At 52.9% G+C, this 226,679-nt stretch carries 232 protein-coding genes and 2 pseudogenes; 107 read left to right on the top strand and 127 right to left on the bottom strand.

Translation table 11 applies throughout. From position 1 onward, the window contains the following. Positions 1 to 12 precede the first annotated feature (12 nt). The 10 genes from BLP79_RS08190 to BLP79_RS08145 all read right to left on the bottom strand — a co-directional run bounded on the left by BLP79_RS08190 (position 13) and on the right by BLP79_RS08145 (position 10,435). Positions 13 to 1,029 carry an ABC transporter substrate-binding protein gene (locus tag BLP79_RS08190; RefSeq protein WP_090217993.1) on the bottom strand — a complete coding sequence of 339 codons (1,017 nt, stop codon included), beginning with the start codon at positions 1,027 to 1,029 and terminating at the stop codon, positions 13 to 15. Beyond that, complete coding sequence (locus BLP79_RS08185; protein WP_232716407.1) at positions 1,016 to 3,091, bottom strand: MFS transporter; 2,076 nt, start codon at positions 3,089 to 3,091, stop codon at positions 1,016 to 1,018. The genes BLP79_RS08190 and BLP79_RS08185 overlap by 14 nt, the downstream gene beginning before the upstream one ends. Continuing rightward, complete coding sequence (locus tag BLP79_RS08180; protein WP_090217991.1) at positions 3,088 to 3,897, bottom strand: hypothetical protein; 810 nt, start codon at positions 3,895 to 3,897, stop codon at positions 3,088 to 3,090. Before BLP79_RS08180 ends, BLP79_RS08185 begins: the two co-directional genes overlap by 4 nt. A 197-nt stretch (positions 3,898 to 4,094) precedes the next feature. Then, positions 4,095 to 4,391: a PAAR domain-containing protein gene (locus tag BLP79_RS08175; protein ID WP_090217989.1), complete on the bottom strand. Its 297-nt coding sequence runs from the start codon at positions 4,389 to 4,391 to the stop codon at positions 4,095 to 4,097. Then, positions 4,391 to 4,972 (bottom strand): DUF6931 family protein, encoded by a 582-nt coding sequence (locus tag BLP79_RS08170; RefSeq protein WP_090217987.1) that lies wholly within the window; start codon positions 4,970 to 4,972, stop codon positions 4,391 to 4,393. Before BLP79_RS08170 ends, BLP79_RS08175 begins: the two co-directional genes overlap by 1 nt. A 9-nt stretch (positions 4,973 to 4,981) precedes the next feature. Continuing rightward, positions 4,982 to 6,928 (bottom strand): type VI secretion system Vgr family protein, encoded by a 1,947-nt coding sequence (locus BLP79_RS08165; RefSeq protein ID WP_157843971.1) that lies wholly within the window; start codon positions 6,926 to 6,928, stop codon positions 4,982 to 4,984. 62 nt (positions 6,929 to 6,990) lie between these two features. Continuing rightward, positions 6,991 to 7,590, bottom strand: a complete 600-nt coding sequence (locus BLP79_RS08160; protein ID WP_332835863.1) for a phosphotransferase — start codon at positions 7,588 to 7,590, stop codon at positions 6,991 to 6,993. Positions 7,591 to 7,632: 42 nt separating this feature from the next. Then, positions 7,633 to 8,244: a hypothetical protein gene (locus tag BLP79_RS08155; RefSeq protein WP_090217983.1), complete on the bottom strand. Its 612-nt coding sequence runs from the start codon at positions 8,242 to 8,244 to the stop codon at positions 7,633 to 7,635. Between the two features lie 770 nt (positions 8,245 to 9,014). Then, positions 9,015 to 10,004, bottom strand: a complete 990-nt coding sequence (locus tag BLP79_RS08150) for a carbon-nitrogen hydrolase family protein (RefSeq protein ID WP_090217981.1) — start codon at positions 10,002 to 10,004, stop codon at positions 9,015 to 9,017. An 8-nt stretch (positions 10,005 to 10,012) separates the two neighbouring features. Then, positions 10,013 to 10,435, bottom strand: coding sequence for a VOC family protein (locus tag BLP79_RS08145; RefSeq protein ID WP_090217979.1), 423 nt, complete (start codon positions 10,433 to 10,435; stop codon positions 10,013 to 10,015). 88 nt (positions 10,436 to 10,523) lie between these two features. Between BLP79_RS08145 and BLP79_RS08140 the strand changes: the two genes are divergently transcribed. Then, positions 10,524 to 11,402, top strand: a complete 879-nt coding sequence (locus BLP79_RS08140; protein WP_090217977.1) for a LysR substrate-binding domain-containing protein — start codon at positions 10,524 to 10,526, stop codon at positions 11,400 to 11,402. A 43-nt stretch (positions 11,403 to 11,445) separates the two neighbouring features. Here the strand turns inward: BLP79_RS08140 and BLP79_RS08135 are convergent, their stop codons facing one another. Then, entirely contained in the window at positions 11,446 to 12,321 is an 876-nt protein-coding gene (locus BLP79_RS08135) for a LysR family transcriptional regulator (protein WP_090217976.1), read from the bottom strand. Positions 12,322 to 12,420: 99 nt separating this feature from the next. Between BLP79_RS08135 and pdxA the strand changes: the two genes are divergently transcribed. Together pdxA and BLP79_RS19650 are read left to right on the top strand one after the other, a co-directional pair. Beyond that, positions 12,421 to 13,425, top strand: a complete 1,005-nt coding sequence (gene pdxA, locus BLP79_RS19655) for a 4-hydroxythreonine-4-phosphate dehydrogenase PdxA (protein ID WP_170830468.1) — start codon at positions 12,421 to 12,423, stop codon at positions 13,423 to 13,425. After that, on the top strand, positions 13,425 to 14,135 hold the full coding sequence (locus tag BLP79_RS19650) for a nitronate monooxygenase family protein (RefSeq protein WP_170830467.1): 711 nt from the start codon (positions 13,425 to 13,427) through the stop codon (positions 14,133 to 14,135). The genes pdxA and BLP79_RS19650 overlap by 1 nt, the downstream gene beginning before the upstream one ends. A 114-nt stretch (positions 14,136 to 14,249) precedes the next feature. Here the strand turns inward: BLP79_RS19650 and BLP79_RS20145 are convergent, their stop codons facing one another. From BLP79_RS20145 to BLP79_RS08115, 3 genes and pseudogenes are all read right to left on the bottom strand, one after another. Continuing rightward, the gene (locus BLP79_RS20145) at positions 14,250 to 14,606 is read right to left on the bottom strand and encodes a type 2 periplasmic-binding domain-containing protein (RefSeq protein WP_211477625.1); all 357 of its coding nucleotides are present in this window, start codon (positions 14,604 to 14,606) and stop codon (positions 14,250 to 14,252) included. Between the two features lie 8 nt (positions 14,607 to 14,614). Beyond that, positions 14,615 to 14,995 (bottom strand): transporter substrate-binding domain-containing protein, encoded by a 381-nt coding sequence (locus tag BLP79_RS20140; protein WP_269799318.1) that lies wholly within the window; start codon positions 14,993 to 14,995, stop codon positions 14,615 to 14,617. 253 nt (positions 14,996 to 15,248) lie between these two features. Continuing rightward, positions 15,249 to 15,952 (bottom strand): annotated as a pseudogene (locus BLP79_RS08115) (amino acid ABC transporter ATP-binding protein). A gap of 181 nt (positions 15,953 to 16,133) precedes the next feature. Between BLP79_RS08115 and BLP79_RS08110 the strand changes: the two are divergent. Next, complete coding sequence (locus tag BLP79_RS08110) at positions 16,134 to 16,949, top strand: MurR/RpiR family transcriptional regulator (RefSeq protein WP_090217972.1); 816 nt, start codon at positions 16,134 to 16,136, stop codon at positions 16,947 to 16,949. Between the two features lie 103 nt (positions 16,950 to 17,052). Here BLP79_RS08110 and BLP79_RS08105 read toward each other — a convergent pair whose 3' ends face one another. The 9 genes from BLP79_RS08105 to BLP79_RS08065 form a co-directional block, all read right to left on the bottom strand. After that, positions 17,053 to 18,147: an alkene reductase gene (locus tag BLP79_RS08105; protein WP_090217971.1), complete on the bottom strand. Its 1,095-nt coding sequence runs from the start codon at positions 18,145 to 18,147 to the stop codon at positions 17,053 to 17,055. 9 nt (positions 18,148 to 18,156) lie between these two features. Continuing rightward, positions 18,157 to 19,128 carry a pseudouridine-5'-phosphate glycosidase gene (locus BLP79_RS08100; RefSeq protein ID WP_090217969.1) on the bottom strand — a complete coding sequence of 324 codons (972 nt, stop codon included), beginning with the start codon at positions 19,126 to 19,128 and terminating at the stop codon, positions 18,157 to 18,159. Beyond that, the gene (locus BLP79_RS08095) at positions 19,129 to 19,395 is read right to left on the bottom strand and encodes a tautomerase family protein (protein WP_090217968.1); all 267 of its coding nucleotides are present in this window, start codon (positions 19,393 to 19,395) and stop codon (positions 19,129 to 19,131) included. Positions 19,396 to 19,398: 3 nt separating this feature from the next. After that, the gene (locus BLP79_RS08090) at positions 19,399 to 23,373 is read right to left on the bottom strand and encodes an amino acid adenylation domain-containing protein (RefSeq protein WP_198511986.1); all 3,975 of its coding nucleotides are present in this window, start codon (positions 23,371 to 23,373) and stop codon (positions 19,399 to 19,401) included. An 81-nt stretch (positions 23,374 to 23,454) separates the two neighbouring features. Beyond that, positions 23,455 to 24,369, bottom strand: a complete 915-nt coding sequence (locus BLP79_RS08085) for an EamA family transporter (RefSeq protein WP_090217964.1) — start codon at positions 24,367 to 24,369, stop codon at positions 23,455 to 23,457. Then, positions 24,341 to 25,018 (bottom strand): uracil phosphoribosyltransferase, encoded by a 678-nt coding sequence (gene upp, locus BLP79_RS08080; protein ID WP_090217963.1) that lies wholly within the window; start codon positions 25,016 to 25,018, stop codon positions 24,341 to 24,343. Before upp ends, BLP79_RS08085 begins: the two co-directional genes overlap by 29 nt. Positions 25,019 to 25,030: 12 nt before the next feature. Continuing rightward, on the bottom strand, positions 25,031 to 25,720 hold the full coding sequence (locus tag BLP79_RS08075) for a phosphoribosylanthranilate isomerase (protein ID WP_090218246.1): 690 nt from the start codon (positions 25,718 to 25,720) through the stop codon (positions 25,031 to 25,033). A 152-nt stretch (positions 25,721 to 25,872) separates the two neighbouring features. Then, the gene (locus tag BLP79_RS08070; protein ID WP_090217961.1) at positions 25,873 to 26,763 is read right to left on the bottom strand and encodes a LysR family transcriptional regulator; all 891 of its coding nucleotides are present in this window, start codon (positions 26,761 to 26,763) and stop codon (positions 25,873 to 25,875) included. A gap of 216 nt (positions 26,764 to 26,979) precedes the next feature. Beyond that, entirely contained in the window at positions 26,980 to 27,894 is a 915-nt protein-coding gene (locus BLP79_RS08065; protein WP_090217959.1) for a 2OG-Fe(II) oxygenase family protein, read from the bottom strand. A 257-nt stretch (positions 27,895 to 28,151) separates the two neighbouring features. Here BLP79_RS08065 and sbnA point away from each other — a divergent pair, with 257 nt between their 5' ends. The 7 genes from sbnA (at position 28,152) to BLP79_RS08035 (ending at position 36,259) form a co-directional block, all read left to right on the top strand. Next, a complete protein-coding gene (sbnA, locus tag BLP79_RS19815; RefSeq protein WP_198511985.1) occupies positions 28,152 to 29,141 on the top strand; it encodes a 2,3-diaminopropionate biosynthesis protein SbnA in 990 nt (329 codons plus the stop codon). After that, on the top strand, positions 29,141 to 30,166 hold the full coding sequence (gene sbnB / locus BLP79_RS19810; RefSeq protein ID WP_198511984.1) for a 2,3-diaminopropionate biosynthesis protein SbnB: 1,026 nt from the start codon (positions 29,141 to 29,143) through the stop codon (positions 30,164 to 30,166). The genes sbnA and sbnB overlap by 1 nt, the downstream gene beginning before the upstream one ends. Next, on the top strand, positions 30,160 to 31,956 hold the full coding sequence (locus BLP79_RS08055; protein WP_090217958.1) for an FAD/NAD(P)-binding protein: 1,797 nt from the start codon (positions 30,160 to 30,162) through the stop codon (positions 31,954 to 31,956). Before sbnB ends, BLP79_RS08055 begins: the two co-directional genes overlap by 7 nt. Then, positions 31,953 to 32,573 (top strand): bifunctional phosphoserine phosphatase/homoserine phosphotransferase ThrH, encoded by a 621-nt coding sequence (thrH, locus tag BLP79_RS08050; RefSeq protein WP_090217956.1) that lies wholly within the window; start codon positions 31,953 to 31,955, stop codon positions 32,571 to 32,573. The genes BLP79_RS08055 and thrH overlap by 4 nt, the downstream gene beginning before the upstream one ends. A gap of 12 nt (positions 32,574 to 32,585) precedes the next feature. After that, a complete protein-coding gene (locus tag BLP79_RS08045; protein WP_090217954.1) occupies positions 32,586 to 34,019 on the top strand; it encodes an L-lactate permease in 1,434 nt (477 codons plus the stop codon). A gap of 2 nt (positions 34,020 to 34,021) precedes the next feature. After that, a complete protein-coding gene (locus BLP79_RS08040; protein WP_090217953.1) occupies positions 34,022 to 34,693 on the top strand; it encodes a GDSL-type esterase/lipase family protein in 672 nt (223 codons plus the stop codon). Positions 34,694 to 34,834: 141 nt separating this feature from the next. Continuing rightward, complete coding sequence (locus BLP79_RS08035; protein WP_090217951.1) at positions 34,835 to 36,259, top strand: aminotransferase-like domain-containing protein; 1,425 nt, start codon at positions 34,835 to 34,837, stop codon at positions 36,257 to 36,259. Between the two features lie 7 nt (positions 36,260 to 36,266). Here BLP79_RS08035 and BLP79_RS08030 read toward each other — a convergent pair whose 3' ends face one another. Continuing rightward, the gene (locus BLP79_RS08030) at positions 36,267 to 37,172 is read right to left on the bottom strand and encodes a LysR family transcriptional regulator (protein WP_090217949.1); all 906 of its coding nucleotides are present in this window, start codon (positions 37,170 to 37,172) and stop codon (positions 36,267 to 36,269) included. Between the two features lie 130 nt (positions 37,173 to 37,302). Here BLP79_RS08030 and BLP79_RS08025 point away from each other — a divergent pair, with 130 nt between their 5' ends. After that, positions 37,303 to 38,169, top strand: a complete 867-nt coding sequence (locus tag BLP79_RS08025; RefSeq protein ID WP_090217947.1) for an SDR family oxidoreductase — start codon at positions 37,303 to 37,305, stop codon at positions 38,167 to 38,169. A 54-nt stretch (positions 38,170 to 38,223) separates the two neighbouring features. Here BLP79_RS08025 and BLP79_RS08020 read toward each other — a convergent pair whose 3' ends face one another. Beyond that, complete coding sequence (locus BLP79_RS08020; protein WP_090217945.1) at positions 38,224 to 38,613, bottom strand: RidA family protein; 390 nt, start codon at positions 38,611 to 38,613, stop codon at positions 38,224 to 38,226. A gap of 77 nt (positions 38,614 to 38,690) precedes the next feature. On the opposite strand from BLP79_RS08020, the gene BLP79_RS08015 reads away from it, so the two are divergent. After that, positions 38,691 to 39,311: a TetR/AcrR family transcriptional regulator gene (locus tag BLP79_RS08015; protein ID WP_090217943.1), complete on the top strand. Its 621-nt coding sequence runs from the start codon at positions 38,691 to 38,693 to the stop codon at positions 39,309 to 39,311. Here the strand turns inward: BLP79_RS08015 and BLP79_RS08010 are convergent. Beyond that, the gene (locus tag BLP79_RS08010) at positions 39,296 to 39,763 is read right to left on the bottom strand and encodes a Rossmann-fold NAD(P)-binding domain-containing protein (RefSeq protein WP_090217942.1); all 468 of its coding nucleotides are present in this window, start codon (positions 39,761 to 39,763) and stop codon (positions 39,296 to 39,298) included. The genes BLP79_RS08015 and BLP79_RS08010 overlap by 16 nt on opposite strands. Before the next feature lie 9 nt (positions 39,764 to 39,772). Here BLP79_RS08010 and BLP79_RS08005 point away from each other — a divergent pair, with 9 nt between their 5' ends. From BLP79_RS08005 to BLP79_RS07995, 3 genes are all read left to right on the top strand, one after another. Beyond that, entirely contained in the window at positions 39,773 to 40,231 is a 459-nt protein-coding gene (locus BLP79_RS08005) for a LysR substrate-binding domain-containing protein (protein WP_090217940.1), read from the top strand. Between the two features lie 55 nt (positions 40,232 to 40,286). Continuing rightward, the gene (locus BLP79_RS08000; protein WP_139163181.1) at positions 40,287 to 41,222 is read left to right on the top strand and encodes an AraC family transcriptional regulator; all 936 of its coding nucleotides are present in this window, start codon (positions 40,287 to 40,289) and stop codon (positions 41,220 to 41,222) included. A gap of 112 nt (positions 41,223 to 41,334) precedes the next feature. Continuing rightward, positions 41,335 to 41,934 carry a YceI family protein gene (locus tag BLP79_RS07995; protein ID WP_090217936.1) on the top strand — a complete coding sequence of 200 codons (600 nt, stop codon included), beginning with the start codon at positions 41,335 to 41,337 and terminating at the stop codon, positions 41,932 to 41,934. Positions 41,935 to 42,002: 68 nt separating this feature from the next. Here BLP79_RS07995 and BLP79_RS07990 read toward each other — a convergent pair whose 3' ends face one another. The 3 genes from BLP79_RS07990 to BLP79_RS07980 form a co-directional block, all read right to left on the bottom strand. Beyond that, positions 42,003 to 42,923 (bottom strand): alpha/beta fold hydrolase, encoded by a 921-nt coding sequence (locus tag BLP79_RS07990; RefSeq protein WP_090217935.1) that lies wholly within the window; start codon positions 42,921 to 42,923, stop codon positions 42,003 to 42,005. Beyond that, positions 42,910 to 43,212: an ArsR/SmtB family transcription factor gene (locus BLP79_RS07985; RefSeq protein ID WP_090217934.1), complete on the bottom strand. Its 303-nt coding sequence runs from the start codon at positions 43,210 to 43,212 to the stop codon at positions 42,910 to 42,912. The genes BLP79_RS07990 and BLP79_RS07985 overlap by 14 nt, the downstream gene beginning before the upstream one ends. Positions 43,213 to 43,318: 106 nt before the next feature. Next, positions 43,319 to 44,350 carry a helix-turn-helix domain-containing protein gene (locus tag BLP79_RS07980; RefSeq protein WP_090218245.1) on the bottom strand — a complete coding sequence of 344 codons (1,032 nt, stop codon included), beginning with the start codon at positions 44,348 to 44,350 and terminating at the stop codon, positions 43,319 to 43,321. Positions 44,351 to 44,461: 111 nt separating this feature from the next. On the opposite strand from BLP79_RS07980, the gene BLP79_RS07975 reads away from it, so the two are divergent. Further along, positions 44,462 to 45,475: an alpha/beta hydrolase family protein gene (locus BLP79_RS07975; RefSeq protein ID WP_090217932.1), complete on the top strand. Its 1,014-nt coding sequence runs from the start codon at positions 44,462 to 44,464 to the stop codon at positions 45,473 to 45,475. Between the two features lie 239 nt (positions 45,476 to 45,714). On the opposite strand, the gene BLP79_RS07970 is transcribed toward BLP79_RS07975, so the two are convergent. Continuing rightward, complete coding sequence (locus tag BLP79_RS07970; protein ID WP_090217931.1) at positions 45,715 to 46,596, bottom strand: LysR substrate-binding domain-containing protein; 882 nt, start codon at positions 46,594 to 46,596, stop codon at positions 45,715 to 45,717. Between the two features lie 70 nt (positions 46,597 to 46,666). Between BLP79_RS07970 and BLP79_RS07965 the strand changes: the two genes are divergently transcribed. From BLP79_RS07965 to BLP79_RS07955, 3 genes are all read left to right on the top strand, one after another. Further along, entirely contained in the window at positions 46,667 to 46,858 is a 192-nt protein-coding gene (locus BLP79_RS07965; RefSeq protein WP_090217929.1) for a hypothetical protein, read from the top strand. A 256-nt stretch (positions 46,859 to 47,114) separates the two neighbouring features. Then, positions 47,115 to 48,674 (top strand): carbamoyltransferase C-terminal domain-containing protein, encoded by a 1,560-nt coding sequence (locus BLP79_RS07960; RefSeq protein WP_090217928.1) that lies wholly within the window; start codon positions 47,115 to 47,117, stop codon positions 48,672 to 48,674. 84 nt (positions 48,675 to 48,758) lie between these two features. Further along, on the top strand, positions 48,759 to 49,358 hold the full coding sequence (locus BLP79_RS07955) for a LysE family translocator (RefSeq protein WP_090217926.1): 600 nt from the start codon (positions 48,759 to 48,761) through the stop codon (positions 49,356 to 49,358). Positions 49,359 to 49,441: 83 nt separating this feature from the next. Here BLP79_RS07955 and BLP79_RS07950 read toward each other — a convergent pair whose 3' ends face one another. Beyond that, the gene (locus BLP79_RS07950) at positions 49,442 to 49,780 is read right to left on the bottom strand and encodes a GTP-binding protein (RefSeq protein ID WP_232716403.1); all 339 of its coding nucleotides are present in this window, start codon (positions 49,778 to 49,780) and stop codon (positions 49,442 to 49,444) included. A gap of 254 nt (positions 49,781 to 50,034) precedes the next feature. Here BLP79_RS07950 and BLP79_RS07945 point away from each other — a divergent pair, with 254 nt between their 5' ends. Further along, positions 50,035 to 50,724: a glutathione S-transferase family protein gene (locus BLP79_RS07945; protein WP_090217924.1), complete on the top strand. Its 690-nt coding sequence runs from the start codon at positions 50,035 to 50,037 to the stop codon at positions 50,722 to 50,724. Between the two features lie 24 nt (positions 50,725 to 50,748). Here the strand turns inward: BLP79_RS07945 and yidD are convergent, their stop codons facing one another. From yidD to BLP79_RS07905, 7 genes are all read right to left on the bottom strand, one after another. Beyond that, positions 50,749 to 51,000, bottom strand: a complete 252-nt coding sequence (gene yidD / locus BLP79_RS07940; RefSeq protein WP_090217922.1) for a membrane protein insertion efficiency factor YidD — start codon at positions 50,998 to 51,000, stop codon at positions 50,749 to 50,751. 568 nt (positions 51,001 to 51,568) lie between these two features. After that, positions 51,569 to 52,477 carry a DMT family transporter gene (locus BLP79_RS07930; RefSeq protein ID WP_090217919.1) on the bottom strand — a complete coding sequence of 303 codons (909 nt, stop codon included), beginning with the start codon at positions 52,475 to 52,477 and terminating at the stop codon, positions 51,569 to 51,571. A 3-nt stretch (positions 52,478 to 52,480) separates the two neighbouring features. Beyond that, positions 52,481 to 53,266 carry an ABC transporter permease gene (locus tag BLP79_RS07925; RefSeq protein ID WP_090217917.1) on the bottom strand — a complete coding sequence of 262 codons (786 nt, stop codon included), beginning with the start codon at positions 53,264 to 53,266 and terminating at the stop codon, positions 52,481 to 52,483. Further along, on the bottom strand, positions 53,259 to 54,197 hold the full coding sequence (locus BLP79_RS07920) for an ABC transporter permease (protein ID WP_090217916.1): 939 nt from the start codon (positions 54,195 to 54,197) through the stop codon (positions 53,259 to 53,261). Before BLP79_RS07920 ends, BLP79_RS07925 begins: the two co-directional genes overlap by 8 nt. Further along, a complete protein-coding gene (locus tag BLP79_RS07915; RefSeq protein WP_090217914.1) occupies positions 54,194 to 54,919 on the bottom strand; it encodes an ABC transporter ATP-binding protein in 726 nt (241 codons plus the stop codon). Before BLP79_RS07915 ends, BLP79_RS07920 begins: the two co-directional genes overlap by 4 nt. Continuing rightward, positions 54,913 to 55,623, bottom strand: a complete 711-nt coding sequence (locus BLP79_RS07910) for an ATP-binding cassette domain-containing protein (protein WP_232716401.1) — start codon at positions 55,621 to 55,623, stop codon at positions 54,913 to 54,915. Before BLP79_RS07910 ends, BLP79_RS07915 begins: the two co-directional genes overlap by 7 nt. A 73-nt stretch (positions 55,624 to 55,696) precedes the next feature. Continuing rightward, positions 55,697 to 57,223, bottom strand: coding sequence for an ABC transporter substrate-binding protein (locus BLP79_RS07905; protein WP_090217912.1), 1,527 nt, complete (start codon positions 57,221 to 57,223; stop codon positions 55,697 to 55,699). Between the two features lie 245 nt (positions 57,224 to 57,468). Between BLP79_RS07905 and BLP79_RS07900 the strand changes: the two genes are divergently transcribed. The 5 genes from BLP79_RS07900 to BLP79_RS07880 all read left to right on the top strand — a co-directional run bounded on the left by BLP79_RS07900 (position 57,469) and on the right by BLP79_RS07880 (position 60,222). Then, the gene (locus BLP79_RS07900) at positions 57,469 to 57,873 is read left to right on the top strand and encodes an RrF2 family transcriptional regulator (RefSeq protein WP_090217911.1); all 405 of its coding nucleotides are present in this window, start codon (positions 57,469 to 57,471) and stop codon (positions 57,871 to 57,873) included. Between the two features lie 287 nt (positions 57,874 to 58,160). After that, positions 58,161 to 58,901 (top strand): ZIP family metal transporter, encoded by a 741-nt coding sequence (locus BLP79_RS07895; RefSeq protein ID WP_090217908.1) that lies wholly within the window; start codon positions 58,161 to 58,163, stop codon positions 58,899 to 58,901. Positions 58,902 to 59,069: 168 nt separating this feature from the next. Next, positions 59,070 to 59,492, top strand: coding sequence for a cupin domain-containing protein (locus BLP79_RS07890; RefSeq protein ID WP_090217906.1), 423 nt, complete (start codon positions 59,070 to 59,072; stop codon positions 59,490 to 59,492). Further along, a complete protein-coding gene (locus tag BLP79_RS07885) occupies positions 59,492 to 59,809 on the top strand; it encodes an ArsR/SmtB family transcription factor (RefSeq protein ID WP_090217904.1) in 318 nt (105 codons plus the stop codon). The genes BLP79_RS07890 and BLP79_RS07885 overlap by 1 nt, the downstream gene beginning before the upstream one ends. Beyond that, positions 59,806 to 60,222, top strand: coding sequence for an SRPBCC family protein (locus BLP79_RS07880; protein ID WP_090217903.1), 417 nt, complete (start codon positions 59,806 to 59,808; stop codon positions 60,220 to 60,222). Before BLP79_RS07885 ends, BLP79_RS07880 begins: the two co-directional genes overlap by 4 nt. Before the next feature lie 34 nt (positions 60,223 to 60,256). Here BLP79_RS07880 and BLP79_RS07875 read toward each other — a convergent pair whose 3' ends face one another. Genes BLP79_RS07875 through BLP79_RS07860 form a run of 4 tightly spaced genes read right to left on the bottom strand, consistent with a single transcriptional unit; the run spans position 60,257 to position 64,036 of the window. After that, entirely contained in the window at positions 60,257 to 61,048 is a 792-nt protein-coding gene (locus BLP79_RS07875; RefSeq protein WP_090217901.1) for a heme ABC transporter ATP-binding protein, read from the bottom strand. Then, a complete protein-coding gene (locus tag BLP79_RS07870) occupies positions 61,045 to 62,115 on the bottom strand; it encodes a FecCD family ABC transporter permease (RefSeq protein WP_090217899.1) in 1,071 nt (356 codons plus the stop codon). The genes BLP79_RS07875 and BLP79_RS07870 overlap by 4 nt, the downstream gene beginning before the upstream one ends. Next, positions 62,112 to 62,972, bottom strand: coding sequence for a heme/hemin ABC transporter substrate-binding protein (locus tag BLP79_RS07865; RefSeq protein ID WP_090217897.1), 861 nt, complete (start codon positions 62,970 to 62,972; stop codon positions 62,112 to 62,114). The genes BLP79_RS07870 and BLP79_RS07865 overlap by 4 nt, the downstream gene beginning before the upstream one ends. After that, positions 62,972 to 64,036 (bottom strand): hemin-degrading factor, encoded by a 1,065-nt coding sequence (locus BLP79_RS07860; protein ID WP_090217896.1) that lies wholly within the window; start codon positions 64,034 to 64,036, stop codon positions 62,972 to 62,974. The genes BLP79_RS07865 and BLP79_RS07860 overlap by 1 nt, the downstream gene beginning before the upstream one ends. A gap of 223 nt (positions 64,037 to 64,259) precedes the next feature. Here BLP79_RS07860 and BLP79_RS07855 point away from each other — a divergent pair, with 223 nt between their 5' ends. The 7 genes from BLP79_RS07855 (at position 64,260) to BLP79_RS07825 (ending at position 69,600) form a co-directional block, all read left to right on the top strand. Beyond that, positions 64,260 to 66,308: a TonB-dependent receptor domain-containing protein gene (locus tag BLP79_RS07855; protein ID WP_090217894.1), complete on the top strand. Its 2,049-nt coding sequence runs from the start codon at positions 64,260 to 64,262 to the stop codon at positions 66,306 to 66,308. A 23-nt stretch (positions 66,309 to 66,331) separates the two neighbouring features. Continuing rightward, positions 66,332 to 66,772, top strand: coding sequence for a hypothetical protein (locus BLP79_RS07850; RefSeq protein WP_090217893.1), 441 nt, complete (start codon positions 66,332 to 66,334; stop codon positions 66,770 to 66,772). Continuing rightward, a complete protein-coding gene (locus BLP79_RS07845; RefSeq protein WP_090217891.1) occupies positions 66,769 to 67,407 on the top strand; it encodes a MotA/TolQ/ExbB proton channel family protein in 639 nt (212 codons plus the stop codon). The genes BLP79_RS07850 and BLP79_RS07845 overlap by 4 nt, the downstream gene beginning before the upstream one ends. Positions 67,408 to 67,410: 3 nt before the next feature. Beyond that, positions 67,411 to 67,791, top strand: a complete 381-nt coding sequence (locus tag BLP79_RS07840) for an ExbD/TolR family protein (RefSeq protein ID WP_170830465.1) — start codon at positions 67,411 to 67,413, stop codon at positions 67,789 to 67,791. After that, positions 67,788 to 68,180 carry an ExbD/TolR family protein gene (locus tag BLP79_RS07835; RefSeq protein ID WP_090217888.1) on the top strand — a complete coding sequence of 131 codons (393 nt, stop codon included), beginning with the start codon at positions 67,788 to 67,790 and terminating at the stop codon, positions 68,178 to 68,180. The genes BLP79_RS07840 and BLP79_RS07835 overlap by 4 nt, the downstream gene beginning before the upstream one ends. Beyond that, complete coding sequence (locus BLP79_RS07830) at positions 68,177 to 69,091, top strand: TonB family protein (RefSeq protein ID WP_090217886.1); 915 nt, start codon at positions 68,177 to 68,179, stop codon at positions 69,089 to 69,091. The genes BLP79_RS07835 and BLP79_RS07830 overlap by 4 nt, the downstream gene beginning before the upstream one ends. A gap of 224 nt (positions 69,092 to 69,315) precedes the next feature. Further along, positions 69,316 to 69,600, top strand: coding sequence for a hypothetical protein (locus tag BLP79_RS07825; RefSeq protein ID WP_090217885.1), 285 nt, complete (start codon positions 69,316 to 69,318; stop codon positions 69,598 to 69,600). Between the two features lie 135 nt (positions 69,601 to 69,735). On the opposite strand, the gene BLP79_RS07820 is transcribed toward BLP79_RS07825, so the two are convergent. Genes BLP79_RS07820 through BLP79_RS07780 form a run of 9 tightly spaced genes read right to left on the bottom strand, consistent with a single transcriptional unit; the run spans position 69,736 to position 78,832 of the window. After that, positions 69,736 to 70,710, bottom strand: coding sequence for an ABC transporter ATP-binding protein (locus BLP79_RS07820; RefSeq protein WP_090217883.1), 975 nt, complete (start codon positions 70,708 to 70,710; stop codon positions 69,736 to 69,738). 1 nt (position 70,711) lies between these two features. After that, complete coding sequence (locus tag BLP79_RS07815) at positions 70,712 to 71,665, bottom strand: ABC transporter ATP-binding protein (RefSeq protein WP_090217882.1); 954 nt, start codon at positions 71,663 to 71,665, stop codon at positions 70,712 to 70,714. After that, positions 71,662 to 73,233, bottom strand: coding sequence for a gamma-glutamyltransferase (locus BLP79_RS07810; protein WP_198511983.1), 1,572 nt, complete (start codon positions 73,231 to 73,233; stop codon positions 71,662 to 71,664). The genes BLP79_RS07815 and BLP79_RS07810 overlap by 4 nt, the downstream gene beginning before the upstream one ends. After that, on the bottom strand, positions 73,230 to 74,072 hold the full coding sequence (locus BLP79_RS07805) for a polysaccharide deacetylase family protein (RefSeq protein WP_090217880.1): 843 nt from the start codon (positions 74,070 to 74,072) through the stop codon (positions 73,230 to 73,232). Before BLP79_RS07805 ends, BLP79_RS07810 begins: the two co-directional genes overlap by 4 nt. Further along, on the bottom strand, positions 74,069 to 74,827 hold the full coding sequence (locus tag BLP79_RS07800; protein WP_090217878.1) for an SDR family NAD(P)-dependent oxidoreductase: 759 nt from the start codon (positions 74,825 to 74,827) through the stop codon (positions 74,069 to 74,071). The genes BLP79_RS07805 and BLP79_RS07800 overlap by 4 nt, the downstream gene beginning before the upstream one ends. A gap of 3 nt (positions 74,828 to 74,830) precedes the next feature. Continuing rightward, positions 74,831 to 75,673: an ABC transporter permease gene (locus tag BLP79_RS07795; protein WP_232716399.1), complete on the bottom strand. Its 843-nt coding sequence runs from the start codon at positions 75,671 to 75,673 to the stop codon at positions 74,831 to 74,833. Beyond that, positions 75,670 to 76,596 carry an ABC transporter permease gene (locus tag BLP79_RS07790; RefSeq protein WP_090217877.1) on the bottom strand — a complete coding sequence of 309 codons (927 nt, stop codon included), beginning with the start codon at positions 76,594 to 76,596 and terminating at the stop codon, positions 75,670 to 75,672. Before BLP79_RS07790 ends, BLP79_RS07795 begins: the two co-directional genes overlap by 4 nt. Then, positions 76,596 to 78,086: an ABC transporter substrate-binding protein gene (locus BLP79_RS07785; protein WP_090217875.1), complete on the bottom strand. Its 1,491-nt coding sequence runs from the start codon at positions 78,084 to 78,086 to the stop codon at positions 76,596 to 76,598. The genes BLP79_RS07790 and BLP79_RS07785 overlap by 1 nt, the downstream gene beginning before the upstream one ends. Beyond that, positions 78,083 to 78,832 (bottom strand): GntR family transcriptional regulator, encoded by a 750-nt coding sequence (locus BLP79_RS07780; RefSeq protein WP_157843970.1) that lies wholly within the window; start codon positions 78,830 to 78,832, stop codon positions 78,083 to 78,085. The genes BLP79_RS07785 and BLP79_RS07780 overlap by 4 nt, the downstream gene beginning before the upstream one ends. Positions 78,833 to 78,939: 107 nt before the next feature. Here BLP79_RS07780 and BLP79_RS07775 point away from each other — a divergent pair, with 107 nt between their 5' ends. The 7 genes from BLP79_RS07775 to BLP79_RS07745 all read left to right on the top strand — a co-directional run bounded on the left by BLP79_RS07775 (position 78,940) and on the right by BLP79_RS07745 (position 87,106). Further along, positions 78,940 to 79,899: an aspartate-semialdehyde dehydrogenase gene (locus tag BLP79_RS07775; protein WP_090217872.1), complete on the top strand. Its 960-nt coding sequence runs from the start codon at positions 78,940 to 78,942 to the stop codon at positions 79,897 to 79,899. Between the two features lie 228 nt (positions 79,900 to 80,127). After that, the gene (locus BLP79_RS07770) at positions 80,128 to 81,690 is read left to right on the top strand and encodes an ABC transporter substrate-binding protein (RefSeq protein ID WP_090217870.1); all 1,563 of its coding nucleotides are present in this window, start codon (positions 80,128 to 80,130) and stop codon (positions 81,688 to 81,690) included. A 71-nt stretch (positions 81,691 to 81,761) separates the two neighbouring features. Continuing rightward, a complete protein-coding gene (locus tag BLP79_RS07765; protein ID WP_090217869.1) occupies positions 81,762 to 82,724 on the top strand; it encodes an ABC transporter permease in 963 nt (320 codons plus the stop codon). Beyond that, positions 82,721 to 83,665, top strand: a complete 945-nt coding sequence (locus BLP79_RS07760) for an ABC transporter permease (protein WP_090217868.1) — start codon at positions 82,721 to 82,723, stop codon at positions 83,663 to 83,665. Before BLP79_RS07765 ends, BLP79_RS07760 begins: the two co-directional genes overlap by 4 nt. Further along, complete coding sequence (locus BLP79_RS07755) at positions 83,662 to 85,365, top strand: dipeptide ABC transporter ATP-binding protein (RefSeq protein ID WP_090217866.1); 1,704 nt, start codon at positions 83,662 to 83,664, stop codon at positions 85,363 to 85,365. Before BLP79_RS07760 ends, BLP79_RS07755 begins: the two co-directional genes overlap by 4 nt. Next, positions 85,365 to 85,994: a glutathione S-transferase family protein gene (locus BLP79_RS07750; RefSeq protein ID WP_090217865.1), complete on the top strand. Its 630-nt coding sequence runs from the start codon at positions 85,365 to 85,367 to the stop codon at positions 85,992 to 85,994. Before BLP79_RS07755 ends, BLP79_RS07750 begins: the two co-directional genes overlap by 1 nt. Positions 85,995 to 86,203: 209 nt before the next feature. Next, complete coding sequence (locus tag BLP79_RS07745; protein ID WP_090217863.1) at positions 86,204 to 87,106, top strand: MBL fold metallo-hydrolase; 903 nt, start codon at positions 86,204 to 86,206, stop codon at positions 87,104 to 87,106. A gap of 39 nt (positions 87,107 to 87,145) precedes the next feature. On the opposite strand, the gene BLP79_RS07740 is transcribed toward BLP79_RS07745, so the two are convergent. Continuing rightward, positions 87,146 to 87,754, bottom strand: coding sequence for a TetR/AcrR family transcriptional regulator (locus BLP79_RS07740; protein WP_198511982.1), 609 nt, complete (start codon positions 87,752 to 87,754; stop codon positions 87,146 to 87,148). Between the two features lie 74 nt (positions 87,755 to 87,828). Between BLP79_RS07740 and BLP79_RS07735 the strand changes: the two genes are divergently transcribed. Genes BLP79_RS07735 through BLP79_RS07715 form a run of 5 tightly spaced genes read left to right on the top strand, consistent with a single transcriptional unit; the run spans position 87,829 to position 90,896 of the window. Then, positions 87,829 to 88,359 (top strand): redoxin family protein, encoded by a 531-nt coding sequence (locus BLP79_RS07735; RefSeq protein ID WP_090217861.1) that lies wholly within the window; start codon positions 87,829 to 87,831, stop codon positions 88,357 to 88,359. 12 nt (positions 88,360 to 88,371) lie between these two features. Further along, a complete protein-coding gene (locus BLP79_RS07730) occupies positions 88,372 to 88,776 on the top strand; it encodes a hypothetical protein (protein ID WP_090217860.1) in 405 nt (134 codons plus the stop codon). 3 nt (positions 88,777 to 88,779) lie between these two features. After that, complete coding sequence (locus tag BLP79_RS07725) at positions 88,780 to 89,976, top strand: multidrug effflux MFS transporter (protein ID WP_090217858.1); 1,197 nt, start codon at positions 88,780 to 88,782, stop codon at positions 89,974 to 89,976. Between the two features lie 15 nt (positions 89,977 to 89,991). Then, on the top strand, positions 89,992 to 90,444 hold the full coding sequence (locus BLP79_RS07720; protein WP_090217856.1) for a YybH family protein: 453 nt from the start codon (positions 89,992 to 89,994) through the stop codon (positions 90,442 to 90,444). Between the two features lie 14 nt (positions 90,445 to 90,458). After that, on the top strand, positions 90,459 to 90,896 hold the full coding sequence (locus tag BLP79_RS07715) for a YybH family protein (RefSeq protein WP_090217854.1): 438 nt from the start codon (positions 90,459 to 90,461) through the stop codon (positions 90,894 to 90,896). A gap of 68 nt (positions 90,897 to 90,964) precedes the next feature. Here the strand turns inward: BLP79_RS07715 and purU are convergent, their stop codons facing one another. The 5 genes from purU to BLP79_RS07690 are packed head-to-tail and all read right to left on the bottom strand — an operon-like array spanning position 90,965 to position 96,920. Then, positions 90,965 to 91,849 (bottom strand): formyltetrahydrofolate deformylase, encoded by an 885-nt coding sequence (purU, locus tag BLP79_RS07710; protein WP_090217853.1) that lies wholly within the window; start codon positions 91,847 to 91,849, stop codon positions 90,965 to 90,967. Positions 91,850 to 91,891: 42 nt separating this feature from the next. Then, on the bottom strand, positions 91,892 to 92,446 hold the full coding sequence (locus tag BLP79_RS07705; protein ID WP_090217851.1) for a sarcosine oxidase subunit gamma: 555 nt from the start codon (positions 92,444 to 92,446) through the stop codon (positions 91,892 to 91,894). Next, positions 92,443 to 95,385 (bottom strand): sarcosine oxidase subunit alpha family protein, encoded by a 2,943-nt coding sequence (locus BLP79_RS07700; protein WP_090217849.1) that lies wholly within the window; start codon positions 95,383 to 95,385, stop codon positions 92,443 to 92,445. Before BLP79_RS07700 ends, BLP79_RS07705 begins: the two co-directional genes overlap by 4 nt. Continuing rightward, positions 95,382 to 95,660 carry a sarcosine oxidase subunit delta gene (locus tag BLP79_RS07695; RefSeq protein WP_090217847.1) on the bottom strand — a complete coding sequence of 93 codons (279 nt, stop codon included), beginning with the start codon at positions 95,658 to 95,660 and terminating at the stop codon, positions 95,382 to 95,384. Before BLP79_RS07695 ends, BLP79_RS07700 begins: the two co-directional genes overlap by 4 nt. A 9-nt stretch (positions 95,661 to 95,669) precedes the next feature. Beyond that, on the bottom strand, positions 95,670 to 96,920 hold the full coding sequence (locus BLP79_RS07690; RefSeq protein ID WP_090217845.1) for a sarcosine oxidase subunit beta family protein: 1,251 nt from the start codon (positions 96,918 to 96,920) through the stop codon (positions 95,670 to 95,672). 95 nt (positions 96,921 to 97,015) lie between these two features. Between BLP79_RS07690 and BLP79_RS07685 the strand changes: the two genes are divergently transcribed. After that, entirely contained in the window at positions 97,016 to 98,041 is a 1,026-nt protein-coding gene (locus tag BLP79_RS07685) for a GlxA family transcriptional regulator (protein ID WP_232716397.1), read from the top strand. On the opposite strand, the gene BLP79_RS07680 is transcribed toward BLP79_RS07685, so the two are convergent. The 3 genes from BLP79_RS07680 to BLP79_RS07670 all read right to left on the bottom strand — a co-directional run bounded on the left by BLP79_RS07680 (position 97,956) and on the right by BLP79_RS07670 (position 101,381). Further along, positions 97,956 to 98,852, bottom strand: a complete 897-nt coding sequence (locus BLP79_RS07680) for a GlxA family transcriptional regulator (protein ID WP_170830464.1) — start codon at positions 98,850 to 98,852, stop codon at positions 97,956 to 97,958. The two genes, BLP79_RS07685 and BLP79_RS07680, sit on opposite strands and share 86 nt — an antisense overlap. Positions 98,853 to 99,064: 212 nt before the next feature. After that, entirely contained in the window at positions 99,065 to 100,150 is a 1,086-nt protein-coding gene (locus BLP79_RS07675; RefSeq protein ID WP_090217841.1) for a flavin reductase family protein, read from the bottom strand. Between the two features lies 1 nt (position 100,151). Next, positions 100,152 to 101,381, bottom strand: a complete 1,230-nt coding sequence (locus tag BLP79_RS07670) for an aromatic ring-hydroxylating oxygenase subunit alpha (RefSeq protein WP_090217839.1) — start codon at positions 101,379 to 101,381, stop codon at positions 100,152 to 100,154. 288 nt (positions 101,382 to 101,669) lie between these two features. Between BLP79_RS07670 and BLP79_RS07665 the strand changes: the two genes are divergently transcribed. Then, positions 101,670 to 103,016, top strand: a complete 1,347-nt coding sequence (locus tag BLP79_RS07665) for an NAD(P)/FAD-dependent oxidoreductase (RefSeq protein WP_090217837.1) — start codon at positions 101,670 to 101,672, stop codon at positions 103,014 to 103,016. 62 nt (positions 103,017 to 103,078) lie between these two features. Here BLP79_RS07665 and BLP79_RS07660 read toward each other — a convergent pair whose 3' ends face one another. The 10 genes from BLP79_RS07660 to BLP79_RS07615 form a co-directional block, all read right to left on the bottom strand. After that, positions 103,079 to 104,416: an MmgE/PrpD family protein gene (locus BLP79_RS07660; RefSeq protein WP_157843969.1), complete on the bottom strand. Its 1,338-nt coding sequence runs from the start codon at positions 104,414 to 104,416 to the stop codon at positions 103,079 to 103,081. After that, positions 104,403 to 105,269, bottom strand: a complete 867-nt coding sequence (locus BLP79_RS07655) for a nitrilase-related carbon-nitrogen hydrolase (protein WP_157843968.1) — start codon at positions 105,267 to 105,269, stop codon at positions 104,403 to 104,405. Before BLP79_RS07655 ends, BLP79_RS07660 begins: the two co-directional genes overlap by 14 nt. A gap of 67 nt (positions 105,270 to 105,336) precedes the next feature. Then, complete coding sequence (locus BLP79_RS07650; RefSeq protein ID WP_090217832.1) at positions 105,337 to 106,212, bottom strand: glycine betaine ABC transporter substrate-binding protein; 876 nt, start codon at positions 106,210 to 106,212, stop codon at positions 105,337 to 105,339. Positions 106,213 to 106,253: 41 nt separating this feature from the next. Further along, entirely contained in the window at positions 106,254 to 107,003 is a 750-nt protein-coding gene (locus BLP79_RS07645; protein WP_232716395.1) for an ABC transporter permease, read from the bottom strand. Further along, positions 107,000 to 108,154, bottom strand: a complete 1,155-nt coding sequence (locus BLP79_RS07640; protein WP_090217829.1) for an ABC transporter ATP-binding protein — start codon at positions 108,152 to 108,154, stop codon at positions 107,000 to 107,002. The genes BLP79_RS07645 and BLP79_RS07640 overlap by 4 nt, the downstream gene beginning before the upstream one ends. 4 nt (positions 108,155 to 108,158) lie before the next feature. Continuing rightward, the gene (locus tag BLP79_RS07635; RefSeq protein WP_090217827.1) at positions 108,159 to 108,836 is read right to left on the bottom strand and encodes an ABC transporter permease; all 678 of its coding nucleotides are present in this window, start codon (positions 108,834 to 108,836) and stop codon (positions 108,159 to 108,161) included. Between the two features lie 307 nt (positions 108,837 to 109,143). Next, a complete protein-coding gene (locus BLP79_RS07630; protein ID WP_090217825.1) occupies positions 109,144 to 109,899 on the bottom strand; it encodes an ABC transporter permease in 756 nt (251 codons plus the stop codon). 3 nt (positions 109,900 to 109,902) lie between these two features. Next, a complete protein-coding gene (locus tag BLP79_RS07625; RefSeq protein ID WP_090218235.1) occupies positions 109,903 to 110,592 on the bottom strand; it encodes an ABC transporter permease in 690 nt (229 codons plus the stop codon). A gap of 76 nt (positions 110,593 to 110,668) precedes the next feature. After that, positions 110,669 to 111,442 carry a transporter substrate-binding domain-containing protein gene (locus tag BLP79_RS07620; RefSeq protein ID WP_170830463.1) on the bottom strand — a complete coding sequence of 258 codons (774 nt, stop codon included), beginning with the start codon at positions 111,440 to 111,442 and terminating at the stop codon, positions 110,669 to 110,671. Between the two features lie 57 nt (positions 111,443 to 111,499). Then, positions 111,500 to 112,294 (bottom strand): ABC transporter ATP-binding protein, encoded by a 795-nt coding sequence (locus BLP79_RS07615; protein WP_090217824.1) that lies wholly within the window; start codon positions 112,292 to 112,294, stop codon positions 111,500 to 111,502. A 116-nt stretch (positions 112,295 to 112,410) separates the two neighbouring features. Between BLP79_RS07615 and BLP79_RS07610 the strand changes: the two genes are divergently transcribed. Continuing rightward, positions 112,411 to 113,325, top strand: a complete 915-nt coding sequence (locus tag BLP79_RS07610) for a LysR family transcriptional regulator (RefSeq protein ID WP_170830462.1) — start codon at positions 112,411 to 112,413, stop codon at positions 113,323 to 113,325. On the opposite strand, the gene speB is transcribed toward BLP79_RS07610, so the two are convergent. The 7 genes from speB to BLP79_RS07575 form a co-directional block, all read right to left on the bottom strand. Further along, a complete protein-coding gene (gene speB, locus BLP79_RS07605; RefSeq protein ID WP_090217821.1) occupies positions 113,261 to 114,085 on the bottom strand; it encodes an agmatinase in 825 nt (274 codons plus the stop codon). The two genes, BLP79_RS07610 and speB, sit on opposite strands and share 65 nt — an antisense overlap. A gap of 15 nt (positions 114,086 to 114,100) precedes the next feature. Further along, on the bottom strand, positions 114,101 to 115,258 hold the full coding sequence (locus BLP79_RS07600) for an amidohydrolase (RefSeq protein WP_090217819.1): 1,158 nt from the start codon (positions 115,256 to 115,258) through the stop codon (positions 114,101 to 114,103). 133 nt (positions 115,259 to 115,391) lie between these two features. Further along, a complete protein-coding gene (locus BLP79_RS07595; RefSeq protein WP_090217818.1) occupies positions 115,392 to 115,712 on the bottom strand; it encodes a DMT family transporter in 321 nt (106 codons plus the stop codon). Between the two features lie 2 nt (positions 115,713 to 115,714). Continuing rightward, positions 115,715 to 116,905, bottom strand: coding sequence for an acetylornithine deacetylase (gene argE / locus BLP79_RS07590; protein WP_232716392.1), 1,191 nt, complete (start codon positions 116,903 to 116,905; stop codon positions 115,715 to 115,717). A gap of 3 nt (positions 116,906 to 116,908) precedes the next feature. Next, a complete protein-coding gene (locus BLP79_RS07585; RefSeq protein WP_090217816.1) occupies positions 116,909 to 117,946 on the bottom strand; it encodes an ornithine cyclodeaminase in 1,038 nt (345 codons plus the stop codon). Between the two features lie 29 nt (positions 117,947 to 117,975). After that, positions 117,976 to 118,902 carry a DMT family transporter gene (locus BLP79_RS07580; protein WP_090217814.1) on the bottom strand — a complete coding sequence of 309 codons (927 nt, stop codon included), beginning with the start codon at positions 118,900 to 118,902 and terminating at the stop codon, positions 117,976 to 117,978. A gap of 24 nt (positions 118,903 to 118,926) precedes the next feature. Beyond that, positions 118,927 to 119,568, bottom strand: a complete 642-nt coding sequence (locus BLP79_RS07575) for a cysteine hydrolase family protein (RefSeq protein ID WP_090217813.1) — start codon at positions 119,566 to 119,568, stop codon at positions 118,927 to 118,929. A gap of 162 nt (positions 119,569 to 119,730) precedes the next feature. Between BLP79_RS07575 and BLP79_RS07570 the strand changes: the two genes are divergently transcribed. Next, complete coding sequence (locus BLP79_RS07570) at positions 119,731 to 120,630, top strand: LysR family transcriptional regulator (RefSeq protein WP_090217811.1); 900 nt, start codon at positions 119,731 to 119,733, stop codon at positions 120,628 to 120,630. Between the two features lie 229 nt (positions 120,631 to 120,859). Continuing rightward, the gene (locus BLP79_RS07565) at positions 120,860 to 122,230 is read left to right on the top strand and encodes a YjiH family protein (protein ID WP_090217809.1); all 1,371 of its coding nucleotides are present in this window, start codon (positions 120,860 to 120,862) and stop codon (positions 122,228 to 122,230) included. A gap of 43 nt (positions 122,231 to 122,273) precedes the next feature. Here BLP79_RS07565 and BLP79_RS07560 read toward each other — a convergent pair whose 3' ends face one another. The 8 genes from BLP79_RS07560 to BLP79_RS07525 form a co-directional block, all read right to left on the bottom strand. Then, the gene (locus tag BLP79_RS07560) at positions 122,274 to 123,398 is read right to left on the bottom strand and encodes a Gfo/Idh/MocA family protein (RefSeq protein WP_090217808.1); all 1,125 of its coding nucleotides are present in this window, start codon (positions 123,396 to 123,398) and stop codon (positions 122,274 to 122,276) included. Continuing rightward, on the bottom strand, positions 123,395 to 124,453 hold the full coding sequence (locus tag BLP79_RS07555) for a sugar phosphate isomerase/epimerase family protein (RefSeq protein WP_090217806.1): 1,059 nt from the start codon (positions 124,451 to 124,453) through the stop codon (positions 123,395 to 123,397). The genes BLP79_RS07560 and BLP79_RS07555 overlap by 4 nt, the downstream gene beginning before the upstream one ends. An 18-nt stretch (positions 124,454 to 124,471) precedes the next feature. Next, positions 124,472 to 125,587 carry a Gfo/Idh/MocA family protein gene (locus BLP79_RS07550; RefSeq protein WP_090217805.1) on the bottom strand — a complete coding sequence of 372 codons (1,116 nt, stop codon included), beginning with the start codon at positions 125,585 to 125,587 and terminating at the stop codon, positions 124,472 to 124,474. Beyond that, on the bottom strand, positions 125,580 to 126,344 hold the full coding sequence (locus BLP79_RS07545) for a sugar phosphate isomerase/epimerase family protein (RefSeq protein ID WP_090217803.1): 765 nt from the start codon (positions 126,342 to 126,344) through the stop codon (positions 125,580 to 125,582). Before BLP79_RS07545 ends, BLP79_RS07550 begins: the two co-directional genes overlap by 8 nt. 24 nt (positions 126,345 to 126,368) lie before the next feature. After that, positions 126,369 to 127,451 (bottom strand): ABC transporter ATP-binding protein, encoded by a 1,083-nt coding sequence (locus BLP79_RS07540; RefSeq protein ID WP_090217802.1) that lies wholly within the window; start codon positions 127,449 to 127,451, stop codon positions 126,369 to 126,371. A gap of 3 nt (positions 127,452 to 127,454) precedes the next feature. Further along, positions 127,455 to 128,411 carry a carbohydrate ABC transporter permease gene (locus BLP79_RS07535; RefSeq protein WP_090218229.1) on the bottom strand — a complete coding sequence of 319 codons (957 nt, stop codon included), beginning with the start codon at positions 128,409 to 128,411 and terminating at the stop codon, positions 127,455 to 127,457. Between the two features lie 7 nt (positions 128,412 to 128,418). Next, entirely contained in the window at positions 128,419 to 129,357 is a 939-nt protein-coding gene (locus BLP79_RS07530; protein WP_232716390.1) for a carbohydrate ABC transporter permease, read from the bottom strand. A 76-nt stretch (positions 129,358 to 129,433) separates the two neighbouring features. Further along, positions 129,434 to 130,669, bottom strand: coding sequence for an ABC transporter substrate-binding protein (locus BLP79_RS07525; protein ID WP_090217800.1), 1,236 nt, complete (start codon positions 130,667 to 130,669; stop codon positions 129,434 to 129,436). 168 nt (positions 130,670 to 130,837) lie between these two features. Here BLP79_RS07525 and BLP79_RS07520 point away from each other — a divergent pair, with 168 nt between their 5' ends. Next, entirely contained in the window at positions 130,838 to 131,866 is a 1,029-nt protein-coding gene (locus tag BLP79_RS07520) for a LacI family DNA-binding transcriptional regulator (RefSeq protein WP_090217799.1), read from the top strand. Here BLP79_RS07520 and BLP79_RS07515 read toward each other — a convergent pair. Both BLP79_RS07515 and BLP79_RS07510 read right to left on the bottom strand, forming a co-directional pair. Next, complete coding sequence (locus BLP79_RS07515; protein ID WP_090217798.1) at positions 131,863 to 132,417, bottom strand: hypothetical protein; 555 nt, start codon at positions 132,415 to 132,417, stop codon at positions 131,863 to 131,865. The two genes, BLP79_RS07520 and BLP79_RS07515, sit on opposite strands and share 4 nt — an antisense overlap. A 12-nt stretch (positions 132,418 to 132,429) precedes the next feature. Next, entirely contained in the window at positions 132,430 to 133,461 is a 1,032-nt protein-coding gene (locus tag BLP79_RS07510) for a replication initiation protein (RefSeq protein ID WP_090217795.1), read from the bottom strand. A gap of 522 nt (positions 133,462 to 133,983) precedes the next feature. Between BLP79_RS07510 and BLP79_RS07505 the strand changes: the two genes are divergently transcribed. The 10 genes from BLP79_RS07505 to BLP79_RS07460 all read left to right on the top strand — a co-directional run bounded on the left by BLP79_RS07505 (position 133,984) and on the right by BLP79_RS07460 (position 145,568). Next, positions 133,984 to 135,186, top strand: a complete 1,203-nt coding sequence (locus tag BLP79_RS07505) for an AAA family ATPase (RefSeq protein WP_090217793.1) — start codon at positions 133,984 to 133,986, stop codon at positions 135,184 to 135,186. Next, a complete protein-coding gene (locus BLP79_RS07500) occupies positions 135,183 to 136,196 on the top strand; it encodes a ParB/RepB/Spo0J family partition protein (RefSeq protein ID WP_090217791.1) in 1,014 nt (337 codons plus the stop codon). The genes BLP79_RS07505 and BLP79_RS07500 overlap by 4 nt, the downstream gene beginning before the upstream one ends. Before the next feature lie 1,312 nt (positions 136,197 to 137,508). Then, positions 137,509 to 138,240, top strand: a complete 732-nt coding sequence (locus BLP79_RS07495) for a GntR family transcriptional regulator (RefSeq protein WP_090217790.1) — start codon at positions 137,509 to 137,511, stop codon at positions 138,238 to 138,240. A gap of 448 nt (positions 138,241 to 138,688) precedes the next feature. After that, the gene (locus BLP79_RS07490) at positions 138,689 to 139,921 is read left to right on the top strand and encodes an ABC transporter substrate-binding protein (RefSeq protein WP_090217788.1); all 1,233 of its coding nucleotides are present in this window, start codon (positions 138,689 to 138,691) and stop codon (positions 139,919 to 139,921) included. A gap of 69 nt (positions 139,922 to 139,990) precedes the next feature. After that, positions 139,991 to 140,857, top strand: a complete 867-nt coding sequence (locus BLP79_RS07485) for a carbohydrate ABC transporter permease (protein WP_198511980.1) — start codon at positions 139,991 to 139,993, stop codon at positions 140,855 to 140,857. Continuing rightward, positions 140,857 to 141,681: a carbohydrate ABC transporter permease gene (locus BLP79_RS07480; protein WP_090217786.1), complete on the top strand. Its 825-nt coding sequence runs from the start codon at positions 140,857 to 140,859 to the stop codon at positions 141,679 to 141,681. The genes BLP79_RS07485 and BLP79_RS07480 overlap by 1 nt, the downstream gene beginning before the upstream one ends. Continuing rightward, positions 141,678 to 142,436: an SDR family NAD(P)-dependent oxidoreductase gene (locus BLP79_RS07475; protein ID WP_090217784.1), complete on the top strand. Its 759-nt coding sequence runs from the start codon at positions 141,678 to 141,680 to the stop codon at positions 142,434 to 142,436. Before BLP79_RS07480 ends, BLP79_RS07475 begins: the two co-directional genes overlap by 4 nt. Before the next feature lie 243 nt (positions 142,437 to 142,679). Next, entirely contained in the window at positions 142,680 to 143,672 is a 993-nt protein-coding gene (locus BLP79_RS07470) for a sialic acid TRAP transporter substrate-binding protein SiaP (protein ID WP_090217782.1), read from the top strand. A 54-nt stretch (positions 143,673 to 143,726) separates the two neighbouring features. Beyond that, entirely contained in the window at positions 143,727 to 144,287 is a 561-nt protein-coding gene (locus BLP79_RS07465) for a TRAP transporter small permease (protein ID WP_157843967.1), read from the top strand. A 3-nt stretch (positions 144,288 to 144,290) separates the two neighbouring features. Beyond that, a complete protein-coding gene (locus BLP79_RS07460) occupies positions 144,291 to 145,568 on the top strand; it encodes a TRAP transporter large permease (RefSeq protein WP_090217779.1) in 1,278 nt (425 codons plus the stop codon). Positions 145,569 to 145,631: 63 nt separating this feature from the next. Here BLP79_RS07460 and BLP79_RS07455 read toward each other — a convergent pair whose 3' ends face one another. After that, positions 145,632 to 146,576: an AraC-like ligand-binding domain-containing protein gene (locus tag BLP79_RS07455; protein ID WP_090217777.1), complete on the bottom strand. Its 945-nt coding sequence runs from the start codon at positions 146,574 to 146,576 to the stop codon at positions 145,632 to 145,634. A 128-nt stretch (positions 146,577 to 146,704) separates the two neighbouring features. On the opposite strand from BLP79_RS07455, the gene BLP79_RS07450 reads away from it, so the two are divergent. The 4 genes from BLP79_RS07450 to BLP79_RS07435 all read left to right on the top strand — a co-directional run bounded on the left by BLP79_RS07450 (position 146,705) and on the right by BLP79_RS07435 (position 150,168). Further along, a complete protein-coding gene (locus tag BLP79_RS07450) occupies positions 146,705 to 147,730 on the top strand; it encodes a carbon-nitrogen hydrolase family protein (protein ID WP_157843966.1) in 1,026 nt (341 codons plus the stop codon). 59 nt (positions 147,731 to 147,789) lie between these two features. Continuing rightward, a complete protein-coding gene (locus BLP79_RS07445; RefSeq protein ID WP_090217773.1) occupies positions 147,790 to 148,389 on the top strand; it encodes a pyridoxamine 5'-phosphate oxidase family protein in 600 nt (199 codons plus the stop codon). 244 nt (positions 148,390 to 148,633) lie between these two features. Further along, positions 148,634 to 148,942: a helix-turn-helix domain-containing protein gene (locus BLP79_RS07440; RefSeq protein ID WP_090217772.1), complete on the top strand. Its 309-nt coding sequence runs from the start codon at positions 148,634 to 148,636 to the stop codon at positions 148,940 to 148,942. Next, complete coding sequence (locus BLP79_RS07435) at positions 148,939 to 150,168, top strand: type II toxin-antitoxin system HipA family toxin (protein ID WP_170830461.1); 1,230 nt, start codon at positions 148,939 to 148,941, stop codon at positions 150,166 to 150,168. Before BLP79_RS07440 ends, BLP79_RS07435 begins: the two co-directional genes overlap by 4 nt. A gap of 220 nt (positions 150,169 to 150,388) precedes the next feature. Here BLP79_RS07435 and BLP79_RS07430 read toward each other — a convergent pair whose 3' ends face one another. The 3 genes from BLP79_RS07430 to BLP79_RS07420 are packed head-to-tail and all read right to left on the bottom strand — an operon-like array spanning position 150,389 to position 153,750. Continuing rightward, complete coding sequence (locus BLP79_RS07430) at positions 150,389 to 152,146, bottom strand: bifunctional sulfate adenylyltransferase/adenylylsulfate kinase (RefSeq protein WP_090217770.1); 1,758 nt, start codon at positions 152,144 to 152,146, stop codon at positions 150,389 to 150,391. 12 nt (positions 152,147 to 152,158) lie between these two features. Then, a complete protein-coding gene (locus tag BLP79_RS07425; RefSeq protein WP_090217769.1) occupies positions 152,159 to 152,911 on the bottom strand; it encodes a sulfotransferase-like domain-containing protein in 753 nt (250 codons plus the stop codon). A gap of 2 nt (positions 152,912 to 152,913) precedes the next feature. After that, a complete protein-coding gene (locus tag BLP79_RS07420; protein WP_090217767.1) occupies positions 152,914 to 153,750 on the bottom strand; it encodes a hypothetical protein in 837 nt (278 codons plus the stop codon). Positions 153,751 to 153,848: 98 nt separating this feature from the next. Here BLP79_RS07420 and BLP79_RS07415 point away from each other — a divergent pair, with 98 nt between their 5' ends. Further along, positions 153,849 to 154,748 (top strand): LysR family transcriptional regulator, encoded by a 900-nt coding sequence (locus BLP79_RS07415; RefSeq protein ID WP_139163179.1) that lies wholly within the window; start codon positions 153,849 to 153,851, stop codon positions 154,746 to 154,748. Positions 154,749 to 154,884: 136 nt separating this feature from the next. Here BLP79_RS07415 and BLP79_RS07410 read toward each other — a convergent pair whose 3' ends face one another. From BLP79_RS07410 to BLP79_RS07365, 10 genes are all read right to left on the bottom strand, one after another. Continuing rightward, complete coding sequence (locus tag BLP79_RS07410) at positions 154,885 to 155,940, bottom strand: betaine/proline/choline family ABC transporter ATP-binding protein (RefSeq protein WP_090217764.1); 1,056 nt, start codon at positions 155,938 to 155,940, stop codon at positions 154,885 to 154,887. Positions 155,941 to 155,942: 2 nt separating this feature from the next. Further along, positions 155,943 to 156,980, bottom strand: a complete 1,038-nt coding sequence (locus tag BLP79_RS07405) for an ABC transporter permease (protein WP_090217762.1) — start codon at positions 156,978 to 156,980, stop codon at positions 155,943 to 155,945. 67 nt (positions 156,981 to 157,047) lie between these two features. After that, the gene (locus BLP79_RS07400; RefSeq protein ID WP_232716388.1) at positions 157,048 to 158,016 is read right to left on the bottom strand and encodes an ABC transporter substrate-binding protein; all 969 of its coding nucleotides are present in this window, start codon (positions 158,014 to 158,016) and stop codon (positions 157,048 to 157,050) included. 85 nt (positions 158,017 to 158,101) lie between these two features. After that, entirely contained in the window at positions 158,102 to 159,004 is a 903-nt protein-coding gene (locus BLP79_RS07395; protein ID WP_090217761.1) for a MurR/RpiR family transcriptional regulator, read from the bottom strand. A gap of 211 nt (positions 159,005 to 159,215) precedes the next feature. Then, positions 159,216 to 159,533 (bottom strand): 2Fe-2S iron-sulfur cluster-binding family protein, encoded by a 318-nt coding sequence (locus BLP79_RS07390; protein ID WP_090217759.1) that lies wholly within the window; start codon positions 159,531 to 159,533, stop codon positions 159,216 to 159,218. Between the two features lie 7 nt (positions 159,534 to 159,540). After that, positions 159,541 to 159,924 carry a carboxymuconolactone decarboxylase family protein gene (locus BLP79_RS07385; RefSeq protein WP_090217757.1) on the bottom strand — a complete coding sequence of 128 codons (384 nt, stop codon included), beginning with the start codon at positions 159,922 to 159,924 and terminating at the stop codon, positions 159,541 to 159,543. Continuing rightward, positions 159,914 to 161,149 (bottom strand): Coenzyme F420 hydrogenase/dehydrogenase, beta subunit C-terminal domain, encoded by a 1,236-nt coding sequence (locus BLP79_RS07380; protein ID WP_090217756.1) that lies wholly within the window; start codon positions 161,147 to 161,149, stop codon positions 159,914 to 159,916. Before BLP79_RS07380 ends, BLP79_RS07385 begins: the two co-directional genes overlap by 11 nt. Before the next feature lie 6 nt (positions 161,150 to 161,155). Next, positions 161,156 to 162,604 carry an aldehyde dehydrogenase family protein gene (locus BLP79_RS07375; RefSeq protein WP_090217754.1) on the bottom strand — a complete coding sequence of 483 codons (1,449 nt, stop codon included), beginning with the start codon at positions 162,602 to 162,604 and terminating at the stop codon, positions 161,156 to 161,158. 57 nt (positions 162,605 to 162,661) lie between these two features. Then, positions 162,662 to 163,762: an aromatic ring-hydroxylating oxygenase subunit alpha gene (locus tag BLP79_RS07370; protein WP_090217753.1), complete on the bottom strand. Its 1,101-nt coding sequence runs from the start codon at positions 163,760 to 163,762 to the stop codon at positions 162,662 to 162,664. After that, positions 163,759 to 164,643 carry a MurR/RpiR family transcriptional regulator gene (locus tag BLP79_RS07365; protein WP_090217751.1) on the bottom strand — a complete coding sequence of 295 codons (885 nt, stop codon included), beginning with the start codon at positions 164,641 to 164,643 and terminating at the stop codon, positions 163,759 to 163,761. Before BLP79_RS07365 ends, BLP79_RS07370 begins: the two co-directional genes overlap by 4 nt. Positions 164,644 to 164,750: 107 nt before the next feature. On the opposite strand from BLP79_RS07365, the gene BLP79_RS07360 reads away from it, so the two are divergent. The 9 genes from BLP79_RS07360 to BLP79_RS07325 are packed head-to-tail and all read left to right on the top strand — an operon-like array spanning position 164,751 to position 175,448. Further along, positions 164,751 to 167,228, top strand: a complete 2,478-nt coding sequence (locus BLP79_RS07360) for an FAD-dependent oxidoreductase (protein WP_090217749.1) — start codon at positions 164,751 to 164,753, stop codon at positions 167,226 to 167,228. Then, positions 167,225 to 168,325, top strand: coding sequence for an alcohol dehydrogenase family protein (locus BLP79_RS07355; protein WP_232716386.1), 1,101 nt, complete (start codon positions 167,225 to 167,227; stop codon positions 168,323 to 168,325). Before BLP79_RS07360 ends, BLP79_RS07355 begins: the two co-directional genes overlap by 4 nt. Then, a complete protein-coding gene (locus BLP79_RS07350; protein WP_090217748.1) occupies positions 168,322 to 169,437 on the top strand; it encodes a mandelate racemase/muconate lactonizing enzyme family protein in 1,116 nt (371 codons plus the stop codon). Before BLP79_RS07355 ends, BLP79_RS07350 begins: the two co-directional genes overlap by 4 nt. Then, positions 169,434 to 170,540, top strand: coding sequence for a mandelate racemase/muconate lactonizing enzyme family protein (locus tag BLP79_RS07345; RefSeq protein WP_090217746.1), 1,107 nt, complete (start codon positions 169,434 to 169,436; stop codon positions 170,538 to 170,540). The genes BLP79_RS07350 and BLP79_RS07345 overlap by 4 nt, the downstream gene beginning before the upstream one ends. Next, positions 170,537 to 171,640: a mandelate racemase/muconate lactonizing enzyme family protein gene (locus BLP79_RS07340; protein ID WP_090217744.1), complete on the top strand. Its 1,104-nt coding sequence runs from the start codon at positions 170,537 to 170,539 to the stop codon at positions 171,638 to 171,640. The genes BLP79_RS07345 and BLP79_RS07340 overlap by 4 nt, the downstream gene beginning before the upstream one ends. Before the next feature lie 12 nt (positions 171,641 to 171,652). Continuing rightward, the gene (locus tag BLP79_RS07335; protein ID WP_090217742.1) at positions 171,653 to 173,014 is read left to right on the top strand and encodes an aminotransferase class III-fold pyridoxal phosphate-dependent enzyme; all 1,362 of its coding nucleotides are present in this window, start codon (positions 171,653 to 171,655) and stop codon (positions 173,012 to 173,014) included. A 26-nt stretch (positions 173,015 to 173,040) separates the two neighbouring features. After that, a complete protein-coding gene (locus tag BLP79_RS19645; protein ID WP_157843965.1) occupies positions 173,041 to 173,202 on the top strand; it encodes a hypothetical protein in 162 nt (53 codons plus the stop codon). Beyond that, positions 173,202 to 174,419 carry an NAD(P)/FAD-dependent oxidoreductase gene (locus tag BLP79_RS07330; RefSeq protein ID WP_090217740.1) on the top strand — a complete coding sequence of 406 codons (1,218 nt, stop codon included), beginning with the start codon at positions 173,202 to 173,204 and terminating at the stop codon, positions 174,417 to 174,419. The genes BLP79_RS19645 and BLP79_RS07330 overlap by 1 nt, the downstream gene beginning before the upstream one ends. 21 nt (positions 174,420 to 174,440) lie before the next feature. Then, positions 174,441 to 175,448: a GlxA family transcriptional regulator gene (locus BLP79_RS07325; RefSeq protein WP_170830460.1), complete on the top strand. Its 1,008-nt coding sequence runs from the start codon at positions 174,441 to 174,443 to the stop codon at positions 175,446 to 175,448. Between the two features lie 144 nt (positions 175,449 to 175,592). On the opposite strand, the gene BLP79_RS07320 is transcribed toward BLP79_RS07325, so the two are convergent. Then, positions 175,593 to 176,543, bottom strand: a complete 951-nt coding sequence (locus BLP79_RS07320; protein WP_090217737.1) for an AraC-like ligand-binding domain-containing protein — start codon at positions 176,541 to 176,543, stop codon at positions 175,593 to 175,595. 128 nt (positions 176,544 to 176,671) lie between these two features. On the opposite strand from BLP79_RS07320, the gene BLP79_RS07315 reads away from it, so the two are divergent. The 8 genes from BLP79_RS07315 (at position 176,672) to BLP79_RS07280 (ending at position 183,496) form a co-directional block, all read left to right on the top strand. Next, positions 176,672 to 177,694 (top strand): carbon-nitrogen hydrolase family protein, encoded by a 1,023-nt coding sequence (locus tag BLP79_RS07315; protein ID WP_090217735.1) that lies wholly within the window; start codon positions 176,672 to 176,674, stop codon positions 177,692 to 177,694. 70 nt (positions 177,695 to 177,764) lie between these two features. After that, a complete protein-coding gene (locus BLP79_RS07310; RefSeq protein WP_090217733.1) occupies positions 177,765 to 178,430 on the top strand; it encodes a pyridoxamine 5'-phosphate oxidase family protein in 666 nt (221 codons plus the stop codon). A gap of 275 nt (positions 178,431 to 178,705) precedes the next feature. Beyond that, entirely contained in the window at positions 178,706 to 178,906 is a 201-nt protein-coding gene (locus BLP79_RS07305) for a hypothetical protein (RefSeq protein ID WP_090217731.1), read from the top strand. Positions 178,907 to 178,924: 18 nt separating this feature from the next. Then, entirely contained in the window at positions 178,925 to 180,184 is a 1,260-nt protein-coding gene (locus BLP79_RS07300; RefSeq protein ID WP_090217730.1) for an ABC transporter substrate-binding protein, read from the top strand. Positions 180,185 to 180,239: 55 nt separating this feature from the next. Continuing rightward, on the top strand, positions 180,240 to 181,115 hold the full coding sequence (locus BLP79_RS07295; protein WP_090217728.1) for a branched-chain amino acid ABC transporter permease: 876 nt from the start codon (positions 180,240 to 180,242) through the stop codon (positions 181,113 to 181,115). A 4-nt stretch (positions 181,116 to 181,119) separates the two neighbouring features. After that, positions 181,120 to 182,091 (top strand): branched-chain amino acid ABC transporter permease, encoded by a 972-nt coding sequence (locus BLP79_RS07290; protein ID WP_090217726.1) that lies wholly within the window; start codon positions 181,120 to 181,122, stop codon positions 182,089 to 182,091. Beyond that, complete coding sequence (locus BLP79_RS07285) at positions 182,084 to 182,788, top strand: ABC transporter ATP-binding protein (protein WP_090217725.1); 705 nt, start codon at positions 182,084 to 182,086, stop codon at positions 182,786 to 182,788. Before BLP79_RS07290 ends, BLP79_RS07285 begins: the two co-directional genes overlap by 8 nt. Before the next feature lie 9 nt (positions 182,789 to 182,797). Further along, positions 182,798 to 183,496, top strand: coding sequence for an ABC transporter ATP-binding protein (locus tag BLP79_RS07280; protein ID WP_090217723.1), 699 nt, complete (start codon positions 182,798 to 182,800; stop codon positions 183,494 to 183,496). Between the two features lie 189 nt (positions 183,497 to 183,685). Here the strand turns inward: BLP79_RS07280 and maiA are convergent, their stop codons facing one another. Further along, positions 183,686 to 184,303, bottom strand: a complete 618-nt coding sequence (gene maiA / locus BLP79_RS07275; RefSeq protein ID WP_090217722.1) for a maleylacetoacetate isomerase — start codon at positions 184,301 to 184,303, stop codon at positions 183,686 to 183,688. Next, complete coding sequence (locus BLP79_RS07270) at positions 184,287 to 184,742, bottom strand: MarR family winged helix-turn-helix transcriptional regulator (protein WP_090217720.1); 456 nt, start codon at positions 184,740 to 184,742, stop codon at positions 184,287 to 184,289. Before BLP79_RS07270 ends, maiA begins: the two co-directional genes overlap by 17 nt. 158 nt (positions 184,743 to 184,900) lie before the next feature. Here BLP79_RS07270 and hmgA point away from each other — a divergent pair, with 158 nt between their 5' ends. The 5 genes from hmgA (at position 184,901) to BLP79_RS07245 (ending at position 190,405) form a co-directional block, all read left to right on the top strand. Then, the gene (gene hmgA, locus BLP79_RS07265; protein WP_090217718.1) at positions 184,901 to 186,259 is read left to right on the top strand and encodes a homogentisate 1,2-dioxygenase; all 1,359 of its coding nucleotides are present in this window, start codon (positions 184,901 to 184,903) and stop codon (positions 186,257 to 186,259) included. A 9-nt stretch (positions 186,260 to 186,268) separates the two neighbouring features. After that, positions 186,269 to 187,525, top strand: coding sequence for a fumarylacetoacetase (fahA, locus tag BLP79_RS07260; RefSeq protein ID WP_090217717.1), 1,257 nt, complete (start codon positions 186,269 to 186,271; stop codon positions 187,523 to 187,525). Between the two features lie 82 nt (positions 187,526 to 187,607). Then, positions 187,608 to 188,558, top strand: coding sequence for an MBL fold metallo-hydrolase (locus BLP79_RS07255; protein WP_090217715.1), 951 nt, complete (start codon positions 187,608 to 187,610; stop codon positions 188,556 to 188,558). A gap of 26 nt (positions 188,559 to 188,584) precedes the next feature. After that, a complete protein-coding gene (locus tag BLP79_RS07250; RefSeq protein WP_090217714.1) occupies positions 188,585 to 190,204 on the top strand; it encodes an FAD-dependent oxidoreductase in 1,620 nt (539 codons plus the stop codon). Between the two features lie 3 nt (positions 190,205 to 190,207). Beyond that, positions 190,208 to 190,405, top strand: a complete 198-nt coding sequence (locus BLP79_RS07245; RefSeq protein WP_090217712.1) for a DUF2783 domain-containing protein — start codon at positions 190,208 to 190,210, stop codon at positions 190,403 to 190,405. Here the strand turns inward: BLP79_RS07245 and BLP79_RS07240 are convergent. From BLP79_RS07240 to BLP79_RS07225, 3 genes are all read right to left on the bottom strand, one after another. Then, the gene (locus BLP79_RS07240; RefSeq protein ID WP_157843964.1) at positions 190,378 to 190,905 is read right to left on the bottom strand and encodes an SDR family oxidoreductase; all 528 of its coding nucleotides are present in this window, start codon (positions 190,903 to 190,905) and stop codon (positions 190,378 to 190,380) included. The two genes, BLP79_RS07245 and BLP79_RS07240, sit on opposite strands and share 28 nt — an antisense overlap. Continuing rightward, positions 190,902 to 191,120, bottom strand: a complete 219-nt coding sequence (locus BLP79_RS07235) for a hypothetical protein (RefSeq protein WP_090217709.1) — start codon at positions 191,118 to 191,120, stop codon at positions 190,902 to 190,904. The genes BLP79_RS07240 and BLP79_RS07235 overlap by 4 nt, the downstream gene beginning before the upstream one ends. 561 nt (positions 191,121 to 191,681) lie before the next feature. Continuing rightward, positions 191,682 to 192,341: a GntR family transcriptional regulator gene (locus tag BLP79_RS07225; RefSeq protein WP_090217706.1), complete on the bottom strand. Its 660-nt coding sequence runs from the start codon at positions 192,339 to 192,341 to the stop codon at positions 191,682 to 191,684. Positions 192,342 to 192,524: 183 nt separating this feature from the next. On the opposite strand from BLP79_RS07225, the gene BLP79_RS07220 reads away from it, so the two are divergent. After that, positions 192,525 to 193,751, top strand: a complete 1,227-nt coding sequence (locus BLP79_RS07220; protein ID WP_232716384.1) for a mandelate racemase/muconate lactonizing enzyme family protein — start codon at positions 192,525 to 192,527, stop codon at positions 193,749 to 193,751. A gap of 189 nt (positions 193,752 to 193,940) precedes the next feature. Here BLP79_RS07220 and BLP79_RS07215 read toward each other — a convergent pair whose 3' ends face one another. From BLP79_RS07215 to BLP79_RS07205, 3 genes are all read right to left on the bottom strand, one after another. After that, on the bottom strand, positions 193,941 to 194,861 hold the full coding sequence (locus BLP79_RS07215) for a sugar kinase (protein ID WP_232716383.1): 921 nt from the start codon (positions 194,859 to 194,861) through the stop codon (positions 193,941 to 193,943). Continuing rightward, complete coding sequence (locus BLP79_RS07210) at positions 194,862 to 195,569, bottom strand: FadR/GntR family transcriptional regulator (protein WP_232716381.1); 708 nt, start codon at positions 195,567 to 195,569, stop codon at positions 194,862 to 194,864. A gap of 101 nt (positions 195,570 to 195,670) precedes the next feature. Then, positions 195,671 to 197,293, bottom strand: a complete 1,623-nt coding sequence (locus tag BLP79_RS07205) for a GMC family oxidoreductase (protein ID WP_090217703.1) — start codon at positions 197,291 to 197,293, stop codon at positions 195,671 to 195,673. 250 nt (positions 197,294 to 197,543) lie between these two features. Between BLP79_RS07205 and BLP79_RS07200 the strand changes: the two genes are divergently transcribed. The 8 genes from BLP79_RS07200 (at position 197,544) to BLP79_RS07165 (ending at position 206,546) form a co-directional block, all read left to right on the top strand. Next, the gene (locus BLP79_RS07200; RefSeq protein WP_211477623.1) at positions 197,544 to 199,013 is read left to right on the top strand and encodes an aldehyde dehydrogenase family protein; all 1,470 of its coding nucleotides are present in this window, start codon (positions 197,544 to 197,546) and stop codon (positions 199,011 to 199,013) included. A gap of 59 nt (positions 199,014 to 199,072) precedes the next feature. Further along, positions 199,073 to 200,047, top strand: coding sequence for an ABC transporter substrate-binding protein (locus tag BLP79_RS07195; RefSeq protein ID WP_090217702.1), 975 nt, complete (start codon positions 199,073 to 199,075; stop codon positions 200,045 to 200,047). Between the two features lie 67 nt (positions 200,048 to 200,114). Continuing rightward, positions 200,115 to 201,641, top strand: a complete 1,527-nt coding sequence (locus BLP79_RS07190) for a sugar ABC transporter ATP-binding protein (protein WP_232716379.1) — start codon at positions 200,115 to 200,117, stop codon at positions 201,639 to 201,641. 2 nt (positions 201,642 to 201,643) lie between these two features. Next, positions 201,644 to 202,639, top strand: coding sequence for an ABC transporter permease (locus BLP79_RS07185; RefSeq protein ID WP_211477622.1), 996 nt, complete (start codon positions 201,644 to 201,646; stop codon positions 202,637 to 202,639). A 5-nt stretch (positions 202,640 to 202,644) separates the two neighbouring features. Further along, positions 202,645 to 203,640, top strand: a complete 996-nt coding sequence (locus BLP79_RS07180; RefSeq protein WP_090217698.1) for an ABC transporter permease — start codon at positions 202,645 to 202,647, stop codon at positions 203,638 to 203,640. Position 203,641: 1 nt separating this feature from the next. Continuing rightward, positions 203,642 to 204,742, top strand: a complete 1,101-nt coding sequence (locus tag BLP79_RS07175; protein ID WP_090217697.1) for a mandelate racemase/muconate lactonizing enzyme family protein — start codon at positions 203,642 to 203,644, stop codon at positions 204,740 to 204,742. Beyond that, positions 204,739 to 205,779, top strand: a complete 1,041-nt coding sequence (locus BLP79_RS07170; protein WP_090217695.1) for a zinc-dependent alcohol dehydrogenase — start codon at positions 204,739 to 204,741, stop codon at positions 205,777 to 205,779. The genes BLP79_RS07175 and BLP79_RS07170 overlap by 4 nt, the downstream gene beginning before the upstream one ends. 2 nt (positions 205,780 to 205,781) lie before the next feature. After that, positions 205,782 to 206,546: an SDR family oxidoreductase gene (locus BLP79_RS07165; RefSeq protein WP_090218210.1), complete on the top strand. Its 765-nt coding sequence runs from the start codon at positions 205,782 to 205,784 to the stop codon at positions 206,544 to 206,546. 61 nt (positions 206,547 to 206,607) lie between these two features. Here the strand turns inward: BLP79_RS07165 and BLP79_RS07160 are convergent, their stop codons facing one another. Next, positions 206,608 to 207,414, bottom strand: coding sequence for an inositol monophosphatase family protein (locus tag BLP79_RS07160; RefSeq protein ID WP_090217693.1), 807 nt, complete (start codon positions 207,412 to 207,414; stop codon positions 206,608 to 206,610). A 116-nt stretch (positions 207,415 to 207,530) separates the two neighbouring features. Between BLP79_RS07160 and BLP79_RS19930 the strand changes: the two are divergent. After that, positions 207,531 to 207,744, top strand: a pseudogene (locus BLP79_RS19930) (IS3 family transposase); the annotation flags it as partial. On the opposite strand, the gene BLP79_RS07155 reads toward BLP79_RS19930, so the two are convergent. Next, positions 207,695 to 207,961 (bottom strand): helix-turn-helix domain-containing protein, encoded by a 267-nt coding sequence (locus tag BLP79_RS07155; RefSeq protein ID WP_090217691.1) that lies wholly within the window; start codon positions 207,959 to 207,961, stop codon positions 207,695 to 207,697. The pseudogene BLP79_RS19930 and the gene BLP79_RS07155 overlap by 50 nt on opposite strands. Positions 207,962 to 208,081: 120 nt before the next feature. Between BLP79_RS07155 and BLP79_RS07150 the strand changes: the two genes are divergently transcribed. The 3 genes from BLP79_RS07150 to BLP79_RS07140 all read left to right on the top strand — a co-directional run bounded on the left by BLP79_RS07150 (position 208,082) and on the right by BLP79_RS07140 (position 211,047). Beyond that, a complete protein-coding gene (locus BLP79_RS07150) occupies positions 208,082 to 208,516 on the top strand; it encodes a saccharopine dehydrogenase family protein (protein WP_090217689.1) in 435 nt (144 codons plus the stop codon). A 302-nt stretch (positions 208,517 to 208,818) separates the two neighbouring features. After that, a complete protein-coding gene (locus tag BLP79_RS07145) occupies positions 208,819 to 209,793 on the top strand; it encodes a DNA-processing protein DprA (protein ID WP_090217687.1) in 975 nt (324 codons plus the stop codon). A 9-nt stretch (positions 209,794 to 209,802) separates the two neighbouring features. Beyond that, positions 209,803 to 211,047, top strand: coding sequence for an HAD family hydrolase (locus tag BLP79_RS07140; RefSeq protein ID WP_090217686.1), 1,245 nt, complete (start codon positions 209,803 to 209,805; stop codon positions 211,045 to 211,047). 230 nt (positions 211,048 to 211,277) lie between these two features. On the opposite strand, the gene BLP79_RS19640 is transcribed toward BLP79_RS07140, so the two are convergent. The 10 genes from BLP79_RS19640 to BLP79_RS07100 all read right to left on the bottom strand — a co-directional run bounded on the left by BLP79_RS19640 (position 211,278) and on the right by BLP79_RS07100 (position 214,606). Further along, positions 211,278 to 211,433, bottom strand: coding sequence for a hypothetical protein (locus BLP79_RS19640; protein WP_157843963.1), 156 nt, complete (start codon positions 211,431 to 211,433; stop codon positions 211,278 to 211,280). 38 nt (positions 211,434 to 211,471) lie between these two features. After that, positions 211,472 to 211,897, bottom strand: a complete 426-nt coding sequence (locus BLP79_RS07135; protein WP_157843962.1) for a type II toxin-antitoxin system VapC family toxin — start codon at positions 211,895 to 211,897, stop codon at positions 211,472 to 211,474. Continuing rightward, complete coding sequence (locus BLP79_RS07130) at positions 211,887 to 212,141, bottom strand: type II toxin-antitoxin system VapB family antitoxin (RefSeq protein ID WP_157843961.1); 255 nt, start codon at positions 212,139 to 212,141, stop codon at positions 211,887 to 211,889. The genes BLP79_RS07135 and BLP79_RS07130 overlap by 11 nt, the downstream gene beginning before the upstream one ends. A 93-nt stretch (positions 212,142 to 212,234) precedes the next feature. Then, a complete protein-coding gene (locus tag BLP79_RS07125; RefSeq protein WP_090217681.1) occupies positions 212,235 to 212,474 on the bottom strand; it encodes a hypothetical protein in 240 nt (79 codons plus the stop codon). 22 nt (positions 212,475 to 212,496) lie between these two features. Then, a complete protein-coding gene (locus BLP79_RS07120) occupies positions 212,497 to 212,844 on the bottom strand; it encodes a hypothetical protein (RefSeq protein ID WP_090217680.1) in 348 nt (115 codons plus the stop codon). Next, positions 212,841 to 213,032 carry a hypothetical protein gene (locus tag BLP79_RS07115; RefSeq protein ID WP_139163178.1) on the bottom strand — a complete coding sequence of 64 codons (192 nt, stop codon included), beginning with the start codon at positions 213,030 to 213,032 and terminating at the stop codon, positions 212,841 to 212,843. Before BLP79_RS07115 ends, BLP79_RS07120 begins: the two co-directional genes overlap by 4 nt. Next, positions 213,032 to 213,205 carry a hypothetical protein gene (locus BLP79_RS19635; protein WP_157843960.1) on the bottom strand — a complete coding sequence of 58 codons (174 nt, stop codon included), beginning with the start codon at positions 213,203 to 213,205 and terminating at the stop codon, positions 213,032 to 213,034. Before BLP79_RS19635 ends, BLP79_RS07115 begins: the two co-directional genes overlap by 1 nt. Continuing rightward, positions 213,202 to 213,405: a hypothetical protein gene (locus BLP79_RS07110; protein ID WP_090217677.1), complete on the bottom strand. Its 204-nt coding sequence runs from the start codon at positions 213,403 to 213,405 to the stop codon at positions 213,202 to 213,204. Before BLP79_RS07110 ends, BLP79_RS19635 begins: the two co-directional genes overlap by 4 nt. 50 nt (positions 213,406 to 213,455) lie before the next feature. Further along, positions 213,456 to 213,737: a hypothetical protein gene (locus BLP79_RS07105; protein WP_090217675.1), complete on the bottom strand. Its 282-nt coding sequence runs from the start codon at positions 213,735 to 213,737 to the stop codon at positions 213,456 to 213,458. After that, a complete protein-coding gene (locus tag BLP79_RS07100) occupies positions 213,737 to 214,606 on the bottom strand; it encodes a hypothetical protein (protein WP_090217674.1) in 870 nt (289 codons plus the stop codon). Before BLP79_RS07100 ends, BLP79_RS07105 begins: the two co-directional genes overlap by 1 nt. Here BLP79_RS07100 and BLP79_RS07095 point away from each other — a divergent pair. Next, positions 214,605 to 216,263, top strand: a complete 1,659-nt coding sequence (locus BLP79_RS07095; protein WP_090217672.1) for a calcium-binding protein — start codon at positions 214,605 to 214,607, stop codon at positions 216,261 to 216,263. The genes BLP79_RS07100 and BLP79_RS07095 overlap by 2 nt on opposite strands. Positions 216,264 to 216,549: 286 nt before the next feature. On the opposite strand, the gene BLP79_RS07090 is transcribed toward BLP79_RS07095, so the two are convergent. From BLP79_RS07090 to BLP79_RS07080, 3 genes are all read right to left on the bottom strand, one after another. Continuing rightward, positions 216,550 to 217,047 carry a GNAT family N-acetyltransferase gene (locus BLP79_RS07090; RefSeq protein ID WP_090217670.1) on the bottom strand — a complete coding sequence of 166 codons (498 nt, stop codon included), beginning with the start codon at positions 217,045 to 217,047 and terminating at the stop codon, positions 216,550 to 216,552. Between the two features lie 620 nt (positions 217,048 to 217,667). Further along, complete coding sequence (locus BLP79_RS07085; RefSeq protein ID WP_090217669.1) at positions 217,668 to 218,432, bottom strand: alpha/beta fold hydrolase; 765 nt, start codon at positions 218,430 to 218,432, stop codon at positions 217,668 to 217,670. 101 nt (positions 218,433 to 218,533) lie between these two features. Next, entirely contained in the window at positions 218,534 to 219,004 is a 471-nt protein-coding gene (locus tag BLP79_RS07080; RefSeq protein WP_090217667.1) for a MarR family winged helix-turn-helix transcriptional regulator, read from the bottom strand. Positions 219,005 to 219,396: 392 nt separating this feature from the next. Here BLP79_RS07080 and BLP79_RS07075 point away from each other — a divergent pair, with 392 nt between their 5' ends. The 3 genes from BLP79_RS07075 to BLP79_RS07065 all read left to right on the top strand — a co-directional run bounded on the left by BLP79_RS07075 (position 219,397) and on the right by BLP79_RS07065 (position 220,657). Then, the gene (locus BLP79_RS07075; protein WP_090217665.1) at positions 219,397 to 220,029 is read left to right on the top strand and encodes a tyrosine-type recombinase/integrase; all 633 of its coding nucleotides are present in this window, start codon (positions 219,397 to 219,399) and stop codon (positions 220,027 to 220,029) included. Between the two features lie 110 nt (positions 220,030 to 220,139). After that, on the top strand, positions 220,140 to 220,391 hold the full coding sequence (locus BLP79_RS07070) for a type II toxin-antitoxin system Phd/YefM family antitoxin (protein ID WP_090217663.1): 252 nt from the start codon (positions 220,140 to 220,142) through the stop codon (positions 220,389 to 220,391). Continuing rightward, positions 220,388 to 220,657, top strand: coding sequence for a Txe/YoeB family addiction module toxin (locus tag BLP79_RS07065; protein ID WP_090217661.1), 270 nt, complete (start codon positions 220,388 to 220,390; stop codon positions 220,655 to 220,657). Before BLP79_RS07070 ends, BLP79_RS07065 begins: the two co-directional genes overlap by 4 nt. Before the next feature lie 413 nt (positions 220,658 to 221,070). On the opposite strand, the gene BLP79_RS07060 is transcribed toward BLP79_RS07065, so the two are convergent. After that, positions 221,071 to 221,673, bottom strand: coding sequence for a GlcG/HbpS family heme-binding protein (locus tag BLP79_RS07060; RefSeq protein WP_090217660.1), 603 nt, complete (start codon positions 221,671 to 221,673; stop codon positions 221,071 to 221,073). 119 nt (positions 221,674 to 221,792) lie between these two features. On the opposite strand from BLP79_RS07060, the gene BLP79_RS07055 reads away from it, so the two are divergent. After that, positions 221,793 to 222,683, top strand: a complete 891-nt coding sequence (locus tag BLP79_RS07055; RefSeq protein ID WP_139163177.1) for a LysR family transcriptional regulator — start codon at positions 221,793 to 221,795, stop codon at positions 222,681 to 222,683. Between the two features lie 760 nt (positions 222,684 to 223,443). Here the strand turns inward: BLP79_RS07055 and BLP79_RS07050 are convergent. Beyond that, entirely contained in the window at positions 223,444 to 224,427 is a 984-nt protein-coding gene (locus BLP79_RS07050; RefSeq protein ID WP_090217656.1) for a hypothetical protein, read from the bottom strand. Between the two features lie 314 nt (positions 224,428 to 224,741). On the opposite strand from BLP79_RS07050, the gene BLP79_RS07045 reads away from it, so the two are divergent. Continuing rightward, positions 224,742 to 226,151, top strand: coding sequence for a hypothetical protein (locus tag BLP79_RS07045; RefSeq protein WP_090218208.1), 1,410 nt, complete (start codon positions 224,742 to 224,744; stop codon positions 226,149 to 226,151). Positions 226,152 to 226,679 lie beyond the last annotated feature (528 nt).

Raw genomic sequence — 226,679 nt, 5'->3', positions numbered from 1 at the left:
ACCGAACATAGCTTAGCGAACAACTTCCGCGACAGATAAAAGCGACAACGGTGGATAAATATTCAGACGCTGCGCCTGCCTCATATTTACGATTACAGAATATCGGCTGAGTGAGGTCACTGGCAGTTCGCCCGGCGCCTCCCCCCCAAGCACGATCTTCTCGGCTTGGACGCCCGCGAGACGGCCAACGTTGGCATAACTGGTGCCCACGGCCATCAAGGCGCCACCTTCTCGGACCATTTTCGTATAGGCACTGAACACCGGCAAACCAAGCTCTGTTGCAGCCGCCACAAACGCGTCCTGATGCTCCAAATTATAGGAGCTGGACCCAACATAGATTGCCTCTGCTCCATGCGCCTTAAGCCGCGCCATCGCCAGCGGGATCTGATCTACATCGACACTGCCGTCCTCTTCAGGTTGGTAGAGCTCTTCGATCAACTCAAACTGCAGATCATCAGCGATCAAACGCAGTTTGCCGGTATTGAGGCTGGAATTCAGCTCATCGGGGTGATTGAGAATCCCCAGCTTGTGGGGATGCTTAAATTCAAACAGTAACCGCAGCTGAACATCCTCGGGCACCCGGTTGCGCACCCCAGAAATCATGGGGCGACCAGTTTCTTCGTAGCTTTGCACAATGTCGGATCCTACTGGGTCTGCAACGATCATAAAAATGGCAGGGATATCCCCCAGCGCCGAGGCTGTTCCATAATCGGAGCGCGTTCCCAGAAGTCCGCGCGACACGCTTGTACCCCAAGTCACCACCAGATCAGGTCGCTCTGCTTTCAACTGCTCTTGGATCTCAGGCAGCAGATCCCGATTGCGGCCGACATCTGTAACCTTCACGTCAACTGGCAGCTCGCGATCCTCGAAATAACGGACAAATGCTTTGCAGGCCTCTTCGCAACCGCGCCAAACGACCATGTGGATATTTGCCACATTCGCCCCGTCGGCCAAAGAAAGTCCAGAGGATACTCCCGCGATGGGCGCGCTCAGCGCCAATACAAACAGGAAATGCTTAAGAAGACGCATGCGCAGCAGAGCTCCCGCGGTTAAAGGACAAGATCGCCATGACAATGCCCAGTACGGCCACTGAAATTCCGAGGATTGCCGCCACTTCTCCATGGTCCAGATAGACCAGCAGCGCCGCCACAATCACTGGACCAATAACCGATCCGATCCGCTCGCTCGTGCGCAGCAGGCTAAGTGCACCAGTGCGTGTGATATCAGCACTTTTTTCGGCAGCCTCCATCGCAGCCACGATAAGCGGTGCCTTCAAGAAACCATGTACAACGCCCAAGGCCGCAACCACGGCCAGAACCATTGCCGCGCTTGTGCTTTGATAAAGACCGAGCAGTACAACACCGGAGGCGATCGTGGCAAAAATCACCATCCAGAGGTTCTTGCCCAACCGATCTGCAAAACCAGAGGCCAGCGGGCTGGTCGGGATAATAATCAGTGAATAAAGCATCATCACACGACCGATTTCAGATTGGGTCGCATCCAGACTCGCAAGATAGATCGGCACAAAGAGATAAAGGAAACCAGTTAGGATCACCTTGGCTGGGATCGCGCAAAACAACACGATGAGCACAAATTGGCTATTGCGCATCAGCGTAGAAATCAGGCTACCGCCTGCTGCAGACTTTTTCTTTTCCGGCTTGGGTAAATCTGTACCAAGCATTTGCCAGCCTAGAAGACCGGCAATCAGGGCAAAAACCGTCGCGACCATAAAGACCATTTTATAGCCCAGCCAATCGGCCAGAATGGCACCAATAGCTGTACCACACATTGTAGCCGCCATCAGGACACCAACAAAGATCGCCATGCCTCGTGCCCGATTTTCTGCGGTGACGACAGCTGCAATATAGGATTGGCAGCTGATCGTAATCACCGCATAGCCCACAGCGGTAATCGACCGACCCAACAGAATATCATTGGCGCTTTGGGCGAGGAAACAGATCAGATAACCAGAAACAGCAGGCAGCAAACCAAAGAGGAACAGTGTCTTATTGCCGAAACGGTCCACCAGTTTCCCGGCAAAAGGCGTAAAAACCGCAATCACAAACATGAAGGCCGAGATTGGCAGACCCATCATGATGTCACGCGCAAAGAGGTCGCTCTCGCTGTGGAACTCAGCTACGAACAGTGGCAAAAAGGATTTCTGCAGTTCTTCGGCGAAACAGAACACAAACAGCGGAATACGCGCATCGATGATCGACGCCTTCTGCGCTGGATCGGTCTTGAGCACGCTGGTCTTTTCACCAAAGACGGTAAGACGGGAGGTTAAAACAGCATCTCGCGCATTGTTGATTGCCTGCGATAACTTGGTGCTCAAGTGCGCATTTTGCTCGTTCATGGTTTCGATAAACCGTGCAAGTCGCCCTTTACCGCGGCCGATTTGATACTGGCGCAAATCTCCACCCGCACGGCCATTCACCGCCCGCTCCACCATATGGAAAGGCCTTGTCAGCTGCGATGTTGACAGCACCACGATGACCTCAAGCGCGACAAGAGACACCGCGATCAGGATCACCAACGTGTCAAAGAAGACCGAAGTCATCTTCCCGTCAAGATATCCCTCATCGATCGTTGCCTCAACCTTACCTAAGACCTGGCCGTCATATACGATATCAACATAGACCATTTCAAATGCAGAGCCGGTTTTAAACACCACACCAGCCACATCGCGCAGAGATTGAACCAACCCAACGCCCAGAGGCTCTTTTGTCACAAAAGTCGCCTGCTCTGCCGACATATCTGTGAGGGCTGCTGCAGCATCAGAGGGCACAACCCGCAGCGCGCTGACCTCAGGGTGCTCTGTGACCAAAGCGGCCATATGTTCATCAAGGCCGCGGATTTCTTCAAATGGAATGCCAACTTCCATGGCATAGGCAACATCATACTGAACGGCGTCCGCAACCGCGCGTGCCTTGTCCAGAAGATAAGGGCGAAGACCCGTGTTAAATGCAACAACCGTAAGCATCAAGCTGAGGCTAGCAGCCACAACCATGGCCAATGTCGTACTAAGGAAGAGGCGGCGTGAAAAGCCAGAAATCAGGGACATTTCACCCGGCTTATCTGTCACGCTCATGCCGGCGTCTCCAAAGTCTCGCGCTTCTTCGAGTCTGCTTCGGCCAAAAGTTCATCCAATTCAATTACTGCTGCGGCATATTCCGCGTTGCCTGCATCAATCGCGCTCTGGACACCGGTGGTGTCAACTGCCACAGCTGCCCTCGCTTTCACACCCAGAAGGCGCGCAGGGTCCAGCGCATGGAAGGCCGAATTCAGGCCAGAGAACTGAAACAGGATAAAAGGTACCAGCACAGCGGTAACGCAACCAAAGATAATCAGTGCGAAAAGATGCATCTTCGCAAATGCGCCCTGTGCCTGTGCCAGGTACTTTTCGGTGGGTGTCGCCAATATAACGGCGCCCATCACCACACCGCTGGAGTCAAACAAAAGACGCCCCGTGTAAAGCCGTTCACCTGCATCAAACACGGTAACCTTATCACGCGTTCCCATAATACGGCGCAGCATGTCCTCGACTTCATCCTGCGGTAAAGTCGCATCACCAGACTGGAAAACGGGCGTGCCAATTGGGGACACAATGGAGATTTTTGCGATGCTGCCATCACGGCTGAGCTCCCGGTCCAAAAGATCGGCGAGCCCTTCCATTTCGTCCATCGCAAGACCCAACCCCTCAGCCCGGACAATAGCGGTTTCAATCGTGGACGCTGAAATCTGCAAGCGCGAAGACGTCGCCTCCGCAGCAAGCGAGCGCAGCTTCAATTGATTTAACGAATTCTGCAGCACCAGCATGGCCGCCACCACAGCAAGCACGGACAAAATGATCTTCAGATAAACCTCGCGGAACACGAGCCAGCTTACGGACATCATAGTGGCATATTACCCTTCATCGGTATTCTCTGTTCTCGCCCTGCCGGATGCTCGGACGGATAAATTAATGTTTGGTTACCGCTCGATTTCGTTTGCGGCAAAAACAGGAGCATCACTCACAAAACTGTGGACAAATGACCTAAAAAGCTACGTTGAGTGGCCGCAACTCGGTCACGGCCCATTCAGAAGGTTAATCTTTAACCTCCAACCAAAACCGTGACGCAGCCCATAACGATTGCGCCACCATGGGCACAGGTATCGCCCATGCGCGCCAAAGGTTTTTTAGAGGCCATAACCGTCGCGCTGCCTTTAACAACCGTATCAGGTGGGCCAGCACACACGGCGATGCTCCCCAAACCTGCAGCGGGCAGTTTGCCGATCAATACCGTTGGCGCAGATGGCGTAGAAATCGGCCCGCCCACATGGGGCACAACGCCTGTGACCATTGGACATACATGTGTATCGGTAATTCGAGCTGCGGGAGGTCCGGCCATCACAGTTTTCCTTCTTCTACAGATAGCGGCCAGCCGCCTTTGGCGACTTCCAAACCCCGGCGATAGGCACTTTCCAGCACCGCCTGATAGCTTTCCTCGGTCTCCCCCGCGAGAAGCGCAATCGCCCCCAGCAGGGCAGACGCATGAAGTCCCGCAGGCGGCAGAACAACAGGACCATCCACCGGCCCCATACTGCCAGACCCGTTCCAAGCCACCGCATTGCAAAGCCAGCTCAGCGGATCGGAACTGTCGCGCTGCTCGCCCTCATGCATCAACTTGATCCGAGTTCCCTCTTGGGGATCACGTACCCATTTTTCAGCCATGGCTAACGTGCTAAGATCATGATGAGTAATATTTTTTTGCAAGTCATGATGTACGGCAATCGCCCAGCACACGCCTTCGCGCGGGGGCATGCCATGAGCGAAAAAATTCACCATGTCAGGCATTTGACCGTTTTGAAACAACGCGGCAATAGCGGCTTCCGGGGACCCCTCTGGCGTCACAACAGCCGCGCCCTCCTCTGTAAGGGTAAAACGTTTGAGGACTTCAACATTGGTATCAAAAGGAAGTTTACGTAGCATCGCTTAACCCTAGTTAATCATTGTCATGGCACCCTTGAGGGTGAGCATGCCACTTCCGGAGATCTCGGCCATTGGGCCTTCAACCTTCACCATAACGCTACCTTTTGCGTTTATGTTCAAACCTTTAAGATCCAGCGCGGTTTTCGCTTCCAGTTTGCTGGTCAGACCGGACAAGGCAAGCGAGGCATTACTTTTGACCTCCACTTTACTCTTACCCGTAACAGACACCTGCGGTGCGTCGATCTTGATCCCGCTGGAGGTCAGCTCAATCTTGGAGGACCCCACCTTCAGCGTGATCTTGCTCGACCCTGACAAGGTAATTTCCTTGGCGCTAACGTCTTCGGCATTGGTGATCTTGGAACTTCGGCTCTTGGCCGAATTTGTCTGTGCATCCGCAACCTTGATGTCCCAGGTCTTGCCAATGTCCAGCTTACAATCCTCACCGATTGTAGTCGTGTCCAGTTTCTTCACATCGCGGGTGACATTTTCCGTCACGATCAGCTCGAAATCCTTAGCCGCCCGTAGGCCGATCAGCTCTGCGCCTTCCTTATCGTCAAACTCCAGCTCATTGGGATCACCCTCAAGCTTAGAGCGCAGCCCGGTTTTGGTGGTATTCTTCTCCGCAAAAGGCGGCTTGTTCTTCTCGGTGTAAAGCTGCCCGGTGATAACCGGCGCATCCGGGTCACCATGGAGGAATGACACCAGAACCTCATGCCCGACCCGCGGCGTGAACTGCGCGCCATAGCCACTGCCCGCATAAGGTTCCGCAACCCGAAGATAACCGCTCGGATTGCTGGATTTGTCCCAGAAAAACCGAACCTGTACCCGTCCCATCGCATCGCAGGCGACATCCCCGGCCTTGGCGCTGCTGCTACCAACAACAATTGCATTGTGCACCCCAGCGATCAACGGCTTGGGCAGGCGCTCAGGGGCTGGGATATGGCTGCTTGGAACGGCCTCAAACCGGCAGGACAGCGCATTGCCGCGCACCATCACATAAGTCAGCCCCACCAGCATATAGCGCCCGGCAATATCAGACGACCCGGTACTGGCCACATCAATTTCCTGGCCAATATACATTGCCGGATGTTCGCACTGCCCGGTCAATGCCAGCTCTGGCCGCTGTTCGGCGCTGGCCAGAACCTTCAGCTCTGCTGCCTTAAGATCGCCAATGGTGACATGCCGGTACTCCATGACATTCGGCGTCTCGGTGGTCTTGGCCTCGCTCGCAATGCTGGGCCCCGCCGTGGCCATATCAGCCTTTTCAGGATCATAATGCGTCAGCTCCACCTTATCGGCGCGCAAGTTACGCCGCAGGTTCAGGCGTTCTGCCGCAACGCGGGATACATCTGAAAGCTCGGTATCGGTCAGCTTCAGCGGCTCGGTTCCTTTAGGAAAGGGCTTTTGCACATCATGGACAACCAGTGTTTCTGCGGATTTGCCATCATGCACGTAAAAGGCCAGACCTTCCTCGGCAAGAATACGGCGCACGAACGAAAGGTCGTTTTCATTGAACTGAATAACTGTATCGCGCTTGGCTTTCCCCTTGGAACCACTCACCGTCACGCGGGACAGACCGTTACGGGCCAGGACTTCCTTCAGGATATCAACCGCATCCTTCTTCTGGTAGATCGCGCTGTGCACGCTCAACCCCAAAACCGCAAGACGCGGCTGGATCAACAAACTCAGCACCGGCGAACCTGAACGATCCACAGCGCGCTCAGCCGACATGATCAGCCCCGCAAAATCCCGCGGCGTTGCATCGGAATAGACATCCTCGACAAACTCAAGCGTGACGGGTTTCCCGACCAGTACATCCAGTGCCGTATCCTGATCATAGACCGTGACGCGATACTCCGGGATCTCAGACAGGACCTCGCGCAGGGTGAAATCGGCAACGTCTAACTCCTGCTTCTTGTCCACGACAAGCTTGATCAAAATCGCTGCTTCGCTCATGTCATGCCCTTCATTCAGCCGCCTATGCGGCATGGCTCCCAAAAACCGGCCTACTCAATACGTTAAACGGGCCCAGTTATTTTTTCCGGCGCTTTTTCTGACGCCCTATACTCATCTTTTTCGTTTGCCCTGCGCCGCATCTGATCGATCGGATAAACATCGAGATCTGTATCAACCACCCCATGCCCCCAAATCAGTCGGGGGTGTGACAAGCCTGGCGTCACCGCACGATGAGGCACCTGATCAATCACCATCCCCAGATGCAAAGCGTGCTCCCAGTCAATCAGGGAAACGGCGCTTTCAGACACGATAATATTGTCCGGCCTAAGATCCCCATGGACAAAACCATAGGCGTGAACACGAACCAAAGCCTCCTCGACCTGATCCAAAACGCGCGTCCAGTATTCGCGCCGCAATTCAGACAGGGGCTGACCCGCAACATAGGCACGCTGCAAAACAGCCCGATCCGGTGAGAACGAAATCAGCTCTGGAACATGAAGTCCGGCCAGCTTCTCAAGCATTCTAGCTTCATGGGCCAGAGCCTGCTGCGCCACCGCCCCGTCCGCTCGCTTTTCAAGGATCTCTCGCCCCTGAAACATCACAATCGAACATCGCCATGCCTGTTGCAAAACCGCTCCACTTTCTTGTTCAAGCCTCGCTATCCAGAGCGCCCGATAGACGCCCTAAATCAGCGCAACGTTTTATTATTCCAAACCCACCACAAAAACAGGTCGCGGCGACGGCATCGGATGGCCAAGACCATATGCGGTCAAAAAATCAGGGTGAGTGTGATAGAAACCCATGAAGTTTTCGAACAGGTTGAACGTGTTGAATTCGCTCATGCCGTAGTTCGGGTCAAAATAGTTCACGCCATCTCCAAGGTGGAAGGACACAACGTGATTGGGCAGAAGAATCTGGAAATAGCCCGGCGCGCGCCCCCAGGCCCATTGGGTCATATTCGCGACTTCGCCAGGCGCACAGCTGAACTCACGTATCGTTTTAATTCTGAGGTGAAAGTTTCTCGACAAGTGGTTGTACATTGCCGTGACCCCATTGAGATCATCCGGATTGCCCATTGTCTCAAAATGCTGCTGAGCGTGATTGGCATACTCAAACAGCGAATGCATGCCAGTTTCTCCGCCACCTTTGAATTTGATGCCCTGTTTCGCCATGCCGGCATGACACAGGCAAAGACCTTGGCAGATGCCCTTGTTGTCCAATTTGTCCAGCCGCTTGAGCAGGTTTTTTTGTTTAAAAGAATACCCATCAACGCCAAAGGCACCAGAAGCTGTTTTGTAAACATTTTTCAAGGACATAGAATTACCTTTTCAGTATCCATGCAGCCACGCTGCAACCCAAGTTTATTCCCATTCGCCAAACCAAAAACCCGGCATGACACCCGCTCCGATACAAACCCATGAGGGCAAGAATGGGGCAGAAACAACTAAACGCGTATCATTCGGCATTCCGTCGATATCACGTTCACTTCACCGAATTGTTACTACATAAAAGTTTCGATGCGCGAAATACGCCTTTGTTGCAAATTGTTATTTTTACAATAGTTTGGGGCCTCATGCGGCAGATCGGCCCCACTTGTGTGGCCCAATTTGATTGGTAGTGCATGACTGGCCTTGGATCCATCTGGATGATGGTATCTGACGCAAGCAAGCGGTAGCCCAGAACACTGCGGCGTCATTTCCTGTTGTCGTGTTTCCACATTGTTCTACCAGGATGTACGCTCTTCCCAAATTGTAAAAGACTTCACCGTTTAAGAACTCATCACGAAAACGCGCTTTGAAACCCTTATAATATCCATTTGGCGACTTGGCGAGCTTGAGTATAATGAAGATTAGTTCTGAAAATTGATATGAAACAAAGGAATAAAGATCTATTGCCTGATATAAGGCAACAGGCGATGCCCCCCGATGCGACAGCGCTCGAAGGTCTTCCTGTCAGCCACCCCACTTACAACAGATGGGATTTATTGCGCTCGATTTCGGCTGCAGAGCCAATTATGTATGATCTTATAAGATAGCGGCGGCAGATAGTGCGGACTAAGGCGCTGGTGTCTACCGCCCAGCAACGCTTAATCTTGGAATTCTATCTGTCTTTGGCGTTTCCTTGAAACTTCTAGCCGAAGCACATCGGGGCGCGCATAATGCCCAGCCTGATCCAGGTTTTGACGTTCGCCGCGAACAAACCCCGCATCGATCTCAGCAACGATCAGAGCCTCTTGATTGAGCACTGGATTGATCAAAAAGCTTCCATCTGGTGCTACAATTGTGGATCCGCCATTGGAGATAATTTCAGCCCCATCAGCCAAAATCATATCCAGATCGGGTGTATCCGAAGGGAAGTCTTCCGCCCGCATCAATCCTGAACAGGCGATGACGTAACTGCGCGATTCCTTCGCAATAAATACCGGCAGATCTGAAGTATTATGCAAACCGCCCGGCCAGACTGAAACATGTAAGCTTTCGCCTTGGGCATAAAGCGCTGAGCGCGCCAAAGGTAACCAATTTTCATAACAATTCAGACCACCGACGCGGAACGGGCCTAAATCATGGACGACCAAACCATGACCGTCGCCCTGCGCCCATGCGAGCCGCTCTTCATAGGTTGGGTGCAGTTTCCGGTGAACAGACGCAATCCGTCCCTGTGCGTTGATATATACCAGCGAACAATAAAGGCTATGGCCGCCGCGATCCGGGGCGCGTTCCATTATGCCAAGATAGACGCCGATCGAATGTCGCTTTGCGGCTGACACAACACCGTTGAGATCGCCGCGTTCGATATTCACACCCTGATCAAGATATCGGGCGTAATGAGTCTTTTGTCTTTGATCATTGAACCGTGCCCCATCTGTACGTTCGATCCAGAAGGGATATCCGGGCACAATTGCTTCGCCAAATGTGACCAGATCGCAGTTTTGCGCTCCAGCTACGGCTATGGTCTTTTCCACCTTGGCCAGAGTTGCCCTGCGATCCAACCAAACGGGGGCAATCTGTGCGACAGCAACGGTTAGTCGATCTTCATCACGTATGCCGTTTCTTTTGGGAGTTTGTAGAATTTTCATTGAGTATCTCACATCGCAAAAAGTGAGGCTTGCTCTGCGAAGCCTTTGAACTCTAGGGCGTTACCTGATGGGTCCCGAACAAACATAGTGACCTGTTCTCCGGGCTCACCTCGCATGCGTTTCTTGGGTCTGAGAATCCAATCCGTATCAGGATTACGGGCCAGCCTATCGGCCAATTTGTCGAAAGTTTCGATGTCTAAAACGACACCGAAATGTGGGATTGGAACACAATCACCAGCGACCTCCCCCAACATTTGATGTGGTTGTGGTGCATCGGTTTGAAGGTGCGCAGACATTTGGTGCCCAAATAGATCAAAATCAAACCAGTGGCCCGCGATTTCTCGCCCCGGCTTGCAACCAAGCACTTCAAAATAAAACACTTTTGCAGCGTCTAAATTCCTTACAGGGAATGCCAGATGGAACGGGCGCATGGTACGATCCTCCGTTTGAGTTAAAACTGGCGTGGGTTATACATGCATAAATTGGGAACAGAATAGAACTTATACATGAGCTAAACGCATGCAAAATGACGGACGTAACATCTTAATCTTCGGCGCTTTGCCTATTTTAGAGGCAGCAGCGCGCCATAACTCTTTCACCAAAGCCGCTTTAGAGTTTGGTATCTCTCAAAGCGCCCTGTCTCGGCGCATTCAGCGATTGGAGCTTGAGACAGGCATCGCGCTTTTTGCGCGCCGGGGACGGACCATTTCGCTCACTGAAGATGGGGCGCGTTTGGCCGAAGCTGCGCGCTTGGCTCTTGATCTTGTCGAGGCCGCGCGCGATAGCGCTACTGTTTCTACAGAAGGCACTTTAACGCTTGGGGTGTTACCCTCGTTGGGATCACGCTGGCTGGCACCGCTGCTGGCTGGTTTTCGTCGAGCCTACCCCGGGGTTTACGTGCGTGTTGAGACCATTGATGCAGACTTTAGGAGTGATCACAAAGATCCAGTTACATGGGACCCTTCCGTCTTGGATATTGTCATCACACGTGGTCATGGCGGCTGGCGTACCCTTGATGCGTACAAACTCTTTGATGAACATATGATTGCTGTGCGTGCAGCTGGTGAACATCTGGAGACACGTATTGGCCATTCGACGCGCAGTGGCGCTTGGCAGGCGTATCTGGACAAAGCGAAGATATCGATTGCGATGGATCGCCCGGGTTTGGTCTTTGAACACTACTACATGGTGTTAGAAGCCGTGCGCTCTGGTGCTGGGATCGGGCTGGTCCCATTGGCAACAGTAAAACAGGACCTACAAGATGGCACCCTTGTGGCCTTTGGCCCTCAGATTGCCACAGGGGCGAGCTATTACGCGGTTACGGCACCACGCAATACCACACGCGCGGCTCCAGCTGCGTTCATCGAGTGGCTAAAAGATATACCTACAGATCAATAGTCTACAAAGTCGCGCAACCCTGAACGCGCTGAAGCTATCGCATTCAGGGTTGCGACGCAGACACTTCATCACGTATCCATTTCGCCAATTTCTGAGCGGCTGTGTTCTGCAGATCACTTTTTTTCTGTATCAAGCCATAATGTGAGCCATCCGCGATGAACCCAAACGGCGCAACAAGCCTATTTCGATCGATATCGTCCATCACGACAAATTGAGGGGCCAATGCAACGCCCAGACCACTCGCCGCAGCTTCAGCCATCAGAAAGTGATGGTCAAACAGTCTGAGCTCCTTTGGGGGCGGGGCGTCAGGATTCAATCTGATCCACTCATCCCATGCATTGGGGCGGGTTTTTGACCCCAAGCCAATAAAATGCCCCGCGCGAAACTCCGCGACCATTTCCGCCTGCATGACAGGGCCCATCCTTTCGTCTGCAAGATAGGTCACATCCAAATCCGGGGCGACAGCAAAGTCCATACGGCGCAACGCCAGTGTTGTGCCTTCGGTTGCAAAATCAAAAGCACCACCCCCCACTGATAAATGGACCCGCACCTCGGGATGTTCGTCTTGAAACTGACTGAGCCTTGGGATCAACCAGCGCATAGCAATGGAGCGTTCACAAGATATCACAACCGCGCCGTCATCCTCCCCTGCTTGCAGACTTGCAAGTGTATCGGAAATGATTGCGAAAGCCCGCACCGTGCTTGTGCCAAGTTCCTTCCCGGCAGGCGTTACTGCGATCCCACGGCCGTCCGCCTCAATTAAGCGAAGACCAAGATCGCGTTGGAGTTTGGCGACACGCCGACTGACAGCGCCATGTGTCAATGCAAGTTCATCTGCAGCGCCGCGTATCGATCCATGCCGCGCCACGGATGCAAAAGCGCGCAAATCATCAAGCGAGGGTATATCTGATCTCTTCATTGGTGACTATTTATCACCATAATTCGTTACAGAATATCGCTTTTTTACACATTTCCGACATCTATGATCACCTTCAGACCGTCATTTGAAGGTATCTCAATGATCTATTCCTCCAAACCTTTGGCCATCACGATGGGCGATCCGTCAGGCATCGGCCCAGAGATTGTCGCCAAGAGTCTCAGCCGACAACCCGACGACCTGCACACTGTTGTGTTTGGCGACGCCGCTGTCATGAAACGTGCCGTTAAAATCGCCAATGTTGATATGTCTGTGCGGTCAGTGCAATCCATCGGAGACGCAAGATTTGCGCCCAATACAATTGAAGTTCTTCAATGCTGTGCATTGGACACTCTGCCTCAATTTGGGGATGTGAGTTCCGCAAGCGGCAAAGCTGCCTACGATGCGATTGTCAAAGCTGTCGCCTGTGCCATGCAAAATGAAGTGAGCGGCATTGTGACGGCCCCTATCCACAAATCTGCACTGTCAGCCGCAGGGATTAAATACCCCGGTCACACAGAAATTCTTGCGGCGTTGAGCGGCGCAGAACGTGTGGCGATGCTGCTCGGCAATGATGTCATTCGCACCGTTTTGGTCACCATTCACGTCTCTCTGTTTGATGCGATTCAGAAGGCAACTTTTGAGGCACAGATGGCGGCCATTCGACTGGCCCACCAAGGCGCAATTGCACTTGGCTTTGAAACCCCGCGTGTTGCCGTCGCAGGGTTAAACCCCCATGCCGGCGAAAGTGGCCTCTTTGGCCGTGAAGAGATTGAAATCATCGCACCTGCGATTAAGGCCGTGTGCAACGAGGGGATCAACGCTTCGGGGCCCTGGCCCGGTGACACTGTATTTATGCGCGCTCGTCAGGGGGAATTTGATATTGTGGTGGCTCAGTATCACGATCAAGGCCTTATCCCAGTCAAATATCTGGGGCTCGAAAACGGCGTGAATATCACGCTTGGACTCCCGTTTGTGCGCACAAGCCCGGATCACGGGACAGCATTCGACATTGCCGGACAAGGCATCGCAGTCTCTACCAGCCTGGAGACAGCCATCACTTACGCCAACCAGCTGATTGCATCAAAACTGAAGGAGGCCTTGTGATGGGACTGCGATTTATTTTTATGCTGACCCGCGATGATAAAACCGTTGACGATGCCGAACAGCGTCTAGAAACGGCGCTTGCTGAGGGCATTCGTCATATAGGCTTCAAAGATGTCGGGCTGCCGATAAGCCGGTTGCAGACGCTGAACCAGAGGATCAAGGACAGCGGCGCCACCAGCTATCTTGAAGTTGTGTCATTGGACAAGGAAAGCGAGGTTCGATCCGCGAAGGTCGCGATTGAGATTGGTGTTGATATCTTGATGGGAGGCACCAATGCGTCTGCAGTGTTGCCACTTTTAGAAGAGACTGGCATTCAATATTATCCATTCCCCGGCAATATTACAGGCCACCCCAGCGTATTAGAGGGTTCGATTGCCGAAATCGTTGCAAGTGCAAAGAAACTTGCCGCTTTGGAGGGTGTGCATGGTCTGGATCTTTTGGCCTATCGTTCAACTGGTGACGTAAAATCACTCATGACTTCGGTTTGTGAGGCCGTTGACAAACCTGTCATCATAGCGGGATCCATCCACAACAAAGGCCGTATCGCTGAGGTACAGGCCGCGGGTTCCTCAGCTTTCACAATCGGCACTGCGGCGCTTGACGGGAATTATCCGGCCACCGGAAAGGATATTCGATCCCAGCTTCGCGCCATCACGCGGGATGTTTCTGAAATCAACGATCATACCCGACGGCTTCAAGGTGAACTTTGACCCACGACAGATTAACCTCAGGCCACCAGCGCCAAAAGCGGTTTGGGGACCTGCATGTTTGCGCAACACAAACGGCCAGTGTCTCTGGCCGCTTGTTCAGTTATCGCGATGCGCTTAAAGGCTTGGCAGATAGGGAAGTTCTTGCCCTAACCATTTGATCGACAGGTCATTCAGAACGCCACCTAGTTTTTTATGCAGAACGAAGACGTTCACCCACTGCAGCATGTTCGCTTCGCCAGATTTCACACCAATAAAAGCCGGAGACTGTCGAACGACAAACTTGGTTTCCAGCGCCTTGTCCGGGTTGCCGGCAGCCAGCTTGGCGGCAACCGTGTTCCCGGTGACCAGCACATCCACCTGACCAGCCAGATAGGCTGACAGTGTTGCTGCATTGTCGCCAAAGTGGATCAGCTCAGCACCTTCTGGCAAGGCTTTGGACAGTTCAGGATCTTCGATGGTTCCACCGGTCACACCTGCCTTCAATCACACGAGGTCTTCAGGCGAAAAAATTTTAATCCCGGGCGCAGCGAATGCGCCGGAAAAGAACGGCCATAAGCGAATGAGAACCAGACTGATTTCGCGCGTTCTGGGTTGGCTCCCATGGAGGAGACGACCAGATCAACAGTACCTGAGGTCAGAAATGGAATACGCTGTTTTGAGGTGATTGGCTTCAGCTCCAGCGTGACACCCAGATCCTCGGCGATCAGCTTGGCAATATCGACATCATAGCCTTCATATGTAAAGCTGGCGCCAACTAAACCAAAGGGTGGGGAATTTTCCGGCACGCCAATTACAATCGTTCCTTTGTCCAGAATTTCTGTCAACTGGTCCGCCATCGATGCAACCGAGGCAAGTCCCATCACGCTGACCGCGCCTGCAAAGAGCGGTAATTCAATTTGCTAAACAGTGTTATCCTTTCTGTTGGACGACAAAAATTGCGATCAGCGGGACTTTCCCAGAGCTTGTTTTCGCTCCATGGATTTGGCCCACTGAGAAAGCGGGAAGCAAAGCACGAAATAAATCAACGCAACGATTGGGAAGACAATAAAGGGCTCTGCCTCAGGCACCTGGCTGTTGGCGATTTTTTTGCCCCAGCGCATCAGGTCAGTAAAATCAATGATATTGGGGCCCATCAAAGAACGCATCGGGTGTATTTTCCTCAACGATCTTCTCGGCGTCCATAAAAATACCCGGTCTGCAACTTCACGGGCAAATCCCATCTCATGGGTCACACACAGCATCGTCATTCCGGTCCGGGCCAGTTGGATCATAGTGTCAAGCACTTTGCCCACCATTTCCGGATCGAGCGCCAAGGTTGGTACATCAAAAGCATCAAGCAGCGTGCGATGGCCACGCGCTGCTGCTGGCCGCCAGACAATTGACCCGGATATTTATCAGCCTGTTCGGGAATGCACACACGGGTAAGGAACTTCAGTCCAATCTCACGCGCCTCTTCCTTGCTGCGTTTCAACACCCTCCGTTGAGGCAAACACGGTCAAATGGGGGAATAGGTTAAAACTCTGAAACACCATGCCTGCATCGCGACGCAGTTTGCCAGCATTCTTCATAGTTTGAGACACCTCAACCCTATCCACGTTGATAGAGCCGGTCTGGTGCGTTTCCAGATAATTGATACAGCGGATCAAGGTGGATTTTCCCGACCCTGAAGGGCCACAAATCACGATGCGCTCACCACGTTTCACCGTAGGATTGATATCCTTCAATACGTGAAAATTGTCATACCACTTGTTGACGCCGCTCAGCGTTACCGCGGTGTCTACACGTTTAGTCCCGGTTTCGGAGGTCGTCATGTTCATGCGAAACACCTTTTCTTGGTGATCGCTTTGGTGGGTAGACGAGGAAAAAAGGTTTTGGAAATATTTTCTCAAAGTAAAAATTTATTGGAAAATTAAGCATTTTGGAAATTTGCGTACGACCTTGCTTGACAGGCAGCGCACAGGATGTTGCGGCTGACGCATGACCAGTTTGAGACAATAGATGATTGCCGCCTATGACGGGCTCACGCGACGAGAGCGACAGATCGCTGACCTGCTATTGGATAATCCGGTGCTAACGCTGCTAAGTTCGGCGTCTGATCTTGCCCAGATGGCAAATGTTTCCAATTCAACGATGACGCGTTTTGTCAAAAGCCTTGACTTTGAAACCTATGATGCCACGCGTCGTGAGACCCGCGATCAATCCGGTCAGGGGTCTCCCTTGAACCTGATCGGGCAAAGGAAACCCCACCAACCTACTGATGTTAATGCAAACTTTTCGCGGAAAGAGGCAGAGATCGTCGAAAATCCTTTTAGCAATCTGGACCGGAATACCATCGAAAACGCTGCCGAGCGTTTGGTGGCTGCACGACAAATCGGGTTCCTTGGCATGCGCAATAGCCATTTTTTTTCGTCATATGCACATTGGCAATTTGTGCAATTTCGTCCCGGCACGCGCCTGATCTCTGGGGCCGGAGAAACCAGTGCCGAACATCTTGCCGGGTTTAACAAAGACGATGAGGTTGTCATCGTTGGCATTCGCCGCATTGTCAGCAAGCTTCGCGCATGTATCGACATTCTTGCTGACAGCGGTGTCGATATTCTTTTAATCGCGGATTCCAGTTCACTTAGCCTGGCCCATCGTGCACGATGGACGACTGTTTGCCCGATCGGAAATGAACATGTTTTTGATAGTTGTTCCAGCGTTTTGGGCGTCTTGCGTCTGCTTGCCTTTATAGCGTTGCAAAAGACAGGAGACGAAGGCCTTGCGTACATGGCCTCGATTGAAAACCATCATGATAGGCTGAACGAACTCTGAACCTGACATTTAATAGCATGACCACACGGGCAGTGCATCATATCATACCAGCAGAAACAACAGCGCCGGTCCGTGTCTCCTCTTCACGGCGCTGAGCTTTCATTTATTCTGCGACCACAAGCTGATCCAAAGTGGGATAATCCGTATAACCCCGACTGTCGCCGCCATAAAAGGTTGCTTCATCCGGCAGATTGAGTTCTGCGTTGCTTTTGAGGCGTGCAATCAAATCTGGGTTGGCGAGGAACAAAAGCCCAAGTGCCACACCTTCAGCGAGGCCGCTGGACAGAAGAGGGGGCACCACTTCGGGACCTGCGGGCCAGGATTGGGCATCTGCATGCGGGTTGACGATCAAAGCCCCTGTCCACAAATCGCGGATCTGTTGTGTCATATCGCGGTTGTTGGCCTCCATGACATGAAGATAAGCCAAATCTGCTGGCAGACTTGGGACCAAAGCGCCATAGATATCAGGTGTATCTCCCTCTGATATGTCATTATAAGGGTTCGCCGGAGATAGTCGGACCCCGATCCGATCAGCGCCGATTTCAGCAACGCAAGCTTTGATCAGCTGCTGTGCCAAGCGAATACGGTTTTCCAAGCTTCCACCAAACTGATCGCTTCTTTGGTTGGTGTTTTGTGACATAAACTGATGGATCAAAAACCCATTGCCGGCGTGGATTTCGATACCGTCAAAACCGGCGTCCATCGCCAGACGCGCGGCTTTAACATGATCTGCTATCGCCTGTTCAATGTCGGCCAGTGTCATTTCTTTGGGGCACGGATACGGCAGCATTCCTTCGGGCGTATAGGTGGTGCCGGCTGCGGCGATGGCCGAAGGCGCCATAGACTCATGCGCTGACGGGTAAAGAGCAGGATGGCCGATGCGTCCCGCATGCATAATCTGTGCGAAAATTTTGCCACCTTTAGCGTGTACCGCTTCGGTAACCGGACGCCAGCTTGCGGCTTGTTCATCGGTAAAAAGACCAGGGGCATTTGCGAAGCCCTGCCCCACCTGACAGGGGTGCATGCCTTCACTGATGATCAAGCCGGCGGTCGCGCGTTGGCCATAATACTTGGCCATAAGCGGAGTCGCATGGCCTTGAACCGTTGCGCGGTTACGCGACATCGGGGCCATGACCAGCCGATTGGCGACATTAATGTTCCCATATGAAGTGGGCTGGAAAAGAAGATCTCTACTCATCTATCTGTCCTAACGTGTTGTGGTGTGAAAAATCGAAGGGCTCTTGGGGGTATCAGCGGCAAGGGCCACGGCAATCTCTGCAGCGGCGCTTGCGGTGCTGATCAACACTGCCGCGTTTGCACGCGCTGTTTGACCACCTGTTGCCTCTTCTAGCTGGCGCATAAGAAATTTGGTCAGACCTGGCCCGACGATGTTTGCGCTCTCAGCGCGCTTCAATGCTGTTGCTAACGCATCTTCGGCGACTTGTGTCGGGATCGCATCCTCGGGACGTGGTGGCACGGTGACCACCACGCCTCCCGGCGCGCCGGATGCAGCGTGCAAATTGATCGCACGGGCAATGCTGTGCGGGTCATCCATGCGTTGGGGACACTTCAAACCGCTCGTTTCACAGAAAAACGCCGGAAAATCATCAGATTTATAAGCGACGAGCGGCACGCAGTGGGTTTCAAGAAACTCTAACGTGAGCGGAAGATCCAAAATCATCTTGGCCCCAGCGCAGACCGTTGTGACCCGGCTGCGAGTGAATTGGATTAAATCAGCCGAAACATCCATGTTGTCCTGGGCACCCCGGTGCACGCCACCAATACCAGCGGACGAAAAGATCGGGATACCGGCCCATTGGGCACAGATCAGAGAGGAGGCAACCGTTGTTGCGCCTGGACTGCGATTGGCAAGCACAAAAGGCAAATCCCGACTGGAGACTTTGGGAATGCCGTCTGAGGTTGCATAGCGTTCAAGGCGCTGAGGGTCTGATCCATATACAATCGCGCCGTCTTCGATGAAGATTGTGGCAGGGACTGCGCCGTTCGCGCGCACGGCAGCTTCGATGTCCTGAGCCGCAGCAATGTTATGCGGATACCGCAGCCCGTGGGTGATGACATTTGATTCCAATGCAACGACTGGCTGGCCTTCGGCCAGCGCATCCGCGACTTCGGTCTGGAACTTAAATGTCAGACCATGATCAGTATCAAAATGTTTCATCTATATGTCTTTCGTCTGATGGGCTGTATCGGGCTTAGGCAAAGGGTAGTCGGGTTGACGGAGCAGGCTGGCAGCGCGGGTCACGATGCGAGGGAGAGCGATTTGGGTGTTCCAGACGTCGGGCGCGACCGGTTCCAACCCGATGGATACAGCTGAGGCTGGGACCTTAAGGCAGGTGCAAATCACCTGTGTTAAATCCTTGTCCAGCTGCGCAAGCTGTGTTTCAGTGAGCTCTTTGTCGAAATAGGCAATGTCAATGTGGGGCATGTGTCAGTCCTGAATTTCCAAAGATGCAGATGGTGATTTGCGCAATGCGGATCGCTGAATCAAACCTGCCAGATCGCGCACATATGGAGTTTGGAGAACCTGATAGTGATCCTGCGGCATAGTCAGTGTCTTGACCGGCTGAGACGCAAAACCTGAGGTGTTTTCCAAAAAGGAATAATCATCGCCTTTGGCCTTGATCACCGTGACTGGCGCGTGAAGGCGTCTCCCCAGAAGCTCGGTAAATGTGTATTCAAATTGATACGTAGTCTGGACGATATCGACGATGCGAGCGGCCATATCGCGAGGTATCTCAGGTTCTTCGCAGGCAAGGTGATCAAGGAAGCTTTGGTGATTGCCTTCCACACACTCAACCAGCAGACGGCGGGTGCGTTTGACATCAATCTGACCTGCAAAAACCGAAAGCAGGATTGCCAGATAGCTGGGATCTTGCAGCGATGCCCGTCGCGGGCGGGCTGTGTTTGGCAAGGTGCCTTTGCTATCCTCCACTGTCGCCAGCTCTGGTGGCAGTGAAGGGTTGCCGGGGCAGATCAGCACCAGTTGATCCAACTCTCTGCCCTGCTGTTCCAGCTGCCATGCCGCTTCAAAGGCCACCCGTGCGCCAAAGGAATACCCCCATAGGGTGATCGGACCGTCGGGGTACTGCACAGTAAGCTCCGCAAGGTCTTCACGGGCCATTTCCGCAATGGTTGATGCGGGGATCTCGCCTTCGTTTAAGCCACGGGCCTGCACACCAAAAGCAGGGCGGTCCAATTCTTGTGCGAGGGCGCGCAACTTCATAGGATAGCCGCCCAGACCGGGCCAAATGAAGATCGGCTGCCCAGTTCCTTGTTGGTTCAGTTTCACCAGACGGCTTTGAGGCGCTTGCTGTCTGTTTGCACAGTTGCGTTCGATTTCCTTTGCGAGCTCACGCAAAACGCTGTGTTCAAAAATAGACTGGGTTGGCAGTTTGCATCCAAAGAGATTTGCAATGCGGTGTAGCAGAGAAATCGCGCCAAGACTGTTGCCACCCAGCAAGAAGAAATCATCATCTTGCGAGATCTCCTCCACGTTCAGCAGCTCAGACCAGAGCGCTGACAACCGGATCTGCGTCTCCCCTTGAGGGGCCAAATAAGGACGCGGCGCAAGCGCTTCGCGCAATTGTGGTGCAGTTTTGACCGCCTTGTGGTCAACCTTGCCATTGGCCGTAATGGGGATTTTATCAAAGATCACCACGTTATTTGGGATCATGTAATCTGGAAGGCTGCGCTTCAACTGTTTGCGGATCATCTCCGCAGGTCCTTCCATGTGCACAGCGTCTTCGTGCATGCCTTGGCTGCTGACCTGAGCGGGATTGACCTGTCCACCCATGAAGAAATACATCGGCCCCGCCTCGATCTCGCAATCGCTCAGAATGCGGTCCAGACGTCTTGCTGCGGGCAAGGGGTGACCGGAATGGGAACTGTAGCCTGAAGACATGAACCCCAAACCCAAGGTGTTGGCCTGGGCGTGGTGCATGGCAAAACCAAGCGCGATATAGTTCAGCGCTTCATCTGTTTCCCGACCAACCAAGGCAATGCCAACTGACGAGCGAGCATAAACCGCCTGATTGATGGCGATGACATCATTTTCCTTGATGATATCAGTAGAAATACGCTTCAGCTGTCCCTGCTCAAGGTGATGCATGCCGTTTTGCAAGCCCGTGATGCCGTAAGGCTGCTGCTGTACAAAAATATCCAGGTTCGGCTGCCAGCGCCGCGCCGCTGGAACAATATCAAAGGCGGCAAGGTTGTGATCTTCGTTTGGCAGGCCTAGACGTGCAATCAAATCTTCACAGCCTTGTGCCGGGGAAACCCCCTGCCCAAACGCGGCAAGATGCTTTGACAGCACGCCAAGCATATGCCCCGTTTCAATCTCCATCACCTCTACTACATTAGTTTTGTAGACGCTTTCAAAAGGCGTGTGGCGTCCGGCGAAGTGCAGGCGGATCCCTCCATCCAATACAGTGCTGTGGGGCGCGCTTTGGGCCACAAAACGCAAGCAATGCTGGGCCGGATCGTAATAATGGAACCCATCCTGCAGCCCTGAAGTGCCCCGCGTTTCGAGGTAAAGCTGCGTGGCATAAAGCGCGCCCGGCGAGGCATAAGCATATTTGGGCAACAGGCGTTCGTCGCTGTGAAATTGCCCCATCCAGCGCAATACCCCCCCCAGACGGTCAAGAGTAAGCGCAGCAAACGTGCCCACAGGACCACCGGCCATTTGCCTTTGCCAGCCCTCAAGAAATTCAGTGATCTGACCAAGATCCAGAGGTTCGCCATCAAAGAACCTATAGGTTTTACGCGCAAATACCTCCTCGCGCATTTCAGCTGTTTCCAGGCGGCCTTGCAGGGCCACCATTGGCTCATTTGGGTTCTTAGGGCGCAGACCCACGTTGGCCAGCTGGGCTTTGACCTGATGTTTGTTCTGTTTGGATCGGTGATGGCTGTCCGCAACGCCCTGATCCATAACCGCAGCCTGACGGGCATTCAGTTCGATACAGGCCGTCAAGCGATCTTCACCACTGCGTTCATCCTGAGTGATCACAACAGAAGCCGTATTGACCCATGGATTGGTTGCAATAGCCGAGGAGATTTCTTCCAACTCCACCCGATACCCGCGCAGCTTGACCTGATGATCCAAGCGCCCCAAGAACCGTAAGGTTCCATCAGAAAGCCAGCAGCATTTATCACCGGTTCGATACATACGCCCGCCCAACTCTTCTGGGCGCTCAATGAAGCGATCTGCGGTCTGTTCTGGTGCATTGCGATAACCGCGCGCAACCTGCGGGCCGGAGATATATAACTCACCCTCTTCGCCAACGGCTGCCGATCCCAAATCGGCATTCAGCACGTCACAGCGCAGGCCGCTGACGGGTCGGCCAATACAAATTATGGCCTCGTCATGCACGAGATCATGTGGGGTGACCTCATAGGCTGTGGCATTGATTGTGGTTTCTGTTGGCCCATAAAGATTGACAAGTTTGAGCCAGGGCATATTAGCCAGAATAGATCCTGCCAGTTTTCTAGACAGCGCTTCGCCGCCAGAGAAAACAGCACGTAGCCCCTTTTGGTCCCGAAAATCATCCCGTTGGATCAGCGCGCTTAACAGTGTGGGAACCGCTTGCAGATGCGTAACACCCGCGTCAGAAATGCGTTCGATAAGCGCGTCAATATCTCGGTACAGGCCGACAGATCCTGCAACGGTGCAGGCCCCTACTGCTGGCGCAAGTATTTCCCATTGCGCCGCGTCGAAGCTGATCGGTGTTTTCTGCAGAATTCGTGTATCCGGCGTGAGGTACTCTTGTTCAGCAAGCCAACGCATCTGATGCACAACCGCTGACTGTTGAACCTCAACGCCCTTTGGGCATCCTGTTGAACCAGAGGTGTAGATGACATAGGCCAGAGTGTCGTTTTTCGGGAGCGGATGTATTTCTTCTGGCGTGCGCGTCTCGTCCTTGATTCCAACCAGCAAATCTTCAAGCCGCAAGATTTCGATATCTAAAGGAGCAAGGTCACGTAATCGATCCACCAGATCCGATTGGACCACCACCTGTTTAAGTCCACTGTGTTCAATGATGTAACTTAGACGATCATCCGGATATTCGGGCGCAAGCGGGACATAACCGTGACCCGACCAGAGACACCCCCATAGCGCCAGACTCATATTGACCGATGGCTCCACAAACAAGCCAACAACATCGACGACAGAAGCATTCTGTGCAGCGTTAAGCGCAGTGGCAATGGAGGCAGCACCTATAGCCAAGTCGGCAAAACTGATGTCATCAGTATCAGCACCGGGCCCCACCACCGCAACATCATGGGGGCGCGCTTGCGAGATCTGATACATCATCGCCGCTAAGGTACCGGGTCTTTCGACAGTGGAGCTGTTATTTTCGGAAAAACGATTAGATACGGAAAAACAAGGAGTTGTGTTAAGTGTCATTGAAAACATCGCATAATATGTGAAAGATCTATATTCGAGGTCCGCACACCGATCCGAAGATCGACGTGCGATCAGGCGAGATCAGGAGAGATCAGAGATCCGCAATTTGCGTGTCAGGGTGGCAAAGCCAAACAAGCGGACCTGCGGCTGAGCGAGATAGACTGAGAAGAGCACAAGTGCGCCGCCAAAGAGCTGTGCCCAGGTCAGATCCTGTCCAAGAAAGACAAACCCCAGAACCGTTGCGGAAAGCGGGCTAAGCAGCGACAGGAAAGAGACCGTAAGTGCAGGCAATCGCGCAATTCCACGGAACCAAAGCGCATAGGTGAGAAGCGCACCAAGCAGACTTAGATAAGCCATACCACCAATATTACGCAGGCTTAACGTCTCGGGCAGAGTTTCCGTTGTCAGCGCAAAGGGCAGAAGAGCAAGACCACCAAACGTCAGCTGCCATCCGGTCAACGCCAAAAGGGGCATATTATCGGGGCGACCGAATTTTTTGGCCAAGACCATACCTGTGGCCATGGAAAATGCACCACATACACCTGCCATCACACCTTTTGCGTTCAGCATCACATCAGGGCGCAGGACGATAAGCGCAACGCCAGTTGCCGCGCAAAGACAGGCCAGTATCTGCGTCGCTCGCACTGGATTACGAAACAACAGAATCCCATAAATTAGGACAATAACCGGCTGGATTGACATAATCAGCGCCGCAATCCCACCGGGCAGGTGATAGGCTGCCAGAAATAGAAAATAAAAAAATGCGCCAATATTCAAAACCCCCAGCAAGGCAGCTTTCCACCACCACTGCCCTTGTGGAATGTACCTTTGAAAGGCCAGCAGGATCAGCCCCGCGGGCAAGGCACGCAGCGCCGCGGCCGTCAGCGGAATATCAGGAGGGAGAAATTCTGTTGTCACCAAATAGGTGCTGCCCCAAATGATGGGTACCAGTGCGGTCAGGAAAACATCAGGCAGGGAGGCGGATTTGTTGACCATTTTGTCCTCCTGATTTGATGGTGCCAAAATAGCGATCCCCAAAATCACCGACGCCGGGGATCATAAACGCCTCTTGATTGAGTTCTTGCTCCACTGACGAGCTGACAATTGTCATCTCCGGATGGCACGCGCGGACGCGCTCTAACCCTTCAGGGGAGGCTAAGATATTGGCGAAGAAAATGCGCTCTTCGTCCACGCCCTGCGCGATGAGTTCAGAAATCGCCATCAGTGCAGAGCCACCGGTGGCCAGCATCGGCTCCATTAGAATCACATGACGCTGTGCAATGTCTTCAGGCAGAGAAGTGAAAAACAGCTTGGCCTGTTTGCTGACTTTGTCGCGCTGGATCAGAATTTTACCTATTGGGAGCGTCGGAAAAATTTTCGACAGTTCAAACTCCATGCTTTCACCTGCACGGACCACCGAAACCGCACAAACATCAACAGCTACCCGCGTGCCAACATATGTGGCACCCACTGGCGTTTTCACCGTGTGTTCGACATAGGGCATCTGCCCTATGCAGGTTTCCAAAACATCGCGAATAATGCGATTGGCATTGGCAACAAATACCTCTCGCGGCGCACCGGCGTCGCGCATCTCCGCATGTAAGGCACGCAGACGATTGGTTTGAGGAAGTTCAATAAAACACATATCGACCCCTCCCTATTGCGCGGCCAGAACAGACATTTCAGAAAAAGCGCGCTTTGCTTCAGCGGAGAACACCCGCATTTTTTCAGCACTTTTTCGTTTGTCTGTGCCTTCCAGCAAAGAATGGGCATCAACCGCCGCGGGGCGCACTTGCATGATTGCATCATATACATTGTCTGGTGACAGCCCCCCGGCCATCATCAAAGGTTTGGGAGAATGACGAACCAGTTCAGCGCTGACATTCCAGTCATGTGTCATCCCGGTTGCCCCCTTCGCACCAGTCTTGGGGTCAAAAGTGTCGGTAATGTACATATCGATATATTCTGCGCTGTCATCGATCAGTTGACGCAATGCGGGGAGGTTATCAGCCGAGACCACCAAGCTTTTGAGCAGATAGAGATCGGGGCGCATCTGCCGCAACTTCGCAAGCTCTTCCATTGAAATATCACCATGCAGCTGCACAGCATCCAGACCCAACTCATCGCAGAATTGCGAGACCTCTGCTGCTGTGGTCATATAGCTGATCAACACAGCCCGTTGCGGGGCCTTCAGGGTTTTGATGATCGCTTTCGCATCTGCCTCGGAAATGTCATCCTTGCCCGAAGGAAGGCGCAAGGGGAAGCCAATCCAATCTGCGCCGTTTGCAAAGCAAAGCTCTGCCTCTTTTGAATCGATAATTCCTGCAACCTGAACGATATTTTTCATGTCGCTCTCCATCCGTGTCTATGTGTTTCTTACTGACGACAAGATGGCGGCACATTGGCACATTCAGAAGTTGGTTTTTGGTAACTTACGATGTGACTGAGGGTAAACAATATGAGATTTCTAGAATATTATTGTTTTATTTTAATATTTTATCATGTTCCCTTGAACGACGAAATAAGAAAGTCAATAAACAGGCGCGTGCGGCGCGGCACAAAATCGCTTTGCGGATAAACCGCATAAACGGACAGGGGCTCCAGGCTCCAGTCTTCAAGTAAGGGTTGCAGGCGCCCCTGTTCAATGTCTTGACGCACATAAGGCAGCGGAATGCGCGCCACGCCCATACCTGCCACCAAAAGACTTCTGAGCGCCTCACTACAATTTGATTTGTGACGCGCTCGGACGCTTACATGACAAGGTGTTTCTTGTTTACTAAAGCACCATTGTTCATCCCCTAAGTTGGCTCCATGAACAATCAACGGGTGATGTAGCAGATCTCCCGGTTGAGTAATTTTTGACGCCTGTTGCAAGTATTGAGGGGCGGCACAGGTCACATAAGGCACACTGCCAATGCGGCGCGAAATCAGGGTAGAATCCTCCAACCGATGGCTGCCCCGCACCGCTACGTCAAAATTGCCTTCCAGCAGTTCCAACTTTTCTTCACTCATACAAATGTCCAGTGACACTTCAGGATTTTCTTGGCTGAATTTCGGCAGCAACGGAACAACCAAGTGCAATCCCAAGGTAACAGGGATGGTGAGACGCAATGTGCCCCGCAACTCTTGGGCGCTTTGCGTGGCAAGATCATCTGCTGCTTCATGACGCCGCAAGAGATCACTCACGGCCTTGTAATAATGCGCGCCCGCTTCACTGGCGGTGACTCCGCGCGTCGTGCGGTTGACCAATCTCACACCCACATGCGCCTCCAGTTCACGGATGTTCTTGCTGATCGCAGATCTGGACAAACCAACATTGGTTGCAGCTTTTGTAAAACTGCGGGCTTCGATGACGGCACAAAAAACCTTTAGAGCGGTAAAGCGGTCCATGACGATATGACTTCCTAAAAAGGATGCGGTTACATCCATAAGGAGAAAAAATCCAGATCAAACCCGAATCCACGGAGAATGCGAATTAGTAGATTATTATCATATGCTTAGAGAAATTTACCAGGTCCGAAAAAGTGTTTACGCTCTCCAAAAAGGCGAGCGTAAACACTTAACAAACCATAATTGGCGAAACTTTGCCTACGCTTGAATGCTCCCTTAAAACGGCGCGTGATTGTCTGGAGCGCTTGTGCTTTCGGACCAGCGGGTGTGTGCGTCAACCTCAGTGTAGGGCGCGCTTTCATGCGGAATTTGCATACGATCACCGTAGAGCCAGAACACAAAATTAGAACGCTGACCTTCAGTAATGGGTTCAGAGGCATGCGGGACGCGACCATGGTGAATCAAGGCCGTGCCCGGTTCGAAGGTAAGTTTTTCAACACGGCGCGTCTCGCTGTCAATAAAGCTTACAGCTGACCCAGAGAAGGCCTCATCAGGGAGATTGAAATTGATGTTCAACGTCACCGAAGATGCATCAGAATGCGGTCGCAGGGATCTGTCAGCTGTGTCAGCGCTCCATTGAATGGAAAACCCAAAGGTCTGCGTGTCAAAGCCGACAATATCGGGAAACAACAGGCGTGATACCGGGCGCATGTATCTGTTCATCAACTCAGCATAGAAATGCTGAAAATTCGGAGCAGCCAGATAGCCTTCAGACCGCGGATCAAGCATCGCACCGCCGCGGTTGAGTGAAATCCCATATGGGGCGCGCAACGGAATGTCAGCCTGTGCGACGGTGTCCATATATCTGCGCAGAACAGAGAGTTTTTCGACGTCGAAAAACTGTGTCTTATAGACACCGGGGAAGACCTCTTCCCAGAGGCTGCGAACAGTGCTTTCTTGACTAGGGTCTTTCCAGGTCTGTTCGATGGCGCTGCGCAGGCGGGGATCAAAAATGGTGCTGTCCAGAATCAGGTCCGAGTCTTTTTCAACTGTTTCCCATTCAGTCCAGGCGTCTTTGAAGAGCCTTGCGTTGTCGTTCCAGAACCGTTGAACCGAAGGGGCACGCTGCAGCATTTCCGCCATCGAGGGGCGCTCTAATGCACGGGCTTGTGTCAAGGCTGTCTGTACCATTGTGATTGCTCCTTTGGCGGGGGAACCGCCGTAAATCTACCTTCGACACAGATTTATTATATAATATTGATAATGAAATGGTCGCATTTTGATATCAGAATTCGTATTTTGAACATAGTTTGCCCGCACTCGTGGCGTCTGAGGCGGCTGTATGGTTTTTTCGATGAGAGTTGTGGACTGTTTTATGATCCTGGCGTGGGTAGGTCGATCAAACCGAAATTAGTCGGTCGATAAATTTAAACCCATCGGGAAATAGAATGACTTATTTAGTTAGCGATTTGTTAACAGATCGCGCTTTTGTCGAAGTCCATGGCCTATGTGCTGCGCGTGTATTTTTGAAAATCGAAGCGCTCAACCCTGCAGGCTCTATTAAAATAAAGGCTGCACGTGGGATGATTTCTGCCCTCGTGCAGGCGGGTCGCATTGGCCCAAACACGCGGCTGATTGAATCCTCTTCGGGTAATTTAGGCGTGGCTTTGGCAATGATTTGTGCCGAAAAAAGCATCCCCTTCACCTGTGTCATTGACCCAAATACAGCTGAAAGCAACAGAAAGACGATCGAAGCATTGGGTGCCGAAGTTGTAGTTGTGTGCAACAAGGACGAAAACGGCGGCTATCTTGGATCGCGCATTTCATATATCAAAGAGCGTGTATCGCGTGAACCCAATACGATTTGGCTGAACCAATACGCCAATCCCGCCAACCCCGGAGAGCATGTACGTACAACTGCCCGTGCTATCAGTGAGGGGTTCGCGCAAATCGATTATCTTTTTGTCGGCGCAGGCACGACCGGAACCCTTATGGGGTGTCGGGACTTCTTCATTGATCATCGCCCGGACACCAAAATCGTAGCTGTCGACAGTGTCGGGTCGGTGACTTTTGGCTTCCCGGCAGGCAAACGTCATATTCCGGGCCTTGGCACCAGCCGCCGGCCTGAGGTGTTTGACCCGCATGGCCTGCATGCGGTTGAGATGATCGAAGAACAAAAGGCCGTGCACATGTGTCGCTGGTTGGCGCGCACCCATGGGCTTTTGGCCGGTGGATCAACCGGCACGGTTCTGGCTGGTATCTATGAATGGCAGGATCGCCTGACGCCTGATGATGTCATTGTGTCAATTTCGCCGGATCTGGGCGACCGGTATCTGGACACGATCTATAACGACGCCTGGGTTACACAACGCTTTGGCGCAGACGCTCTTTCTTCTGACCTAACCTCCAATACTTTCAAAAATTCTGAGGCAGCTTAATGTTTGATAACTCTATTGATACCCCGCCTTTCTATGTGGTGTCCGGCGGCGTGATTGCAGATATCCTTGATCGCAATACCGCAGGGCTGATTGATACGGTTGCAGAAACCTATCTGGCACACGAAAAAGGGCAGACCACGAACCCCGACAGCTATTTTCTGCGCTTCCCCGAGCAAGACCTGCGCCGCATTATCGCGCTGCCCGCAGCACTGCATGGCGATAACGGCATTTCGGGCATCAAATGGATTGCAAGCTATCCCAGCAATCTGGACAAAGGATTGCAGCGCGCTTCTGCTGTCTTGGTGCTGAACGATGCTGAAACCGGGTATCCCATTGCGCTTTTGGAATGCGGGCGTATCAGCGCAGTCCGCACCGCCGCCTCTGCGGTGTTGGGCGCATATTGGCTGAACGGAAAATCCCGCAAGGCTAAAACACTATCGATCATCGGTGGCGGCTATATCGCCCGCAATATCGCAGAAGTCTTTAAGGCAGATGGCTGGAGCTTTGACGAAGTTCTGGTTCATGATCTGGATGAGAATTCAGCGCAGGCGCTATCAGGTTTTACGTCAGACAAGCTTGGCTATGCCTCCAGACAGGTGGATCTGAACACCGCACTTGAGGCAGATGTGGTGGCCTTTGCGACAAATGCAGGTACGCCTTATGTGAACCCGCCCAATGCGTTCAAATCCAGTCAGATCGTTTTGAACATTTCACTGCGTGACATCGCGCCTGAGCTGGTTCTGGAGTGCGACAACTATTTTGATGATGTGTCCCATTGCCTGAAGGCCAACACCTCGCCGCATCTGGCAGAACAGCTTGCCGGACATCAGGACTTTGTAACCGGCACCATAGGCCAAGTCATCCGCGGTGAAGTCTCAGTGGATGTAAACCGCCCTAAAATCTATTCGCCGTTTGGCATGGGGATTTTGGATCTCGCGCTTGGGCAATCCCTGTTACAGACAGCCTTGGATGAAAAGACCGCCATCGAAGTGCCCGGCTTTCTGGGAGATGTGACACGATGGTGACACAGTACTTCCCTGAACCTAAGAAAATAGCAATTATCGGCCTTGGTCCACGCGGTTTGTCAGTGTTTGAACGGCTGCTGCGCGAATTGGAAGCCACGCCTGATATTTTTGCCGAAATTTCCATTTTTGAACCGCGCGTCCCTGGAACAGGGGCGCATTCGGTCAATCAACCTGATCACATGATGTTAAACACTGTGGCAGGCCAAATGGGCGTTTATCCCGATGCCGCAGCGTTGAGAAATGTGCCCGGCAGCTTGCCCCGAAACGGTCCTGATTTTCTGACCTGGTGCCAGCGAAAGGGAATCCGCGTCAATGAACAGGGGCATATTGATGCTGAAAACGGCCGCGAAGTTCAGTATTTTGATTTCTTGCCGCGGCGTCTGGCCGGGGAATATCTGAACGACACCTTTGAGGCTCTGCAGGTGTCGACGCCTTCAAATGTGTCTGTGTCTTTGTATCCAGAACGGGTTGAACGTATCGGTCAGGCGCCATGGACACCAACCTCCCAGGGCGAGGGGTACAGGCTTTTGGGCGACAAGGGCACTCTGGTGGATGTGTCGGACCTGATTGTGACCACAGGACATGATGCAAGTGACGATTTGCACCGACAGATGAATGCGATTGTGGCAACGGATCAGGTTGCTGTGCAAGGGCTTGGCTTGACGGCGATGGATGTTCTTGCCGAGCTGACCCAAGGCCGGGGCGGGCACCATGATCGCAGCGGTCATGGCTGTCGCTATCAGGCGTCTGGAGAGGAGCCGCAGATTTTGGTACAATCGCGTCAGGGCCTGCCATTTCGTGCACGTCCAGAAACGTCGCTGCAGCGTCAACGGCATCGCGCGATTGTTCTGACATCAGAGCGGGTCAAAACACTGCGCAACGCCTTACCCAAGGGGCAGTTTGATTTCGAACGAGATATCCTGCCTTTGATGCGGCTCGAAATGCGCAGCGCTGCCTTGGCTGTTCATATGTCGGCAGGTGATGGCGAAATGGCCGCTGAGGCCTTGCTGAAAATGGCAAAAATCGGCCAGAATCTGAGGACCGGGATTGTTGACCTTTGTCGGTATCTTGAAGAGCAAGAATCAATTTTTGGAACCATTGACCTTGACCAACTTCTCAACCTTCAGATTCCGGAAAACCTGACAGATGCGCTGTACCAAGACTGGCTCATCAAACAGGTGCAATCAGACCTTGAGGCCGCGAAACAGGGCCTGCTGCGCTCTCCCCTAAAAGCTGCGGCAGAGGTCTGGCGCGATCTGCGCGACACTTTGCGAAACATTGTCGATTTTGGCGGGCTGACGATGTCGTCGCACCGTGTGTTCTACCGCGATTGGGTCGGCAAGATTAACCGCATGGTTGCAGGACCGCAAAAAGAGCGCTGCGAAGAGCTTTTGGCCTTGGTTGAGGCAAATATTGTGACACTCAAAGCGCCAAATGCGCGCGTACAGAGTGAGGCAAAAATCCTGCGCGCGCGCGTGCCGCATCGGGGATTGTGCGGCCTCACAGAAGGCATTTTTGCCGATCTCAAACAGATGAACCGCATTTGTGCTGTGGTCGCGGCACCAGGTTTTGATGGTATCAAAGTAGATGCTAACCATCGAGCGCTTGATGCCTATGACCAGCCCTCCCCCTCCCTGTGGGTTCTGGGTCCGCCGACCGAAGGGTCCTCTTATTACAATCACTATATCGCTGCGCCCGGCGCGCCCAACCGCGCGTTTGCCGATGCAGCACGTGTGGCCAAAGCCTGCCTAGCCCCGGAACAAAATATCCCAAGCAGGAGAACGGCATGAGAATGGTTTGTCTGGACGTCGAAGGCGTCCTGTTTCCTGAAATCTGGCAGGCCATTGCAGCCGAGACAGGAATAGATGCATTAAAGCGCACAACACGCGACGAGCCTGATTACACGATCCTTATGGCAGAGCGGCTTGCGGCGTTGAAAGAGGCTGATATCTCGTATCAGACGCTGATTTCGGTGGCAAAAACGATTGAGCCCCTGCCCGGCGCTGCTGCGTTTCTGGATCGGTTGCGGGCAAAATATCAGGTCGCTTTGATTTCAGATTCCTACTACGAATTTTTGCAGCCGCTGAGTGCAAAAATCGGACGCCCTGCGATCTATTGCCATCGCCTTTTTGCGGATGGAGATGGGACCGTTGGCGGGTGGAAACCCAGATTACAGGATCAAAAACCCAAATGTGTAAAAGCCTTTCAGGCCCTTGGGTTTGAAATTTTTGCAGCTGGCGATAGCCACAATGATCTAGGGATGCTGGCCGCTGCGGATCACGCAGCCCTTGTGCATGCCCCTGCGCATATTTGCGACCTGCATCCCGAACTCACCCACTGCGCAGATCACACCGCATTAGAGCACGAAATTGAAACTGCGAACTGGCAGCATCAGGCCGTCGCCTAAGGAGGCACATTCATGTTGACACTTGTGCATATGTCACCGATTTTCTTGACCTTCACCATGCTTATGGTGCTGCGTCGCCCCCCTGTTCAGGCCGCCCTTGCTGCGGTTGTTCTGGTTGCCATCATCTGGGCACTGGGCCTAGGCGTCACATCAGACATGACCGTCTTAAGCGATGTCGCGAAAGACACCGGAGTGTTGTTTGCCAGCACTGCTGCGGTGATTGCACCAGGGCTGGCCTTTGTGGTGTTGGTAGAGCGCAGCGGCGCCAATAAAGCGCTGGCGGATTGGGTGCAAAACCTGGGCTGGAGCAGGGCGCAGCAGGTGGTTTTTATCACTTTGGGCCTTGCGCCACTGCTTGAGGCAATGACAGGGTTTGGCGTATCGCTGATCGCAACCGTGCCGCTGTTGCTGGCATTATTTGCGCGCGAAACGGCCATGCGTGTTGCCCTGTCAGGGATGGTTATCATGCCTTGGGGCACGCTTGGTCTGGCCACTGTTGTTGGCGCGGCTCTGGCTGGGCTTCCGGCCACTGAACTGGGGCAGGCCTCTGCAATTGTAAGCGCGCCCGTGTTCCTCATGGCAAGTGGTATTGCCCTGTGGCTGGTTGGAGAGCGCGGACTGGGAAGCTGGCTACAGCTTATTGTGTCATGGGTTCTTTTTGTCAGCGTCCTTTATGCGGTAAGCGGCGCAATTGGGCCTGAAATTGCCGGTGTCGCAGCGGCCTTGTGTGTGCTGGTTCTGGGTCTTGCGGTTGCATTCCTGCGGGGACGTTTAAATGCCTGGCCAAAAGCCGCCTGGCCGTATCTGACCTTGCTAGTGACCATTGTTGCGCTGAAAGTAATCCTGTTTTTCATACCAGTTGGTCAGACATTTACACTCACGGGGACCGATGTCTCATGGCAGCCCTTGTCGTCGCCCGGTGTGGCCCTGCTCCTGGTGATTGTCATGATTGCGATGATCGGCCGGGCATCAGGCATTGCCGATGGGCTGATGGGCACATGGCGTGCGCGCAGCGTTAAACCCCTACTGACCATCTTCTTCTTTCTGATGCTCTCACAGGCGCTTTTGAAAGGCGGTTTCCTTGCCTCTTTCCAAGCGGCATTGGGACAACTTTCAGATGCAGCCCTTGCCCCAGTCAGTGCAGGCCTCGCCGGGCTGAGCGGCTATCTGACCGGATCAAATGTTGGCGGCAATGCGATCTTTATGCCAACAATTGCGACGCTGCCGCTTGAAGGCAATACAACATTTTGGCTGTCCGCCATCCAAAACAGCGGCGCAGGGCATGGCGCCATGGGTGCTCTGTCTATTCTGGCGCTCATCGCGGGTCTGACCGATGTGGGCAAAGCAGAAGAAGAACGGCTTGTTCGATATGGGGCTCTACTGGCAGTTTTGAATGCAATTTTAATTGCAGCGGTCGGCAGCCTGTTAATTTATCTGGGAGTGTAAGCGTGACGAACCCATTTGAAACACCCTCAGGGCCTGACATCGCACGGCTTATCTTTATCGGAGCCTCAACCACCGAAGGCATGGGCGACAACGACCGCATAGGCTGGCCCCTTCGCATAGCACAGGATCTGCCCTACACCACCGGAATTTATAACCTCGGTATCCGTGGGCAGACCATTTTCCAAATCGCAAAGCGGGTCAAGTCTGAGATTGGCGACCGTGTTTTGTCTTATGACCAAAGCCGTATCGTTCTGGGCGCTGCCCTGAATGAAATCGCACGATATGGCAATGACACCCGCGATCCCCGATTTGATCCCGATGATATCCTGCACAGCTACCGCAATGTAATCGACAGACTTGTGCAGATGGCCCCCCTTTTGGTGGTGGGACCGCCACCGGTGCGGGCTGCCCAGATGCCTTTCTTTTCGCAACTAAATCAATGCTGGTTTGATTATCAAGCCAAAGACATTTCCTGGCTTGACGATGAATTGCATAAAATATGTAAGGAAAAAGAGCTTCCCTATATTTCCATACTGGGCCCACTTGGCGCAGATCAGGCCTATATGTCAGGCCTGAAACAGCGCGATGGGCTTCACAGTAATGCGGCAGGTTATGTGAGCCTTGCCAATATCGTTGGGGCAAATAAACAATGGAAGCAATTTATTTGTCCATGAGGCCTGCAATTTACAAAGGTTTGCGGTTGTTCTTTTCTAGTCGCCTCTATAGGTGACGGCGTCATTGTGAAACACCACCCTGAGATGTTTGGACACACCCAGACTCTCTCAGGATGGTTCACGTATTGATTGAATACTCTGATGACGCCTCAAAAGACTTCTAAGAAGAAATTCCGCTGGCAAATCCTTGTGGATTGGGTGACGAAACAAATTGACTCTGGAGGCTTGAAAAACGGCGATATTTTGCCCTCGCTGCGCAAATTGGCAGAGCAGTTTGATGTAAGTCTGGCCACTGCACAGCGTGCGGTCTGGCAGCTTGAACAGTTGGGCGTTTTACAGACAATTCCACGGGTCGGCTCCATGATTGTGGCGAAACCCTCGCAAGAAGCGGCATTCAACTTCTCGGGCCTTGATGTAGATGTCGATATGGATGTCGCAGCGATGCTTGCGAAAGCGTCATTGCCATCAATGGTCACGCTTGGCTCAGCTGTTTTAGACAAAAGCCTCTCGGCAGATCCTGTGTTGCGGCGATGTTTGACCTCTGTGGCAAAGAACAGCGATGTCATCTCGAAATTTGTGCCACCGCCCGGCGATATCAGGTTGCGGCAGGTGATTGCGGGCCAGATGGTGACACGTGGGGTGATTTGCGCCCCAGATGATATTATCATCACAGCAGGGGATACGGTTGCGCTTGAGCTAAGCCTGACAGCACTTGGCAAACCCAAAGGCATCGTCATTGTTGAAGACCCGACCTATTTCGGAATTTTGCAGGCCATTGAACACACAGGCATGAAGGCACTGCCCGTGAAAACCGATCCCAAGACCGGCATTGATACCGAGGTTGTGGCCGCCGCTTTGGAACAAAAGGGCGTGGCGGCTATTTTCCTGAATCCGACATTGCAGAACCCGCGTGGATTTACGATGCCCCGTGAAAAACGTGAATTTCTGGCAGAGCTTTCACAAAAACACGATGTGCCAATTATCGAAGACGATGTTTTTGCGGATTTGGTCGAACGTGAACACAGAGTTGATGCAATCAAGTCTTTTGCCGCGGAAAATGTGATTTATTGCTCCTCTTTTACCAAAACGATTGCGCCGGGCTTTCGCGTGGGCTGGTGTATTCCGGGGAAATATAAATCCTCGATTTTGGCGCAGATGTTTGGCCGCAATCTTTCTGTTTCCAGCCTGCCTCAGGCGGTATTGGTCGATTTTTTCCTAAAAGGGTACCATAAAAACCACCTCGAAACCCTGAGACAGAATATTGCAACCTCTGCCAACAAATTTGCACACCTTGTGAACGAGGCATTTCCCAAGGGCACGGTCTATCACCCTCCTGCAGGAGGGTTTGTGCATTGGGTTGAATTGCCAAACTCTATTGATTTAGCTGAATTTCATACAGAAATAGAACGCAGCGGCATTGTGATGGCCCCTGCCCGAATTTTTTCTTTGACCGGCCAATATAATAGCGGCCTGCGTTTTTGTCTGACCTCAAAAATGACGCCCGCGCTTGTGCGCAATATTACGCGTCTGGGAGAACTGGCTAAAAAGTTTGATCGTAACACCTGATGAAAATTCAGGGCGTGTCCGTATTATTTTGCAATTTTTCAGTGAGGAAATCGATGAACACTCTGACTTTATGCGCTAGGTTTCTGCCACTTGGATAAACTGCACTAATTGGCGTTGCGGGCGGCTCTAAAGGGAACTTCCCTAAGACAGGCAACAGCTTGCCCGCGCTCAGATCCTCTCGCAGAATCCAGATTGGCAGCATCGCAATGCCAAAACCCGCTTTTGCGGTTTCTTTCAAAAAAGCCAGACTGCCAACCTGAACGCGCCCCGAAACCGGAACCTTCAACACTTTATCCGCAGATTTAAAACGCCAGGTGGTTTGATCACTCTCCACTCTGAAAGACAGGCAGGACAAATGCATCAGATCTTCTGGGTGCTGAGGCATGCCATGTTGTTCCAAATACTCAGGACTTGCCACAAGGACAGAACGACTCATGGTAAGACGCTTTGCCATAAGGCTGGATGTTTCCAGATGCCCCACTCGGATGGCGACATCAATGCCCCGCCCGACCAGATCTTCCATTGTGGCAGATGTGTGCAATTGCAGGCGCAGATTGGGATAAGCTGATAAGAATTCGGGCAAAATCGGGTTCAGAAGCGTTTGCGCAAGATCAGCTTCCATTGTCACGCGTAAAACCCCGGAAGGCGTGTTGCTCAGTTCAGAGACCGCGCGTCGTGCCGTGTCCATATCTTCGATGATCTGCCGGGCATGATGCAGATAGACTTCGCCCGCTTCAGTCAGCACCTGCTGGCGCGTGGTACGTTGCAAAAGCCGAGTACCCAGATGTTCCTCAAGGCGCGAGATCTGTCGAGAAACCGCTGACGGCGTTGTGTGCAAGCTGCGCGCAACCGAAGAAAAGCTTCCCTGATCCGTGACCTGCACAAAAAGGCGCAGCAACGATAAGTCGTCCATTTGTGCATATCTCGCAAAGAATATGTTCTCAAAGGCATACTTACGACTATTTTAGCACAAATGATAGAGCAGACACAGCTGAGGGTCGAAAAGCCCTTGGAGACTCTAACCATTGAAAAGTGAGCATCTCATGCCCAAAATAATCCTTGTTACCGGTGCCTCCAGCGGATTTGGACGCTTGATCTGTGAAACTCTTGCGGGGTCAGGCCACACGGTTTTTGCCTCGATGCGCAACACCAAAGGTAAAAACAAAGAGCACGCAGACAGCTTGCGCAACCGGGGTTTGCAGGTTGTGGATCTGGATGTGATAAAATCATCCTCTGTTGAAACCGCTGTCGCAGAAATCCTGTCCGCACAGGGCCATATTGATGTCCTGATCAACAATGCGGGCGTCGCCTCCGCTGGCGTATCTGAAGCGTTTTCAGATCAACAAGTTGCTGAGCTTTTTGATGTAAACGTTACGGGGGTGCACCGCGTGACCCGCGCCGTGTTGCCCTCGATGCGGAAAAACGGCGAAGGTCTTATTGTAAACATTGGGTCCATTCTGGGCCGGGTCACCTTTCCGTTTTTTGGCATTTATGGTGCCAGCAAATTCGCTGTAGAAGCTCTGAGCGAAAGTTACCGTTACGAGCTGTCACAGCTTGGAATTGATGTCTGCCTGGTACAACCCAGCGCCTATCCGACCCAAATGTATGCAAGTGCGTCCCATCCCGTGGATCAAAACACAGTGGCTGCCTACGGAGAGGTTGGAGAAATCCCGGCCGCTATGTTTGATCATTTTATGACCATGCTCTCTGGTGCAGATGCACCAAACCCGCAAGACATCGCCGACGCGGTTTCAGATCTCGTGTCACAAGCCGCGGGTAAACGTGCCGCCCGTGTTGTGGTTGGTGCAGGGTTTGGGGCAGATGCGATCAATACAAGCGCAGCACCGGTACAAGCTGAAACCGTCAAAGCACTGGGTCTTGGGCATCTGGACAGCACAAAGATCGCGTAGCGTGCAAGAGTTGGTCCACACACCTTGGTCCTCTCAGGCCAAGGTGTGTTCTTTTTAGGGGAGTTTGGCTGTAACCTTAATCTCTAAAAGCAAAGCCGGATCAGCAAGGTTTACGACGCCAACGGCAGTCCAGTTGGGAAACGGAGGCTCCGGGAAAATCTTTGCCTTCACAGCCCCAAAAGTTTCAAAATGCTCATACATGTTCACATGGAATGTGGTGACATCAACAATGTCATCAAAACAGCACCCCGCCGCATCCAGCACCTCAGCAAGATTGGCGAAAGCCTGTGTGAATTGCGCTGAGGGCTCGGCAATTGCCGCACCAGCAGCGTCCGCTCCAACTTGCCCAGATACAAAGAGAAACCCACCGCTTTTGACTGCAGCGGAATATCCATAGGCGTCATAACTTGCTTGTTTAGCCGTTGGGAAAACCACATCTCTCATCTCAAACTCAATTTCTATACAGTTGCATTGAAATAATAACTATGCGACCGTATTGAAACAGTCAAATGGATTAAGTCATGCCCCGTCCCAAAAGCTACAACCGCGAAGACGCTGTCAAAAAAGCCTGTGTTGCCTTTTGGGAGCATGGTTTCCAAACCTTGGGTGTCCGGGAGTTGGAGCAACATGTCGGGATCAACCAATTTGCCATACGATCAGAATTTGGCGGCAAAGAAGGTCTTTTTCTTGAGGCGTTGAATTTCTATGGCGCGGCTGCAATGGCAAATGAAATGGCCCCGATGAAGGTGGGCGGGATTTCAGATATTATTTCATTTTTACAAGGGCTTGTGACGCCTGGCTCCATGACTTCAAGCGCTTTTGGCTGCTTGATGGTGAACACCGGGATTGAAAATGTCCGCTTCAAAAGCCCTAAACTGGAAGCTGTGACCCAGGCCTATTGGGCAGAGTTGCAAGCCCATTTTGTGCAAGCGCTCAGGAACGATGCGCAGAAATCATACGATACAGATAGTTTTGAAGCGGAGTCGCTTGCAGCCTCTTTGGTTACAGCCGTCATGGGCGTACACGTGCAAAATCGCACACAAAAAGACTCTACCGCTGGGCGGCCTCTTATCGATCTTATGTGTGATATGCTGATGCAGTTCAGCACAAAGCACTGCGAAGCACATCATCCAGAGGCATGACCTTGAAATCGCCCAGAACCTAGATCAGAGAAGACGTGATCGGTGCTCCAAAGATACCGTATTTCATTCAGCTCCCAGACAAGCGCGCAGACCGGGGCTGTGACTTTGAACACCCACCAAGGGAACTGAACGCATTTCACCTCACGCTCCTGAATACGTTCAATTTCAGATTTGATCGTAAGCGTTGTAAGCGTGTGCCCAGCAAAAGGCACATCCTCAAATTGGGGCAGCCCTTTTCGTTTTTGCGCCAAAGCAACAGCTGCACGCGACCAGGCGGACAGATAACACATGGCCTGCCGCGTTTCAGCCAGACCCGGCAGCGTAAGTTTACCCCGCTGAATGTTGCACAGATAAATTGCGGACATCACACAGGCCTGACGGTTGGGATCAATAAAATTCCTGGCCCGCAACACGATGGTCTGTATCCCGCTCTCTGCGTAGGCCCGCTCCATTGCAGCCGCATGTATCGCCCCACTCAGTTGGATATTGTCACGCGCAAGATCGCTGAAAAGCCTTTGGCGGTCTATGCCTCAACGGACTTGTCAGAGCATCTTGGCCAGCCAACCTGCTTTGAAGAGCTGGCGGCGCTCACGTTTGTTGGGTTTGACCAGTCGGATGTGATAACTCGCACCATGAGCAATCTTGGCTTTCGCGTGAACCGACAGTCCTTTGGCGTTCGCCGCGACAATCAAGCAACCGATTGGGAGCTTGTGCGTACTGGCTGTGGTACGGACGCGATCCACAGAGCCATTGCTGATGGCGCCCCCAAGGTCCGGCGGCTTGAGTTTCAGCCTGAACTGCCTTCCCTGCAGATTGGGCTTGCAGCGCACGAACACGTATATCGTACCCAAAAAGTCAAACGAGTGTGGATCTATATGGTCAAGCGCCTGAAACAAAAATTTGTGCAAAGTGAAATATGAAAAGAGATCGTATACACCGAACTTGGCAAACGCTTTGACTGTCGGAGAAACAGCCGTGTCCTTATCACATTTTACACAGCGTCATCGCATCAACAGAGTCATCAACTATGCTCGTAGACATATCGCGGACGGGCTGACGCTCGAGCAGATGTCAGATGTCGCATGTCTGTCCAAATATCATTTCTCACGTGTTTTTGCGGCCCACATGATGGAGACCCCGGCTCAATTTGTGGCGCGGCTTCGATTGGAACGCGCAGCGGGTGCACTGGTCCGGACCAAAACGACACCAGTTACTGAGATTGCCTTAACCAATGGTTTTTCCAGATCAGATATCTTTGCGCGCGCCTTTCGCAAACGATTTGGTGTTGCACCACAGCAATTTCGAAAGCTGCGATGGTCCGGCCTTGACGCGCTTGACCAGCGCCTTGCCATCCGGGCGCAAATTTATACGCCCGGCCAAAATGTCTTTTCAACGCCAACCCAGCCGTTTGACGTACAGATCGAACGGCGTCCAGAATATCACGTGGCATATATTCGCCACATGGGCCCTTACGGGGACGTAAGTTCGAGCATCACAAAGACATTTCAGCGGTTGCAACAATGGGCGAAATCAAAAGCGCTTTTGACGGCCAAGACCTCCTTTCTTGGTCGGGGTGCCGATGATTGCAGCATCACGCCGGCCCGATTTTGCACCTATGATGCATGTTTGATCCTGTCCGATTTCATACTTGAGGATGATATCGTCGGTGTTCAGACCATTCCAGCTGGCGAATTTGCCGTCTTGCGGGTCCTATGTGGGGCAGAACAGGCCAATCGGTATTGGGATTGGCTTATTGGACAGTGGCTGCCTACCAGTGAAAGAACACTAGCCCCTCAACCCAGCTATGAATTTTTCCCAGAAAAAGGCGCGGACACCGTGAACCCTGAGGGCGGATTAGAGATCTGTTTGCCCGTGTCAAAACGCAGACCACAAACCAAATTCCGCCTCTGACAGATTCTGTTTCTCGTTTTGTCAGAAAGGCTGCACAAGACCGCAAGAATTGCCAAGTTATACGCGGGCAAGTTCGCTAACGCTTCTTTTTACAAGATTTATGGAGTGAGAGATGGCGAGACAACGTTGCGCAATTTTAAATTCATTGGCCGCAGCCCTGATACTATCATTTAACGCACAGCACAGTATTGCGGGCGAAACCTATGTGACCGATCAAGGCCACAGTGAAGTCCGGTTTTCCTGGGATCGCGGGATATCGGTTCAAACGGCTGAGTTTACCAATTTCGAGGGTGTCTTGGATTTCGATGCCCAGAATGTTGAAAACTCTTCTCTTGAGGTTGTGATTGATGTGAGCAGTCTTGCCTCGGGGTACGCCCCGTTGGATAAGGCCTTGCTAGGAGAGAGTTTTTTTGCGGGCCAGCAAAATCCACAGATTGTATTTAAGAGTACAGATGTCAAAATAACCGGAGATAGCACGGCTAATGTCACCGGCGATCTTACCATACTGGGTGTCACCAAACCCGTGACCTTGCAAACGCAACTGATGCACCGCGGGCCACATCCTTACGCACCTTATGTTGACATTTATAGCGGCAACTGGCTCGCCTTTGAGGCAAGCACAACAATTGATCATCTGGCCTTCAATGTTGGCAGCTACTCTGCAGGCCCCATTGCGGTGACAATCGTGACGGAGATGAAAGAACGCAATTAGCGCAAGTTCAGCGCTCCATTGGCACGGTCGCGCGCTTCGAATTGAAACAACGGCCCAAAGAACTCGCTTTAAATCCCAAGATCTTCAATCAGGAAGGGGCGCAGGACGTTAAACATGGCGTCTGGCGCCTCTTCGGGGATGAAATGGCCGCTTGGCATCGCCGCATAACGCGCATCTACGCACCAACCGTCCCAGATGTTCTTCAGATCAAAATGCCGCGCAATCACCCCTTTGTCCCCCCAAAGAACCAGAGTCGGGCAGGTAATTTTGCGATTTTCAGCCCGATCTATCGCATCATGATCCCGATCAATTCCATAGCCCGCACGAAAACAATCACACATCGCAAAAATGGCTGCGGGATCCGTAGAACACTCCAAATACGATGCTAAGGCATCCCTGTCATAAGGCACAGTCTGATCGCCCAGGCCAAAAAGGATCTGGCGCTGGAAGGCTTCCGCATCCCCTTCAATAAGCCGTTCAGGCTGAGGATGGGGCTGTGTCAGGAAAAAGAAATAGAAATATTCCTGAGCAAGTGCCGCACTGGTGTTTTCATAAAAATCGAGCGCCGGGACAATATCCATGACACACAGGCGCTTGACCGCTTCAGGATGATCCAACGCCATACGACGGGCAACACGCGCACCGCGATCATGGGCGACCAGCGAAAACTGACTGAATCCAAGCTTCTGCATAACCGCAACTTGTTCAGCCGCCATTGTGCGCTTTGCAAAAGGATGAACTCCCTGGCCAACTCGTGGCTTGTGGCTCTCACCGCGACCTCGCAGGTCCGTCAGCACAACGGTGAACCGATCCGTTAGATGCGGCGCAACCTTATGCCAGCAAAGATGTGTCTGCGGATCGCCATGCAGCATCAGCAAAGGAGGGCCAGATCCTGCGGTCAAAGCCAGAATATCGTTCCCATCAATTGTAACAAATTGCCGTTTGAAACCGGGTAAAAGCCGGGCATCAGCCTGTTCACAAATGTTCATTCAACCACTCTTTATAATCGGAAATACCAACCTCATTGCGTTTAAAGAACGCCCAGCGACCAATTTTTCTAACGCTCAAAAACTCAGCCCGCCGCAACAGTTCAAGATGGCGGCTGACGGTGGGTTGCGCCATGTCAAGCTTCTCCGTGATCAAGGTCACACAGACGCCGATCTCATGAGGGTCCCCCGTTTCCTGATGCAAGAAGTGTTCAGGCCGGCGCAACCAATCAAGGATCGCGATGCGTGTCTCACTAGAGAGGGCTTTGGATTGTTCAAGTCGATCTGCCATGTGTCTTTATGCATTTATATATAGCTAAATAACTATGCATATACTGAAATGGTTATGTAAACCCCTCTTGCGAAAAACATTGCCCAGCCAACCTCTATGCGAATGTTTACGATGTTTTTGATATATGGGTGATGTTGGACGTTTTGGTTCTGGTAGATTGCCATTGGCTTGGACGTAGGCCTGTTTCGCGCAGAAATTCTCTGTTGAAGTTGGACTTGGTGTTAAATCCACTGTCCAACATCGCCTCCGTCACGCTGGCCCCCTCTTCAATTCGCGTGCAGGCGTGGCGAATGCGCCAGGCATTGATATAGCGCGAAACATTGCTATCGGTTGTGCGATTCACAGCCCGAGACAGCCGCTTTTCAGGCAGTTGCAGACGACGCGCCAAGCGCAACAAGGTCAGATTTGGATCAAGATGCAATGCGTCCCGCGCCAAAAGCGCTTCGAGCTTTTTGACAATCTCACGATCTTCCTTCTCAGTGTCTTCTGGCAAAGGCGGCAACACGGTTTGTGCCACCTCCTCTGTTGGGCTCATAGCTGATGGGCTGCCGCTCAACATCCCCAACAGCAGCAATACAAGCGAGGACGAAAGCGTAATAAGCCAGCCGATCCAACTGTCGTTTCCGGTCAAAAAGGCCAGCGTAATCAATACATCGCATAGCGCAGAACCAACAAGCGCCCAGCCAAGCCCCTGCCAAAGGACCGCAGGAACCCGCCCGGCTTCTAATCTGGCAAGCGGCATATCAGAGGCATTCTGCACCTGTAGAAGGATCGCACAACCATAGCCCAAGAAGACAAGCGGCACGATTATATCAATGGTCTCAGGGGCAAAGACGCGACAGAATAACGTAAAGACGGGGGCCGCAATCTGCCAAACAAACCTGTGCGATTGTCTTCGGCTGACCAAAGCATCCTGAAAGGTGATCCATGCAAGCGGTGGCACCATTGTTGCGCTCACCGGGAGGAGCGGGCGTAGTTCGCCAATGTTGTACCCGTTGACCAAAGTCACCAACACAGATTGAATCGCACAAGAAACAAGAAACAAGACAAGAAAAGGCCTGCCTTCTGACAGAAAGGCGCGCAGCGCGAGATAGGACAGCACAAGGGCAACAAAGGCGGGGATCGGAAGCATAGGCATACCGCGACTATGGTCCAAAAACCGGATTGTGACGACCTGAATCCCGAAAACAGGACGCAGGAATACGCAATTTTCCGCATTCATTGGACAGCTTTTAAAATGGAGCCCCTTATGAAACGTCTTGCTTTTCTTTCACTGATTGCCCTGACGGCGGCGGTCCCAGCGGCGGCTGATATGTTGCCCGGATATGACCGATTTGATCTCCAGGCAGATCACCGCGCCCGGCCTATTGCAGCTTCGATCTGGTATCCAGCTGCCAACGCCACCTACCCTGCACCCGTCGGGGATGGTCCAATTTTTGAACCAGGCTTTGCTTTTATCGGTCCAGCTGTCGCGGCTGGAAAACACCCACTTGTTATTTTGTCGCACGGGTCTGGTGGCAATGCGGATGCATTGGCCTGGCTGTCGAGTGGCCTTGTGGCACAGGGTGCGATTGTGCTTGCGGTCAACCATCCGGGATCAACCAGCGGGGATAGCTCTCCTCGCCGGTCTGTCGACCTTTCTGCGCGCGCCACTGATCTATCTGCCGCGCTGGACATGATCCTGACTGATCCGGCCTTTGTACCATTCATTGATCAAAAGCATATTGGCGTTGTTGGCTTCTCGTTGGGGGGCGCAACCGCGCTTGGCCTTGCAGGTGTGCGCTTTGAAGGGGCAAAGCAAGATGAAAACTGCACAACAGGTCCCGAAGCTGCGGATTGCGCTTTTTTTCATCTGGGCGGCGTGCAGTTTTCAGACCACCCCGGCTTTGACAAAAATGCCCGTGATGCGCGCATCACAAAGGCTGTTGTTATCGACCCGGGATTCGGGCGGGCTGCTGATCCCGCAAGTTTCAAAGACGCCATACCCGGCATCACGTTGATCAATCTTGGACAGGAAGACCGGTTGAACGCGGCAGATGTTGGTCCGAATGGAAATCAGCTGGCCAGCCACCTGCCCGACACCACCTATGTTGAGATTGCTCCAGCAAACCACTTTACCTTTCTGGGCACCTGCAAAGAGGGAGCCGCCCAAATGCTTGAAGATTATGGCGATGATCCAATTTGCACCGACCCCAAAGGCACCAATCGCGCCGCCGTCCATATAGAGCTGATCAATACAATCGCCTCAGGACTTGGGCTTTAAAGGGCCCTCAGCAAAGCCACCCCCCAGATAAGGGGGTGGCGCACAAAAGCAATTGCTCCAACTGATGGCACATACGGTTCACACTCCAAACAACCCGTATCACCGCGATATGGATATTGGCGATTGGCCAACCTAACGGACATTGAATGCCTTATGCACAGCCAAGTTGACTGCATGTGATCCTGCACCGCTTTGCTATCCCTCTTACACGCAGCCGTGCTTTTGAAAACGTGTTCATATCACAAGGACAAAGCTGCAAAAAGCCAGTCGCGAAACGCTTTGACATGGGGCGGGCGGCGCACGCCTTTTGGCTCTACAAACCAATAGGCTACCTCGGTTGGGAACCGCCCCGGCAAAGCTGGCACCAACTGCCCCATGTCAATGGCATCGCGGGCCAAAGTCTCCAGCGCAAGAAAAACACCCTGTCCAGCTGAAGCTGCATCAAGACACAAAGATGCATCTGAAAATACAGGCCCCTCGCCCAACATATTTTCAGCCATACCATTTGGAGCCAGCCAGACATCCCAACCAAACAGTGTATTAGACCGTTGGCGAATGATAGGAACTGTGGTCAACGCAGCTAAATCTGGAACCTGCTCTGCAAAACCGGGGGCGCAGACTGGAAAAACGCGCTGCGGTAAAATGCGCTCTGCTGCCACACCAGCCCAGTCACCGCGACCCACACGAATACAAACATCCACATCACCGGGGCGCGGCATAACATGCGCGCCACTGGCATCGATGCGCACACGAATATCAGGCTCTAACTTGGCGAATTCTCCCAAGCGACGCACCAGCCATTTCGCGGCAAAAACCGGAGCCACAGAAACTGTCATGCTGTCTTCGATTTTGCTTTGCGCCACAGAAACGCCCCGCAACAGAGCCTCAAAACCCTCTGTCAAATGCGAGGCAATCTCTCGCCCGATCGGGGTGAGCACCATACCTTTGGGCGTACGTCGAAAAAGCGTGACCCCCATTTGTGCTTCCGCCTTAAGCACCTGCTGACTAATCGCGCCAGATGTCACTCCAAGCGCATCCGCCGCCGCCTTTAAGGTGCCAAGCCGGGCCACAGCCTCAACCGCACGAAGGGCGGCCAGATGAATATTAGAGAGATCCTGCATATAGAAAATCTATATACCTATTGAGAAGAAATCGATCTTTTTTATGATCTACAAGCGCTAGCACAGGATCATGTCATATAGATTTATTAAAATACTCGCTCGCGGTTTCAAACATCTGTTCTGGGACACTCAAACGCCAAATTGCCTTGAGCGACGGAAATGGCACAACGATCCACTTGCACATCCCGCGATCCGTGCAATGACCGAACGCGAGCGCGCAGATCTGCCATTCTCGTCACATGTTTTCCATGACGAAGAGTAAACAGACTGGCTCATTACCGCATATCGGGTTTTGGCGACATGGCGCGCCAAAGTACCCTGTTCCCTGTATTGTTTTTTTAAATCCAACTGTGCCTTATCTCGACAATAGAACGCGGTATTGAGGGTCAGCGACGGAATACCCCACCCCACCTAAAAACCCGTTTCGGTTAGATTTTGGACAAACCTGTTTGGGCAATCCGACCCATATTTTACGAAACCAATTTGGTGTCGCACAATACATTTAAGGAATTAAATACATGAAGATTTTATCTTATAAAGCAGGCCATGATGGACATGTTGCCTATCTTGATAAGAGTAAATTACAATTTTCCATCGAAGCCGAAAAAGATTCTTGGCCGCGCTACGAAGTTGTAACCCCAAGCCTAAACCTACGGGCGATGGAATATGTCGACACGATTCCAGATGTCGTAGCCATTTCGGGTTGGGTTAAAGGTTTTCACTCTGTTAACGATCCTGTTGAAGGCGGCTACTACGGCGAAGGTGTCAACACAATCGTTGACCGGACTCAAAATTTCTTAGGCAAAGAGGTTCGCCTTTTCTCTTCCTCGCATGAACGCTCTCATATTCTGGGCGCTTACGGCATGTCCCCGTTTCCGCAAGGCCAGGCCTGTTATGCGCTAATCTGGGAAGGGTCGTTGGGGTGTTTTTATCACATTGACGAAAACGTACATGTTACGAAAATCGGCAGTGTGATGGCTGATCCGGGCAATAAATACGCCTTCCTTTATGCTTTGGCTGACCCGTCGTTTCCAATTCACAAAGGGTTTTTCCGGTATTCTGACGCTGGCAAACTGATGGCATTGGTCAGCTATGGAAAACCCAACAGCGCATCTGACAGTGATAAAGAGCTCATTGATTTCATCTTATCCCAAAAAGCCATTTTGCTTGATGTAGACAAGGGCCAGCTGCGGGATTCTCCTTATTTCAACATTGGCGTTGAATCAGAACAATTTAAAAACTTGGCCCGTAATTTTTCCGATACTCTTTTCCAACGCTTCCACGATTTTGCCAAAGAACATCTGACAGAGAAGCTCCCTTTGTTGATTGCGGGCGGATGCGGTCTGAATTGTGACTGGAACAGCGAATGGCACAATACAGGCCTGTTCTCTGACATCTTTATTCCACCTTGTACAAATGATTCCGGCTCAGCCATTGGTACAGCCATCGATGCGCAACGCCACTATACAGGCGAGGCCAAAATAAATTGGTCAGTCTATGCCGGTGAAGCCTTCGTCCACGACAAAGCCGACCTGTCAGAATATGACGCCTTTGATCTGGATTACGCGCAGGTCTCCGATTTCCTTAAAAACCAGAATGTTATAGCCTGGGTTCAAGGAAAATATGAAATCGGGCCGCGCGCACTTGGCAATCGATCCCTTATTGCAGCTCCTTTCACCAAAGAGATGCATGCGCGCCTGAATAAGATAAAAAACAGGGAAGGGTTCCGGCCAATTGCACCGATTTGTCTGGAAACGGACATGGACGCGTATTTCGAAAACCACGGTCCAAGCCCTTATATGCTCCACTTTCAAAAGGTCAAAACAGACGCACTTAAAACAATTACCCATGTCGATGGCTCTGCACGGGCACAAACGGTATCTGATGCAACCAATCCTGAAATGACAAAACTGCTCATGCAATTCAAATCAGATACTGGCTACGGCGTTTTGTGCAATACATCGCTGAACTTCAACGGCACGGGTTTTATCAACCGTATGTCTGATCTGGTGAAATACGCTACAAACGCCGGATTGGACGGCTTTGTCGTTGAAGATAAATTCTACAAAAAGAAATAAAATCAGAGGTGTATGAAAATACACCTCTTCCACATTCGCACCCTCAGGGCCTGGCGAATGACAACGGGGAAGGATTAATTTAGTATGATACAATTATGGATCGCAATGGCGAGCTTTTCATCGGCGCTGATTATCAGTCCCGGTCCGGGCAATGCGCTTCTGGCAGCCAACGGCGCAAGTTTCGGGTATAGGCGCACTCTCCCGTTCCTATTTGGGTTCGACACAGCCAATCTTGTATTATCCTTGATTTATGGGTTTGGTCTGGTCAATATTTTTGAACGCTATCCCAGCAGCTATCAGGTTTTTAAGATAGCCGGCGTTCTGTATATATTTTATCTGGCATATAAGTTCTTTACCGCTTCTACCTCCTCTTCCTCTGAAGCGCAAAAGGCAGAACCTATGGGATATCGTGATGGGTTTTTCGTTGTCATGTTAAACCCGAAGATTCACGCGATGTTTCCTCTTATTTATTCGCAATTTCTTGATCCAAATGGCAGCCTTACAGCACAAGTCTTTATCCTGACCGCGATATTTGTTGTACTTTGCCTGATTTGCCACTCTATTTGGATTGCAGGTGGGGATCTCATATTCCGTCGTTTTCAATCCGCCGGACAACAGCGCGCGCAGAATATCTTTTTTGGTGTGATGGTTGCCGCAGTTGGGGTCTATATCTTCCTAACCTGATATCAGCCGGTCTGCTGATGCTTTCTCTGGGCTGTGCCTGCAATCACTAGCCCAGAGAACCGATATGTAACGCAAGCTTGATTTCATACGGTCTGCCTCTGGAGCGATATCGCACGTACTGATGGCCTGCTTTGATGTCTACAGCAACCCCGACGGCGTGGGGTACAAAACGCATATTCAACCAGCATGGTTTGCAAAATCGGTCCCTGATCCGCCAGCCCTGTTGTCTCAATCACCACGCGATCAAAATCAAAGGCCACCGCATTCTGGCGTGACCTAAGATCCATCATAGGGTTCGCCAACGCTCCGCGGATTGTACAGCATAGACAGCCAGATGCCATCAGCACGATATCATCACTGGCTGTTTCAATCAGGTCATGAGCAAGACCTGCCTCGCCAAATTCATTTACGATAACAGCCATGCGTTCTTGGGGCTGTTAGTCAAAATTACATTCAAAAACATGGCCTTGCCTGCTCCCCCCCCAAAAAACCATGTGAGCACTGTGACCGGGATGCGATTATCTTCCAGTGCAATCTCCAAAGCCATCAGATATGACATAGTACATGTAATAAGATAACATTAGCTCAACCAGGCTCTTTATGCTACGCAACCTGACAGGATCTTACGAAACCACCACCAAACTGTTTCTACCTCAACTGAACAAAGACCCACGATATGCTGAAACTCTATTATGCCCCAGACAATGCATCGCTGATTTTGCGGCTGGCGCTGGAAGAAATGCAATTGGATTATGAAACGGTTCTTGTAGATCGTGGCGAACAGGAACAGCACTCTCCCGCTTATCTGGCAATCAACCCAATGGGGCAAATACCTGCATTAGATACGCCTGATGGTATCCTGACCGAAACAGCCGCCTGCCTGTTGTGGCTTTGTGATGCCCACCCGGCAGCCAACCTTGGCGCACCGGTTCAAAGTCAAAAGCGTGGTGTTTTTCTGCGCTGGATGTTTTTTCTTTCAAACACCCTGCATTCAGATCTGGCTCGCACCTTTTACCCAGATCGATATGTCCCAAAAGCAACCCTGAGCGCCCATCATCAGATCATGACCAAGCGCCTGAAAAAGCATTTTTCTATTCTGGACAGCACGCTTGCGGCGCATCCTTCATTGTTTCATGCAGGGTCTGCGCTCAGCCTCTATATCTGTCCGCTCTTGCGATGGTCCGCGCTTTATCCCACAGATCAAGAGCCGTGGTTTGCCCTGACACAGTATCCAAATTTGGCCAGACTGGCGCAGCAGATGGAACAGCGTGACAGCGTTCATGCAGCCGTAAAAGCAGAAGGCCTGGGCGTCAATCCTTTCACAAGGCCCAGACTGCCAATGCCACCAGAAGGGTCGGCGATCTGATCTTTTGCGCTTTGAAATGACGGGCTATTTCTGATCCTGATCAGATCGGACCTTGGGCGGCACGGGATCAAAACCAGATCCGCCCCAAGGATTGCAGCGCACCAAGCGCACGATCGTAAGCCACAGACCCCGTATCGGCCCATGTCTTTCCAATGCGTCTATAGCATAGGTCGAACAGGTCGGCTGAAACCGGCATGAATGCCCAACCCAAGGCGACAGCAACAGCTTATAGCCCCGAATGGGTAAAATCAGCAGCCAGATGAAAAACGCTCTCATGGTTGCATGCGCCAGAGGCTGCCACAGCAACCATTTTCTATTTCCACACCAATCGTCAAAAGCTCATCCCCAATCACGTCTTCTGGTTCTGTTCTCAACACACTCATATACGCTCCGCAATAGACGGTTGATACGTAGACATACTGACGCGCACAAAACACATCGAAATTGAAGAACCAAAATTACCGCATATCTTGAAAACGATACAAGATTTAGCCCTGACCTCAGTCGCCATTAAGGATGACCTGTGGCAAAAGGTACAAGAACACACTGGCCTCCGCCTTAGACAGGCCATTTGCGTCCATAACCTGGACACTTCTCTTCGGCAAACAACACAGTCCCTTTAGCTATCTGCAACGGGTCAACCGATTGGGCAGCGCAGCGCGATGTTTGGCAACCCTGCGGAAAAGCTTCTGCACAGACCCCAGGTGCGAGGGATCGATGACCGAAATTCAGATCGTCACGCTCAGCTTTCCGAAGGTACGCAGGCGTATCGACAAACCCGTATCCAAGATAACAGAACAGGATATTCGCGAACTATCTTAAGGTATTGAAATCGCATTCCGGATCAGGACGCAAGCTTTGCCACAGGTGCTCTTGGTTTGCGTTCCAGCGCCGCAAAGGCGGCCCCTGCCAGAATAAGAGGGGCAGCAATCAAAAACGTAGAAGACAAGCCAACCCGAAACAGGAAGAGATCCGCAAGCAGCGGCCATAAAAGCGCGATATACTCAAAAGGTGCAAGACGAGAGGCCTCAGCATATCTAAACGACAGCGTCAGCGCGATATGGGAAAAGCCACCAAATAGGCCTGCACTGATCAGCAAGGCAAGGGTTGCCCCATCCGGCATGATCCAGCCCCATGGCAAAGTGAAAAGCGCGCCGATCATTGAGGCAATGACAAAATAAAAGGCAATTGCACCGGGGCTTTCCGTTTTGTTGAGATTGCGCACCATGACCATGGCAAAGGCAGACAACACAGCCGAACAAAGCGCAAAGCCAAACCCCAAAAGGCGTACTCCGTCCAGATCCGCGTTCAGCTCTGGCCAGACCATGACAAGAACACCTGCAAACCCGACACCCAATCCAACAATACGCCACGGATTCAGCCGTTCAGACAGAAACACAACCGCACCAATGGCCATCAGCATGGGCGACAGTTGCGCCATCAGGATCACCTCTGCCAGATTAAGCCGCGCAACCCCCGCAAAAGAGGTGAACAACGCCAAAGCCCCAAGACCCGACCGCATCAAATGTCCAAAGGGGCGTTTCGTCGCCAGCCCTTGCGGGAATTCGCGCCGGATCCACAGAAAAATAACGAGCGGGATAATGGCAAAGAAGGAACGGAAAAAAACCACCTCCCCCAAAGGCACTGACGTCTCCAGCGCCTTCACACTCACAAACATGCCTGCAGCCAAGAGGCCCGCAACAATACGCAGGTTTATGCCCAGCAAAGGCCGGTCAAACGTGGTTGTGGTCATCTCTTAGGCATCTTTCGCAATGGCATCTCGCAACGCATCGCCTGACAGATTGATGGCCAGCACACAAGTCACAACAACCAGACCCGGCCAGATCATCAGCAAAGGTGTGGATCGCATATGAACCCGGGCATCCAGCAGCATAGACCCCCATTCCGGGTTGGGCGGCTGCACGCCAAAGCCCAGGAACCCAAGCGCGGAAATGCCAAGGATGGCCCGCGCAAACGCCCCCGTCCAGACCACAGTCAGCGACGGCAACAAGGCGGGCAGGTAATGCCACCGCGCAATAGACCATGCAGGCATTCCAGCCAGTTGCGCCTGCACAACATAGCCTCGTGTTTTAACAGAAAGCCCCGTGCCGCGGGCCACGCGCGCAAACCGCATCCAGCCGGTCAGGCTAAGCGCAAAGATCAAACTCCAGGTCCCCGCCCCCAAAAGCCCGGCAATCACAACCGCAGCCACCAGTTCTGGAAAGGCAAGAAAGGTATCTGTTACCCTCATCATCACCCAATCGGCAATTTTACCGCCCTGTGCTGCAATCAACCCAGCACATGTCCCAATCGCAAGGCTGATCAGCGAAACCACAAAGGCAAGGCCAAGAGACCAGCGCGCGCCATGCAGCAGGCGTGACAGCACATCTCGCCCCAAGGCATCAGTTCCCAAAAGGAATTCAGTGCTGGGCGGCGACAAGCGTTTGGGAATATTCAGCGCATTAGGATCATGCGGTGCCAGAGCGGCCCCAAACACAATAAGCAACGCAAAAAAGACAGCGAGGATCAGAACACTACGCATCCCGTTCTCCAATCCGAGGATCAATAAGGCGATACAGCAGATCGATGATCAGATTTGACACAACAAAAACCAGCGCGGTCAAAAGAACAACCGCCTGCACTTGTGGAAAATCACGCGCTGCAATCGCAGACACCAAAAAGGTGCCCAGCCCCGGTCGCCCAAAGATCACCTCAACCAGCACAGCCCCTTCCAGCAGAAACGCCAGTTCAAGACCAAACACAGTGATGACAGGGATCGCCGCATGAGGCGCGATATGATCCCGGCCAATAGCCGCCTCAGGTACGCCGCGTCGCTGGATCGCCGGTAAAAACGCTTGTCCCCGCGCTTCCAAAATCCCCGACCTGATAATGCGCGTCAAAGAGGCCGCAACGCCAAGGCCAAGGGTCAGCGCAGGCAAAATAGCATGTGCAGGGGTCCGCGCGCCCATGGCAGGCAACCAACCAAGCTGCACCGCAAAGAGCAAAATCAACAACAACCCCAGCCAATAGGCCGGGATCGCCGCGCCAAGTGATGCAATCGCAACCGCAATGCGATCACTCAGACGTCCGGGGCGTTTCGCCGCAAAGATCGCCAAGGGAAGCGCCACGCCAAGACCAATCATCAATCCTGCAAAGGCCAAAGGAAACGTATAGGTCATCGCCCCCCAAAGATCCGGCCAAACCGGCCGCCCCGTGACTGCGGAATTGCCAAAATCAAAGCACAACAAAGGCCCCAACCATGACCAGAACGCGGGCCAAAACGAGGTGTTCAAACCCACCTCTTCGCGCACCTGATCAATCACCTCCTGCGACAAAAGCGCATCAAAACGGGCCATCGCAATCGCCGCTGCCGGATCACCGGGCGCGTTCCACAGCAGCGCAAAGGTCAAAAAGGCGGTGCCTGCCAAAACCACAAGGGTTCTCAGCAACAGCCCAAACAGTGTCTTGCTCATGCTGCAGCCTCCAAGCCGCCAAGGGCAATGGCCGCATCCCGCAAGGCTTGACAATAGCCCGCTTTGGGCGCCGTCACAAATTGCTGCGGTGTCGAAATTTCCTCAATCTGGCCCGCTCTGAGCACCGCAATTTCATCACTATGCGCCACTGCATAGCCAAGATCGTGGGTCACAATCAAAGCGGCGAACCCTTCTTCGGCCTGCAAATCTCGGATCAATCTTGCGGTGTGTTTCTGGGTCACCGCGTCCAAAGCCGACAGCGGCTCATCAAACAAAACCAAAGGTGGAGCCGCAATCAAAGCTCGCAAAATCCCCACACGCTGCGCCTGCCCAATTGACACTTCATTTGGTCGTCGTTCAAGGATCTCTTCCTTAATCTCCAATCCATCACACAGGCGTTTGATCCGCGCCTCTGGCACCGACTGACCCGCCGCAACCACAGGTTCCAGCACCGAACGGCGCAACGGCAAAACGGGGTTAAACGCGGCGCGCGGCTCTTGCATCACAAGTGCCGGACGACAGCTGCGCACGGGTTGCCCAGACCATGCAATCTGGCCCTGTATTGGCTTCAAAAACCCCAAGATTGCCGCAATCAAGGTTGATTTACCTGCCCCACTTTCCCCCACAACAGCCAGTGTTTTCCCGGCCGCCAAAGTGAAGGCGATATTTTGAAGTGCAAGCTTAGAGCCGCGTTTTACGGCGATCGTGTCAACAGTCAGCATGGAAGTGCCATCCAGTTGCGGTGCGCCACAAGGGATTGCGCCGCTTTTGTCTGAGGGGTGTTTAAAATATCCTGCGTCGCGGCTTCCTCAACCAGATGACCATCCTGCATCACTGCCAGTTTTGACACCCATTTAGAAGCCAGACCCAAATCATGGGTAATCAACACCATCGCAATGTTTTGCTCCGTCAGATGTTGATCCAGCAATTGCATTGTGGCGGCCGCAACCACAGGATCTAAAGCCGAAGTGGGTTCATCCAGCACAATCAAATCCGGCGCGCCAATCAACGCCATCGCAATAACAAAGCGCTGCTGCATCCCGCGGCTCCAACCCCAAGGGCGTTTGCGCATGTCCCCTTTTTCGATTTTCAACGTCGCAAACAGCGCCTCGCGGTCCGCCGTTCCGGGTTTCAATCCCAAAGCACGCTCTGCTTCTTGCCAGTGAAACGCCATGCTGCGCAGCGGGTCCAAGGCTTCATCAGGGCTTTGCGGCACTTGCGCGACACTATGGCCCTGACGACGCAGATCATCAATCAGCGCATGTCCAAAAGTGGATTTCCCGGATCCCGACGACCCGACGATCCCAATTCGTTCAGCTGGAGCAATGTTCAAAGAGGTTGGATACAATATGGTGCGCCCGGAACGCATGGCGCTCAGATCACTTACGCGCAGCGCCAGTTTTGTGACGGTTGAGCCGCTTACCATAGGCAGACCTTAATTAAATAGAAAAACACAGACCGCTCCTGAGCCAAAAACTGGCTCAGGAACACATCACAATTTACTCAGCGAGTTTTGTCTCATGGGTCAACCAATAGGTCTCGGTTGGGTGCACCTGATACCCTGTTAGACCTGCTTTGGCGACATTCACCTGACTGACATGGAAAACAGGGATCAAGGCCGCATCCGCAGCGATGATCTGTTGCACGTCATCATAGATCGCCTCGCGTTTATCCTGATCAAATGTCAGACGCCCAGCCTCCAGCAGTTTGTCCAATTCAGCATTGGCATAACGCCCTGAATTAGATCCGCCATCAGATTTCAGCAGCGCTTCCAGAACGGAACCGGGATCGCCTTGCGGGGTGGCCACCCAAGCTTGCAGGAACAAATCCGCTTCGCCCGCTGCAATCTGATCATTGCTTGCGCCCCATTCGCCAACCTTTACAGAGGCTTTGATCCCAATCGCTGACAGGAAAGCTTGTGTGATTTCTGCAGTCGGCGACAAGGCCGCGCGGGACGAATAGGTTACGATATCGATCTCTAGGGGCGCGCCATCCAGCATCCACTGACCACCTGTTTTCACAGCCCCTGCTTCCGCCAAAAGCGCCTCTGCTTTCGCAGGATCATACTCCGCCGCAATATCTGCAGCCCAATTTTTACCAGCCGGGAACACAGTGCCTGCAGCAACACCGCCGACACCTGACAAAACAGCATCAACAACACCGTTGCGATCAATGGCAAAAGAAACGGCCTTACGGATCAGCGGGTTAGACATTGGCCCACTGGCCGCATTCACCGTGTAGAAGTAAAGACGCGATGTCGGCGCAGAAAATCCCTGTGCCTCGCCTGCGCTGATGCGCGCAAAATCAGCCTCAGGATAGTTGATCACCATATCAACTTCACCCGCCTCAAAGGCAAGTGCCGCAGAGCTTGGATTGGCAATGCCAACAACCCGAACTTCTTCAAAACCGGGCACGCCAAGACGGTAATCTGAATTCGCCTCTACGCGGTATTCTTGATTGGGAACCGCGTCGCGAAAAATATAAGGACCCGTGCCATTAATCGGGAACGCATCTGAAGGCGCCCCCAGAATGGCTAGGCCGGGCTCGGACAACGACCATGGGAAAGCCGCATTTGGGCTGTTGGTCTCAAACACCACAACACGGTCACCGTCTGTGGACATACCTGCCAGATCAAGCAATTTCACAATCCGTGCATTGCTTGCGGGATGGCCTTCTTCTGACATCGGACTAATCGAGTCGATCACCGCCTGCGCGGTCAAAGCGGACCCATCATGAAACGTTACACCTTCGCGCAACGTCACACGCCATGTGGTGGGCGCGGATTGTTCAATCGCCTCCGCCAGACGCGGATAAAGCTTCATATCGTAATCCAAACCCATAAGGGTTTCGGTGACACCGGTCTGGTTTGACATCCAACCATTATAGCTGGCGCGCGGGTCAGGAATTTCTGACTCAGAAATAAACCCCACCGAAATGGTAAGACTGCCCTCTTGCGCAACAGCAGGTGCCGCAAATGCGCCAACCGCCAGAACCCCAGCAAAAGCCAGCCGTGACATCAATGACATGGCAGTTTCCTTTATTCCTAAGACAAATTTAAACGGAGACGATCAATTACAGTGGACATGGCCCGGTCATCATCGCAAAGGTGTTCTGATCCAAAACCCAGTGCACGATCACCAACAGCGAAGCAGAGCATCATGATATCCTGACTAAAACAATCAATCTCGAGTCACGCAACTAACAACGTTACGAATGTTTCGCAACATCAAAAGTTACAGACCTTATTGATCAAGGGATCTGGAGAAACACCATGAAGCAAAATAGCCGACTTTGGTTGGCCCTTCATACATTGGGCCATATCGCAAACGAGCCTGACAGAATGCACACGTCTGCGGAAATTGCAGACCATGCAGGGACCAATCCAGTTGTTGTCCGTCGTGTACTGGGCCGATTGCGAGAGGCTGGCCTGCTGGTTTCAGAAAAAGGCCATGCTGGCGGTTGGCGTCTGGCCTCTGCGCCAAAGGATATTACACTGGCGGATATATATTCTGCGCTGGATGAAAACATCGTCGCTCCACCTCCGGCTGACTATGCCCGCTCTTGTGCCGTTGAAAGCGAACTGCATAAGCATGTGACTTCTGTACTTTTAGAGGCCGAAAGAAGCCTGGTAGAACGGCTGGGGGAAACAACGCTTGCACAATTTCAAGAAGTCTAGCGCAAATCTGTTTTCAAACGCGCACATCTAAATCGACAACAGACCGCTCGGTATCGGTGCGCCCCATGGGCGAACCCTGAAATCCATGTGCTGGTTCATTGCGGCATCCTAAGATTGGCGACAGCCTCTCAATTAACCTACCATTTTTATTTGCTTTAAATCACATCTCATAGCTCTCAAAAAAGACTTTAGGTTGATTTAGAATTATTCTAATTTGCTTAGAACGATTCTAAGTGGCTACTGATGTGGATGCAACATCACTGGCAAAGACCAAAGGTAAGACTTCCATGGACCCCATTTTTTACGTTTTTCTGGCAGCTCTTGTCACCGCTCTCGCAACAGGGCTGGGTCCCCTGCCCTTTGCAATCTGGCGCGGCATGTCCCCTCGGGCGGTCTCAATCTGCAACGGCGTTGCAGCTGGATTGATGATCGCTGCCAGTTTCAGCTTGCTGCAGGAAGGCGTTGAACTGAACCCCTTGCACACCATCCTTGGGCTTGTCGGTGGCTTTGTCTTTATCGCAATCAGCCACTCAATCATGGAACGTTTTGATAATTTTCACATCGGCAATATCCAAGGCGCAGATGCTATGAAAATGTTGATGATTGTTGGCATTATGACCCTCCATTCTGCCGCAGAAGGCATTGGCGTGGGCGTTGCTTATGCAGGGGAAGGAAATCTGGGCACCTTCATCACAGCAGCAATTGCCATCCACAATATCCCCGAAGGTCTGGCCATCGCGCTTGTGCTGGTACCACGCGGCGCAAAGGTCTGGCAGGCTATGGGGTGGAGCGTGTTTTCAAGCCTGCCCCAACCCCTTTTGGCCGTACCGGCCTTCCTGTTTGTGACGTTTTTTGCCCCTTTCCTACCCATAGGGTTGGGTCTCGCCGCAGGGGCTATGATCTGGATGACCTTATCCGAACTCATCCCCGAAGCCTTAGAAAACGCCACAAGCCCCAAAATCGCAAGTGCCGTAACACTGTCCATTGCCGGAATGCTGATGTTTGAACTGCTTCTGGTCACGCTCTAGGCCCGCAGGTTTTCCTCAACCCCTGTGGTCAGACCGGCCCAGTCCGATAAATGTTGCGGTATCTTTCTGTAATGGCGCGAACGTTCTAATTCTGAAGTTTTTCCTTGACGTGATACTAAATGGTTTCATAATTAAATGATACCATTTAGTATCACGATTGGAGATCTTATGAAGAAACCGCTCGCTATCACCCTGCTGCTGATGGCTGGGGCCGCCATCGCAGAAACCACAGACATTCAGTTGCTCAGCACCGATGATTTAGACTGGACACAGACGTCGGAAGGAGTCGCATTTGCCGCCCTCAAAGGCGATCGTTTCGCAGAACCCTATCAGGCAATGGTGCGCCTCCCCGCAGGAACAGTCAGCCCTCCACATGTGAAAACCGCCAACATGTACGGCGTGCTGCTCCAAGGAGAGATGATCCATTATGCGATCAATGAAGACCCCGAAACGGTACGCAAAATAGGCCCCGGCTCATTTTATGCCATCGCAGGCGGTCTTGCGCACACTTCTGCATGTGTGTCTGAAACACCCTGTCTGGCCTACCTCTATCAGGATGGCGCCTTTGATTTTAATCTGATCTCAAACTGATGGAACAGGAACAACTAGGCTTTCGGGCCCTCGCAGATGTCACCCGGCGCGATATCCTGCGGCTGCTCGCCGAAAAAGACATGACAATCGCCGAAGTTGCCGAAAACTTCGACATGACACGCGCGGCTGTCAAAAAACACCTGACGATCCTCCAAGAAGGCGATCTGATCTCGGTTCACGTCAGCGGCCGCTCTCGCGTGAACGCCCTAAATCCAATCGGCCTCAAACAGATGTTCGATTGGTTCAGCTATTTTGATGCCTTCTGGGAGGATCGCCTCTCCACCCTGAAATCTGAAATCGAGAAAGACCTGCAATGACCCACACAACCCTTGAAAAATCCATCTACCTTAAAGCGACCCCTGCCAAAGTATGGGACTATCTAACCAACCCCGAAAAGCTTGCGCTCTGGTTTCACAAACCACAGGCCCCTCTGGTGGCAGGCAGCTATGAGATGTTTGGCGTTGAAAGCGGCGACAAGTTGATGTGGGGAGAGGTCCTTGTAGCAGAGCCCTTTACGCGTCTTGAATACAGCTTCTCAATTGCGCCTATGGCCGGGCAATCCAGCACCGTTAAATGGACCCTTCAAGAGGTCGCAGGGGGAACAAAACTGTCCCTGCGCCATGAAGGACTGCCAGCCGGAACAGACGCCTTTGGCCTAATTCTGGCTCTGGACAAAGGTTGGGACGATCATTTGGCAAGATTGCGTACCTCTACCCATGAAGTAGCGTAAACAGACGGACCTCTTTACCCACAAAAGAGGTCCCTCACACCCCAGCCTGTGGCAGCACAAAATGCAAATCACGTGGCGCAAGCCTGTTTGGAAAAACCGGATAATCATAGGCCTGTGAAAGGACCTCGGGCACATAGGTCGCCTGCACATTGCCAGCAATCGAAATCTCTCCCTCTTTCATGACCAGCACTTGATCGGCCACCATCGCAGTCAGGTTCAGATCATGCATCACAGCCACAACACCGCCACCCTCACCTGCAAACCGGCGCATGCGGTCCATGACAGTGCGCTGATGTTTGATGTCCAGACTGGACACAGGTTCATCCAGAAACAACCAGCGCGGGCCTTGTGTTTCAACCTCTGCCCCCACCGGCTGCGCCACCTGCGCCAAAGCGCGGGCGAGCTGCACGCGCTGTTGCTCTCCGCCCGAGAGTTCATGATAAGGCCGCTCGCCGTATCCCGCCAGATCCACCTCTTGCAGCATACGGTCTGGCAAGTGCGGATCTTTGGCATTCACCCCAGCGCTTTGGCCAAGTTCAATAATTTCACGCACCGTAAAGGGAAACGCCACTTCGGCAAATTGCTGCAACACACCCCGAACAGGGGCCAGCTCATAAGGCCGATACGCCCCAAGCGCGCGCCCGTTCAGATCGATCTGCCCCGTGCTTTGTAATTCCCCGGTCAGGGCGCGCAGCAAGGTTGACTTGCCAGAGCCATTGGGCCCGATGATACAGGTCACCTCTCCGGCCTGCGCAGACAGTGTGACGCCATGCAAAATCTCTTTGCGCCCCAGTTTGACCCGCAGATCCGTAACATTCAGCGTCATAGGCCCATGCTCCTTTTGGATTTGAGCAGAATATAAAGAAACACAGGGGCCCCCAGCACCGCAGTGATGATCCCAATGGGCAATTCACTTGGCGCGACAATCACGCGGCTGATCATATCCGCCCCAATCAACACAATCGCCCCCAACAGGGTCGCATTGGGCAACAAAGGCCGATGATCTGGCCCCGTGGCCAGACGCAACAGATGCGGCACAACGATGCCAATAAAACCGATGCCACCAGACACGGCCACCGCTGCTCCCGTCGCCGCCGCAACAGACAGAATTGCCCCGTTTTTCACACGCTGAACCGAAACACCCATATGGGTTGCGGCCGCTTCACCAAGGCTGAGCGCGTTCAGCCCCCGCGCCAGATACGGCGTGGCCACAAGCCCCAGCACGATCACAGGGGCCGCCGCCGCCAGTTTCGCCCATGTGGCCCCGGCCAAGGATCCCAAACCCCAAAAGTTAAGTTCGCGCAGCTGTGCGTCATCAGCGATATAGATCATCAATCCCGCCAAAGCCCCGCCAAGCGCGCCGATTGCTATGCCTGCCAAAAGCATCGTCGCAACCGAAGTCTGCCCCCGCCGCGTCGCCACCGTATATAATAGCAATGTCGTGCCCCAGGCCCCCAAAAAGGCCGCAACAGGCACCAGCCACGCGCCAAGCAGGCTCTGCAACGCAAGGGGCAAAAAACCACCCAGAACAATGGCAAGGATCGCGCCAAGCCCGGCACCTGAACTCACCCCAACAATCCCCGGATCGGCCAGCGGGTTGCGAAACAACCCCTGCATCAAAACACCAGACACCGCCAGCGCCGCCCCCACCAAAAGCCCCATCACAAGACGGGGCAGACGAATGTTCAGCAATACAATCTGATCCACCTGTGACACGGGCGTACCAGTCCACAGGCCCTGCAGCACACCAGACAGGCTGGTGTCCGTCGCCCCAACAGAAAGCGATGCAAAAGACACCAGCAAAAGAACAAAGACCAAAACAGCCGTCAGCCGATAGGCGCGTTCTACCCGATTGCGCGGCCGGGTCGGCGCAACATCTACCGTTAATGTCATGATTTTTCCGGCATCTCTGTTACGCCATGAAACAGCTTCGCCAAATCAGACACCGCTTTGGCCGCGCGTGGCCCAAACTGCAGCATCAACGCACCATCAAGCCGCACAATCCGGCCCTGTTGTCCTGCAGGCGTCAACGCGATAGCAGGCAATGCCAACACCTCTTCATCGCTAATCGCGTGGTTACTACGTGACGACATCATCAAAACCACATCCGGCGCAGCCTGAATAATGGCCTCATCCGTCACCGGTTTATAGCCGGGGAAAGCTGTCATTGCGTTCTTGGCCCCGGCCATCTGCAAAATACCATCTGCGGCGGTATCACGCCCGGCCGCCATAATGCGCCCGCTTGCAGCACTTAATACAAACAAGACCTTGGGCGGGTTTGGGTTGGCCGTAGCAAGCGCCACAGCCTGTGCAAGCTCTTGCGCGACCTTTTCGCGCAGCGCCTGTGCGGCCTCTTCGGCCTCGATCGCGGTCCCGACGGCCGTGATCTTATCCGCCACACCTTCTGCCGTATAGATTTCCGAAATGATCACCATCTTAACCCCGGCGGCGCGCAGAACATCCATGGTTTCCGGCGGGCCAGCACCTTCGGTGGCAAGGATCAGATCCGGTTTCACCGAAAGAACTCCCTCCGCCGCCAAAGCGCGCGCATAGCCAACATCTGGCAAATCCTCGACCACCTCAGGATGGGTTGACGTGCTGTCGCGCGCCACCAGCCGATGTTCTTGGCCCAACGCAAAAACAATCTCTGTCAGCGCGCCCCCCACCGTAACAATCCGCGCAGCCGTGTCAGACAGCGCAGGTGTGGCGATCAAAACAGACAACGCCGCTGCAAAGACAGACTGCCGCATCACGCCAGCTCCTGTTCTGTGCGCAATGCAGGCAGGCTTGCCACCAGATCATTCCAAGCGCCCCGGCTGTCCGCCTCTTCGGTTTTGCGGCCAAAGATCTGAAAGATCAGCCCACCGTCTTTGTCAAAGGTTTCAACCGAAATTGCATCCCCGCGCTGGGTGGGTTTATTCACCGCCCAGACCTCAGCGATATGGTCCAGACGCAGATGCACGTTAAATCCGGGATCTAGGATATTCTGCCATGGCCCCATGGGTTTCAACGTCTCAAACGCCCCGCCATGGATTTCAATACAGCCGCGATTGCCGACAAAGAACATAATTTCAACGCCGCTGCCCGCAAGGCGCTCCAGCATCTGATTGACCGCTGCCACATCCAAAGCCCGCGCCATCGGCGCACCCACCATGCGATAGGCACCCAGACGGTTCATTTTCAGCTTTGAGGTCAGGCGCATAAATTGATGGGTGTCGGTCATCTTGGCCCATTCTGCGCGCAAGATATCCACCTTGGCAGGATCACCCTTTGGCGTTTCGGTTGGCTGGCGCGGCGCAACCTCAAGCGTATCAGATTGCTCTGCATGGCGCAGCTCAGCCACTAAATTGTCCCAATGCCCAAGGTTGGACGTGGCCCGCAGGTGGATTTTGTGAACCGCATCCCCGGCCGCATCAAACACCTGAATGCTGCGCCGCACGCCATTATCAGCCGCAGTTTCCACCGCAAAGGCCGTGATCCAATGGCTGGGGAACATGCGCATATCAATTGCGTCATTCAACACCATCGAGGCATGTTTGCCCGAATGGTAGTTATCGTAAACACCCACTTTTTCGATCACGCAGCTTTCATTACGGGTCAGTGCCATAACCTCCCCTAATCCGGTAAGCTGCGGAAATAACAAATCAAGATCAGCCTGAAGGCGCACAGCGCCATGTCCCACTTGCGCCGCCACAAGCTGGGCTTCGGACAGGCCCAGTTTATGGGCCAGATCGCGGCTTCTCAGGTTCGGGCTCTCTGCAATTTCCGCACGGATTTCGGCTCCACTGGGGAAGGATATTTCGGTTTCAGCCATTTTTTATCACCTGCTGCTACGTTTCGGGCGCTGGCTTGTGTGGCGCGTCAGAACAGCGTCACCTTGGCTGGTTGTTCCTCTTAACTAATAGTTGACTAAATCACTAGGTCAATATACAAGCCGCGTTATTGAAGCGAAAAAACGCCTCAAACCAGATTAAAGTACCGGTGCCAGCGCCCTCCCCTGCCAGCCCTTCGGATGAAGACACATGAAGGGACAGCGCATGACTGCACGCGCACTTAAACCGCTTTTGATGCGGTCCGTTTCAGCACTTGTTTTAACAAGCATTCCAGCCCTCGCACTTGCGCAATCCGTTGAAGAAGACGCAGGTGATTACTTGGGCGAAGTGATCCTTGAAACAGGAAAACGCGAGGTTCAGACCCAGACAGCGGTTCCAGTCACCACCATCAATCAAGAAGAAATTGATGACAGGCAAGCCTCAACCGTGGCGCAACTGATCGATTCCGTGCCCGGTGTCACATTGGTCAACGGCACAACGCCGCAATCCTCAGGCATCAACATCCGCGGCTTTGGTGCCAATGGCACCTATGGCTCCTCTCCCCGCGTTCTGATCACAATTGATGGCGCCACAACCGGCGGCGAGGAAATCTACCGGATCGGCAACCAGCTTTTCACCGATCCTGCGCTTTATAAACATGTCAACGTGATCCGTGGCACTGTGGGCTCTTTTGAATATGGTTCCGGCGCTGTGGGTGGCGTTGTGCAACTGGAAACCAAAGACGCTTCTGATTTCACCGGCGGCGAAATTGGCCTGCGTCTGCGCCAGATGGTCGAGGCGCAATCAAACGGCACTGGCTTTGCCACCTCCACAATCCTCGCTTGGCAGCCAACCGAAAATTTTGAACTTCTGGCCAACTATACGCTGCGCGACGCAGACCCATTTGACAGCGGCGATGGCAGTGAAAGCACAGTTGCAGGTTTTCGCAATGATACGGTCCTGCTGAAAGGGCGCTATACATTTGGCGATGATCAACAGCACGCCATTTCCGGCTGGTACAATTCTACCCATTCCGAAGACAACAGCGTGCCCTACGATATTCTGGGTCTCTCGTCCGGGTTCTATTTCGGTGATGTGGACCGTGTCGTTGACAGCCGAACCGCAGGTCTTCGCTATGAATTTAATCCCATCGGCAATGACCTGATCGATTTCAGCGCAACTCTGACCTATGCACAACAAGAGATCGACAGCACCTATATTCCTGGCTCCTGCGCCGGATTTGATGGTTGTGATTTTGCAGTTGCAGATCTGTTGAATGCCGATCACGACTATGAAACCACCAAGCTGACCCTGAAAAACAACAGCTATTTCACCACAGGCGCGGCGTCTCATGATCTACGTTTTGGGCTGGAATATATCAATCGCGAACGCCTCGATGCAAATGCCGCCCCCGGTGGATCAGACGATCGCTGGGCCGTCTTTGCGGTGGATGATATCCAGATCGGCAATGCCCTGACACTAACGCCTGCCCTGCGCTATGAAAGCCAGCGCGTGCGTGGCACCGATATCATCTCTCCCGGTGCAACCGACCCCTTTAATGGTAGCTTCAACAACAGCGCCCTCACCGGTGGGTTTTCAGCCCGCTACGAATTCGACAGCGGCTTTGCAGCCTTCGCAAGCGCCGCCTACACCGAAGTCAACCCGATCATCGACCGCCTTGATAAAGCCCCCTCTGTCTGGGTTCCTGAAAAGGGTCGCACCTATGAGGCAGGGTTTTCCTACAACGGCTCAGACCTGTTTTCAGAAGGCGATCAATTTGCCTTCAAGGCCAACGTTTATCAAACCAACCTGCGCGATGTCCGCGTGCCTGGCGATATCCTGACCACAGTCGAAGTCGAAGGCGTGGAAATAGAAGCAGGCTATGGCCACCAAAGCGGCTTTTACATGGATCTAAACGCGACCTTTGCAGATGGCGATCAGTACAATCCCGTTGCCAATACAACCACCGACTGGGCGCTTGCCCCAGAACCCACAGCCTCACTGACCCTTGGCAAACGCTTTGGTGATACATGGGATCTCAGCTGGGAACTGGTGGCAGCAAAAGGCGCAGAAGCGCTCAACGGCACCGGTGAGCTGGGCGGCTATGGCATCAGCAACCTGCGCGCGACCTACACCGTTCCGCAGGGAGCCCTGAAAGGGACAGAGGTGCGCCTTGGCATCGAAAACGCCTTTGACAAACAGTTCCAAACCCAGCTCTCCAGCCGCCCGGCAGCGGGTCGTAACGTCAAGCTGAGCCTCGCAAAAACCTTCTAAACATCCTGTGAAAAGGACGCCCCATGACAGATCTGTTCTCAAAAGTCGCAGCCCTTTTATGTGCACTCACCCTCGGCCAGCCGCTTTTGGCTGCAGATGGCACAACGCCCAAATCCGCAACCGGGCATCTGTCTATTGAACTCAGCGCTGCCGAGGATATCGGCAGCGCTTGCCGCATCAGTTTTCTGGCGCAAAACAAACTGCAGCACGATATTCAGCACGCTGTCTATGAAATGGTGCTGTTCAATACTCAAGGCAGCGTCGCCCAGATGACCCTGCTTGATTTTCAGGATCTCCCCACAGATCGCCCCCGCGTGCGCCAATTTGCATTCGAAGGTCAGCCCTGTAATGATATTTCCCGCATTCTGATCAATGGCGCATCGACCTGTGAGGCCGCAGATCAAAACGCTTGCATCAAAACGCTTGATTTAACCAGCCGCGCCAAAATGGAGCTGTTGGGATGATTTCTTTTACAAATCTCAGCGCCTCCCTGGCGCAAATCATCAAAACCGGCGGCCCAGTGGTTGTCCTCTTGCTGATTGTCTCGATTCTAACGCTCAGCCTTGTTCTTTATAAAACCTGGCAGTTTCGCGCGGCCCACGTGGGGCGGCATCGCCAGTTGCGCGCAGCGCTTGCCGCTTGGGACACCGGCGAACGCGCCGCCGCCCGCGCACATCTGCACCAAAGCCGCAGCTACCTTGCCCCCTTGCTGACACAGGCCTTTGATGACCGCGACAGCGACCGCATTGAAGCAGAGACCGAAGCGGATTTTGCAACCCTTGAACGCGGGCTTGGCGCGCTTGACATGATCGCCCAGCTTGCACCCCTGCTGGGCCTGTTTGGCACAGTTCTGGGCATGATCGAAGCCTTTCAAACCCTGCAATCTGCAGGCAGTTCCGTTGATCCATCGCTGCTTGCCGGTGGCATCTGGGTGGCTCTGCTGACCACCGCAGCCGGTCTTGCCGTGGCCATGCCAACGGCGCTTTTTTTGAACTGGTTCGAAGGCCGCATGCAACGCGAACGGGTGTTTGCCAATCAGGCCTTGCGTATTGCCTTTGCCCCCGCAGCCCCACCCCAGACACCGGTGCAGGCGGCCTGATCCATGGCGCTCGCCCTTACACGAAACCGCAGGAAACGCTTGTCGATGACCTCTTTAATTGATGTCATCTTCCTCTTGCTCCTGTTTTTTATGCTGACCTCCACATTTTCAAAATTCACCGAGATCGAACTGACCGCCGCCACACCCGGCGCCTCAGGTGCCGCAGACCGTGATCGCCTGTTTCTATCCCTTGAAGAAAAGCGTCTTTTGCTCAATGGGCGCGTGGTCCCTCTCGCAGACCTCGCCGCAGCCCTCCCGCAACAGCCGCAAGACACAAAACCGCTTGTTCTGATCAGCCTGTCTGCGGATGCCAGTGCCCAGCGATTGGTGGACATCCTCACCCAATTGCGCCGCCTCAACCTGTCCGCACAGGTGCTTGAATGATCCAGATAAAGCGCAAGAAAAACAGCGGCAAAGAGCCTACCATTGCTCTGATCAACATTGTGTTTCTGATGCTGGTCTTTTTCATGATCGCAGGCACATTGGCCCCGCCTCTTGATCCAGATCTGAAACTGGTCCAGACGGATCAGCTGAACCCGCAAAACCCGCCAGATACATTGGTCATCCACGCCGATGGCAGCCTCTGGCTGCGCAATATCAAACTGACCTCGATTGCCGCATATATGGAGCGCCTCAGCGATGAAGACCGCGACACCGTGCGCATCGTACCCGACCGCGCACTGCCTGCAAAACAGCTCATATCTCATGTCGGGCAAATGCGGCGTGAAGGGGCCAACCACGTTCTTTTGGTGACGGAAAAGGCGCTCAGATGATTGCAAAATCCCGCCTCATGGCAGCGCTCTGCGGGCTTGGTGCGCTGTCTCTTCACGCCGCGCCTACGCTTTATAGCGCGGGTGAGGACACGCCAGATCTGCAAGGCAGCACAGCTGAGATTTCACAAGCCGCCATTGGCAGCACATTTGCGGATATGGTGGCCGGTGAACACGCGCCGGTTTCACCCACACACACCGCACACTCCCAAACGCCACACATTACTCAGCCCGTTGCAGCCCAAACCACGCAAGCCCTCAGACCCGCAACGCAGCAAACGGCCCCAACTGCGCCCCCAGCACAGACCCTCACCGCAAAAACAACCCCCGCGTTGAAACCAATCGTGCAACAGGCGGCGGCGCCAAAACCGGTACAGCCCACCTCCTCGGTTAAACCAAATGCGCAGCCCCCTGCCCGGCCTGTGGCGGCATTAACGCCAATCCCTCAACCCAAGCCGCAGCAAAAGCCAGCGCAGCAACCTCGCACCAAAACACCACCAAAACCACAAGACGCACAGGAAAAACCGCGCCCGGCCAAACCCGCTGGCAATGCGCCCAAAACAGCCCGCAAGGGCACATCAGACGGCACAGTTGCCGCCAAAGGTGCAAACACCAATCTGCATAAATCAACAGGCACCAACGCCGGAAATGCGCCAATCGACAGCTATAAAGGCAAGGTGCTGCGCAAAATTCGCCGCGCCAAAGGCGGGCGTGTCAACGCACGCGGCAAAACCCTTGTATCCCTAACCATTGCACCCAACGGGCAGCTTGCAACCCTGCGCATCGCCCGCAGTTCCGGCTCAAAAAAGCTTGATGCGATCGCCCTACAACGGGTGCGCCGTGCAGCGCCTTTTGCAACTCCTCCGGGAGGCAACAGTCTGAAATTTAGCGTCAACGTTTCCGCAGGTGGCTGAGGCTTCATTGATTTTTTCAAAACTTAAAATACCACAAAATCAACCCTCTACAGGCGCGGATACCGCCAACACGGCACCGATCAATTTTATGTGAGTTTAGAGGCAGTTGTCACCGTGTTTTCAAAAAGTTAGGTAAGCAACGCGACGCTTTAAACAGCGCCATGTCCTTATTCGTCAACTCTTAATTGATCGCATTCCCATCAATCTGTTACCAAGGAAACTCCATGAAAAAGATATTATTCGCCCTAGCATTGCTTATCCCCAATCTCGGCACAGCGCAAAATTTCACCAAAGATTTTGTGGTCGTCGGAAATTGCAATCCACAATCTGTAATAGAATATAGAGATCACCTGAATGCCCTCATTGACGAAGGGAAAATTAAAGAAAAAGAAGCTGAAGCCATCACGGAACGCGAAATTGGGGAATTGAAACGAAGTGACAATGTTGATGACCATTTTTGCGTTATCTTAAAAGCCGTGTATGACGAATTTGGTCTGACGTTTAAATAACCCTCTCCGATACCAAACCAACCTGCTTGCTAAAAACATAGCGCTAGCAGCTGTTCATTTTCGGCAAGCAGGCAGGTTCGATGAAATGTCAAAAGAAATGACAGAATTAGCCTATCTCTGTTCAAATAGATGATCTTAAACAGAATTGGGATAGAAGCACCGCACAAGGCGATGTGCAGCGCGTTGCTCCAAAGGTGGACGCGATCTATTGCACGCAGCCTGCGCTTTTATGCAGCGCGATGCAAAGGGGCAGCCCTTTGGCGGTGCCAGCGGGCTTGGCAGATCCCCCTGTAGCAATATACGCTCTTTGCGACCTCGTCGTACGATATCAGGACGTGGGATCGCGCTTAGCAATGCTTGTGTATAAGGATGCTGAGGCCGTGCAAAAACCTCTGCGGTCGGGCCTTCCTCGACAATCACACCCAGATACATCACGCACACCCGATCTGCGATATGGCGCACAACGCTCAGATCATGGGAAATGAACAGATAGCTCAACCCCAATTCACGCTGCAGCCGCAACAGCAGATTGAGGATCTGACTCTGAATGGAAACATCCAACGCGGAAACTGGTTCATCACAGATGACCAAACGTGGAGAGAGCGCAAGCGCACGGGCGATCACCACCCGCTGTCGTTGCCCGCCAGAGAGAGCCATCGGGCGACGGTCCCGCTGATCCGCATTCAAACCGACCAGCGCCATCAGCTCATCCACGCGCTTGGCCACATGTGCTGCAGACCAGCCATGGATCACAAGCGGTTCGGCAATCGCACGCGCAACCGTCAGACGTGGGTTCAGTGCCGCCACAGGATCCTGAAAAACAACCTGCATTTCTTGCCACAGATCCCGGCGTTCCTGTTTCGACAAAAGACTAAGGTCACGACCATCAAAAAAGATTTTGCCATCTGTGATTGGGGCCAAACCCAAGGCCGCATTGCCCGTGGTCGATTTCCCGCATCCAGACTCACCCACAACAGCGACAGTTTCACCGACCTGAATTGTCAGGCTGACCCCATCAACCGCACGCGTCACCGGCACCGCGTTTCCCCATCCAGCGCCCCGTCCCGGCCAGTGCACTTTAAGATCCTGCAATTCAAGCAATGCGGTCATTTCACATCTCTGACAAAGGGTGGAAACAGGCGGTACGATGGTGATAATCCCCAGTCAGCACAGGTGCGATATCACAGGCGGTGCTTTGGCGATCACAGCGGGTTTTAAACCGGCAGCCTTGTGGCCAGTTCTTTGGGCTTGGCACGTTTCCGAGGATGGCAAACAGTTCTTGCTTTGGAGGATGATCCAGCCGGGGAATGGTGCGCAGCAACATGCTCGTGTAGGGATGGCGCGGGGCGGAAAAAATGGCATCAACTGCGCCTTGCTCGACAACCCGTCCGCCATACATCACACACACCCGGTCTGCCATTTCAGCAACAATCCCCATATCATGAGTGATCATCAAAACGGCTGTGCCATCTTCTTGGGCAAGATCAGCAATCAAATCCAGAATCTGCGCCTGAATGGTCACATCCAGCGCAGTTGTCGGCTCATCCGCAATCAACAGACGCGGTTGCGAAATCAACGCTGCGGCAATCATCACTCGCTGACACATGCCACCAGACAATTCCGCAGGCAGCTGCTCGGCGCGCCGCTTGGGGTCGGGAATACCAACTCGGTCCAGCATGTCAATCGCAGCATCTTTGGCCGCGGAAGCTGACGTGACACCATGCGCAATCAGGCTCTCTGCCACTTGTGCACCAATGGGCATCAAAGGGTTGAGAGAAGACACCGGCTCCTGAAAGATCATGGAAAGATCACGCCCCCGTATCCGAGCCATATCCTGAGCCTCCGCCCCAAGATATGTCGCCCCGTCAAATCGGATTTGGCCACGGGTAATATCCAGCCCTTCGCCCAACAGGCCAATCACTGACAGCGCCGTCAAAGACTTACCCGAACCACTTTCTCCAACCAGCGCAACAATTTCCCCCGCTTGGATATCAAGCGTCACACCATCAACCAAAGGCAGATCGCCAGCCGAAATTGCAAGATCGGTGATCTCCAGAAGGCTCATTTGGCCGCCCCTGCCGCAGCGGCCCAAGGGCTCATCGGATGCGAAGCCGCAGCCGCCAATGCGCTTTTGCTATCTGCCTGAACCAAGGAAGGAATGGCAAATTGCACGGGGTAAACTGTATTATCCGTCAGCTGTACGGCATAGTGTTCGCTGATTGCAGTTGCCACATCTGGTGCAGCCTTGCGATCTACCAGAATAGTTGCCGTGCTTGCATCAATACGGGGGCGATGTAACGCCGCTTCAGGCGTGTCGCCTGCATCGATCAGATACGACAGGATCTGCAAAACCGCCGGGAAAATTTGCCGACCGCCCGCTGCGCCCAAGGCAATTTCAGGCCTACCATTTCGCAGCGCAATCACAGGAGTCATATTGGCCAAAGGCTTTACCCCCGGCGCAATAGAATTTGGCTGGCCGGGGCGGGGATCAAACCACATCATCCCATTGTTCATAACAATCTGACTTTGCGGCAGAACCACTTTCGACCCGAAACGTGACAAAAGCGTATTGGTCAGGGACACCATATTGCCTGCCTTATCAATCACGGACAGATGGCTGGTACAATCCTCACTGGCAGCGGCATGGCCAAGATGTTTCAACCGGTATTCATATGCACCACGGCAGGCCTGCGCGTAGGCTGCGGCCCTTTCTGCATCAGGTAAGGCGCGAATGTCGTGTTCTGACAACGCGCGCATAGCCCGCAACAGGCTTGGCCCACCAGACAGCCCCGGAATTACGCAAATCTCGCGATCTCGATAAGTGTCTTGGCTGGGTTTCAGCCATGTAACTTTATAATCGCGAAAATCCTTTGCCGAAAGGCAAGAGCCCGCCGCAGAAAGATCATCCAGGATCAGCTGGGCCGTTTCACCTTCATAAAAATCACGCGCACCGGCCTGCGCCAAACGCCGCAAAATGGCCGCCTTCTTGGGCATGGGAAGCCGCTTTGAAGCCGCGGTTTGGGGGTGCGCTTGCTGCGTGGCAGGGTCCAAAAACAGCGCAGTCGCAGCCGCGTTTTGTAAAAGGTTCGGGCGATCCACAGCAAAGGCAAGATCTGCAAACCAATCAACCGTCATGCCGCGTTCGGCAATTTCAATCGCGGGGGCTAAAACCTCTTCCCATGACAGCGTGCCAAAGCGCTCCAGCGCAGCAGCAAGCCCCGCAACCGCTCCCGGCGTGCAAATAGAACTTCCCCCAATCAGATTGCGGTTTCCCTCCACAGCAGGCCAGTCAAACCAATCGCCATCGGTCCCCCCCGCCAAAGGATAATTAGCTGGATCAAGGGCTTGCGGCGAAACCAAATTGAAATCCAGCGCATCCACTGCGCCATCAGCCGCCGCATGGAGCAAAAACCCGCCGCCCCCAATACCCGACAGCCAAGGCTCCACAACAGAAAGAACAAGGGCCGCCGCCACCGCAGCATCCATCGCATTGCCGCCTTCGGACAATATCTGTGCCCCAACCTCTGCCGCCTCATAATGCTGCGCCGCGACCAGCCCATTTGCTCCGGTCACTTGTGGTTTGTGTAAAGACCAGGTTGATGCATCCATCTGGTTCGCGTTTTGATCAATCATCTCAGAAATTCCTGGTCATTCTGTGCAAGGCCTCGCGTCATTTTATGATGCACCGCCAGATCACCGCAGGTCGCACACCAAAATGCATCATTTTCCACAATGGGTCGCCACAAAGCCTCTAACATCTCAAGACGTGCAGGACGGGTACAGATCCAGTCATGAACCGTCATCATAAAAAGCGTATGATGACGCAACGCCGCCGCTGCCTCGCTTTGCCACTGTGCGCCCACCTCCAGATGAGAGCGTGGAGGCGCTTCTCCACCACCTAAAAACTTAAAATAAATCGCATCATCAATATCCCATCTAACGGGGATTTCAGTTATGTTTTGAACCGTATAGGGAACATCGTCCCCCATCAGTGAGGAATCCCACAGGTTCAACCGGTCAAGCTCCGCCAACATATGTGGCGTCATCTCCCAGGCCGGTGATCTGAACCCCACTGGACGCTCGCCAGTTTGCGCCACAAACAGGTCAATCGACCGCTCCAGCGCCTCGGTAAACTGCTGATCTGAAATGTCATTGACCAGCTCATGCATATATCCATGCAACGCGACTTCATGGCCACGCACCACAAGCCCCGGCAAAAGATCAGGATGCGTCTCGGCAACGATGCCAGGAACAAAAAAACTGGCTTTCAGATCCAACCGGTCAAGCAGATCTACAAGCCGCGCCATCCCGCGGCGCATGCCATAAGACCGATGTTCTGGTACCGCAATGGTATCGGGCCGCCCCGCACGCGTGGCCCACAGATAGGGCGCATCCGCATCCACATCGATACTGAAACAGGCCGCAGCCCGTTTGCCCTTGGGCCATGGATATTCCGGCAAAGACCAATTCATAGCGGCGATTTCTTATCTTGATAGACGTCAAGACTGCCCGCCGAATTGCCCCCATCCACCGAAAGCGTGGCGCCTGTCACATTGCGCGCCGCATCAGACGCCAGATAAAGGGCCGCATTGCCGACATCCTCAGCCGTTGTTTCGGCCCCCAGCGGAATGGCTGCCATAACCCGATCCACATGTTCCTGTGGCAATTCTGAAACCGCGCTGCCAGCGGCAAATCCAGGCTCCAGCGCGTTGACGCGAATGCCAAACTCCGCAAGTTCCAGCGCAAAACCCTTGGTCAGGCGGTCCAGCGCAGTTTTAGACATGCAATAGGTCACCATGGTGCGCCGCATTTTGCGCGCGGCCCCGGATGAGATGTTGATCACATTACCACGCACCTCATTCTGGATCATCTGAAGCGCAAAGCCACGCGTCAACACAAAGGGCGCACGCAGGTTCACCGACATGATGCGATCCCAGTCCGACACCTCCATATCCAGCATAAAAGCCGATGGATAAAGCGCTGCATTGTTAATGACCACATCTGGCGCGCCCCATTCCCTGGCCACCTCTGACAGCAGATGATCAAGCCCCTTATCCTGTGTCAGATCCGCCGACACAGAAAATCCCGACAGGCCTGCAGCATCAACATCCGTCCGGCACAGCATGGCACCCCGCGCTTCAAACTGATCCGCCAACGCCCGCCCCATAATGCCCGCCGCGCCCGTCACAACAACGCATTTGCCTTTGAAAGCCTCTTCAAAGTTCATATGTCAGCGTCCTTTTCCAATAGTATCACTCAACCGGTCACCGATCAGATTGGCCGATAAAACCAGTAAAAACAGCGCAAGCCCCGGAAATGTGGCGATCCACCACGCCGTGGCAACGTAATTGCGCCCCGTTGACAGCATCGCGCCCCAGCTTGCCGTGGGCGGCTGCACGCCCAGCCCCAGAAACGACAGGCCCGCTTCAAACAGCACCATCAGTCCAAATTCCAGTGTCGCAACCACCAAAACAGGACCAATGATATTTGGCAGGATATGCACCCAAAGCACCCGCGGTACAGACCCGCCCATGGCCTGCGACAAGGCTACAAACGGACGTTTGGCCACTGACAGGGTCTGACCATAGGCCACCCGCGCGTATCGGGGCCACCGGGTGAGGGTCAGCACAATGATCACATTGAAAAAACCCGGCCCAAGGACCGCAACCGTGATAATCGCCAACAGGATCGCAGGGATCGATAGAAAGATATCGACCAAGCGCATCAAGACGGTCTCCCACCATCCACGCAGATATCCCGCCAGCATGCCAACCGTGACCCCTACAATGCCGGACAACAGCACCGATAAAACCGCAACTGAAATCGAGATCCGCGCGCCATAAATCAGACGGCTGAAAATATCACGCCCCAGTTCATCCGTACCCAGCCAGTATGTCACACCCCGGCTTTCAAAGCCGGGTACTTTCAGGCGCCCCAACAGGTTTTGTCGATCAGGATCAAGCGGCGCCAGAACCGGTGCAAGGATCGCAGCGCACATCAGCGCCGCCAACAAAACAGCAGGCCACCATGCCAACGCATTGCGCAACGAGAGGTGAGGCAAAACAGGTCTCAAGAAGACGACCCCAATCTGACGCGGGGATCGATGATGGAATACAGAATATCCGCCAGCAGATTGGCAAAAATCGTGACCAAAGCCCCCAATAGAACCACCGCCTGAACAACCGCAAAATCCCGCGCCGCAACCGATTGTACAGTCAGTTGCCCGAGCCCCGGCCAGGCAAAAACCGTCTCGACGATCACCGCGCCCGCCAAGAGTTGCGAGATTTCTAGCGCCGTGATCGAGATCACCGGAATAGCCGAATTGCGCAGCAGGTGTTTGCTCACAAGCCGGGGCATTTTCACGCCGCGCGCCCGCGCAGAGCGGATATAATCACGCCCCAGCTCATCCACCACAGCAGATCGTGTGATCCGCGCATAAGTCGCCAAAGACAGCAACCCCAGCGCAATGGATGGCATTATCAAATGCGCAAAACTGCCGGTACCAGAGGGGGGCAGCCATTTCAGCCAGACCCCAAAGACCATGATCATCATGATCCCGCTCCAAAAGGTCGGCATCGATTGGCAGGCCAGCACAAACCCCATTATCCAGCGCGAAAGCCACCTGCCACGCATCAGCGCCATCACCCCGCCCAAAGGCAGGCCAATGGCAAAGGCCACAAACAGCGCACCTGCAGCCAGCTGCAGGGTTTGCGGAATACGGCTCGCCAGAATTTCGGAAACAGGCGCGTTCTGGACAAAGGATTTCCCCAGATCAAAGCGCAGCATATCGCCAAGAAAGGCAAAATACTGCTCGATCAACGGACGATCAAAGCCAAGCGTTCTCCGCATGGCTTCAAAGTCCTCCTGCGTGGCGGTTTCAGGCAGCAACAAAGCCGTCGGATCACCGGTCAGACGCTGGATAAAGAACACCAGCGTCAACACCCCAAAGGCTGTGATGAGCGCCTGAAAAAGCCGGTTCAGGAGGAAGATTAGCATCACTCAGACCAGGCCATCCGATTCAGGAACATGCTTTCATTTGCTGTCGGCGCAAAGGTCAGATCAGAAGACGCCCCATAAAGCACCGCTGCCTGATACATCGGCAAGACATAGTAATTGTCACGCACGATCTTATGCGCCTCGGCATAAGCTGCTTGGCGACTTTCCGGATCAAGCGACACCCGCGCTGTGTCCAACAAGACATCCAGCTTTTCATCGCTCACCCGGCTCCAGGCACTGTCAGAGTGCAGCAAAGGATAGGTGATGCCATCGGCATCCTGACAGGCACAGGACCAGCGGCCAAAGCTCAGCTCTGCGTTTTCCTCTGGCGCTGAACGCACAATATTCAGATAGGTCGGCATATCCGTCACGCTGATTGAGATATTGAACCCAACATCGTTCAACATCTGCTGCAATGCTTGCACGATCCGCTGATCAAACACCGGCGCGGTTGCAAAAGTTGCAGGTGTTGCCGCCAGATCCGCCTTGGCCGATACGATCTCTTTTGCGCCTTCAGGATCAAAGATCCAAGGATCAATCTTTTCCTCATAGCCAAAATGCGCAGGCGAGGCCAATTGCGCCATCGGGATTTCACCTGCACCCAGCAACCCTTCGGTGATGCCAAAATTGTCAATCGCCATGCTGGCCGCTTTGCGCAATTCAACATCGTTAAATGGGGGTTTGTCGAGATTGAGACCCAGATAAGCCACGCGTTCAGTCGGTGCAGACAGCACCTGAACACTGCCCTGCCCCGCCAATTGCGCCGCCCCGTCACTGTCGAGACCAACCACCAGATCAGCTGTGCCCGCCTGCAGGTTCGCCAATCGGGTTGCGGCATCCGGCACCGCACGGAACGTCGCACTGTCAAACGGACCTGCGGCACCCCAATAAGCATCATTTTGCACAAGGCTCACAGAAATTCCGCGATCCCAAGCCTCAAATTTATAGGGGCCAGATCCAACAGGGGCAGCATTAAACGCCTCATTTCCAACCGCCTCGACCACATGTTTTGGCACGATTGACAATTTGACCAGCTGCGCCATCAACGCAGGATAAGGCCCATCTGTTGTCAGCTTTACAGTGACATCATCCAAGGCTTCTGCGCCCGAAATCTGGTTGAATTGCCCCAACTGAGGCGAGCCAAATTCAGGGTTCGTGATACGCTGTACCGAAAACACCACATCTTCGGCCGTTAGCTTTTCACCATCGTGAAAAACAACATCATCGCGCAGGGAGAAAACGGTTTCCGTGTCGCTGATCCGCTCCCAACTGACAGCGATTTGTGGCACAATTTCACCCGCATTGTCGCGCGTCAGAAGATTGTCAAAGATATTGCGATAGACATAGTAGCTGTCCGGATTCCACTGCAATTGCGGATCAAGCGAGGACGGTTCTCCAGACAGATCCACCGTCAGATCCTTGGCAAACACTGGTGCAGACAGGGCCACCGCTGCGACACTGGCCAATAAAACATTGAATTTCATAGTCATGAGGGTCTCCTGTTGGGGGCAGCGTTTTCTTGTGGGCCACGCGCCGCCAACCCGCTGCCTGGCAGCAACGGCGCATCGTTCTTTAAAAGCTGATGGAGGAAATAGCGCTCTTGCGCCGCTATCAGGGCCAATCGGGCACTTTCTATGCCAGCCCTATCACCCGCCAAGACCGCATGGATAAGGTCAAACACGTCATCGCGGCGAAACAGCGTGCCACTGCCCCCTTCAAGGTAATGCGTAATACGCGCCGAATGGTGCCACAATTTGCGCAAATGGCGCGCCGTCAGCGGGTTCATAGCGCCCAGCAAAAGTCCATCAATACGGTCCACATGATGGCGAATAGAGCCAAGCGCAGTCTGATCCCCTCCCCGCATCAAAGCCGTCAAAATGATCTCAATCTGCGCAATCTCCGCCCGCGCACTCTCTGAAAGCAGCACATGTGCCAATCCCGGTTCTACGATACGGCGTGCCTCTAAAACGTCACCAATCAATTGACCGGTCACAGGCAGGATTTCCCACCCCATACGGGCCTTAGAGGTCGCCCATCCATCAAACCCCAACCGGGTCAATCCGGATCGTGCCGCCGCGCGCGAAAGACCAAAACGCTCCATGATATCAGCCTCAGTGACAATCTCACCGGGGCGCAATTCACACCAGATGGTCGCGGCAAGCATTCGATCCTCAGCAAAGCGCGACTTGGCATCAGGACTTGGCAAACCACCTTCGGCAAGGCCGGAACGGAGCATAGGGGAACTTGGATCATACATGAAATTTTAGATTGACCTTTCTGACATGTCAGACATGGTTATCTAACATATTCATTCTGACAAGAGAAAATTCACGGACGCACCCGATGGCCATAAAACTGTCTATATTTGGAGCATTAGGACTGCTGGGGCAGCATCTGATTGATCAGTTGCTGCCCGATCCAGACTTTGAAATCATAAGCCTGCACGATCATCGACACAGAGAATCACACACAGATTTGCCGTGGTTCGCGGGGCCTGAAGCGCGTCAGTTCGCACTAAAAACGCCTATTTTTTCACCAAGTGATGCTGCGAAGGGCGATCTCATTTTATCTTTTTTGCCTGATGAAGGTGCCGAAGACATCGAAAAGCAGCACTTGCAGAACGGCGCGCGCGTGATCTCTCACTGCGAATATGCGCGTTTTCAAGGAGCGCTGTTGATGCCAGATGTGCGCAGTACTGTATCAAACGAAGAAACCTTGTGGTCCACCCCAAACTGCACAACCGCCATGTGTGCCTTGCCCCTTGCTCTGATCCATAAGGAATTTGGTGTAGAAGCGGTCCACGCGACAACCCTGCAAGCCATCAGCGGAACAGATCTGCCAGGCATGCCCGCCTATCTGGCACACGATCACGTTATTTCACCTTTAGAGGGAGAAGCGCGCGCGCTGGAACGCGAACTGGCTCTGTTGTTTGATAAGGCATTTCCGGTCTCCTGCGCCGCAACCCGCGTACCGGTCTGGCGCAGTCATACGATATCATTGATGATCAAACTGGGCACCGCTTCCGTACACGCCGAAGATCTGGCGCGCATACTTAGCCATGATCCCAAAATCCTTGTCGCCTCCAAAGCACCCTTGCTGCCGCCTTGGCAAATCGAATGTGTCCGGGATGATCTGATGTGCACCATCGACGCCATTCAACCTATGCCTGACGGATGGTTTAAAATGTCACTGCGTGGCGACAATCTTGGTCAGGCAACCACGGGCCTCATGGCGTCTCTGGCAAAAACCCTCGGGAAAGGCCAGCAAGGGCAGATCCCTAATTCCCCCCATGCCCCTCAATAGACAAAAGGATATTCATCGGCCCCCAACCACCAACACCCGAATACAGCTGCCGTGCCAAATCCACGAGAAAACTTGGCATCAATCCAAGAGTCCTTTTGAGATTTGTTCATAAAATAAGCCAGTTAGGCAGAAAAATCTCCAAAATCGTGTAAACGATGGCAGATCCGCTCTAATAACGTGTAATCTAACCATACCCCCGCACAAAAGGGGGAATCTGGGAGACCAAATATGAGAAAAACACTAGCAGCCACCGCTGTGGCCCTGCTGTCCGTCCAAGCCGCAAGCGCGGAAACCTTCCGCTGGGCAGGCACCACAGATCCACAAACCATGGACCCGCACGCAGTAAATTCGGCACCGGTTCTTGGCTTTTTGAACAATGTTTACGAAGGCCTGATGCGCCGCAATCAGCAGATGCAGATTGAACCTGCATTGGCCACCGGCTGGGAGCCCATTGGCACCGAAGGCTGGCGCTTCCATCTGCGCAAAGATGTAAAATTCCACGATGGCTCTGATTTCACAGCCGAAGATGTGGTTTTCTCGTATGAGCGCGCAACGCGCCCTGAATCAGACGTCTCCAGCTGGTTTGCTTCCGTTTCCGGAATCAAAGCCGTGGATGATTATACCGTCGAATTCTACACCGCTGCTCCCAATCCGATTTTCCCCGATACGATCACCAACTTCATGATCATGGACAAGGGCTGGACCGAAGCAAACAGCTCAGCCGTGCCTGCAAAAGACGCGGAAAATTTTGCCACCCGCAACACCAACGGCACCGGCGCCTTTAAAGTTGTGGAACGTCAACCCGACCTGAAAACCGTTGTTGAACCTTTTGGCGGCTGGTGGGATGAAGCCACCCACAATATCACAAGCGCCGAATACACGCCGATCCAAAACCCCGCCACCGCAGTTGCAGCCCTGCTTTCTGGCGAAGTTGACATGATCAACCCCGTGCCAACGCAAGACGTCGCGCGCCTGTCAAACAGCCCTGATGTTAAAGTTCTTGAAGACATCGAAGCCCGCGTGATCATGTTTGGCTTTGCCAATCAGGCAGACACACTGAAATATTCCGCAGATGCTGGCAAACCCAACCCGTTTAAAGATGCCCGCGTGCGTCAGGCTGTAAACCACGCCATCAATGTGGATGCGATCGTGCAAACCATCATGCGTGGATCTGCGCAGCCCGTGTCGCAATTGGTCAGCCCCGCCATGCGCGGCTATTCCGAAAGCCTCGCGGAACGCCCGGCCTATGATCTGGACAAGGCCCGTGCCCTGCTGGCCGAAGCAGGCTATGCGGATGGCTTCAGCTTTGGCATGAAATGCCCAAACAACCGTTACATCAACGATGAAGCGGTCTGTCAGGCCGCTGTCGGCATGCTCGCGCAAATCGGGCTGGATGTTGAACTGGAAACCATGCCAGTCAGCAACTACTGGCCAGAACTGCGTGCCCAGAACTTTGATATGTATATGCTCGGCTGGTCACCCGGTTCTTTTGACGCAGAACACCCCATTCGCTTCCTTGTGACCACGCCAAACCCAGAGAAGAAACTGGGCAGCTGGAACTTTGGTGCGTTTTCAAACGACCGCGTGGACGAATTACTGCCGCAGATCCAGTCTGAAATTGACGATGACAAACGTCAGGCGCTGTTGGATGAAAGCACCAAGATCCTGCAGGATGAAGCAGGCTATGTGCCTATGTATGTGCAGGCGCTTCTTTGGGGCGCGCGCAGCAATGTGGATCTGACCCAGCGGGCTGACAACTTCTTTATGCTGCGTTGGGTCACCGTAAACTGATCTGACCAAAACCAAATCGCGTTTCGCCAGCTGATGCCATGGCGGAACGCTTACCGTTTTCTGGATACCACATGTTTTCTTTCCTCATTCGCCGCGTCTTGCAGGCTGGGCTTGTCTTGCTGATCGTGGGCTTTGTCGCCTTTTCGATGTTCAACTTCGTCGGCGACCCGATCGACAATATGCTCGGCACCGAACGCACACAGGCTGATATTGATCGCCTGCGCACCCAGCTTGGCCTCGATCAGCCCTTTGTTGTGCAATATTGGAAATTCCTGGCCAACGCGGTTGAGGGCAATCTGGGCGTCAGCTACCGTCAAGGCCGTCCCGTGGCCGAAATCATCGCCGAACGCGCCCCTGCAACGCTGGAACTGGCCACGGTCTCTGCCCTCTTCGCAGTCGGAGTGGGCGTCTTGCTTGGGATTTATACCGCCATCCGCCGCGATGGTCTGGTCTCTCATATTATCATGTCCGTCAGCCTGATCGGCGTCTCCCTACCAACCTTCCTGATCGGCATCCTGCTGATTTACCTGTTCTCGGTCGAACTGGACTGGTTGCCCAGCTTTGGCCGCGGCGAAGTGACGGATCTGGGCGGCTGGACCACCGGTTTTCTGACCACAAGCGGTTTAAAAGCCCTGATCCTGCCCGGTATTACGCTTGGCCTCTTCCAGATGACACTGATCATGCGCTTGGTGCGCTCTGAAATGCTCGAAGTGCTGCGCCAAGACTATATCCGCTTTGCCCGCGCACGTGGGCTGTCTGAAAAAGCAATCAACTTTCGCCACGCGCTCAAAAATACGCTGGTGCCTGTGATCACCGTCACCGGCCTGCAGCTGGGCAGTATCATCGCCTTTGCCATCATCACCGAAACCGTCTTTCAATGGCCGGGCGTGGGCCTGTTATTCATCAACGCGGTGCAATTTGTCGATATTCCCGTGATGGCCGCCTACCTGATGCTGATTTCCGTGATGTTTGTCGCGATCAACCTGATCGTTGACATCCTTTATGTAGCAATTGATCCAAGGCTACGGTCATGAGCGAACTTCAAAACACCCTCTCCTTTGGCAATCGCCTGAAACGTACCTGGAACAGTGATCTGTGCTGGCGGTTCCGTCACAGCCCCGTTGCCATCATCTCATTTGCGGTGACGCTGCTTTTGGTGCTTTCGGCGGTCTTTGCCCCGATTGTAGCGCCCTATAATCCCTTTGATCCGGGCAGCCTGAACCTGATGAACGGGTTTACGCCGCCCTCCACCCCCAATGCCTTTACCGGCGATCAATTCCTGCTGGGAACCGATGATCAGGGCCGCGATATTCTGTCCACCATCCTTTACGGGATGCGGATTTCCCTATTTGTCGGCTTTGCCGCTGTCTCTCTTGGCATGTTCATCGGTGTAACGCTTGGCCTGATTGCCGGGTATTTCGGCGGCATTATTGATGCAATCATCATGCGGATTGCCGATATTCAGCTGACCTTCCCCTCCATTCTGGTTGCCCTTCTCATCTTTGGTGTCGCCAAAGGCTTCACACCCGTTGAATATCGCGACGAGGTCGCGCTTTGGGTGCTGATCATCGCCATTGGCCTCTCGGACTGGGTGCAATTTGCCCGCGTTGTGCGCGGTGCAACCTTGGTTGAGAAAAACAAAGAATACGTCCAAGCCGCCCGCCTGATCGGACGCAGTTCGGGATCAATCATCTTTGGCCATATCCTGCGCAATGTCATGTCACCGGTTCTGGTCATCGCCACAATCTCACTCGCACTGGCCATCATCGCTGAGGCCACACTGTCCTTCCTCGGCGTCGGCGTGCCGCCCACCCAGCCCTCGCTGGGCACGCTTATTCGCATTGGGCAGGGGTTCTTGTTCTCAGGCGAATGGTGGATCCTTTTGTTTCCTGCAGTGACGCTACTGTCGCTTGCATTGGCCGTGAATTTAATGGGGGATTGGCTGCGTGATGCGCTCAATCCAAAGCTAAAATGACCTTACTTGACATCCAAAACCTCACGGTCGAATACCCCTCACGCCATGGGGTGTTCAAAGCCGTCTCCGGCGCCAGCCTCACGGTTGAACCGGGTGAAATCCACGGGCTGGTGGGCGAGTCTGGGGCTGGAAAATCCACCATCGGCGCCGCCATCATGGGGCTGTTAGAGCGCCCCGGCCATATCGCAGGGGGCACCATTGCGTTCAAATCCGACCTCATCAGCGGGTTGGATGCGGTGGCCATGCAGGACTTGCGCGGCAAAAAGATCTCAATGATCTTTCAGGATCCGCTCACTTCGCTCAACCCGCTGCTGACCGTTGGGGAACAGCTGATGGAAACCATCAGCCTGCACCTTGGCCTATCCCAAAACGCCGCCCAACAGCGCGCAACCGCGCTGTTAGAACGGGTTGGCATTCCCGACCCCGCCCTGCGCCTGCGCCAGTATCCGCATCAATACTCCGGCGGCATGCGCCAGCGGGTGGTGATTGCGCTCGCGCTCTGTTCAGAACCAGATGTGATCATCGCAGATGAACCCACAACCGCACTGGATGTGGCAGTACAGGCGCAAATCCTTGATCTGATCAAAGATCTTGCCCGCGAACGTCAGGTGGGCGTCATCCTTGTGACCCATGATATGGGCGTGATCGCAGATACCACAGACCGCGTGACCGTGATGTATCGCGGCGAAGTCGTTGAAAGCGGCACAACCGCGCAGGTCATGGGCGCGCCAAACCACGCTTACACAAAATCCCTGATTGCTGCAGTGCCCCGCCCGCAAGTCAAACTGAAACGATTTTCCCAGATCAGCTATGGCGGACGTGAGACACGCTTTGCCATCGAAGACATCGCGCGCAACTGGACACGGGTGGAAACACAGGCAGACACCCCATTGCTGAGCGTGCGAAACCTTGAAAAGCGGTTTCCGATCGCCAAAAGCATCTTCCCCGGTCACAGCACCTATCTGACGGCGGTGGATGATGTCTCATTTGATATCATGCCGGGCGAGGTCTTTGGCGTTGTTGGTGAAAGCGGATCTGGCAAATCTACCGTCGCGCGCCTCATCAGCGGGCTTTATCCTCTGGACAAAGGCACGGTGGAATTTGCAGGCCAGATTGTCAGCGATCCGCGCGATAAGGCCGCCGTGATGCAATTTCGCCGGGACATCCAGATGATCTTTCAGGATCCTTATTCCTCGCTCAATCCGCGCATGCGCGTTCTGGACATAATCGCCGAACCCATCCGCCATCATAAAATCCTAAGCGGCAGCGCGCTCACAAAACGCGTGCATGAACTCTTGGAACAGGTGGGCCTTGGCGCAGCCGCGGCCGCCAAATTCCCGCATGAATTCTCCGGCGGGCAAAGGCAGCGGATTTCAATTGCACGCGCCCTTGCGACCCAGCCGCGTTTTTTGATCTGTGACGAGCCAACATCGGCGCTGGATGTCTCCATTCAAGCGCAGATCCTAAACATTCTCAAAGACCTGCAAGACCATCTGGGCCTGACCATGTTGTTCATCAGCCATGATCTGCCCGTGGTGCGCCAGATGTGTGATCGGGTCGCTGTCATGCAAAAAGGGCGCCTGCTGGAGCTACAGGACACTGAAACGCTGTTTGCCGCCCCGCAAACCGATTACACAAAAGAGCTGCTCACCCTCATGCCACATCTTGAGGGCCTCTCGGACGAAGGACTGGACATCTGATGATCACCTTTTACGGCTACAACACCATCAATTCGCTCAAGGTTATGATGTTCTTGATGGAAACGGATTTGCCGCATGACTTTGTACCCATCAATATCCGTGGCGGCGATCAGCACACGCCCGATTTTCGCGCGGTGAATCCTGCTGGCAAAATCCCGGTGATTGTCCAAGACGGTAAAGCGCTGACAGAATCCAACGCTATCCTGATGCATCTGGCCCGCAAAACAGGCTGGGGCCTGCCAGAAGGCGTAGAAGACCAATTGCTATCACTCTTGTTTTATCAAGCCTCCACCCAAGGCCCCTATTTTGGACAGGTCGAATACTGGTCCGGCCTCGCCCCCAAACCAAACCCGGACGCTTTGGCTCAATATAAGGGCATCGCAAACCGGGTGATTACGGTGCTTGATGAACAGCTCGCCAATCAGGATTATCTCTGTGGCGACGGCTATAGCATTGCAGACATTTCATTTTTCCCGTGGCTCGATCACCACGAAGAACTTAATCTATCGCTGGCAGAGGCACCTCATGTCCAAGCCTGGCTGGCCCGCGTAAAAGCGCGCCCCGCGACCCAAAAAGCCTGCAAATTGCTTGAAGCTTACCATCTGGCTCCGCCTAAAAAGCCCGATTGAACAGTATGGCCGCACGCAGGCAAGCCGCTCAATACCCTCACCGACACGGCAGTTTGAACCCACCATGGCGACAGCCCTTGGTGGGTTTTTTGCAGCCTTCCTTTGTTTATGGTCATCAGTTTTATCGATATCCAATATCCAGCTCATCTAATTTCTCACGTTCCAAAGACAGTCTAAAATCCGGGCAAATCAATACATCGGAGTAGAACATGACTCATCTTTCCCGCCGCACGTTCATGTGCACCAGCCTCGCAGGCATGGCCGCCGCGATCGCAACCCCCGGCTTTGCTGCAGGCAGCCTAGATTTCGGCAAAGGCACATTGATCGCCCTCTCAGACGGAACATTGACCGTCCCAAACCAAATGTGGACCGGAGCAAGTGAGGCTGAACAAGCAGATCTGGGCGCGGCGGTTGTCATCGGTGCAAATGTGTTTCTGGTGCGCCAAGAGGGTCGCCTTATCCTGATCGATGGCGGTGCCGGGGACGGTGCCTTTGTCACCCAGCGTTTTGACGATCTCGGACGCTTGCCCGCTGCTCTGGCTGATGCCGGGATCAAGCCATCCGACATCACAGATATTGTTATCACACATATGCATATCGATCACTCAGGCGGTTTGATCTCTAACGGTAAGCCCGCGTTTGAAAATGCAACCATTCATATGGATCAGGCAGAATGGGGTTTCTGGACGCGCGAGGGTTTTGCGGATCAGGCGCCAGAAGCGCTGCGCCCAATGGTGATCGAAATTCAGGCCATTGCGAACATCATCAAAGATCAGGTCGAAACCCATGATGGGACAAAAGATTTTGGCAACGGCTTGCGCGCGATCCAAACCTATGGCCACACCCCCGGCCACAACAGCTTTGAACTGGATCTGGGTGACGAAAAACTGTTGATCATGGGTGATATCGTCGTGTCCGACCACATTCATTTCCAAAACCCAGACGTCGGTTGGGCTCTGGACGGCATTCCAGATGCAGCGATTGCAACCCGGCGCACAATTCTGGGCCGCGCCGCAGACGAGGGGCTTGTGATTGCAGGCAGCCACCTGACCGCACCCGGCCTTGGCCGCGTCACACGCAACGGCGATGCATTTGAATTTAAGGCGCTCTAAAAGTGTAAAGCGCGTCGGGTGTCCCCGGCGCGCTTTTACTTAGAATGACAGAATCATCTGAATGCGATGATCCAGATCGCGTTTCAGCTCTTCTGCAGTCCACCCGGCACGCCCGCGAAACATATAGCCCTGTCGGATATCATATAAGAGAGCCGCGCGCTGCAGCGATGGAAAATCCGGTGGCAAAGTTCCTTTTTGCTTTTCGCGCTCAAACCGCTGCGCAAGCCGCTGATCCGTGTCATCAATTGCTTTGCGAACACGTTCATCAACCCCGTCGACCTGCCCGATATTGGTCGAAACAGATGAAGCTAAAAAGCACCCCTTAGCCCCATAACCACTATCTGTTGCGTATTGGATCACCTCTTCCAAAAAACCCCGCACAGCTTTTTGAATGTCTTCTTCCGCTTCAAAATCAACAACTGGCTTGCAGCCATCAACATCTGCGTATTGGTCTATCGTCTTGAGAAAAAGCTCTCTTTTATCACCAAAGGCCGCATACATGCTGGGGCCTGTGATCCCCATCGCCTTGGTCAAATCTCGCAGCGATGCACCATCATAGCCCTTCGCCCAGAACACGGACATCGCGCTCAGCAAAGCTTCGTCATAATCGAATTTCCTGGGTCGCCCCATTTTTTTTGTATCGCTCAATATAAAACCCTTGACGTACTGCGCTCAGCCTCAATATAAATATCAATCGATACATAAATCAAGGGTTCGCTCACATGACTCATAAACTCGCCGCTGGAAAAGCCTTCCCAGCGATCACTCTCCCTTTGCTTGGTGGTGGCCAAGCTGATCTCGCCACCCCAGCGCTGGGGCACGATTGGAAACTAATCGTTGTCTATCGCGGCAAACATTGCCCACTTTGTACCAGCTATCTCAAACAGCTTGAACAGCTTCGTGAAGGATATTCCAAAATTGGTATCGATATCATTGCTGTTTCCACCGACAGTGAGACCCGCGCCACAGAACAGATCAGTGAAGTCAATCCAAGCTACCCTGTTGGCTATGGTCTGACCCTCGATCAAGCCCGCATGCTTGGCCTTTACATTTCGGGTGTTCGCAACGGAATGAATGTGGAAGCCCCCTTTGCAGAACCTGGTTTCTTCATCGTCAACGAAGACGGAAACCTGCAGCTGGTCGATACCTCAAACGTGCCTTTTGCACGCCCTGATCTGCAATCGGTTCTGAACGGTCTGACCTGGCTGCGCAGTCAAACAACCAAATTTCCCGTCAACGGTAGCCACGAATAAAGGAACATCGCCATGACAGTAGAAGCTATTCGCAACACAATGGACGCCCTGATCCAAGCCGGATCAAACTTTGATATCGACGCACTGGATCGGCTGTATCACACCGATATGCAGATCCAGATGATCGATATGGAAGGCAACCTGAACAAAGCTGACAAACAAGGCTTTATGGCCATGTTTAAAGGCATGGCTGAAAGCGCCACAGGCCCGATGAACACATGGGCTCAATTCAACGACATTACTGCAGATGGCAATAATGGCCATGTGCTGATCACCCGTAAGAACGAACTGGGCGGCAGCCCTTCTTTGCTAGTGCTCAGCATTGATCTCGCCTTTGAAGACAACCGCTGGCAAGTGATACGTGAAGTGATCTTCATTCGTCCCGACACCGGTGACTACCCCGGCGAAGAAAACTAACCCATGGAACAGGGAAAGTTAAAACTGGCTCTGGTTCTTGGTCTGTTGACCTGCCTCGGCCCCTTGGCGATTGATATGTACCTTCCAGCCCTGCCGACCATTGCGCAGGATCTTAACACCGAGATTGGAACAGTGCAGCTGACACTCACCGCGTATTTCCTTGGGTTTGGACTAGCACAATTGATTTATGGTCCAATTGCAGACCAATTTGGCCGGAAACTTCCCCTGTTCATCGGTGTCGCCATTTTTGCAGCAGGCTCTGTGCTTGCTGCATTTGCGCCCAGCATCGAGATTCTGATCGCAGCCCGTCTGCTTCAGGCTTTGGGCGGCGCCGCTTTGATGGTTGTTCCCCGCGCCGTGGTTCGGGATCGCTATACCGGCACGGATGGCGCGCAATTGATGGGGTTCATGATGATGATCGTCAGCGTATCTCCCATGCTGGCACCGCTTGCGGGCAGTGGTGTCTTGCGCTTTGCCGGGTGGCAGGGAATTTTTGGCACGCTTGCAGCGCTGGCAGGTTTGGGCCTTCTCATGATCCTTGCACTGTTTCAGGAAACATTGCCAACAGACAAGCGTGTGGCTTTCAATCGAAACAGCTTTGTCTCCGGGTGTAAAACGCTTCTCGCGGACCCGGAATATCTCAGCCTGACCTTCATTGGCGGCTTCGCAATGTCCAGCTTCTTTGTCTTCATCGCCTCAGCCTCCTTTGTCTACACAGGCGAATTTGGCCTGACTCCCACAGGGTTTGGTCTGGCTTTTGCTTTGAACGGCATCGGGTTTTTCATCGCCACCATGATATCGGGCAAAGCAGGCGCGGCACTCGGCATGCACCGTCTGGTGCGTCTGGCGGTTGCCGGTTTTGTCAGCTTGATGCTGTTCCTTGGGGCATGCACTCTTGCCGGAGTGACCACGCTTTATCTCCTGGCAGGCGTTCTGTTCCTTGGCTTCTTTTGCCTTGGTCTGGTTGTCCCAACCGTCATGGTTCTCTCTCTTGAAAACCACGGCGCTATCGCTGGTCTGGCCTCTTCACTCGGCGGTACACTGCAAATGCTGACCGGCGCGCTGATGATTGCCCTGGGCAGTCCGTTTTTTGATGGCTCGTCCCTGCCAATGGTCACCGCGATGACCATTTCAGGTGTCTTGGGCTTTGCACTCACTCAAACCAAATCTATCCGGCTTCCTAACCCGGTAAAGACCTAAGAAAGGACAACGCACATGCGTTTTATCTCAACCGTGGCCGCTCTGGCCCTGTCAGCGGGCATGGCTCTTGCTGATGCAAAACAGGACGTGATCGACAGCCTGAATGCCTTTAACGATCTCTTCAACGAATACACCGTTGCAAAAAATGTTGAGGGTCTCGTCAGCCTTTACGCAGAAGACGCCCTGTGGATTGAACAGAATAAACCCCTGGCCCAGGGCCACGACGCAATTCGCCCGACCTTTGCTTTCCTGGCGTCCAAAAACGGAGTCAATGATCACTCCATTGACAAGCTGGTTGTCGCGGATGACGGGTCTCTTGCCGTTATGGTGGGCACCGCCATCGTCAAAGTGGAAGAGTTCAATCTCGACACCACAGGCACGTTTCTTTTTGTCATGAAACCTGAAGGTGACAGCTGGAAAATCGTTACAGACATGTGGCACCAGCACCAGCCGCAAGAGCAGCAATAAGAAAGGTCTAACCTATGCGTTTTCTCACATCTCTCGCCCTTCTCGCTGCAACAGCTCTGCCAGTATCTGCACAGGACGCCACAACAGAATTGAACGCCGTAAATGACGCATTCAACACTGGTATCGTGGAAAAAGACGTCAAAGGTCTGGTAGATCTTTATGGCCCAGACGTCATGTGGATCGCCCCTGGCACGCCGATGAACCTAAACGGCCTTGCAGAAGCTGAACAACTGTTCTCTTTTGTGACCGGCAATGACGGGGATGTCACCCATGACATCGATCATCTGTTTATTTCAGACGATGAAACCCTCGCCGTTATGATCGGAGATGTCATTGCAAAAGTGCCTTCAATTGGCGTCGATGGCGCTGGCACCTATCTTTATGTGATGGACAAGATCGACGGTGAATGGAAAATCGTTGGCGATATGTGGAACCAAGTCCCCACAGAATAATCAAGGATCTGCACCTTGATCCTTTCAACCCGTTGAACCCCAAGGTTCAACGGGTTGAAGATATCATATTACCCCATGCGCTCACTGGAAAAGGATCCAGAGGATGCGGGAAAGACCACTGTTTTGGTCCCATTCAAAAAGGCCCGGTGGTGGGCATGCGCGTGAATCGCACGCGCCAGAACCTGGCTTTCAACATCCCGCCCCAACGAGACATAATCCGATGCAGACTGCGCATGGCTGATCCGCACGATATCCTGTTCAATGATCGGACCTTCATCCAAATCCGCCGTCACATAATGCGAGGTCGCTCCAATCAATTTTACGCCTTTTTCAAAAGCTTGCTTGTAAGGATTCGCCCCTTTGAAAGACGGCAGGAAGGAATGGTGAATGTTGATGATACGGCCAGACATCTTCTGGCACATTTCATCCGATAGAATCTGCATGTAGCGGGCCAGCACGACAAGCTCAGCGCCCGTCTCTTCCACAACACGCATAATCGCCGCTTCAGCTTCAGGTTTGTTCTCTTTTGTCACTTTAATGCGGTGGAATGGAATATCCTGATTTACCACAACTTTTTGATAATCCATATGATTTGAAATCACCGCCACAACCTCGATCGGCAGCGCCCCAATCCGCGCGCGATACAGAAGATCATTCAGACAATGGCCAAACCGGCTGACCATGATGATAACCTTCATCTTCTCCTGTTCATCATGAAAAGAGAAACTCATATCAAAACGATCCGCGATATCGACAAAAGCCGCATCCAGATCCTGCAGAGCAGCACCCGTTTCCGGCGCAAAACTCACCCGCATGAAAAATTGACCGGTCTCATTGTCATCGAATTGCGATGCATCGGAAATATTGCAGCCGTTTTTCGCAAGGAACGTAGCGACAGCAGCCACCACCCCGCGGGTCGATCGGCAAGTTACGGTGAGGCAGAATTTCTGCATGATATCCTCAATATTTAGGAGCAACACAGGGGAGCGTCTCTCCTATGTTTCCAAACGTTTAATAACAGTTTCCAAAGCATGCCAAAGGGTCGCAGCCAGGCTGCGCATGCCAATGACAGAAAGATGTGTATCAGAACGGCGGATGACAAAAACACTCATGTGGTCAAACCCGGTACGCACCGCGCCCCCCGGTGCAAGCGCGCTTTGTGGCAGGTTGACGATCCGCGCCAACAAAGGTGCCATCTGCGCCCCCTCTTCCACCAGAATATCAAAGGCCACCCAGCCATCCGTTTGCTCTGTCACGCGCGCCTCAGCGGTTTCAGCGCGCAGGGCTTGCGCAAAATCGGTCTCCGCCAGCCCCGCGCCTTCGATCATCCATTGATTGGGTCCGGTCCAGAACGCCGCATAAGCCCCTTGCGTTGAAAAGCCTCCTGCTTCGGGCAAATCCAAACCAAAGGGCGCAGGTACAACATCCCCTTGCGCCACCGCAAATGAGGCAAGCGCCAAACCACTGTTTTCACGTAACCTATAGGCCCCAAAAGTGTGATGGCAGGGCGTCGAAGACCCCAGCGCGGTTATCGAAATGAGATCAGTCACCGCAAACGCTCCCCTTTTGGATCAATAAAATGAGCTGACACAACACGAACCGGAATATTTTGCCCCTCCAACGGGTTCGCCGCGATCAGCTCTTCCCCCATGCGCTGGTCGCCCTCTTCCAGATAGCCAATCCCAATGGCGGACCCGACATGAGGAGAGTACGCCGCCGAGGTAATCCAGCCCTGATCATGTGCAAGATCCATTGCCTCTCCCGGCTTGATCAAATGTGCACCCGCTGTGATCGGATCAGCGGCATCGATCGGTTCAAACCCCACCAAACGGCGTTTATCAGCCGCCAGACCTTCGCGGCGCGACATAACTGCTCCGATAGAATCCTTTTTGACAGAAACCATCTTCCCCAGCCCCAACATGGCCGCCGTGGTTTGGCCCGTCAGTTCATTGCCGGTGGCATGCCCTTTTTCGATCCGCAAAACACCCAGTGTTTCCGTGCCATAAGGCGTCACTCCCAGATCCTGCCCCTGTTCCATCAAACGCTCCATCAAGGCATTGCCATAGCGGGCAGGCACCGCCAGCTCGTAGGCCAATTCCCCCGAAAATGAGATCCGGAACAATCGCGCGCGCAGCCCGTTGCACACCGTCACCTCTTGGCACGCCATAAACGGAAACGCTTCATTTGAGATGTCAGCGTCATCCACAAGACGCTCCAGCAACGCCCGCGATTTAGGCCCAGCAACCGCAATCTGCGCCCATGCATCTGTCGTAGAGATGAGGGTCACATCCAACTCTGGCCACAGACACTGACGTGCAAATTCCATACGTTGATACACAATCCCCGCATTGGCCGTGGTTGTGGTGACAACATAGTGCTGTTCTGCAAGCCGCGCGCAGGTGCCATCATCGTACAAATGCCCGTCCTCGCGCAGCATCAGCCCGTAGCGCACCATGCCCACTTTCAGCGTGCCCATCATATTGGCGTAGACCCGATTCAGAAACTCACCTGCATCCGCCCCCTGAACATCGATCTTGCCAAGCGTGGTCACATCGCAGATCCCAACCCCAGAACGCACCGCCAATGCTTCGCGATCAACGGTTTGGCGCCAATGGGTTTCCCCTGAACGCGGGAAATACTGCGCCCGCATCCACTGTCCAGCTTCAACAAACACCGCGCCCTGCGTTTTGGCCCATGTATCACTCGGCGTCAGCCGACGCGGGCGAAAATGCGCTCCGGTGTCTCCACCGCCCAAAACCCCCATGCTCACTGGTGTATAAGGAGGGCGGAAAATTGTTGTGCCCGTCTCAGGGAGGGTTTGCCCCGTCAGCTCCGCCATCACGGCAAGCGCCGTCACATTAGAGGTTTTCCCCTGATCGGTTGCCATACCCAATGTGGTCCACCGCTTTAGATGTTCAACCGGCCGCATATTCTCCTGATGTGCCAGCTTGATATCCTTAACCGTCACATCGTTTTGAAAATCAACCCAGGCCCGTTTTGACGAGGGCACATGCCAGATCGGTGCAATGTCGCCTGCCTCGTCTTCTGCAACCGGCAGCGGTACATTGACAGGTCCAAAGCCAAGCTGATCCAGCACAGTCATGGCAATGCGTTGACCATCTGCCAAAGCCTCTTTTGTGCTGCCCTGCCCCCGCGCTGCACCAGCAATGAACATCCCCTTTGGTGCATTTTCATCCGGCACAAAAGCAAGCTTGGCCTCATCCCATCGCGGCCGTCCCCGGTGGTGCGAGGCCAGATGGACGTTGGGGTTCCAGCCGCCGGAAACCGCAAGCCCACCACATGGCAACCAGTTGCGTTGCCCATTGTGGGCGATCTGAACAGCCCTGATTCCTTTGCGCCCACGGGTCCCGGTTACGGTTGCTCCCGAAAAGGTTTTGTAATCTCCATGACTTTCAGCATCTGATCGGGCATCAACCACGCCCAATAGCGGCACGTCTTTCTGCAACAGGCTTTGCGCGGTACGATGACCATCGTCGTTGTTGGTAAAAATCGCTATAGGCGCGTCATTACGTCGGTGCGGTACAACCGCCCATCGATTGGCATAAGCCCGCACAGCTCCAGACAGCAAAATGCCCGGCCGGTCATTATCTGCAAAAGGAATATGACGCTCGGTTGCACCGGTTGCAAGGATGCTTGCTTTTGCCGTTATCCGCCACAAGGTCTGGCGCACACGATCTTCTGGAGTGGCCAAGTGATCCGCAACCCGTTCGACCGCACCGAAAATCCCGTGGTCATAAGCACCAAACACTGTGGTGCGTGGCATCATGCGCACATTTGGCAATGATCCAAGTTCCGCCAAAACGGTTTCAACCCAGTCAACCGCAGGCGCGTCATCAATCAGGCCACCCTCAGCCAAAAGGCGGCCGCCCATACGGCTGTCGTCATCGGCAACCACAACTTCAGCACCCGCCCGTGCTGCCATTAAAGCCGCCATCAAACCCGCAGCGCCTGCACCGATCACCAAAAGATCTGGATGCAGATATCCCCGATCATAGGCATCCGGATCTGCCTCCATCGACAGGCTGCCCAAGCCCGCCGCACGCCGGATCGCGGGTTCATAAACCTTCTCCCAAAACGCCCGCGGCCACATAAAGGTTTTATAATAAAACCCGGCCGACAAAAACGGCGAAAACAGATCATTCAGTGCCAGCACATCATGATCAAGAGATCCGACATGGTTCTGGCTTTTGGCACTCAGCCCCTCAAATAGCTCAACCACCGTCGCGCGCGTGTTGGGTTCCTGTCGGGCGCCACTGCGCAATTCAACCAAGGCGTTGGGTTCCTCAGATCCAGCTGAATAAATCCCACGCGGACGGTGATATTTAAAACTGCGCCCAATCAATTGCACATCATTTGCCCATAGGGCAGAGGCCAGCGTATCGCCCTCAAATCCCCGGAACGATTTGCCATTGAACGTGAAATTCAGTGGTTTATCGCGGTTGATAAGACCGCCTTGGATACGGCTCATGTGCCCCTCCGCGCCACATCTGTGGCAAGTTCAACATCCAAAATTTCATGGGTCAGCGTATTGCGCGTCACAACCAGCCAGGACCGGTCCCCCTGCTCATGAAACCACAACTCGCAGTGCACACCTGCAGGGTTATCGCGCAAGAACACATAGTCACAAAACGCCTCTAGAGCGTTTGGCGCATCGGGATCGGGCCTGTTCAACAAGCTGGCATCGCCAAGATAGGTAAATTCCTGCGCATCGCGCGGACCAAGAAGCGGGTGCGGGATCAGCATATCAAATCCTCAATGCAAATTGGGCTGGGCACCAACGCCCTTTTCATCGATCACATAGCCACGGGCAAAACGATCAAACCGGAACGCTGAGGCCACCTCATGCGGGGTATCTGTTGCAAGTAAATGCGCAAATACATAGCCGCTGGCTGGCGTGGCCTTAAAGCCGCCATAACACCACCCACCATTGAAATAGAGCCCCTCGATCCCGGTTTTGTCGATGATGGGCGATCCATCCATGGACATATCCATCACCCCACCCCAACTGCGCAGCAAGCGCGCGCGCCCTAGCATCGGCATCAAGGCCATTCCGCCTTCGATCACGTCTTCAACCACCGGCAAATTCCCACGCTGCGCATAGGTGTTATACCCGTCGATATCACCGCCAAAGACCAGCCCTCCCTTGTCCGACTGGCTCACATAAAAATGACCCGCACCAAAGGTAATCACCCCCGGCAAGGTGGGTTTTAATCCTTCCGTCACAAAGGCTTGCAAAACGTGGCTCTCCATCGGAAGCCGCATCTCTGCAGCCGCCATGACCCGCGACGAAGACCCTGCAACCGCCACGCCAACCTTTTTTGCTCCGATAAAGCCGCGGCTGGTTTCTACGCCGACCACTTTGCCAGCCTCACGCCGAAACCCTGTCACCTCACAATTCTGGATCAGATCAACACCCAGCTGATCCGCCGCCCGCGCATAGCCCCAGGCCACCCCATCATGGCGCGCAGTGCCGGCGCGCTCTTGGCGTAAACCGCCTTTGATCGGGAAACGTGCGTTATCAAAATTCAAAAACGGTGCAATTTCACGCAGCTCATCCGCAGACAAAAGCGTTCCGCCTGCACCAGACAGATGCATCGCGTTGCCCCGACGTCGATACGCATCCCGCTGGCCGTCGCTGTGAAACAGGTTGATGATACTGCGCTGCGACATCATCGCATTAAAGTTCAGATCCTGCTCCATATTTTCCCAGAGCTTCATCGAAAACTCATAAAAGGGCTGGTTGCCCGGCAACAAATAATTTGAGCGTACAATGGTCGTGTTCCGGCCGATATTGCCCGACCCCAGCCAGCTTTTTTCCAAGACAGCAATCCGGCTTTTGCGAAAGACCTTCGCCAGATAATAGGCCGTCGCCAAGCCATGGCCGCCACCGCCAACAATGATAAAATCATACGCAGGCTGGGGCGTACAGTTTCGCCACAACTTGCCCCATCCCTTGTGCCCCGTAAGAGCTTCCTTGATCACTCGGAACCCCGAGAAACGCATCACATCACTCCGTGTTTGCTTCCTCACTGGATAACACCCTCAAAACATCGTATCTCAATATAAAGAGACGTATAGTTTCGATTAAAGGACATCACATGGCACAAAGGATTGGGTTCTTTTTACTCGAAGGATATGCCCTGATGAGCACAGCCGCCGCGATGGAACCCCTACGGGCTGCAAACCTGTTCAACCCAGACCCCCTCTATGAAATCATTCCGATCTCACGTCACGGCGGACCCATAAATGCCTCTCTTCCCGGGCACATCGATACGATCCCGCTTGCACAGGCCGGACATCGATTTGATCTGGTTTTTGTGGTTGCAGGTGGCAATCCGCTCCGTGTTCACGATGCAAATCTGTTTACATGGTTGCGACAGCTGGACCGGGCAGACGTCCCTCTTGGCGGCATTTCCGGTGGCTCTGCCCTTCTCGCCCGGGCTGGATTGATGCAGAACCGCCGCTTTACCATCCACTGGCACCATCTAGAGGATATGCGCGCGCAATCTGCAGATTACCTTTTGGAACGCCGCCTTTATGTTATCGACCGGGACCGATACACCTGCGCAGGTGGCGCAGCCCCTTTGGATATGATGTATGCCATGATCTCTGCCAGACACGGCAGCAGCTTTGCCCGCAAAATCAGCGATTGGTTTATCCAAACAGAAATCCGCGTTTCAAATGCGCCGCAACAAGCCAGCGTTGCCGCACGCTACGGCCCCTTGCCTCATGCAGTTCAAGAAGCCGTCGAAATGATGGAAAGCCATATCGCCGATCCGCTTGATCTGTCACAAATCGCTGATCTCGTGGCGCTTTCTCCACGTCAACTGCAACGACAATTTTCCAATGCCCTGTCGCAATCCGTTATGCAAACTTATCGTATCATTCGGCTGGAAACGGCGAAAGACTTATTGACCAACACCAGAATGCCGGTGGCGGATATTGCACATATGACGGGGTTTGCATCCCACACCAGCTTTACCAATGCCTACCACACGCATTTTCACGAAACGCCCGCAGCAACACGAAATAACGCATTTACTTCTGCCTCAAAGAGGAGGGCGGCACCGAATAATAATCTGAAAAACAATAGGAAAAATAAGATCCAGACCGAAATCCCGTGATCACAGCGATATCAACCACCGGCAGATTGCTGTGCAACAACAGATCCCGCGCCCGTTCCAGACGCTGAATTTTGCAAAACTTTGACGGAGTCATACCCGTATATTTCACAAACAACCGTTCAAGCGTCCGACGGCTGGACCCAACAACCACCGCCAGATCTTTTGGCGAAATCGGATGTTCCATATTTTCGGCCAAAATTACCACCGCACGGCGCAATTGTTTTGGCGCGGTTTCAGGAATATGTTCGCTGCCCGGCGACTGAACCGCCACGCTCGAGCGAATACGGTCCAGCTGAAGCTGATTGGCAATAGATCGCAATATCCGCTCATCATGATCCTGCGAAATAATCTCCATCATCATATCAAATGATGACATTCCCCCCGCACAGGTGATGATATTGCCATCAATCTCATAGATGGAATTCGTCAGCTCGATCTCAGGAAACTGATCCTTAAATGCCGCCAGCCCCTCCCAATGAACCGTACATCGCACCCCATTCAGCAGCCCCGCACGCGCAAGGAAAATACTCCCCATTGAAATCGCACCCAGTTTGACACCTGCTGCCAACCTGCGGTTTAAAAAAGCCGACAGGCGCGTCGGATGTTCCGCCTCAAGGCTGAGCCCCGCACAGACAAACGTGTAATCCGGCACAGAGGCCTCACCAATGCGCCCCTGGCTTTCCAGAACAAATCCATTTGAGGCGTGAATGGGCGCGCCATTTTCACTGACAATAGACCATTCATAACAAGTGTAACCCGCCATACGATTGGCAACTCGTAGCGGTTCGATCGCCGCAGTCACAGACAACATTGAAAAATCACCAATGAGCACAAATTCAAACATCACAGCCCGGCGGGGTCTTGTCTCCGACGGCTTCACATCGGACCTCTGGAAGCTGGGCATTGGCAAACTTTCATGAACGTCTGGTATCAGTATAACCACGGATCTGCGACGTCACCATATCCTCTCGGGCCTACCTCGAAAAGGCAGGGAACAGACGCAGCTTTGCCCGGCAGTTTCAACTAGGCAGGGTCTTCCAGTGCGATTGCACCTTTCGGTGTTGAACAACAGGCCAAAATGTAGCCTTGCGCTTCTTCAAACGCGCTCAGCCCCCCATTGTGCGCCATCTCAACACGCCCTACGGTCAGCTTCAATCGGCAGGTTCCACATTGGCCCGCACCACATCCCGTCGGAACCCGCAGCCCCTGCCCCGCCAAAGAGACGTTCAATCGTTGATTTGGGTCCACATCAACAGTCCGGCCCCGAAACGACACTGCAATCCGATCTCCCTCAGCCTTCACGCTCTCGCCTTCCGCCTCTGTCACGACAGGCGCAGTCCCAAAGCTTTCGGTATAAAACCGGGCCGGGTCCATCCCTTCAGCACGCAAAACCCGCGAAACATGCTCCATGAACCCGCCGGGCCCACAGCAAAACACGCTGCGATGCCTCACATCTGGCACCATGGCGCGGATCATCGCCCGATCCACAAAGCCGCGATACCCCGCCCAGGCTTCCCCGGCCTGAGGGTCGCTCACCACCTCATACAGCTGAAGAGACGGCATTTCAGCGCTGATTGTTGCCAGCTCTGACCGAAAGAGCAGATCGCAAACACGCCGGGCCGATTGCACGACAACCACATCACTTGTCTCCCTGCGCTCATAAAGCCAGCGCAGCATCGACATCATCGGAGTAAAACCGCTGCCCCCTCCAATCAGCAGCAAAGGCGTTCCCGGATGGGTGACAAGCGAAAACTGCCCAAAAGGACCACGCGCATCCAGTTCATCCCCCACATTCAGGTGATCATGCATCCAACGCGTTGCATAGGCCGTGGGTCCAGCTTTCACTGTAAAAACCACCTGCCTACCATCCAAGCCATTGGAACATATCGTAAATGTTCGCGTCGCAACGCCCGAGGCCATGGGCAAATTCAGCGCCAGTGCTTGCCCCGGATAATGCCGTATCGGCTGTGACAGAACATCAAAAAAGAAACTTACAGTGTCTTCAGTCTCCTGAACCCGCTGTACCAGACGCAAGGACACAAAAGCGGACGGCAGCACCGGTACAGCCGCTTTGGGAAAGGGCTGCACGTCTATTTCAAACGCGCTCATATCACTCAGCCGCCTCACTCAGCCAGCTTTCAAGCGTGTTGCGATACCATTTGGTAAAGTTAATCACCATAAATTCGGACATTTCCGAATAGGGGCCGGGGACATACCCAGGAGAGCGTGACCCTTTTTGATTTTCCTCCGCCAGCGTTTTGTCTTGGGCATTGGTTTCGACCCAGACACGTGACAGGTGCTCAACATCATAGTCCCAACCTTCAAGCGCTTCTTCATGCACACACCAAGTGGTTCGCACCTCGGTTTTATCTGGTCCCAGCGGCAAAACCCGGAAATGAAGTGTCATCTCTGATAGGAAGTGATGCCAATTGTTTGGAATGCGAAACGCCCGCACTGATCCCAGATCCTGCTCAACCAGATCACCCAACAATTTTTTACAAGCAGGCTTACCATCCAACGTCATGGAAAATGCACCTTCGCGAAAAGGCAGACGGATACAGCGATATTCAAGCCCACCATCGACCGGCGCATGCGGCAGACCCAATGCATCCCAATCGCGCGCTTTCTGGTCCATAATCGCCAACTCATCCGCAAACCGCGCATCATTTGGCAAAGCCATCTCCACCAAAGACACCAGCAATTCCGGATGTGCCCCCGCGCAGTGATAACATTCGCGATTGTTTTCAATCACCAGCTTCCAATTGGCGTCTTCAACAATCGTGGATTCATGTACAATCTTTGTACGCCGCGGATCATGTGGTTGAATATAAGGCGTTATATCTGCTCGAAATTTCTCAAGATCAGGGGGCGTTTGCGCCAGACAAATATAAACCAACCCCTCAACCGATGTCACATGCACCGGGCGCAGCGGAAACTTGTCCGCTTCAAAATCCTCCCCCATAAAGCGGGTCGAAATCAGCTTTCCTGTCAGCTCATAGGTCCATTGATGATAGGGGCATACCAACCGCGCCGTATGTCCGCGTGGGCTTTTACACAACCGTGATCCACGATGGCGGCAAGAGTTATAAAACGCACGAATGATCCCATCCTGATCGCGCAAAATAATGATTGGCGCGTCATGAACCGTCAGCGTCACAAAATCTCCGGGGTTGGGCAATTCACACTCTGGTGCAGCAAACAACCACTCCCGGTAAAAGATCCCCTCCATATCGGACTGAAAAATCGCTGGGTCATTGTAGAACGCACGCGGCAGCGAATGCCCCTCTTGGCATGTGTCCAGGGCAACACGCAGGCTGTTGTTGGCATCGATGGCTGACATTGGAAAACCCTATTGGATAGTGTTGTTTTCAAACGCCTAGCACGGGTCCAAATCATCCTACTTTCGATATTGCGCCATTCTCCATCACTCCTTCCCCAAACTTGCCCATGCACGTTCCGATTGACCATAAGACACAGCCAAGAAACAAGTTGAACAAATCCACAGTTTCGACGTGCGGCTGACGCAATTTCAAAAATATACGGCAAGATTTCTTGAAAGCAGGGGCCCGCGACATCCCATTCTAGCCGTCAGATCGGCCCTGGGCCGGAACAGCAAACGGAGCCCCCAATGTCCTTCCCTCAAAACGTGCCTTATCTGATCATTGGCGCGGGTATTCACGGCCTTTCGACTGCATTGCATCTGGCAAAATCGCTCAAATCCAGCGGAAAAGGCACAGGTGAAGATATCGTTGTGATCGATAAATCCGGTATCGCAGCCGGAGCCTCTGGCATCGCGTGCGGTGTTGTGCGCAACAACTATTACCAACCTGCCATGCGGGAATTGATGGCTCATTCGGTCACCCATTGGGAAGCCAATGCCGAAGCGTTTCAATATAATCCTGTTGGCTATCTACAGATCTCTGCAGAATCCATGCATGAAGACGTGGCTCAAATCTACAAAGAGCAACAAGCGATCGGATACACCTCTGACTTCATCGAAGGCGAAGCCGAGTGCACCGCCTACATGAAAGAAATCTTTTCGGATTGGCGCGCCCAAAACATCACTTCTGTCCTGCATGAGAAAAAAGGCGGCTACGCGCACAATGCAGCCGCGATCTATGCTTTGGCAAAAATGGCCGAAGAGGAGGGCGTGCGCATTGTCACAGGCGTGACCGTCACCGGGCTAAAAGGCGCAAATCGCTCCAGCTCTGCCATCACCGGTGTTGACACGGATAAAGGCCACATTGCCTGTGACTATCTGGTGGTTGCCGCAGGCCCTTGGGTGCGTGATTTCTGGACCATGGCCGAACTGCCCGACAGTGTCAGCATCAAAGGAGCGGACGGCGCTGTACATAACGGCATTCCCATGTGGACCTTCTGGCAGCTGGAGGAAGGCGTTTTGCGCGTCGACCCTGAAAGTTTCAAAACCAACGACGGGAAATTGCCCCCGGTTGTTCACGTCGATACCGACGCGCCTCTTCTGTCTGACGTAGACGGCAGTGTTCTCACCGAAGACATGTGGGGTATCTATTATAAACCCGATTTCAACTTTGGTGGCATTCAGGGCGGCGCTATGCCTTATCCCGTTGAAAAGGCTGCAAATGATGTCGCAATCGATCCTTACGGCCCGTCCTCCCCGGAATTTGTCTCTTCCCCGGAGTTCGCCCATATGTGGGTCTCTGCGCTAGCCCATTGCAACGAACGCTTCTCAGGCACCATGCCAAAATATCACAAAGAAGCCTCAGGCGGCGTAGGCTGCTTCACACCGGACAGTTTCCCCGTCTTCGACGTGTTTCGCGAAAACTGCTATATTATCGCCGATTCAAACCACGGGTATAAAATGATCGGTGTCGGAGAGCTTGTGGCCAAGGAGATCACCGGCGAAACATCCGCACTGCTGCAGCCTTTCCGGTTCAGCCGCTATGCAGAGGGCAAACTGCATCCTGTTTCCAACAGCCCCTATCCCTGGAGCTGACAACAAGACCCATTTGAACACACAAAAGAGGAGGCATTCTGCCTCCCTTCGTGTTTTAGGCTTCATACACGACAAGGCGCCCTAAAAATCAGATCACACAATCTCTGAAATGAGACCGTTGTGCCATCAAGCGCAAAAACTGCCGCTTCTATCTCTTTTAGATGATCTGCGGCGCAAACGGCGCGCCCCAAATGATGGAATTTCACGATGATCTCTTCACGCGTCAACTGCGTTTCGGGATCGCCTTTGGCCGTCGTCGGCCCGCCAGATAACACGGTGCCGGACTGCAGCTTCACAGAAATATCTGCCCAACGTTCTGCGGGAAACTTGGCGTCATACTCAGCTGTTGCCTCAAATCGTGTCGCGTCCAGCACCGCGCGCAATTCAGGGTCCGCAAAAGCCTGTTCTGAAATTTCAGGCAATCCAACCTCCCCTCGAACCAAAGCCGCTGCAACAGGAAACCCAATCGCATATTGCGCCTGCTCCGTTGTCTCTGGAATACCAGTCCATAACCGCGTGCCTTCGCTAAAGGTTTTGACCTGAACTCCGGCAATATCAGACGCCGCAAAATTATAACGTTTCTGAAGATCGAGCGCCGCTTGAACTGCCGGTTGCGCCCAACGACAAACCGGAAAAGCTTTCAGATACTGATGCATGGTCTCCCAATCTTGCCCAAGAGTAGACCAATGAGATTGCACCTCATCCTCCATCACAGACACAGCAGGAGCGCCCGTAAACCCCTCTGCAGCAAGATAGGCTGCAGCAACACCCGCCATGCTCCCCCAACCAGACCCATCCTTCAACATCGTAGGGTGATCAATCACCCGCATCATTTGACTGCGCGGGCCATGATATTCCGCAATTCCAATCGCATGGGCAAAAGCTGTCTCTGACAAGCCCATAACATGGGCAGAAAGCGCCGCCGCCGTAATCGCATTCCACGCCCCACTTGTATGATAGTCACAAGCCGTTTGGTGCAACGCCATCCCCGCACGTGATCCAATTTCATACCCTGCGACCAACAATGTTAGAAAATGATGCCCCGAAAGCGGAACCTCACAATCGCTCACAGCAGCCAAAAGCGCTGGCAGTACCGCACAGCCCACATGCCCCTTTGTCAACCGATGGCCATCATGGGCATCAATTGCATCGATGGTCATTGCGCCAAGCAATGCGGCCCCTTCTGGTGAAAGCGAAGCATCGCAGAATAAAACGGAACACGCTCCACGCAGATTGCGACTGGCGTAGCGTTGCACGATTTTGTGCAGATCCGTCCCTGTGCCCGCAAGACCAACCCCTAAGAGATCCAACAGCAAAAGCCGCGCAAAGTCTTGCACATCAGCAGGAATGTCCTCCCACACCAGATCCTGTAAAAAAGAGAAAGGGTCAGGGATCGCCATAATCATGCTCCATAAGGCCCTGAATCTCAGCCCTCAAAATCGCAGGCGACAGATCCCGGATCGTTGGCAAGCGCCGTCGCGCGGCTTCAGTGTCTGCCAACGCAATATCCGCCAGGATCAAATCTGGTTCCCGACCCGCGCAGGCGGCGATATCCCCTTTGGCATCGACAATGGCCGAACCGCCCCAAAACCGCATATCGCCAAACGCACCTGTCCAATTGCTGGCCACAACGGGCATGCCGTAGACCAACGCATGATTGCGCAGAATTTGCAGCCATCCGTCTGCATTGGAAAACCCGTCGCCCACAGCTTCCTCGGTAGAGGCAAATGGCACCGCCAACACCGCATCCCGCGCCAGTGCCGAAAGATATGCAAGGCCAGGATCCCAGAAATCGGCGCAGATCAATCCTCCACATTGCCACCCATTGGGCAGATGAATCCGCGTTGTGCCTGTCCCCGGCGCAAAAATTTCGCCCTCAACAAGACGCCCATAGGTTGGCAGATTTATCTTACGATGCACCGCCATCACCGCACCACGAAACACCCATGCCATCGCGTTATAAAGGCTGTCATCCGCCCCACGCTCGACAAAGCCAATCACGCTCACCATCTCTGAACTAGCCTCTGCCAGTTGCAGGATTTGTGCATCATCTGCGGGCAATGCCATTGCCGCAGCCTGCTGTAAATCTGCAGGGTAGCCTGTCAGTGAGCATTCCGGAAACACCAGAAAACCAACACCCTTTTGTGCGGCGCTTGCGATCATATCCAGATGTGCATTCAACAATGCATCCCCCGCAAACGGGCGATGCGCGATCTGCGCGGCGCCGCAGCGCAGTAAATCTTGGTTATCCATGCGATCCATCCAAAAAGCCGACCTCACGACAGAGGTCGGCTCAGACAAAAGGAGAGTTTTTATGCGCTTAGATCAATCCTTGCGCTGTCAGGAACTCGGTTGCGACGTCTTCGATGGTGACCTTTTCCACATCCACACGCGCATTCAGGCTGCGCATCAGATCATCCGTGATCAAGGTCGACAATGCGTTCAATTGCTCACTCAGTTCCGGGTTTGCCTCCAGAACTTCGGTGCGCACCGTTGGAGTCAGCGCATAATCCGGGAAAAACCCCTTATCATCTGCCAAAACCTTAAATCCAAATGCAGCAATCCGCCCATCGGTGGCAAACACCAGCCCGGCATCAATTTCACCTTCATTCAGCGCCTGATAGATCAAACCACCCTGCATCGGTGTGATGTCCCGGCGGCCAATGTCAAACCCATAGGCTTTTTCCAAACCGGGCAAACCATCTGGACGTTTTGGAAATTCAGCGTTCACGCCCAGATTGACCTTTTTACCGGCATTATAAGCCGTTGCGAGATCAGACAGGCTTGACAGGCCCTTATCATCACTTTCGCGCACAGCAAGGGCATAGGTATTGTTGGCCGCTGACGGTGCAAGCCAGGTGATACCCTTCTCTGCGTCCAGCTCTTTGACCTTGGCATAAGTTGCTTCACGGTCCAGTTTTTCTTCAACTTTGTTGAAGGTAATCAAAGACGTACCCGTATATTCCCAATACAGATCCACCTGCCCATTTTCCAATGCTGCCCGCACAACGGATGTGCCCATACCATCGATTTTCTCGACGCTATGCCCCTTAGCTTCCAGATATTGCGTGGTAATTTCTGCAATCAACAACTGTTCTGTGAAACCTTTCCCGCCGACTTTAAGGTCAGCAGCCTGTGCGGCACCTGCCAGCACTGCAGTCGCTGCAACAGCAGCTTTTGCGATGGATTTGAACATGATCATCCTCCGTTGGGTTGATTGATTATTGTTTATTTGAGTCAGTTGCGCAGCGGGTTCACGCCGCGCGGGATCAGCCAGTATTGCGCCTTTGCCAGGATCCAATCCGCAGCAATCGAAAGCAAAGCAACAGGGATCGCGCCCGCCATCAGCATTTGCATTTCGTTCAAATCGATGCCGGTGAAAATCAGCTCTCCCAGCCCCCCTCCGCCGATCAAAAAGGCCAGCGGAACCGTACCCACATTCACCGCAACTGCGGTGCGAATACCCGCAAAAATCACAAACAACGCATTCGGTAATTCAACGCTGCGCAAGATATGTAACGGGGTCATCCCCATACCGGTGGCCGCCTCTTTCAGGTAGTCCGGCACACTCCGCAATCCTTGAAACACATTGCGCACAATCGGCAAAAGCGTTGCCGCCCACAGCCCAAAAACCGCCGGGACAAATCCAATCCCCAAAAGCGTGATCGACAAGGCCAAAAGCGCAAGCGTTGGGATGGTGGTTCCAATATTAAACACTTGCAAAACGGCTTCTGAATACCGCTGCATCCGGGGTCTGCTTAACATGATGCCAACAGGCACCCCAACAAGGATCGCAAGCCCAGAAGAGACAAGAACCAGCTGGATATGCTGGACCGTCAAAAACAGGATATCTTCGGAATAAAGCCGCCATGTGTCTCCGATATAGCCGCGCTCGCCAATCATCAGGCCAATCCCAAGAATAGCCCCCAACCCAAAGGCTATGCGACTGCGAAAGCGCTCTTGGTGAGGCAGAATCTGCATCTTCATAAAGCTTCCGCAGCGGCGCCCGTGGCCACATCACTGTCCCGATAGGTTGCACCCAACGCATGTGAAATGGCCCGCTGCGTGATAGAGCCTTTGAAGAAACCTTCGTCGTCAACACAGACCAACCAGGTCGTATCGTGTCGGAACATCTTTGAAACGGCTGACCGCAAGTCGTCGCGAATGTTCACCGTTGCGGGCAAACCTTGATAATGCTCTTCCACCTTACCCGTACTGTCCAGAATATCATTCAGGTGCAGATACCCCCGCGCCCGTCCACGCGGCCCGACCATAACGATATTCTTGTGCCCCACCTCCCGCATCAGGCCACGGGCCTTCTCCAGATCATCACGCGCCATTACTCTGACCTGATCACCAAACATCACATCCTGAACCTGCAACAGGCTAAGCCGTTTCAAAGTCCGATCCTGCCCTAAAAAGCTTGCAATGAAATCATTTGCAGGGCGGGCCAACAGATCATCTGGACTGTCGTATTGTTCTAAAACGCCATCTTTGAAAATCGCGATCTTATCCGCCATTTTAATCGCCTCGTCGATGTCATGGCTGACAAAGGCAATCGTTTTGCGGAGTTCTGTTTGCATTTTCAGGAACTCATCCTGAATAACAGCCCGGTTGATCGGATCAATCGCACCAAAGGGTTCATCCATCAGCAAAACCGGCGGATCGGCGGCCAGTGCCCGGATTACGCCAACCCGTTGCTGTTGCCCCCCCGACAACTCTTTTGGATAGCGTTTCAGAAAGATCCCCGGATCAAGGTTCACAAGCTCTAGCAGCTCACCTGCACGCCGACGCGACTTTGTTTTATCCCACCCCAACAGATCGGGAACAACGCAGATATTGTCTTCGATTGTCATATTGGGAAACAGGCCAATCTGCTGGATCACATAGCCAATGCTGCGCCGCAATTGCACCGGATCCTGCTCGTCTGTGTCGCAACCTGCCACCCAGATTTTGCCGCTGGTCTTTTGGATCAATCCGTTGATCATCTTCAGCGTTGTGGTCTTACCACACCCCGAAGGTCCCAACAAAACACAGATCTCGCCTTCCGGCACCTCCATCGAAACCTGATCAGCGGCAATCACCGACCCGCCGCCGGGTGTTTCAAAGACTTTGGAGAGTTTTTCGAGTTTTATCATAGATCTATCCGAGTTCTGAGGGACCAGCAGCGCGAGAGGAGGAAGAGGCCGGTGTCAGCCTGCGCTGCAGCCACATCAGGAAATAATCACTGACAATCGCAAGCAGTGACACAAACAAAGCACCCGTAATCAGCTGACGTGGATCTGATTGCGAAATACCGCGTGCGATAAACACGCCAAGGCCACCCGCTCCGATATAGGCGGCAATGGCCGTAATGCCGATGTTCATGACCACCGCAATGCGAACTCCAGCCATAACCACCGGGATCGCCAAAGGAATTTCGACACGCCGCAACCGCTGGCTCGGCGTCATCCCCAACCCCCGCGCCGCCTCACGCAGAGCAGGATCAACATTAGAAATCGCCGTATAGGTGTTTCGAATAATTGGGAGCTGCGAATACAACAACACGGCAATCACCGCAGGCAGATAACCCACGCCCTGACCAATCAACGACAGGATCGGGATCATAAGACCAAACAACGCAATGGATGGAATGGTGATGATGATCGCGGCAACATAAAGCACAATGCTGGCCGCGCGTGCATTCAACGTGATCAGGATACCAATCGGAACACCCGTCAGAATGGCAAGCCCGATTGCAACACCCACAATGCTCACATGCTGAACAGTCCGTTCGGCGATCACGTCAAGATTTTGCCCAATGAAAACGAGTGTTTCCACAAAAATGTCCTTTTCAATTGATGATCACTTGTTCAGCACAACGAGGGTCTTAGGTTAGACACCAGCCTGAGAATATCTGCAGGCCTTCGCTTGTGGCTTTCCGTCACTAATTTTAGATCGCACGCCAGATAAACCAACTCAGGCAGCCCCACCACCCACCAGTATCTCTCCAATAGACCAAGTGAGAGCTATGCACTGCACGTGTCGCAAAACTGATTTTAAAGAAATTAATCTATAGGTTGAATAGCAAGAGGCGGCACCTTTTGAAGGTGCCGCCTCAGACGCTGTGCTTTATGTGTAAACTTCTTTAGCCGACACGCGGCCGCAGATGGCGCAGAAAACGTTTTTCAGCCGCTTTGAATGCGATTGTGATAAGAAAAACAATCGCCATATAAAACAGCATCGCTGTCACAAACCCTTCATACGCAAGGTAATATCGCCCGTTCAACCAGCGCCCCACCCCCAAAAGATCCTGAAGCGTGACTGTGCTGGCAATCACCGATCCGTGCAGAGTGAAAATCACCTCGTTGGAATAGGCAGGCAATGCCCGCCGAAAGGCGTTTGGCAATACAATCAGCCGTGTACGCAACCAAGGCGACATCCCCGCCGCGACAGAGGCTTCAATTTCACCCCGCGGGGTGGTCTCGATCGCGCCGCGCAGAAATTCTGTTGTATAGGCGGCAGTGTTCAGCGTGAAGGCGATCAACACACACCACCAAGGATCACTTAAAATGGGTGACCACAAAAAGCTCTCCCGAACGGCTTCAAACTGCCCCAGCCCAAAATAAAACAAATAGGTCTGCACCAACAAAGGCGTCCCGCGAAAGGCATAGGTATAAACCCAGATGATCGGGTTCAAAACACTGATCTTATTGGCACGGGCCAGCGCCATAGGAATGGCCATCAGCCCACCAATCAAAAGCGCAAGAAAGGTCAATTGCAAGGTGACAAGCGCACCCTCAAAAAATTTGTCGAGATTGTCATAAATCAAGACAAAATCCAGCGGCGATTGCGTTTCACTAAACGCACTTAAATACGCCCAAAAGCTCTGTTCAGCTTCCATAAATCACGCCTTTCTTGTGCCCGCGTTGTATTTCCGCTCAACCCAACGCAAAGCCAGATCCGACAGAGCTGTGATGACAAGATAAATCGCCAAGACCGCAATCATGAACGTGAAAAGCTTGTGGTTCGAACGCCCTGCAGAAAACGCGTTCCACACCAGATCGTGCAGCCCAATCACCGAAACAAGCGCCGTTGCCTTGACCAGCACCAACCAGTTGTTCGTAAAACTGGGCAGGGCATAGCGCACCATTTGTGGCCAAGTCACAAGCGTAAAGACCTGTCGGGCGGACATGCCAACAGATTTTGCGGCCTCAATCTGCCCAACCGGGATCGCAAGGATTGCGCCCCGGAAAGTCTCGGCCATATAGGCCCCAAAAATAAAGCCAAGCGTCAGAACCCCTGCAAAAAACTGGTTCACATCCACATAGCCCCAAAGGCCTGTTATATGTCCGATATCATTGATCAAAAGCTGACCGCCGAAAAAGATCAGCATCATCAGAACCAGTTCAGGCACACCGCGCACAAACATCGTATAAAACCCGCCCAGTCGGCGCAGAGCAACCGCTTCAGACAGCTGGGCAAAAGCCCCCAAAAGACCAAAGACAATCGAAAGGCACAACGACAGAACAGCCAGGGAGACTGTCACAATCGTTCCATCAATCAGAACTTGCCTATATTGAATAATTGTTTCCATACGACCGCCGCTCAAACAGGTTTCACACATCGCGAAAGGCTGCGAAGGCCGCACAGCCCCCGCAGCAAAACCGGCTTTATTTGCCGTAGATATCGATCTCGAAATATTTGTCGTTGATGGTTTTATAGGTGCCGTTTGCACGGATCGCCAAAATCGCTGCATTCAACTCAGCTGAAAGCCCATCTCCTTTGCGGACCGCAATCCCGGTGCCTTCTCCCAAGCAGGAAACATCGTCCAGATTTTCGCCCAAGAATGCAAAACCCGCGCCCTGATCGGTGTTCAAGAACCCATCCAGCGCCTGCAATGTATTGTTCAGCTGCATGTCCAAACGTCCCGCCACAAGATCTGCAAACACATCTTCCTGCGTATTATAAAGCTTCAAATCTGCCTCCGGGAAATGCTTTTCAACGTAACATTGCATCGTTGTTCCGCGCAAAAGACCAATCTTCAGCCCAGCTGTTCCCTCTTTGGTCAGATCAAAAGCGGCCCCCTCTTTGGCAATAAAGCGGGTCGGCGTATCATAGTATTTTTCAGTGAAATCGACCTTCTTCTTCCGGTCCTCTGTGATCGACATAGACGCAACGATTGCGTCATATTTGCGCGCCAAAAGCGCAGGGATCATACCGTCCCATTCCTGCTCAACCAGCTCACACTCACGGTTCAGCTCCGCACAAAGCGCTTGGGCAATCTCGATATCAAACCCCGACAAAGATCCATCCGCTTCTTTCTTTGAAAACGGAGGATAGGCGCCCTCAACCCCAATACGCAGGGTTTCTGCCGCAGCGATCCCACCTGTCATGAATGTAGCAACAGCAAAAGCTGAAGCCAAAAAGGTCTTTGTCAGTTTCATCTCTTTATCTCCCTGTGAGGAATTTATGGATTTAGGATGCGGCGTTGGGCACCGCTTTTAGTCGCGGGTATTCGCAAGAAAATCGTGGAAACGCTGGGTTTTTGGCGCTTCAAACATCTCATCAGGATGGCCTTGCTCCTCGATGAGCCCCTGATGCAGGAAAATCACCTTGTTTGAGACGTCGCGCGCAAACCCCATCTCGTGGGTCACAACAACCATGGTGCGGCCTTCTTCCGCCAGCGACCGGATGACCTTCAAAACCTCACCCACCAGTTCCGGGTCAAGCGCAGAGGTCGGTTCATCAAACAGCATCACCTCAGGGTCCATCGCAAGAGCACGGGCAATCGCCGCGCGCTGTTGCTGGCCTCCTGAAATATGGCTGGGATAATAATCGCGGCGCTCATACATGCCGACGCGCTCAAGCACGGCCTTTGCCTTTTCAATCGCCTCCGCTTTTGGCTGCTTCAGCACATGAACCGGTCCCGCAATGACATTTTCCAAAACGGTCATGTGGGACCACAGATTGAACGATTGAAAAACCATCGCCAACCGGGCGCGAATGCGTTCCACCTGACGTTTGTCTTTGGGGCGAAAGGCACCGTGTTTGTTGTGACCCAACTCGATTTCTTCACCATGCACGATGATCGATCCCGCATTGGGTGTTTCAAGCAGGTTGATGCATCTCAAAAAGGTGCTTTTGCCGGATCCAGACGAACCCAACATGGAAATCACATCCCCTTGTCGCGCCTCCAGCGACACGCCTTTCAACACCTCCAAAGAACCATAAGATTTGTGAAGATCGCGAACCTCAAGCGATAGGTTGGCATCGATATTTGTGTCAAATGCGGCCATGCGATGCTTTCTCAATTGTTGGGGTTAATCCGATGTCCAACAGGGTAGCGACGCTGATAATTTTAGAAAAACAGGAAAAACTGGCTCTCAGTGATGGTTTTCGCTACGCTGTATTCATGACAACATCTCTTCGCCATCTGAACGCTTTGCGCGCTTTCGAAGCGGCCGCACGATACGAAAGCATCTCCAAAGCTGCGGCTGAACTCAACGTCAGCCATTCGGTGGTCAGCCAGCATATCAAGAATTTGGAAGCCTGGTTCGACACCCGCCTTTTCCTGCGCACAGGCAATCGGATCACCCTCAGCGACGATGGCCGCTCTTTGTTGCCACGCGTCTCAGCAGGTCTGCAGACCTTAAAAGACGCTTGCGCAGACCTTCTCAGAACCACTCAAAAGGGCACGCTTGTGGTCAGCGCCGAACCTGCCCTCGCAGCGCTTTGGCTGCGCAAACATATCGCGGCCTTCTGTGATGAGTTTCCGAATATCGACATCGAATTACGCCCCGCTTGGCAGCCCCCGCAATTGGGCGAAGATCATGCCGATCTCATACTTCATTTTGAAACACGGCTGCCGCAGAAAGGTATTAAAAAACAGCGTCTTTTTCCAATTCAAGGCTATCCCGCCTGTGCCCCGGAGCTGGCAGAAAAATTGCCAAGACGCGATGGTCGCATCGATTGGGCAAACGCACCCCTTGTTCATGACAACGGGCGCGAGATCTGGCACAAATGGTATGCAACCCATGAACCCGAAAGCCAGACATGGGAAAAAGGGCGTGTCTATTCAGACCTGTTATTGGCCATTCACGCTGCAACCGATGCCGAGGGCATCATCCTCGCAGACGATACCCTCTGTGAACAAGCCATACGCAATGGCACCTTGCTGCGTTTGGATGATCGCGACATCCACTGTGTCTGGTATGCGATCGCAAGCCCCAAAACAGATCAGACCAAACCCGCAGCCAGCACCTTCACCGAATGGCTGCTGACACGGCATGCGCATCTGTCAGCAAACGCCCCATCAGCTCTTTTGTGATCTTGGCGGCGACCATTGCCGTGATATCAGCCGGGTCACGATGCGGGTTCAATTCCACCACATCCGCCCCAACTAGCTGGCCTTTGAAGCTGTGAACAATATTCAAAACGGCGCGCGTTGACAGGCCCCCTGGTTCATAATGGGACACGCCCGGCGCAAAGGCCGGGTCCAGAGCGTCCAAATCAAAAGACAGGTACACCGGCCCTTCAAAAGCAATCTCTGACACACCGCTAAGATCCCGCATCTCGTGTATCTCAACGCCAAAACGCTCAGCCTGCTCCCTTTGGTGCCCATTCAGAGTGCGAATACCAACTTGCACAAGCCTTTTGATCCTGCCACTTTCCATCAATCGCGCAAAAGGAGACGCATGGCTGAAAGGATTGCTCTGCATCTCATCATAGAGGTCCGGGTGGGCATCAATATGCAAAACATTCAAATCGCCGTAATGTTCCGCATGGGCTGCAATCACCGGAAAGGCGACCGAATGATCACCACCAAGGCACAGCAGCTGGTGCCCGTCCTTTAACGTCATCAAAACCGCATCATGGATCGCAGCAAAAGCCTCGCTACCACCTTTTGCGCCAAGATCCACATCCCCCAGATCCTGCCACAGGGTTTTATCCCCCAGATCAAATCCGGTTTCGGTCCACATATTAGCAGAGTCGCAAACAAACGCCTCCCGAATGCGCGCAGGACCCAAGGCGGGCCCTGTCATATAGCTGCTGTTATTGTCTTGCGGCAAACCCAGTAGTTTTATCATGATCGCACTCCTGCGTTAGCGCTCTGCACGCCCCAAAAGATCACGGGTGATGCGTTCAAAAATCGCTCCGCCTACGGGGATCAAATCATCGGGGAAATCATAGTCGGGGTTGTGCAATGCCGCATAGTCATCTCCGGGCCCAAGACATAGCATCGCTGCTTTGGCCCCCCAGCCAAAGACACCAAAATCCTCAGAAGCACGCATCGGCAAACCATAATCACCGCTCTCGACGTCGATAGCGGTCATCGCGCCAACCGCAATCTCCGTAGCCTCAGGATCATTGATCGAGGCTGCGAAGGCATCAAAAACCTCAAACGAAACATCAAGACCGTGTTTTTCCGCCTCAGCCATCGCCAAAGCGCGTGCATCTTGGTCAATCTGATCCATCGCGCTGTCCTGCGCCGTGCGTAAGGTGGCATAGATAACAGCCTCCCCCGGTGCCACGCCAAAGGTTGGCGCGCCAATTTGCGCATGAGTGATCGTTACCAAACGAAAATCATCATCCAAACGCCCCCCCTGCCCCAAACCATCCAGTGCAGGCACCAAAGCCGCTACGGCCTGCGCCGGGGAAACACCATCTTCAGGATCAGCCGCATGGGCTGTTTTACCGGTTAAGTTGATCTTTAAACCCTGAGACGCACAATTTACCAAACCGGTTTTGGTGGAAACATATCCAAATGGGCGCCCCGGTTCGATATGAATGGCAAAGGCCCAATCTGCTGCAATCTCTTGATAGGCCGGGTCCGCCACCACAGCTTTGGCCCCGCTGCCATCTTCTTCAGCGGGTTGGAACATCAAAACCACGCGCCCTTTTGCAACCGGCTCCCGCGCGATCTGACGCCCCAAGGCCAACAACATCGTCATATGCCCGTCATGGCCGCACAGATGGCCTTTGCCATCGATTTCAGATTTCCACGGGTTGTCTGATATTTCCTGAATAGGCAGCGCGTCCAATTCCGCGCGAAACAACACCGTTGGCCCCTCAACACCGCTGTCAAACACCGCCGCAACCCCATGGCCCCCAAGACCTTTTAAAACACGGTCTGGGTTCAAAGGTTTCAACGCCTCCACAATCGCAGCTGCGGTTTCAACCTCTTCACCTGACAGCTCAGGCCGTTTGTGAAGCGCGCGCCGAAACTCTGTCAGTTCAGCAATATCGGAATTTGTCAGCATTTTTTATCCTTTGATCACAAAATCTTAGGCAGGTGCCTTGGGTTCAGCACCACTATCGCATAAGCCGCGCAATGCGCAGCTTGCGAATAACTGTCGCTCAGCAATCGATTTTCCGTCAGTGACGCCGCGAAAATCAGGAAGACGGCAGCACCTTCAACGACAAGACCCCCAAAAGGATCAACCCAATCGACATCAGTCGCCAAATGCTTGCAGGTTCTGCAAGATAGAAAATACCAAACAGCACCGCCCCGGCGGTCCCGATCCCAGTCCAGATGGCATACCCGGTGCCCAAGGGAATATCGCGCAAGGCAATCGAAAGCAGGGTGACGCTGACGATCATACAAAATGCCGTCACCACAAGCGGCAAAGGTTTCGAGAACCCATCCACATATTTAAGCCCAACAGCCCAACCGATTTCAAAGACACCGGCCATCATCAAAATAAACCAAGCCATCTTCAGCTCTGTGCATCCGCGCAAAGATCCTCAACCAATCGGGTCATAAAATCCGCCCCTTTTGAGACCTGCTCCAAAGTGATGAATTCATTGGGTTGATGCGCCTGCGCGATATCGCCGGGGCCACAAACGACGGTGGGATATCCGCGCTGCTGAAACAGGCCAGCCTCGGTCAGAAAGCTCACCACACGTCCGGTCTGGGAAGACGACAAACGCCGGGCCAGTGCCACCGCGGCATTGTCTGGCTCCCCCATAAATCCGGGCACATGGAAGTCCAGATCAAGACTGATACCCGCTTCTGGCCGCACCGCCTTCATCGCGGCATCAAGCCGGGCAACTTCGGCTTCAAACGCCTTCATCAAAACGGTGTAGTCATCACCCGGCACAATGCGAAAATCGGTGATGAATTCACAATCTTTGGCCGTGATATTCAACGCTGTTCCACCGGAAATCACCCCGACATGAACGGTCGAGTAATGCGGATCAAAGGTCTTGTTAATCCCTTCTGGCGGGCGCGCGGCCGCCTTTTCGTTCACTTGATTGGCCCATTCAATCAGTCGTGCCGCCATCATAACCGCACTCACCCCTTTGTGCATGATAGAGGAATGCACCTCATATCCATGCACATGGACCCTGTAGCCAAATCCACCATTATGGGCGGTGACCAGATCCATGGATGTCGGCTCTCCCACAATCACCGCGCCGCCACGCGGCACACCATGCTTCTCCATGTGGTCCAGCATGACTGGCGCACCGGTCATGCCAACCTCTTCGTCAAAGCTCAGCGCGATTTGCAAAGGCCGTTTCAAATCCGCCTTCACCGCATGGGGAACCGTCGCCAGCGCAAGGGCGACAAACCCCTTCATATCACAGGTTCCGCGCCCAAACAGTTTGCCCTCTCGCTCGGTCAGTTGAAACGGATCGCTGTCCCAGTTCTGACCTGCGACCGGCACAACATCACTATGCCCCGACAGAACCACGGCGCCCTCAATGACAGGTCCGATATGGGCATAAAGCGCGTCCTTTGGCGCGCTGCCATGCGGCACCCGCACAGGGGCTACACCGTATGAGCGCAGATAAGCATCGACATAGTCCACCAGCGCTGTATTGCTGTCATCACTGACCGTTGGAAAGGCAATCAAACGGTCAAGAATGATTTGCGCCTGTGAATATATCTCTGCTTGCATCTGCATGGTTCAGCTCAACATCCCATATAGGTTGCGCGGGTCTTTTGGATCTGCAAGCATATCAAGATGCTCAAAGAAATCCGTTCCCTCGATCTTTGCACGAACATATTTTAACGCGCTGAAATCTTCGACCGCAAAGCCCACACTGTCAAAAAAGGTGATCTGGCGCGCATGGGTGCGCCCTTCGGCTTCACCCCGCATCACGCGCCACAGTTCCGTCACCGGATAATCCTCAGGCAATTGCTGAATATCACCCTCGACACGTGTTTGCGGTGGATATTCCACAAAAATCTCGGATCGACGCAAGACCGCTTCGGCCACCTCGGTCTTACCGGGGCAATCACCACCAATTGCGTTAATATGCACCCCATCGCCAACCATGTTATCGGTCAAGATGGTCGCATATTGCTTGTCTGCGGTGCAGGTGGTGATGATCTGTGCGCCCTCAATCGCCTCTTCAGCTGTTTTGCAGGACACCACATTCACTCCGGCTTTCTCCAGGTTTTCTGCACATTTCGCAGTTGCCGCCGGGTCGATATCATAAAGACGCACCGTCTCGATGCCGCACACAGCCTTGAAGGCCAGACATTGGAACTCTGATTGCGCGCCATTGCCAATCATCGCCATGGTTTTTGATCCCTTTGGCGCCAAATGACGTCCCACCAGCGCAGACATCGCAGCCGTGCGCAGCGCCGTCAGCAAGGTCATCTCTGTCAACAGTTTTGGATACCCGCTGTCCACCTCTGCCAATAAACCAAAGGCGGTAACGGTCTGCAGCCCCTCTTTGGTGTTCTTGGGATGACCATTTACATATTTAAACCCGTACATATCACCATCAGAGGTCGGCATCAGCTCGATCACACCCACATCTGAATGGCTCGCCACCCGCGGCGTCTTGTCAAACAGCTCCCAACGTTTGAAATCCGCTTCAATCGCATCGGCCAACTCCGACATAAAGACCTCAACCCCAATCGAATTGACCAGCTTGATCATATTTTCAACAGAGACAAAGGGCACATAGGCCAGTGGTGAGAATTTAAAGTCCATCGTATATCCTAGTTATTGAGTGAGTTTGATTACCGGATCTGACGATCACGACTGGCAGCGTTGCGATCCAAAATGAACATGACCGTGCCTGAAATCAGAATGGTCACGATCCCGATCTGCGCCAAAAAATCGGTTGTTTGTCCCCACAAAACAAAAGACCAGACAGCGGCGAACACCAGAAAGGAATATTCACAAACCGCGACAAAATCGGTTTCCCCTGCCCTGTAGGCCTGGGCAATCACCGACACAGCCACCGTTGCTCCAACCGCCTGGCCAAAGGTCAGTATCAGAAACTGCGCACTGATCCCCTCCCAGCCTCGGCTGAAAAATTGTTGTTGTTCAACAGGCAGCGGATAAAGCGTGAAAAAGCTCAACAGCCCCAGACTGGCCAGCCCCATGGTGACAAACACCCCCAGTGCCAGAACCGGCGCGCTTTCAGCTTCACAAAAGTGTTTGGTGAACAAGGCCCCCAGCCCATAAAGCGCCCCCGCAAGAAGCGGCAAGACAGACAGCGCCGTCAGATTGCTCAAATCAGGCTGCAACAACAGCAAGACACCAATAAACCCGGCCGCCATGGCCACCACACGACGGCGACCAATCCGCTTCCCTAGTCCCGTCACCGAAAACAACATCACCCAAATCGGCGCGCTGAACAGACCGGCACCGGCTTGTGAAACGGGCAACAATCCCAATGTGGCAAAATAAACCAGCAAAGCGCCCGCAACGGTCACGCTTCGCAAAATCAAAGCCCCGGGCTGGCGCGGTCTTAGGGAAATCCCAAAGAGCATCGCAACGATGACAATCATGGGCACCGCAAACAGCGTGCGAACCACCTGAAACTGCCAAAGCCCGGAAATCTCAGAAAGTGCCGCCACAAAATTATCTGAAAAGCTCAGGATGGCCGAGGCCAACAGGGCCAGAAAAGCGGCCGCCAGATTGGAATTTAAGATCGCCATAGGAACGCTCTGATCCGCAATGTGCTAAACAGCGCGTTTGGCTGCATAAGCATCCATCGCCTCAAGCGTTTCACTCAAGCTGCGCACACCGCCCGCTTGCAGATATTCCATCTGCGCCAATGCGGCATCATGCGCTTGGGTGCTGGATGCGGCCACACAATCTTCAATGGTCCGGCAAAAATAGTCACCCTGATGTCCATCCGCAAAGGTGTAATGCACACAGACATTGGTCAAACCGCCGACCATCAAAAGGGTTTCAACCTTCAACCCCTTCAGCAAAATTTCAAGATCCGTCCCATAAAACGCGGAATAGCGGCGTTTCTGGATCAGATAATCATCATCCCGAAATCCAGTTTCAGCACGCGCAATCCCCGTGTTTGGGGTGTTGTCCAAACAGTGCACATCCTCTTCCCCATCCAGTTCACGACCGAAATCGACCAGATTGGCCCGGTGGATTTCTTGAATAAAGATAACGGGAATGTCGCTTTCACGGGCTTTGTCGATGGCAATCCGGGCCTTGCGCAGCCGATCCGTGTGCCCCGGCATGTGATCGATACTGCGCTGATCATCATCAGCTCCAATGAAAATGCCGGCTTGAATATCAATCACCAGCAACGCAGCATTGCCTTCGATCAGATCTCGACGCACTTGGTTTGGATTGGCCATGCTCATATCCTCCGGTTAAGCTTTAAATTGCACGCAAATTATGCAATCTCGAAGAATTGAGATGACAAAATGTGCAAACTTCGGCCAAGCCTACGATTTAGCTAGACATTTCAAAATTAGATTTAACTTGCACTCAGCGAAGCTAAAACCTACGGTCGATCCATGTTCAACTCTCTTCGTCACCTAAACGCCCTGCGCGCATTTGAATCTGCGGCACGCAATCGCAGCATTGCAAAGGCCGCAGCAGAGCTGCACGTCAGCCACAGCGTCGTCAGCCAACATGTCAGAAACCTTGAAGATTGGCTGCAGGTTCCCCTGTTTGAACGGCACAGCAACCGAATTGAGTTGAGCGAAGACGGCAAACATCTGGAACCCCAGATCGCCTATGGATTGCAGATCCTCAGCGATGCCTGCGACAATATCCTGCGCCTGTCCCAATCTGGAACGGTCAACATCTCCGCCGAACCCGCAATTGCCTCTCGCTGGCTCAGGAAAAAAATCACCGATTTTTGCGAACAACACCCCAAAATCGAATGCAACCTACGGTCGGAATGGCGCACACCCTCTATTGACGAAGATCAGGTCGATCTCATTGTTCATTTCGAGGAACGGCTGTTAAGAAGCCGCACCGACAATGAACGCCTGTTCCCCATTGATGGCTTTCCTGCTGCAGCAAAGTTCAAAGTTCCAGAAGACTTTGTCGCCAATCACACCAAAGCTTTGGTAGATATCCCCCTGATCCACGACAATGGGCGCCACATCTGGCAACACTGGTTCACCGAATTTAATCAAGACAGCACGCGTTGGAACACCGGCAAGGTACATTCTGATCTGTCCCTTGCAATCGAAGCGGCCATTGATGGTGAAGGCATGGTGCTGGCAGACGCTATCATTTGCGCCCGCGAACTGGCATCAGGCCAATTGGTCAAAACAGACGAACGCACCATCCGGTGCACTTGGTATCGCGTCGCCATTGATGAAAACACACCTTCAAATTCTGCCTCTATCGTGCTGCGGGACTGGTTGATCGCGGAAGCGCAAAAAGAGAATTTTACAGCCTGACACTGCGCATCACCACATAGAAACGGTTTATCCACCGCTGAGCGAACGTTATTCGCGTTCCCTGATTTTTTGGGCTTGTGACACATTGATGAACAGATCTGACCTGCCTTGCAGGATCAATCTGAACATAACATCGACCACGCTCAAAAACCCGCGCCGCAATCCTTCCTGCGGATGCTTCACTTCGGGGCCCTTCGACGGGTTGGTCGCTCCAACTCGGGACACCGCTATGGGAACAGACACTCACTCCCCTCAAAAATCCAGCCAGGTCTGGATCAAGATGATCATAGGATCCTTTTTCGGGTTCGCGTTTTTTATGATCCCGTTCAAATGGGACGGCGAACTCACCATCCTGATCTCATTACTTCAGGAAAAAATCAGCGCCCCTGTCGAAGATCAGCTTCCGCTTGTCATCGTGGCGCTGATGGTGGTCTCCGCCCTTGGCTCTCTTCTGGGCACGCTCACCGGTGGGGCCGGTATGAACAAATATTTCAGATCCATATTCGTAACCTCATGGGCTTCTGTCCTGTTCCGCGCAGCCGCTGCGGTTTTATCCATCATGGCGTATTGGAAAATCGGTCACGAGGCGATCTGGAACGAATACACCGGCGAAATTATCATCATCTATCTGATGCCTTCGCTTTTGGTGATCTTCTTTCTCGCAACAACCCTATTGCCGCTTTTGCTGGATTTCGGCGGCGTCGAATTCATCGGCGTCTACCTGCAACCTCTGTTCAAACGGCTGTTTCGCCTACCAGGCCGGGCGTCCGTTTTGACCGCGACCTCGTGGATTGGCTCTGGCACCAATGGCATTATCGCTGCAGATATAGACTATAAAAAAGGCATGTATTCCGCACGCGAAGTCAGCATTCTGTGCCTTGGATTTGGCACCATTTCCATGCCCGCTGTCTTTATCTACAGCACCAGCATTGGCGGGTTGGATGTGGGCACATTCCTCTACTTTTTCTTTACCCTGTTTGTGGTTGGCGTGATTTCAACAATGGTCATCGCACGTGTTCCGCCCCTTTCGCTCAAATCTGACGACTTCTATCAGGGCCAGAAGAACCCGCTGCTGAACGAACAACAGGACGACAGTCAAACCAAACTGCAACAAGCCCGAGACATCGCGTACAAGAAGGCAGAGCAAGCCCCCGGTCTGGGCAAAATCCTGAAAGACGGTGTGCTCACAACCTTTGAACTTTACATGTCGGTCTTTCCCCTCATCGTGGTCATCGGCATTCTGGCGCTTGTCGCAACCGAATTCACGCCGATCTTCACCTTTATCGCAATTCCGGTAGAACCTTTGCTTTCTGCAATCGGAATGCCCGAAGCCAGCGAAGCCGCACCCGCCTTTCTAGTTGGCTTTGCAGATCTCTTGCTGCCTTTCCTCGCCGCAGAAAGCATTGACTCGCAACTGACCAAATTCGTGATCTGCATCACTGGTACAGTCACCGTCATCTGCATGAGCGAAACTGGCGCGATCTTGCTGAAATCAGCAATCCCGCTGCGGTTCATTGATCTGGTGTTGGTCTTTTTGCTGAAAACAGCGGTGGCCGTCCCGATCGCTCTCATCATGGGCAGACTTTACGGTCTGACCTAATCTGAAATATACCGCCAGCCTCATACAACAAAGGCTGGCGGCCCTAATCAGACGCGGCAAATGTGACAGCGGCCCCCCCTTGCCGGGATGACGTTTGGCAGGCATCAATAAACCTCATGCCCTCTAAACCATCTTCGATGCCCACCACCGTTTCACAGGCTTCGCCGCGCAGCACAGATGCGGCCTCGGCGTAGAGCGTAGCAAATGCTTCAAGGTAGCCCTCGGGGTGGCCATTCGGAACCCGCGTCACGGCCCGCGCCGCAGCATTTGCGCCCGCTCCGCCGCGCGTCAGGATCTGTCGCGGCGCGCCAAACTCTGTGTAGATCAGCTGATCAGGTCGCTCCTGGTGCCACTCCAGCGCGGCAGCCTCCCCATAGATCTTCAATGACAAATTGTTTTCATTGCCCACAGCCACCTGACTGGCCCACAGCTGGCCATAGGTCTCTCCCGCAAACGCCAGGGTCGCACGCACATCGTCGTCCACCGCGCGCCCGGGCACAAAACTGCGCAGCTGCGCCGAAACTGTTTCGGGCCTTAACCCTGTCACAAATCGCAGCAGATTATAGGCATGGCTGCCGATATCCCCAATGGCGCCGCCCCCTGACAGATCAGGATTGATGCGCCAGCTTGCCTGCTTGTGCGCGGGGTCCGTTGGCCGCGTCAGCCAATCCTGCAGGTATGCGACATCAATCAGACGCAACGCACCAAGCGCACCCTGTGCAATCATATCGCGGGCCTGCCGGACCATGGGGTATCCCGTATAATTATGGGTCAGAAAAAACGGGGTCTTTGTGCGCTTTGCAACCGCAGTCAAGGCCTCGGCCTGTTCCAATGTCGCTGTCATCGGCTTGTCACATATCACCGCGATCCCAGCCTCCAGAAAGGCCATCGCGATTTCACCATGCAAATGGTTCGGCGTCACAATAGACACCGCATCAATCCCACCCGCGCGCGCCGCCTCTGCTTTGGCCATCTCGCGAAAATCTGCATAGCTGCGCGCAGCTTCAACCCCAAGATCCCGCGCGGATTGATGCGCCCGTTCAGCATCTGACGAAAACGCACCCGCCACCAGATCAAAATGCCCATCCAGTCGCGCGGCAATGCGATGCACCTCCCCAATAAAGGCGCCCTCACCGCCCCCCACCATACCAAGCTGAAGCCGCCTCATGAAATCCCCATCATCTGGTGAAAGGTGGCGGCATCCATATCAGTGGCCGCAAAATCATCAAACGCTGTTGGTGTGACACGGATGATATGATCCTTGATAAATTGCGCCCCTTCGACCGCACCATCTTCGGGATGTTTCAAACAGCATTCCCACTCCAACACCGCCCAGCGATCATAGCCATGGGCGGCCAGCCGGGAAAACACGCCTTTGAAATCCACCTGCCCATCGCCAAGCGAGCGAAACCGCCCGGCGCGATTGGTCCAGGTTTCATAGCCGGAATACACCCCCTGCCGCCCGGTTGGGTTAAATTCAGCATCTTTGACGTGAAAGGCACTGATGCGGCTGTGATAGATATCGATGAACTCCAGATAGTCGAGCTGCTGCAGCACAAAATGCGAAGGATCATAATTGATCATACAGCGCGGGTGGTCCCCCACCGCCGCTAAAAACCGTTCAAACGTTGCGCCATCAAACACATCTTCGCCCGGATGCAGTTCAAACCCCACATCCACGCCTGCGGCATCATGGGCCTCCAAAATCGGCGTCCACCTGCGCGCAAGTTCCGCAAACGCCTCATCGATCAGCCCGGCCGGGCGCTGGGGCCAGGGGTAGAGATATGGAAACGCAAGCGAGCCGGTAAAGCTGACAGATCCTGACAGCCCCAGATTGGCAGAGGCCTTGGCCACCAGCATCAACTGCTCCGCAGCCCATTCCTGTTGCGCTTTTGGCTTACCCCGCAGCGCGACCGGCGCAAAAGCATCCATCTGCTGCGCATAGGCCGGGTGCACCGCCAGCAGCTGACCTTGGATGTGGCTGGAGAGTTCTGATATTTCAACGCCATGTACCGCGCAAATGCCCTTCACCTCATCACAATAGGTCTGGCTGCTTGCGGCGCGTTCCAAATCAAACACGCGCGCATCCCCGCTGGGGATCTGAACCGCCTTATATCCCAAATCAGCTGCCCATTTTACAATATTGGGCAGTGAATCAAACGGGGCAACATCCCCCAAAAACTGCGCCAAAAACAGGCCAGGGCCTTTCATCGTTTTCGCCATAACAGCCTCCTTTTCGGGTTACGCCAACAACTGCGCTGCAGCCTCGGGGCCAATCGGTTCAGGACGGTCACATCTGGTTGTCAGATCGATCACCTGCCCGGTTTCACCGGCCTGCAAGATAGCCGTCATCACCTCAACGACATGCAGTGCAAACTCCAACGAACAGCGATGCGCGCCCCCTTCGACCAAAGCGCGCGCCATATCCGCCAGACCTGCCCCACGATAATTTGCCTGTTCGGCATCATTTGGCACTGAAAACGGATGCGTCCATTGCGTCAGGTCACGCGCCTGATCCCGCGCAGTCACCCGCACCTCGCCGCCAAAAAAGTTGGGATCCGGCACAAAAACGGTCCCCTCAGACCCGTAAAGCTCCATCTTGGAATGGCCATGCGCATAGACATCCCAGCTGGCAATCAAGGTAATCACTGCACCACTATGGAATTCCAAAACCGCATGCAGGGTGGTTGGGGTGCCGACCCGGATCTCTTCGCCATTGCGCGGCCCGCAGGCAATCGTGCGCGTGGTGCGCGCAGATTTCGCAAACCCCGTCACCCGTTTCACCGGCCCAATCAGCTGCACCAGATTTGAAATGTAATACGGCCCGATATCCAGAACAGGGCCCGCTCCCGGTTGATAAAAGAAATCGGGATTGGGATGCCAATGCTCCATCCCAAAAGACTGCACCATGGCGGTGCCAGAGGTAATCTCACCCACCGTGCCCGCATCGATCAGGTTGCGCACAAATTGATGCGCGCCGCCCATAAACGTATCTGGCGCAGACCCGACCCGCAGGCCCTTTTCTGCTGCCAGCGTGGCCAATGCCCGCCCTTCCTCTACAGACAGCACAAAGGGTTTTTCGGAATAAACATGCTTGCCCGCGTTCAGAATGCTTTTCGACACTTCCGCATGGACCGCAGGAATTGTCAGATTGACCACCAGATCAATATCCGCACTGGCCAGCAGCCCTTCAACAGTATCCGCCCGCACGCCAAATTCTTTTGCCCGCGCTTCCGCCGCACTTGCATCGATGTCAGCGACAGTGGTGATCTTGTAGCCGTTAAACATAGGCGCAAGCCGCAGATAGGCCGCTGAAATATTTCCACATCCAATCAGACCAACATTCAAATCAGCCATGGTCTCCTCCTAAAATTGATGAAAGCGCCGCGGCCGAAGTCACCGCATACCGTATTGGATCACTTGGGTTATCATGTTCCAAAACCAGATCCGCATCCGGACAAAGCCTTTGACAGGTTGCAATCAATGCGGCCCAATCTAGGGTGCCTGCCCCCAGATCTGCCCAACCGTCTTCGTCCAGATTTTCACCCTCTGCAGCGATGTCTTTGATGTGGAATGCCTGTATTTGACCCGCATATCGATTGAGCCAAAGCACAGGATCCGCACCTGAGCGCAGCAACCACCCCAGATCCACCTCCCAATGTAACGAAGGCTCCGCCTCTAACATCACCTCCATGGGGATGGAGCCATCCGCCAGCGGCACAAATTCAAAATCGTGATTGTGCCAGCCGTAGATCACCCCATATGGCGCAAGCGCCTGCGCGCACGCCACCAGTTTACCTGCAAACGCCGCATACCCTTCTTTTGTGGTGGGACGCTCCGCTTCATCCAGATAAGGCGCAAAGGCTTTTTTGATCCCAAGCGTTTGCGTCAGCGCAACAACAGATTCAACGCCCCCCTCAAACAGCTGCACACCCAGATGCGCCGTCGGCATCGTAATCCCCGCCGCATCCATTGCCCTGCGGTAGCTTTCAGGCTCTGCAAAAACGCCGCCATACCCTTCCACTTGGGTGATCCCCATCTCGGCCAGCTGCTGCAGCAGGGCGAGCTGATCAGGAACCGCGCGAAGTGAATAAAGTTGAATAGAAAATGACATCCGAAATCCCCTTATATCTATGGTTCAAAGCCGCATCTCGCTGGTGGCATCAAACAGATGCGCCTGCGCAGCGTTAAACCCCAATTTGATCCGATCACCGGATTTGATCTTACTTTGCCCCTCGGTGCGAACGCGCATCTGCTGGCCCGCAGAGTGCACCCATAACAATGTGTCAGATCCCATGGGTTCAACGATATCGACCAAGGCCTCAGTCTGAACTGTGGCCCCCTCACAAGCCTGACCCAGTAAAATATGCTCAGGACGTATGCCCATCCATGCTGCTCCCCCGGTGACAGGGCGTTCAAAGCCATAGCCCGCAAGACCCGTGTTGATCCCATTCGCCACGAAACCGGGGGTGTCACCGGTCACGATTTCCCCCTTGAACAGGTTCATCGCTGGAGAGCCGATAAAATCCGCCACATATTTATTGCAGGGCTTCAAATAGATCTCTTCCGGACTATCAAGCTGCTGCACAATCCCATCTTTCATGATGGCAATGCGGTCTGCCAGCGTCATCGCTTCCACCTGATCATGGGTGACATAGATCATTGTATTGCCAAGCTGCTGATGAAGACGCTTCAACTCGACCCGCAGGTCCGTGCGCAATTTTGCATCCAGATTGGACAGAGGTTCATCAAACAAAAACACATCGACATCACGCACCAAAGCGCGCCCAATGGCCACGCGCTGTCGCTGCCCCCCTGACAAAGCGGCTGGTTTACGTTTCAAAAGCGGTTCGATCTGCAAAATCTTTGCTGCCCGCGCCACCCGTTCCTGAATTTCTGCGCGCGCCATCTTCTGGTTCTTCAGACCAAAGGACAGGTTCCCCTCAACCGTCATCTGCGGATAAAGCGCATATGATTGGAACACCATGCCGATGCCGCGTTCGCTTGGCTCTGCCCAGGTGACATTGCGCCCGGAAATATGGATCTGACCGGCGGAAATATCCAACAGGCCTGCGATGCAATTCAACAAGGTTGACTTGCCACAGCCCGATGCCCCCAACAGGACAAGAAATTCGCCTTGCTCAATCTCAAGGTTCAGATTTTTCAGCACATTTATCGCGCCAAAATTCAGATCCAGATTGCGAATGGATACAGAAGTCATGGATTAGCCTTTCACCGCGCCTGCAGCAATGCCGCGCACAAACAGTTTGCCAGAAGCGAAGTAGATGATCAGCGGCACAAGCCCCGTCAGCAGGGTTGCCGCCATATTGACGTTATATTCTTTGACGCCCTGCACCGAATTCACGATGTTGTTCAGCTGCACAGTCATCGGATAGATTTCCGGCTTGGTGTAGATCACGCCAAACAGGAAATCGTTCCAGATCCCTGTGACCTGCAAAATAATCGCCACCACAAAAATCGGCAGGGACATGGGCACCATGATCCGAAAGTAAATGCCCCAAAATCCCGCCCCGTCCACGCGCGCAGCCTTAAACAATTCATCAGGCAATGAGGCAAAATAGTTGCGAAACAGCAAGGTCAGGATGGGCATGCCAAAAATCGTATGCACAAAGACAAGCCCGCTCAACGATCCCATGATCCGCACCTTGCCAAAGGGCTCCAGCCCCAACAGTTCCAGCGCCGGGTTTGCCGATTGCGCAATCGGCGTGACAAGATCACCGGCTTCACGCAGCAAAATCACAATCGGGTAAATCATCACCTGATAGGGAATGAAGGCGCCAAAAATCAAAATCGTGAAAAAGGTCTCAGACCCTTTAAAACGCCAATTCGTCAGCGCATAGCCCGACACCGAGGCCACGCCGATAGACACGAGCACCGAAGGGATCAAAATTCGCACAGAATTCCAGAATCCCCGGCTTAACCCATCACAATTGATGCCGGTGCAGGCCTCAGACCAGGCCTTCACCCAAGGTTCAAACGTCACCTCCATCGGTGGGCTGAACAGATGGCCCATACGGATTTCAGGCATGCCCTTTAACGAGGTCACAACCATCACATAAAGCGGCAGTAGGTAATACAGGCTCACCAGCAGCAAAATGCCATACAGCATGATGTTTGCCCGGCTCAGCCGTACGCGCGGCTTTGGCCCCGAAGGTTCCATCGGCAGATCAACCACGGCGCGATCCTCCCAATTGCAGGTAGATATAAGGGATCAACACCACCAGAACCGATACCAGCATCATGGTGGAGGCCGCAAAACCCTGACCCAGATTTTGCGCTTCAAACATCTTCTCAATAACGTATTTCGCGGGCACCTCTGATGCGATCCCCGGCCCGCCAGAGGTCTGCGCCACCACAAGGTCATAGACCTTGATAATCCCCGACGCGATCATCACCAATGCGGTGATAAACACAGGTTTCATCATCGGGATCACGATAAAAATATAGGTCTTCCAGGCGGGGATCCCATCCACACGCGCCGCCTTCCAGATCTCTTGATCAATGCCGCGCAGCCCCGCCAGCATAATCACCATAATAAATCCGGATCCCTGCCAGATCCCGGCAATCAAAATACCATAGATCACAATCTGCCCATTGTTCAGGGGATCAAAGGCAAAGCGCTCCCAGCCCAAAGACTGCACAATCGACTGGATCCCAAATTCAGGGTTTAAAATCCACTGCCAGACCAGCCCGGTCACGATAAAGCTCAACGCAAAAGGGTATAGGATGATGGTGCGGAATATGTTTTCACCGCGGATTTTACGATCCAGAAGCGCCGCCAAGGTAAAGCCAATCACAAGGCTCAACACGAGCGTGCAGGCTCCGTAGATCACCAGATTTTCAATCGAAACCAGCCATCTCCGGGTGCTCCACAAACGTTCATACTGATCCAGCCCCACCCATTTTTCCGGCGCCGGCAGCAATCTGGATTTGGTGAACGAATGATAGATGGTCCACAGCGTACACCCGATGAAAATAACCAAAGCGGTAAAAATCATCGGCAGCGCTGCAACTTTGGCATTTAAGTTGCGAAACAGACGAATGGGCTTTTTCGCACCGCGATCCTGCCTGTGCATAGCTTCTGTCTCTGTCGAGATGAGCGACATATATTCAGCCTTCATGAGCGTGTGTTCATCCACCGTTCAGGCCGGGCACCCCAACACCCGACCCAAACGCCGCCGATCAATCTGCGTTTGCGATAATATCGGCGTAACGCTCTTGTGCCGCCGAGGCTGAAATCGTGCTGTCGTTCCAGAACTCCACCATCAGATCTTTGATTTCTGATTGCGTATCAGGTGAAAACGCCTGATCAGACCCCGGCAGGATTGCACCCGAGGCCAGAATTTCCAGCCCCTTTTGCATACAGTCATTTGCCGTCGATAGATCCACATCCCCCCGCACCGGCAAAGATCCTTTCTTCAGGTTAAACGCCACCTGCACCTCAGGAGACAGCAACAACGCCGCCAGCTCTTTTTGCGCGGCCTCAATTGCGGGATCATCCTGTTTTGGGAAATAAAACGCATCACCCCCGGTTGAAATCACCTGATTAACGCCCAGCCCCGGCAGACAGGTGTAATCCACGCCTGCTGTCTTTCCAGCCAAGGCAAATTCACCCTGTGCCCAATCGCCCATGATCTGGCCCCCGGCCTGCCCGGTGATCACCAGATTGGTGGCAAGGTTCCAATCCTGCACATTTGAGTTTGCCGCAAGCGTGCGCGCGGTGGCGGCGGCTTCAAAGACTTCCGTATAGGCTGCCCCCTGAACCGCATCGGCATTTTTGTTCATCACAACATCGGTCCAGACCTCGGGCCCTGCCAACGCTATGGTCATCACATCAAAGGCACCCGCCGTCTGCCAGGGCTGCTGCCCCATCGCCAGCGGCACCTTCCCCGCAGCCTCCAGCGCGGGTGCGGCGGCAATAAATTCATTCCAGTTGCCGGGCACCTCAACACCTGCATCCGCAAAAGCTTTGTGGCTCAACCAGATCCATTGCCAAGAATGGATGTTGACCGGCGCGCAGTAAATGCGGCCATCAACCGTGCAACTGTCCAAAAGGGACGACGGATTTACAATCTCTTTCCACCCTTCAGCCTCGGCCACATCTGTCAGGTCCAGCATCAAACCGGCTTCCACCAGCTCTTCAGCCTGGCGACCATGGTTCAACTGGGTTGCATGCATTGGATCACCACCCAGAATACGGCTGATGATAATCGGACGCGCCGTCCCCCCCGACCCCGCAATCGCACCATCAACCCAGGTGTTGCCTGTGGCATTAAACGCATTGGCAAATTCCACCACCGCTGCCGCCTCTCCGCCTGAGGTCCACCAATGGGTCACCTCCAGCTCTACCGCTGATGAAACAGACGCAACGGTGGTCAACACCGTGGACGCCAAAAATCCCTTCAAAAGAGTTGTCATTTTGTCCTCCCAGACCGGGCATCACCTGACACCCTTTCTCCGATTTTGATTGCGTTACTCCCGCGATCGTCACTTCATGCAATCGATTACATTCTTGGTCTGAGTCAAATAAGCTTGTCAACAACAAAGGTAATCGATTACATCCAAGATCAAATTCAAGGAAAGCTCGTGTCAGAAAAAGCCACTACAGTTCAGGACGTTGCACGCACGGCAGGGGTATCAACTGCAACCGTGTCCCGCGCGCTCTCTACCCCCGACAAGGTCTCTGAACGCACCAGAGAAGTGGTTTTCAAGGCGGTTGAGCAGACCGGATACCGGGTGAATCGCGCCGCACGCAACCTGCGCACCCAGCGATCCAACACAGCGCTTGTGATCCTGCCAGACCTGTCCAATCCCTTCTTTTCTGAAATCCTTGAAGGCATCTCTGACCATCTCAGCGGCACTGGCTATTCCATGCTGGTGGCAGGCATGACCCAGATCCGCGACTCTGGCGAACGCCTGATCGATTACCTCAATGACGGGCGCGCAGATGGCATGATCGTGCTGGATGGCAGCCTGCCACAAGACGCCATTTCCTCTCTCACCGCCCCGACCCATCGTGACAAGATCGTCTTTGCCTGCGAATGGACCAATCAGGCTGATTTTCCCTCGGTGCGCTCACGCAATCGACAAGGGGCGCGCGACGCTATTCGTCATCTTTATGATCTGGGCCATCGAAAAATCGGTCATATCACCGGTCCCGAAGGCAATGTACTAAGCCTTGAACGCCGCGACGGCGCGGTCGCTGAACTCACCGGGCTTGGCATTGCGCCCCGCGCCGAATGGGTGATCCCGGCAGGATTTTCCCTGCCCGACGGCCGCAAAGCTGCCCAAAGGTTCCTCAAGCTAAAAGACCGCCCCACTGCGATTTTCTGCGCCTCAGACATTCAAGCCATCGCCCTGATTTCAGAATTGCAACGTCATGACATCCGCGTGCCAAACGACCTTAGCGTTGTGGGCTTTGATGACATTGAAATGGCTGAATTTGTTACCCCTGCCCTCACCACCATTCGCCAGGACCGCTTTCAATTGGGCTATGCCGCTGCGGTCTTGCTGATGGAGTGCATCTCCAAAGACAGCAGCCGTGATTACGCACAAATTCACCAGATCCCAACCAATCTAGTGCCCCGCGACAGCACCGCCCCCCTGCTGCCCTAACGCTTTGGCTCGGAAAACACCTCTGGCACAGCCCGATAAGCGCAGCCCCAGAACCCCGCACCAAAGAAAACGCCAAACGTCAGCACCAATACATACTGATCCCTTAGAAAATCTATGTACGAACAGGTGATCAGTGCAATCAGCGCTCCTGTCACGGTCGCAACCAGCCACCCACCGTATCCATAAGTAAAAGCCAAAGCCGCCAAAATCGCAGCAGGTCCAATCGCCATGGCGGTTATAACCGCAGATCCGGCCAGAACCATTCCCGCAACAAACCCCAGCATGAACACCGGTTCCGGCAGTATCTGCTCCATGAAACCAAAGACAAAAAGCAAGATAAACCCCAGCGCCAAAGGCAGCAACAAAACGGCAAGCGCACCGAACCAGATCGCCCGCAAAATCAAGGCAAACGGCGGATAAGGTTGGGTGCGCAGGACAGGCAAATGCCGCGGGACGCGCCCTTTTGATCTAATCTCTGCCATATGAACAGGGTCACTCAATACATTGGCTTCAAACTGCTGCAGAACAGCCCGAAACCAGATTAAAGGCAAGGGACTTCCAGATCAGATCGGATTGCGCTCTGCAAATTTTCGGAAAAACGCCAAATAGGCTTTGTCTGGTTCGCGCGGCGCCTCTTTGTCAGCCATCCACTGGCGCCATTCAGACTCCACATGATAGATATCATAGCCCGGAAAACGCAGTTTCGCGGTTTCATAGGTTTCCGTGCGCAACGCCTCTCCGGCCCGATCCAGCCAGGCGGGGCGCGGTTTCAACTTTGGTTGTTCAATCACAGGCTCCACGCGGCCTTCAATCCGCGCCTTGCGCCCCACTTTGGAATATTCCAGCTCTCGGTCCGCAGCCGATTGTCCCGCCGCAGACTTCCGCGTCCACTCCAGCATGACCCCGGCAACCCGCCTACCCTCTTTATAGGGTTTCAGGCTCACCTCATAATCAGACAGTGCATTCACCTCATCCACCGCCGGAGACAAGGCCCGCAAATTCAGATTTGACCAAGTTGTCAGCTTGCCCTTGGGCACACCCATAATGCCACGGATTTCTTCAAGGGTGAATTTCTCATAAGATTTAAACCGCAGATTTCCCCGCTTCTGCACCATCTCATAAAGCGTCAGCGCATATTTTGAAGACAGGGCAAACATCACCTCTTTCTGCAACCGCGCAAATACGGTCGAATTCTTGATGATCCGCCGCAGCGCGCGCGGGATCTCATAATAAAGCATCCCGTCGGGCTGTTCCAATTCGATGTTGCCCCCCAAAAGCTGCACCCGCTCGATGGCCGGTTCGCCATCTTTCAAAACAGAGACTTTCACAATCGCCCGCATCAGCCGTTCAACAGACTCTCCAATGCGGTCGTTGGAATTATGGCTCCCCCGCAAAACCGCTTTGGACACATGATGCACCACAGGTTTGTCGATCTCATCCCATGCGTGTTCAAGCATCAGGTTATAAATCCGCCGATCGTTCAACGTCAGCGGCGTCACCTCGACCAGATCCACCAATTCCCCAGGTTTAATCAGCGAGTCTGCATTTGGCTTTGCATCTAAGCTGCTATAGGGTTTCTTTGTCTCTTCGCCCATCTCAACTGCTTACGCCCAACTCTTACTTTTTGTTTTTTTCAGTGTAAGAAAACTAAAGCACGGGGTCAATCCACGATAAGTGAGTCTGCCAAGACACACCCAATTTGTAAGATTAAGAGGATATCGACTGCACCCAATCTGTAAGATTTGAATCCGTAAAAGACTCAAAATACAGCGAAAAACCCCTGAAATTCAGCACCTTCCCGAATCGTAAGGTTTCCCCACCCGATTTGTAAGAATAAACCACCCAATCCGTAAGATTTAGCACCCAATTTGTAAGCTCAAACCTATTTTATTATTTAAAAGCAATGCATTGAAAGCCACGAACACTTGAACACAAAGAATCAGAACAAGCTTTAAGGGGCAAAATAAGCCAGATTTCAGCGTCTTTATCGCCGCTATCTTGAAAATATAGCCACGACACGGTTGCGATATCGGTCATCTTTTGAAAAAAAGAAAACGTAGCTGAGAGTTTTGCTTTTCAGACAAAATTCCCAAAAAAACGAAAAGTGGTGATACCTCATGGATAGCCCTATCCTCCCCTCTGTCTCATTAGATGAGCTTAATCTCCTCTCAAATCGAGCAACCTCCGTCATTGACCGTCTTCGTGACCAAGTCTTTGCCCCTGATACCCAGAAACAGCTTGATCTCCGCTTTAACGTGCGCACAGCCGCACAGATGGTCGGTCGGTCTGAAACCCTCATCCGGGAAGCTGAGAAAGAAGGCCGCCTCCCTGAACCCGAAAAGGATGAACGCACAGGTCGTCGCAAAGGATACGCTTTGCATGAAATAAACAACATGCGAGAGATCTTTGGCACCCTTCCTCATCGATCTGCAGAAGATGATGCGCTTGTTTTAGCGGTTCAGAATTTCAAAGGCGGCGTCGGGAAATCAACACTGGTCACGCATCTGTCGCAATACCTGGCACTGCAGGGATATCGTGTCTGCGTTATTGATTGTGACAGTCAGGCGTCAACCACATCCATCTTTGGCCTGAACCCCGATATTGACATCGATGAAGACGAAGAAACCCTGTACCCATTTTTCCGCCATGGTGGCCCACAGGATTTGCGCTATGCGCTGCGCGCCACCTACTGGCCTGGCATTGCGATGGTGGCCGCGAACTTAGGTCTGTATGACGCGGAATATGAACTGGCCGGGCGCATGGCCCGTGAATCCGGTTTTGTGCTGGATCGTCTGCGGGATGGGATCAATTCGATCCGTGACCATTTTGATGTGATCCTCCTCGATCCCCCCCCTGCCCTTGGTATGATTTCTTTGTCAGTTCTGCGTGCTGCAGATGCCATTCTGGTGCCAACGCCACCCAATAACGTGGACTTTGGATCAACCGTGCATTTCCTGAAAATGATGAACAGCACGCTGGCCGAGCTGGAAAAAATCGGGGGGGCGCATCAGTATAAATTTATTAAGATCCTTGCGACAAAAATGAATGACAGCAAATCCGCCCATGTGGCGATCAAACGTATGATGGATGCTGTTTTCGCCGGAGACATGCTGCAATCGGTTTTGAAAGACTCCGCTGAAATCGACAATGCAACAGCAAATCTGATGACTGTCTATGAACTCACCGGGGGGGCAACCCGCAGTGAAACCCACAAACGATGCCGCGCCTATCTGGATTCCATTGGCCGCGAAGTCGAAGTTCTGATGCGCAAAACATGGCCCAGTCAACGGGACGCGCTTAGCCAGGAGGGTCTCCTATGACCAAGAAGCATGATGCCATTTTTGACGCGGTGCTCAGCGGGATTGGCACCACAGAACCCAGCGCCAAAAAGGATCGGGGCGCGGGGCGGTTTCTGAAACGCGGCAATGCCATCGGCGACAAGCTGAACGGCGAAGTGGATGAAAAAACCCTGCATTGGGTGGACCCGGCCCGCTGCAAGATGTGGGAGCGCCACAATCGGGACTACGAATTGCTGACGCCTGAAAACTGCGCCGATCTGATCGAAGGCATTCAGCAGCAAAATCGGCAAGAGTTCCCGGCAGTAGTGCGTCGTCTCCAAGGCGAAAAGGATTTCGATTACGAAGTCATCTGCGGCGCGCGACGTCACTTTGCCATCACCTGGCTGCGCGCGAATAATTATCCGCAATTCAAATATCTGATCGAAGTGCGGGATATGTCAGACGAAGAAGCCTTCCGTCTGGCCGATATCGAAAACCGCGACCGCGCGGATATTTCGGACTATGAACGTGCCAAAGACTATGCTGCGGCGGTAAAGCTTTATTATGGGGGCAAACAGAAAACGATGGCGCAGCGGTTGCAGGTTTCTGAGGCTTGGCTGTCGCGCTATTTGTTTCTGGCGAAATTGCCAGACGAAATTGTCGCAGCTTTTCCCAGCTCAAACGACATCAAAGAACTGCATGCTCGCGCTTTGAAACCTTTCCTTGCGCAGCCCAAAGCCCGTGAAGAGATGCTCTCGCGGGCGGATTGGCTGGCCTCGATGCGGGCGGCTGGTGCGACGTCTTATGGTATGCCGTGGAACGATGCAGTAAAAGTGGTTGCAGAGCTCAAGAAAGCGGGGCAGGGACACGCTCCTAAGAAAGCCCCTGCGAAAGAACGCAAACATCGCTACACTGCGCAAGGCACCTCTTTTTCCATGGAGCGTCTGGATAAAGCCCGTGAAATCACGCTGAAATTTGATCGCGATGCGTCGGTTGAAGACCTGCGTCGCCTGATGGAAAAGTTTTTTCTCGATCACAAAGAGGGGTTGTGACAAGAAAAATTGCCAATTGGCAATTTTTTCTCAAGCCGCTGACAAATTGATGAATTTCAAAGTGCGGTGAGCTCTTGCCTGATGTGGTAATTTCGATCAGCGCCGTCTCCAAACCATGGGAGGCGGCGCTTTTTTTGTCTGAGATAAACCGACGTTTATACCAAACACGCGAAAACGGAGCTGGTGCATTCATGGCCTGAGGACAAGACCAGCCGTACTAAGTTTGTTGTATCATGCGCGCGCCGTTGGTTGAGGTACGTGATTTGGATCAGAGCCTTTGACTGTTTGCGATTTGCATGATCGTGCTTGCACGTTTTGATCGTCTTGATCCGATCCGTGCAGAGGGGTCATCAACCCAGTATCGCATCGGCAATGGGTCAAGTTCCGCGGATCGGAATACCCTGTCGAGGCATAGCCAGGGGCCTAGGATATTTGGGCATAAATGTGACCTAACCGAGTAATAGGTCGAACAGTGCGTTTGCGGCGGTACGAGCGTTCAGGTTTTGGGCTCTGGCGATTTTGGTATGGGTCTGTGCATCGCTGCTGCGTTCTAAGTAACGCTATGTGCTGCCAGCCGCTGCCTCAGATCACTCTGCGTTCATGCAGGTATTCTAACAAAGCGCGAGTGTGAGGCGGTACATCGAATGCGGTTTGATCGTGTGTGGATAATTTGAAACATAGGTTCTGCCGGTCGGTTAAGCCTACTAAGGTACTCACATCGGATCTGATTGCAGGTGAGGATCGCTGAGCAGGTCAAAATGGTCGAAACCAGATTGATGCACTGATCTGCTAAGAGCGGCGAACATGGTGCGAGGGAGATACCTTCGAGATGTGCTTTGAGGTGGACTCTTCTGACGCGCTATTTGGTGAAAAAGGCTTGAGGGGTGAGCGCGTTGGCATCTGGAATATCGGCGCCACGCACTATGTTCCGGCGGATATCGCGAAGGCCCTGCGCGACCAGTTTGTCGGGATTTGGTGTCGTCGATATCTAAGGTGATGACGGCGATGCCTGCACAGCGGTTGCGATTTAATTTGCCAAGTGCTGTGCACCGTTCAGAATTGTGGGTGCCTGAAAAAGTGACCTGTACAACGACGTCATCCTTGATGTTGTGACGCTGCAGAATTTCAAGCCTATTGTTTAATCGAACAAAAGCGGTCGCGCGCGTACCGGGCGTCAGCGATCAACATCATCTTTTAATCAACATGCACGTGGTACGCCAAATTGTTCAACTATCTATTTTTTCAAATTCATATATATAACTAGTTGACTGTATAGATAACGGGTCATACCTCTGAGATGAGGAGGTATGTTATGGTTAGAAAGACTCTGGTGCTGGATGAGCGGCTGCCGGCCTATGTGCGCCTTCGGGATACGCTTGCGGCGCAGATCGCCAGAGGCGTCTGGATCGCCGAACATCCTATTCCTTCTGAAGCGGCTCTTGCGCGTGAATTTGGCGTGTCTGTGGGGACCGTCCGCAAAGGCGTTGACGGTTTGGTCCAGGAAGGCGTGTTAGACCGTCGGCAGGGATCAGGCACGTTTGTGCGTGCGCCATCGTTTGATGCGACGTTGTTTCGATTCTTTCAATTGCGCGAAGCCGACGGCGCGCAGCTTTCGATCCCGACAAGCAAGCTTATTCTACGCGGCAAAAGCTCGGCTCCTGCAGAGGCTATTCAGGCGTTGGGGACAGATGATTTGATCAAGATCGTGCGTTTGCGTAGTCTTTCCGATCAGCCTGTTCTGTTTGAAGAGATTTACATCCCGAATGAGATTTTTGACGGCTTCGAACATCTTCCAGAGCCAGAACTTGGGCCACTTTTGTATCCCATTTATTTTGAGCGCTTTGGTGTACGGGTCAAGCGTGCCACCGACGAGCTGTCCTTTGGGCTGGCCTCGGCTGGCGTCGCACAACACTTGCATTTGGCGGAGGGGGACGCGCTTGCGGTGATCAAGCGCACGGCCTTTGACATTGAGGGCAAACCAATCGAGTGGAGGATCGCACGCGGGAGCGCGATGCTGTTTCGTTATCGCAGCGACATCGGTTGAACATTACGTCGAACCCTTGGGGGAGGGGCGATGAATATCAAGACCAAACTGTTGGGCATCAGTGCGGTTGCGATCCGAGCGGCACCAACCTTGGCCGACTGCAAGAGTGCGCGCCTGCGCTGACAGATGTGAAGCTGTGCATCCCCAAAACACAATGGAACATGTTGCCGTGGGAAGAATATCTCTTCCCTTTGGGATATCGGCGTTTTTGTCTTTTGGGAGAGATCGTCACCGTATCAGCGAATTGCGCGGATTCATGAAGCCATATTGCTTTGTCGCTTATATGTGAAAAATAATCGACAATTTGTGAAATATCGTGCTATGAATTTGAAAGGTGGCTGATTTCTATCAGCGTAGATCACGAGTGAGGGCGTGAACTTGGCCGGGATGCTGTTGGGAAAGCGGTGCTAAAGCCTTGAAAAATATATCTAGGTTGGAGGAGAAGCGGATGAATTCAACAAAGAGACTCCTGTGCTGCGGTGCAGCGGCGTTTGCCTTGCACGCGGGCCCGGCATTGGCAGAGCCTGTGACACTGGATGTGACCGCGTGGAAGGGCAACGAGGCAGAGCCTGCAGGCCTGCCTGAGTTGATTCAAAAGTTTGAATCTGAGCACCCTGATATCAAGGTAGAGCTAAGCTACATCGGGCGTTTGGATACTGATACGGTTATTCCGCCCCGTTTGCAGGGGGGCGACGCGCCAGATGTTATGATGACGGATATGCCTCTGGTGAAAATCTGGGGGGGTGCCGGATTGTTGAAGTCTTTGGGGCAGGACAATGATTGGTACGGCCGTATTCCGGCAGATCTCAGTTCTGCGCTGGCATTGGGGGACGCGAATTACATCATGCCGTTGGAGGTGATCGGCATGGGGAATTTTGTGAACATGAGTTTGTTAAATCAGGTTGGTGTTTCTGAGGCCCCGACAACCATTGATGCGCTTAAGACCACCTGTGGCGCATTGGCGGATGCGGGTATTAATCCAATGATCTTTACCGGCGGGTTTTCGGCACCTTTGTTTCTGATTGCCAATGGCATTGAACAATCAGAGGCCGCGCCTGCGGATTTGGGGGTCGGGGATGAAACCTTTGAGGCGAATGCCTCTTTCAACGCGGGCATCGACCTTATTCGCGAGTTGCAAGAGGCGCGTTGCTTTGATCCAGACCAGCAGGCGGGGCTGGACCCTTGGAGTTCTGCGCTGAACGAATTTACCGGTGGCAATTTCGCGATGATGCCGCAGGGGGCGTGGAATATTTCTGCTTTTAGTCAGGTAGAGGGGCTTGATTATGTTTTTGCGCCAATCCCGTCGTCGAAAGATACGGGTGTCGCGCTGGATCTGTTTGCGATTGGCTGGTCGATTGCCGCCCGCAGCACGCTTCAGGAAGAGGCGCAGGTGTTTGTGGATTGGTTTGCAAAGCCAGAAAACCTGCAAGTGATGCTGGACGCAGAGGCTGCTTATTCGCCGTTTGATGATGGCGCCAGCGGTTCGCCAGATCTGGCCGCCCCATATGATGCGGCGCGGGCCAATGGTGGTATCATCAATTACCCTTTTGCTTTGTTGCAGTGGCCAAAATCATTGGAAGGCGAGATCTGGGATAGTCTGACAGGTTTTTTGCTAGATACGTCTAAGTCAAACAAAGACGTTCTGGAGCGTTGGGATTGGGCCGTTGAAGACGCGCGATAAGCGCAGCGAAAGAAAGATCAAAGCCCTTTTGGGGGCTTTGATCCGCGCCAAGGCCTAAGAGGTAAGACTATGACATCCCGCCGGTCGATGTTTCTGTTTACGTTGCCAGCACTGATCGTGCTTGGTTTGTTTTTTGTTTATCCGATTTTGCTGACATTTCAGATGAGCTTTACCAGCTTTGCTGGCGTCGGTGAGGCAGAGCCGGTTGGGCTGAAGAATTATGACCGGATTGTCAGCCGAAGCCGGTACCTGAATGCGCTGTGGATCACGGCCAAGTTCACGATTGTTGTTGTGGTGTTGCAGACGATTGCGGGCCTGTGTTTTGCGGCGTTGTTGCATCGATTGCCTGCGGTGCGTAATTTTGCACGGGCGGCTTTGTTTACTCCGGCGATGATGTCGTTTGTTGTGGTTGGATATGTCTGGCAATTCATCTATTCGCCGTTTTCGGGCGGATTGAATGCCCTGCTGCGTGGGGCGGGGCTGGATTGGTTGGCCAGAGGGTGGCTGGGCGACCCGGATACTGCGCTTTATGCCATTGCGATTGCGCATATCTGGATGTTCACGGGGTATACCACCGCAATTTTTTTGGCCGGATACGCCAATATTCCGTCGGATGTTGACGAGGCGGGCCGGTTGGATGGCGCGTCCAGCTGGCAGCGGTTTCGGTACCTTGAAATACCGCTTTTGGCGCCGTCTTTTACGATCAACATCATGTTGTCGACGATTGGGACGTTAAAGACTTTTGAGCTGCCATTTATCATGACGCGGGGCGGGCCAGATGGGGCGACACGCACGCTGAGCCTGGAGATTATCGAGCAGCTGTTTGGCCGCTATAAATTCGGTTTTGCGTCGGCTTTGTCGATTGTGATGCTGGTGATTGTGATCATGGTGGCTGTGTTTCAGAACTGGTATCTGCGCCGTCGGGAGGACATATAATGCGGGGCTTCAAACTGCGCATGGTTTTGTTGAACGCATTGGTTCTGGTGTTGGTGGCGGCGATGTTGATGCCGCTGCTGTATATGATCACGATGTCTTTTCGGACTGCGACAGAGATTGCGCAGGCCCCGTTAGGGGTGCCAGAGCGGTTTGCCTGGGAAAACTACCTGCGTGCCTTTGGCGGGATGAATTATGTCCGCGCGGTGCTGAATTCGGTGTTCATCACGATTTCGGTCACGGGGTTGACGGCCTTGCTGGGGTCGATGGCGGCCTTCCCGCTGGCGCGAAACACCAGCCGTTTGGCGCGCATATTTGTGTTGTTGGTGGCGTTGGGGCTGGCGACCCCAAACTTTGTGACGATCACACCGATTTATGTGATTTTTCGCGACTTGGGTTTGCTGGACACGTATCTGGGTATCATCCTTGCTTTTAGTGCGCTGAATCTTCCTTTGGCTGTGTTCTTTTATGTCGGCTTTATCGGTGCGATCCCGCAGGATCTGGTAGATGCGGCCAAGCTGGACAATTGTTCGGACTGGCAGGTGTTCTGGTATGTGATCCGCCCCTTGCTGGTGCCGGCAACGGCGACGCTGTCGTTGTTTGTGATGCTGATGGTCTGGAATGATTTTACCTACCCGTTGCTGTTGTTGACCGATAAAGACAAGTTCACCGTGACGATCTCTGTCTATCGCTTTGTGGGGAACACCAACATTCAGCCTGATATGTTGTTTCCAGCCGCGGTGTTGGGATCGCTGCCATTGCTGGTTTTGTTTGTGATCTTTCAGCGCCGCATTGTGGCTGGGGTAACTGCGGGAGCGGTGAAATGAGTGCATCTTTGTGTGGGCGGACAATTGTTGTTACCGGGGCTGGGTCGGGCATTGGTCTGGGTGTTCTAAAGGCAGCACAGGCGGCTGGGGCGACGGTGGTTGGAATTGATTATACTGAGGCAGCTAAAGAGGTGATCGCAGGGCAGGGCGCATGTGCCGTATCGGCGGATGTGCGAGAGCCGGATGCGTTGCGCGCGGCTATTCACGAGGCGCGGGACCGGACCGGGCGGCTGGATGGGGTGGTGAACAATGCGGGTTTGACACTGACAGCCCCGTTTCTGGAGGCGGATGTTGAGATGTGGGATCAGCTTTGGCTGACCAACCAACGGTCTGTTTTGATCGGGTGCCAGACTGCGGCGCAGATTATGGTCAAAGATCAGACGCGTGGCAGTCTGGTCAATATAGCTTCGGTGCATGCGACGGCATCGGATCATACCTATGAGGCCTACGCAGGCACCAAGGGTGCGATCCGTGCAATGGGACAATCGATGGCCTGGAGCCTTGGGCCGCATGGTATTCGGGTGAACACTTTGTCGCCGGGGCTGACCCTGACAGAGGCGGTTGCGAAAGCGGCCAAGGATCCGGCGCTGGATACGCTGTTTCAGTCATGGCACGCAGATGCCACGGTGCCAAAGGTCGAAGAGCTGGCGCAGGTTGCGGTGTTTTTGTTGTCTGATCAATCGGTTGTTTTGAACGGCACTGAAATTGTTGCCGATAAGGGCACCGTCGCACGGCTGTGCAACGTTGGCGGTTAGAGCTGAATTTGCCGCTTTGATCACACCAAGATAATACTTTAGTCTCTTGAAAAACTGTTATGGTTCGAATTTCGTGCAATTTTATTGACTCATTTTAGATTTTGCGGGATGTTCCCTTTAGTTTTGGTATGACAAAAATAGCATCTGGGAGGGTCTCTGTTTTTGTCCGGATAGGGCGCGCTGTCTGCGGCGTTGCTGAACACAGAACTTGGGCAAAGACCCAGACCATTTAGGGAGGATTTAATGGTTCACTTCGGAAATTGGATTAAAACGACAGCCATCACAACAACTGTGACGGCAATGATGGCTGCTGCTGGTGCAGCGGACACGTTGAAATTTGCACATGTTTATGAGGTTAGCCATCCGTTGCACAAAGCGGCAGAAATGGTTGCTGAGCAGGTTGCTGAAAAAACAGAGGGCCGTCTTCAGGTCGAAGTGTTCCCAGCGTCGTCTTTGGGCAAAGAGGTGGATCTGAACGAGGGGCTGAGTCTGGGCACTGTTGATATCATCTACACCGGTGCTGGTTTTGCGGGTACGCTTTATGGTCCGGCATCTATGACAGATTTTCCATTTACCCTGCGCAACCTGAAACATTGGGAAGCCTATTTCGATTCTGATATCTTTGATGGCGTGTCTCAGGGCTATTCCGATGCAACCGGGGGCAACGAGATTGCGGCGGTCAGCTATTATGGCTCGCGCCACGTGACGGCGAATAAGCCGATTTTGACGCCTGACGATATGGCCGATCTGAAAATCCGCGTTCCAAATGCGCCAGCTTATGTTTTGTTCCCTCAGGCGATTGGCGCAAACCCAACCCCGATGGCGTTCTCTGAGGTGTATCTGGCGCTGCAACAGGGCGTTGTTGATGCGCAGGAAAACCCTTTGACCACCATTCAGGCCAAAAAGTTTCATGAGGTTCAGACCAACATTAACCTGACGGGTCACATTACCAACTCGATCTATACCGTTGTATCCAGCATCCGTGCCGCGCAGTTGAGCGAAGAAGACAAGGCCATTCTATATGGCGCGTTGGACGAAACTGCTGATTGGGTCACGGATGAGATCGTTGCCGCGGAGGGTGAGTTGGCGGATTGGTTCCGTGCGGAAGGCATCACCGTGAATGAAGTGGACCGCGCGCCATTCATTAAGGCGGTTGCACCAGCGCTGACTTCTGGCGATCTGCCATTTCCGGGTGACCTGTATGAAAGCCTGCAGGCGCTTAAAGACGCTGAGTAAACAAAGATGCCCGATAGCTTAGGTTGTCGGGCCTATTTCGATTGGGGGCAGGGTATGGACCGTTCAGAGTTTGATCGTGTGGGTGCCATCGTCGGTGATCTGGAAGAGATCACGGATGATATTTCAGATGTAAAGGTTTGGGATATTCCTGCGCTTTTCATCTTTGCATGTTTGTTTGCGATTGTCGCGTTGCAGTTTTTTACGCGCTACGTTTTGAACGATAGTCTGGGCTGGACCGAAGAGATTGCGCGGTATTTTCTGATCATGTTGGGTTTTGTCGGGGGCGTTACCTGTGTGCGTCGTGGCAGCCATATCTTTCTTGAATTTGCCTATCGGTATTTCCCCCAGACTTTGCTTAAACCGATTTCGGGTTTTGTGGATCTGCTGTCCACGGCCTTTTGGGGGTATGCGGGGATTTTGGCCATTGAGCTGGCGCAAAAGACCCGGTCAAATATGGTGTCAATCGATTTGCCGAAATCTGTACTGTATTACGTGGTTTCGGTGGCGTGTTTTTGTGCGGCGGCGGTGGCGCTTTGGCATTTGATCGTCACTTTGCGCAAATCCCCTGAGCAGATCATTCAAGAAAAACGCGACCTCAGCACGACAGGCGTCTGACCTATGGCACTTACGTTTCTTTTTATTCTGTTGTTTGTGTTTCTGTTGCTGGGCGTTCCAGTGGCGATTGCATTGGGCGGGGCGTCGTTGGGGTATATTCTGGTTGCGGGTCTGCCAGATGTTTTGCTGATTCATCGTATGATTGGCGGCATCGATAGTTTTCCGCTGTTGGCTATTCCGTTCTTTATTCTGGCCGGGCATCTGATGAACACGGGCGGGATCACCACTAAGATTTTTGCCTTTGCGCGGTCGCTTGTGGGCTGGTTGCCCGGCGGTTTGGGGCATGTGAATGTTGGCGCCAGCGTGATTTTTGCGGGCATGTCTGGCGCGGCTGTTGCAGATGCGGGGGGGCTGGGCAACGTCGAGATCAAGGCCATGCGCGATGCGGGGTATGATACGGATTTTTCGGTGGGCGTCACAGCTGCGTCGTCGACGATTGGACCGATTATCCCACCGTCGTTGCCGCTGGTGATCTATGGCGTGATGGCCTCGGTCTCGATTGGAGAGCTGTTTACGGCAGGGTTGATTCCGGGTTTGTTGATGGCCGTCGCGTTGATGATCATGGTGGCCTATTATTCAAAGGTGCGGAACTATCCGCGGGATCAGCGGATGCAGGTGTCGTATATTTTCAAGACCTTTCAAAGCGCCTTTTTACCCTTGCTGACGCCGGTCATTATTGTGGGTGGTATTGCCAGCGGGGTGTTCACTCCAACCGAAGCGGCGGTGGCTGCGGTGTGCTATGCGCTGTTTCTGGGTGTGTGTGTCTATCGTTCGCTGACATGGCGCCATCTGGTGCGGGTGTCGATTGATACCATCGAAACCTCTGCGGCGATCCTGATGATTGTCGCCAGCGCGGCTGTGTTTGCCTGGATTTTAACGGCCAATCAGGTGGCGACCATTCTGGGAGAAAACCTGCTGGGGCTGACATCAAACAAGCATCTGGTCCTGATCATCATGTTGTGCATTGTGTTGGTGATTGGTCTGTTCATGGAGACCATCGCCGCGATCACGATTTTGGTGCCTGTGCTGCTGCCCATCGCGCATCAGGTTGGCATTGATCCGGTGCATTTGGGCATTCTGCTGATCCTGAACCTGATGCTGGGCCTGCTGACCCCGCCGGTGGGCATGGTGCTGTTTGTTCTGGCGGAGGTGTCGGGTGTAAAATTCGAGCGCTGTGTGCGCGCAACGATGCCGTTTTTGGTGCCGCTGATCATTGTCTTACTGCTGGTGACATTCTTTCCGGCGCTGGCGCTGTGGTTGCCGCAGATGCTGTATGGCTAATTTTGTGAGGGGCTGTTGCAACAGTGCGGCCCCGGCGTGCCCTTAGGCAGAGCGCCGGGGTCTTTATTTCTGATTGCGGAACTCTGTTGGGGTCTGTCCAAAGCGCGCTTTGAATATGCGCGTAAAATGTGAGAAATTATCCATGCCCCATTTCACCGCGATTTCGCTGATGGACTGGCTGGCGCACAATGGATTTCGCAGATCTTCCGCCGCCTTGTCCAAGCGCGCATCCCGTAAATATCCGCTAAGGCTATCGCCACTTTCCGCAAACAATCGGCGCAAAGACCGGCGCGACAGGCCTGTTGCCTGGGCAACGCGTGTGGGATCCAGATCATGATCCTGTAAATTTCCACGGATGAACTGTTTTGCACGCATCAATGACAGGGTTTGTGGTCGGCTGAGTTCATAGTCAGCTGTATGGAGCGTTGCCAAAGAGGCGGCGATCAAATCAAGCATAATGTCTTGCAAGAGATGTTGGACTTCTGGTGTCTGCTCTTCGAGAACCGCTGCGTATTGGCGCAAATGGGCATAGGCCATTCGATTCAATGCATTGGTTCCGTCGACTCGGCGGGCGGTCAGAGTTTCAGCATTTGGCAGGCGAGAGCGCAGTTTTTCGTATGGCAGTTGGATCACCATCTGGTCCACCCCGTCCGAGCAATCGAGGCGGTACGGTTGATCCGTCGCATAAATCGCAAAATCACCAGGTCTAAGATGGGCTTCACGGGTGTCTTGATGCAAACGGCAGTCTGCGCCAATCGGGACGCTTACCATGAAGAACCGATCCGCATTGCGGGCAATCATGCGCCGATCCCGAGAGACGGTTTGTTGGCTGGCATTGATGATCGACAGGTTCAACCGGCTTAAACGTGAAAGGGCAATTTTGCCTTCGAAACTTGTCCCGGCTTTTGAATCGCAAGCAATTGGCAAATAGGCATCACACGCCGATTCCTGCCAATAGGACAGACGTTCGGATCGCGCCACATGCGTGGTATCAAACATCGTTTGCATGCCGACCTCCCCATAATTTCAGCTTTCTTGTCCGCCAAGCGCAAGCTTTTTGTCCGGCAGAGACAAGAAATACCTATGCCTTCCTATCACAATTACAAATGAAACTAAATCCAACAGGGAATATAAAAATGGATATGGAGCAAGATCTGGTCAAAGTGGCGGCTGTTCAGGCAGCGCCGGTTTGGATCGACCTAAAAGGTGGCATTGAGAAAACGGTAAAATTGATCGACGAAGCGGGCGCACAGGGGGTAAAGCTGATCAACTTCCCTGAAACATGGCTACCGGGGTATCCTTGGCAGATTTGGATGGGTCCACCGGCCTTTGCGATTAAGTATTTCGCGCGCTATGTAAAAAACTCGATTGAAGCGGGCAGCGACGAAGAGAAAGCGATTTGTGCGGCGGCCCGTCGGAACAATATTCACGTTGTGATGGGGGTTTCCGAGCGAGATGGTGGCAGCCTTTATATGGCGCAATGGCATATTGGCCCAGATGGTCAGGTCATTTCGCGTCGTCGTAAGTTGAAGCCAACCCATGTTGAACGCTCTGTCTTTGGGGAAGGCGATGGGTCCGACATGATCGTGAATGATACCGAACTTGGTAAAATCGGCGCGCTTTGCTGCTGGGAGCATTTCCAACCGTTGAGCAAATATAGCCTGTTTGCCCAAGGTGAACAAATTCATTGTGCAGCGTGGCCTGCGTTCAGCTTGTATGATCAGTTGACCCATGGGTTCTCGGCTGAGGTGAACACCAATGCGAACCAAACCTACGCGATGGAAGGTCAATGTTTTGTTCTGCAATCCTGCGCCATGATTTCTCAGGAAATCTATGATGAGTTGGTGACCACAGAACAGCAGAAAATGTTCATGGAAGTGGGCGGCGGTTACTCTCGTGTGTTTGGCCCGGATGGGGCGACCTATGGTGAAAATCTTGCCCCAACCGAAGAAGGTTTGGTGATTGCTGACATCGACATGAACAAAATCATCATGGCCAAGGTCGCAGCTGACCCTGCGGGGCATTATTCCCGCCCAGATGCGCTGGCGCTGGTGCACAATAAATCCAAACTCCGTCGCGTTCTCTCTCCCCAGGAAGCGGCAGAGCAAGTGCGATCAAGCGACGCATCCGATGCGGATGCGGATGAGATCGCCGCTCAATAACGAGCGAGTGGGTCGGCCTTGTGCCGGCCCAACTTTTATTTCGAAAAAGGAAACACATCATGGAGATGTTTGGGGAGGGCAGCCGCACGCTGCAAGATCGGTATAACGCGCGCAAAGTCGCTGATCTGATCAACAAAGCCACTAAGGTGACCAACTTTGACGATGATCAATTCGGGTATCGTGATTTTATTGCAGAATCGACATATTTTTTTCTCGCAACATCCGCGGGCGAAAACACGGATTGCTCATTTAAGGGGGGGCCGAAAGGGTTTGTCAAAATCACCGGGTCGAACACACTTGTTTTCCCGGATTTTGATGGCAACCGGATGTATAAGTCGCTGGGCAATATCGAGGACAATCCAAACATTGGCATGTTGTTCATGCGATTTGAGGCTGAGGAAGGCAAACGGTACTTACGTGTGCGGATTAACGGCACAGCACAGGTGCATGATGATCATCCACGGCTGACAGAATTTCCCGGTGCAAAACGTTTGGTCGAGGTGACGACCCATCACATCTATCTGAATTGCCCGCGCTACATTCCTGAGATGAAACTGGTCGAAGCCTCTGCACATATCCCCAAAGAGGGGGAAGATCAGCCGGTGCCCGCGTGGAAAAGCAAACCAGGTATTAAAGAAGCGCTTGAGGGGTCATCTTGATCTGGCCAGAATAAGCACCGGTGGCGGCTATAACGCGATCCGCTCTCCTTGCGTGGGGGGTTGCCAAGCGCCAGCCTTTTTTGTTTTTCTCCTGCGCCCATGGTGAGGGCACTTGTACGCAAAATTTCAAGAGCGGGGTAAAAAAATCACGATTTTGAACTCTGTGAATTAGAAGTTCTGAAAGATCTATTAAGGGATCAAATTTGATGCTATAACGTCTGATATGTGATTTAAGAGGTCATATATGAAACTTCTTGCAGGGCTGCAAACCGCTAGTGATGTGCAACAGACCATTGCCCAATCCGCCAAAGCCCGGCGGCTGTCCTTGAACATCACCCAGCAGGACGTTGCGGCGCGTAGCGGGGTTTCAATCGCCACGTTGAAGCGGTTCGAAAAGGATGGCTCTACCAGTCTCGCCAACCTTCTGGCAATTGCCGAAGCTCTTGATGCACTCGACGGGTTTCACACGCTTTTCCCCGCTCCGGATTATACCAGCCTAGAAGAGCTTGAACAAAGCACCACAGCACGGCGACGCGCGCGGAGGACATCATGATCGATCGTCTGAATGTGACGCTGGCCTTTGACGACAGCTCCCATGCCACTCCGATTGGACAGCTTGGCCGTGATCCCACCCGCCGGGGATTTGCGTTTGAATGGGATAGCGAATTTGCCAATTCTCCGCTGCTGATCTGGCCCGTAAAAGCGCGGCGGATGGTGGGGCTTTTACGTGGTGCGCGTGGTCTGCCGGGGGTTTTTGAAGATAGCTTGCCCGATGGTTGGGGGCGGTTGCTGCTGGACCGCGAGATCCGCGCGACGGGGGCCTCTACGACTGAGCTGGATGATATGCAGCGGCTTGCCTTTGTTGGATGTCATGGCATGGGGGCGCTGACGTATCGCCCAAGCACCACACCCGCTGAGCGTTCTGATATTGATCTTGGCTGGTTTGAACACAATGTCGCGCGGATCGAAGAGATCAGCGATATCGATGTGCTGCAACGCCTGCGCGCGCTGAGTGGTGGCAGCCAGGGTGCGCGACCAAAGTTCATGGCGCAGATTGCAGAGGATGGTGTGACGCTGAGAGATCACCGCTGCAGCTGGGAGCAGGGCTGGACGCCTGTGTTGATCAAGGGCCGGGGATCGATGGATGCAAAGGGTTCCATCGAAGTGGAACTTGCCTATGGGGAGATGATGCGTGTGGCGGGGATCACCTCCCGGCCGATGTTTGCGCTTGAGGGAAAACAGGAGCGTTTCTTTGGGACACAACGGTTTGACCGGGAAGCGGGCAGGCGGGTGCATATGGCCTCTGTTGCGGGGCTGTTGGACACCGGGTTGCAGCACGGCGTGTTCGACTATCTGGAGTTGATGCGATTGGCCAAGGGGATCTGCCGCAACAAGGCGGACACCGCCGAAGAACTGTTCCGTCGAATGGTGTTTAACGTGCGTGCCATAAGCCGGGATGACCATATTCGCAATCATGCGTTTTTGATGGATATGAGCGGCAGCTGGCAGCTTGCCCCCGCTTTTGACGTCACCTTTGATTTGGGACCCGGGGGAGAGCATTCCATGGCTATTGCCGGGGAAGGGCGGTTCCCCGGGCGGGCGGCGTTTTCGAAAGTGGCAGAGGTTGGGGGTATCCGCGCCAAGCGACGTGATGAAATCATTGACGCGGTGGATGCCGCCCTGAGCTGCTGGCCGGAAATGGCGGCAAAACATCAGGTGCCTGAGCGGCTGCTGCAGGATATTTATAGCAAAATGGCAGAGGCCAGAGGCTGGGAATAGTATTTGTGCCTGAATGCGCGCTGAAATCTCTTTAATACATTGATTTTAAAATGTTATATGTTTGAAGTGCACTGATTTATGTCTGAACTAGAGTAGGGGATGTCAGGCCCCGCTGATTTGTCTGATCAGTTATGGATGCCTGACTTTCATTTGTGTTCACTTGGGCGTGGTCCACGGTATGGTCTTAGGACCAATGGCGGCTTAATCCGTCACCTTGTTCCTACCATGCGCCAGAGATCAGCCCCATCTGCTCAAGCTTGAGCACCACCTGATGGGCGCAATTGTCGACATCAGTGCCTTCGGTTTCCAAGCGTAGCTCTGGCGTTTGTGGCACATCATATGGGTCGGAAATACCTGTGAACTCTTTGATTTTTCCGGCACGGGCGAGTTTATAAAGGCCTTTCCGGTCGCGCCGTTCGCATTCTTCGATTGTGGTTGCAATATGGACTTCGACAAAGGCGCCAAAGGCTTCAATGTCTTCGCGCACAGCGCGGCGCGTTGTGGCATAGGGTGCAATTGGGGCGCAGATGGCGATGCCGCCATTTTTGGTAATTTCGGATGCAACATAACCAATGCGACGAATATTCAGATCGCGATGCTCTTTTGAAAACCCGAGTTCGGAAGAGAGGTTTTTGCGTACAAGATCGCCATCCAGCAATGTCACCGGTCGCCCCCCCATTTCCATGAGTTTCATCATAAGCGCATTTGCAATGGTCGATTTTCCCGATCCCGAAAACCCGGTGAAAAAGACGGTAAACCCTTGTTTCGCGCGCGGTGGCTTGGTTTTTCTGAGTTCTGTAACAACTTCAGGAAAACTGAACCATTCTGGAATTTCCAGCCCTTCCGCCAACCTGCGGCGCAGTTCAGTTCCTGAAATATTCAGAATTGTCACCTTGTCCTTATCTGTGATTTCATCAGCTGGTTCATATTGCGCGCGTTCCTGCACGTAGACCATGTGTTTGAAATCGACCATTTCGATGCCGATTTCTTCCTTATGAGCATTAAACAGATCCTGCGCGTCATAAGGGCCATAGAAATCATCGCCCTGGCTGTTTTTCCCTGGGCCAGCGTGATCGCGACCAATGATAATATGGGTACAGCCATGGTTGCGTCGAATAAGCCCATGCCAGACCGCCTCTCGTGGGCCGGCCATACGCATCGCGAGATTAAGAAGTGACATGGAAGTGGTTGAGGCGGGGTACTTGTCCAACACAGCTTCGTAGCAGCGGACACGGGTAAAGTGATCCACATCACCTGGCTTTGTCATGCCCACCACTGGATGGATCAACAGGTTTGCTTCTGCTTCCTTTGCGGCACGAAATGTCAATTCTTGATGCGCGCGATGCAATGGATTTCTTGTTTGAAAGGCCACGATTTTGCGCCATCCGACTTTGCGGAAAAAGGCCCGCAGTTCGTTGGGGGTATCGCGGCGGGCTTTGAAATCATAGTGGACCGGGGTTTGAATGCCTGTGACTGGTCCACCCAGATATACTTTGCCAGCTTCATGATGGAGGTAGTTCACCGCAGGATGCGCCTGATCGTCGGCTCCGAATACCTTTTCTGCCTCGCGCGCCTTATCCGGGGTCCAGCGGTCGGTGACCGTCATCGTTGCAAGAATGACGCCTTCCTGATCGCGCAGGGCAATATCTTGGCCCAGCTCAATGGCATCGGCAAAGCCTTCGGACACATCAAGGGTAATGGGCATGGGCCACAGGCGGCCATCTGCCAGTCGCATGTCGTCAACGACACCATTATAATCAGCTTCGGACAGAAATCCCTTTAGCGGGTAAAATCCGCCGTTCATCAGGAGTTCCAGATCACAAATCTGGCGCGGCGTGAGGGTATGGCTTGTGAGTTCTGCGGCCTCTACTTTCAGCTTTTGGGCTGACTCATAAGAGACATAAAGTTCGGGTATCGGGCCGTAAGGTGGGTAATCAAGTTTATAAGACTTTGAGTTACTTTGAATTTTCTTGTTCATTGGGGCCTTCTTTCAAACGGTTTCAGACACGCGAAGGCGGTGTTGGAACAGATGGTCGTAATGGGGTTTCATTCGATGATGCACACGGCGTACGCGTTCTGGTGTCTTGTCCAGATCGATATATTTGCGCTTTTGTGGGGTGAGCCCGGTTGATTTCGCCAAGTTTGAATGGAATGAGCCGCCATCCCACCAGCTGTGCGCGGAGGGATCGCCACCCGGCTGCCAGCTCAAGGCGCTTTCGATGAAGGGGATGCCTACAGAGTCACAGAACGCTTCTGTCATTTCATTGGGATTTTCCAACAAATCATCACTGTCGATCACCGGAGGAGGGGTGCCGTGTAGCGCAGTCAGCAGGTCAAATAACGCGCGTTGTTCGGGAAATCCGACCTCGAGTTCGTCGAAATCCGGCCATTTGTTGTACAATGATGTGATCGTTTTCGCCGGATCGCGGATCAGGAAGGCGTGGGTGAAGTTCGACAGAAATTCAGGATCCCACATATGATTGATATAGTGAGGAAAATCCTTAATGAACACAGGGCCTTTTTCGGCGCGGGCTTTGATGTCGTCCCAGACGCTTTCCAAGGTCAGCCCCGCTGTTGTTTTCGCACCGGTTGTAAACCGTGGCCACATGGGGTTTTCACCCTGATACCACGCTTCGCCGAAGGGTTCATGCAGGCAATCCAGATCGCCGCGCTGGCGCATCATCCATTCGAAAGCGGTAGAGGTTGAGCGTGGGATGCCCCACAGAGCTACAATCTTATGCATGATTAACCTTTCAAAGAAGAGAGCAAGCTGCCCTGTTGTGTTGCTGGGGCAATGCCCAAGCTTTTGTAAATGCGCCAGTAAAGGGCGGTGTCGTGGCCGATGACCGGAGTGCCAAGACGTTTTTCGAGTTCGACTTCGTAGTGAACTGGACGCTGGGCAATGCCGTCACTTTCGCGGCGATAATTGCTCATACCGTTGATCAGATAGGCGTCCACATTTGGCGCTTTTTCGGCGGTATAATCAAAGGACTTCCAGATGAGTTCTTCGTCAAAACACCAGATGCACTCATCGACTTGGTCTTGTGTGGCAAACCAGCCCTGATCCAAGAAGTTGCCGGCCCAAACGACATCAAACCCAGCTTCTTTCAAAAAGTTAACAGTGCCCTGGTACCAGGTATCGCGGTGGTAGCAGGCGTTTAGGGCCACCTTTTCAACGTTCCGGTCGCGTAGGGCTTCGACCATTGCGTAGCCAGACATGTGAAATGGTGTTTGGTATTTGTCGCTCAGCATTTCGCAATGCTGTCGAATACCTTCGACACCCAGCCCACTGGCATGGACCCAGTTTGATCCAACTTGACCGCAGACGTCGACGCCATTGTTGGCCATGCATTCGACGAATTCTTCCAGCAGACCAAAGTTCTTTTTCCTCTGATCTAACCGGTGGGCGTAGTCCGGTACGTGTAGCATCCGGCCATGCACGCCCACGCTGCGCGGCGACATGCGCAAGAAATCTGATGGTGCCGCGTCGTAATCATGGGGTGGGCAGGTGAAACCCACCTGATGGGGGAACAGTTTGACCTTGGGGTTCGCCCATTTGGTCGGCTTCTCGTATTTGGTCATGAAACATCTCTGTTCGTTTGGTTACTGCGCCAGAGAATGATTGTTTGCGTTTCGTGTTTCTATTGCTTTTTCGTACGGCCAAGCATATCAAAAATGATATGTCATCTCGAAAGTATAATCTTCCCTCACTCAGCCCTCTTGTTGCCTTTGAAGCGGCAGCACGATTGCAAGGGTTTGCGCGCGCAGCAGAAGAATTGAATACGTCTCAGCCCGCAGTGAGCCGACATATCCGAAATTTAGAAATCCGATACGGGACGGAATTGTTTTATCGGGACAAATCGCCGATTTGCCTGACACCAAAAGGCAGTCAGTTTTATACGAGCGTGGTACAGAGCCTTGAAGCATTACAAACAGCGGTTCAGTCGCTTCGGCAGGTTGAAGAGCGGGTGACGATTGTTTGCTCTCATTCCGTATCACATTTGTTGTTGATGCCGCTATATGCCACCCTGCGTCAAAAAATGGGGCGGGATGTGGAGCTGCGCATTATGACCGTTGAATATAACCTGCTTCAAGCAGCAGTTGAAACCGGGGCGGATATTGTCTTTCAATATTCCGCTGAGCCACCTGAACGGAAACACGTCGTTGTATGCGACGAAGAAATTAAACCGGTTGGCAGCGCCGAAATAGTTGAGCAGGCGCAACGCGCTTTGGAAGGGCGATGTGATCCGCCCATGTTGTTGAAGTTACAAAAAGAAAACTATGGTTGGATGGATTGGGATGATTGGAGTTCAGCGCATCCTGAATATAATGGCTGGCAAGTCTCTGAAGAATTTGACAGCTATGTCTATCTGCTTCAGGCCGCAGTTTCAGGCCAAGGACTTGGGTTAGGGTGGCGCAGATTTGTGGATGACTATTTAAACCGCGGCGATCTCATTGAGTTACCTGTGTCATGGCATTCGAAAAACACCAAACTATTTGCCCGCCTGACGCGGTATGGGGCGCAAAACGCGCTTGCTGAGAAATGTTTGGCTTTGTTGGAAAACCTACAGCGAAAATAGCCTGTGGCTTGCAAGCAGCTTTGGCAAATGATTGTTGGTCCTCTGACAACGCGCATGCCAGGTTATATCGTCCGCCAAGAAAACCGGCATGTTTTAGAGAGACTACATTTCTGAACATGCCGGATTGCAGCCAGTGTTAGTTGGTTTCTTCACTAGGGCGACGCGGGACTAGAGATTTGAAAACGTGTCGCATATTCAAGCTGCCCTGTGTGGAATTCCCTTCTGAGACAGAAAAGATTACGTCAGGGTTGCCCTTTGCGCGCTCGATCGCATCTTCGAGCGTTGCCGTTGCTGATATGGTTTCTGATCCGGCAGGGGCTGGATCACTCGATTGGATAGAGCGCACGCGGAGTACGCGCGCGCGGTTGATATCGCCAACGAATGTCTCAATGTAGGCATCTTCGGGATTGAGAATAATCCCTTGCGGTTCTCCTTGCTGCACGACGCGGCCATCCTTTAGAACCACGAGGTGATCCGCGAGGCGCAGAGCTTCGTCCAGATCATGTGTGATGAAGATAATCGTCTTATGCAGCTCTTCCTGAAGTTCAAGAAGCAGGCTTTGCATGTCCGTGCGAATGATGGGGTCCAGCGCCGAAAAGGCTTCGTCCATCAACATGATTTCAGCTTCAGAACATAGGGCGCGTGCAATGCCGACCCTTTGTTGCATGCCGCCGGACAGTTGATGCGGATAGTTCGCCTCATAGCCTGCAAGGCCGACCCGTTCGAGCCAACGTTTGGCGTTTTCCTTTGCAGGGCCTGCGGGTTCGCCCCGCACAATCGGTCCCAGTGCTGCATTTTCCAGAACGGTCCGGTGTGGCAAGAGTGCAAATTTTTGAAACACCATCGACATCTTCTTGTGACGCAGTTGTTGAAGCCCTGAGGCTGAGAGCTGCGTGACGTCTTCGCCATCTAATAGAACCTGACCATCGGTGGGTTCGATCAGGCGGTTCAAGTGACGGATCAATGTAGATTTACCAGATCCCGAAAGCCCCATAATGACTGTGATTTCCCCGGCCATCATGTCGATATTGATATCGTCCAAACCCAGCACGTGTTGGTGCTGTTTCAGCATTTCAGGTTTCGCCATTCCAGACTTGGCAAGATCAACCATTGTTTCTGGACTGGTTCCAAAAATCTTGTACAGATTGCGGATTGCGATTTTTGGGGTTTTCGAGCTTTGTTGATCAAACATGATTAGCTCTCCATTGAACGGTTAACGCGTGCCATTGCGGTTTTGGTGACGCGGTCCAGAAGAATGGCGAGGATCACGATGCCTAGACCAGCCACCAGTCCCACACCGAGTTCGAGTTTATTGATGCCGCGCAGCACCAGCGTTCCAAGGCCGGGAGCCGACACGAGAGACGCAATCACAACCATCGCGAGGGACATCATGATGGTTTGGTTCACACCCGCCATAATATTCGGCATGGCGAGCGGTATTTCGACCCCCATGAGACGCTGGCGAGAGCTCATGCCAAAGCTATCCACCGCTTCCAAAACATCTTTGTCCACAAGGCGGATGCCCAAGTCTGTCAGGCGGATGACCGGTACAATCGCATAAAGAATAATCGCGATGCCATAAAGCTTGGCTTCGGTAACACTGAAGAGGAAAATCAGAGGGATCAAATAGACGAAGGTTGGGAGGGTTTGAAGTAGATCCAAAATCGGCAGCGATACACGCTGAAGTCGATCACTGCGCGACATTGCGATCCCGATGGGAATGCCAAACAGAACCGAAATAACAGTGCACACCATTATGATCGCAAGGGTTTGCATTGCATAGGTATAGTGATCAATGAGTGAGAGAACCAAAAGACCTCCGAAAACCATAAATGTGGTTTTCAAAGATCGGGTCGCATAAAAGACCAACAGCATGATCAGAGGGATGGTGACCATCCAAGGTAGGGCCAATATGCCTGCCAATGCCCCATCTAAGGCCCAGCTTAGGGGTTGCGTTATCGGATCAAGAACAGCCTTGAGCGGGGCTTTGACTGCTAAAAAGAGGTCTTCGATTCCAGCCGTCATGTCGCGTGTTCTGGGGATGGCGCCACAAGCATTGTGAAGCACATCCAAGGATGGAAATGGGGTCGACAAAAAGCCTTTGTCATCTGTGGCAGTGCCGTTGGTTGCATTGAGCAGCTGCTCCATTGTCATCGGACCGCCAGCCTCGACACCCCCATCGCACCATTCTCTTAGCCCGAGCGCGTCAATTGTACCTGAATAATCCGTCATTCCGCCTAGTCCCGCCGTTCGAAAATATCAAAAGCGAGCAGTAATTTCTGCTCGCTTGGTCGCTGCTTCACTTGATAAGTGCTGCAAGCTTGGATTTTGCCTCATCGTTCAGCCAGTCGGCCCAGATGTCCTGATGATTGGTGAGGAAAAACACTGCGGTTTCTTCTGAAGATGCGTTGTTTTCCTCCTGCCATGCCAGCAGTTGAGACATCACTTGGTTGGGGAACACCACATTGCTCATGAATTCGACGACTTCTGGCTCTCGCTTTTGCAGGGAGGGGGTTACGCCAGTGACAACCGGTGCCGGTGCATCACCCGTCGGTTGTGGATTGGCACAATCTTCTGTGGTCGCGCAGGTGAAGGCTTCTTCGTTGTATGGGCCACGGTCCACTTTAACCATCGGGTATTTGCCAAGAATGGATGTTGGCCCCCAGTAGTAGCCGAACCAAGGCTCTTTGCTTTCATAGGCGGATGCGATGGACGCCGCGAGTGTTTCACCGGAGCCATGGTTGAAGATTTCAATGCCAGCTTCTTCGACGCCATAGACTGGCAATAGATTATCCCAACGAATACGGCAGCCCCAGCCTTCTGGGCAGTTGTTGAACCGCGCGCCAACGAGTTCCGGGTTTGCCAAAACACCTTCTAATTTTGCGAGTTCTGGATGTTCATCGACAAGGTATTTGGGCACCCACCACCCTTCTTCGCCACCGTCCTCTAGAACATTTGCAACGGTGATGATTTTGCCCTCTTTCTCCAGATCGCTATAGGCAGGTGTTGCTTGCAGCCATATTTCGGTCAGAATGTCGGGCTGTCCGGTTTCTGCAACGGAGGTCACCGCGGGTACCGTGGAGGATGGCAGGGCTGTCACCTCGCATCCATAGCCTTGCTCTAGAAAGAACTTTGATACGGCCGTGACCATGGCGGCAGAGGACCAGTTCATTTCGGTGATCGTGACCTCGCCACAATCTGCGGCAGCTGCAGAGGCAGAGATGCCCAAAGCGAGGGATGCAGCAGTGAGTTTCAAATAAGTATTCAAAGGTTTTCTCCTTGGTGGACTATTGAGTTGGCCCCTTTTCGAGGCACTTTTTTTGGTTTTGGAGAGAGGCCGGTTTTAGGTCTTGTCAGTCTTCAATGTAGACACCCAAGGCCCGGCGTTGCGCGTGGTATTCCTGAATCGAGTTGACCACGTCTTCGCCAGCTTCTGCGATGATGAAACCCACAAGCACTTCAAAAAACGCTGTCAATGCAAGGGTCGAGACAAAGAACTGCGGCGTCGAAGTGGGGACCACAAACTTGTGGGCGGCTCCGCTTAGAAGCGGGCTGGATGGGCGATCCGAGATCGAAATGACTTTTAGGCCCTTTTGAAGCGCTGCTGAAATCGCTTCGCTGACTTCCCGCCGGTAGGGGTGAAAGCTCGTGGCGATCAGCAGGTCGTTTTCATCGGCGCGTGTCAGCGCATCAACCGGTAGACTGCCACCGCTGGGCAGCGCACGGATACCGTCCACCGCCATGTTTGCCAGATAGGCAAAATTTTGAACAATTGCGTTGTTGACGCCAACACCCAGCGCATAAACCCGTCGGGCCGCAACGATATCCTTTGCGGCTTCTTGCATCGCCAGATGATCGGTTTCCGTGAAAAACGTTTCGATATTTTGAAGCGCGTTCTCCGCGCTGGCAGCATATAGAAAATCCATCTCGTCGCGGTCAGAGAGGCTTTGCAGCCATTTGGCGCGATCCGGGTATGAAGCCGCGCTTTTGCGTATGTCTTCGCGAAATATTTCGCGAAAGGCATCATAACTGGTCAATCCAAGATGTTGTGATAGACGGACCGGCGTGTTTGGTTTGACCTGCGCGTTTTTGGCAACTTTTCGAATTGACGAAATGCAAATTTCATTTGGATTATCAAGAAGGTAACCTGCAAATTTCCGCAGTTCAGGAGTCAGGTTTTTGATGTCCGACTGTAGCTGGTCGAGCAGTTTTTCAGCGGTCGAGTTTTTCGTTTTCCAAACATTTGAATCATTCATGTGAAAAATTAGAACATTTGTTTGGTGATCTGTCTACTAAAACAAACTCGAGAATTTGGATGAATTTTGAACCATGTCGAGGTGGGGTAAAAAAGTGTCGACTTTGAATGCTGCTGTGCAGAAAATAGGCTCATCGAACGGCGGAGCCCCCAATTTTTCAGCAGTTTTTGAGGAACGACTCACCTTAATTTTGGGTGAGTCGCCCCGTTTCTCAGAGTTGCGGTTCGGGACGGTACACAATCGAACCATTCAGTTCTGATGTGATTTTCCATTGGCGCGTTAGACGAGACGTCATCAGGTCTGGCTTGAAGGTAAAGTCGCGCATGTCTTCCTCGATCTCAGATTTTGACGGAAGACGATCTGACCAAGCCTTGTCTATATAAACGTGACTTCTGGCGCAGATGCCTTTGCAGCCGGCGTCAATACCTTTGATGGTATTGTCGCGGGCGCTTTTCATGCCTGTCGACCCAACAGCCATATCGAATTTGTGAGAGGTGCCATCAAATTCGATATCGGTGATCTGAGCCACCGAATCCTTAGTCCAACAGGCCACGTTCGGTCAGCACTTTGCGTGCGACACGGAAACATTCCAATGACTGAGGAACACCACAATAGATGCCAATCACATGGATGATGGATTGGACTTCTTCTTTGGTGACGCCATTGTTGAGCGCGCCTTTTAAGTGGATTTCCCACTCATGCATTTTCCCGAGCGCGCCGATCATAGAGAGATTCATCATCGAACGTGTTTTTGCGTCGATCGTGTCATCACCCCAGCCAAAGCCCCAGCACCATGCGGTCATCGCTTCTTGAAATGGGCGTGTGAAATCGTCCGCAGCGGCCAGGTTTTTTTCAACATATTGGGCGCCAAGCGTTGCTTTGCGTTGCTCCAGGCCATGTTCAAAAAGGTCATTGTTCATTTTCTGTTTCTCCTTCGGAAAACGTTTGTACTTCTTCAAAAAACCGACCCATGCGGACGCGATCGCATGTACCGATCTCTTCATTCCTGTTGCGACGATCCAGCTCTGCAATGCGCAGGGCTTGGTCATGGGCATAGATCACTGAACCAGCGGAGTTCATGCCGCGCAGCCGTGCGGCCAGTGCGTGTTTTTTATTCACCTGATGAGGCTGATAGGCGTCGAATTCGCGCGGGGTGATCGCAGCCCCTGTGAGAAGGTCACCTGCACGGCAAGCGGACTGGTACAGAGCCTCGCCCGCCGATGTACGCGTGATCACACCGTTAAATCCGTCATCTTCGCCTTCTGGTACAGCGCCCGGCCAAATATCTGCTGCGGCAATATCGGCGGCTTCTCCCAGTGCATCGGGGCAGACTTTACAGCGGCTTTGGATGCGCCAGCCACTCTCGTCCGCCCACATTTCCGGATAGTTCTTTTCAAAACTGCGGCCATCGCGGGTTTCGATCCGTGTGGGCCCCGGATTGCCATAACCGCGATAGCGAAAAAGCGTCAGCTCATCTTCGGCTAATTCATATTCGTCTAAAACGGCAGTGGATTTACCAAGATCAGACGCGCCGCCACAGACCAAAGCCAGAAGTGCGACGAGGTTTTGGTTTAATCGCTGATCAATCTTGGCGCGCGCACGGACGGCGCCTGCGTCACAGGGTTTTGCAATAATTGCAAAGGGTTCGTTTCTGGCAAGTGCGATTTCTAGGCCTGCAAGCGTGTCGCTTGGCCCATACCGAGACCCTGCGCGAGAGACGAGTTGGCTTGGGGTTTCACTGATACACCATTTTGTCCTCATCGGGGCGTCGGGGTCTGCGGCGCAATGTAGAATAAATTTGGCTTTGTCAGTGTGCAGAAGGTGGCTTGCTAAGGCTGTTAACACACCACCGGTTGCCGCGCGGTAACGGCTCTCGGGATCACCGGCCCAAGCCTCCTCCATCCGGTGATAATGTCCCCAGATGGGGTCAAGGTTTTTAGCGGTTTCCCGATTAGGTACCGCAACTGCACCGGGACAGGCCTTCAATATCTCCGCATCTGAACCCGGCCCAACCAAAGCAGGGCGCAAACGCCCCGCATCGGTATAGGCCATCTTCCAACGACGTGGAGCCAACGCCTCGCACAGGCCGCAACCGATGCAAAGCCCGGCATTCACAACGTCTTTTACTGATTGCGGATGCTTCATGGATGATTAGGCTAATTTGATTGCGATGTTTTTGGTCTGTACATAGTTCCAAAGCGCTTCGCGCCCTTTTTCCCGGCCATAACCAGATTTGCCATAGCCCCCAAACGGCGTTTCGACCCCGCCAGCATACCATTCGTTTACAAAAATCTGACCAGCGCGCATGTCACGCGCAACTTTGGTTGCCCGGTTGATATCTTTGGTGAAGACGCCGCCGACCAACCCATATGGGGTGCCGTTTGCAATCCTTATGGCCTCTTCATCGCTCTGAAATTTCAGAACAGATAGAACAGGTGCAAAGGCTTCTTCCTGTGCGATGGTTACATCTGGGGCAACGTCCAGAATTGTTGGCTCTAGGAAGGCACCTGGTCTGTTCAGCTTGTTTCCACCAATCACGGCTTTGCCGCCCTGATGAATTGCCTGATCGACCATTTTAAAAGCGCGATCACGCTGCGCTTCGCTGACCATAGCACCCATGTTTGATCCGAATTCCGGGCTTTCGATACCTGGCTGAACCACCAGATCAGATGCCATGGCAGACAATCGTTCAAGCAATTCGGAATGAACGCTTTCGTGTACGATCACGCGAGACATTGCTGAGCAAACTTGCCCTGCGTTGAAGAAAATTCCCCAGCGCACATCATTGGTGAAGGCGTCTAGGTCGGCATCATCATAAACCACCGCAGCAGATTTGCCGCCCAGTTCTAAAACACATGGGACCACGTTTTGCGCCGCTGCAGTCGCGATTGCGATCCCCGTTGGGACGGATCCTGTAAAGACGATCTGATTGACCAATGGGTGCGCCGATAGTGCAGCACCGGCTGTATGGCCCAAGCCGCATAGGATATTCACGGTACCTTTTGGCAGGCCAACGGATTCAGCGGCATGGGCAAACCATGCGTTGGTCAGTGGGGTGAGCTCTGGCGTTTTGATCACAACCGTGTTGCCTGTCGCGAGAGCTGCTGACAAAGAACGGGCCGTCATTTCAACTGGATAATTCCACGGGATAATCTGTGCCGAAACGCCGTATGGTTCGTAGGTCGTAAAGTCGAAGTAATCTGCGCCCAATGGGATTGAACGACCTTCAACGGTTTCCGCTTGATTGCCATAATATTCAAAATATCGGGCCGCGCCTTCGATTTCGATCCGGCTTTCCCAAAGAGGTTTGCCCTGTTCGAGTGTGAGTACCTCGGCGATTTCGTCGATATGAGTCAGCAAAAACCGACCCATGGCTTGCACCATGCGGCCACGTTCAACCGGTCTAAGGCCCGAAAGAGCACCAGATATATGAACGCGTTGAGCGGCTTGAACCGCACGATCGACATCGGCGGCATCTGCCGCTGCCTGTTCTGCCAGCTTTTCACCAGTGCCAGGGTTGATGACATCTATCCGGCCTGCGCCGCCGTCGACCCATTCACCATCGATATAATTCGGCCAGAAGGCCTTTATAGAACTCATGAATTTCTCCTGCCGAGGGTAAATCATCTGTGCTCGGCTGCTTTTGACTGATTTGAATTAGGACGCGGGTTGGTCTACGGCTTCGCGCATCCATTGCTGGAGCCTTGCGACGGAATGTTCGCTCAAGACGCCACAATTCGGGTCCAGAACCAGGGGACCGGGGACATAGCCTTTGGATTTCAATCCGCGGTGAACGGATTCCACCAGACGGATGTCTTCTTCCACGGTGGTTTCCCGGTCCTGAATGGCGAGATTGCGGATCACATCGCTTTCGTGCCCGTTTTCAGTGAACCAGCCACGCCAGACGGTGCAAGTGTCAACCGTATTTGCACGCCAGTGATAGGTATTTAGGACATTGCCCGGGTAACACTGGAAGCTGAACATCGGCCATAGAAACCAACTTTGATAATCGCCGGCATGTGCGTTGCTTTCGAGATCAACCGGATAGGTCATCTTTTCCAAAGACTGACATTCGGTTGTGTGGCGCAGCACATAACCGTCTTTGGCAGGCTGAATGTCATAGGTTTCCGGTTTGACCACCCCTTCGGCGAAGGTCGGGTGGTTGGAGGGGCAATGGTAACACTCTGAATAGTTTTCGATGGAGCATTTCCAATTGCAGTTTTCTGGAATTTCCACCCATTCAAGCGGGGCCAAGGTGTCGATGTGCGGCACGAATTCAGAGATTTCTTCGCGCACACCTGGATACCATTCGTCCATTGGGGCGGCTTCATTGTCCAGATTGACGAAGATAAAACCCAAAAAATCTTCGGTCCGTACTTCGGTCAGGCAAATCTTGCTACGATCAAACCCTGGAACATTCTTGATATTTGGTCCGGCTCGTAGACCGCCCGTTAGCTCATATGTCCATTGATGATAAGGGCACACGACGACGCGCGTGTTACCTGTGCCAGACACCATCTCATGGGCCCGGTGCTGGCAGACGTTGAAGAAAGTGCGAATAACATTGTCACGGCCACGAATTGCAAAGAGGCTTTGTCCTGCAACTTCAAAGGCAAAATAATCGCCCACATTCGGGATGTCTGCAGAATGGCCAGCGAACTGCCACGTTCGCGCCAAAAGACCGTTCAGTTCTTTCTGAAAAATGTCATCAGAAGTATAGTAATGCGCATCCAGTGAATGTGTAACAGCTACGTTCATTTATTTTCCTCTTCATAGTAGCCAAGTTGCAGACGGCGTTGGTGAAATTTTTCGACCCGCTCCACGACTCGATCCGTCGATGTTGCGATCACAAAGCTGAGCAATGTTTCGAGCAAGGCGATGATGCTTACGGAGGACGGGAAAAACTGAGGCGTTTCGACGGACAGCTGGAAGGTGTGATCCGCCATCCGTGCAATAGGCGAAGCGGGGCTATCGGACAGAGCGATGATCTTGACGCCTTGTTGTTTGGCCTCTTTCACGGCTTGGACGACATCGCTGCGATAGGGCTTGCATGTAATTGCGATCAGCACATCTCTTTCATCAGCCCATGCGAGGTCATCTGTGGCATTCGACCCGGCTCTTGGGACGGCATAAAACTGAACCATCCCGGTGCGGGCGAGATATGTGAAGTTGCTGGCATTGGAGTGATTGACGCCGACGCCATAGGTATACACATTTCGGCAATTCCAAATCGTAGAAGCTGCGGCCTGTAGATCGCCTTCGGTAATGCCTGCAAAAGTTTCTTCGATATTTTTAATCGCACCTGAAATCATATCAGCGTACAAATGTCCCATTTCGCCTTTTTTCTGCACATCTTGCAGCCAGCGAACGCGATCTGGGAAAGAGGCTTCGCCATTTCGAATCGCTTCGCGGAAGGGTTCACGGAAGTCGTCATAGCCATCGAAGCCGACTTGGCGCGCCATTCTCACCACTGTGTTAGGCTTTACATTTGCCGCATCTGCGATTTCTCGCACAGTTGAAACCCCAACATCTCTTGGGTTTTCAAGCACATAGCGCGCAGCTTTTTGCGCTTCGGGTGTCAGCTCATCCAATTCCTTAGACAATCGGTCTAGCACTTTTGTTGAAACGTTCTGGTTCATAGGTCTTCCCCTGGTACGATCATTTGTACCATCTGTTGTTGACAGTGGTACAAATGATCCTTAATCGTGTCTACAGATTTTATCCGACATTAAACGGGAACCTAAAGATGTCTCAGAAGCAATTCCCAACACGGGCGAAAGTTGTCATCGTTGGTGGTGGTGTTATGGGCTGCGGTCTGGCTTATCACTTGGGTCACGAAGGCTGGGGTGAGGAGACGGTCCTTTTGGAAAAGGCCGAGCTGACTTCAGGGTCGACATGGCATGCTGCGGGGCAAATCACCCATTCAACCAGCTCATATGGATTGGGTCGAATGGTGGATTACAACATTGGCCTATATTCTAAGACACTCGAGGAAGAGACCGGTCAGGCTGTGACCTGGCACGGCTGCGGTTCGTTCCGCCTTGCCTACACGGAAGACGAAATGGACTGGTTGCGCCACACGCTGTCAGTCGGTCGCACGCTGGGTTTCAATATTGAACTTGTTGGCCCAGAGTTTATTGCCGAAAAACACCCGTTTTATAATCTCGAAGGCGTATTGGGTGCGCTTTACACGCCGGATGATGGCCATGTTGATCCCTCCAACGTGACCATGGCGATGGCGGCAGGGGCCCGCCAGAAGGGTGTAAAGATTTTCCGTCATTGCCGGGCAACCAATATCACCCAAAACGATGCTGGTGAGTGGGTTGTGGAAACCGAAAAAGGCACCATCATTTGTGAGCATGTTGTGAATGCTGGCGGGACTTATGCGCGTCAGATGGGGGAATGGTCTGGCCTTCAACTGCCGATGACCTCTATGACCCACCATTATTTCGTCACCGAAGATGTGCCTGAGTTTCAGAATTTAAAAGAAGAGTTGCCGGTGATCCGGGATGACAAACTTGTTTCTGGCTACATCCGGATGGAGCAGAAAAAGGGTTTGATCGGGATCTACGAAAAAGACAACGTAAATTCGGTCTGGCACGATGAATGCCCCTGGGACTACGAAAACTGGCTATTTGAAGCGGATTATGACCGTATCATGCCTTGGCTGGAAAACTCTCTGGAGCGGATGCCGATCTTTTCAGAGTTGGGTATCACGCGTGAAGTGCACGGCGCAATTTCCCACCCGCCAGATGGCAACCCAATGGTTGGTCCAGCGCCGGGTGTGAAGAATTACTGGTGCTGCTGTGGAACCCAAATCGGCATCGGTTGGGGCCCCGGTCTAACCCGTGAACTGGCAAAGTGGATGGTACGCGGATCGGCTGACATCTCTATGCGTGACTATGATCCGCGCCGTTTCGGCAGCTACGCCAACAAAGAATGGCAAGTTGTCAAAGCCCACGAGGATTACAAACTACGCCACGAAATTCCATTCCCACATTTCAATCGCCTTGACGGACGTCCAATCAAGCCCTCGCCGCTTTATGAAATCCTAAAGGAAAAGGGTGCGGTCTACGAAGAGGTTTATGGCTTTGAGCGCGCGCGTTGGTTTGCACCTGAAGGTGTCGAACAGTGTGATCACTACAGCTTCCGTCGCAATGTGGTGCATGATGTGGTGGGTGCCGAAGTTAAAGCCGTGCGTGAAAAAGTCGGCATTATGGATGTAACAGCCTTCACCAAGGTTGAAGTGTCTGGCCCAGATGCTTATGCGCTTTTGGACCGTTTGACGGCAAATAAAATGCCGCAGAAAACCGGTTCCATTACGTTGACCCACATGCTGAACCGTCGCGGTCGTATCGAGTTGGAAACAACAATGGTGCGGATGGCGGATGATAAATTTTATCTGGTCTGCGCGGCCTTCTTTGAGCAACGTTTGTTGGACCACCTGAACCACAATCGTGCGGCGGAAGACGTTACAATCAAGGCGCTTTCTGCAGAATGGTCTGCACTTTCTCTAAATGGACCGCAGTCTCGCGAAGTTTTGGAGCAATGTACGGACGCAGATCTCACGAATGCGGGATTCCGTTGGTTGTCAGCGCAGGAAATCACAGTCGCAGGTCACAAAATCTGGGCGTTCCGTATGTCTTATGCAGGTGAGCTGGGATGGGAATTCCACATGCCAGACGCGGCTTGTGTTGATGTCTACAATGCGCTTTGGGCCGCAGGCGAGGCACATGGCATCGTGAACTACGGATCCTTCGCAATGAATTCGATGCGGATGGAAAAAGCCTTCCCTGGCGCGGGTGAGTTGACCAATGAGGTGACCCTGCCGGAAGCCAACGTAAGCCGTTTCTTCAAGCTCGATAAAGAGTATCTGGGGGCGGATAAAACCCGTGAGTCTGCCGATGAAATGGAGGCAGGAACGTCGCCATGGATCTGTGCATATCTTGAGATCGAACCGGACGGGATCGAAGATGGCCATGGCGGAGAACCTGTGATGGTGAACGGCAAGGTTATGGGCGCAACGGCCTCGGTCGCATATGGCTATACCTACGGCAAAATCCTAGCTTTTGCCTATATCAAGCCAGAAGCAAACGTTCCGGGCCAAGAGATCGAAGTCATTGTTGCAGGCGAAACGCGCAAAGGCAAAATCCTTGACGGTGCGGTCTATGACCCAATGTCCAAACTGCCTCGCACGGATGCTCAGGTCGTGGAGACCGCATGACCACTCTGCCCGACAAAATGAAAGCCATGCTCTTGATGGGGCATGGCGGTCTGGATCAGCTGGTTTATGCCGATGCTGATACCCCGCGCCCCAAGGAAGGTGAGGTGGTCATCAAAGTTGGCGCTTGTGGTCTGAATAACACGGACATCAACACACGCACGGCATGGTATTCCAAAGCAAACAACGAAGCTTTGGGCGACGGCGCGGAGAGCGGATTTGACTCGATCGATGATGCAGACGGGACTTGGGGGGCCGGTGCAATTCGGTTTCCGCTGATCCAGGGGGCTGATGCGGTCGGAGTGATCGTTGCGGTTGGCGCAGGTGTCGACCCGGCACGTGTCGGTGAACGGGTTATGGTGGATCCTTGGCTGTTGTCTCACGGCGATTGGCTGAACCCAGAAAATTCAGGGTATTTCGGCTCTGAGTTGGATGGGGGCTTTGCGGAATACACTAAGGTGCGCAGCTCAAACGCCATCCGCGTGCAATCAGATCTGTCTGACGCTGAATTGGCAACTTTTGCCTGTGCCTATACCACGGCGGAAAATCTCGTTCAGCGCACTCTTCCGCGGCCTGGGGAAACGGTTGTGATCACTGGCGCATCAGGGGGGGTCGGATCGGCAGCTATCCAATTGTGTCGCCTTCGCGGTTGCCGCGTTATCGCAGTTGCAAGCGAATCCAAGGCGTCATTGCTGCTTGAGCTGGGTGCAAGTCGGGTGATTGATCGCAATACCGAAGATCTGGAAGGGGCTATTCGTGAAGCAGCAGCTGGCCCTGTAGATATCGCCCTTGATGTCGTTGGCGGAAAGAGTTTCATGCCGCTTATCAACGCATTGAGACAGGGCGGGCGGTATTCCACTTCGGGCTGTATCGGTGGTCAGTTTGCCCAATTTGATCTGCGACAGCTGGTTTACAAAGATCTGCAATTGACCGGAGCAACCATTTGCCCGGCCGGCACCATGCAGCGTGTGGTGTCGATGATTGAAACCGGTGCATTGAAACCGCTTCTGGCAGCAACCTATCCGCTTGCAGATATGGCACAGGCGCAAGAGGCTTTTATCGCGAAACAACATTTCGGAAATATTGTGGTGACGCCATGAAAATAACGCGTATTCGTGTCTATCAGACAGATCTTCCCTACGTTGGGGGTACCTATGTTTGGGGTGCAAACAACCCTCTGAGTGCCTCTCGCAGCAGCGTTGTTGTCGTTGATACGGATGCAGGACTGTCTGGTTGCGGAGAGTTCGCACCATGTGGCGAGAACTACATGATTGCGCATTCTGAAGGCGTGGCCGCTCTCGCTAAGCTTGCAGCACCACAGTTGCTTGGACAAGACCCAAGACAACTTTCACGTATGGAACGCCTTCTAGACAATGTTACGCAGGGGCATGGGTATGCCAAGGCTCCGTTTGATGCGGCCTTTTGGGATATTCTTGGGAAGGCGACCGATCAACCTGTCTGGATGTTAATGGGTGGCAAACTTACGGACGGCGCGCCGATGTATCGAGTTGCGCCGCAAAAAGAGCTGTCTGAAACCATCGCCGAGATGAACCGTTATCGCGATGATGGCTATCGCCAGTTTCAAATCAAAGTTGGTGGAGATTGGTTCTCTGACATCGACCGTATCCGTGAGACAGTGCCACTGTTGCAAGCGGGTGAAAATGCACTGGCTGATGCCAATCAGGGCTGGCGGGTAGACAACGCGATCCGGGTTGCGCGTGCCACACAGGATCTGGATTTTATTCTGGAGCAGCCCTGTAAAACCTATGACGAATGTCAGCAGGTCCGCCGTGTTGCACAGCAACCTATGAAGCTTGATGAATGTGTCACTGACATCAACATCGCCCGGCGTATCGTGAATGACCGTGGTGCGGAAATATGTTGCCTGAAAATTTCCAATCTGGGCGGTCTGTCCAAAGCGCGACGCGTGCGTGATTTCCTGATCGATCACGGGATTTCAGTGGTTTCCGAAGATACTTGGGGTGGTCAGATTACCAGCTCTGCTGTTGCCCATTTTGCGACCTCTACGCCAGAAGAGATGCTGCAGAACACCACAGATCTGATGAATTACAACACCCGCAACACCGGGATCGGTGGGCCCAGCGTGTCAAAAGGCAAGCTTTATGCACCGGATGAACCGGGCCTTGGAGTGACCCCTGACTTTGACAGTTTGGGCGATCCGGTGGCCGACTACCGTTTGGATGCAGCATGAAAATAACCCAGATCTCCGTTTTCCAGCTGGATATGCCTCTGACTGAGCCCTATTGGCTCTCTGGTGGGCGTTTGAAGTTTGAAAAGCTGGATAGCACATTCGTGCGTATCGATACAGACGAGGGGATCTCGGGTTGGGGTGAGGGATGCCCTTGGGGGCATACATACCTTCCAGCACATGGGGCGGGCATTCGCGCGGGGCTTGAGACACTGGCGCCCTTTCTGATTGGCGAAGATCCACGCAGCCTGCAGCATATAAACCGTGTGATGGACGTGCAACTCCCCGGCCATCCTTATGTAAAATCCGCAATTGATATCGCCTGTTGGGATATTCTTGGTCAATTCAGCGGTCTGCCGTTGTGGCAGTTGATGGGGGGCGCAAGCGCTGAACCCGTTTTGGTGAATTCGTCCATTTCAACCGGGACACCTGACGAAATGATGGCCACGATTATGAAGGCCGCTGAGAAGGGGTATTCGGTGCATTCCGCCAAGGTTGGGGGAACTGATATCGGTCTGGATATTGACCGCATCGAGGCGATTTCGGCTGGTCTTCCAAAAGGTCACAAGGTGACTTTTGATGTCAATAGGGCCTGGCAGCCTGCTGTTGCGATTGAGGTTTTGAATTCGGTTCGCGCCCGTGACTGGGTCGAACAACCTTGCCAGACCCTTGAGCAATGCGCCCATGTTGCGGGTCGTGTCGCCAATCCGATCATGCTGGATGAGTGCATGCACGGTTTTCAGGATCATTTGGATGCTTGGAGCCGACGCGCTTGCGAAGGTGTCAAAGTTAAACCCAATCGCGTTGGTGGGCTCACCAAAGCCCTGCAAATTAGGGATTTTGGTGTTTCGGTAGGCTGGCAGATGCACATTGAAGATTTGGGTGGCTCTGCTTTGGCAGATACCGCAGCGATACATCTCGCCTCCTCCACACCTGCAGCCAATCGCCTGGCAAGCTGGCTTTGCCACTATCATCTGGCCGTCGATCCGGTGCCCGGACAAGGGGCGCGTAATGAGAACGGTACAACCACGCCTCCACAGACCCCCGGTTTGGGCGTCGTTCCTGATTTAGACATTCTGGGAGGACCAGTGGGGGTCTATTCATGAAGATCACGAGCCTATCCCTTTGGCAGTTTCCTTTAATCAGCCATGAAACCTATTATATGGCGGATGGCAAAACCTGTGATCAGGTTTTGACTACTATATTGCGTATCAGCACCGATATCGGGCTGGAGGGATGGGGAGAGGTATGCCCAATTCCGCACTACCTTCCTGCATATTCAGGTGGTGTTATCCCTGCGGTGGGGGAGCTCTCTGATCTTCTTTTGGGGACGTCTCCAATTGGTCCAGAAGCGCTGATGGAGCGGTTGGATGCTCACTTGTTGGGGCATCCATATGCCAAATCCATGATTGATATGGCCTTGTGGGACTTGATGGGCAAAGCCACCAACCGCCCGCTTTTCGATCTCATTGGGGGGCGTCGTCAGCAGAACTTGCCGCTTTACCATTCGATCACCTGTACTGATCCTGAAAAGATGGCAGGAATTGCGACCGGGGCCGCGGCTGAGGGCATGCGCCAATTTCAGGTCAAACTCGGAGCGGATAGCAATTGGGAGGCCGATGTCGCGCGCGTCCGTCTGGTGCGCGAAGCCGTGGGCGCCGGGCCTCTTGTCTATTGTGATTGGAATTGCGGTGTAGATGCGCTTGAAGCGATCCGGGTCGCGCGCGCAGTTCAAGACACGGATGTGATGCTGGAGCAACCTTGCCGGACCATCGCGGAATGTGCCGCGGTGCAAAAGGCAAGCGGATTGCCGATGAAGTTGGACGAAAGCATCACGGATATCGCTGCGATACTAGAGGCATATGAAAAGGGCTGCCTTCAGGCAGCGGCGCTTAAGCAAAGTAAGAACGGTGGGATCAGCCGCCTGCGTGCGATGCGTGATCTCTGCGCCTCTCTTGGTGTGCGCATGTGTGTCGAAGATACTTGGGGCGGGGATATCACCACCGCTGCCAACCTTCATCTGGCCGCTTCAACGCCGGTTCGTAACTTGATGAACACCTGTGATTTGGGAAGCTACGTTGCGCCGCAAATCGCGCCAGATACGCCACAACGCCGACACGGGCGGATATCTCCGCCCGCAGGGGCTGGGCTTGGCATCACCCCTGATCTTGAACTCTTCGGCAGCCCTGCTGCGCAATTCAACTGACCGGAGCCTCTTATGAGCGAACTCTCCAACGAATACCCGACACATGATCCAGAGTGGGTCAAAGACATGCATGCAGATCACTATCTGCAAAGTTGGTCAAAACAGGGAGGGCGCCCGCGTGTCATCACTGGCGCCAGTGGCAGCTGGTTCTGGGATAGCGATGGAAAACGATATCTCGATTTTCAGTCTCAATTGGTCAATGCCAATATGGGGCATCAGCATCCGAAAATCGTTCAGGCGATCAAAGATCAGGCAGATAAACTTTGCTATATCGGGCCTGCGATGGGGTCTGATGTGCGCTCTGAGCTGGCAGCGATTATGAATGAAATCACGCCACCCAATATCACATCGACGTTCTTCACAACCGGGGGTTCTGCAGCAAATGAAATTGCCATCCGTCTGGCGCGGCACAAAACCGGGCGCACGAAGATCATTGCGCGCTATCGTAGTTATCATGGTGCGACCGGCGGAACTTTGAGTTTGACCGGCGACCCACGTCACCATCTGACCCGTGCTGATATGCCCGGCGTTGTGCGGATGCTGGACCCCTACACCTATCGTTTGCCAACAGGTCATACTGATCCTGCACATTGCCCGGTCGCGCAGGGTGGTCCGCATCTTGAAGAACTCTTGATGTATGAAAATCCAAATACCGTTGCTGCGGTTATTCTTGAAACGGTGGTGGGGACCAACGGGATTATCGTGCCGCCTGATGGCTATCTGCAATCCATCCGTGAGACTTGTAATAAGTATGGTATTCTTCTGATTTGCGATGAGGTCATGGCTGGCTTTGGCCGCACTGGCAAATGGTTTGCTGTCGATCACTGGGGTGTTGAGCCTGATATCATTACATCGGCGAAGGGCATCAATTCAGGCTATGTGCCTTTGGGAACGATGTCGGTGTCTCAGGAACTGCATGACTGGCTGCGCGAAACGCCTCTGCCTGGTGGTTTGACCTATGCCGGCCACCCGCTGGCCTGTGCATCAGGTATTGCCGCTATTCGGGCAATGCAGGAGGAGGATACGCTGAACTATGCGACCCAAATGGGTGCAAGAATGCGTGAAGAATTGGCGAAGCTAGCCGAAAAACACCCGTCTATTGGCGATATTCGCGGCCTTGGGATGTTTAACGGTATTGAGTTGGTGAAAAACCGTGAAACGCGTGAGCCTCTGGTGCCATTCGCCGCCAAGGGCGCTGATGCTAAACCAATGTCCGATATGATGGCATTTGCAATGAACGAAGGGCTTTATCTGTCTTTCTATTCAAACGTGATCCGCCTTACGCCACCTCTGAACATCAGCGAAGAAGACATGATGCATGGTCTCGAAATTCTGGACCGTACATTGGAAATCGCAGATCGCGAATGTGTCTAATAGCATATGAATAAGGGAAGACTCTGATGAAGGTGCTCGTACCTGTTAAGCGTGTGAACGTGAACGCAGCCAGCGGCCAATTGGTGTTGGATGCAACCGCAAAGGTCACGCCAATTTTCCAGGTCGCAGACTTCGGGCGCGCCGGGCACCTCTTTGATGCGGTGCCAGAAGTGAGGGTAAAGCTGTGATGAACGAAGCGGGTGTTGTCATTGTTGGAGCGGGGCAGGCGGGATTCTCCGCCGCCTCTAAACTGCGATCTCTGGGATATCAGGGATCAATTACAATGTTCGGGAACGAAGGTCAGTATCCTTACCAACGCCCACCGCTGTCCAAGTCATATCTCTTAAACGAGATGCCCTTGGAGCGTTTATACCTGCGTCCTGCGTCGTTTTATGAAGAGCAGTCGATTTCGATGCGAATGGATGTTGAAGTCACAAAGATTCTGCCCGAAACACAGCATGTGCTCACCACTTCTGGCGAATACCCCTATACGAACCTTATTCTTGCGACCGGTGCAACACCGCGGCGCTTGCCACGTTCGTTAGGAGGCCATCTGGAGGGCACCTATACGATCCGCAATATTGGCGACATCGATACGATATCGCCCGAATTTGTGGCGGGTCGAAAGCTTGTCATTGTTGGTGGTGGCTATATTGGCCTTGAGGTTGCGGCCGTTGCGCGCAGCCTTGGTCTGGACGTCACATTGATTGAAGCCGAAGACCGTATTTTGAAACGCGTTGCTGCTCAGGAAACGTCTGCTTTCTTTAGCAGCTATCACAGATCAAAGGGTGTCGACCTCAGGGAAAACACAAAGATCAAAGGCGTTGTTGGCAAGGATCGTGTCTCAGGTATTCAGCTTTCTGACGGTTCTATTTTGGCAGCTGATTTCGTGGTGTTCGGCGTCGGGGTGAGCGCCAATACCGAACTTGCTGAAGCAGCAGGTCTTAAAACCGATACGGGCGTTGCGACAGATGCTTATGGGCGCTGTTCAAAAGCAAACATCTGGGCTGCAGGTGACTGCGCCTCATTGCCTTTTGATGGGGAACAAATACGCATCGAAAGTGTAGGAAATGCGATTGATCAGGCCGAACTGGTGGCGCAGAATATTATGGGTGCAGGGTTGGAATATAACGTCAAACCCTGGTTTTGGTCCGATCAATACGATGTCAAACTTCAAATCTGCGGTTTGAACACTGGTTTTGACAGGGTTGAGAGCCGCATCACGTCTGAGACGAGCCAATCTTTTTGGTATTACCGGGCGGAACAACTGATCGCCGTCGATGCGATCAACGATCCCCGTGCATATATGACAGCCAAAAGGCTCATCGAATCTGGAAAATCTGCGGATCCGAAGATTGTTTGCGATCCCGCATCAAATCTGAAGGAGTTGTTTGCCGTTTCTTGAAACGGCAGGACGGGAATGGACATGCGGCAAGCCTATTCTTCTTTTACACAATCCTATCAGAGCGCGGATGTGCGCATGGTTACTGCGCTGACCAATCCAGCCTGCGGACAGATCCGGCATTTCCACATCTTGTTGCTAGATGGCGCAAGTTTGCGGGATCTGGGATCTGTAATCGATCCGTTGAAGACCGCCAATCAGCTGTCCGGACGATCTTTGTACACGTGGTCTTTGGTCAGTGCGACGGGTCAGCCTGTGAAAAGCGCTGAAGGTGTTCAGATGCCCGTGGATCATCCAATGTCTCCGACCAGAAAGTCGGATTGTATCGTGGTATGTTCCGGAGATACTGGTTTTCAGGCTGCTGAGGCGGAGATCTTAAGCTGGCTTCGCCGGCATGACAGCAAAGGCGGCTTAATTGCAGCGGCGTCGACCGGTGCTTATACGCTCTTGCGCGCTGGTATTTTAAGAGACCATGAGTTTACTGTTCATTACGCTGCACATGCCGCTGTTGAGGAACAGTATCCCGACCATCCTCCCTCTGACAGAATGTACCAGAAATCCGGTCGTATCCTGACCAGTGCTGGTGGGGCGGGAATACTGGAGATGATGTTACTTCTCATCCTGGAAGATAAAGGGAGTGACGCTGCAAACAAAGTCTCACGCGCTTGTTTGCATGTCTATGATCCCGAAGCAACGCAGTCGTTGCAAAACACCTATCGCCCAAAGCCTCGCAATGCTGTTCTGGCTCGTATCATCGATCGTATGTTGGGATCTATCGAAGACCCGGAATCGATTTCTAATCTTATTAAGGCAGAGCCCATTTCATTGCGTCAGGTGGAGCGTTTGTTTAATGAGCATTTTCAAACCAGTCCGGGTAAATACTATAAGTCTCTCAGACTGGAGCGTGCGCGAAGCCTGTTAAATTCTACAAACATGACAGTGCTTGAAATTGCTGTAGCAACCGGGTTCTCTGGAACAACATCATTTCGCAAAGCTTATCGCGACAAATATAGCGGACCGCTTCCGAGATAGAGCAAGAGCTTAACGCGCTTCAGAGGCTATCGCCCTTATCGAACAGCCGTTTTCTGGATGAGACCGTCCAAAGGCAGGGCCAGTCTGCCTTTAACAACAGTCTGCAAAAGCACCGCGCTGTAAGCAATGCAGAAGCAGAGTGGCTTATTCACCAGATCGATAGGATTTTGGCGACCGGCCTTGTGTGTTGCGGAACAGGGTTGAAAAATGTTGCAGGTTTGAAAACCCATTCCGTATTGCGATCTCGCTAATCGACAAATGGGCGTATCTATCGTCACGCAGTTCGATTGCCACGCGTTTCAGGCGCTCTGAGCGGATATACTCTGCAATCGAATAATTCTCTTTGGCAAAAACCGCATTTAAACGGCGCACCGACATGCCGATTTCTGCAGCGACGCGGTTTCGATCCAGTTCAGGTAGACCAAGGTTTGAGCGGATAAAGCTTTTGGCGCGCATCAGTACATGTTGTTCGGGGGACGACAGCTCTGCTTTTTGGCCAATCTCATTGGCGAGGCCCGTTGCGATGAGATCGATGAGTGTTGCCTGAACCATGCTTTGCAACGTTGGATTTTTATCGTCCGCAAAGCGCGCAAATTCTTGGATGTTTTCTCGGACCAAACGGCCGATGCCCGATTGCCCGTCAATGCGATGGGCGACAAGCATTTGTGCATTTGGCAAACGGGCCAATAATTTCTCTCGTGGTAATTGTAGGACCGTTTTTTCAAAGTTGTTGCTTAAATTTAACTCATAAGGGTCGGAGCTGGAGTAAAGTGCCATGTCTCCGGGGTGTAAAATCGCGGATTTGCCAAATTGTTTGATTCGAGACGTTTCACGCCGTTGCAGGCTCAATAGGAAATATTCATCGGTGGAGGCGCTGATGTCTTGTTTGCGCCGCTCGGCGGTATGGGCCATGGCCGATACCTCTGAAATGGACAGGACAGAATGATGTTTAATTTTGATTGAGCCTTTGAATCGGCTCATATTTTTGGCATCGCACCCCAAGCGCACATAGCTATTGCAGATCGCATCACTCCAATAGGAAAAGCGATTAGCTGGTGCGATTTGCGATGTGTCATACTGGCTTTGCGCGTTCATATAGAATTGATCCCGTTTTTAACTATTGTGGCCAAAGTGCACAAAAACGCAAGTTTTTCGGCTCATATGCAAAAGCATCGCCTGTTGGGATTGGGCAATGTTTCCTGCATCCAAGTGGGAGAAAAACAATGTCTCAACAATTCAAAGTTGCAGCAGTTCAAGCAGCACCTGTGTTTCTGGACCTTCAAGCCAGCGTGACTAAAGCGATCCAATACATCGAAGAAGCCGCCGCAAACGGCGCCAAGCTTGTTGCGTTCAGCGAAACATGGCTGCCGGGTTATCCAAACCACATCTGGCTGGGTCCGGTTGCGTGGCAGATGCAATTTGTCGGCCGCTATTTTGACAATTCAATCGAAGCAGGTTCCGAAGAAGAAGCACGTCTGTCTGCGGCATGCCGTGACAATAACATCCAGCTGTCTATTGGCGTTTCCGAACGCGATGGTGGGTCTTTGTATATTGCGCAGTGGCATTTTGACGAGAACGGTGAGGTCATTAACCGCCGTCGCAAGCTGAAGCCGACACATGTTGAGCGCACTGTTTATGGGGAAGGGGATGGATCTGATCTGAACGTGGTCGACACATCGATTGGTCGCGTTGGTCAGTTGGCGTGCTGGGAACACATGCAACCGCTGTCGAAATACGCGATGTATTCGCAAAATGAACAGATCCACGTCGCCGCATGGCCAAATCTGGCGCTGTATGAAGGCACGGCTTATGCGCTGGGTCATCAGGTCAACAATGGTGCAAGCATGATGTACGCGGTTGAAGGCAGCTGTTTCGTTGTTGCGCCTTGTTCCTTGGTCACCAAAGAAAATCAGGACAATGTCTGCCAGGGAGATCCCGAGAAGGAAAAGCTTTGCCCTGTTGGCGGTGGCTACACTAAAATCTATGCGCCAGACGGGTCGTCCATTGGGACCGATATTGCGCATGACGAGGAAGGCATCGTTTACGCGGACATCGACCTGCATATGATCGGTTATGCGAAAGCTGCAGCTGATCCGGCGGGCCACTATTCTAAGGCTGACAGCACACGTTTGCTTTTGAACAAAAGAAAACAGCGCGCCGTCATGTATTTTGATGAATCCAACGGGTTGGAAATCAGCGCAACCTCCAACGCTGAAAATGCAGACCTCGAGCCAGCCGCCGAGTAACGCATCTGGCCCCCAATCGCTGCGTTGGGGGCCAATTAACTACAGTAAAATGCGCCCAACGGAGGATGATATGCCAACGCCCGAAGAATTCTATACCGACGCTCAGCGCGCCCTTCAGGAAGAGGGTCAGCAGGAAAAGCTAGCGCAGGTCGTTGTTCATGCCATCGTGCGTGACGAACTTGAAGAAATACACACCGATTACATCACCAGCCGGGATTACTTCTTTCTCTCCAGCGTGAACTCAAAAGGCGAACCAACGGTTTCCTACAAGGGGGGCGATGTTGGCTTTGTAAAGGTTCTGTCCAACACCAGGCTGATCTTTCCAAACTATGATGGCAATGGCATGTGGTATTCGCTGGGCAATATCGATGAAACGGCCAAGGTTGGCATGTTGTTCATGGATATGGTCACGCCATGGCGTATTCGCGTGCAAGGGACTGCGAAACTGAACCGTGATCCGGAATTGATCGCGCAGTTCCCGGGTGCGAATATGGTTGTCGACATCGAGGTCGACAGAGTGTTCCAGAACTGTGCGCGATATATCCATAAACACACGCGCGTTGAACAATCGCCTTATGTGCCCGATGCCGAGGGCAACGCGCCCTATCCGGCATGGAAGCGTATCGAACCTTTGCAGCCATTTTTGCATCCTGACGATCAAGGACGGGCTGACCAAGAAGGGGGCACAATTTCCGAAGAGGAATACCTTGAGAAGGTCCAGAAGGGCACCTCTTAAGAGGGAACGGGCCGCCGTGCGGCGGTTGTAACCAAACATTTGGTTTGGGGGTGATCTTCCAGACCACAGTTTTGGTGCGCGTGCAGTTTGGGTCTGGCGAAAGATGGTCCAGCCGTTGTTGCACTGAGTTTTACGGGTGAAAACCTAAATCGCTTGGACCGCAGCGATCGCCTGACCGTTTCGGATGGAAATCCGACTGTGACTCTCAAATAGGCCGCGACATTGCTGTTTCTGGCGCCATCACTGTGCACTGCAGGTGGTGGTGGCCAAAGATCGTGGCCCGCAAAGAGCCGCAACGCCAGCGCCTCCTGTCTGGTCTGGTCGGGTCGAGCGGTGCTGCAATGAAAGCGCGACCAATAACGCCGCGCATCCGTGGCGAACCGCGTCACGGCACATACTCCGGCGGCGGCACGTTGTGTGCTGGTGATGAGAACGAGCAGACTACTGCGTTGTTCAATGCAGTTTTCAACGTTTAAACAACTGGGAGAAAGAGAATGAAGACAAGTTTAATACTTGCGACTGCTGCCACACTGGGCCTGAGCCTGATGGGCGAAGATGCGAAAGCAGACGGCCATGCCCCTGTGTGCGGATTGAACACGGGGCAAGCCGCCACAGGAGAGCCAATTAAAGTTGGTGGTATCAATGGCAACGCGCCTCCGGGGGATTTTTCTGGCGGAACTGATGGTGCGGCTGCGTATTTCGACTGTGTGAATGCCAATGGCGGGATCAACGGACGTCCGATTGACTATCTCGTTGAAAATGACCAGTGGAATCCAGAGCTGGCCGGTCAAGTGGCGACCAAACTTGTGAAAGACGAGGGCGTTGTGGCGCTTGTTGGCAATGGTTCGGTTGTGGAAATGGCGGTGAACGCGCCGTTGTATGCCGCCGAAGATGTGATGGTCATGGCGTCTGGCTGTGCGATCTCAGAATGCTATGAAAGCAGTCATATCGTTTCCACCAATCAAGGTCCGCTGCCATCTGGAATTGGTGCGCTTAAGTTTGCAATTGAAGAGCTGGGCGCAACAAATGCCGCCTGTATCGGGTTTAACATCCCAAACAATGGTGGCTGGGCCTGCGACTGGATGAATGAATACATGTCCAGCAAAGGTTTGCAGGGCACGTCTATTCTGATGGATCCAACTGCGGTTGATCTCAACTCGGTCTATTTGCAAGCCCTTGCCGAAGGGGTTGATACCATTTTGTTGATGTTGCCCGCTGGTCCTGCGATTGGTTTGCTGAAGGTCGCAGAAGAGCAGGGCGGGCGCGAGATGTTCAAATGGGTGTCTCCGACCCCATTGTATGAACCCGGCGTTGGCGAAGTTCTGGGCGATTACTGGTCTGATCATTTGTACATCAACATCGAGCTGAACACGTTCGACAGTGATGGCGCAGACAATCAGAACTGGGTCAAAGTGATGGACACCTACGGCAAGGACGACGATCGTCGCGACACCTTTAGCCAGTCTGGCTATATCTCTGCCAAGTTCTTTGTCGATGCGCTGCTTGACCTAGATGCCGATCGCATTGATCGCCCAAGCGTCACCAAAGCCATTCAGAACATTGTTGGCGTTGAATCAGATCTGCTGTGTGATCCGTATTATGTAGGTGTTGCGGACCGCCATATGCCGAACCATTCCGGGCGGATGGTCGTGTTTAAAGATGGCGGTTTTGAGCTGATGCGTGATTGCTACGACATCGACACCAACTACCTCGAGCCCATTCTGGCCCAAGAGACTGCTCTGGGCTTGGACTAACCTCCCCGCGAGGGGCGGCGTGGTCGAATGCCACCCGCCCCGAAAGGAATATCTTATGCTGAAAGTCTATGGTCTCTTTCTTGTCTCTGGCCTTGCCGTTGGCTCTTTGTATGCTTTGGCGGGCATTGGTCTGGTCATCCTGCGTCGCTCGACGGGGTTTCTGAATTTTGCTTACGGTGCCCTTGCCGCTGCTGCCGCTATGGTGGCGTGGCAGGTGGCTGATTGGGGGGCCTGGCCCCCTCTATCCTGGTTTGCAGCCTTGGTGGCGGGCGTTGTTTTGAGTGTCGCATATGGGCGTCTTGTTGCTCCTGCGCTGGCATGGCGTGAACCGGCCGTTAAGGCGGTTGCGACGTTAGGGTATATGTTGATCTTGTTGGGCGTGATGGGCCTGATCTGGGATGACGAACTGCGCAAGCTGAGCCTGCCTACCGACAAAATCGCAGTGACCCTGTTGGGGGTCCGCGTGACCGTCACCCGTCTGATTGCGCTTGGTGTTGCGGTTGCTGCTGTGATTGCGATGATCCTATATCTTGATCGGTCGCGTATGGGGCTGAACATGCGTGCCTTGGCTGATGATCGTGATCACGCGGCCTTGCTGGGCATTCCTATCATCAAAGTCGAAACTTTGGCCTGGGGCATCTCTGGTGCTTTGGCGGGCGGCACCGGGTTGCTGTTTGGCTCCCTGGTGCGCCTAGAGCCGACCGTGATCACATTTATGGTGATCCCAGCCACCGCAGCGGCCATCGTCGGGCGGCTGACGTCTTTACCGATGACATTGCTGGGTGGGCTTTTCATCGGTGTGATTGAGGCGATGTTGACGTTGTACAAACCTCTCGCGCCGCTGCGTGCGATGACGCCGTTTGTTATTGCTGGGTTGATGATCCTTTGGATGCAGCGTGGCACCAGCCTGACCTTTGCGAGCAAGGACTGATCCGATGGACCCTTTACAGAAAACTTCAACTTGGATTGGCGTCGCTTTGCTGGCGCTGACGGTATTGATTTTGCCGATGGTGCTTGGTGCGCTTTGGATCAAAGTATTAACATCTGCTGCGATCTTTGCTTTGGCGGCATCCGGCGTTGCGCTTGTTTATGCGCAGCTTGGTTTGATTAATCTGGCACAGATTGCCCTGATTGGCGTTGGGGGATGGATCGCGTTGCGCTTGAACTATGCGACGGATTTGCCGGTGACGCTGCTTGTCATCATTGCGGGTGGGTTGACCGGCGTAATAGGCGCGCTTTTTGCGCTGCCTGCGCTGCGGATGCGTGGGCTGTATCTTGCTCTTGTGACCCTAATGGTGGCAGCGCTTGCGCAGATCTTTTTCAACGCCTTCCAGTTTCCAAATGGTGGCGAAGGCTTTTGGGGGGTGGCGCAAAAATCGGCTGATGCTGTGCGTCGTCCAGGTTTCGCGCAGAGCGACACAGCCTATTTTCGCTATGTCATGATTGCGCTTGGAGTGGCGTTTATGCTGATCGGGCTGCACAAATCCAGCGCGCCGGGGCGGGCCTGGGCGATGATCCGGCAATCCGAAGCCAATGCGATGGCGGCTGGGATCAACGTAACCTTCTTTAAGCTCTGGGCCTTTGCCCTGTCGGGTTTTTTGGCGGGTACATCCGGTGCCTTACTGGCGGGGGCGTTGGGGCAACTGGATGCGCGCAGTTTTCTGGCTGGAGAGGGTATTTTGCTTTTCGCGCTTGCGGTTGTCGGTGGCGTTTTCAGTTGGCTTGGGGCGATCGTTGCGGGCCTGCTTTATAAGCTATTGCCTGCGATATTTAACGATCTCGGGCTGAGCGCTGACATTGCGATGATCATCTTTGGTGCAGCTTTGATGCACGCCATCATGACCGCGCCCGAAGGGATCGCCGGTCAGATCATGGGCGCATTCAAAAAGGGAGGCTCTGATGATTGAAATCACAGATGTTACCGTAAAATACGGGGGCGTGGTGGCGCTGGACAGTGTGTCGTTGAAAATCGCGGAGGATGTCGTTGGCCTGATCGGACCCAACGGCGCGGGCAAGACCACGTTGACGAATGCGTTTTCTGGCTTTGCGCCGGTGACCGATGGATCAATCGTGGTGAATGGCACCAATTTGTTTGACCTTGCCCCCCATAAACGCACGCGTTGGGGATTGGCCCGTAGTTTTCAAAAGGTTCAGATCGTGCCCGATCTGACGGTCGAAGAGCACCTGAAGGCCGTTCTGGATGGCAAAGGCATTGGCAAGGCGCAACGTGTGGGAGCTATCTCTAAAGCGCTAGATTTTGTGGGCATCGGAGACATTCGTCTGAAACAGGGTCGCGCGTTGAACCCTTACCAGCGCCGCATGACAGAAATAGCAAAATGCCTGATTGGCGGGCCACGGGTCGTATTGCTGGACGAGCCCGGCGGTGGGCTATCGGAAGCAGAGATGCAGCACCTGCGCGACATCATTCGTGGCATTCATCCTGAATTCGGGGCGCAAATCTTGTTGGTGGATCACGATGTAGATCTTATCCGTGATGTCTGCGCCGCGACCGCTGTATTGGATTTTGGCAAACTCATCGCCTTTGGGCCGACCGAAGAGGTCTTGGCGGATGAAGTTGTAAAAACCGCCTATTTGGGCCGGTAAGGAGGCACCATGTTGGAAATCAAAGATGTGACCGTTCAAGGGGCCACCCGCCGTGTGATTGATGGTGTCTCTTTATCGGTGAATGAGGGTGAGATCGTGGCCTTGTTGGGCCCGAACGGCGCAGGTAAGTCAGAGCTGGTGCTAGGGATCGCAGGCGTTATGCCGCTGATGGGAGAGGTGATCATTCAAGGTAAGGATATTGCGGGTACGAGTCCTCAGAATGTGCGGGCGCATGGGATCGCGGCAATTCCTGAGGGTCATCATACGCTTGGGCGTTTGTCCGTCTTGGATAATCTGCGCGCGGCCGGGCCGGAGCTGGATGATGACACGTTGAATGCATCAGTTGAACAGGCGTTTGACGTCTTTCCAGAGCTGCGTGACAAAGCCGGGCAGGCGGCCGGGTCGCTCTCTGGGGGACAACAGCAAATGGTTGCGATTGCGCAGGCGCTGGTTTCGCATCCAAAGGTCATGCTATTGGATGAGATGTCGCTTGGGCTTGCTCCGGTGATCATCGAACGATTGGTGGGTGTTGTCCGCAATCTGCGGGAAAAGGGCATGGGTATTTTGCTGATCGAGCAGTTTACGCATCTCGCGCTGGATGTTGCCGACCGTGCGCATGTGCTGACACACGGCAAGCTTAGCTATTCTGGTACGCCAGATGAACTCAAGAAAGATCGCTCGATCCTTGAACGCGCCTATCTGGGCTGATCGTCAATGAACGTCTGAAGAAGCTTGCGCACCAGCTGGTTTTCTTCAGACATGAACTGGAGCCGGCCGCAGATTTCTTTCGCTGTCATATTGCCAAAGCTGAGCGCATCTGCGGCCTGCGGTGTGGGAAAATTCATGGAGTTTACCGCTATCTGTTTTTGCCACAAATGACAGAGTATCGGGCCATTATCAGTGGGGTGAATTGTCGGGATGGGCACTCGCAAATGCAGGGAGTTTCTCAAGTTGAGACACAACACTGCGAATTTTTGGCATAGGGCCTAAATCAACATCCCATCTATTTGCGTTATAAATTTGAGGCATCAGGCAAATGTCGGCCAATGTAACACTCTCTCCGTAGGAGTATGTTCCGTTTGGCATCAATTGTTCATATGCAAGCAGGCCTTTGGTAATAAAATGCTGCATCCATTGTTTGTTTTCGATTGCGCCTTGAGACGTTTGCACCGCAAATTTGGCGACGTTCAGGTTGCAGATCGGATGGATTTCCATGGCGATGGCATAGGCCAAAGCGCGCACTTTTGCCTTTTCCATTGGGGATTTGGGCAGGAGGCCCAAGTCACGCGTTTCATCCAGATATTCGATGATCGCAATGGATTGCGCCATCATTTGCCCATCAAGGTCTAACGTGGGAACCAAACCCTGGGGATTGCGCGTCAAATGGGTGTCGCTGCGATGGTCCGCATTCAGCAAGTCGACAATTTCTGTGTTCCATTGCATGTCTGCAAGGCCAAGCGCGATGCGCACACGGTAGCTCGCGGAAGACCGCCAGTAATCATACAGAGTTGTCATCGAGTATTTCCTTCATGAGGGTATTTAAGGCTTGGCTGAGAGAGGCAAACTGAGGCCCAAGCTGCGCGCGAAGTTTGTCTTGAAAGTCTTCGGCCAGCGGAACGAGATCTCTAACCAGCTGATAGCCTTCTTCTGTCAGGGAAAGTTGCAGCAACCTGCGGTCATTGGGATTGACGGCTTTTGTGAGATGCCCCGCAGCTTCTAGCCGAGACACGGCGCGGCTTACTTTGGATTTGTCCATTCCCACACGCCACTGAATGTCTCGTATGGATCGACTATCGGAGTAAGAAAGGTTCACCAACACACGCCATTCTGCCACCGTGATCGCGTATTTGTCGCGGTATCGATTGGCGAGATTCGCACTGAGCTGGGCGGTAATCACGGCAAATTGGTACGGCAGATATTGTTCCAGATCGAAATCCGGCAATGCTTGCGTCATGACCCCTCCAAAAAAACACAGTGTTCTTGAAATTTTGGCGCTAAATTGGTTACGTTTGCAACAAATATCTTGACTTCGTTTCATTTGCAACCAATTTTAAGCGCAAGACGTTGGCTGACTCGGCATGGCTGAGGTAGCAAAGGGTGAAGAGGAATATCATGACTGAAACTGCATTGATCAGGTCTGAAAACACGATGGGAACGACCCCCGGTTATATGCCCGGGTTTGGCAATGATTTTGAAACCGAGGCCCTACCGGGTGCTCTGCCGCAGGGCATGAACAGCCCTCAGAAATGCGCTTATGGTCTTTATGGTGAACAGCTCTCCGGCACCGCATTCACGGCACCCAGCCACCAGAATGAACGTACATGGTGCTATCGTATTCGTCCGTCGGTCAAACACGTTGGTCGCTTTGAAAAGATTGAAATGCCGGATTGGAAATCTGCACCACATGTTTTGGAAGATGTGACGTCTTTGGGGCAGTATCGCTGGAGCCCGATCCCGCATACCGGTGATAAGCTGACTTGGGTTACTGGCATGAAAACCATGACGACTGCGGGGGACGTTTACACGCAGGTTGGTATGGCGAGCCATGTGTATCTGGTCACCGAAAGCATGGAAGACGAGTATTTCTATTCCGCTGATTCAGAGCTTTTGGTGGTTCCTCAAGAAGGCCGTCTACGGTTCTGCACCGAGTTGGGTGTGATTGATCTGGAACCAAAAGAAATCGCCATCCTGCCGCGGGGTCTGGTTTATCGGGTTGAGGTGATTGATGGTCCGGCGCGCGGATTTGTATGCGAAAATTACGGACAGAAACTGGATCTGCCCGGCCGTGGGCCAATTGGTGCAAACGGCATGGCAAACCGCCGTGATTTCAAAACTCCGGTTGCTGCTTTTGAAGATCGTGAAGTCCGTTCGCGGGTTGTGATCAAATGGCAGGGTCAGTTCCACGAAACCTTTATTGACCATTCACCATTGGATGTGGTCGCATGGCACGGGAATTACGCGCCCTGTAAATATAATCTGCGTGATTATTGCCCGATCGGCGCGATCCTGTTTGATCACCCTGATCCTTCGATCTTTACCGTTTTGACAGCGCCATCTGGCGTGCCGGGTACGGCAAACATCGATTTTGTCCTGTTCCGTGAACGCTGGATGACAATGGAAGATACCTTCCGCCCACCATGGTACCACAAGAACGTTATGTCTGAACTGATGGGCAATATTTATGGCGAATATGATGCCAAACCAGGAGGCTTTGAGCCGGGGGCGATCAGCTTGCACAATATGATGCTGCCGCATGGCCCTGATAAACAGGCCTTTGACAAAGCAACCCACAGCAACCTTGGGCCTGAAAAGCTGGACAATACCATGTCCTTTATGTTCGAGACCCGCTTCCCGCAGCATCTGACGCAATTTGCGGCCCAAGAAGCGCCTCTACAAGATGACTATATTGATTGCTGGGACAGCCTCGAAAAGAACTTTGATGGCACCCCTGAAGGCAATTGGAAACGATAAGGAACACACATGACTTTGCTCAAAAGCTGGGTCGAGAGCGCGAACACCTCTGAGACCGATTTCCCCCTGAACAACTTGCCTTATGGTGTGTTTTCTACAGATGGCACCGCACGCTGTGGCGTTGCCATTGGCGATCAAATCCTTGATCTGACCGCGCTTGAAGCCGAGGGTGCATTGACATTGGAGGGTGGCGCATTGCTGCAATCCGGCGTCTGGAACGATGTTATGTCTGCCGGGCCAATAGTCTGGGCGGCGCTGCGCGATCAGCTGCAACAGGGTTTAACCGCAGGGGCCGCACAAGAGGCCGCCTTTGCCGCGCATCTGGTGGCACAGGCGGATGTGACTATGCATATGCCGTTCACTGTTGCGGAATACACGGACTTTTATGCAGGTAAAAACCACGCCATCAACGTTGGTTCAATGTTCCGCGATCCGGCAAACGCCCTGCCGCCAAATTGGTTGTCTATTCCAATTGGCTACAATGGTCGCGCCTCTTCTGTTGTGGTTTCGGGTACCGATGTTGTGCGTCCGAACGGCCAGTTGAAAGGCCCAAACGATGAGCTGCCGCGTTTTGCGGCCTGTGCCCGGTTTGATCTAGAGCTGGAAATGGGGGCCATTGTTGGCCAGCCTTCTGATGGCATGGTATCGGTGCAGCAGGCCGATGATATGATTTTTGGCTATGTGCTGCTGAACGATTGGTCCGCGCGTGATATTCAGGCCTGGGAATACCAGCCGCTTGGCCCGTTTCAGGCCAAAGCAACGGCGACTTCGATCAGCCCCTGGATTGTGACCAAAGCGGCCTTGGAGCCTTTCCGCACCTCTACCCCAGAGCGTGAACGCCCGCAGTTGGCGTATCTGACGGAACCCGGCCCGATGCTGTATGATATCGACCTTGAGGTTGGTCTGGCCCCAGACGGCCAGAACGAAAGCATCATCGCCCGCACGAATTACAACGAGATGTACTATTCTGCGGCACAGCAACTGTGCCACCACACCACATCTGGCTGTTCCATGCGCACCGGCGACCTGCTGGGGTCTGGCACGATTTCTGGTGCTGAAAAGGAAAATCGCGGCTCAATGCTGGAACTCAGCTGGGGCGGCAAAGAGCCGATGACGCTGGCCACCGGCGAAACGCGTTCGTTCCTTGAAGATGGCGACACATTGACCTTGCGGGGGGCCGCCAAAGGGGACGGCTATCGTGTCGGCTTTGGAGAATGTACGGGCACCGTTTTGCCTGCACCAGCCGTGCCTGACTGGGCCAAATAATCGCAGCACGCCCCGGCGTGAGCAGGGGCAGCCATAAGAAACACACGTAACTCGGAACGCGCTTTCCGAGAAGGAGAGAGTTATGTCTAAAGCCTTTGCCTCAGCTGGCGATATGGAAGAAAAAAACATCAGTTTTACCAAAGTAGGTGAGGGGCTTTATGCCTTTACCGCGGAAGGTGACCCAAACACTGGTGTTATCATTGGTGACGAAAGCGTCATGATCGTCGAAGCACAGGCGACCCCACGTCTGGCGCGTAAAGTGATTGAATGCGTACGTTCCGTTACAGATAAGCCGATCAGCCATGTGGTGTTGACCCACTATCACGCGGTGCGTGTTCTGGGGGCGTCGGCCTATGGTGCGGGTGAAATCATCATGTCTGATACCGCCCGATCAATGGTTGCTGAACGGGGCCAAGAAGATTGGGACTCTGAATTCGATCGTTTCCCGCGTTTGTTTCAGGGCCATGAAGAAATTCCCGGTCTGACCTGGCCGACCACCACCTTTAGCGACAGCCTGACTGTGTATCTGGGCAAGCGCCGCGTTGACATTATGCATCTGGGCCGCGCGCACACTGCAGGTGACGCTGTGGTTTGGGTTCCAGATCAAGAAGTTATGTTCACCGGCGACATCGTGGAATACCACTCTGCTTGCTATTGTGGCGACGGTCACTTTGGCGATTGGGCGGATACGCTGGCGAACATCGCGGCGTTTGAACCAAAATCCATTGCTCCGGGCCGCGGTGATGCGCTGGTGGGTGAAGACATGGTCGCAAAAGCGCTGGCCGCAACCGAAGATTTTGTCACCTCGACCTATAAGCCTGTTGAGCGTGTTGTTGCGCGCGGTGGCAGCCTGAAAGAAGCATGGGATGCGGTGCGTGAATCTTGCGATGAAAAGTTCAAAGACTATGCGATCTATGAGCACTGCCTGCCGTTCAATGTAGCACGTGCCTACGACGAAGCCCGTGGCATCGATACCCCACGTGTTTGGACCGCGCAGCGTGACAAAGATATGTGGAACGCTCTGCAGAACTAAGCACTTACGATTAGGGAGGACCTGCTATGTTTCAGGATCGCTATCCACTTGCGTTCAAACTGTACCCCTATGAACGGTCAGCGGACCAGGATCAGGATGCCGTGGTACGCCACCCCGTCGTTGTGATGGGGGGCGGCCCTGTGGGGTTGGGCATTGCGCTTGACCTTGGTCGCCAAGGCGTGCCGGTGGTTGTTTTGGATGACCACGAAGGCATTGGCATGGGCAGCCGCGCCATCTGTTTTGCCAAGCGAACGCTTGAAATCGCAGATCGATATGGCTGCGGGGATGTGATGGTCGACAAAGGGGTCGTCTGGAACATTGGTAAGGTCTTCCACGATGATCGCCAGGTCTTTGAATTCAACCTCTTACCCGAGGAGGGGCACAAGAACCCGGCGTTCATCAACCTGCAACAGCCCTATTTCGAACGCTTTTTGTTTGAACAAATTCAGGAAGAAATCAAAAAGGGTGCCCCCATCGACGTGCGCGGAAAGAACCGGGTTGAGGCGGTTGAAACCTTTGATGATCATGTCGCGCTGACCGTGCTGACGCCAGATGGCACCTACAGGCTTGAGGCGGATTGGCTGATTGGTTGCGATGGCGCCAGCTCGCCTTTGCGGGGCATGATGGGGCTTGAGTTTGATGGCCGGGTTTTTCAAGACAGTTTCTTGATCGCTGACATTCGCATGAAAGCGGAATACCCAACGGAACGCTGGTTCTGGTTTGAACCCCATTTCAAATCCGGGGCCTCTGCTTTGCTGCACAAACAGCCAGATGATGTCTGGCGTATCGATTTCCAGATCGGCTGGGATGTTGACCGCAAAGAAGAGATGAAAGAAGAAAACATCCGCAAGCGTCTGGATGCCATGCTGGGGGAGAAGATCGAGTATGACATGGTCTGGTCGTCGATCTACACTTTTCAATGCAAACGCATGGAAGAGTTTCGCCATGGGCGCGTGATCTTTGCCGGTGATAGTGCGCATCAGGTTTCACCCTTTGGGGCACGCGGTGCAAATTCTGGGATGCAAGATGTCGATAATCTGGGCTGGAAACTGGGGCTTGTTGTAAACGGGAAAGCGCCAGAAAGCCTGATCGACAGCTATTCTGAAGAACGGATCTATGGTGCGGATGAAAACATTCGGAATTCTACCCGCGCCACAGATTTTATTACGCCAAAGTCCAAGGTCAGCCATCAGTTCCGCAACGCGGTCTTGGATTTGTCGCAAGACTACGAATTTGCACGCCCTTTGGTGAATTCTGGCCGTCTGTCGATGCCATGCACCTATGATGGGCTCTCGTTGAATGGCGCGGATGTTTTAAACGGCCCGGCGCGTACGCGTGTTGGCAGCCCTTGTCCGGATGCGCCTATGAATGATGGGTTCCTTCTGGATCATCTGGGGGATGCGTTTATTTTGCTGGGCCTTAATCAAGATGTTCCGGAGATATTGGACGTTGATGGTATCCCTATCAAAGGCATGCGGATTGATACAAGCTCTGCCGCGCATGAGTTGTTGCGTGCGCGGTATTTGGGATCAGAACACTCTGGGGTCTATTTGATCCGTCCAGACCAGCACATCGCCGCGCGTTGGGAAACCTATGACCAAGCGCAAACCGTACACGCGTTGCGCAAAGCCTGCGGAAAGGATTGAGCCATGGGTGAATTGATTACAAAAGCCAATATCGCAGATGCGGATCAGTTCTATGAAGATTTGATCGAGGCCCACGCGGATTTGTCAGAGGATGAAAGTCAGGCGCTCAACTCGCGACTGATTTTAATCCTGGCCAATCATGTGGGGGATATGCATGTCTTGGCGCAGGCGCTTCACGCAGCGCGGGCTAAGGCCAGATAAGAGAAATACGGCCCGCTTTGCGCGGGCCATTTTGAATAGGTGGCTTGCCCAGCAGAGAGATCGAAAACAGCCCCCTTTATAAACGAGTTCTCGGCAGATGCGATCACAACACCATGCTTGCGATTTCTTCTACGGTCAAAAGCGCCCGCGCGGATTTTTTGCAGCATGAACTCTATGACCTCTTTAGACACCTGATCAAAAATGCGGGTTTTGGCCGCTGCAGGCGTGACGCAGTTCACAGTGATGTTTTTCTCGGTCAGTTCTTTGCCCATGGATTTGATCATCTCAATCGCCTTAGATCTGGAATAGGCGGATGCGTTCGGGTTCCCCTTTTTCCCTGCACCCACACCCGGAGGTGGGCCTGCGCAGATCAGATCGCCCGGTTCTAGGCGGGTAAATGCTGACATATAGCTGACGATGATTGCTGTATCAAAAATCATCGTGCAGGTTTGCATGCGTTGGCCGTTCACATCCAGCCAGCCGCCCAACATGTCGATCATGGCGTTGCTGTCCATTTCACGTTGACCAAAGCATTGGATACGTTCACGCCTTGTAGCGTTGTGCCGCCAATTCCTTCGCGCGACCCTCGTGAGGCACCTGCAGGCGCAATGGCGCGGCCCAAAGTCCCGTTTTTGAGTTGGACATCAACTTTCACAGTGGGGCGACTGCGGGAATCCCAGACGCGGCGACCGATGATGTCTGATATGACCGTCATGTTATATGTCCTTTAATCCAGCTTTTATACGTGCGCACGCGCTTTTGTTCGTTTACAGACAGGTATTCCACTGGGGATTTGCCTTCGACACGCGCCAACATCAGCGCGGCCAAAAGATGACAGCTGCGGCCTCTCCTTTAGGGTGCGCAACGTTTTCAAGCCGATCAAAACGGGCTTGCGGCCGCTGGGTTGCAGGCCGATAAGACCTTGATATATATATTGTAAAATCCTCATCTGGCATGGGGGGCAATGCCAGCCAACTGATTGATGCACAGGTTGCGATGGCCATTCTTTGTGGAGGCTTTGAAACCTCGAACGGCGCGCTTAGCGCCTTTGTGCAGAGGCGGGCTCCGTACGATCAGGGTTTGGCCTTTATCGGCTATGGCGATCCCTCGTCTTATTCCTGGGTTTCGAGCCGCATTTCCACAATTCACGTGCCGTTAGATGATCTGATCCAGTGCGCTATATACTTGGTCTGCAATATAGCAGAGGTGGCGACACAGTCCGCGTTGTCGTATCCAGCAAAGCTTATGTTGCGGGGGCCTTGAATTTATCAGCCCTCTAAATGCCGATGGCCCGCATTTGTTGTGACATTTGATGGAACGAGCCATTCACGTGCTGGGTAATTATTTCAAGCGCAGCCTTTGAATCATTTGCTTTGCATGCCGCAATTAAAAGCGCATGTTCTTCGATGATGGTCTGAATGCGTTGAGGGCTGATCCGCAGTCTAGAGGCGTGCACGCTTAATGCGGTCCGAAGGCGTTTCCATGTATCTGCTGCGGCATCATTATAATGATGCTTGCAGATGACATAGTGGAACTCGGTGTCGAGTTTACGGAACAAGTACAGATCATCCTTGGGTGCATCCAGAATTTTCTGATGTACTGCGTCGAGTTCCTCTAGCATTTCAGGCAAAGCATATTCTGCGAACCAGCTTACAAAGTACGGTTCCAGCAATTGCAGGACTTCAAAGATATTTTGAATGGTCAAAGCGTCCGCAGCGACGATGACTGCACCTTTGTTGTGGAGGATTTTGACAAAGCCTTCGCCCTGCATGCGGCGCAGCACTTCACGGATCGGGCTTGCGCTTTGACCATATTGCTTGGCTAACGCCGAGACTTTTAGCCGATCACCGCCTTTTAAGTTGCCTCTAGCAATATCCTCTAGGATGGCCTCGTACAGAGTTGTCTCTGCCTCAAGTGCTTTGCCGCCTGCTTGCATCGGTGTTCCTTAGTTTGTGGTGCGCCGCACCATTTTTTGCCCTCTATATAAGACAATTTCAATTGGAAACAGAATGGAAATATTCGTTTAGCGGTGTTGTTGTATTTTATATCTTGAATATAATCGACGATATTAAGATAATAATATTATGACCAACCCAAGAATGACGATTCGGAGCTCCTAATGTCGGACGATATGCACGTGCCTTCTGTCGGGGTATCTAACGTTACTGGGTTGTCTAAAGGCGCTGCGCGTGCCGTACGCATTGCAGATATCAGTACTTTTGTTGTGCGTGTTGGTGCGCGCAATCAGTTACTGGTTAAAGTGACAAGTGAAGACGGCCTGTTCGGTTGGGGAGAGAGCGGCATGTCCGGGCGAGAAAAGTCTGTGGCAGCGACAATTGCGCATTTTTCGACCTTTCTTATTGGTCAGGATTCACGCCAAATCGGTCGTATCTGGCAGGAATCCTATCGCAGCCAATATTTTGAAGGCGGCCGGGTTCTGACCGCTGCTATTTCTGCGATTGATATCGCCTTGCATGATTTGCTTGGCAAACGCCTTGGATTGCCGGTTTATCAACTGTTGGGCGGTCGGCAGCGCGATGAAGTTCCAAGCTTTGCCAGCTCGATGGCGAAAACCACCGAAGGCTTGTTGGCCGATATTCATACATTGGTTGATGCAGGCTGGTCTTGTGTGCGTACGTATCCGGGTAGCTTTGGTGAAGGTGACATATTTGATCCTTGGGCGTCGTTGTCCAAAACCGCAGCCGAATTGATTGCCATCCGCGAAGAGTTTGGCCCATCTCTGTGTCTGGGTGTGGACATGCACCACCGCTACACCGTGGCGGAGGCCGCAAGTTTTTGCGCAATGCTGCCAAAGGGTACGTTGAACTTTATCGAAGAACCTATTCGTTCTGAAACACCTGAGGCTTACGTCTCATTGCGTCGAATGACTGATATTCCCTTTGCGGTAGGCGAGGAGTTTTCGTCCAAATGGGAAGCTGCACGGTTTTTGGATGCGGGTGTGACGCAATTTATGCGCCTGGATATCTGCAATATCGGTGGGTTTACTGAGGCGATGAAAGTCGCCGCGATGAGTGAGCGACACTATGTCGATCTGATGCCGCATAACCCTTTGGGGCCAGTATGCACCGCTGCGACTGTACATATGTCGGCGGCAATACCAAACCTGAGTTGGCTTGAGAATCGACAAAGCCCTGTCGAGGCTCTTGGCTTCCATGACCACGAAATTTTCCCGGTACAAATTCAAACAAATGGCCCGGTTTATCTTGTTCCCGACGCTCCCGGATTGGGTGTTGAGGTTGATGAGACAAGGCTTGTTGATCAAACCGTTGAATACATTGAAGCGCCCCATCTTAAGCGCCCAGACGGATCCGTCACCAACTGGTAGGCCCGCGCCAAACCGTTCGGATGGAATCGAAAAGAGTTCGCAATTCCAGAATGATACGAGGATTGTGAACAGCTGCCACCTTTACGCTTGAGCGATGTCGACGCATGAAATGCGCTGATGCTGCACTGTTCACCGCATCCACGCTTTTTGTATGTGCAAGGTGAGCCCAAGAACAGGCCTGCCTTTTCTTTATTCTGGAATGATAGCACCCGGATGGGTGATCACTTTGGCGGCCAGATTGTGGCCGCGTTCTAACTGGGATTTTGAGGTCTCCCCCAAAACGTAAGACGCAAGATAACCCGCATTGAAGCTGTCGCCTGCTGCGGTGCTGTCGATCACGTGTGATACCTGTGTTAAGTTCTCTGCAACAGCGTGTTGAATGCCCAGATCCAGAGGCCCCTCGGCCCCCTGCTTCAAGGCACCATAGGTTACGCCAAGGGATTGCAAGCGCGCGACAACTTCGGCCTGAGTGCTTTCGGAAAATAGCTCCATTTCATCATCGACTGACGGGAGAGCAATGTCTGCTAGCTGCCAAAGCTGTGTGTTGATGTCTTGGGCGACTGCCTGATTTTCCCAAAGTTTTGGACGATAGTTGCTATCATAGGCGACTGTTCCACCGCCCGCCTTGAAGGTGTGGACAAAATCTATCAAGGCAGCGCGAATGTCAGGGGGCAGGATCGCCATCGTGATACCCGACAGATAAATCAGATCGAAACCTGCAAGAGTTTTAAAACTGATTTTATTCGGGGGTTGAAACAACGTGCGCGCAGCCGCATCAGAGCGCCAGTAGGTAAAGCTCCGTTCTCCGTCAGCGTCGGTATCCACTGCGTACAGACCGGGGATTTTATCTGTACGGATTTCTATACAAGAGGTGTCGATGTTGTAGTTATGCAAAGCCTCTTTGATCTTGGCAGAATAGGGGTCTGTTCCCAAAGCCGTGCAATAGGCAACGGTGTGTTTCTGCTGCAGCATCCGCTTTAAATAAACAGCTGTGTTATAGGTGTCGCCTGCAACGCCTAGGGTGATATTGCCATGGCGCCCATTCACCAGCTCGATCATGACTTCGCCAATACAGCAAATTTTGCTGATGGGTCGTTTGCCTGATAGCATTTACAGCTCTCCAAATGTTTCGCGCACCTGTTTCCAGGCGCTTTGCAGATGACAGCGCAGGGCTTCTTCGGCGGCGTCAGGGTCACGCATCAACACAGCTTCATAGATTTCTTTATGGGCTTCGAAATTGCGACGATTTCGATCAGGCAGACGGGGCATCTGCGACCAATGCGGTGCAAGCCATGTCGTATACGCCTTGTTGATCGCAGGCAATACAGGGTTGCGGGGAATGCCGTACAGGACTTGGTGAAAACCTATGTCGGTTTGGTAAAAGGCGTCACTGTCGTTGATTGCTGCCTCGTTGGCTTCAAGCGCTTGCTTTAGTGCAATCAAGTCGTCCTTGTTTGCATTTTTCGCAGCTTCCCGCACAAGGGCAGATTCAATGATAATCCGGGTATCAAACAAGTTGCGCACGCCGTCGGGCTCGTGCAGCAAATGTGTGACAATGCTTTCCAGCGCCTCGAAGGCGGCGTCGTAGCCGGGTTTTCGAACCACTGGGCGGTGGCGGGGTCGTGCTTCGATCAGGCCTTTGTTCGACAATGCGACCACAGCTTCGCGTACAACCGTTCGGCTGATGCCGAATTCTTCCATCAAGTTGCGTTCGGGGGGGAGGGGTTGGCCGTCTTCCAGTTCACCAGATTGAATTTTCTGCGCGAGTTTGCTTACCACGAGATCTGCGGCGCGCCCTTTGTCCTCTTGGCTTTGCAACTGCACATTCCTTTCGTTCGTCTGGCCCGCATTTGAATGCGGTTTATACAGTATCTATTCTAGGACCCTGCCAGAGTAAATTCTGGGTGGGCTGAATATCTTTATAGCCGCCCTAAAATCATATCAGCACAACGATCACCCATCATCATCGCCGGTGCTTGTGTGTTCCCGGCGTTAATATCTGGCATGGCCGAAAGATCGCACACCCGTAGATTGTTTACGCCCCGCACACGTAAACGTGGATCAAGAACGGCCATGGGGTCGCCGTCTTTGCCCATCTTAGCTGTGCCTGCTGGATGGTAGTTTGTTTTGACAAAACGACGACAATAGGCACGCAGGTCTTCATCGCTGCGACAGTTGGGGTCAGGCAGCATGACTTTGTCGACTTGCGCAGCAAGTGGGGCCGTGTCAAAGGCTTTTAAAAAGAACTTTTGCCCTTCGACCATCGTATCCATATCTGTCTTTTCTTTTAACAGATTCGGGGAAATAAGCGGCATGGCTTTAGGGTCGGCTGACGCGAGTCTTACAGTTCCACGTGATTTCGGTTTGACCACAACCGTTGTAACTGTCAGCCCGTATCCATCCTCGACCAGATGTTTGGTATCGCGGTCCACATACACGATAGGCACGCAGAACGCTTGGATGCTGGGTTCTGCGTTAGAGTTGGTGGGGTTCACAAAGGCCCCGGCTTCAACCCCCGCAGAGGTCACCGGCCCGCTGCCAAAGAGTTTGAATTGCAATCCATTCTTGAGCATCCGCCAGCCTTCGCCTTGTTTGTAGTAGCCTGCTTTGCCTTTCACCCGCGCTGTGATTGGCACCTCTGGGTGATCCACGAGGTTTTCACCAACGCCGGGAAGGTCAACTTTGCATTTGATCCCTATGTCGTTCAGATGATCTGCTGGCCCGACGCCCGATTGCATCAACAGTTTCGGCGTGATCAGCGAACCAGCTGACAGGATGACTTCACCGCGACAATGGGCGGTCTGCACTGTGCCGGATCTATCGTTAAAGCGCACACCAACTGCGGCTCCGTTTTCGATGATCAGCTCTTGCACTTCTGACTGGAGACGGACTGTTAGGTTTGGATTATTTTCGAGCGGTGCAATGTAGGCATAGGCAGATGAGGAGCGGCGGCCATGTCGGTTCATGAACTGATAAAATCCAACGCCTCTTTGTGTGGGCCCGTTGAAATCGGGCGAAAACGGTTCGCCTAACCCTTGAACGGCTTGCACAAATAAGCGTGACAGGCTGTCGACGTGACCAGGATCAGAGACCAGCAAGGGGCCACCTGTACCGTGCAGATCATTGTGAAGGCGGTTGTTGTCTTCCATGCGGTGAAAATGGGGTAAAACGGCCTGCCAGTCCCAATCGGGGCCATCATTGCTGCCGCGAAGCTCCTGATGCCATGCGTCATAATCTGACGGACGCCCTCGCATATAAACTTGCGCATTCACCGAAGATCCGCCTCCCAATACGTGACCTTGTGGAATGTCATGCACACGGCCGCCCAGGTGCGCTTGCTCTACTGTTTTATGATAGCGCATGAACTTTGTGCCATTGATCATCTTGAAGATGCCGGGAGGCATATCCAGCAATGGGTGTTTGTTGGAATAGCCTGCTTCTAACAAAAGAACTTTAAATCCCCCGTCAGCGACCAAGCGCCCAGCGACGACACACCCCGAGGCGCCCCCTCCGGCAACGATGTAATCATATTCTGTTGCCATTCGCCTTCCTCCAGATTGGCAATACAAGCGGTGTCTTGTGGATTTGAAACTATTTCGTATCGACCGGCTCACTTGATTTGAGGTCACTTCCCGCTGTGTGTCGAATGTTGTTGTTTGAATTATAGTCGCACCAAATTAAAAAAGAAGTACATCAAAAAATACAAAATTCCCGGATTTTAAAAATATACTTGACTAAATTGTCAATTTCAGAAAATTCTGTGGTTAGTTTGGTATGACCAAAGGAAGTTTCGTGAAACGTTTCGACATACAGTCCGGTGCCGTTTTTGGTGCAAAAATGTACATTGGTGGTCGTTGGACATCAGGCGCCTCAAACGAGGTTGTTGAGGTTGAGAACCCAGCCAACGAGCAAGTCATCGCGACAACGCCACTTGGTACAGAAGAGGACGCGGTGCATGCTGTTGACGCTGCGAAAATGGCACAAATTGCCTGGGCGAAGGTACCAGCCGTGCAACGCGGCCGTATTGTACGCAAGCTGGGCGAGTTGATTGCCGAGCGCAATGAAGAACTCGCCCGGTTGATTACGTCGGAACAAGGTAAGCCTTTGGATCAGGCCCGCGGTGAGGCGGGTGCAACGGCAGAGTTCTTGTTCCACGCAGCGGACAATGCGCGCCGTATTGAAGGCGATATTCTGGTTTCAGATAATCCAAACGAAGAAATTCATATCCGCCGCCACCCCTATGGCGTCGTGGTTGGCCTGACCGCGTGGAATTACCCAGCGGCTCTGGCCACCCGGAAACTGGGCCCGGCACTGGTTGCAGGCAATGGTTTTGTGCTCTTGGCACATGAAATCACACCTCTGTCTGGTCTGTATATCGCGTCGCTTGCAGAGCAGGTCGGGCTGCCTGCCGGGTTGTTTAACGTTATCACTGGGCGCGGTCCGGTGGTTGGGCAAGCGTTGGTTCAGCACCCTGACACTGCCATGATTACGATGACTGGCAGCAATCGTGCGGGTCGTGAAATCTTTAAGGCCGGGGCAGAGGGCATGAAAGTGCTGCGCCTGGAATTGGGCGGTAAGGCTCCCTTTATCGTGCTGGAAGATGCAAATATCGATAAAGCGGTCGAAGCTGCGATGGTCGCCCGTTACACAAATTGTGGGCAGATCTGTACATGCAACGAACGTATGTATCTGCACAAAGATATTGCTGATGAATTCCTCGAAAAATTTGTCGCAAAGTCCGCAGCTTTGAAGATCGGAGATCCGATGAAAGGCCCTGATATGGGGCCAAAAGTCAGTGGTCCAGAAGTCGATAAAGTTGCGTCCATTGTGAATGCGGCGATTGCCGAAGGCGCTGAGGTTCTTCTGGAGGGCGGACCTTTGAACGAGGGTGACTATGCCAAGGGGCATTGGATTGCCCCAACTGTGCTTGAGGTCAAAAACAACGCGTCTGTTGTTGTGCAAAATGAGGTGTTCGGGCCTGTGGTTCCGGCCATCCGTGTGGACGACTTTGATCACGCACTTGCGATGGCAAATGACACAAGGTTTGGACTCTCGGCTTATGTGTTCACCGAAAACCATCGCCGGATCATGCAGACCCCTTATGCGCTTAAGTTTGGTGAAATCTACGTCAACCGCGCAAATGGTGAGCAGGTTCATGCTTTCCACAACGGCTGGGCCCAATCCGGCCTTGGGGGTGAGGACGGCCAATATGGGTTTGACGGGTACCTGCGGAAGCAGAGCCTGTACCTAAACTGGGAATAACACCCAGATTTCATGCGGCTAGGAGGTTTGGGCCGCTTTCAAAACTTGGAGGAAGAACTATGAAACGTCGTATTTTGCTTGGGTCAGCCATCGCGCTGGGATTGGGCTTTAGCGCCGCTGTATCCACTGCGGATACTCCAGCATTGGCGCAGAAAGACAGCTATCGTGTGGGTTTCGCACAGATGGAATCCAATAACCCTTGGCGCATCGCCGAGACCAAATCGTTCCACGATACTGCAGAATCCTGTGGTTGGGATTTGATCGCCACAGATGCGGCGGGCTCTGCTGCGAAACAAGTTGCTGATGTGGATTCTATGATCGCACAGGGCATCGACGTTCTGTTCTTGCCTCCACGTGAAGAAAAGCCTTTGATCCCTGCGGTCATGAAAGCAAAAGCGGCTGGCATTCCAACCTTCCTCGTTGACCGTTCTGTTGACCCGAATGTCGCACAGGCCGGTGAGCATTTTGTGGCTTTCCTTGGTTCCGACTTTATCGAACAAGGTGAGCGCGCAGCGGAATGGCTGATCGCGAATTTCCCAGAAGACAAGGGCATCATTGTCGAGCTTGAAGGCACCACAGGGTCCTCCCCAGCAAATGACCGCAAGAAAGGTTTTGATGATCGCATTCTGCAAGATGATCGCTTTGAGATTGTTGCATCCCAAACCGGTGACTTTGCGCGGGATCTAGGGCGCCAAGTTATGGAGACACTGCTTCAGGCGCATCCAGATGTGAACGTGGTCTATGCTCATAACGACGAAATGGCGATTGGTGCAATCCAAGCGCTGGAACTGGCGGGCCGTAAACCTGGTGAAGATATCACCATCGTCTCTATCGACGGAACACGTGATGCGCTGCAGGCGATCATTGACGGAAAAATGGGTGTAACTGTTGAAAGTTCGCCTTTCTTTGGTCCTCTCGCGTGTGACGTCATGAAGAAATACGCTGCTGGCGAAGAAATCCCAGGTTGGGTCAAGGTCGAAGACCGTGTGTTCACCCTCGACAATGCCGCTGATCATATTGACGAAGCGTATTGATTTCTCCCCAAGCTGGAGGGGCCCTAGTGGCCCTTTCGGCACATAAAACATGAAAGGCGAACAGGTAATGCAACACCTGATCGAAATGAGTGGGATTAAGAAATCATTTGCTGGCGTCGTGGCATTGCAAAACGCAAGCCTACACATCGAACCCGGAGAGGTTCATGCCATTATCGGGCAAAATGGGGCCGGAAAATCGACACTCATCAAAATCCTGACTGGCGTCTATCGGCGAGATGCAGGTGAGGTGAAAATCAACGGAAATCCCTCAACAGTTTCCACACCGCGAGAGGCACAAGATGCTGGAATCGCGACTATATACCAAGAGCTTAGCTTGGTGCCGCTGCGCAGTGTGACGGAAAATGTCATGATGGGCTATGAGCCACGCACGCGGCTAGGAACCATCGACTGGAAGACCGCGCACGCTCGGACACGTGAAATTTTAGAGCGCTTTGGTATTCATATTGATGTCAGGGCACAGCTTGGCTCTTACTCGACTGCGATTCAGCAGTTGGTGGCAATCGCCCGTGCTGTTTCGTTGAATGCGCAATTGGTGATCATGGACGAAGCGACCTCGTCTTTGGACGATCAAGAGATCGAAATCTTGTTTGGTGTGGTGCGCGAGCTGAAAAAAGAAGGCGTTGCTGTTCTTTATATTTCGCACTTTCTTGATGAGCTGTATCAAATCTGCGATCGCGTTACGATTATGCGTGATGGCCAGACCGTGGGCCAGCGCGTGATTGCTGAAACAACCAAACTTGGCTTGATTTCAGAAATGCTGGGCCGTGATCCCGAAGAGATCGAGGCTGCGGGCATGACGGGTCTTGGTGGTGAAACGACAGAGCCTGGTAGACCTCTTTTCGAAGCCAAAGACATATCGACCAAACGTGGGCTTAAGAGTGTGTCTTTGACATTGCGCGAAGGCGAAATTGTTGGGCTTGGCGGATTGCTTGGGTCTGGGCGTACAGAAACCGCGCGCGCATTGTTTGGAATGGATACTTTGCGATCTGGGGGGATCCAGAACCACGTGGTTGGGGGAAATATTCGTACGCCCGCCGAAGCGATTTCTGCCGGTATTGGTTTCTTGACCGAAGACCGTAAACGAGAAGGCATCGTGCCGCATATGTCGGTGCGCGAAAACATGACTTTAGCTTTGTTGCCAAAGCTTAAAAAAATGGGCCGCGTTGATCGCAAACGCGAGACCGAGTTGGTTGAGCGTTTCATCACATCGCTTGGGATCAAAACCTCGGGGATGGAGCAACCGATCCGAGAGCTTTCAGGTGGGAACCAGCAAAAGGTATTATTGGCGCGCTGGCTCGCATTAGAGCCGGATGTCCTGATCCTTGATGAACCTACGCGCGGTGTCGATGTCGGTGCGAAATTCGAAATTCAATCGATCATCCGTGAATACGTCGACAAGGGTTTGGGTGTGGTTTTGATCAGTTCAGAATTCGAAGAGCTGGTCGAAGGAGCGGATCGTATCATCGTGCTGCGGGATGGGTATTCGATCACAGAACTCGAAAACCCTGGCATCACCGAAGAAAGTTTAATCGCAGCGATTGCGCATCATCATGACGAGGGGGCGAGGGGATGACTATGCAGAATAAACCTGTCACCTCCGCGTCAGAACCGACCGCCTTTAAATTCGAGTGGAGCATGATTTCGCGGCACGGTGGTGTTGTCGCGTTAATCGCGATCCTTTTGTTCAACATACTGATTACACCAAATTTTCTGCATCCGCAGACCCTGTTCGTAAATATCAGTCAAGTTGCAACGATTGCGATTGTAGCGGTCGGAATGACGTTGGTGATCGCCACAGGCGGTATCGATCTAAGTGTGGGTGCTATCATGGCGCTATCCGGCGCTCTTGCGCCGTTGATTTTCACGTCTCCATTTGCAGAGGCAAACCCAGAGTTGGGTCTAGCGCTGTCTATTGTTGTTCCAATCCTCGTGGCTTTGGCGTGCGGGGTGTTTAACGGTGCTTTGGTCAGTTTACTGAACGTGCAGCCTATCGTGGCCACATTGATTTTCTTTATCTCTGGCCGTGGCATCGCGCTGGTGCTGACGAACGGCAACCTTCAGACCTTTACCAACCCCGCGTTCAGCTATCTGGGCACGGGTAAAATACTGGGTTTTCCATTTCAGGGATATCTGGTTTTGATTATTGCAGCCTGCGTTTGGTGGGTGATGGCCTTTACAGTCTTTGGTCGCCAATTGTTGGCCGTAGGTGGCAATGAACGCGCGGCAGAGCTGTCAGGCGTCCCGGTCAAACGCGTCAAAATCGGGGCTTATGTCATATGCGCAGGTCTGTCTGGTTTGGCGGGTTTGATTGTTGTGGCGATCAATTCAGCCTCGGATGCGGCCCGGATTGGCAACCTGATGGAACTTGACGCAATCGCTGCGGCCGTTGTCGGTGGTACGCTATTGCAAGGCGGCAGAGCCCCAATCTTTGGGGCTATCTTAGGTGCCGTGATCATCCAACTTGTGAAATACACACTGCTGGCCAATGGGGTCGCGGACGAAGTCGCGTTGATCGCAAAGGCAGGCATCATCGTGCTGGCGGTCTACGTCCAGCAAGCTCGGAAGGAGTGAGTTAGATGCTTGATACAACGGCTTTCGATCTGCGCCGGTATATCCAGGGCAATAACCACAGCCTGGGCGTGTGGATTACCCTTATTGCGCTGATCGTCTTTGGCTTGCTGCGCTACGAGAATTTCGGCGGATCTTACAATATTTCATCGTTCCTGAACTACAATGCGATGTTCATCGTGATTGCGGTTGGCATGTGTTTTGTCATTATGACCGGCGGTATTGACCTATCTGTTGGTTCGGTGGCGGCGTTTACCTCGGTTGTTGCGGCCTACTTGTCGCCCTATGGGATCCAGGTTGCCTTGCCTGGTGCCGTTGCCGCAGGGCTTGCCATTGGCGCCATCAATGCGTTTTTTGTGGTGGTGATGCGGATACCTCCGTTCATTGCCACATTGGCCACAATGCTTGGGGCCAAAGGTGGTGCGTTGGTGATATCCGGTGCTCAGACGATTTCAATCGACTGGTCGTCGAATTTTACCAAACTTGGTTTGGAAAAGGCCTTCGGCATTCTGCCCTGGACGATCGTCATTACAGCGCTTGTGGTGTTTGGCCTCTGGGTCTTGCTCGAGAAAACCTCTTTGGGGCGTACTGTATTGGCGATTGGTGGCGGTGAAGATGCCAGCATTATGATGGGGCTGAATGTCACCCGCGCCAAGGTGTTGGTTTATGTCCTGAGCGGGGGCTGTGCAGGCATGGCAGGCCTATTCCTTGCGTCAGGTTTTGGTGCGGGCCAACCGTTGGAAGGGATTGGTTGGGAACTGTCTGCGATTGCGTCTGTGGTCGTTGGCGGCACACTGCTGACCGGTGGTATGGGCTCGATCACGGCGACTGTCGCGGGAGCATTGTTGCTGGGCCTCGTCTTTAACATTCTTAACTTTGAAAACGGTCGGGGTGTCATCAGCCTGAGCGCGTATTGGCAGATGGTGATCCGTGGCGCTTTTTTGTTCGTGGTGATCGTTTTCCAAAGTCGGGTGGCAAGCTCGGCACAGAAAGGAGCTATTTAATATGGCAAAGATCGCCAAACTCACAGTTCGGGTTTTTGATGTCCCCTTGGCTGAGGTTCTGTCAGACGCGAAACACGGTGATCATACGCACTTTGAACTGGTGACAGTCACTGTTCAATTGTCTGATGGATCAGAAGGCACAGGGTACACCTATACCGGAGGGAAAGGTGGTCGGGCGATCGCTGCCATGATTGAATATGACTTGGCTGACTGGTTGATTGGCCAAGAGGCAACCAATGTCGAAGAGATATACGAAGCGATGCAGTGGCATCTGCACTATGTTGCACGCGGGGGTGTCGCGTCATTTGCGATCTCAGCGGTGGATATTGCCCTTTGGGATTTACGCTGTAAGGCCGCGGATAAACCATTGTGGGAATATATCGGCGGCAAAGGCCCAGAGTGTCCTGCGTATGCTGGAGGCATTGATCTGAACTTTCCGTTGCCCAAACTGCTTGCTTCAATCCAAGACTATCTGGACCGTGGCTTCCGGGCGGTGAAAATCAAGATCGGCCAACCTACTTTAGCCGAGGATGTGGAGCGCATCAAAGCTGTACGCGAGTTGATCGGCCCTGACGTAAAGTTCATGGTCGACGCCAATTACTCTATGTCAGTGGACCAAGCGATCAAGGCGGCGCAAGCGTTCGAACCCTTTGACCTTGTGTGGTTTGAGGAGCCGACAATACCCGATGATTATCAGGGCTTTGGCGAAATTGCGAAGCATTCGAAAATTCCTTTGGCGATGGGTGAAAATCTGCATACCATCCACGAGTTTGAATATGCCTTTGATCAGGCCGACCTTGGATTTGTACAACCAGATGCGTCTAATTGCGGCGGGGTGACAGGCTGGCTGCAAGTCGCGCAGCTCAGCCGCAAGCATGGGATCCCAATTTGCTCGCATGGGATGCAAGAGCTGCATGTAAGCCTGGTGTCTGCACAGGAAAACCGAGGTTGGATCGAAGTCCATTCTTTCCCGATTGATCAATACACAACACAACCGCTTCAGATTGAAAATCACATGGCGCTGGCACCTTCGGTGCCTGGTGTCGGTGTGACCTTTGATTGGGGCAAACTTGAAGACGCACATAAGGAAATGCATTCATGAACGACCAAACGATGGCAGCCGCCTTTTATCGCGGCGACAAGACATTTGCTGTCGAGCGTGTACCGGTCACCACACCGGAGAACGGCGAAATCACAATCCGTGTTGCCTATTGCGGTATCTGCGGAACAGATATGCACGTCTTTCATGGTAATATGGACGCCCGGGTTGGTCACAATCGCATTGTCGGTCACGAAATGTCTGGTGTTGTGGAGACCGTGGGCACGGATGTTACCGGATTTGTGGCAGGCCAAAAGGTCACGGTGCGCCCACTTGATCCAGATTTGAATTGTCCGGCGTCCAAGGCAGGCTATCCGCATGTGTCGCATAATATGAAGTTCCTTGGTCTTGATACTGATGGTGCGATGCAGGAACTTTGGACCGTGCCAGCCCACACAGTGCACGCCTTGCCAGATGACATGCCGCTGGATCGCGCGGCATTGGTCGAACCTGTCGCCGTCGCCTGTCACGACGTCCGCTTGTCAGAGTTGCAACAAGATGAAGACGTGGTTGTCGTTGGGGGTGGTCCGATTGGCATTCTGGTTGCGATGGTGGCGCGGGATGCGGGCGGCAATGTCACCGTATCGGAGGTGAATGAAAACCGTCTGGCAGTTGCCCGAAAGCTTGGTTTTGATACCGTTAATCCAGCAAAAGAAGATCTTGTTGCGGTGATCAACGAAAAGACCGGCAACAAAGGCGCTGATGTGGTGTTCGAAGTGTCTGGGTCTCAGCCAGGCGTTGACGCAACAACCGCTGTGGCTGCCACGCGCGGCCGCATCGTTATGGTTGCCATTCATGCACAAAAACCAACAGTTGATATGTTCCAGTATTTCTGGCGTGAACTCAAACTGATTGGTGCTCGGGTTTATGAGCCTGAGGATTACGAACAGGCGATCACGCTTGTCGCATCGGGTGTGATTGACGCGGAAACGATCATTACTGATGTTAGCCCGTTGTCTGAAATTCAAACAGCGTTTGAATCGCTAGATAGCAACCCAACTGCCATGAAAAGCCTGATCAAAGTAGGAGATTTCGCATGAGCATCCTTTCAAGCTTTGATTTGTCGGGGAAAACCGCAGTGGTGACCGGTTGCAAACGTGGCATCGGGCGCGGCGTTGCCGAGGCTTTGGCACAAGCTGGTGCCGACATCGTTGGCGTGAGCGCAACATTGGAGCTTGAAGGCAGCGCGGTTGAACAATCCATTCGTGAGATTGGTCGAGACTTCAAAGCCTATCAATGTAACTTTAAGGATCGCGACGCGGTTTGTGGCTTTGCAGCACAGCTTGAATCAGATGGCGTGCAGCCAGATATCTTGGTGAACAACGCGGGCACAATCAAACGCGCCCCTGCAGCTGAACATGAAGACGCGCTTTGGGACGAAGTCATTGATGTAAATCTGTCTTCTCAGTTTATTCTGTCCCGCGAAATTGGTCGTGGCATGATTGCCCGTGGGCGCGGAAAAATCATTTTCACCGCGTCGTTGCTGACCTTTCAGGGCGGTATTACGGTGCCGGGGTATGCTGCATCAAAGGGTGGCATTGGCCAATTGACCAAAGCATTGGCGAACGAGTGGGCTGGCAAGGGACTGAATGTGAATGCTATTGCGCCAGGCTATATTGCGACTGACAACACACAAGCTTTGCAGGACGATCCAGAACGATCTAAGGCCATCCTCGAACGTATCCCACAAGGACGCTGGGGCACGCCTGCAGATTTCGCGGGACCATCTGTATTTTTGGCGTCGTCGGCTTCCGACTATGTGAATGGTGAAATTCTGGTTGTCGATGGTGGTTGGATGGGCCGTTAAGACTCTCCCGCCCCCCGCGCGGGTTCAGTGTGTTGCGCTGGCCGGGGGGCAAATTTCCAATCTACTCCTTAGATGATCCCCTTGGCGCGGTTTTTGTCGTCTCAAGCAGGAAAGCCTGGCACGCAGGTGCGCCGGTCGTGAAAGTGATGTTTTCGGGGTAGTTTTCGGTTCCCCAAAAATCTGTGACTTTGCCCCCGGCTTCTTTCAAAATTACGATACCGGCAGCGCAATCCAAAAAACCTGTCGGTCCTTCAAAGTAACCATCCAGACGGCCGCAGGCGACATTGGCCAAAGACAAGGCACAACTTCCCATGATCCTGACAGCTGACACCTGCTCGCGGATTTGATGCAACCGGTCATAAGCACCCATCGAGTGCTTATAGCGATCAAGTGGCAGTCCGGTCCCTACAACGAAACGAGCAGGGTCGGTCTGTTCCCGCACTTTGATTGGCGTTCCGTTCAGCATCGCGCCTTGTCCGATTGTTGCGCTGAACAATTCGTCCTCAACTGGAGAGAAAATCACGCCTGCTATGGGCGTTGTGCCTCGCACCAAAGCAATTGAGATTGTGAAAGGCAGACCCGACAAGAAATTTGTGGTTCCGTCGATGGGATCTACAACCCATCTGAGCTCAGCGTCTTCTGAACCACGTAGCCCCCCCTCTTCACCTTGAAATGCAATGTCAGGATGTGACTTCTGAAAACTTTTAAATATGAGCATTTCAACGTCTTCATCCGCCTCGCAAAGCAGATCCGCTTGACCTTTGAAAGACACTTCCATTTCATCGATGCGTTCGCGATGTTCCATAGCGCGTTGCCCGGCGTTACGCGCAATTTTGATCATCGCTGTGATGTAGTCATTGGGATTCAATTGTAGTCTTCCTGTATTTGGGCGGGGAGTGTGCCAACCATCTGCGTTTCCGGGAGATTTAGCACAATCTCTGTAACAGTCTTGAAACAGTCGCGCGTTCGGGCGGTCATTTAGATTATATGCGGCGTGATTACAGCCATGTGCCTTGGGTCATATCAAATGAAGGAGAGCGCAAGTGCTATGACAACTCCGCTGTCGAGACCTTCTTCAAGACGATCAAGGCTGAGCTGATCTGGGGCAGGTCGTGGCAGAGACGCAGAACTGGCGATCTTCCAATGCATCAACAGATTCTACAATCCACGACGGCGGCACGCAGCCTGGGGCTGGAAAAGGTTGGCGGTTCCGAGAGACGTAGAATGCGACTTTGTTCGCCTGCAGGGGTCAGACGCACACCCTGGCCTTCGCGCTGGAACAGTGCGGTTCCAAAATAGGTGTCTAGGTCTTTCACATGACGACTGATTGCGCCTTGAGAAAAACCAAGGTTTTCTGCAGCTTCTGAAAAACACCGCAGCACTGCAAGCCTTGATAGAGAATGATCTTGAGACATATCGTATTGTGCTTTCTCTTCACTCACCAATAAATTTGTTTTTTGTGTATATTTTTAGACCTTAGGCGTGCGTAGACTACAGTTAACGCTTTCATATTTTGAAATATCAGAGAGTAAAACATGAAGAAGATCGCAGTTCTTGGGCTTGGAAAAGTTGGTACTCTGGCGGGTGAATTGCTTTCGCTTTCAGACTTTGAAGTAACCGGCATTGATCAAGTCCAACGAGAAGGATTACCATTTCAATCCAAAGCACTTGATGTTTCTGATCCAGACGCCCTGAAGGCTGAACTCGAAGGTCAAGATGCGGTACTGTCCTGCCTGCCATACTTCTTAAATACAGAAGTTGCGAAAATTGCACATGCATTGGGTCTCCATTATTTTGATCTGACAGAAGATGTTCCAACCACAAAGGCGATCATAGAGCTGGCTCAGACCTCCAAAGGCCTTATGGCGCCGCAATGTGGTTTGGCGCCCGGTTTTGTTGGCATTGTCGGCGCGGATTTGATCCATCAGCTGGACGACTGTGTGGAATGTCGCGAACCTTTGCCTCTATGATCTGGGTTTCTTGAATCAAAACAACACGACGCGTCATGCAATTTTGACCCAAACGTCAAGCATATCTGACCCAGTGTAGGTCATGCGCAGAAAGCTGACTTTGCAAAGTCGAGACCGCCGAAGCCCACCTATCGCGTGAGCGTCCCATAGCCGCCACTCGCAACGGCTTAGTCATGCTGTGATGCCGCAAGGCAATGCGGACTTTGGCAAAATGCGCGCTATCGCAAGTGCCGAACCAATTGCGTTAGAGGCGCAATTCATATTTATCTGTCACTCAATAGCATAGAATTCGGACGGTTTCTTTGGAAGTTGCGGAAGACCATTTCGATGCGGAACGCGTCGCGTTTCTAGCTCTCAGCGCCATCAAGGGCGTTGGTTTCGAGACTCTGCGACGAATTTCCGCATCGGGGAAGTCTTTTCAAAGTGTGATCGAACTTGAGAACGCTGATGACGTGCGAAGCCTCTTGGGGAGATCTGAACTACAGGGAAACGGCAATGCTGGTCAGGCTTGGTGCGAAACCCGCAAACGAGCAATGGATAGCGCGAAGCGCAGGTGTCAGGAGTTGGCTTCGTCCAACGTCTCGATCGTTTTTCCGGGCGACAGGGATTTTCCTCCACAACTGAACGATCTTAGCAACACCCCTCGCTGGCTGTTTGTTCAAGGTCAAACTGATGTTCTGTCGCGGCGATCCATCTCCGTAGTTGGATCGCGGAAAACGTCACAGGATGGAGTATGGCTTACTCGATATGTTGGACATTGGTTGTCAGAGTTCGGCGCTCCGACTGTAAGTGGCTTAGCCGATGGGATTGATCAAGAAATTCACTCCGCCAGCATCAATGCTGGCGTCCCGACGATTGCGTTTCTTGGAACTGGTATTTTCACTGAGTTTCCAAAAGGTTCAGATAGGCTGAGATACACAATTCTGGACAATGGCGGTGCTATAGCGACCGAGTACCTGATTAAGGAGGGATACAGCGCCGCAAACTTTGTACGCCGTAACAGACTTCAAGCCGCATTGGGAAACTTACTTATTCCAACAGAATGGGCTGTAAAGAGTGGCACAGCGCACACGGTTCGAAACGCGCATGAACTATCACGCCCCATTGCATTTCTAAGAACTCCAACGCAACCAGACCTTGGTTGGGTGCCTCGCGAATACGTGCCGCATAATGGCTTTTTTACCATCCCAACTGAACAAGAAAGTTTTGTTAAATTTGTGCTTCGGCATCTGAAATCTGAGCCAAGATCAAAGAGCACTCAACTCAAGCTATTATAAGGAGTAGTTATGCACACGTTACGTGGCGCTATTTTTTCCCTGAGGAATGTCTTGGCTAGGGAAGGCGAGGCGGACCAAGATACGATCTTTGAGACAGTCAAATTGATAGAATACCTGATCTCTGTCGGGGTGCAGCCTGTGTTGGTTAGCAACTCAACATGGACGATGGTGGGGACCAAAGAGCCATTCAACGACTATTTCTCACGCCTCGTCGGTCAAGAGTTACCTTACTATCAAGGCGGCAGAGATATGGAATACAAGCAATATGCCGCTGCCATGCAGCATGTGCTGGAAAACCATGGGTGGACGCCGCAAGAAGTCGTTTACATTGGAAATACACAGGAAGATATTCAAGCTGCATCAAACGGTGGCTTATTGCTCCTGAATGCAAAATGGCACGAGGCGAATAGTCCGTTCGGGTTTGAGTTCAATTCTCCAAAGGATATCGCAAAATTTGTTGACTGTTGTTGTCTCACACCCGGAGACTGGTTTTGGGGGATTGAGGACGGTGACTTGCGCGTCTACACAATTGCGCCCTTAGGCGAGTATTCGAGAGCTTATCCTGACGCCGCCACCTACTCAACCGACGCTAAGAATGCTGTAAAGTTCGGCCTTGGTGACCTTAGGTTTTGGGGGTTGCTCATGGCCGCAAGAATGCACCTTTCGGGCATCGGAGCGGAGGCTTCATACGTAGTTCCATATCCCGGCCATAAAACAACATCCAAAAAAGCAGAGCTAATGCAAGCCGTGAGCATTGCCGCTGGATCACTGCGGGCCCGCTATCTGCAAGACTATGTTATCAGGCATCAAAATGCTCCTAAGTCCCAAGAGTCGCGAAACAAAGGCTTGCAACCATCCGCGGACAATCAGCTATCAACCATTCACCTTAGGTCAGACCCGCTTAAGACCGGCGCTGTCGGGGGCCGATATAAGAGCAGGCCCAACGTGAAGGACAAAACGATATTGATGGTCGATGACATCTGCACCCAAGGCCATTCATTAGAAGCAGCTCGTGCCTTTGCTCAGGCAGCAGGAGCAAGCGTGATTAGCCTTTGCTGGCTCAAAACTCCGGGGCCTAATGATTACAACAGAATTACCGGTTTGAAACCTCCGTTAAAGAAACCATTTACGAAGTATGTACCGGCCCAGCAAGAAATCACCGTCTATTCGAATTCAGGCCAAGTAATCAATCAAAATGCAGCTAAGCAAATTGCCGATGCATTCACCCGTTTTAGAGATTGGGAGTGGCCCTAATAATAGCCCTAGGGCGCTCAAGGCATCGGGGTATTTGGTATCTTTTTCGTGGCTGATCCAGCTTTAGATTTCAAAAAAATCTTTCCATCCAAAATGACTTCACCGAACATGAATGGCAGCTTTCAGTCGGACCTGTAGGCTCTGCGGGATCGAAGCGCTCGACAGATCGTGTCTGCTTTGGGGCTACTGCGGCCCATGCCCCTATTACGTGCGCGGTGGCTCTTGTCCGCTTAAGGGTCATCTGCACCTTTTCTGGAAGCTAGTTCGTTTTCGAGGCGAGCAATTAACCGTCGCTGTACCTCGATTTTTTCAGTATCACCTTCCTGTTCATATCGGACGAGGTTGCGGTGATAGATTGCAATCTTTTCTGGCAGCGAAATTGCCATCAATCTGCACCTTTGTTGGAAATCTGTTTGCTTGCTGTTCAAGCAAGATCAGTATGTTTGAAATCATCGCCTTTGTAGAGCAAAGGCTGGTGGTGTGCCTTGGCGCAGGCATAAGACAAAGCATCGCCAAGGTTCAGCTTCGCTGGGTGGCCTACGACTTTTCCATATCGGGCCAGCGCATCACAGGCTGCCTTGCCAGTGCTTTCTGTAATGTGGACTTCCCGAATTTTCGCAGAGTGGAAAAACTCTGTCACGAGCTGACCAGCTACGTCAAAGTCCTCGGTGGTCATATGGGTTTCGCCACGTTGCTCTTTGCGTGTTCTCGCAAGCGCAAGTGTTGCCTCCATACGCACGATTGGCGACGCGATCAGCTTCCCCTCGCGCAACCCCATGGCCTTCAATAACGCTTGGGCTTCTGGTTCACCTTTGATCACAGCGACCACAGCACTGGCGTCAATGAACATCAGGTTCGCCCCACGCATCATCCATCAAGCTCTTGTCGTCCGCACCATCTGCTACAATACCGTGTTCAGCAGCTTTTGCTTGGATCTTTGCTACTTTATCGGAGAGGCTTTCCTTGGCGCTGTGAACATGAATAAACGCCTCCAAGGCGTCCCTAACCAGCTCTGTTTTGTTTGTCCTGCCGGTTATCTTTAGAGCAGTTTCGGCCAAGTCGTTGACTTGATCATCTCGTATGTAGAGGGGCATTGCATATCTCCATGTGATATGCTGTATATACATTTTGGGATATTCTATTGCAAGAGGATGAATATCCCTTTGTCATGATTTTGCGGCACCTTTTCAGGAAGCGTCCATGAGCGCTGGGTTCTTGACCGGATTACCATGTTCGTCTGGAATGTATGGCGGTTGAAATGCGTTGCTCAGTATAGCGCAAGCATCGCTGTAAATGGCTTCATCAACCGGCTCTTTGTTGTCATAGCAGGCGACCAGTTCGCGTAGGCAACGTGCATCATACGACGCTGGATCAAGTCGCTGCAATAGCTGCGCAGCCGCTGTTCGATTGTTCTTGGAAACCCTCATTCACCGGCACCTTTCTTGGAAGTTACTTTGTTAGGTACCCTGAAAACTCAACTATGATCACGACAAAAGCTACAAAGCTGGAAACACCGCCGATCAAAAACATGGTCGCAGCGGCAACTATCGCGATTAGACTGCCCGCCGCCAGTTTTACATGACGGTACGCATAGGCCGCTAGGTATACTGACACCCATATCCATAGGAGCGCTCCAAACCATGGTAGTAGCCCAACTAGCCAGAATGTAGGCCAAGGGTTTTCACCTAGGACATGCGGTAAAACTTGACCGCCTTTAAGGCCGACAAAAATCAAAGCAGCTGCCGCCGAATAACCACCAAGTGTTTCCACAAGGATTGCTGGCGAAGGAACTTTCAATCTACACCCTTTCTGGAAGCCATTTTCCATCTCCTGATGAAGCCCTGCCAAGGATAGAAGAAGGCTGCGATCAACGCGCCAACCCAGATCGGGCCAAAGCCGGTGAGCCACATCAATACAGCACCGAGCACCACAAAAACGACCAGATACGCGAGGTCAACGATTGTAGGTGCATAAGTCCGCAACATCATTCCGCACCTTTGTTGGAAGTCTCATAACCTTGAACCATTTCAGGGGTTTGCGTGGCGACAGTTGAGGTCGAAGAGACCACGCGACTGCGTGCATATTCAGCCGCAACCTTGCGGTCTTCATCGCTCAATGTGCTTTCGTATTCATCAAGGATAATTCGTTTCTCGGTCATTGATCTGCACCCTTCTTGGAAGTTTTGAAAATTATTCTCGCGCCGTGCTGTAGCGTGAGTTCGTGGCCCTCCGCCACAGAGACAGCAAGGCGCTCATATTCGGGCTGCGCGCGGGCGAAGCTTTCAAATGGGTGATCTTGTATGATCTTGTCTTCGGGATCGCGCAGCACAACCCGGTGATCACAGTGGCCCTTGCCCATCAGTCGGCACCTTTGTTGGAAACCTTGCGGGTCGGCTATACCAACCGAGGCTAGTCCTCTTTTTTTCGCTCGAAATTGATTTGTTCAGCGTCCCTGAGGGATCGCAGAAGTTTCGGGTCCATCCAAAACTCCCCGCGATGAGCCAGCCAAATCGCCGAATACGCAACAGCCCACATACAAAAACCAATCACCAGATCTCGTTGCGTATAGTAAGGGTGCTCAGTAACTACCCACAGGCCGCCGCAAGCAGTCAGCAACAGAAGCCACAGTCCCCCCAGTGGTATTCCGGTCTTGAAAGATGCTGCTTCTACTGCTCTAAAAATAAGTCCCATCACTCGCCACCCTTTTTGGAAGTCATTTGTCGGTCAATTTTGTGTGCACTTTGACACTCTCCATCCCACCAGCCATTGCCAGAGCGAATGCACTCCTGCCGCAACGGATTATCAGTCACGTCAACCTCTTCGAGCAAAAGGAGTAGGTCGTCAACAAGTGCGGGAAAGTGCTTGTGCTCCATCGGTGAAAACAGATCACCGCCAGCCCAGACGTTTATTCGTGTTGACAGGCCATGCCAGTCAAATCTGATGTAGCAGGAATAACTTCCATTCTCGATCTGTTTCTTATTTTCATTAAAGCACTTGGCTTGGTGAGGTACACGCTCACGCGCCCCTGCTACTGGACCTTCGTAGACGTACAGATTGCCAGCGGTAGTCACTTCATCTGGTTTACCTTCAATCGGCACTATGCGATCTTCATCATGGTAAACAGAATAAACACCTTCCCCCAAGGTGATGCGCTCACGAAAGTCAGGGTAGTTCTCTCGACCGCGCTTTGTGATGTGCTGAAAATCTGCCGTCATTACACCCGTCGAAAATGCTGTGAGATTATACCGCAACCCAGGAAGGCGTTGTGCATTCATTACCGTGAGCACAGCGTTGGAGGCAAAGCGTGCGCAGGTATGAAACACGCGATCACCTAGTTTAATGATGTTTCCGTGAGGATACCCTGGGTCTCCCTTATGATCGCAGTATGACGCACTGGCATCAGCTGGCGGCGGGGCGCGGAATTTATACTTGTCTACCTCCGCTGAGAGAGAGGTGGCCCCTGACTGCATCATAAGAGCTAATAGACCAACGTGCTTGACTTTTTTGATGATCCTGAACGACATATCGCCACCTATAGTTGTGTTGTCAGGATAGTTCATGCCTTATAAGATTTCCACCTCCACAATAGATCAAAGCACTGGTTTAACGCATTACGCCACTTTGTCTGCGTTGGCGGATCAAGCAGATTGGAGCGGATTTTACGCCAAAATTCACGAGTACACCGCATCGCCAGACGATTTCGGGAATGTCGCTGATGGAGCCGTACGGGAATGGTTTCAAGTGGCTTCACAAGCAAACGCAAATGTTGGACCTGCTTCGGGTCTGATCCGAGACTATACGACAGCTCAGGTGGAAATAAGGCTTGGCAAACCGGTTTCGCAAGTGACACTGGATGAAGCTTCTGACGCGATTGCGAGTTCTATATGGGATTTCATCAGCGATGAGAGTCCAGATAATGCTCTCCCTGACCTATTCAGAATAGCGGATGTTGATGCCACGCAAGTTGTCAACGTATTGAAAGGCAGGGGTTACGATGTCGATATCGGGGTTTGGTCTGGAAACCTGCTATTTGCCGGTCTTGGCAACACTGATCCGTTTCAGGAAAACCTACTGAATCCGGGGGACAGCTACGATCTTGTTGTTGCCCTTCAATCTCTTGCGTCAGTCGATGTCTTTACGTCGCTTGGGGCGGCATGGCAGTCCTTGTCCCTTGGCACGGTCTTCGGTGGTGGTTCAGCGACACTTCAGCTCGCTGACTATGTGCAGCAAACTTACGGCACGATTGGGACCAGCTCACTCCTATTCCAAGGAATGAGTAGATATACTGAGGGGGGTATTCAGGCTGGAAGACAGGGCGATGTTGAGGATTTGATTGCCGGTAGTGCCGACGACAATATCATTCATGCAGGGGGCGGTGACGATATTATTATCGGTTCGGCAGGACGAGATTTCATAGATGGGGGCGATGGAACTGATTTCTTCGACCTCTCAGATTATTCGGTTGGTGTATATTTTCGGGTGCCTGAGGCATTGGCGCAAGGTTCGGTTGCTCATAGCGGTCATGTCACAGGAGGTGGGACGCAGGGGTATACGAGCACAGATTTGTTCTCCATTGAGAATATCCGCCTGACAAACGGCAGCGATCGCGTAATCATTGAGGATGCTCCAAGTTTCCAGATCCTTGATGCTGGAGAGGATGGTCCTTGGTCTGGTGATACAATCACTTTTGCAGACTTGGGAACCGGTGCGCAGATTGATCTGGTTTCCGGTGAGTTGGTGATCGACACGACAACCGCGACCGCTGCGAATTTTGAAGACGTGTTCGGTTCTGATTTTGCGGATGTAATTTCTGGGAATGAGGCGGACAATACGCTCTTCGGTGGTGATGGAGCGGATACCATTACCGGCGGTCAAGGTTCGGATTTCGTTTACGGAGAAGAGGGGGATGATGTTCTTTCTGCTGGCGAAAACGGTGAAGGCTATAGCTTTGACATCGTTTCAGGCGGTGCCGGAGATGATACACTTTACGGGAACGGCTCATCTTATCTTTACGGCAATGAAGGGGCTGACATTTTCTATTTCTACTCTGGCGATCATGTCGTGGACGCTAGCGAAGAGGATACGGTTTACTATGAAAACCGCTTGCTCATACAGTCTGACACTTATGAGCCAGACCTAGATCCACCTGTGTTGTATGGCTTCTCCAGCAGCGGCGAAGTCATATACTGGTACGATGACTTGCTGCCAGTAGCATAAAAGCAAAGAAGGGAGAGTGGTCTTGAAAGCACTCTCCCTTCTTCATGTATCAAGTGTGACCGAATGTAGCCTGTCACTGGGCTGCACCCTTTCTGGAACTGCTTTGAGACAGAGTGACACAGGTACATTGGAAGGTTCAATGTCAACTCACCGCAGAGAGCGACAATTGTAAAGTCCGGCACTTTCCCCGAGAGCCGCACTTCGTATTAATTGCGGCTAATGACTGCTTCGAGTCCAAAGTGACGGATGCTGCATCCTGCTCGAATGGCTGCGCAGCCACCACGTCTCATATTCGAAGCGTGTATAAGTAATCATTTCTAGAGATGCCGTCGATCCGCACGACATCCCTATGCGTTGCAATTCGTTCAAAGCCGTACCGCTCGTAGAATGCTATGGCCCTCAAATTTTCGGTATCCACAAATAGTTCAAGCTGTTCCAATTTGTTTGCTTTGGCTTCGTCTATCAAGCCAGACATCATTGTCTTTGCTGCACCGCCACCGTGGTATTTTTGACTGACAAAGAAGGGTCCAATCTCGCCGCGATGCCTTGTCTGTTTGAGCAGTTGAGGGCGAAATCCGCAGAATCCAATCAACTTTCGATAATTAAAGACCCCCCGGATGCTGCCACGTTTCAGAATCTCACCGCAACGGTCTGTGTCAGCTGCCGCCATTTCTTCTAAAGTTACGAGAAATCCCAACGGAAAATCACGCGCTCCTTCGAGCCGCAAATCTCTCCAATCAGACGCATGGTCTGATGAAACAGTCCCATATGTAAATTCTTCCATCGATGGCTCCAAGCGTTGAGGCGGCGATCAACAGGCTTAGCCTCGCGCAATCCGGCATCTTCTACAACGCCAATATTCAAGTCGGGATTGTTCATTGAACAGCACCAGATAGTGGACCTTGGGGTAATAGCAGTAAACGGCAACTCTGTCCCGCATCCACCTCCTTCGCAACCCGCATAGCGAAGGTCAGCTCTGGTAAATTCTCGCTAAGGGCCTTGTGTCTGCTTCGGGCTGCGAGCGGTAGGCGCAGATAGTGACCTTTGCAAAGTCGCGGGATCTGGCCGATGAGGGGCGTTCAAATGCTGCACGAGCAATGGAAAGAACAGGCATTCGCCGCATGTGCATCCACCAATCATCATCGAACGGAAGGGGTGCGGGACAAAGTGTGAACTCGCTGCGGCTGCGCCAATGTCAGTTTCCGGGCATGGGTAAATTGTATTCCTTAAGCGATCTTGGAACCGCCACCGGCAGCATGAACTTCTATCGCCTCTGCCGATGACAGTTTCAGGACAATGGTGTTTGCCGCTTCAAGATACGTTTGAGCAGTTTTTATGGCGCTTTCACCAACTGATGAGTGAAAGAGAAAGCGCGCCCAGGAAACAGACGCGCGATGCTGGATGTTACTTCGCGGCGTCGATGATCACAGCGGCCACATCTTCGGGCTTTGAGAGCATGCCCACGTGGCTCGCAGCGATTTCTGTCGTTTGCGCCCCAATCCGCTCGGCCTGTTCGCGTTGAACGTCCGGTGCAATCATTTGATCGTTCGCGGCAACTACATACCAGGATGGTTTTCCGTCCCAAGCCTGAACACTTGGGGCTTGATCGAGCGCTGCGGCGTGCAGGCGGCCCTGCGAAGCCGCGATCAGCTTCGCATCCGCCTGTGGAATGTCGGGTGCGAAATATTTGACTATTGTTTCTTCTGACAGGCGAATGAACTTGTTTTCGTCGACGATCGGTGTCTTGAAGCCATCTACAGTGGGGATACCGCGTGTTTTGTGAGCATCGTCAAGAATGTCGTGGATATGCTCTCCCGCTATGGGCGCAAAGGCAGAGAGATAGACTAGTGACATCACTTGATCGTCCACTCCTGCTTCCGTGATGACAACACCGCCCCAGGAATGTCCGACAAGAACGACTTCGCCTTCTGCGTTGTCAATGGCACGCTGTGTAAATGCAACGTCATCGGCAAGCGAGGTCATCGGCAGTTGAACCGCAATCGTCTTCAACCCCTCTTCTTGTAGAAGGGGAATAACCTTGTTCCATGATGATCCGTCAGCGAAGGCACCATGAACCATCACAACGGTTTTGGCGGACTCTGCGAGCGCAGCCATTGGCAAGATCAGAGCACTTACAGCAGCACCGAGAAATAAAGAGCGAATATACATCGGAGGTTCCTTTGAAGGTGGAAAGTACAAATGCAATTGGCATACCATTGATTGGTGTACCAGTTATTTTTCCACACAAAGTCGTGACTCCTTGTCGCGTGCTATTTTCTGGTTTCAGACAACCAGTCAGCAATGTTGGCTTTAATATCCTGCATTTCATCGACGATGCGATGGGCAGTCGGCCCGTCCAGCCCAGTCGCTTCTCCTAGTCCGTGTGGTATCTCAAGGGCTTTGTAGAACAACGCTTTACCTTCATCTGTCAGAAAGACACGTACCCGTCTTTCATCTTCGTCACACCGCACCCGCGCGACAAGGCCCAGCTTCTCAAGGCGTTGAACCAGAGGGGTCGCTGTGCCACCATCAAGCTCCAATGACGTAGCGATATCGCTGATGAGAATCCCATCCTGCTCCCACAACAACATTAGCGCCGCGTATTGCGGATAGGTGACCCCAAGCTCTTCCAATAAAATGCTATAGGCTTTGGTCACAGCGCGCGACGCAGAATAAAGCGCAAAGCAAAACTGTTGGTCAACGCGCAGCTTCCCGTCTTTGTCTGTCACATCAGCTTGCATCTTCGATCACCGCCTTACGTTAGCTCAAGTTCACCGACAAACAATTGGAGTACCAATTGGTAGCCTGATGTCAACAAATCGCTTCACGCGTTTGGTGATGAATATCGATCTAGATACAGAGAACCTTGTGGGTCATCGTCATGAAGAGCGCGTGCAATTAATTCGGCCCATAGATCGAACTTGGACCCGTCACGCCTTTGCGCCCACCTTTTTAGGAGCCGCAATTCGTAACAAGCGCAGCATTATACAGTTTGGGCTCGTTCTCGACCTTCGCTGCGTGAAAACCCAAGGACTGCTTTGGGCTGGTTCTAGGTGGCCATCAATGGTGGTACTATTGGTTTATCGGCATCGTGCCGAGGATGTGGTGGATTGTGGCGGTCGGAGGACCAGTCATGTCAACTTCCAATCTTCCTGCAATTCGAATGCGTCGCGCACCTTGGAACAAAGGGCGAATCATAGGTCAAAAGCGTCCATTGCTTCCCAAGCATGTTTGGGCCATTCGTGTTCGCCTTGAGCTTTCCAAACGGGTGCGCGATCTGGCGCTGTTCAATATGGCCATCGATAGCAAACTCAGAGGCTGTGATCTCGTCCGTTTGCGCGTTGTAGATGTGCATGCAGCGGGTCAAGTGAAGGAACGCGCCTCAGTGATCCAAAGAAAAACCAGCCAACCAGTTCGGTTTGAGATTACTGAAGGAACCCGCACATCCCTCCAAGATTGGCTGAATATGCCGATAATGCAAAAGTCAGAGTTTCTATGGCCGGGGCGGATACACGACCGTCCGCACATTGGCACCCGCCAATACGCACGTCTGGTTCGGGATTGGGTTGAGTCTATTGGATTAGAGCCGAGCGCTTATGGCACTCATTCAATGAGGCGAACTAAAGTGGCCCAGATTTACCGTAAGACCGGCAATCTTAGAGCGGTTCAACTCCTTCTTGGTCATACTAAGATGGACAGCACTGTCCGATATTTGGGCGTTGATCTTGAAGACGCTTTGTCGATTTCTGAAAGTGTAGAAATCTAGAGAGATTGTTAGCTTTGCAACGCTTCGGCTGGATAGGGACCTCCATTCTGCAAAACATTGACATGTACAGAATTCTGTGCATATATGTGGCTCAAGAAGTGAGGTTCCCTATGGATGTAATTACTTATACAGATGCGCGCGCATCTCTGAAAGACGTTATGGATCGCGTTATTCATGATAGCGTCGATGTTGTCGTTACCCGTAAGAAACGTGAAGCAGTCGTTATGATGTCCTTGGATGAGTATAATGCCATTCAGGAAACCCTTCACCTACAGCGAAGCCCTGAAAATGCGCGACGCCTTCAATCTTCCATCGCGCAACTTGATGCGGGAAAGGGAACTGAACGCGAAGTCGATCTGTGAAGCTGATCTTCTCTGACAACGCCTGGGAGGACTATCTCTGGTGGCAGTCTTCGGGCAATGAAAAGGAGCTCGAACGCGTGAACGAGCTTATTAAATCGGCGAGAAGGATGCCATTCAAGGGCATTGGAAAGCCCGAGCCTCTCAAAGGTGATCTGAGGGGGTGGTGGTCTCGACGTATCACTGGTGAGCATAGGTTCGTTTATCGGGTCACCGGCAAAGGTGATGCGCAGAGTTTGGAAATAGCTCAGCTGCGGTACCACTACTAATCCCCAAATCTTGGCTATATGCACAGCGTCAAACAGGCGCAACGCCCTCCAGTCGGATGATTTTGGAATGTCCGCTTTCAATCTGGCGTTAATTGGAACAGGCGCGTGCAGAATTTTGGACTCTGCCTCGCTTTCGACCGTCCGCTTAGGGCTGGTCGCGGTCTTACGGCTCGGTTTTTTCGAGCAACCGCTGTGCGGGACAAATTTGCCGTTCGCTATCTATATTTCAATGTCTGCTTAGAGATTTACAATAATGTCTCGCCCTGTGCTCCAAGTGTCTTGATCATGGTCGATAAGAATGAAGCCATAACAGCGGCTCAGCCGAATTGCCAAGACATTCTACTACGCCACCGAAGTAGCGTAGCAAGATGTTTCGCATCTTTAACTAAGCAGTTTTTTGCGAACGTTCGCGGTTAGCAATTCGAAAGTGCTTCGATGCCGGCTAGTGAAATCAACCGGTCTTGCTTTTCAGTAACACCTGCTGCTCCGATAGCACCAACTATGGTATTGTCTGCCACGATGACTTCTCCACCCTCCGCTGCGTGGACATGCAGATTGGTAAAACCGAGTATTGCCATTCGACCGTTGCTAAGAGCGTCAGAGAACACCTTTGTGGACCTTTTGGTCAGTGCGGCTGATGTTGCCTTCTCAAGTGCAAAGGCAGTGCTTGCGCGATGCGCGTTGTCCATTCGATGAAGCACTATAACCTGACCTGCGGTGTCAGAGACGGCCACTGTTACATTCCAACCATTCGAACGTGCGAACTCAATGGCAGTATCAGCGACTGCAGCTGCGCAGGAAGCAGACACATTCATGCCGTATGGCAATGGAACGGTTTGGGCGACCGGAGGTTCGTTATCTTGTGCAAATGCAGAAGAGACACCTCCAATTACCATAGCTACGGCAGTTAAGGATTTGAAAGTTAGAGTTAAATGTTTGAGCATGTTTCTACCATATTTGCTGGAACTTAGTCCCCTGAGCAGTCGATTGACCAAATAGAAGTCAGGATTTTTCATAACAATAGAGACCCTGACGATAGTCTATTGAAGGAGAGAGGAGGCTACTCGAAGCCTCTCGCGTTGTGATAATAAACGCTTTCAATCGCGCGAATATTCACCATATATGTGCAACAGATGTGCAAAAACTATCGGGCGCTATGGACTGGAATGATCTGAAATATGTACTTGAAACCGTCCGTTGTGGGGGGGTAAGCGGGGCTGCACGTGTGCTCGGAGTGAACCACGCTACGGTGTCTCGTCGCATTGTGTCGGCCGAGATAAGCTTGGGGGCGTTGCTTTTTGATAAGCTCGCTACTGGATACGTTCCAACAGATGCGGGTTTAGCCGCAGCACGGACGGCGGAAAGCATCGAGACCGAAAGTGCGAAGCTCGCTCGTCTGCTTGATGCCCGTGATCGAAAACTGAGTGGTCCGTTGATCGTCACAGCACCTCAATTGCTGTGTGGGGGAGTTCTTACAGAGCTGATCGCCGATTTCTACGCGCGATACCCTGATGTTGAGACAACTCTCCTGGCATCAACTGACGTACTCAGCCTTCCAAAACGCGAGGCAGATGTCGCCATACGAATTTCAAAGGACCCAACAGAAACATTGTTCGGGACTTCACCCACGGAAGAACGTGTCGCGGTATATACGAGTCCGGACTATCTAAATCGCCTAGAAAAATCACCTGAGCATCCTTTGCGGTTGATCATGATGAAACATTGGGCTGAGGTACCTGCTGAAATTACCGGGAGTTGGCCCAACACAGAAACAGCATTGGTCGTCAGTGATCTAACCTCAGCGCTAGGCGCGGCCAAAGCAGGGTTGGGCGCAGCCAGGCTACCGTGCTTTTTGGGAGAGGAAGATCAGGGTTTGGTACGCCTTCCTGGCCTTCCAACATTCCCTTATTCCCGTATATGGGTTCTTACCCATCCCAACTTGAAAGACGTTACGCGCATAAGTGTTTTTATGAAGTTCATCTCATCAGGATTTCGCTCTAAGAGACGTCTATTTGAAGGGCGATGAACGGCTCAACGGTGAAATGCTCTAAGGTCTGAGCCAAGATAAAATCTTGACTAATAATAACTGAAGCTGTGTAACGGACATTCTACAACGTTGCAGCATCAAGCACTTTGGGCTCTTTCGAGACATTCGCTGCAATGTTGAGGAACGACCGCCGTTCGATCTGGGTCAGAAATGCTTGACGTTTGGGTCAAGAATGCCTGACGCGCAGTGTTGATATGACTCAGAAAATTGACGGTCCAGAGTCAAAGGTTCGTGACGTTCCACAAGGGGTGTTGAACGTCAGACAACTTTGACCTTTGCGTCATAAACTGACCCAATTTCCTCATTTCATGCTCCTGCAAGCGGTTTCGTTTGATCTGACTTCCTTTTCGGAAAATCAGGGCTGATTTGCAGATCAGACGACGAAGCCGCCTGTTCCTGCTGATCTGCCACGTGGCGAACGCGGGAGGGGGCGAGGCAATGCTATTCGACAGGGTTGGTGCGGCCCGCAGGCGCAGCCGAGGACACGGCCCTGTCTAATCGGGTTGCCCGAGGGGGAGGGCAGCGCCCTCACCCTGACGGCCAGTGGCGTTTGGCTTGTCCAAATCCTGCTGGCCCAAGAAACAAGAGCGGCGGAACCATCGGCCCCGACTCAATTCATGTCGCAATGCAGAAAATGTCCCCTTAGAGCCCAGAATGTTAAAATGCTGAATGACGCATAAATGATCCAAAACTTCACAAAGCCCATCAGTAGCCGCAATCACAGATCACGGGAAACCCGTTAATCGACCTTGAATGAAATCACGTGTATACGTCTATCGCTCGCCACCGCGAACCTAAGATTTGGGCTGTCGATAACGATTGGTGGCGGGCTTTCGATGTGGTGCGTGATGCTCCCGGTTTGTTTGCCTGAATTGATGTGCGGCCATTCATTAACAATAGTACCGTCAGATACCCTTATCAGCTTGGGGTGCTCATAAAAAGAAATCACATGGTCTTCACCAAGCGGCATTAGTCGACCAAGGGTCGTATCTGGCACAGACAATTTGGACCACTTCTTAGATTTAATCGACCACTCTCCAAGAGACCCACCCGCGAACGGTTCCTCCTCTTCAATCTCGGGGCTTTCAGCGTTCGCAGCCATAACCAATTCATCACTGATCCAAGAACATGCCGAAACTTCATTGGCCGTGTCGACAGTGGCAAATGGGGTATCTAGCTCCATAGTTCCTTCGGAATCAGGCAGTCGATAGATGTTGGCGACATCCATAGGATGCCAAACCCAACCAGCGCTCATCAGGTATGCTCCTGAAGGGCTTACGCTAAGCCTCGAGTGGAAAAAGTCGGGTGGATTTCGCGCGCGACTGGACGGAAGACGTTGGCCAGAAATGGCTTCTTCTATCTCCAATCGGTTATATTCATCCGGACAATGGATGATCTTTAAAGGGCTTCCTGCTCGCTCCCACAGACATATTGGATACTCATAGACATCCGCGTGATAGTAACTTCGGTTGATCTCTCTAAGGACTCTTCCGTCTTTCAAGACGACAGCTTTCGTTCCAAGCCGCTTAAAGATCACCGCGACATCACCAGAACTTGTGGCTATTGCTGCGTCAAAGTCACCACCGTAATTGACAGGAGCCCTCACCACTGTTCCGTCCGACGAAAATCGTGTGCCTCCTCCGACCCAGTCAATCAAATCGTCGCCTTGCCAAACGAGTGAGCGTACATTGGCATACTCAATTTCTTTCTCGACAAATCTCATGTCTCTGTAGTCGCAGTATATGTAGTGTTTTACCAGCCTAACGTATCGCTCACATCCGCCGAATATTCACGCGCGCCTTAGGTTGTGGAGCTACCCGCCAATGAAACGAACGCCAGTAAGCAGCTCTTCGAACAGGAGCATTCAAGGTCCGTTTTGTCCGCATACCTGACTTTGCTCGCTCGCGTGACCGATGACCGCTTTGCGGACGAAGCTGCCCTTCGATTCAGTAGGACGAATGACCGCTTTCTCCGTGATCCGTTCTGACTTAAAAGCTTTAGTTGTTTCAGGCTGCGGAAGTTGGTGAGGGTCTAAAAGTGTTTCGGAAACTATTTGGAAGCGGAAAAACTGTGTTGACGGACATATCAAGGTGGAACGAGATCGGGCGCGAGGTCGCAACGCATGACTGCACCGAACTCGAAGCTTTTCACCAGGGAAAATCTAAAGAACCCAAACTGTCGCAAGATACACGTGACCCTGCAATGGCGGAGGCAGTTCTACAAAGAGTTATTGCTCTCAATCGGGAAGGGCGTGGGCACGAAGCCCGCGGTAAATTTGACCCTGCGCATGCTCCGTTCATTGCAAAGCTCGAAAAGGGTGGTCGGGGCTTAACTTGTTGCGCAGTCTTGGGACCAGAAGACTACCTCGTGCAGCAGGGAACAACCTATCAAGACAACACAACGTGGCGCGTGGAGGGGAGAAGAGTAACCGAAATCCCCGATGTTTCTACTTTCTCATGGTCTCGCAATCGAAAGTTCTTCGCCGTTGCACATCGAGACGGAAGTTTCGCCGTGGGTTCGCAGTTTGGTGACCCGAAGGCGGAACAAATACCAGCAATACCTGGATCGGCCTTTGTACCAAAAGACCTTCCGGATGATTTTGTCGCCAAGTTTGCAGTCCCTGCCGATAGACACGCATATTCCCGAATATCCGTCTCGGATGACGGCACAAAAGTCCTCCTATGTGATGAAGAACGGGGGGTGATGTTGCTCATAAAAGCTAAATCAGAGTGGCAAAGCAGCCTTCTTTTTCCATCCGTTGAACTTGGTGTTGAAGAACAAATGCGAGAGTTCTGGGAAGATGACGATTATTTCACCCCGTTTTTCGATATGATCCATGCTGCATTGTCGCCAGATGGCAACTACGTAGCACTAGGAACTCAAGATGACGGGCATCATCTGCTCAGTTTGACCGAGGACGGCCAGTTTTCATTTTTTGCGCATTTGGGACACCTTAGCGAGTACCCACACAACGGATGCTTCAGCGACGATAGCAGATTTGTGGCGTTGAATTCTTGCCACTTCTACAATGGCGTCACTTTCACCAGTGAATTGAATGCCGTTAGGGGCCTGACAACCGAACCCTACGAGCACCATGTCGAACAGCGTATTTTGAACGACTATCTGCGTGTTTACGCATCTAGCTTTTTGCCGGATAACATGGCTAACCAAAAAGACGGTGCGTTTCTCCTGGCTGGTTCTGGTTTTGCGGCCTGTGTTTCGCCTGATGGTAAACTGCTTTGGGAACTGGGTTTTGGTTCAAGCGCAGGTGCCGTTGATGTCTGTCAATCTACTGGGCGGGTGCTGATCGCAAGCTACTCCGGTATGCTCCACATATTAGACCCGTCACAAAAGCAATCACCGGCCATCTTTTCCGGATACAACGTCCCCAAGGAAATAGGTCGTTGGGTTTTTTGGGACAGGCTAGAGAGCCCAATTGTCTGGTGAATGGCGTGCCCGTCGCCGAAGCGGACATTTGTGCAGTTTGCAGCATCGGCCAAAGTGGGCTCGTTCTCGATCTTCGCTGCGTGAAAACCCAAGGACTGCTTTGGGCTAGCAGCAGACATTTTCTGAATTGAGACATGAATTAGGGGGGGCCGATGGTCCCGCAGCTTTCGTTTCTTGGGCCAGCGGGATTTGGACAAGCCAAACGCCCCTGGCCGTCAGGGTGAGGGCGCTGCCCTCCCCCTCGGGCAACCCGATTAGACAGGGCCGTGTCCTCGGCTGCGCCTGCGGGCCGCACCAACCCTGTCAAATAGCATTGCCTCGCCCCCTCCCGCGTTCGCCACGTGGCAGATCAGCAGGAACAGGCGGCTTGGTCGTCTGATCTGCAAATCAGCCCTGATTTTCCGAAAAGGAAGTCAGATCAAACGAAACCGCTTGCAGGAGCATGAAGTGAGGAAATTGGGTCAGTTTGTGACGCAAAGGTCAAAGTTGTCTGACGTTCAACAGACTGTCGTTCTTGTAAAATGCGGG

Source organism: Epibacterium ulvae (assembly GCF_900102795.1).
Classification (GTDB): Bacteria; Pseudomonadota; Alphaproteobacteria; order Rhodobacterales; family Rhodobacteraceae; genus Epibacterium; species Epibacterium ulvae.
The sequence above is the reverse complement of the archived record's forward strand: the minus strand, read 5'-3'. Positions and strand labels throughout refer to the sequence as shown.

Excerpts from the sequence above, each read along its gene's own strand:
- BLP79_RS07955 (WP_090217926.1), top strand. The coding sequence starts at position 48,759 with ATGATACAATTATGGATCGCAATGGCGAGCTTTTCATCGGCGCTGATT.
- BLP79_RS07490 (WP_090217788.1), top strand. The coding sequence starts at position 138,689 with ATGAATTCAACAAAGAGACTCCTGTGCTGCGGTGCAGCGGCGTTTGCC.
- BLP79_RS07430 (WP_090217770.1), bottom strand. The coding sequence starts at position 152,146 with ATGAACAAGAAAATTCAAAGTAACTCAAAGTCTTATAAACTTGATTAC.
- BLP79_RS07205 (WP_090217703.1), bottom strand. The coding sequence starts at position 197,293 with ATGGCAACAGAATATGATTACATCGTTGCCGGAGGGGGCGCCTCGGGG.
- BLP79_RS08100 (WP_090217969.1), bottom strand. The coding sequence starts at position 19,128 with ATGAAACATTTTGATACTGATCATGGTCTGACATTTAAGTTCCAGACC.
- BLP79_RS07295 (WP_090217728.1), top strand. The coding sequence starts at position 180,240 with ATGCTGAAAGTCTATGGTCTCTTTCTTGTCTCTGGCCTTGCCGTTGGC.
- BLP79_RS19635 (WP_157843960.1), bottom strand. The coding sequence starts at position 213,205 with ATGACCGAGAAACGAATTATCCTTGATGAATACGAAAGCACATTGAGC.
- BLP79_RS08175 (WP_090217989.1), bottom strand. The coding sequence starts at position 4,391 with ATGGCCGGACCTCCCGCAGCTCGAATTACCGATACACATGTATGTCCA.
- BLP79_RS07905 (WP_090217912.1), bottom strand. The coding sequence starts at position 57,223 with ATGTCATTGATGTCACGGCTGGCTTTTGCTGGGGTTCTGGCGGTTGGC.
- BLP79_RS07315 (WP_090217735.1), top strand. The coding sequence starts at position 176,672 with ATGTCTCAACAATTCAAAGTTGCAGCAGTTCAAGCAGCACCTGTGTTT.
- BLP79_RS07270 (WP_090217720.1), bottom strand. The coding sequence starts at position 184,742 with ATGACGCAAGCATTGCCGGATTTCGATCTGGAACAATATCTGCCGTAC.
- BLP79_RS07090 (WP_090217670.1), bottom strand. The coding sequence starts at position 217,047 with ATGGAAGAATTTACATATGGGACTGTTTCATCAGACCATGCGTCTGAT.
- BLP79_RS07750 (WP_090217865.1), top strand. The coding sequence starts at position 85,365 with ATGATCACCTTTTACGGCTACAACACCATCAATTCGCTCAAGGTTATG.
- BLP79_RS07865 (WP_090217897.1), bottom strand. The coding sequence starts at position 62,972 with ATGCGGCAGTCTGTCTTTGCAGCGGCGTTGTCTGTTTTGATCGCCACA.
- BLP79_RS08010 (WP_090217942.1), bottom strand. The coding sequence starts at position 39,763 with ATGGAGCGGGCCTACGCAGAGAGCGGGATACAGACCATCGTGTTGCGG.
- BLP79_RS07585 (WP_090217816.1), bottom strand. The coding sequence starts at position 117,946 with ATGGACTTTAAATTCTCACCACTGGCCTATGTGCCCTTTGTCTCTGTT.
- BLP79_RS07245 (WP_090217712.1), top strand. The coding sequence starts at position 190,208 with ATGGGTGAATTGATTACAAAAGCCAATATCGCAGATGCGGATCAGTTC.
- BLP79_RS07340 (WP_090217744.1), top strand. The coding sequence starts at position 170,537 with ATGAAGATCACGAGCCTATCCCTTTGGCAGTTTCCTTTAATCAGCCAT.
- BLP79_RS07480 (WP_090217786.1), top strand. The coding sequence starts at position 140,857 with ATGCGGGGCTTCAAACTGCGCATGGTTTTGTTGAACGCATTGGTTCTG.
- BLP79_RS07555 (WP_090217806.1), bottom strand. The coding sequence starts at position 124,453 with ATGGCGAAAACGATGAAAGGCCCTGGCCTGTTTTTGGCGCAGTTTTTG.
- BLP79_RS07220 (WP_232716384.1), top strand. The coding sequence starts at position 192,525 with ATGTCGGACGATATGCACGTGCCTTCTGTCGGGGTATCTAACGTTACT.
- BLP79_RS07855 (WP_090217894.1), top strand. The coding sequence starts at position 64,260 with ATGACTGCACGCGCACTTAAACCGCTTTTGATGCGGTCCGTTTCAGCA.
- BLP79_RS08110 (WP_090217972.1), top strand. The coding sequence starts at position 16,134 with ATGATTGCCGCCTATGACGGGCTCACGCGACGAGAGCGACAGATCGCT.
- BLP79_RS08085 (WP_090217964.1), bottom strand. The coding sequence starts at position 24,369 with ATGGTCAACAAATCCGCCTCCCTGCCTGATGTTTTCCTGACCGCACTG.
- BLP79_RS07900 (WP_090217911.1), top strand. The coding sequence starts at position 57,469 with ATGAAGCAAAATAGCCGACTTTGGTTGGCCCTTCATACATTGGGCCAT.
- BLP79_RS07255 (WP_090217715.1), top strand. The coding sequence starts at position 187,608 with ATGTCTAAAGCCTTTGCCTCAGCTGGCGATATGGAAGAAAAAAACATC.
- BLP79_RS07760 (WP_090217868.1), top strand. The coding sequence starts at position 82,721 with ATGAGCGAACTTCAAAACACCCTCTCCTTTGGCAATCGCCTGAAACGT.
- BLP79_RS07395 (WP_090217761.1), bottom strand. The coding sequence starts at position 159,004 with ATGAATGATTCAAATGTTTGGAAAACGAAAAACTCGACCGCTGAAAAA.
- pdxA (WP_170830468.1), top strand. The coding sequence starts at position 12,421 with ATGATCTATTCCTCCAAACCTTTGGCCATCACGATGGGCGATCCGTCA.
- BLP79_RS07625 (WP_090218235.1), bottom strand. The coding sequence starts at position 110,592 with ATGGAAACAATTATTCAATATAGGCAAGTTCTGATTGATGGAACGATT.
- BLP79_RS07830 (WP_090217886.1), top strand. The coding sequence starts at position 68,177 with ATGATTGCAAAATCCCGCCTCATGGCAGCGCTCTGCGGGCTTGGTGCG.
- BLP79_RS07150 (WP_090217689.1), top strand. The coding sequence starts at position 208,082 with ATGAAGAAGATCGCAGTTCTTGGGCTTGGAAAAGTTGGTACTCTGGCG.
- BLP79_RS07085 (WP_090217669.1), bottom strand. The coding sequence starts at position 218,432 with ATGTATATTCGCTCTTTATTTCTCGGTGCTGCTGTAAGTGCTCTGATC.
- BLP79_RS07335 (WP_090217742.1), top strand. The coding sequence starts at position 171,653 with ATGAGCGAACTCTCCAACGAATACCCGACACATGATCCAGAGTGGGTC.
- sbnB (WP_198511984.1), top strand. The coding sequence starts at position 29,141 with ATGTTTGATAACTCTATTGATACCCCGCCTTTCTATGTGGTGTCCGGC.
- BLP79_RS07455 (WP_090217777.1), bottom strand. The coding sequence starts at position 146,576 with ATGCAAACGATGTTTGATACCACGCATGTGGCGCGATCCGAACGTCTG.
- BLP79_RS07330 (WP_090217740.1), top strand. The coding sequence starts at position 173,202 with ATGAACGAAGCGGGTGTTGTCATTGTTGGAGCGGGGCAGGCGGGATTC.
- BLP79_RS07175 (WP_090217697.1), top strand. The coding sequence starts at position 203,642 with ATGGCAAAGATCGCCAAACTCACAGTTCGGGTTTTTGATGTCCCCTTG.
- BLP79_RS07755 (WP_090217866.1), top strand. The coding sequence starts at position 83,662 with ATGACCTTACTTGACATCCAAAACCTCACGGTCGAATACCCCTCACGC.
- BLP79_RS07655 (WP_157843968.1), bottom strand. The coding sequence starts at position 105,269 with ATGGATAACCAAGATTTACTGCGCTGCGGCGCCGCGCAGATCGCGCAT.
- BLP79_RS07660 (WP_157843969.1), bottom strand. The coding sequence starts at position 104,416 with ATGGCGATCCCTGACCCTTTCTCTTTTTTACAGGATCTGGTGTGGGAG.
- BLP79_RS07110 (WP_090217677.1), bottom strand. The coding sequence starts at position 213,405 with ATGGGCAAGGGCCACTGTGATCACCGGGTTGTGCTGCGCGATCCCGAA.
- BLP79_RS07895 (WP_090217908.1), top strand. The coding sequence starts at position 58,161 with ATGGACCCCATTTTTTACGTTTTTCTGGCAGCTCTTGTCACCGCTCTC.
- BLP79_RS07670 (WP_090217839.1), bottom strand. The coding sequence starts at position 101,381 with ATGTCAGCCATCGATGCCAACAACAGCCTGCGTGTTGCCCTGGACACA.
- BLP79_RS07965 (WP_090217929.1), top strand. The coding sequence starts at position 46,667 with ATGTCATATAGATTTATTAAAATACTCGCTCGCGGTTTCAAACATCTG.
- BLP79_RS07910 (WP_232716401.1), bottom strand. The coding sequence starts at position 55,623 with ATGGTAAGCGGCTCAACCGTCACAAAACTGGCGCTGCGCGTAAGTGAT.
- BLP79_RS07440 (WP_090217772.1), top strand. The coding sequence starts at position 148,634 with ATGAAACTTCTTGCAGGGCTGCAAACCGCTAGTGATGTGCAACAGACC.
- maiA (WP_090217722.1), bottom strand. The coding sequence starts at position 184,303 with ATGACAACTCTGTATGATTACTGGCGGTCTTCCGCGAGCTACCGTGTG.
- BLP79_RS08165 (WP_157843971.1), bottom strand. The coding sequence starts at position 6,928 with ATGAGCGAAGCAGCGATTTTGATCAAGCTTGTCGTGGACAAGAAGCAG.
- BLP79_RS07595 (WP_090217818.1), bottom strand. The coding sequence starts at position 115,712 with ATGGCTTGGTTTATTTTGATGATGGCCGGTGTCTTTGAAATCGGTTGG.
- BLP79_RS07530 (WP_232716390.1), bottom strand. The coding sequence starts at position 129,357 with ATGTCGCTCATCTCGACAGAGACAGAAGCTATGCACAGGCAGGATCGC.
- BLP79_RS08140 (WP_090217977.1), top strand. The coding sequence starts at position 10,524 with ATGCAAAATGACGGACGTAACATCTTAATCTTCGGCGCTTTGCCTATT.
- BLP79_RS07415 (WP_139163179.1), top strand. The coding sequence starts at position 153,849 with ATGTCATCTCGAAAGTATAATCTTCCCTCACTCAGCCCTCTTGTTGCC.
- BLP79_RS07125 (WP_090217681.1), bottom strand. The coding sequence starts at position 212,474 with ATGAGGGTTTCCAAGAACAATCGAACAGCGGCTGCGCAGCTATTGCAG.
- upp (WP_090217963.1), bottom strand. The coding sequence starts at position 25,018 with ATGTGTTTTATTGAACTTCCTCAAACCAATCGTCTGCGTGCCTTACAT.
- BLP79_RS07680 (WP_170830464.1), bottom strand. The coding sequence starts at position 98,852 with ATGTTGTCTGTGACTGCGGCGATCGAACCGCTACGAGTTGCCAATCGT.
- BLP79_RS08190 (WP_090217993.1), bottom strand. The coding sequence starts at position 1,029 with ATGCGTCTTCTTAAGCATTTCCTGTTTGTATTGGCGCTGAGCGCGCCC.
- BLP79_RS07460 (WP_090217779.1), top strand. The coding sequence starts at position 144,291 with ATGGCACTTACGTTTCTTTTTATTCTGTTGTTTGTGTTTCTGTTGCTG.
- BLP79_RS07425 (WP_090217769.1), bottom strand. The coding sequence starts at position 152,911 with ATGCATAAGATTGTAGCTCTGTGGGGCATCCCACGCTCAACCTCTACC.
- fahA (WP_090217717.1), top strand. The coding sequence starts at position 186,269 with ATGACTTTGCTCAAAAGCTGGGTCGAGAGCGCGAACACCTCTGAGACC.
- BLP79_RS07345 (WP_090217746.1), top strand. The coding sequence starts at position 169,434 with ATGAAAATAACCCAGATCTCCGTTTTCCAGCTGGATATGCCTCTGACT.
- BLP79_RS07645 (WP_232716395.1), bottom strand. The coding sequence starts at position 107,003 with ATGAAGATGCAGATTCTGCCTCACCAAGAGCGCTTTCGCAGTCGCATA.
- BLP79_RS07880 (WP_090217903.1), top strand. The coding sequence starts at position 59,806 with ATGACCCACACAACCCTTGAAAAATCCATCTACCTTAAAGCGACCCCT.
- BLP79_RS07195 (WP_090217702.1), top strand. The coding sequence starts at position 199,073 with ATGAAACGTCGTATTTTGCTTGGGTCAGCCATCGCGCTGGGATTGGGC.
- BLP79_RS07805 (WP_090217880.1), bottom strand. The coding sequence starts at position 74,072 with ATGAATTGGTCTTTGCCGGAATATCCATGGCCCAAGGGCAAACGGGCT.
- BLP79_RS08090 (WP_198511986.1), bottom strand. The coding sequence starts at position 23,373 with ATGACACTTAACACAACTCCTTGTTTTTCCGTATCTAATCGTTTTTCC.
- BLP79_RS07070 (WP_090217663.1), top strand. The coding sequence starts at position 220,140 with ATGGATGTAATTACTTATACAGATGCGCGCGCATCTCTGAAAGACGTT.
- BLP79_RS08105 (WP_090217971.1), bottom strand. The coding sequence starts at position 18,147 with ATGAGTAGAGATCTTCTTTTCCAGCCCACTTCATATGGGAACATTAAT.
- BLP79_RS07180 (WP_090217698.1), top strand. The coding sequence starts at position 202,645 with ATGCTTGATACAACGGCTTTCGATCTGCGCCGGTATATCCAGGGCAAT.
- BLP79_RS07185 (WP_211477622.1), top strand. The coding sequence starts at position 201,644 with ATGCAGAATAAACCTGTCACCTCCGCGTCAGAACCGACCGCCTTTAAA.
- BLP79_RS07500 (WP_090217791.1), top strand. The coding sequence starts at position 135,183 with ATGACCAAGAAGCATGATGCCATTTTTGACGCGGTGCTCAGCGGGATT.
- BLP79_RS07135 (WP_157843962.1), bottom strand. The coding sequence starts at position 211,897 with ATGTTCATTGACGCCAGTGCTGTGGTCGCTGTGATCAAAGGTGAACCA.
- BLP79_RS07290 (WP_090217726.1), top strand. The coding sequence starts at position 181,120 with ATGGACCCTTTACAGAAAACTTCAACTTGGATTGGCGTCGCTTTGCTG.
- BLP79_RS07770 (WP_090217870.1), top strand. The coding sequence starts at position 80,128 with ATGAGAAAAACACTAGCAGCCACCGCTGTGGCCCTGCTGTCCGTCCAA.
- BLP79_RS07690 (WP_090217845.1), bottom strand. The coding sequence starts at position 96,920 with ATGCGTTTCTCGGGGTTCCGAGTGATCAAGGAAGCTCTTACGGGGCAC.
- BLP79_RS20140 (WP_269799318.1), bottom strand. The coding sequence starts at position 14,995 with ATGGGACTTGCCTCGGTTGCATCGATGGCGGACCAGTTGACAGAAATT.
- BLP79_RS07925 (WP_090217917.1), bottom strand. The coding sequence starts at position 53,266 with ATGCGTAGTGTTCTGATCCTCGCTGTCTTTTTTGCGTTGCTTATTGTG.
- BLP79_RS07950 (WP_232716403.1), bottom strand. The coding sequence starts at position 49,780 with ATGGCTGTTATCGTAAATGAATTTGGCGAGGCAGGTCTTGCTCATGAC.
- BLP79_RS07420 (WP_090217767.1), bottom strand. The coding sequence starts at position 153,750 with ATGACCAAATACGAGAAGCCGACCAAATGGGCGAACCCCAAGGTCAAA.
- BLP79_RS08045 (WP_090217954.1), top strand. The coding sequence starts at position 32,586 with ATGTTGACACTTGTGCATATGTCACCGATTTTCTTGACCTTCACCATG.
- BLP79_RS07300 (WP_090217730.1), top strand. The coding sequence starts at position 178,925 with ATGAAGACAAGTTTAATACTTGCGACTGCTGCCACACTGGGCCTGAGC.
- BLP79_RS07325 (WP_170830460.1), top strand. The coding sequence starts at position 174,441 with ATGCGGCAAGCCTATTCTTCTTTTACACAATCCTATCAGAGCGCGGAT.
- BLP79_RS07765 (WP_090217869.1), top strand. The coding sequence starts at position 81,762 with ATGTTTTCTTTCCTCATTCGCCGCGTCTTGCAGGCTGGGCTTGTCTTG.
- BLP79_RS07890 (WP_090217906.1), top strand. The coding sequence starts at position 59,070 with ATGAAGAAACCGCTCGCTATCACCCTGCTGCTGATGGCTGGGGCCGCC.
- BLP79_RS07215 (WP_232716383.1), bottom strand. The coding sequence starts at position 194,861 with ATGCTATCAGGCAAACGACCCATCAGCAAAATTTGCTGTATTGGCGAA.
- BLP79_RS08170 (WP_090217987.1), bottom strand. The coding sequence starts at position 4,972 with ATGCTACGTAAACTTCCTTTTGATACCAATGTTGAAGTCCTCAAACGT.
- BLP79_RS08185 (WP_232716407.1), bottom strand. The coding sequence starts at position 3,091 with ATGAGCGTGACAGATAAGCCGGGTGAAATGTCCCTGATTTCTGGCTTT.
- BLP79_RS08135 (WP_090217976.1), bottom strand. The coding sequence starts at position 12,321 with ATGAAGAGATCAGATATACCCTCGCTTGATGATTTGCGCGCTTTTGCA.
- BLP79_RS07140 (WP_090217686.1), top strand. The coding sequence starts at position 209,803 with ATGCACACGTTACGTGGCGCTATTTTTTCCCTGAGGAATGTCTTGGCT.
- BLP79_RS08180 (WP_090217991.1), bottom strand. The coding sequence starts at position 3,897 with ATGATGTCCGTAAGCTGGCTCGTGTTCCGCGAGGTTTATCTGAAGATC.
- BLP79_RS07250 (WP_090217714.1), top strand. The coding sequence starts at position 188,585 with ATGTTTCAGGATCGCTATCCACTTGCGTTCAAACTGTACCCCTATGAA.
- BLP79_RS07735 (WP_090217861.1), top strand. The coding sequence starts at position 87,829 with ATGACTCATAAACTCGCCGCTGGAAAAGCCTTCCCAGCGATCACTCTC.
- BLP79_RS07375 (WP_090217754.1), bottom strand. The coding sequence starts at position 162,604 with ATGAGTTCTATAAAGGCCTTCTGGCCGAATTATATCGATGGTGAATGG.
- BLP79_RS07370 (WP_090217753.1), bottom strand. The coding sequence starts at position 163,762 with ATGAACGTAGCTGTTACACATTCACTGGATGCGCATTACTATACTTCT.
- BLP79_RS08035 (WP_090217951.1), top strand. The coding sequence starts at position 34,835 with ATGACGCCTCAAAAGACTTCTAAGAAGAAATTCCGCTGGCAAATCCTT.
- BLP79_RS07540 (WP_090217802.1), bottom strand. The coding sequence starts at position 127,451 with ATGACTTCTGTATCCATTCGCAATCTGGATCTGAATTTTGGCGCGATA.
- BLP79_RS07350 (WP_090217748.1), top strand. The coding sequence starts at position 168,322 with ATGAAAATAACGCGTATTCGTGTCTATCAGACAGATCTTCCCTACGTT.
- BLP79_RS07970 (WP_090217931.1), bottom strand. The coding sequence starts at position 46,596 with ATGCAGGATCTCTCTAATATTCATCTGGCCGCCCTTCGTGCGGTTGAG.
- BLP79_RS07695 (WP_090217847.1), bottom strand. The coding sequence starts at position 95,660 with ATGCTGATCCCGCACCCGCTTCTTGGTCCGCGCGATGCGCAGGAATTT.
- BLP79_RS07280 (WP_090217723.1), top strand. The coding sequence starts at position 182,798 with ATGTTGGAAATCAAAGATGTGACCGTTCAAGGGGCCACCCGCCGTGTG.
- sbnA (WP_198511985.1), top strand. The coding sequence starts at position 28,152 with ATGACTTATTTAGTTAGCGATTTGTTAACAGATCGCGCTTTTGTCGAA.
- BLP79_RS07560 (WP_090217808.1), bottom strand. The coding sequence starts at position 123,398 with ATGAGGCGGCTTCAGCTTGGTATGGTGGGGGGCGGTGAGGGCGCCTTT.
- BLP79_RS07405 (WP_090217762.1), bottom strand. The coding sequence starts at position 156,980 with ATGACGGATTATTCAGGTACAATTGACGCGCTCGGGCTAAGAGAATGG.
- BLP79_RS07355 (WP_232716386.1), top strand. The coding sequence starts at position 167,225 with ATGACCACTCTGCCCGACAAAATGAAAGCCATGCTCTTGATGGGGCAT.
- BLP79_RS07435 (WP_170830461.1), top strand. The coding sequence starts at position 148,939 with ATGATCGATCGTCTGAATGTGACGCTGGCCTTTGACGACAGCTCCCAT.
- BLP79_RS07780 (WP_157843970.1), bottom strand. The coding sequence starts at position 78,832 with ATGCTCCGTTCCGGCCTTGCCGAAGGTGGTTTGCCAAGTCCTGATGCC.
- BLP79_RS07675 (WP_090217841.1), bottom strand. The coding sequence starts at position 100,150 with ATGAGCGCGTTTGAAATAGACGTGCAGCCCTTTCCCAAAGCGGCTGTA.
- BLP79_RS07810 (WP_198511983.1), bottom strand. The coding sequence starts at position 73,233 with ATGATTGATCAAAACGCGAACCAGATGGATGCATCAACCTGGTCTTTA.
- BLP79_RS07785 (WP_090217875.1), bottom strand. The coding sequence starts at position 78,086 with ATGACTATGAAATTCAATGTTTTATTGGCCAGTGTCGCAGCGGTGGCC.
- BLP79_RS07360 (WP_090217749.1), top strand. The coding sequence starts at position 164,751 with ATGTCTCAGAAGCAATTCCCAACACGGGCGAAAGTTGTCATCGTTGGT.
- BLP79_RS08065 (WP_090217959.1), bottom strand. The coding sequence starts at position 27,894 with ATGGTACAGACAGCCTTGACACAAGCCCGTGCATTAGAGCGCCCCTCG.
- purU (WP_090217853.1), bottom strand. The coding sequence starts at position 91,849 with ATGCAGAAATTCTGCCTCACCGTAACTTGCCGATCGACCCGCGGGGTG.
- BLP79_RS07610 (WP_170830462.1), top strand. The coding sequence starts at position 112,411 with ATGACAACATCTCTTCGCCATCTGAACGCTTTGCGCGCTTTCGAAGCG.
- BLP79_RS07545 (WP_090217803.1), bottom strand. The coding sequence starts at position 126,344 with ATGTCATTTTCTATTCAACTTTATTCACTTCGCGCGGTTCCTGATCAG.
- BLP79_RS08155 (WP_090217983.1), bottom strand. The coding sequence starts at position 8,244 with ATGTCCTTGAAAAATGTTTACAAAACAGCTTCTGGTGCCTTTGGCGTT.
- yidD (WP_090217922.1), bottom strand. The coding sequence starts at position 51,000 with ATGAGAGCGTTTTTCATCTGGCTGCTGATTTTACCCATTCGGGGCTAT.
- BLP79_RS07720 (WP_090217856.1), top strand. The coding sequence starts at position 89,992 with ATGCGTTTTATCTCAACCGTGGCCGCTCTGGCCCTGTCAGCGGGCATG.
- BLP79_RS07630 (WP_090217825.1), bottom strand. The coding sequence starts at position 109,899 with ATGGAAGCTGAACAGAGCTTTTGGGCGTATTTAAGTGCGTTTAGTGAA.
- BLP79_RS07640 (WP_090217829.1), bottom strand. The coding sequence starts at position 108,154 with ATGATAAAACTCGAAAAACTCTCCAAAGTCTTTGAAACACCCGGCGGC.
- BLP79_RS07685 (WP_232716397.1), top strand. The coding sequence starts at position 97,016 with ATGGCACAAAGGATTGGGTTCTTTTTACTCGAAGGATATGCCCTGATG.
- BLP79_RS07570 (WP_090217811.1), top strand. The coding sequence starts at position 119,731 with ATGTTCAACTCTCTTCGTCACCTAAACGCCCTGCGCGCATTTGAATCT.
- BLP79_RS07620 (WP_170830463.1), bottom strand. The coding sequence starts at position 111,442 with ATGAAACTGACAAAGACCTTTTTGGCTTCAGCTTTTGCTGTTGCTACA.
- BLP79_RS07825 (WP_090217885.1), top strand. The coding sequence starts at position 69,316 with ATGAAAAAGATATTATTCGCCCTAGCATTGCTTATCCCCAATCTCGGC.
- BLP79_RS07600 (WP_090217819.1), bottom strand. The coding sequence starts at position 115,258 with ATGCTGACAAATTCCGATATTGCTGAACTGACAGAGTTTCGGCGCGCG.
- BLP79_RS07650 (WP_090217832.1), bottom strand. The coding sequence starts at position 106,212 with ATGTTCAAATCCATCGCAAAAGCTGCTGTTGCAGCGACTGCAGTGCTG.
- BLP79_RS08055 (WP_090217958.1), top strand. The coding sequence starts at position 30,160 with ATGGTGACACAGTACTTCCCTGAACCTAAGAAAATAGCAATTATCGGC.
- BLP79_RS08025 (WP_090217947.1), top strand. The coding sequence starts at position 37,303 with ATGCCCAAAATAATCCTTGTTACCGGTGCCTCCAGCGGATTTGGACGC.
- BLP79_RS07790 (WP_090217877.1), bottom strand. The coding sequence starts at position 76,596 with ATGCTAATCTTCCTCCTGAACCGGCTTTTTCAGGCGCTCATCACAGCC.
- BLP79_RS07565 (WP_090217809.1), top strand. The coding sequence starts at position 120,860 with ATGGGAACAGACACTCACTCCCCTCAAAAATCCAGCCAGGTCTGGATC.
- BLP79_RS07700 (WP_090217849.1), bottom strand. The coding sequence starts at position 95,385 with ATGAGCCGTATCCAAGGCGGTCTTATCAACCGCGATAAACCACTGAAT.
- BLP79_RS08030 (WP_090217949.1), bottom strand. The coding sequence starts at position 37,172 with ATGGACGACTTATCGTTGCTGCGCCTTTTTGTGCAGGTCACGGATCAG.
- BLP79_RS07130 (WP_157843961.1), bottom strand. The coding sequence starts at position 212,141 with ATGCCCCTCTACATACGAGATGATCAAGTCAACGACTTGGCCGAAACT.
- BLP79_RS07190 (WP_232716379.1), top strand. The coding sequence starts at position 200,115 with ATGCAACACCTGATCGAAATGAGTGGGATTAAGAAATCATTTGCTGGC.
- BLP79_RS07990 (WP_090217935.1), bottom strand. The coding sequence starts at position 42,923 with ATGAACATTTGTGAACAGGCTGATGCCCGGCTTTTACCCGGTTTCAAA.
- BLP79_RS07985 (WP_090217934.1), bottom strand. The coding sequence starts at position 43,212 with ATGGCAGATCGACTTGAACAATCCAAAGCCCTCTCTAGTGAGACACGC.
- BLP79_RS07510 (WP_090217795.1), bottom strand. The coding sequence starts at position 133,461 with ATGGGCGAAGAGACAAAGAAACCCTATAGCAGCTTAGATGCAAAGCCA.
- BLP79_RS07580 (WP_090217814.1), bottom strand. The coding sequence starts at position 118,902 with ATGGCGATCTTAAATTCCAATCTGGCGGCCGCTTTTCTGGCCCTGTTG.
- BLP79_RS07060 (WP_090217660.1), bottom strand. The coding sequence starts at position 221,673 with ATGAAAAATCCTGACTTCTATTTGGTCAATCGACTGCTCAGGGGACTA.
- BLP79_RS19640 (WP_157843963.1), bottom strand. The coding sequence starts at position 211,433 with ATGGCAATTTCGCTGCCAGAAAAGATTGCAATCTATCACCGCAACCTC.
- BLP79_RS07845 (WP_090217891.1), top strand. The coding sequence starts at position 66,769 with ATGATTTCTTTTACAAATCTCAGCGCCTCCCTGGCGCAAATCATCAAA.
- argE (WP_232716392.1), bottom strand. The coding sequence starts at position 116,905 with ATGCAGATGCAAGCAGAGATATATTCACAGGCGCAAATCATTCTTGAC.
- BLP79_RS07870 (WP_090217899.1), bottom strand. The coding sequence starts at position 62,115 with ATGACATTAACGGTAGATGTTGCGCCGACCCGGCCGCGCAATCGGGTA.
- BLP79_RS07930 (WP_090217919.1), bottom strand. The coding sequence starts at position 52,477 with ATGACCACAACCACGTTTGACCGGCCTTTGCTGGGCATAAACCTGCGT.
- BLP79_RS07105 (WP_090217675.1), bottom strand. The coding sequence starts at position 213,737 with ATGGGACTTATTTTTAGAGCAGTAGAAGCAGCATCTTTCAAGACCGGA.
- BLP79_RS07615 (WP_090217824.1), bottom strand. The coding sequence starts at position 112,294 with ATGGCCGCATTTGACACAAATATCGATGCCAACCTATCGCTTGAGGTT.
- BLP79_RS07495 (WP_090217790.1), top strand. The coding sequence starts at position 137,509 with ATGGTTAGAAAGACTCTGGTGCTGGATGAGCGGCTGCCGGCCTATGTG.
- BLP79_RS07980 (WP_090218245.1), bottom strand. The coding sequence starts at position 44,350 with ATGCCTATGCTTCCGATCCCCGCCTTTGTTGCCCTTGTGCTGTCCTAT.
- BLP79_RS08005 (WP_090217940.1), top strand. The coding sequence starts at position 39,773 with ATGTATCGCCCCACTCAGTTGGATATTGTCACGCGCAAGATCGCTGAA.
- BLP79_RS07665 (WP_090217837.1), top strand. The coding sequence starts at position 101,670 with ATGTCCTTCCCTCAAAACGTGCCTTATCTGATCATTGGCGCGGGTATT.
- BLP79_RS07975 (WP_090217932.1), top strand. The coding sequence starts at position 44,462 with ATGAAACGTCTTGCTTTTCTTTCACTGATTGCCCTGACGGCGGCGGTC.
- BLP79_RS07920 (WP_090217916.1), bottom strand. The coding sequence starts at position 54,197 with ATGAGCAAGACACTGTTTGGGCTGTTGCTGAGAACCCTTGTGGTTTTG.
- BLP79_RS07835 (WP_090217888.1), top strand. The coding sequence starts at position 67,788 with ATGATCCAGATAAAGCGCAAGAAAAACAGCGGCAAAGAGCCTACCATT.
- BLP79_RS07850 (WP_090217893.1), top strand. The coding sequence starts at position 66,332 with ATGACAGATCTGTTCTCAAAAGTCGCAGCCCTTTTATGTGCACTCACC.
- BLP79_RS07320 (WP_090217737.1), bottom strand. The coding sequence starts at position 176,543 with ATGAACGCGCAAAGCCAGTATGACACATCGCAAATCGCACCAGCTAAT.
- BLP79_RS07100 (WP_090217674.1), bottom strand. The coding sequence starts at position 214,606 with ATGAACTATCCTGACAACACAACTATAGGTGGCGATATGTCGTTCAGG.
- BLP79_RS07450 (WP_157843966.1), top strand. The coding sequence starts at position 146,705 with ATGGATATGGAGCAAGATCTGGTCAAAGTGGCGGCTGTTCAGGCAGCG.
- BLP79_RS07575 (WP_090217813.1), bottom strand. The coding sequence starts at position 119,568 with ATGGCCAATCCAAACCAAGTGCGTCGAGATCTGATCGAAGGCAATGCT.
- BLP79_RS07820 (WP_090217883.1), bottom strand. The coding sequence starts at position 70,710 with ATGACCGCATTGCTTGAATTGCAGGATCTTAAAGTGCACTGGCCGGGA.
- BLP79_RS07525 (WP_090217800.1), bottom strand. The coding sequence starts at position 130,669 with ATGACAACTCTTTTGAAGGGATTTTTGGCGTCCACGGTGTTGACCACC.
- BLP79_RS19645 (WP_157843965.1), top strand. The coding sequence starts at position 173,041 with ATGAAGGTGCTCGTACCTGTTAAGCGTGTGAACGTGAACGCAGCCAGC.
- BLP79_RS07550 (WP_090217805.1), bottom strand. The coding sequence starts at position 125,587 with ATGGCTGATTTGAATGTTGGTCTGATTGGATGTGGAAATATTTCAGCG.
- BLP79_RS08070 (WP_090217961.1), bottom strand. The coding sequence starts at position 26,763 with ATGGACCGCTTTACCGCTCTAAAGGTTTTTTGTGCCGTCATCGAAGCC.
- BLP79_RS07840 (WP_170830465.1), top strand. The coding sequence starts at position 67,411 with ATGGCGCTCGCCCTTACACGAAACCGCAGGAAACGCTTGTCGATGACC.
- BLP79_RS07470 (WP_090217782.1), top strand. The coding sequence starts at position 142,680 with ATGGTTCACTTCGGAAATTGGATTAAAACGACAGCCATCACAACAACT.
- hmgA (WP_090217718.1), top strand. The coding sequence starts at position 184,901 with ATGACTGAAACTGCATTGATCAGGTCTGAAAACACGATGGGAACGACC.
- BLP79_RS08020 (WP_090217945.1), bottom strand. The coding sequence starts at position 38,613 with ATGAGAGATGTGGTTTTCCCAACGGCTAAACAAGCAAGTTATGACGCC.
- BLP79_RS07465 (WP_157843967.1), top strand. The coding sequence starts at position 143,727 with ATGGACCGTTCAGAGTTTGATCGTGTGGGTGCCATCGTCGGTGATCTG.
- BLP79_RS19650 (WP_170830467.1), top strand. The coding sequence starts at position 13,425 with ATGGGACTGCGATTTATTTTTATGCTGACCCGCGATGATAAAACCGTT.
- BLP79_RS08150 (WP_090217981.1), bottom strand. The coding sequence starts at position 10,004 with ATGAAAATTCTACAAACTCCCAAAAGAAACGGCATACGTGATGAAGAT.
- BLP79_RS07240 (WP_157843964.1), bottom strand. The coding sequence starts at position 190,905 with ATGATCGACATGTTGGGCGGCTGGCTGGATGTGAACGGCCAACGCATG.
- speB (WP_090217821.1), bottom strand. The coding sequence starts at position 114,085 with ATGATAAAACTACTGGGTTTGCCGCAAGACAATAACAGCAGCTATATG.
- BLP79_RS07960 (WP_090217928.1), top strand. The coding sequence starts at position 47,115 with ATGAAGATTTTATCTTATAAAGCAGGCCATGATGGACATGTTGCCTAT.
- BLP79_RS07745 (WP_090217863.1), top strand. The coding sequence starts at position 86,204 with ATGACTCATCTTTCCCGCCGCACGTTCATGTGCACCAGCCTCGCAGGC.
- BLP79_RS07385 (WP_090217757.1), bottom strand. The coding sequence starts at position 159,924 with ATGAACAATGACCTTTTTGAACATGGCCTGGAGCAACGCAAAGCAACG.
- BLP79_RS07095 (WP_090217672.1), top strand. The coding sequence starts at position 214,605 with ATGCCTTATAAGATTTCCACCTCCACAATAGATCAAAGCACTGGTTTA.
- BLP79_RS07995 (WP_090217936.1), top strand. The coding sequence starts at position 41,335 with ATGGCGAGACAACGTTGCGCAATTTTAAATTCATTGGCCGCAGCCCTG.
- BLP79_RS07715 (WP_090217854.1), top strand. The coding sequence starts at position 90,459 with ATGCGTTTTCTCACATCTCTCGCCCTTCTCGCTGCAACAGCTCTGCCA.
- BLP79_RS07815 (WP_090217882.1), bottom strand. The coding sequence starts at position 71,665 with ATGAGCCTTCTGGAGATCACCGATCTTGCAATTTCGGCTGGCGATCTG.
- BLP79_RS07485 (WP_198511980.1), top strand. The coding sequence starts at position 139,991 with ATGACATCCCGCCGGTCGATGTTTCTGTTTACGTTGCCAGCACTGATC.
- BLP79_RS07050 (WP_090217656.1), bottom strand. The coding sequence starts at position 224,427 with ATGAGATTTGTCGAGAAAGAAATTGAGTATGCCAATGTACGCTCACTC.
- BLP79_RS07775 (WP_090217872.1), top strand. The coding sequence starts at position 78,940 with ATGGCCATAAAACTGTCTATATTTGGAGCATTAGGACTGCTGGGGCAG.
- BLP79_RS07115 (WP_139163178.1), bottom strand. The coding sequence starts at position 213,032 with ATGTTGCGGACTTATGCACCTACAATCGTTGACCTCGCGTATCTGGTC.
- BLP79_RS07875 (WP_090217901.1), bottom strand. The coding sequence starts at position 61,048 with ATGACGCTGAATGTTACGGATCTGCGGGTCAAACTGGGGCGCAAAGAG.
- BLP79_RS07725 (WP_090217858.1), top strand. The coding sequence starts at position 88,780 with ATGGAACAGGGAAAGTTAAAACTGGCTCTGGTTCTTGGTCTGTTGACC.
- BLP79_RS07155 (WP_090217691.1), bottom strand. The coding sequence starts at position 207,961 with ATGTCTCAAGATCATTCTCTATCAAGGCTTGCAGTGCTGCGGTGTTTT.
- BLP79_RS07380 (WP_090217756.1), bottom strand. The coding sequence starts at position 161,149 with ATGAAGCATCCGCAATCAGTAAAAGACGTTGTGAATGCCGGGCTTTGC.
- BLP79_RS07475 (WP_090217784.1), top strand. The coding sequence starts at position 141,678 with ATGAGTGCATCTTTGTGTGGGCGGACAATTGTTGTTACCGGGGCTGGG.
- BLP79_RS07535 (WP_090218229.1), bottom strand. The coding sequence starts at position 128,411 with ATGGAACCTTCGGGGCCAAAGCCGCGCGTACGGCTGAGCCGGGCAAAC.
- BLP79_RS07365 (WP_090217751.1), bottom strand. The coding sequence starts at position 164,643 with ATGAACCAGAACGTTTCAACAAAAGTGCTAGACCGATTGTCTAAGGAA.
- BLP79_RS07915 (WP_090217914.1), bottom strand. The coding sequence starts at position 54,919 with ATGCTGACTGTTGACACGATCGCCGTAAAACGCGGCTCTAAGCTTGCA.
- BLP79_RS07170 (WP_090217695.1), top strand. The coding sequence starts at position 204,739 with ATGAACGACCAAACGATGGCAGCCGCCTTTTATCGCGGCGACAAGACA.
- BLP79_RS07075 (WP_090217665.1), top strand. The coding sequence starts at position 219,397 with ATGTCAACTTCCAATCTTCCTGCAATTCGAATGCGTCGCGCACCTTGG.
- BLP79_RS07800 (WP_090217878.1), bottom strand. The coding sequence starts at position 74,827 with ATGAACTTTGAAGAGGCTTTCAAAGGCAAATGCGTTGTTGTGACGGGC.
- BLP79_RS08015 (WP_090217943.1), top strand. The coding sequence starts at position 38,691 with ATGCCCCGTCCCAAAAGCTACAACCGCGAAGACGCTGTCAAAAAAGCC.
- BLP79_RS08075 (WP_090218246.1), bottom strand. The coding sequence starts at position 25,720 with ATGAAAAATATCGTTCAGGTTGCAGGAATTATCGATTCAAAAGAGGCA.
- BLP79_RS07285 (WP_090217725.1), top strand. The coding sequence starts at position 182,084 with ATGATTGAAATCACAGATGTTACCGTAAAATACGGGGGCGTGGTGGCG.
- thrH (WP_090217956.1), top strand. The coding sequence starts at position 31,953 with ATGAGAATGGTTTGTCTGGACGTCGAAGGCGTCCTGTTTCCTGAAATC.
- BLP79_RS07945 (WP_090217924.1), top strand. The coding sequence starts at position 50,035 with ATGCTGAAACTCTATTATGCCCCAGACAATGCATCGCTGATTTTGCGG.
- BLP79_RS07080 (WP_090217667.1), bottom strand. The coding sequence starts at position 219,004 with ATGCAAGCTGATGTGACAGACAAAGACGGGAAGCTGCGCGTTGACCAA.
- BLP79_RS07860 (WP_090217896.1), bottom strand. The coding sequence starts at position 64,036 with ATGGCTGAAACCGAAATATCCTTCCCCAGTGGAGCCGAAATCCGTGCG.
- BLP79_RS08145 (WP_090217979.1), bottom strand. The coding sequence starts at position 10,435 with ATGCGCCCGTTCCATCTGGCATTCCCTGTAAGGAATTTAGACGCTGCA.
- BLP79_RS07445 (WP_090217773.1), top strand. The coding sequence starts at position 147,790 with ATGGAGATGTTTGGGGAGGGCAGCCGCACGCTGCAAGATCGGTATAAC.
- BLP79_RS07410 (WP_090217764.1), bottom strand. The coding sequence starts at position 155,940 with ATGTTTGATCAACAAAGCTCGAAAACCCCAAAAATCGCAATCCGCAAT.
- BLP79_RS07730 (WP_090217860.1), top strand. The coding sequence starts at position 88,372 with ATGACAGTAGAAGCTATTCGCAACACAATGGACGCCCTGATCCAAGCC.
- BLP79_RS07505 (WP_090217793.1), top strand. The coding sequence starts at position 133,984 with ATGGATAGCCCTATCCTCCCCTCTGTCTCATTAGATGAGCTTAATCTC.
- BLP79_RS07235 (WP_090217709.1), bottom strand. The coding sequence starts at position 191,120 with ATGACGGTCATATCAGACATCATCGGTCGCCGCGTCTGGGATTCCCGC.
- BLP79_RS08095 (WP_090217968.1), bottom strand. The coding sequence starts at position 19,395 with ATGCCCCACATTGACATTGCCTATTTCGACAAAGAGCTCACTGAAACA.
- BLP79_RS07225 (WP_090217706.1), bottom strand. The coding sequence starts at position 192,341 with ATGCAAGCAGGCGGCAAAGCACTTGAGGCAGAGACAACTCTGTACGAG.
- BLP79_RS07310 (WP_090217733.1), top strand. The coding sequence starts at position 177,765 with ATGCCAACGCCCGAAGAATTCTATACCGACGCTCAGCGCGCCCTTCAG.
- BLP79_RS07885 (WP_090217904.1), top strand. The coding sequence starts at position 59,492 with ATGGAACAGGAACAACTAGGCTTTCGGGCCCTCGCAGATGTCACCCGG.